Origin of the sequence: Andreprevotia chitinilytica DSM 18519, assembly GCF_000711875.1 — a bacterium.
Taxonomy (GTDB): domain Bacteria; phylum Pseudomonadota; class Gammaproteobacteria; order Burkholderiales; family Chitinibacteraceae; genus Andreprevotia; species Andreprevotia chitinilytica.
Genome location: NZ_JONM01000001.1, coordinates 403701 through 610461, shown reverse-complemented (window position 1 = coordinate 610461; position 206761 = coordinate 403701). Strand labels below are relative to the sequence as shown.

169 protein-coding genes, 2 pseudogenes and 1 riboswitch (1 of these 172 running past the window's edge) are annotated in these 206761 nt (G+C 60.2%); of the genes and pseudogenes, 88 read left to right on the top strand and 83 right to left on the bottom strand.

The genetic code is table 11. The annotated features are described in order from the left end of the window. The 4 genes from BR41_RS02670 to BR41_RS02655 all read left to right on the top strand — a co-directional run. The coding region (locus tag BR41_RS02670; protein WP_156970514.1) for a non-ribosomal peptide synthetase at positions 1–3549 on the top strand (3549 nt) is incomplete at its 5' end. A 19-nt stretch (positions 3550–3568) separates the two neighbouring features. Further along, entirely contained in the window at positions 3569–3904 is a 336-nt protein-coding gene (locus BR41_RS02665) for a hypothetical protein (RefSeq protein WP_035052282.1), read from the top strand. Between the two features lie 75 nt (positions 3905–3979). After that, the gene (locus BR41_RS02660) at positions 3980–6529 is read left to right on the top strand and encodes a methyltransferase domain-containing protein (protein WP_051709869.1); all 2550 of its coding nucleotides are present in this window, start codon (positions 3980–3982) and stop codon (positions 6527–6529) included. Between the two features lie 67 nt (positions 6530–6596). Continuing rightward, the gene (locus tag BR41_RS02655) at positions 6597–6791 is read left to right on the top strand and encodes an MbtH family protein (protein WP_035052280.1); all 195 of its coding nucleotides are present in this window, start codon (positions 6597–6599) and stop codon (positions 6789–6791) included. A 90-nt stretch (positions 6792–6881) separates the two neighbouring features. Here the strand turns inward: BR41_RS02655 and BR41_RS02650 are convergent, their stop codons facing one another. The 3 genes from BR41_RS02650 to BR41_RS02640 form a co-directional block, all read right to left on the bottom strand. Continuing rightward, positions 6882–7151, bottom strand: a complete 270-nt coding sequence (locus BR41_RS02650) for a hypothetical protein (protein ID WP_035052278.1) — start codon at positions 7149–7151, stop codon at positions 6882–6884. A 49-nt stretch (positions 7152–7200) separates the two neighbouring features. Next, complete coding sequence (gene dksA / locus BR41_RS02645) at positions 7201–7611, bottom strand: RNA polymerase-binding protein DksA (RefSeq protein WP_035052614.1); 411 nt, start codon at positions 7609–7611, stop codon at positions 7201–7203. Positions 7612–7704: 93 nt separating this feature from the next. Further along, entirely contained in the window at positions 7705–8463 is a 759-nt protein-coding gene (locus tag BR41_RS02640; protein ID WP_245615785.1) for a Crp/Fnr family transcriptional regulator, read from the bottom strand. A 233-nt stretch (positions 8464–8696) separates the two neighbouring features. Here BR41_RS02640 and BR41_RS02635 point away from each other — a divergent pair, with 233 nt between their 5' ends. Continuing rightward, complete coding sequence (locus BR41_RS02635) at positions 8697–8999, top strand: ElaB/YgaM/YqjD family protein (RefSeq protein ID WP_035052275.1); 303 nt, start codon at positions 8697–8699, stop codon at positions 8997–8999. A 47-nt stretch (positions 9000–9046) separates the two neighbouring features. Here the strand turns inward: BR41_RS02635 and BR41_RS02630 are convergent, their stop codons facing one another. Then, complete coding sequence (locus BR41_RS02630) at positions 9047–9625, bottom strand: sterol desaturase family protein (RefSeq protein WP_051709864.1); 579 nt, start codon at positions 9623–9625, stop codon at positions 9047–9049. A 265-nt stretch (positions 9626–9890) separates the two neighbouring features. On the opposite strand from BR41_RS02630, the gene BR41_RS02625 reads away from it, so the two are divergent. From BR41_RS02625 to BR41_RS02570, 12 genes and pseudogenes are all read left to right on the top strand, one after another. Then, positions 9891–10607 carry a Crp/Fnr family transcriptional regulator gene (locus BR41_RS02625; RefSeq protein ID WP_035052273.1) on the top strand — a complete coding sequence of 239 codons (717 nt, stop codon included), beginning with the start codon at positions 9891–9893 and terminating at the stop codon, positions 10605–10607. 144 nt (positions 10608–10751) lie between these two features. Then, positions 10752–11131: pseudogene (locus BR41_RS02620) on the top strand (transposase); the annotation flags it as partial. Between the two features lie 267 nt (positions 11132–11398). Next, on the top strand, positions 11399–12436 hold the full coding sequence (locus BR41_RS02615; protein WP_035052268.1) for a zinc-dependent alcohol dehydrogenase family protein: 1038 nt from the start codon (positions 11399–11401) through the stop codon (positions 12434–12436). Between the two features lie 74 nt (positions 12437–12510). Continuing rightward, positions 12511–13077: a four-helix bundle copper-binding protein gene (locus tag BR41_RS24795; RefSeq protein ID WP_211251639.1), complete on the top strand. Its 567-nt coding sequence runs from the start codon at positions 12511–12513 to the stop codon at positions 13075–13077. Between the two features lie 163 nt (positions 13078–13240). Then, on the top strand, positions 13241–13930 hold the full coding sequence (locus BR41_RS02605) for a VIT1/CCC1 transporter family protein (protein ID WP_035052265.1): 690 nt from the start codon (positions 13241–13243) through the stop codon (positions 13928–13930). 338 nt (positions 13931–14268) lie between these two features. Continuing rightward, positions 14269–15210 (top strand): outer membrane beta-barrel protein, encoded by a 942-nt coding sequence (locus BR41_RS02600; protein ID WP_211251638.1) that lies wholly within the window; start codon positions 14269–14271, stop codon positions 15208–15210. A 486-nt stretch (positions 15211–15696) separates the two neighbouring features. Beyond that, entirely contained in the window at positions 15697–15972 is a 276-nt protein-coding gene (locus BR41_RS23920) for a hypothetical protein (RefSeq protein ID WP_156970512.1), read from the top strand. Then, a complete protein-coding gene (locus tag BR41_RS02590; RefSeq protein ID WP_156970511.1) occupies positions 15965–16240 on the top strand; it encodes a hypothetical protein in 276 nt (91 codons plus the stop codon). The genes BR41_RS23920 and BR41_RS02590 overlap by 8 nt, the downstream gene beginning before the upstream one ends. A gap of 300 nt (positions 16241–16540) precedes the next feature. Beyond that, positions 16541–16909, top strand: coding sequence for a collagen-like protein (locus BR41_RS25365; protein ID WP_035052259.1), 369 nt, complete (start codon positions 16541–16543; stop codon positions 16907–16909). 42 nt (positions 16910–16951) lie between these two features. After that, positions 16952–17110: a DUF3309 domain-containing protein gene (locus tag BR41_RS23435; RefSeq protein WP_035052257.1), complete on the top strand. Its 159-nt coding sequence runs from the start codon at positions 16952–16954 to the stop codon at positions 17108–17110. A gap of 83 nt (positions 17111–17193) precedes the next feature. Further along, on the top strand, positions 17194–18612 hold the full coding sequence (gene cls, locus BR41_RS02575; protein ID WP_084186786.1) for a cardiolipin synthase: 1419 nt from the start codon (positions 17194–17196) through the stop codon (positions 18610–18612). Positions 18613–18634: 22 nt separating this feature from the next. Beyond that, positions 18635–19552: a YihY/virulence factor BrkB family protein gene (locus BR41_RS02570; RefSeq protein ID WP_051709861.1), complete on the top strand. Its 918-nt coding sequence runs from the start codon at positions 18635–18637 to the stop codon at positions 19550–19552. A 54-nt stretch (positions 19553–19606) separates the two neighbouring features. On the opposite strand, the gene BR41_RS02565 is transcribed toward BR41_RS02570, so the two are convergent. After that, positions 19607–20425 (bottom strand): PRC-barrel domain-containing protein, encoded by an 819-nt coding sequence (locus tag BR41_RS02565; protein WP_211251637.1) that lies wholly within the window; start codon positions 20423–20425, stop codon positions 19607–19609. A 177-nt stretch (positions 20426–20602) separates the two neighbouring features. On the opposite strand from BR41_RS02565, the gene gorA reads away from it, so the two are divergent. Together gorA and BR41_RS02555 are read left to right on the top strand one after the other, a co-directional pair. After that, positions 20603–21961 carry a glutathione-disulfide reductase gene (gene gorA / locus BR41_RS02560; RefSeq protein WP_035052250.1) on the top strand — a complete coding sequence of 453 codons (1359 nt, stop codon included), beginning with the start codon at positions 20603–20605 and terminating at the stop codon, positions 21959–21961. 334 nt (positions 21962–22295) lie between these two features. Then, positions 22296–23324, top strand: coding sequence for a hypothetical protein (locus BR41_RS02555; RefSeq protein ID WP_035052248.1), 1029 nt, complete (start codon positions 22296–22298; stop codon positions 23322–23324). Between the two features lie 14 nt (positions 23325–23338). Here BR41_RS02555 and BR41_RS02550 read toward each other — a convergent pair whose 3' ends face one another. Together BR41_RS02550 and BR41_RS02545 are read right to left on the bottom strand one after the other, a co-directional pair. Next, positions 23339–24577, bottom strand: a complete 1239-nt coding sequence (locus tag BR41_RS02550; protein ID WP_211251636.1) for an NRAMP family divalent metal transporter — start codon at positions 24575–24577, stop codon at positions 23339–23341. Between the two features lie 26 nt (positions 24578–24603). Further along, positions 24604–24981, bottom strand: a complete 378-nt coding sequence (locus BR41_RS02545; RefSeq protein ID WP_035052243.1) for a hypothetical protein — start codon at positions 24979–24981, stop codon at positions 24604–24606. A gap of 303 nt (positions 24982–25284) precedes the next feature. On the opposite strand from BR41_RS02545, the gene BR41_RS02540 reads away from it, so the two are divergent. Together BR41_RS02540 and nhaA are read left to right on the top strand one after the other, a co-directional pair. Then, the gene (locus BR41_RS02540) at positions 25285–25968 is read left to right on the top strand and encodes a GGDEF domain-containing protein (protein WP_051709858.1); all 684 of its coding nucleotides are present in this window, start codon (positions 25285–25287) and stop codon (positions 25966–25968) included. 13 nt (positions 25969–25981) lie between these two features. Then, positions 25982–27316 carry a Na+/H+ antiporter NhaA gene (nhaA, locus tag BR41_RS02535; RefSeq protein ID WP_156970510.1) on the top strand — a complete coding sequence of 445 codons (1335 nt, stop codon included), beginning with the start codon at positions 25982–25984 and terminating at the stop codon, positions 27314–27316. Positions 27317–27372: 56 nt separating this feature from the next. Here nhaA and BR41_RS02530 read toward each other — a convergent pair whose 3' ends face one another. The 6 genes from BR41_RS02530 to BR41_RS02505 form a co-directional block, all read right to left on the bottom strand. After that, positions 27373–28212 (bottom strand): BON domain-containing protein, encoded by an 840-nt coding sequence (locus BR41_RS02530; protein WP_035052235.1) that lies wholly within the window; start codon positions 28210–28212, stop codon positions 27373–27375. 102 nt (positions 28213–28314) lie between these two features. After that, on the bottom strand, positions 28315–28695 hold the full coding sequence (locus tag BR41_RS25020; protein WP_245615784.1) for a CsbD family protein: 381 nt from the start codon (positions 28693–28695) through the stop codon (positions 28315–28317). 315 nt (positions 28696–29010) lie between these two features. Continuing rightward, a complete protein-coding gene (locus BR41_RS02520; RefSeq protein ID WP_035052599.1) occupies positions 29011–37851 on the bottom strand; it encodes a GH36-type glycosyl hydrolase domain-containing protein in 8841 nt (2946 codons plus the stop codon). Positions 37852–38022: 171 nt separating this feature from the next. Further along, positions 38023–38337 (bottom strand): BON domain-containing protein, encoded by a 315-nt coding sequence (locus tag BR41_RS02515; RefSeq protein ID WP_035052233.1) that lies wholly within the window; start codon positions 38335–38337, stop codon positions 38023–38025. A 27-nt stretch (positions 38338–38364) separates the two neighbouring features. Beyond that, positions 38365–38568: a CsbD family protein gene (locus BR41_RS02510; RefSeq protein WP_035052231.1), complete on the bottom strand. Its 204-nt coding sequence runs from the start codon at positions 38566–38568 to the stop codon at positions 38365–38367. 310 nt (positions 38569–38878) lie between these two features. Next, positions 38879–39703 (bottom strand): beta/gamma crystallin-related protein, encoded by an 825-nt coding sequence (locus BR41_RS02505; protein ID WP_035052229.1) that lies wholly within the window; start codon positions 39701–39703, stop codon positions 38879–38881. Positions 39704–39998: 295 nt separating this feature from the next. Here BR41_RS02505 and BR41_RS02500 point away from each other — a divergent pair, with 295 nt between their 5' ends. Together BR41_RS02500 and BR41_RS02495 are read left to right on the top strand one after the other, a co-directional pair. Next, positions 39999–40514 (top strand): Spy/CpxP family protein refolding chaperone, encoded by a 516-nt coding sequence (locus BR41_RS02500; RefSeq protein WP_211251635.1) that lies wholly within the window; start codon positions 39999–40001, stop codon positions 40512–40514. After that, on the top strand, positions 40511–40855 hold the full coding sequence (locus tag BR41_RS02495; protein WP_035052228.1) for a hypothetical protein: 345 nt from the start codon (positions 40511–40513) through the stop codon (positions 40853–40855). The genes BR41_RS02500 and BR41_RS02495 overlap by 4 nt, the downstream gene beginning before the upstream one ends. Before the next feature lie 61 nt (positions 40856–40916). Here BR41_RS02495 and BR41_RS02490 read toward each other — a convergent pair whose 3' ends face one another. Together BR41_RS02490 and BR41_RS02485 are read right to left on the bottom strand one after the other, a co-directional pair. Then, entirely contained in the window at positions 40917–42101 is a 1185-nt protein-coding gene (locus tag BR41_RS02490; RefSeq protein ID WP_035052225.1) for a DesA family fatty acid desaturase, read from the bottom strand. A gap of 254 nt (positions 42102–42355) precedes the next feature. Next, the gene (locus BR41_RS02485) at positions 42356–42658 is read right to left on the bottom strand and encodes a hypothetical protein (RefSeq protein ID WP_169741236.1); all 303 of its coding nucleotides are present in this window, start codon (positions 42656–42658) and stop codon (positions 42356–42358) included. A 227-nt stretch (positions 42659–42885) separates the two neighbouring features. Here BR41_RS02485 and modA point away from each other — a divergent pair, with 227 nt between their 5' ends. Beyond that, positions 42886–43647 (top strand): molybdate ABC transporter substrate-binding protein, encoded by a 762-nt coding sequence (modA, locus tag BR41_RS02480; protein ID WP_035052221.1) that lies wholly within the window; start codon positions 42886–42888, stop codon positions 43645–43647. Between the two features lie 9 nt (positions 43648–43656). Here the strand turns inward: modA and BR41_RS02475 are convergent, their stop codons facing one another. From BR41_RS02475 to BR41_RS02430, 9 genes are all read right to left on the bottom strand, one after another. Then, positions 43657–44364, bottom strand: coding sequence for a thioesterase II family protein (locus BR41_RS02475; RefSeq protein ID WP_035052219.1), 708 nt, complete (start codon positions 44362–44364; stop codon positions 43657–43659). A 36-nt stretch (positions 44365–44400) separates the two neighbouring features. Further along, positions 44401–45762, bottom strand: a complete 1362-nt coding sequence (locus tag BR41_RS02470) for a DUF1302 domain-containing protein (RefSeq protein ID WP_156970509.1) — start codon at positions 45760–45762, stop codon at positions 44401–44403. A gap of 111 nt (positions 45763–45873) precedes the next feature. Beyond that, on the bottom strand, positions 45874–46728 hold the full coding sequence (locus BR41_RS22610) for an outer membrane lipoprotein-sorting protein (RefSeq protein ID WP_051709855.1): 855 nt from the start codon (positions 46726–46728) through the stop codon (positions 45874–45876). 45 nt (positions 46729–46773) lie between these two features. Beyond that, the gene (locus BR41_RS02460; protein WP_035052210.1) at positions 46774–48357 is read right to left on the bottom strand and encodes an FAD-dependent oxidoreductase; all 1584 of its coding nucleotides are present in this window, start codon (positions 48355–48357) and stop codon (positions 46774–46776) included. Positions 48358–48395: 38 nt separating this feature from the next. Continuing rightward, a complete protein-coding gene (locus tag BR41_RS02455) occupies positions 48396–49052 on the bottom strand; it encodes an HAD-IB family hydrolase (RefSeq protein WP_035052204.1) in 657 nt (218 codons plus the stop codon). A 3-nt stretch (positions 49053–49055) separates the two neighbouring features. Then, entirely contained in the window at positions 49056–52142 is a 3087-nt protein-coding gene (locus BR41_RS22605) for a beta-ketoacyl synthase N-terminal-like domain-containing protein (protein ID WP_051709850.1), read from the bottom strand. Position 52143: 1 nt separating this feature from the next. After that, positions 52144–61659 carry a hybrid non-ribosomal peptide synthetase/type I polyketide synthase gene (locus BR41_RS22600; RefSeq protein WP_051709847.1) on the bottom strand — a complete coding sequence of 3172 codons (9516 nt, stop codon included), beginning with the start codon at positions 61657–61659 and terminating at the stop codon, positions 52144–52146. Positions 61660–61722: 63 nt separating this feature from the next. After that, the gene (locus BR41_RS02435) at positions 61723–66036 is read right to left on the bottom strand and encodes an SDR family NAD(P)-dependent oxidoreductase (protein ID WP_035052201.1); all 4314 of its coding nucleotides are present in this window, start codon (positions 66034–66036) and stop codon (positions 61723–61725) included. Positions 66037–66072: 36 nt separating this feature from the next. Continuing rightward, positions 66073–68238 (bottom strand): AMP-binding protein, encoded by a 2166-nt coding sequence (locus tag BR41_RS02430; protein ID WP_051709844.1) that lies wholly within the window; start codon positions 68236–68238, stop codon positions 66073–66075. 937 nt (positions 68239–69175) lie between these two features. On the opposite strand from BR41_RS02430, the gene BR41_RS22595 reads away from it, so the two are divergent. Beyond that, positions 69176–69940, top strand: a complete 765-nt coding sequence (locus BR41_RS22595; protein ID WP_051709841.1) for a 4'-phosphopantetheinyl transferase family protein — start codon at positions 69176–69178, stop codon at positions 69938–69940. On the opposite strand, the gene BR41_RS25360 is transcribed toward BR41_RS22595, so the two are convergent. The 7 genes from BR41_RS25360 to cadR all read right to left on the bottom strand — a co-directional run bounded on the left by BR41_RS25360 (position 69927) and on the right by cadR (position 78135). Then, positions 69927–70637, bottom strand: coding sequence for a response regulator transcription factor (locus tag BR41_RS25360; RefSeq protein ID WP_035052198.1), 711 nt, complete (start codon positions 70635–70637; stop codon positions 69927–69929). The genes BR41_RS22595 and BR41_RS25360 overlap by 14 nt on opposite strands. Before the next feature lie 104 nt (positions 70638–70741). Then, positions 70742–70930, bottom strand: coding sequence for a helix-turn-helix transcriptional regulator (locus BR41_RS02415; RefSeq protein WP_035052579.1), 189 nt, complete (start codon positions 70928–70930; stop codon positions 70742–70744). A 59-nt stretch (positions 70931–70989) separates the two neighbouring features. Further along, positions 70990–72045, bottom strand: coding sequence for an NAD-dependent epimerase/dehydratase family protein (locus tag BR41_RS02410; RefSeq protein ID WP_035052576.1), 1056 nt, complete (start codon positions 72043–72045; stop codon positions 70990–70992). A 25-nt stretch (positions 72046–72070) separates the two neighbouring features. Further along, entirely contained in the window at positions 72071–72469 is a 399-nt protein-coding gene (locus tag BR41_RS02405) for a hypothetical protein (RefSeq protein ID WP_035052196.1), read from the bottom strand. 316 nt (positions 72470–72785) lie between these two features. After that, entirely contained in the window at positions 72786–75185 is a 2400-nt protein-coding gene (locus tag BR41_RS02400) for an efflux RND transporter permease subunit (protein ID WP_169741235.1), read from the bottom strand. 752 nt (positions 75186–75937) lie between these two features. Beyond that, the gene (locus BR41_RS02395; protein ID WP_084186780.1) at positions 75938–77572 is read right to left on the bottom strand and encodes an alkaline phosphatase family protein; all 1635 of its coding nucleotides are present in this window, start codon (positions 77570–77572) and stop codon (positions 75938–75940) included. Between the two features lie 128 nt (positions 77573–77700). Next, on the bottom strand, positions 77701–78135 hold the full coding sequence (gene cadR, locus BR41_RS02390; protein WP_035052192.1) for a Cd(II)/Pb(II)-responsive transcriptional regulator: 435 nt from the start codon (positions 78133–78135) through the stop codon (positions 77701–77703). A gap of 73 nt (positions 78136–78208) precedes the next feature. Here cadR and BR41_RS02385 point away from each other — a divergent pair, with 73 nt between their 5' ends. From BR41_RS02385 to BR41_RS24495, 17 genes are all read left to right on the top strand, one after another. Continuing rightward, entirely contained in the window at positions 78209–80440 is a 2232-nt protein-coding gene (locus tag BR41_RS02385) for a heavy metal translocating P-type ATPase (protein WP_051709838.1), read from the top strand. A 94-nt stretch (positions 80441–80534) separates the two neighbouring features. Continuing rightward, the gene (locus BR41_RS02380) at positions 80535–81143 is read left to right on the top strand and encodes a DNA-3-methyladenine glycosylase I (RefSeq protein WP_035052190.1); all 609 of its coding nucleotides are present in this window, start codon (positions 80535–80537) and stop codon (positions 81141–81143) included. Between the two features lie 375 nt (positions 81144–81518). Beyond that, positions 81519–81941, top strand: coding sequence for a hypothetical protein (locus BR41_RS02375; protein ID WP_035052188.1), 423 nt, complete (start codon positions 81519–81521; stop codon positions 81939–81941). 132 nt (positions 81942–82073) lie between these two features. After that, a complete protein-coding gene (locus tag BR41_RS02370) occupies positions 82074–83468 on the top strand; it encodes a TolC family protein (RefSeq protein ID WP_051709835.1) in 1395 nt (464 codons plus the stop codon). Between the two features lie 13 nt (positions 83469–83481). Beyond that, positions 83482–84870 carry a multicopper oxidase family protein gene (locus BR41_RS02365; RefSeq protein WP_035052185.1) on the top strand — a complete coding sequence of 463 codons (1389 nt, stop codon included), beginning with the start codon at positions 83482–83484 and terminating at the stop codon, positions 84868–84870. Further along, a complete protein-coding gene (locus BR41_RS02360; RefSeq protein WP_051709832.1) occupies positions 84860–85336 on the top strand; it encodes a cupredoxin domain-containing protein in 477 nt (158 codons plus the stop codon). Before BR41_RS02365 ends, BR41_RS02360 begins: the two co-directional genes overlap by 11 nt. 115 nt (positions 85337–85451) lie before the next feature. Beyond that, positions 85452–85778: a copper-binding protein gene (locus BR41_RS02355; RefSeq protein ID WP_035052183.1), complete on the top strand. Its 327-nt coding sequence runs from the start codon at positions 85452–85454 to the stop codon at positions 85776–85778. A 70-nt stretch (positions 85779–85848) separates the two neighbouring features. Beyond that, positions 85849–86322, top strand: coding sequence for a hypothetical protein (locus BR41_RS02350; protein WP_169741234.1), 474 nt, complete (start codon positions 85849–85851; stop codon positions 86320–86322). 150 nt (positions 86323–86472) lie between these two features. Continuing rightward, entirely contained in the window at positions 86473–87684 is a 1212-nt protein-coding gene (locus BR41_RS02345) for a TolC family protein (protein WP_035052178.1), read from the top strand. A 1-nt stretch (position 87685) separates the two neighbouring features. Beyond that, positions 87686–89161 (top strand): efflux RND transporter periplasmic adaptor subunit, encoded by a 1476-nt coding sequence (locus tag BR41_RS02340; protein ID WP_035052176.1) that lies wholly within the window; start codon positions 87686–87688, stop codon positions 89159–89161. Next, entirely contained in the window at positions 89158–92334 is a 3177-nt protein-coding gene (locus BR41_RS02335) for an efflux RND transporter permease subunit (protein WP_035052174.1), read from the top strand. Before BR41_RS02340 ends, BR41_RS02335 begins: the two co-directional genes overlap by 4 nt. After that, positions 92331–92570 carry a BufA1 family periplasmic bufferin-type metallophore gene (locus BR41_RS02330; protein WP_035052172.1) on the top strand — a complete coding sequence of 80 codons (240 nt, stop codon included), beginning with the start codon at positions 92331–92333 and terminating at the stop codon, positions 92568–92570. Before BR41_RS02335 ends, BR41_RS02330 begins: the two co-directional genes overlap by 4 nt. A gap of 111 nt (positions 92571–92681) precedes the next feature. Continuing rightward, positions 92682–93302 (top strand): TetR/AcrR family transcriptional regulator, encoded by a 621-nt coding sequence (locus BR41_RS02325; RefSeq protein WP_035052165.1) that lies wholly within the window; start codon positions 92682–92684, stop codon positions 93300–93302. Between the two features lie 23 nt (positions 93303–93325). Next, on the top strand, positions 93326–94225 hold the full coding sequence (locus BR41_RS02320; RefSeq protein WP_035052163.1) for an alpha/beta fold hydrolase: 900 nt from the start codon (positions 93326–93328) through the stop codon (positions 94223–94225). 244 nt (positions 94226–94469) lie between these two features. Continuing rightward, entirely contained in the window at positions 94470–94763 is a 294-nt protein-coding gene (locus BR41_RS02315) for a hypothetical protein (protein WP_169741233.1), read from the top strand. Positions 94764–94959: 196 nt separating this feature from the next. Further along, a complete protein-coding gene (locus tag BR41_RS02310) occupies positions 94960–97332 on the top strand; it encodes a TonB-dependent receptor (protein WP_051709915.1) in 2373 nt (790 codons plus the stop codon). A 539-nt stretch (positions 97333–97871) separates the two neighbouring features. Continuing rightward, positions 97872–98135 (top strand): TonB family protein, encoded by a 264-nt coding sequence (locus BR41_RS24495; protein ID WP_169741232.1) that lies wholly within the window; start codon positions 97872–97874, stop codon positions 98133–98135. Here the strand turns inward: BR41_RS24495 and BR41_RS02300 are convergent. From BR41_RS02300 to BR41_RS02210, 19 genes are all read right to left on the bottom strand, one after another. Continuing rightward, positions 98122–99183, bottom strand: a complete 1062-nt coding sequence (locus tag BR41_RS02300) for a response regulator (RefSeq protein ID WP_035052158.1) — start codon at positions 99181–99183, stop codon at positions 98122–98124. The two genes, BR41_RS24495 and BR41_RS02300, sit on opposite strands and share 14 nt — an antisense overlap. 119 nt (positions 99184–99302) lie before the next feature. Continuing rightward, the gene (locus BR41_RS02295) at positions 99303–99761 is read right to left on the bottom strand and encodes a tetratricopeptide repeat protein (protein WP_156970506.1); all 459 of its coding nucleotides are present in this window, start codon (positions 99759–99761) and stop codon (positions 99303–99305) included. Between the two features lie 465 nt (positions 99762–100226). After that, positions 100227–100919: a response regulator gene (locus BR41_RS02290; protein ID WP_211251634.1), complete on the bottom strand. Its 693-nt coding sequence runs from the start codon at positions 100917–100919 to the stop codon at positions 100227–100229. Positions 100920–101395: 476 nt separating this feature from the next. Continuing rightward, positions 101396–102046, bottom strand: a complete 651-nt coding sequence (locus BR41_RS02285) for a response regulator (protein WP_035052153.1) — start codon at positions 102044–102046, stop codon at positions 101396–101398. Between the two features lie 138 nt (positions 102047–102184). Further along, positions 102185–105331: a hybrid sensor histidine kinase/response regulator gene (locus tag BR41_RS02280; RefSeq protein ID WP_051709826.1), complete on the bottom strand. Its 3147-nt coding sequence runs from the start codon at positions 105329–105331 to the stop codon at positions 102185–102187. Between the two features lie 278 nt (positions 105332–105609). Beyond that, positions 105610–106209 (bottom strand): LutC/YkgG family protein, encoded by a 600-nt coding sequence (locus tag BR41_RS02275; protein WP_035052151.1) that lies wholly within the window; start codon positions 106207–106209, stop codon positions 105610–105612. After that, positions 106206–107603, bottom strand: a complete 1398-nt coding sequence (locus BR41_RS02270; RefSeq protein WP_035052148.1) for a lactate utilization protein B — start codon at positions 107601–107603, stop codon at positions 106206–106208. The genes BR41_RS02275 and BR41_RS02270 overlap by 4 nt, the downstream gene beginning before the upstream one ends. After that, on the bottom strand, positions 107600–108343 hold the full coding sequence (locus BR41_RS02265) for a (Fe-S)-binding protein (protein WP_035052146.1): 744 nt from the start codon (positions 108341–108343) through the stop codon (positions 107600–107602). The genes BR41_RS02270 and BR41_RS02265 overlap by 4 nt, the downstream gene beginning before the upstream one ends. A gap of 138 nt (positions 108344–108481) precedes the next feature. Beyond that, the gene (gene rhaS / locus BR41_RS02260; protein ID WP_211251633.1) at positions 108482–109480 is read right to left on the bottom strand and encodes a rhamnose ABC transporter substrate-binding protein; all 999 of its coding nucleotides are present in this window, start codon (positions 109478–109480) and stop codon (positions 108482–108484) included. 114 nt (positions 109481–109594) lie between these two features. Beyond that, positions 109595–110569, bottom strand: a complete 975-nt coding sequence (locus BR41_RS02255) for an ABC transporter permease (protein WP_035052143.1) — start codon at positions 110567–110569, stop codon at positions 109595–109597. A 2-nt stretch (positions 110570–110571) separates the two neighbouring features. Then, positions 110572–111666: an ABC transporter permease gene (locus BR41_RS02250; RefSeq protein WP_211251632.1), complete on the bottom strand. Its 1095-nt coding sequence runs from the start codon at positions 111664–111666 to the stop codon at positions 110572–110574. Continuing rightward, the gene (locus tag BR41_RS02245) at positions 111663–113189 is read right to left on the bottom strand and encodes a sugar ABC transporter ATP-binding protein (RefSeq protein WP_035052141.1); all 1527 of its coding nucleotides are present in this window, start codon (positions 113187–113189) and stop codon (positions 111663–111665) included. The genes BR41_RS02250 and BR41_RS02245 overlap by 4 nt, the downstream gene beginning before the upstream one ends. Positions 113190–113291: 102 nt before the next feature. Beyond that, positions 113292–114185, bottom strand: a complete 894-nt coding sequence (locus tag BR41_RS02240; protein ID WP_035052138.1) for an amidohydrolase family protein — start codon at positions 114183–114185, stop codon at positions 113292–113294. Between the two features lie 20 nt (positions 114186–114205). Further along, positions 114206–114520 carry an L-rhamnose mutarotase gene (gene rhaM / locus BR41_RS02235; RefSeq protein WP_035052135.1) on the bottom strand — a complete coding sequence of 105 codons (315 nt, stop codon included), beginning with the start codon at positions 114518–114520 and terminating at the stop codon, positions 114206–114208. Between the two features lie 9 nt (positions 114521–114529). Beyond that, positions 114530–115282: an L-rhamnose 1-dehydrogenase Lra1 gene (lra1, locus tag BR41_RS02230; RefSeq protein ID WP_035052133.1), complete on the bottom strand. Its 753-nt coding sequence runs from the start codon at positions 115280–115282 to the stop codon at positions 114530–114532. Between the two features lie 140 nt (positions 115283–115422). Beyond that, positions 115423–116607: an L-rhamnonate dehydratase gene (gene rhmD, locus BR41_RS02225; protein WP_035052557.1), complete on the bottom strand. Its 1185-nt coding sequence runs from the start codon at positions 116605–116607 to the stop codon at positions 115423–115425. 17 nt (positions 116608–116624) lie between these two features. Continuing rightward, positions 116625–117941, bottom strand: a complete 1317-nt coding sequence (locus BR41_RS02220; protein ID WP_211251631.1) for an MFS transporter — start codon at positions 117939–117941, stop codon at positions 116625–116627. Between the two features lie 27 nt (positions 117942–117968). Next, on the bottom strand, positions 117969–118721 hold the full coding sequence (locus BR41_RS02215) for an SDR family NAD(P)-dependent oxidoreductase (RefSeq protein ID WP_035052131.1): 753 nt from the start codon (positions 118719–118721) through the stop codon (positions 117969–117971). 117 nt (positions 118722–118838) lie between these two features. Next, positions 118839–119696 carry a fumarylacetoacetate hydrolase family protein gene (locus BR41_RS02210; RefSeq protein ID WP_035052129.1) on the bottom strand — a complete coding sequence of 286 codons (858 nt, stop codon included), beginning with the start codon at positions 119694–119696 and terminating at the stop codon, positions 118839–118841. A 231-nt stretch (positions 119697–119927) separates the two neighbouring features. Between BR41_RS02210 and BR41_RS02205 the strand changes: the two genes are divergently transcribed. Next, positions 119928–120887 (top strand): LysR family transcriptional regulator, encoded by a 960-nt coding sequence (locus BR41_RS02205; RefSeq protein ID WP_035052126.1) that lies wholly within the window; start codon positions 119928–119930, stop codon positions 120885–120887. On the opposite strand, the gene BR41_RS02200 is transcribed toward BR41_RS02205, so the two are convergent. From BR41_RS02200 to BR41_RS02155, 10 genes are all read right to left on the bottom strand, one after another. Beyond that, the gene (locus BR41_RS02200; RefSeq protein WP_051709823.1) at positions 120884–121798 is read right to left on the bottom strand and encodes a DMT family transporter; all 915 of its coding nucleotides are present in this window, start codon (positions 121796–121798) and stop codon (positions 120884–120886) included. The genes BR41_RS02205 and BR41_RS02200 overlap by 4 nt on opposite strands. A gap of 254 nt (positions 121799–122052) precedes the next feature. Continuing rightward, positions 122053–122784 carry an ABC transporter ATP-binding protein gene (locus tag BR41_RS02195; protein WP_245615783.1) on the bottom strand — a complete coding sequence of 244 codons (732 nt, stop codon included), beginning with the start codon at positions 122782–122784 and terminating at the stop codon, positions 122053–122055. Beyond that, positions 122781–123623, bottom strand: a complete 843-nt coding sequence (locus BR41_RS02190) for an ABC transporter ATP-binding protein (protein WP_245615782.1) — start codon at positions 123621–123623, stop codon at positions 122781–122783. The genes BR41_RS02195 and BR41_RS02190 overlap by 4 nt, the downstream gene beginning before the upstream one ends. Beyond that, entirely contained in the window at positions 123620–124948 is a 1329-nt protein-coding gene (gene livM, locus BR41_RS02185) for a high-affinity branched-chain amino acid ABC transporter permease LivM (protein ID WP_084186775.1), read from the bottom strand. Before livM ends, BR41_RS02190 begins: the two co-directional genes overlap by 4 nt. Continuing rightward, entirely contained in the window at positions 124948–125862 is a 915-nt protein-coding gene (locus BR41_RS02180) for an ABC transporter permease subunit (RefSeq protein ID WP_035052121.1), read from the bottom strand. The genes livM and BR41_RS02180 overlap by 1 nt, the downstream gene beginning before the upstream one ends. 115 nt (positions 125863–125977) lie before the next feature. Continuing rightward, complete coding sequence (locus BR41_RS02175; protein ID WP_211251630.1) at positions 125978–127090, bottom strand: branched-chain amino acid ABC transporter substrate-binding protein; 1113 nt, start codon at positions 127088–127090, stop codon at positions 125978–125980. Positions 127091–127398: 308 nt separating this feature from the next. Next, complete coding sequence (locus BR41_RS02170; protein ID WP_035052119.1) at positions 127399–127884, bottom strand: Lrp/AsnC ligand binding domain-containing protein; 486 nt, start codon at positions 127882–127884, stop codon at positions 127399–127401. Between the two features lie 220 nt (positions 127885–128104). Then, entirely contained in the window at positions 128105–129052 is a 948-nt protein-coding gene (locus BR41_RS02165) for a DMT family transporter (RefSeq protein WP_035052117.1), read from the bottom strand. 190 nt (positions 129053–129242) lie between these two features. Further along, the gene (locus BR41_RS02160) at positions 129243–129995 is read right to left on the bottom strand and encodes a substrate-binding periplasmic protein (protein WP_035052115.1); all 753 of its coding nucleotides are present in this window, start codon (positions 129993–129995) and stop codon (positions 129243–129245) included. A gap of 29 nt (positions 129996–130024) precedes the next feature. Then, the gene (locus BR41_RS02155; RefSeq protein ID WP_035052113.1) at positions 130025–131143 is read right to left on the bottom strand and encodes a porin; all 1119 of its coding nucleotides are present in this window, start codon (positions 131141–131143) and stop codon (positions 130025–130027) included. A 174-nt stretch (positions 131144–131317) separates the two neighbouring features. On the opposite strand from BR41_RS02155, the gene BR41_RS02150 reads away from it, so the two are divergent. From BR41_RS02150 to BR41_RS02135, 4 genes are read left to right on the top strand one after another with little or no spacing between them, the layout of a single operon-like run. Continuing rightward, the gene (locus tag BR41_RS02150; RefSeq protein WP_035052110.1) at positions 131318–132256 is read left to right on the top strand and encodes a chromate resistance protein ChrB domain-containing protein; all 939 of its coding nucleotides are present in this window, start codon (positions 131318–131320) and stop codon (positions 132254–132256) included. Continuing rightward, positions 132253–133611, top strand: a complete 1359-nt coding sequence (gene chrA / locus BR41_RS02145; RefSeq protein WP_051709821.1) for a chromate efflux transporter — start codon at positions 132253–132255, stop codon at positions 133609–133611. Before BR41_RS02150 ends, chrA begins: the two co-directional genes overlap by 4 nt. 8 nt (positions 133612–133619) lie before the next feature. Continuing rightward, a complete protein-coding gene (locus BR41_RS02140; RefSeq protein ID WP_035052108.1) occupies positions 133620–134066 on the top strand; it encodes a chromate resistance protein ChrB domain-containing protein in 447 nt (148 codons plus the stop codon). Continuing rightward, entirely contained in the window at positions 134066–135244 is a 1179-nt protein-coding gene (locus BR41_RS02135; protein ID WP_035052106.1) for an MFS transporter, read from the top strand. Before BR41_RS02140 ends, BR41_RS02135 begins: the two co-directional genes overlap by 1 nt. Positions 135245–135268: 24 nt before the next feature. Here the strand turns inward: BR41_RS02135 and BR41_RS02130 are convergent, their stop codons facing one another. The 3 genes from BR41_RS02130 to BR41_RS02120 form a co-directional block, all read right to left on the bottom strand. Next, positions 135269–137602: a serine/threonine protein kinase gene (locus BR41_RS02130; protein ID WP_035052104.1), complete on the bottom strand. Its 2334-nt coding sequence runs from the start codon at positions 137600–137602 to the stop codon at positions 135269–135271. Positions 137603–137737: 135 nt separating this feature from the next. Further along, positions 137738–139111 carry a cysteine--tRNA ligase gene (cysS, locus tag BR41_RS02125; protein ID WP_035052102.1) on the bottom strand — a complete coding sequence of 458 codons (1374 nt, stop codon included), beginning with the start codon at positions 139109–139111 and terminating at the stop codon, positions 137738–137740. A gap of 93 nt (positions 139112–139204) precedes the next feature. Continuing rightward, positions 139205–140692, bottom strand: a complete 1488-nt coding sequence (locus BR41_RS02120; protein ID WP_035052100.1) for a cobyric acid synthase — start codon at positions 140690–140692, stop codon at positions 139205–139207. A gap of 209 nt (positions 140693–140901) precedes the next feature. On the opposite strand from BR41_RS02120, the gene BR41_RS02115 reads away from it, so the two are divergent. From BR41_RS02115 to bluB, 21 genes are all read left to right on the top strand, one after another. Next, entirely contained in the window at positions 140902–141711 is an 810-nt protein-coding gene (locus tag BR41_RS02115; protein ID WP_035052539.1) for a substrate-binding periplasmic protein, read from the top strand. A gap of 170 nt (positions 141712–141881) precedes the next feature. Continuing rightward, positions 141882–142829 carry an adenosylcobinamide-phosphate synthase CbiB gene (cbiB, locus tag BR41_RS02110; protein ID WP_035052098.1) on the top strand — a complete coding sequence of 316 codons (948 nt, stop codon included), beginning with the start codon at positions 141882–141884 and terminating at the stop codon, positions 142827–142829. Then, positions 142822–143823, top strand: coding sequence for a threonine-phosphate decarboxylase CobD (gene cobD, locus BR41_RS02105; protein WP_035052096.1), 1002 nt, complete (start codon positions 142822–142824; stop codon positions 143821–143823). Before cbiB ends, cobD begins: the two co-directional genes overlap by 8 nt. A 90-nt stretch (positions 143824–143913) precedes the next feature. Then, positions 143914–144141: a type II toxin-antitoxin system RelB family antitoxin gene (gene relB / locus BR41_RS02100; RefSeq protein WP_035052095.1), complete on the top strand. Its 228-nt coding sequence runs from the start codon at positions 143914–143916 to the stop codon at positions 144139–144141. Continuing rightward, entirely contained in the window at positions 144125–144394 is a 270-nt protein-coding gene (locus tag BR41_RS02095) for a type II toxin-antitoxin system RelE family toxin (RefSeq protein WP_035052093.1), read from the top strand. Before relB ends, BR41_RS02095 begins: the two co-directional genes overlap by 17 nt. Before the next feature lie 141 nt (positions 144395–144535). Then, positions 144536–144729: riboswitch (cobalamin riboswitch) on the top strand. 120 nt (positions 144730–144849) lie between these two features. Next, positions 144850–145887, top strand: a complete 1038-nt coding sequence (locus BR41_RS02090; RefSeq protein ID WP_035052091.1) for a HoxN/HupN/NixA family nickel/cobalt transporter — start codon at positions 144850–144852, stop codon at positions 145885–145887. Between the two features lie 7 nt (positions 145888–145894). After that, on the top strand, positions 145895–146233 hold the full coding sequence (locus tag BR41_RS02085; RefSeq protein WP_035052088.1) for a (2Fe-2S) ferredoxin domain-containing protein: 339 nt from the start codon (positions 145895–145897) through the stop codon (positions 146231–146233). Beyond that, positions 146230–150306 carry a cobaltochelatase subunit CobN gene (locus BR41_RS02080; RefSeq protein WP_035052086.1) on the top strand — a complete coding sequence of 1359 codons (4077 nt, stop codon included), beginning with the start codon at positions 146230–146232 and terminating at the stop codon, positions 150304–150306. Before BR41_RS02085 ends, BR41_RS02080 begins: the two co-directional genes overlap by 4 nt. Beyond that, positions 150299–150430 (top strand): hypothetical protein, encoded by a 132-nt coding sequence (locus BR41_RS25355; protein ID WP_281173995.1) that lies wholly within the window; start codon positions 150299–150301, stop codon positions 150428–150430. Before BR41_RS02080 ends, BR41_RS25355 begins: the two co-directional genes overlap by 8 nt. 209 nt (positions 150431–150639) lie before the next feature. Then, the gene (locus BR41_RS02075; protein ID WP_035052084.1) at positions 150640–152538 is read left to right on the top strand and encodes a putative cobaltochelatase; all 1899 of its coding nucleotides are present in this window, start codon (positions 150640–150642) and stop codon (positions 152536–152538) included. A 77-nt stretch (positions 152539–152615) separates the two neighbouring features. Continuing rightward, complete coding sequence (locus BR41_RS02070; RefSeq protein WP_281173994.1) at positions 152616–153473, top strand: cobalt-precorrin-7 (C(5))-methyltransferase; 858 nt, start codon at positions 152616–152618, stop codon at positions 153471–153473. Then, positions 153470–155059 carry a precorrin-8X methylmutase gene (locus BR41_RS02065; protein WP_245615781.1) on the top strand — a complete coding sequence of 530 codons (1590 nt, stop codon included), beginning with the start codon at positions 153470–153472 and terminating at the stop codon, positions 155057–155059. The genes BR41_RS02070 and BR41_RS02065 overlap by 4 nt, the downstream gene beginning before the upstream one ends. A 5-nt stretch (positions 155060–155064) precedes the next feature. After that, entirely contained in the window at positions 155065–156201 is a 1137-nt protein-coding gene (cbiD, locus tag BR41_RS02060; RefSeq protein WP_035052080.1) for a cobalt-precorrin-5B (C(1))-methyltransferase CbiD, read from the top strand. Between the two features lie 226 nt (positions 156202–156427). Further along, positions 156428–157162 (top strand): precorrin-2 C(20)-methyltransferase, encoded by a 735-nt coding sequence (gene cobI / locus BR41_RS02055; protein ID WP_035052078.1) that lies wholly within the window; start codon positions 156428–156430, stop codon positions 157160–157162. After that, positions 157159–157986, top strand: coding sequence for a precorrin-4 C(11)-methyltransferase (gene cobM, locus BR41_RS02050; RefSeq protein ID WP_035052076.1), 828 nt, complete (start codon positions 157159–157161; stop codon positions 157984–157986). Before cobI ends, cobM begins: the two co-directional genes overlap by 4 nt. Beyond that, positions 157983–158786, top strand: a complete 804-nt coding sequence (locus BR41_RS02045) for a cobalamin biosynthesis protein (protein ID WP_051709814.1) — start codon at positions 157983–157985, stop codon at positions 158784–158786. Before cobM ends, BR41_RS02045 begins: the two co-directional genes overlap by 4 nt. Positions 158787–158951: 165 nt before the next feature. Further along, positions 158952–160517: a precorrin-3B C(17)-methyltransferase gene (gene cobJ, locus BR41_RS02040; protein ID WP_035052074.1), complete on the top strand. Its 1566-nt coding sequence runs from the start codon at positions 158952–158954 to the stop codon at positions 160515–160517. Then, positions 160514–161620, top strand: a complete 1107-nt coding sequence (locus tag BR41_RS02035; RefSeq protein WP_035052072.1) for a CobW family GTP-binding protein — start codon at positions 160514–160516, stop codon at positions 161618–161620. Before cobJ ends, BR41_RS02035 begins: the two co-directional genes overlap by 4 nt. 264 nt (positions 161621–161884) lie before the next feature. Continuing rightward, positions 161885–162487 (top strand): cob(I)yrinic acid a,c-diamide adenosyltransferase, encoded by a 603-nt coding sequence (gene cobO / locus BR41_RS02030; protein ID WP_035052069.1) that lies wholly within the window; start codon positions 161885–161887, stop codon positions 162485–162487. Next, on the top strand, positions 162487–163809 hold the full coding sequence (locus BR41_RS02025) for a cobyrinic acid a,c-diamide synthase CobB (protein ID WP_035052067.1): 1323 nt from the start codon (positions 162487–162489) through the stop codon (positions 163807–163809). The genes cobO and BR41_RS02025 overlap by 1 nt, the downstream gene beginning before the upstream one ends. Beyond that, the gene (bluB, locus tag BR41_RS02020; protein WP_035052065.1) at positions 163806–164462 is read left to right on the top strand and encodes a 5,6-dimethylbenzimidazole synthase; all 657 of its coding nucleotides are present in this window, start codon (positions 163806–163808) and stop codon (positions 164460–164462) included. The genes BR41_RS02025 and bluB overlap by 4 nt, the downstream gene beginning before the upstream one ends. A 90-nt stretch (positions 164463–164552) precedes the next feature. Here the strand turns inward: bluB and BR41_RS02015 are convergent, their stop codons facing one another. After that, on the bottom strand, positions 164553–164825 hold the full coding sequence (locus BR41_RS02015; protein WP_035052063.1) for a hypothetical protein: 273 nt from the start codon (positions 164823–164825) through the stop codon (positions 164553–164555). Positions 164826–165047: 222 nt separating this feature from the next. After that, complete coding sequence (mgrA, locus tag BR41_RS02010; RefSeq protein ID WP_035052061.1) at positions 165048–166091, bottom strand: L-glyceraldehyde 3-phosphate reductase; 1044 nt, start codon at positions 166089–166091, stop codon at positions 165048–165050. Between the two features lie 206 nt (positions 166092–166297). Between mgrA and BR41_RS02005 the strand changes: the two genes are divergently transcribed. Both BR41_RS02005 and BR41_RS02000 read left to right on the top strand, forming a co-directional pair. After that, the gene (locus tag BR41_RS02005) at positions 166298–167059 is read left to right on the top strand and encodes a carbonic anhydrase (RefSeq protein ID WP_035052059.1); all 762 of its coding nucleotides are present in this window, start codon (positions 166298–166300) and stop codon (positions 167057–167059) included. Positions 167060–167077: 18 nt separating this feature from the next. Beyond that, a complete protein-coding gene (locus BR41_RS02000) occupies positions 167078–167587 on the top strand; it encodes an RDD family protein (protein WP_035052057.1) in 510 nt (169 codons plus the stop codon). 77 nt (positions 167588–167664) lie between these two features. On the opposite strand, the gene dcd is transcribed toward BR41_RS02000, so the two are convergent. Continuing rightward, positions 167665–168240, bottom strand: a complete 576-nt coding sequence (gene dcd, locus BR41_RS01995; RefSeq protein WP_035052054.1) for a dCTP deaminase — start codon at positions 168238–168240, stop codon at positions 167665–167667. A gap of 220 nt (positions 168241–168460) precedes the next feature. Between dcd and BR41_RS01990 the strand changes: the two genes are divergently transcribed. Together BR41_RS01990 and BR41_RS01985 are read left to right on the top strand one after the other, a co-directional pair. Further along, the gene (locus tag BR41_RS01990) at positions 168461–168919 is read left to right on the top strand and encodes a peroxiredoxin (protein ID WP_084186771.1); all 459 of its coding nucleotides are present in this window, start codon (positions 168461–168463) and stop codon (positions 168917–168919) included. Between the two features lie 111 nt (positions 168920–169030). Beyond that, positions 169031–170434 (top strand): PhoH family protein, encoded by a 1404-nt coding sequence (locus tag BR41_RS01985; protein WP_035052050.1) that lies wholly within the window; start codon positions 169031–169033, stop codon positions 170432–170434. 87 nt (positions 170435–170521) lie between these two features. On the opposite strand, the gene alkB is transcribed toward BR41_RS01985, so the two are convergent. Both alkB and BR41_RS01975 read right to left on the bottom strand, forming a co-directional pair. Then, complete coding sequence (gene alkB / locus BR41_RS01980) at positions 170522–171169, bottom strand: DNA oxidative demethylase AlkB (protein ID WP_035052048.1); 648 nt, start codon at positions 171167–171169, stop codon at positions 170522–170524. A 10-nt stretch (positions 171170–171179) separates the two neighbouring features. Continuing rightward, positions 171180–171941 carry a 2OG-Fe(II) oxygenase gene (locus BR41_RS01975; RefSeq protein ID WP_035052046.1) on the bottom strand — a complete coding sequence of 254 codons (762 nt, stop codon included), beginning with the start codon at positions 171939–171941 and terminating at the stop codon, positions 171180–171182. 126 nt (positions 171942–172067) lie between these two features. On the opposite strand from BR41_RS01975, the gene BR41_RS01970 reads away from it, so the two are divergent. Then, positions 172068–172520, top strand: a complete 453-nt coding sequence (locus BR41_RS01970) for a YkgJ family cysteine cluster protein (protein WP_245615780.1) — start codon at positions 172068–172070, stop codon at positions 172518–172520. A gap of 62 nt (positions 172521–172582) precedes the next feature. Here BR41_RS01970 and BR41_RS22585 read toward each other — a convergent pair whose 3' ends face one another. Next, positions 172583–172981 (bottom strand): carboxypeptidase regulatory-like domain-containing protein, encoded by a 399-nt coding sequence (locus BR41_RS22585; protein WP_051709811.1) that lies wholly within the window; start codon positions 172979–172981, stop codon positions 172583–172585. A gap of 257 nt (positions 172982–173238) precedes the next feature. Between BR41_RS22585 and BR41_RS01960 the strand changes: the two genes are divergently transcribed. The 5 genes from BR41_RS01960 (at position 173239) to BR41_RS01940 (ending at position 177975) form a co-directional block, all read left to right on the top strand. Continuing rightward, entirely contained in the window at positions 173239–173589 is a 351-nt protein-coding gene (locus BR41_RS01960; protein WP_156970504.1) for a hypothetical protein, read from the top strand. 196 nt (positions 173590–173785) lie between these two features. Continuing rightward, positions 173786–174637: a hypothetical protein gene (locus BR41_RS01955; RefSeq protein WP_035052044.1), complete on the top strand. Its 852-nt coding sequence runs from the start codon at positions 173786–173788 to the stop codon at positions 174635–174637. A gap of 37 nt (positions 174638–174674) precedes the next feature. Continuing rightward, positions 174675–175223 (top strand): DUF1415 domain-containing protein, encoded by a 549-nt coding sequence (locus BR41_RS01950; RefSeq protein WP_035052043.1) that lies wholly within the window; start codon positions 174675–174677, stop codon positions 175221–175223. Between the two features lie 238 nt (positions 175224–175461). Next, positions 175462–177165: a sensor domain-containing diguanylate cyclase gene (locus BR41_RS01945; RefSeq protein WP_035052041.1), complete on the top strand. Its 1704-nt coding sequence runs from the start codon at positions 175462–175464 to the stop codon at positions 177163–177165. A 99-nt stretch (positions 177166–177264) separates the two neighbouring features. Beyond that, positions 177265–177975, top strand: a complete 711-nt coding sequence (locus BR41_RS01940; RefSeq protein WP_035052039.1) for a glutathione S-transferase family protein — start codon at positions 177265–177267, stop codon at positions 177973–177975. Positions 177976–178106: 131 nt separating this feature from the next. Here the strand turns inward: BR41_RS01940 and BR41_RS01935 are convergent, their stop codons facing one another. Both BR41_RS01935 and BR41_RS01930 read right to left on the bottom strand, forming a co-directional pair. Then, positions 178107–178997 carry a carbohydrate ABC transporter permease gene (locus tag BR41_RS01935; protein ID WP_084186770.1) on the bottom strand — a complete coding sequence of 297 codons (891 nt, stop codon included), beginning with the start codon at positions 178995–178997 and terminating at the stop codon, positions 178107–178109. Continuing rightward, positions 178994–179878 (bottom strand): carbohydrate ABC transporter permease, encoded by an 885-nt coding sequence (locus BR41_RS01930; protein ID WP_035052037.1) that lies wholly within the window; start codon positions 179876–179878, stop codon positions 178994–178996. The genes BR41_RS01935 and BR41_RS01930 overlap by 4 nt, the downstream gene beginning before the upstream one ends. A 233-nt stretch (positions 179879–180111) precedes the next feature. Between BR41_RS01930 and BR41_RS01925 the strand changes: the two genes are divergently transcribed. Both BR41_RS01925 and BR41_RS01920 read left to right on the top strand, forming a co-directional pair. Further along, a complete protein-coding gene (locus BR41_RS01925) occupies positions 180112–180960 on the top strand; it encodes a polysaccharide deacetylase family protein (protein WP_169741230.1) in 849 nt (282 codons plus the stop codon). Positions 180961–181075: 115 nt separating this feature from the next. Beyond that, entirely contained in the window at positions 181076–181480 is a 405-nt protein-coding gene (locus BR41_RS01920; protein ID WP_035052035.1) for a GFA family protein, read from the top strand. A gap of 160 nt (positions 181481–181640) precedes the next feature. Here BR41_RS01920 and BR41_RS01915 read toward each other — a convergent pair whose 3' ends face one another. Further along, positions 181641–182429 carry an alpha/beta hydrolase family protein gene (locus tag BR41_RS01915; protein ID WP_035052033.1) on the bottom strand — a complete coding sequence of 263 codons (789 nt, stop codon included), beginning with the start codon at positions 182427–182429 and terminating at the stop codon, positions 181641–181643. Positions 182430–182610: 181 nt separating this feature from the next. On the opposite strand from BR41_RS01915, the gene BR41_RS22580 reads away from it, so the two are divergent. Both BR41_RS22580 and BR41_RS01905 read left to right on the top strand, forming a co-directional pair. Beyond that, complete coding sequence (locus BR41_RS22580) at positions 182611–183525, top strand: helix-turn-helix domain-containing protein (RefSeq protein ID WP_051709802.1); 915 nt, start codon at positions 182611–182613, stop codon at positions 183523–183525. Between the two features lie 55 nt (positions 183526–183580). Continuing rightward, complete coding sequence (locus BR41_RS01905; protein ID WP_051709799.1) at positions 183581–184507, top strand: glycoside hydrolase family 16 protein; 927 nt, start codon at positions 183581–183583, stop codon at positions 184505–184507. 105 nt (positions 184508–184612) lie between these two features. Here the strand turns inward: BR41_RS01905 and BR41_RS01900 are convergent, their stop codons facing one another. Together BR41_RS01900 and BR41_RS01895 are read right to left on the bottom strand one after the other, a co-directional pair. Then, complete coding sequence (locus tag BR41_RS01900) at positions 184613–185836, bottom strand: MFS transporter (RefSeq protein WP_211251629.1); 1224 nt, start codon at positions 185834–185836, stop codon at positions 184613–184615. Positions 185837–185907: 71 nt separating this feature from the next. Further along, positions 185908–186705 carry a DeoR/GlpR family DNA-binding transcription regulator gene (locus BR41_RS01895; protein WP_051709797.1) on the bottom strand — a complete coding sequence of 266 codons (798 nt, stop codon included), beginning with the start codon at positions 186703–186705 and terminating at the stop codon, positions 185908–185910. 403 nt (positions 186706–187108) lie between these two features. On the opposite strand from BR41_RS01895, the gene BR41_RS22575 reads away from it, so the two are divergent. Further along, the gene (locus tag BR41_RS22575; protein ID WP_051709794.1) at positions 187109–188227 is read left to right on the top strand and encodes an HD-GYP domain-containing protein; all 1119 of its coding nucleotides are present in this window, start codon (positions 187109–187111) and stop codon (positions 188225–188227) included. Between the two features lie 107 nt (positions 188228–188334). Here BR41_RS22575 and trhP read toward each other — a convergent pair whose 3' ends face one another. Further along, complete coding sequence (gene trhP / locus BR41_RS01885) at positions 188335–189711, bottom strand: prephenate-dependent tRNA uridine(34) hydroxylase TrhP (RefSeq protein ID WP_035052030.1); 1377 nt, start codon at positions 189709–189711, stop codon at positions 188335–188337. 366 nt (positions 189712–190077) lie between these two features. Here trhP and BR41_RS01880 point away from each other — a divergent pair, with 366 nt between their 5' ends. Then, positions 190078–191373 (top strand): diguanylate cyclase domain-containing protein, encoded by a 1296-nt coding sequence (locus BR41_RS01880; protein WP_156970502.1) that lies wholly within the window; start codon positions 190078–190080, stop codon positions 191371–191373. 177 nt (positions 191374–191550) lie between these two features. Beyond that, positions 191551–194664, top strand: a pseudogene (locus tag BR41_RS22570) (CHASE domain-containing protein); the annotation flags it as partial. 50 nt (positions 194665–194714) lie between these two features. Here BR41_RS22570 and araC read toward each other — a convergent pair. From araC to BR41_RS01855, 4 genes are all read right to left on the bottom strand, one after another. After that, on the bottom strand, positions 194715–195725 hold the full coding sequence (gene araC, locus BR41_RS25010; protein WP_084186766.1) for an arabinose operon transcriptional regulator AraC: 1011 nt from the start codon (positions 195723–195725) through the stop codon (positions 194715–194717). A gap of 190 nt (positions 195726–195915) precedes the next feature. Beyond that, positions 195916–196932: an L-arabinose ABC transporter permease AraH gene (gene araH / locus BR41_RS01865; protein WP_035052028.1), complete on the bottom strand. Its 1017-nt coding sequence runs from the start codon at positions 196930–196932 to the stop codon at positions 195916–195918. Positions 196933–197117: 185 nt separating this feature from the next. After that, positions 197118–198623, bottom strand: a complete 1506-nt coding sequence (gene araG / locus BR41_RS01860) for an L-arabinose ABC transporter ATP-binding protein AraG (RefSeq protein ID WP_035052025.1) — start codon at positions 198621–198623, stop codon at positions 197118–197120. A gap of 197 nt (positions 198624–198820) precedes the next feature. Further along, the gene (locus tag BR41_RS01855; RefSeq protein WP_281173993.1) at positions 198821–199798 is read right to left on the bottom strand and encodes an arabinose ABC transporter substrate-binding protein; all 978 of its coding nucleotides are present in this window, start codon (positions 199796–199798) and stop codon (positions 198821–198823) included. 394 nt (positions 199799–200192) lie between these two features. Between BR41_RS01855 and BR41_RS01850 the strand changes: the two genes are divergently transcribed. From BR41_RS01850 to araA, 3 genes are all read left to right on the top strand, one after another. Then, positions 200193–201866 (top strand): ribulokinase, encoded by a 1674-nt coding sequence (locus tag BR41_RS01850; protein WP_035052023.1) that lies wholly within the window; start codon positions 200193–200195, stop codon positions 201864–201866. Position 201867: 1 nt separating this feature from the next. Beyond that, positions 201868–202632, top strand: coding sequence for an L-ribulose-5-phosphate 4-epimerase (locus BR41_RS01845; RefSeq protein WP_051709787.1), 765 nt, complete (start codon positions 201868–201870; stop codon positions 202630–202632). A gap of 121 nt (positions 202633–202753) precedes the next feature. Then, complete coding sequence (gene araA / locus BR41_RS01840; RefSeq protein WP_035052021.1) at positions 202754–204253, top strand: L-arabinose isomerase; 1500 nt, start codon at positions 202754–202756, stop codon at positions 204251–204253. A 193-nt stretch (positions 204254–204446) separates the two neighbouring features. Here the strand turns inward: araA and BR41_RS01835 are convergent, their stop codons facing one another. From BR41_RS01835 to BR41_RS01820, 4 genes are all read right to left on the bottom strand, one after another. Beyond that, positions 204447–205172, bottom strand: a complete 726-nt coding sequence (locus BR41_RS01835; protein ID WP_035052019.1) for an amino acid ABC transporter ATP-binding protein — start codon at positions 205170–205172, stop codon at positions 204447–204449. After that, positions 205156–205809 (bottom strand): amino acid ABC transporter permease, encoded by a 654-nt coding sequence (locus BR41_RS01830; RefSeq protein ID WP_035052017.1) that lies wholly within the window; start codon positions 205807–205809, stop codon positions 205156–205158. The genes BR41_RS01835 and BR41_RS01830 overlap by 17 nt, the downstream gene beginning before the upstream one ends. After that, positions 205806–206477, bottom strand: a complete 672-nt coding sequence (locus BR41_RS01825; protein ID WP_035052014.1) for an amino acid ABC transporter permease — start codon at positions 206475–206477, stop codon at positions 205806–205808. Before BR41_RS01825 ends, BR41_RS01830 begins: the two co-directional genes overlap by 4 nt. Before the next feature lie 156 nt (positions 206478–206633). Next, positions 206634–206761: the final stretch of a transporter substrate-binding domain-containing protein gene (locus BR41_RS01820; RefSeq protein ID WP_035052012.1), read on the bottom strand. The gene runs 658 nt beyond the window's last position; only the last 128 of its 786 coding nucleotides appear in the window; its start codon lies off the right edge, out of view; the stop codon is at positions 206634–206636.

Genomic DNA, 206761 nt, shown 5'->3' with positions numbered 1-206761 from the left:
CAGCATGTGCTGTTGCTGACCTTGCACCACATCGTCGGTGATGCGTGGTCGATCGGGGTATTGGTGCGGGAGGTGATGGCGTTGTACGCGTCCTTCAGCGCCGGCCAGCCGCCGGCACTGGCGGAGCTGCCGATCCAGTACGCCGACTATGCCGAGTGGCAACGCGACTGGTTGGAGGGCGAGACACTCGCCGCCCAGACCGGCTACTGGAAGCAACATCTGGCCGGTGCGCCGGTGGCGCTGGAGCTGCCCACGGATCGGCTCCGCCCGGCCGTGCAGACCTTCAAGGGCGGTGCCTTTACCCGTTCGCTGGGTGCGGCGTTGTCTACCCAGGTCGATGCGCTCAGCCAGCAACTGGGCGTGACGCCGTTCATGACGCTCTTTGCCGCCTTCAATGTCTTGCTGAGCCGTTATGCCAATCAACGCGACATTGTCGTGGGTACGCCGATCGCCAACCGGACGCGGGCGGAAACCGAGCCGCTGATCGGGCTCTTCATCAATACCCTGGCCTTGCGCACCGACTTGAGCGGCGACCCGAGCTTTACCGAGTTGCTGGCCCGCATCAAGACCAACACCCTGGCGGCGTATGCGCATCAGGACTTGCCGTTCGAGAAGGTGGTCGAGGCGCTGAACGTGCCGCGTGATCTGAGCCGCTCGCCGGTGTTCCAGGTGATGTTCACGTTGCAGAACACCGATCTGCCGGCCTTTGAGCTGGCGGGTCTGGTGGCGCAGCCGCTGCCGCTTGAGGCGGCGACGGCCAAGGTTGAACTGACGCTGGAACTGACCCCCACTCGCGACGACGGCTACAGCGCCCGTTGGGAGTTCAATACCGATTTGTTCGACCCGACGACCATCGACCGGATGGCGGTGCACTTTGCAACGCTGCTGGGTGCTGTGGTCGAGGCAGCGGAAACCCGCATCGCCGCATTGCCCATGCTGGATGCCGACAGCACCCGGCTGCTGTTGGTCGACTGGAACGATACAGCCCGCCCCTATCCGGCAGATGCCTGCATCCATCAGCTGTTTGAGGCGCAAGTGCGCCGCACCCCGGATGCCGTTGCCTTGGTGTGTGGCTCTGCCTCACTGAGCTATCGCGAGCTCGACGCGCGCGCCGACCAGATCGCAGTGCATTTGCGCGCTTTGGGTGTGGGACCGGAAACGTGTGTGGGTGTCTGCCTTGATCGTTCTGCGGACATGGTTGCGACGCTGCTTGGCACGTTGAAAGCGGGCGGTGCTTATGTCCCGATGGACCCCAGCTACCCGCGTGAGCGACTGCAGCACATGCTGGAGGATGCGCGTTGCCCGGTCGTCGTCACCTCACAAGGCAGCGCGACGCTGTTCGCAGGCCACGCAACCCGGTTGCTGTTGCTCGATGCCATCGACGCCGACATGGCGGTCGCGCCTGACTCGCATGTGCCAAGCGCCGGCAGCACCGCCTATGTGATCTATACCTCGGGCTCCACGGGCAAGCCCAAGGGCGTGCAGGTCACGCACCGTTCGGTGGTGAACTTCCTCACCTCGATGGCCGAGCAGCCTGGATTGAACGCGCAAGATACCTTGCTGGCCGTGACGTCGATGTCCTTCGATATCGCTGCGTTGGAACTGTTCTTGCCTTTGCTGACCGGTGCCCGGCTGGTACTGGCAAGTCGCGAGGCTGCAACCGATGGCCAGCAGTTGCTGGCGCTGGCGCAGTCGCATGGCGTGACGGTACTGCAAGCCACGCCTTCGACCTTCTGGCTGCTGCTGGCCGCCGGGTGGCCGGGGGACTGGCAACCCAAGGCACTCTGCGGTGGCGAAGCCCTGCCCGCCGCCCTGGTGCAAGCGTTGTTGCCGCGAGTTGCATCGCTTTGGAACATGTATGGCCCGACCGAGACCACGATCTGGTCGACCACACGCCGGGTCGATGCCGGATCGGCATCCATTGGCCGCCCCATTGCCAATACGGTGGTGCGCGTTCTGGATGAAGCCAATCAGCTATGCCCGATCGGAGTGGCAGGTGAACTCCATATTGGCGGTGATGGGGTGGCCAGTGGCTATCTGAATCGTCCTGATCTGACTGCGGAACGTTTCGTGGCAGACCCTTGGGGTGCCGAGGGTGGGCGGCTCTATCGCACCGGTGATCAGGTTAGATGGTTGCCCACGGGTGAAATCGAATATCTGGGCCGTCTGGATCATCAGGTCAAGGTACGCGGCTTCCGCATCGAACTGGGCGAGATCGAAACGCAACTGACCCGGCACCCGCAAGTGCAGCAGGCGGTGGTCGTCGTGCGTGAAGACATGCCGGGGGATCGCCGGATCGTTGCCTACTTGCTCGTTACGGAACCTATTCCGACGGCGGCGCTGCGCAGCCATCTGGGCCGCATGCTGCCGGAGTACATGATCCCCGCCGCCTTCGTCGAGCTGGATCAATTGCCGCTGACCCCCAATGGCAAGGTCGATCGCAAAGCACTGCCGGAGGTGAATGGCTTGATGGAGACGCGGCACTACCAGCCACCGACCAGCGAGCTGGAACAAGCGGTTGCAGCGCTTTGGCAGCAGCTGTTGCCGGTTGAGCGGGTCGGGCTCGATGACAACTTCTTCGAGCTGGGCGGGCATTCCTTGCTGGCCGCGCAACTCGTGGAGCGCATGCGCCGCGAACTCGGTTTGAGTCTGGCGCTGAAAGACCTCTTCGAAACCCGCTCGCTCGCCGCGCTGGTTGAACGGGTTTCAGCGCCTGCCCCGGCTGCGTTCACCCACGCCGTCACTTTGCGTCACGGCACGTCATCCCCGCTCTTCCTGGTGCATGCCGTCGGTGGCAGCGTGGCGGCGTATCTGGCACTGGCTCAGGCATTACCCGAAGCACAAAGCGTGGTTGCCTTTCAGGCCAGTGGTCTGGATGGCAATACGCCGCCGTGCAGCAGCGTGCCCGAGATGGCGCAACGGTATGTGGCAGACCTGTTGCAGATCCAGCCAAGCGGCCCGTTCCGCCTGGGCGGGTGGTCGATGGGCGGGGTGGTTGCATTCGAAATGGCTCGCCAGCTGGAAGCACACGGTCACGGGGTCAGCCTGTTGGTGTTGCTGGATTCATCCTCCCCGGATGAATCCATCGCCGCCGGTGCATCCCGCTGGCCCTTGGGTGATTTCCTCGCTGATCTGGCCTACTCAAGCGGATTGGCATTGCCGTTCACTGCAGAAGAAAGCGAGCGCCTGATTGCCGACCCGAAGCGTGATGTCATTGCCGTGGCTGCAGCCCGCGACGCCGGTTTGATCCCGGACGCCATGACCGACTCGTTGCTGGCGCAACGGTTGGCCGTTTTCGTCGCCAATCAGCACGCCATGGCCACTTACCAACCCGACGGGTTGTTCAGTGGCCAGCTGACGCTGCTGCAGGCAGCCGAATCGCCGCAGACCGATGGGTGGCGTCGCTGGGTTCAAGGCGGCGTAACGGCCGTCACGGTGCCGGGCGACCACTACAGCATGCTCCTGGCTACCGGCGCACCCCTGCATCAACTACTCGGCGGCCCGCTTGACGTATCCGGCGATACGCCGCGACTGATTGAAAAAATTTGATATCTGATCTGGAGAAACCATGAAACCCATCGCTGATTTTGACAACTTCGCCAATCTCGACATCCGCATCGGCCGCATCGTGGCGGTAGAGGATGCAGGAACCAAGAAACCAACCTACCGCTTGCAGATCGATTTTGGCGGCGACGTGGGCATCAAGGTGTCTTGCGGTGCATTCCGCAATTACACCAAGGAGGCGCTGATCGGTCAGCAGATCGTCGGCGTCATCAATTTCGGCGCAAAAAAAATGGGCCCCGAAGTGTCTGAAGCGCTTGTCCTTGGCGTGCCGGGCGATGACGGGGAAACCATTTTTCTGACACCCCATAGCCACGTCGCGTTAGGTGTATCGGTTTTTTAAATCGCAACTGACCGATGCCGCACAACGAACAGTCCCTGATATGTCCCTGAGCAAAAAACCATGCAAGGTCAAGCAATGAACATCATTCAAGACAACTTTCCCGCGCAATCCACCATTGCGAACGATGCGCTGAGCGTGCGCGCCGCAGTCAAGGTCACGCGCAGCCAGCTGGATGGCTGGCCAGAGTCGCCCTATGGCGAAATCTGGAGCCGCAGCCTTGGCTCCGCCATCATTTGCGTGGCAGCGACGCCCCACGCCACGCTGGTCGCCGCAGCCAGCATCGACCGCAATGTGGCGCTGTTCTCTGACGCAGGCGAATTGCAATGGAAACGCACGCTGGATAGCGAAGCATGGGCAGTCGCTATTTCCGCCGATGAGTCGCGCATTGTCGTCGGCACGGCGACCAAGCAACCTTCATCCGGCACCATTCTGGTCTTCGACCGTGCCGGCACAGAGCTTTGGCGACTGGAACTGGAAGCGCCAGTCTGGAGCGTGGCCTTGTCCGATGACGGGAAACGGCTGGTCGCCGGCAGCTGGGACAACCAGGCTTATGTGTTTGAAGAGGTGGACGGGCAATTTCAGGAATTCGCGCGGGTGAAGCTGGGTGAATCCGGTGTTTACGGCGTATCGATGTCGGCAACGGGCGACCGCATTCTGGCTGCAGCCTACGACAGCTCGGTCACCTTGTTCGACGGCCAGATGAATGTGCTGGTACAGCATGCCTGTTCGACTGGCGCGTACCACACGGCATTGTCGCGCGATGGGGCATGGGGCGTGGTCGGTCTGCGCGATGGCCGGGCGATGGTCATTCACCCGCAACAGACGCAAGCCGCCCAATACACGGAAGTCATCTCGTTGCGGCCGATCTGCGGTGCGGCCGTTTCGTCGCGAGGCATCGCGGCCCTCGGTTCGTTCGATGGCCTCGCCTATGTCGTCAACTGCGAAGGCCGCTTGCTGTGGTCGCTGGAAGCCGGTGGCGAAGTCTGGGCCACCGCGTTGTCATCCGATGGCTCGCTGGTGATCATCGGCTCTGGCGACGGCTCCATCCGCGTGGTGCAGAACTACGTGAACGACACGGTCATCGACGAGCTGCTGGCACTGGAAAATCATGTCGAATCAGCGATCGATCGCAACCTCGCGCTGATCTGCGCGCAGCAAGCGGTGGTTGCATTCCGGCGCTATGGCCTGATCGAGTACGCCATGCGCCGCCTGAAGGATTGGGGGGCCAAGATCGGGCATGAAACGGGCAGCGAGCTTGCCCGGCAATTGCTGCTTGACGATACCGCCGCCTTCCCCAAACACCACCAGAGCCATTACTTGCTGGCGTCGATGTTCGAGGAGCACGGCGCCTATCGCCAAGCGGCCTGGCATTACGTCTGGGCGGGCCAGAATGAGCGGCTCAAACTCGAAAGCCTGACCAAGGCCGGCGAAGCGTTCTCGAAAGCCGGCCTGGAATTCGCTGCGAAATCCTCATTCCGCCGTGCCCGCGAGCAACAGGTCACCGAAGAAGCCAAGCGCACGCTGTACAGCATGGGGCGTGCTTTCGAAGACAACGGCCAACTGGCTGAGGCACGCAAGTACTACGAAGTCGTGTTCACCTTCAGCCCCGACTACCGCGACGTGTTCACGCGACTGGAAAACCTGGATAACGCCACCGTGACCGTGGCGCTCGATGCCGCCAGCGCCGAGGCATTGGAAAACGTCGATTGGTACGACAGCTTGCTGCTCGGCCTGCTGGGCCCGGATGTGCCGAGAATGACGGATGTCGACGCCTCGCTGCACCCGATCCTGCGCGCACGCTCGAAAGAGCTGGCGGTAACGGCAGATGACCGCCGCCGGATCTTGGACGTGATCTCCGAGCACGAGCTCGAAAGCGCCGCACAGCGCAGCGAGCCCGGCCTTGATTACAACGAGGCCGTGTATATGCGTTACGACGCGTCGGTGCCGGAAGACGAGGCAAAAAAATCGCTGGAACTCATCCATGTGCTGGATTGCATCAAGCGCTATGGGCCATTCCAGCGCAGCCTGGACATCGGCGCAGCAACGGGGCGTTATCCCACGCTGTTCACCAGTCTTGGCATTGAAGCTTTTGGCGTCGATATCGAACCGGAAGCGGTGGCTTTTGCCCGCAAGAAATGCGGCACGGCCCGCTTCCCGGATTTTCGCGTTGGCGACGCTCGCGCCCTGCCGTTCGAGGACGAGAGCTTCAATCTGATCACGTGCATGATGGGTACTGCAGCGCACTTCCCGGCAGGCGACATGGAGAAGGTGTTCGCCGAGATTCACCGCTGCCTGCGCCCGGGCGGTGCCTTCATCATGTCGACCTGGGATGTCGAATGCCCCTATCTGACGTATCTGTCCATCTATTCGCATGCGCAAAAAGAAGAGATGCGGCGCAATTCGCCTACCCGGCAAGAAGTGCAAACGATGGCCCAAAAGCAAGGCTTGTCGGTTGAGGAACTCCGTCCGATTGGTTTGATGCCGGAAGCGATCGCATACGAACTCGATTTGCAGCAATTCGGCCCGAATCGCATCAGTCATCTGGTCGACGTGGATCTGGCTTTCCGCGCCCTCTTCCCGGCCTTGCACGGACAAATGTACATGTTGCTTGTTCGCAAGCCTTGAAGCGCAAAACCCAATAAATCCAATAACAAAACCGATAACAAAATCAATACGATTCAGGAGTGAAGCAATGAGCACGGAAGAACGCGATACCCGTACCTATCAGGTTGTCGTCAACCAGGAAGGACAGCATTCGATTTGGCTCGCGGAACGTGAGCTGCCGCTGGGCTGGCGTGCCGTCGGCAAGCGTGGCAGCAAAGAGGAATGCCTGGCGTATATCAGGGAAGTCTGGACTGACATGCGTCCGGCCAGCCTGCGCAGTTGATTGGCAAAACACCAATCCGGCCCAATGGTCGGATTGGTGTTTTAGACGTAGCCACCGCGATCAGGTTATTTGCAATCGTTCATCAATCGTTCAATAGGGTTGCTGCCCCGTCGCCCGTAACGTCTCGCCAATGGCTGTGGTGAGCTGGTTGTACGCAGCGGCGATATCTGCCTGATCATGCCGGCTGGCGGCCTTGGCCAAGACATCGAAAGTAAGCTGCCAGGTTTCCCGGTTGGGTGTCAGCGCGCTCTCTTTTTTGATCAGCGCATAGTCGAGGGCCGATTCCAAAGTATTCAGGCTGTGGTGCAAGCCGCCTGTTTCACCCGTTTCGATCGGGGGCTGTAATGGGGTTGTGCTCATGATGACTGCTCCAAGGGTTTGACGTATCTATCTTCATGCTGAGCGCTGATTACCGCCGCTGCATCTTCCGCCTCAATTCATGCCTTTCTTGCGCCTCCAGCGAGAGCGTTGCGGTTGGGCGGGCAATCAGTCGCGGAATGCCGATTGGCTCGCCGGTCTCCTGGCACCAACCGTAGCTCCCGTCCTGAATGCGCGTCAGCGCCTCGTCAATGGTGTGCAGATATTTGCGTTCACGGTCTCGCACCCTCAGTTCAAGCGAGTGATCTTCCTCCAGGGAGGCGCGATCAGAGGGGTCGGGGGTCGATTCGAATTCCTGGATGTGGCTGGTGGTTTCATGCGCAGCATGAAGGAGCGACGCACGTTCAGTGCACAAGAGCGTGCGGAAGAACGCGCGTTGCTTGGGTGACATGTATTCGTTGATCGGGGCCGAAAGTAATTCGGCGGGCAGTACGGACACCATCGTTGATACCGGTGCGGCCAGCATGATGTAGCTCCTTCCAAATGAAATCCATGCGGAGAAATTGAGGCCCCAGCGACGATCAGGACGACGTCCCTACTCCATCGCCTGCGCGTAACTCGCTTTGCCGGTCTCGTAACAGCCGCAGGAAACCAGCTCCAGCCCCGCACGGTCGAGAATCTTGATTTCCCCACGCCTGTAGCTGATCAATTTGTGACTTTGCAGCAGCGTGGCAGCCTTGGTTACACCAACGCGGCGCACCCCCAGCATGTTGGCCAGAAACTCATGCGTGAGATGAAATTTGTACGACTGCCCCCGGTCCTGTGTCATCAACAACCAACGCGCGAGACGTGCCACCACCACATGGAAGCGGGTACAGGCGACGGTTTGTGCCAGTTGGGCCATCGCCACATAGAGGTAGCGCTTCAGTGCGGCTTGCAGCGCGGGACTGAGCTCGAGTTCGCGGCAAAACGATGCGCGCCCCATGCAGAGCGCCGGGCCGGCGCCCTGCACCACGGCATGCAGCGGCGAATCATTCATGCCCAGGATGAGCGAGATGCCCAGCATGCCTTCGTTGCCGATCAGTTCTACGCCCAGGCTGGCGCGCTCATCCATTGAGGTGGTCAGCGCAATGATGCTGCCGGTAGGAAAATACACTTGGCGAATGCGCTCTCCGGGTATGGACAGCACCTCGGCAAAAATCAGCTCGACCGGCTCGCAGCCCGCCAGAAAACGCTGACGGTCTTTGCGCGGCAATGCCGCGAGCAGGCGATTGTCGGCAAGGACGGTAGTGGGCAGCATGAGGACTCTCGTGGCATCGGGGAAACCGGAGGGCGGTGCACGGCGCGAGGCCATGACCTTTGATCCCATGCTACTCAGGCTGCGGCTGGCGTCTGTACGCCACCACACGCAGCCAGATCGTGCGTCTCGGGTTGGGGGGTGAGTAAAAACGAACCTTATGTGCGTCAGCGCACCGATCTTGCGGAAGTCGCCGCTCTAACATGCGTTTAGGCATTCGGCGCGATATTCGGCGCGATTTGTTGGCATAACGCCAAGCCTCTGCACGATCCAATCCTGAGGAGTTCAACATGCTCGAATCCAATTTGAAAGTCGTCGACCGTGACGTAAAAACCTTGGTCAGGGATGCGCAAGCGCTGTTTCAAGCCGCAGCCACATTGACCGGCGAAAAGGCCGATGAAGTCCGTAACCGGGGCATGCAATTGCTCGATACGGCGCTGGCCAAAGTGCAGGGTGCGCAGACGAGCATCGTTGTTGCCGGCAAGAAGGTGGTCACCTCGACAGATGACTATGTGAAAGAAAATCCGTGGCGCATGATCGCAGCCGCAGCGGGTGTGGGACTGGTGGCGGGGGTATTTCTGGGGCGCAGATGAGCGCGGCAAGCGCGCTTGCCGCCTGATTGCCACGCCTGATTCGCTGACTAAGGGCGCGATGAGGTGCCGGCGCTACTGCCCAGCACATGATCCCAAAACGCAGTTGTTACGCCATAGCAACCCGGCCGATCATTCGGCGCAAGACGCTGGTGATGCTGCGCATGCCAGCGTTTTCGCTGTATGAGCCAGGCATTGTCACTGTGCCAATGGTGGATGGCGTGATGGGTGATGGTATAAGCCAGATACCCCGTCAACACACCCAGGGTCAGTGCACAAGCCTGCCACAGATTGCCCAGCAACAGCGCCGGCAGGAAAACCAGCGTGCCGATCAGCGCGGCACTCAAGAGGGTCGGTGCGCCGATCAACGCCGCTGGCCGCCGATGATGCTCCGCATGCCAACGACGAAACGGTTGCATGCCGTGCAACACGAAGCGATGCAATGCATACTCGATCGGGCTCCAGCTCCCTACCCCCACCAATACAAGGAGCAGCATTTCCGGCCGTAGCTCGTGCGGGCCGGCCATGATCAGAAAGGCCGACAGTCCGACTACGGCGCTGGCGTACATTACAAAGTCGGCGTGATAGGCCGCCTTGCTGTGTTCCAGCGTGAGGAAATTCAGATGCATGTGGTTGCTCCCCTGTCCGCTGATTGCCCCGGCGGGCGTCGGGTCTCAGCTGCCTGTCCAAACTAAGCGCGATCTACCTTGCAGTCTGTGCGGCAGCGCACAACGTTCCATACATCAAGGCTGCAACCGCTGTAAGCCTTGGCCGTTTGTAGGCTCATGCGCGGTCGAACATTAAAAAGCAACGATTGGGCTACCTACACTTGCGCTAATTACATCGCCAACTGTGCGGTCAGCATCAAAATCGGCACCGATTCGGAGTTCTGCAATGGTCACCTTCACTCCCCCCAGAAAAAACCACCTGCTGGCCGCGCTGCCGGAGGAGGAATGGCAACGCTGGCAGCCGCAACTCGAAGAGGTCGACATGCCGCTGGGTCAGGTGGTGTATGAATCGGGCTGCAAGATGACCCATGTGTACTTCCCGACCACCGCCATCGTCTCGTTGTTGTATGTGATGGAAAACGGCGCTTCGGCCGAAATCGCCGTGGTTGGCAATGAAGGTATTGTCGGGATTTCTCTCTTCATGGGGGGTGAATCCACCCCCAGCCGGGCGGTGGTGCAAAGCGCCGGCCGAGGCTTGCGGTTGAAAGCCAAGATAATCAAAGACGAATTCAATCGCGCACCGGTCTTGCACCTGCTGCTGCGCTATACCCAGGCGCTGATCACGCAAATGGCGCAAACCGCGGTGTGCAATCGGCACCATTCGCTGGATCAGCAACTGTGCCGCTGGTTGCTGCTGAGCCTGGATCGCCTGCAAGGCGATGAGCTGGTGATGACGCAGGAGCTGATCGCCAACATGCTCGGCGTGCGCCGCGAAGGCGTGACCGAAGGCGCGCTCAAATTGCAAGAGGCCGGACTGATCCGCTATGCGCGCGGACACATCACCGTGCTCGATCGCAAGGGGCTGGAGAAGCGCACTTGCGAGTGCTACGAGGTCGTCAAGAAAGAATACGACCGGCTGCTGCCTGACGAGCTGGCGACATAGCGCACCCTCGGCCCGGGCGAGCGCTGAGTGCGCTAGCGTACAGACGTGCCCTCCCTGCGAATGGCAGCGTGTCAAGGAATGGCATTCAGCAGCACGCAGCGAAAAGCCGCCGTCTGCATGAATGCGCCATTGAGGAGAAACACGATGGAACCAGCGAAACGAAGTGATGAATTACTCATCCCGGATGCATTATGGGCGCAGATGGAACCGCTACTCCCGGAGCGCAAAGTGCACCCCATGGGTGCGCATAATCCGCGAATCCCCGATCGGGCCGCGATGAACGCGATCTTGTATGTACTGCGCACCGGCTGCAGCTGGAGCGCGCTGGATGCAACCGGCATCTGCTGCTACAGCTCGGCCTACCGGCGTTTTCGCGAGTGGACGGAAGCCGGCTTGTTTGAGGCGTTCTGGCGTGAGGGGCTACTGCACCACGACCAGTTCAAAGGGATCGATTGGTCCTGGTTGGTGATGGACGGTGCAATCAGCAAGGCGCGGGCGCTGGCGGCAAGAAAACGCAACCATCTTCGCAAACATGAGCACACATCAACGGGCGCCGAACTCCGTTGATACAGCACCCACCAATGGCAAGGCCCGCGATGATCCGCGGGCCTTTCTCTTTTGCGACAAGTGATCAGTCACCCGCACTGTTCGGAAGCGAACAGACGAGCAAACCAAGTCATACGCATGCTGGTGACAAGCATTGCCCACTGACACTTGGTCCCACACAAGTACAAGCTGTATGCCCGCGCCTCGCCGTGCGCCGTTTCGCGGCCACGACAAGGAACCTCGCCATGCTCGCTCTCGTTTATCACGGCCCAGGCCAGAAAAGCCTGGAAGACCGCGCCAAGCCAACCATCAAGCTGCCGACCGACGCCATCGTCAAGCTCACCAAGACCACCCTTTGCGGCACCGACCTGCACATTCTCAAAGGCGATGTCACCACTTGCCAGCCCGGCACCACGCTGGGTCATGAGGGTGTCGGGATCATCGATGCCGTCGGGGCCAGCGTCACCATGTTCAAGGTCGGAGACCCGGTGTTGATCTCCTGCATCACCGCCTGTGGGCACTGCGCACCCTGCCGCAAAGGCATGTACTCGCATTGCACGACGGGGGGCTGGAATCTGGGCAACAGCATCAACGGCACACAGGCCGAATACGTGCGGATTCCTTATGCCGACACCAGTCTGTACCCGATTCCGGCCGGTGCCGATGAAGAGGCGCTGGTCATGCTGAGCGACATCCTGCCGACCGGTTTTGAATGTGGCGTGCTGAACGGCAAGGTGCATCTCGGTGGCACGGTTGCCATCGTCGGCGCAGGACCGGTCGGCCTGGCTGCGTTGCTCACCGCGCAGTTCTATTCGCCAGCCGAAATCATCATGGTTGATCTGGACGACAACCGGCTGGCGATCAGTAAGCGCTTTGGCGCGACCGCCACGGTCAATAGCGTCGGCGGTGACGCCGCGGAACAGATCATGCAGCTCACCGGCGGACACGGAGTGGATACAGCCATCGAAGCGGTCGGCATTCCGGCCACCTTCAAGCTATGCGAAGACATCGTGACCGCCGGCGGCACCATCGCCAATGTCGGCGTGCACGGCGTCAAGGTCGATCTGCATCTGGAAAAGCTGTGGTGGCACAACGTCACGATCACCACCCGGCTGGTCGATACGGTGTCGATCCCGACCCTGCTCAAGACAGTGCTGGCCAAACGTATCGACGCCAAACAGCTGATCACGCACCACTTCAAACTGAGCGAAATCATGCTGGCCTATGACACCTTCGGCAATGCCGCTGAGACCAAGGCGCTGAAAATGATCATCGAGATGTGAAATGACATTCATGCAAAGCGGCAACGCGGATATGTGCCCTAGCGTACAGACCGCCCGCCGCTTTCCACTTTATCTTGGAATCAGGTAATTCGTATTTTGCGCCAATAGATGTAATGACGACGGTGGATGCACTTTGGATACACAGCCAGCGCGAATACTTCAATGAAGTGAAGGAGATGGCGATGACTTATCTATCCAAAAGAAAATCCGAATTGAGGCGCTGTATTGAGGAATGCAATCAGTGTCACGACATCTGCCTGGCAATGGCCATGAACCATCATTTGCCGACGCGCGCCAAACATGCCGGGCAAGCGCATTTACGCCTGTTGATCAATTGTTCCGAGATTTGCAAAACCACCGCCAACTTCATGATCAGTCATTCGGCGGTCTATGGCTCGGTGTGCGCCTTGTGCGCGGAAATCTGCGATGCCTGTGCACGCAGCTGCGAAGAAATCGGCGCGATGTATGAATGCGTGGAGGTGTGTCATCGCTGCGCCGCCAATTGCGAAGACATGGTCAAAACATCCGGCTACCGCATCACGAATGCCTCCATCAACGATATGCCGTCGCTGGCGTATTCCGCAGCATCCAATACCGGCCTCGCCGTTTTTCTGAAAAGAACGGAGGCACAGGCAAGCTAGCTGTTGGCGCAAATTGCCGGCTGTGTTGATCCGGCGACAAGCACTCCTCATTCGACACCCCGCCTGGCGCGGGGTCTTTTTGCGCCCTCCTCCCATATCCCGCCCGCCAGCACGGTACCGGCACTCAGTTGCCAGCCTGGCTTGCCTTAAACGAGAAAGCGTCATGCGCGATAAAGAGCTGTCTCAGATTGAAAACACCGGTTGGCAACGCGCCGCCGTGCTCGGCGCGAATGATGGAATCATTTCGACCGCAAGCCTGATCCTGGGCGTGGCAGCGACGCATGCCAGTCATCAAAGCATCCTCATCGTCGGCATTTCAGGTCTGGTCGCCGGTGCCCTGTCGATGGCCTCCGGGGAATATGTGTCGGTTTCATCGCAGGCTGATACGGAACACGCAGCGCTGGTCAAGGAGCGGGCCGAGATTGCGGCTGACGCCACGAGTGAGCATCGAGAATTGGCAGCGATTTACATGCAACGCGGTCTCAACCTGGATCTGGCAACGCAAGTTGCGCAACAGCTGATGGCACACGATGCATTGGGTGCGCATGCACGAGATGAGTTGGGTATTTCGGAACGAAATACGGCTCGACCATTGCAAGCGGCAATGGCCTCTGCGAGCAGCTTCGCTATGGGTGCAATCTTGCCTTTGCTGATCGCAGTATTTGCTTCAAGCAAGTATTTGATTCCGCTTATTCCCTGCGTGGCCTTGATCACGCTTGCATTTCTAGGTGGGCTGGCCGCGTATGTCGGCAAGGCCAATATCCTGCGCGGGATGTTGCGGCTCACATTCTGGGGGGCATTGGCGATGGGCGTTACTGCTGCTGTAGGCACCCTGTTTGGACCAATGGGGTGACGTGCGAGTCCGTCGGTGCCTGGAAGCCCATATTCAGAGATGGATCGAGCGACGAGTCTGCCGTCCCGCATTGACAGGATGGCAGAATTTCGGGATTACCTGGTCGCCTGCTTGATTCTGGACTGCGATTCCGGCGTCGTCGGCGCAGGTGCAGGCTTGTGAGTGGCGGAGAAATCCTGCGATCCGCATGTCGCGGGGCGTCTAGAATGAGAAGACAAGTGCATCGTGGAACGCGAACAAACCGATTGCCCGTTCGCCAGCGCACGGGCGTTCACACCCGTTCCGTTCACCTCTTTCTGCGCAACGACTCGCCGGTGATCGTGCTGGCCTGCAAGTAGGTGCGACAGCGCACAGACGGTACGCGTGCATTTCTCCATCGTTCAAATACTGCTTATCAGGGACGGCAACTCGTCCTGGTGAAAATCATGAACTTGGCAAAAACCGCGCGAACGCTAGGGCTGCTCACGCTGGTGATCGGCGTTAGCCCGTTTGCAATGGCGGAGAACGATGGCTGGTATCTCGGGTTCAACGATGGTCGCTCCAAAGCGAAACTCGATGACGCCCAGATCACCAGCGGTCTGCTCGGCGGCGGGTTTGCGACGGCCACGTTTGACGAAGATGACCGCGACAACGGCTTCAAGGTGTTCGGCGGCTACCAGTTCAACAAAAACTTCGCCCTCGAAGGCGGCTATTTCGATTTGGGCAAATTCGGTTTCGACGCACCCACCGTACCGTTGGGGATGCTGCACGGCGGCATGCAGCTCAGGGGCGTGAATCTCGATGCAGTCGGCCTGCTGCCCCTCAGTGAAAAGTTTTCGCTCTTTGGCCGCGTCGGATTGACCTATGCACAATCCAGAAACACTTTCAGCGGCACCGGCGCGACCACCGTGACCAACGCCAATCCCAGCAGGCTGGCCATGAACTACAAGCTCGGGGTCGGTGTGCAATACGCGTTCACCGAATCAATCCAGCTGCGCGCCGAGGCGGAACGCTATCGTGTCAACGATGCGTTGGGCAACAAAGGGAATATCGATCTGTTCTCGATTGGCCTGATCTATCGGTTCGGCCTAAAAGTGCCGGCCCGGCCGCCGGAGCCCATGCCGGTCATGGCCACCGCCCCGCCAGAGCCAGCCCCCGAGCCCGCGCCAAAGGCTGTAATGTCGCCGCCCACGCCGGTAAGCGAGACTTTCCCTGCTGAATCGCCGTTCGACTTAAGTAACCCAGTCGCGCAGCCGCAACGTCAATTACGCCTGCACATTCACCCGCATCTGGCGGACTGAAGTCCGCGCGCCCTCCTCCCTCCACGACAGTTTCTTCGGCATCGTATTCGACGGTGGTCTGGTAGCCCTTGCCGTCTTTGATGGTTTGCACACGGCCGAGGGGGCCGTAGGTGTAATAGGTGCTGACGACCGGGACGTGGATCGGAACGGCGACAGGGGGAATGGGGAACGACATCGGGGTGTGGTTTCAGGTTGGGGGGTGAACGGCAAACGTTCTTGACCCCCTCAACGTGGCTGGGGTATTTTTGCCGGGTCGTGGCGACACGACCGGGTTTGGAAGCCCGTGGATTCAGGCGGACAACCGCTGCGAAGCGGTTTTTTATTTTCGTCCGCAACACCCTTGGTGCGCCTTCAATGGCGGTAGCAGGGTGGGGAGCCTTCGGGCTACCGGTTCCTGTATCCCGGTCTTCCAACCCCGCCTTGCGCCCGCCACCCTTCGTATGGAAGCGAAGCGGCGGGTAAAACCCGCAGATACAGGAGGCATCCATGCCCATCAGTCAACACCCCATCCCCGCACCCCCCGACCCCGACCCCGGCCACCTCATCGCACAAGCCCGTGACGGTTTTGCCGAGCTGGACCAGATTTTTACCATCCTCACTTCCCTCATCGACCAGCGCAGCGTTGGCTATCAATTGGCACGTGATGGCCGCCGACTGGCAGAGCGACACCACGCAGCAATGCAAACGTTGCCGCCACTCTCTGATCGCCTAACCGCCTCACTCAGCACGCGTTATGCGCACAGCGGAGGGCATCATGGCTGACCTTCATCGCTGCCCTACCGCACCCAAACTGACCGTCAATGACTTCAACGACATTGCCGATATCGGCCTGGATCGCATTGCCCAGCTTGGCAGTGTGTTCCGCGCAATGGTCGGCATCGCCGAGCCGGAATCTGATCTGCATGCGTTAGCGCGAGTCGGCGTATTTCTATCGGAGGAATGGCATTTCGGGCTGGATACAACCCGCTATGAGACGGTGCAACGGCTTGGGGTGACGCCGCCCGTGAATCGGAATACGGATCGGCGTTGATCGCCATGTGGCGGATTTGATGGCAGAAGGCCAGCGCTTTTAAAGGCGCTGGCCTTTTTGCTGGCCTTGGTAGGTTAGAGCGTGTCTTACAAGCAACATCAGGCTCCTACCCGCATCTGGCGGACTGAGGTCCGCGCGCCCACGAAAGCCTCCCCCAACTGTTCGCTGCCGCACCGACCCATGTATGGCATGCGCCTACGCTGTCCAGATGCCGAGTGCGACCTGGCAAGTCATGCTGGTTTGATCGCGAACGTTTCGTGGTCATCCGAACCACGTTATTTCTTTTCCAAAGGATTTCCCATGAACCGTTCGATACAACTAGCGGCAGTGGTCGCCGTGCTAAGCCTGGGTGCTTGCGAAAGACCAGCAGTGCTTGCCGTTCCTGTCGCCACGCAGGTTGCGGTACCCGGCCCCGCTGGCCCGCAAGGTGCAACCGGCACCCAGGGTGCTGAGGGCTTCACCGGTACGACCGGTGCTCAGGGCACGCAAGGTGCGCAAGGCTACAAGGGTGATACCGGCCGCCAGGGTTTTGAGGGCGACAAGGGTGTCTCTGGCGAGACCGGCGCAACGGGCGCGGCTGGCGAAACGGGCAGAACCGGCAAGACCGGCCAACCTGGCGATAGCACCACAGTCATTGTGGTGCAGCCATCTGCAGCGCCAGCGTACTGAATCGGCCTTCGCTAACTTCTTCAAGACCTCAAGGAGAACATCATGAGCTTGGGAACCATTTTATTGATCCTGCTGGTACTGATGCTGATCGGCGCTTTTCCGCTGTGGCCGCATAGTCAGAGTTGGGGCTACGGGCCCAGTGGCGGCTTGGGGGTGGTGGCACTCATCCTGTTCGTGCTACTGCTCACAGGGCGACTATGACAAGCCACGTTTGCCAGCGGGTCGGCGACTGGGCGAAGTTGCCCGGCATGTGACCACTCGGCACCAAGCAAGGGTCAGCAAGCATGGAATCAACACATCCACCTCTACACGCGCGTCATTGGCCGGCGTTGCGCTTTTTCTGCCTGGCGGGGCTGCTCGGCCTGTTATTGGGTTGCAGCAGCCTGCCCACCATCGTGCCCGACCTGGATCGGGACGCCGGCCCTCCGGTGCAGCTGGAAGGCACGCACGGCCCGCTGTCCGCCGCACAAAGCAAGGCCATCCTCGATCGCCTGAGCAGTAGCGGCCAGACCACCGATATCTTCGCTCGCCACCTCGCCCTTGAAGAGGCCATCGTCGGCAGCCCGCTGACCACCGACAACCGGGTACTGTTGCTGCAGAACGGCCCGGCCACCTATCAGGCCATGTTCGCGGCCATTACTGCGGCGCAGGATCACATCAATATCGAGACCTACCTGCTGGACGACGACGAAATCGGCCAGCGTTTTGCACAGGCGCTGATCGACAAACAGCGGCAAGGTGTGCAGGTCAATCTCATCCGCGACAGCGTCGGCACGCTGAATACACCGACTGCTTTTTTCAAGCGCATGGCCGACAGTGGCATCAAGGTGCTCGAATTCAATCCCGTCAATCCATTGGTCAGCCGCAAGGTGTGGGCACTGAACCAGCGTGACCACCGGAAATTATTGATCGTCGATGGGCGTATCGCGTTCCTGGGCGGCATCAATATCAGTGGCGTGTATTCCGGCAGTTCGCTCACCCGGGCAGCGCATCCCCGCATCGATGGCACCACCCCGGCTTGGCGCGACACCGATCTGCAGTTGCAAGGACCGGTGGTCGCGGAACTGCAAAAGCTGTTTCTTGCCGCTTGGGAAAACCAGAAGGGCGAGCCATTGGCAGCCAAAAACTACTTCCCGCCGCCCGAGCATGCTGGCCGGCAGGTGGTGCGCGCCATTGGCAGCTCGCCCGACGAACCCTACAGCCTGATCTACGCCACCTTGCTCTCGGCCATTGGCAGCGCCGAGACCAGCGTGCACCTGACCAACGCCTATTTCGCGCCCGACCCACAGCTGCTCGCGGCGCTGAAAGCCGCCGCCCGGCGCGGGGTCGAAGTGACCTTGATCCTGCCCAGCCAGACCGATTCCTGGCTGATCTTCCACACCGGGCACGGTTACTACGAGCAACTGTTGCGCACCGGCGTGAAGATCTACGAGCGGCGCGGGGTAATCCTGCATTCCAAGACCGCACTGATCGATGGCGTGTGGGCAACGGTCGGATCAACCAATCTGGATTGGCGCAGTTTCCTGCACAACCACGAGTTGAACGCCGTCGTGCTGGGCGCGGAATTCGGCAGTCAGCTGCAGGTGATGTTCGATAACGACATTGCAGAATCCGATGCGATCACGCTTGAACATTGGCTGCACCGGCCGCTTAACCAGCACCTCAAGGAAACGTTCGCCCGGATCTGGGAGTACTGGCTGTGAGCGCGGCTGAGAAGGCGCGCTGATGGACGCCCGCCTGCTGTGGGTTGACCGCATGCACACCGTCCTGAGGCAATCCGTGCGGGCCTGGATTGACGACCGGGCCGGTAGCAAAGGCGCTGCGCTCGCCTTCTATACCCTGTTTTCCATGGTGCCGATCCTGCTGCTGGCCATTGTCGGCGCGGGTTATTTCTTCGGCGAGGAAGCGGCTCGCGGCGAGATCATCGCGCAAATCGAAATGCTGGTCGGGCGCAACGGTGCGCAGGCAATTCAGGCCTTGCTGGCGGGGGCACGTGACCCCGCCGCCGGGTTGCTGGCCACCATGGCGGCCAGCGTGATGCTGCTGGTGGGTACCACCACCGTCTTTGTCGAATTGAAAGGCAGTCTTGACGAACTATGGGGTATCGACCCCCCCAAGGGCCTGGCCATCATCTTGTTTTTGCGCACCCGGCTGCGCGCTTTCGGGCTGGTCCTGGTTCTGGCGTTCCTGCTGCTGGTTTCGCTGGTATTCAGCACGGCGCTGGCGATCCTTGCACGCTATGCCGGGGCGGATAGCCGCAACGCTTTTTTCGCCGCCCTGCCCTCGGTCGTTGCCTTTGGCGTCATCGCCTGCCTGTTTGCGGTGATCTACAAACTGCTGCCGGATGCGCCCCTGTCCTGGCGCGATGTCTGGACTGGCGCGGCGTTTACGGCGGGTTTGTTCAATCTGGGGAAATATGCGATTGGCGTCTATCTCAGCCACAGCGGTGTGGCCTCCAGCTTTGGCGCGGCCGGGTCGCTGATTGCCTTGTTGCTGTGGGTGTATTACTCGGCGCAGATTTTCTTTCTGGGCGCGGAATTCACCAAGCAGTACGCGCTCGGCTTCGGCAGCCTGCGGCAGCCGATGGAGAAATCCAGCCACGGCCGATCCCGCCCAGACCAAAGTTTGCTGCCGCCGGCCTGATTCACCGCCCCTTGAGAACGCTTGTGGCAAGCGGCGGCGACATGAGATTGAGCGCTAATCCCCCGGTAATACGGCCTCGTGCTTTTTGCCGTCCGCCCCGTGGCCGGTGCGGCCATAGTGCGTGTAAAGGCCGAGTTCCTCCTGACGCTCCACCGGTGCGTTCGGGTCGTAGGCGGGGGCATCTTGTACCGCCTGTTGAGTCAGACCGACCGACACCGTCGAGCCAGACCAGCTCACGTTCTCGATCCATTTCGGCGCGATCAGCACCTCGTGACCAAGCCACCAGTTACTCGTATTCACCACGAGATAGCGAATGGCCCAGGTTTTTTCATCGACAAGAAAACCCTGCACGTGGCCAATCTGACCGTCGCTCGCGAGGATGTGATAGTCGATCACCGCCTTGCAGCTGCGTAGATGCGGGTCTTCATCGCCACGCAGGGCGGCTTCGGCTTGCATCTCGGCGCCTTGCGCCGCTGCGTGATCAGCGGGCGCCAAGCCGGAGCCCTCCAGACCCGGGAGCGGCTTGCCCGGGAACAGATCGCCGCCCCAGAGGCCGACGCCACCCCAGTAGTACGGGTAGCCGTAATAACTGAGATAGGTTTTTTCATGCTGCCGGCTGACAGGTTGCTCGGTATCGATATCCGGGCTGTTCCTGACCTGCTCCTGGGTGATTTCGACCGGCAATATTCGCTCTGCCCAGTTCGGCTTGCCGATGGCCAGGGGCGAGATCAATACCTTGCGACTCTGCAGCCAGCTGCCGGTATCGACAATGAAATAGCGGATCACCCACGCCTCGTCATCAAAGTAAAAATCCTTCACTTTGCCGATGCTGCCGTCGGTGGCGCCGATGGTGTAATCCTCGAGGTCCCTCATGCTGCGTAACATGGTTTTTTCCTTGGAAAGCGGTGAATGAATGAGGCATGCCTGCGCCGGCCAAATGAGGAATCGGCGCGCATGTCTGCATGCTGCTCGCAGCGAGGTACACGGTCTGTTCGTTGACGCACGCAACTGCAGCCGTCATCGTGATGAATTGCTTTTGGAGGGGTAACGATGTCTTTTGACTTTGATTTGTTCGTGATTGGTGCCGGTTCGGGTGGCGTGCGCGCGGCACGTTTTGCAGCTGGTTTCGGTGCCCGCGTGGCGGTGGCCGAGAGCCGCTATCTGGGCGGCACTTGCGTCAATGTCGGGTGCGTGCCGAAAAAGCTGCTGGTCTACGGCGCGCATTTTCATGAGGACTTCGAGCAGGCGAGCGGATTTGGCTGGACGGTCGATGCGCCGAAATTCGACTGGCCCACGCTGATCGCCAACAAGAATCGCGAGATTCAGCGCCTGAACGGCATCTACCGCAACCTGCTGGTCAACAGCGGCGTGACCCTGCTGGAAGGCCACGCCAGACTGTGCGATGCGCATACCGTGGAGATCAACGGCCAGCGTTTCAGCGCGGCGAACATCTTGCTGGCGACCGGGGGCTGGCCGCAGGTGCCGGACATCCCCGGCAAGGAACACGCGATCACCTCTAACGAGGCGTTTTTCCTGCCGGCCCTGCCGCGCCGCGTGCTGGTGGTGGGCGGCGGCTATATCGCCGTCGAATTCGCCTCGATCTTCCACGGCCTCGGTGCGCAGACGACCCAGTTATATCGCGGTGACTTGTTTCTGCGCGGCTTTGATCAAAGCGTGCGCGAGCATCTGCGGGATGAGCTTCAGAAGAAAGGGTTACACCTGCAGTTCAACGCCAACGTGATCCGAATCGACAAACGGGCCGACGGCAGCCTGGCCGCCATGCTGCAGGATGGCCGGGTGCTGGAAACGGATTGCGTGTTCTACGCCACCGGCCGCCGCCCCATGCTGGATAACCTGGGGCTGGAGAACACCGCTGTCGAACTGGATCGGCACGGCTTCATCAAGGTCGACGAGGCATACCGCAGTACCGAGCCCTCGATCCGCGCCATTGGCGATGTCATCGGGCGGGTGCAGCTCACTCCGGTTGCGCTGGCCGAAGGCATGGCCGTTGCGCGCCACCTGTTCCGGCCAGCGGAATACCGGCCGCTGGATTACAAACTGATCCCCACCGCCGTGTTCAGCCTGCCGAACATCGGCACGGTCGGCCTGACCGAAGCAGAAGCCATCAGCCAGGGCCATCGGATCAAAGTGTTTGAAAGCCGCTTCCGCCCGCTGAAACTGACCCTCACCGAAGCGCAGGACAAGACCCTGATGAAGCTGATCGTCGATGCCGATTCGGACAAAGTGCTCGGCTGCCACATGGTCGGGCCAGATGCGGGGGAAATCCTGCAAGGCATCGCCGTGGCGCTGAAGGCGGGAGCGACCAAGGCGGTGTTCGACGACACCATCGGCATTCATCCTACTGCGGCGGAAGAGTTCGTGACCTTGAGGACGCCGGTGGCGCGGTGATGCGCGGCAGTGAAAAGAGCGGGGTTTTGTAGGTTGGTGTTGAGCGTAGCGAAGCCCAACACCAGCCCAAGCAGCCATATCAACGGGTGGTATTCGACGCATGGCGCATGTTGGGCTTCGCTACGCTCAACACCAACCTACGGACAACGAGCTTTTGTAGGAGCAAGCTCGCCCCTACAAGATTGCGTCGATATGTAGCAGATCGCTTATATCCCGCACCTCATCAACGTACGGCACCGCACAGAAGCAACGGTACCCCCTCCGTATGCTTCAAGGATTGCATCGCATCGTGCAAACCCTTGTCCGGCGATTCGACCCTCCGAGGAGGCCCGCCATGCTCATTGCCCCTGTTGCCAAGCCGCTGAATACCAATCCGCTCCAGACCCCTGCGGTCTCGGCCGCCACGGCCAGTGCCCAGATCGCCAGTTTTCTCAGCGCGATCGATCTATCCACGCTCACAGCTGGCGCGAATCAAAACGCGATCCAGCCGCCCTTCGTCAATATCGTCGGTGACGCCACCACGCTGGTGCCCAATGGCCCGCCCGAGTTGATTAACACCTTGATCAACCAGCAAACCGCGAACCAGCTTTTGCCCAGCATCGACCCGAGTGTGCTGTTCAGCACGACCACATTGACCTTCAACAGCAGCGGCTTGCCGGAAGATATCCTGCTGCAGGTCCTGTTGAATGGCCTGACCACGCTGAGCCCCTCTGCCAGTGGCTCGCCAATCGCCCCGCCGCCGCAACTGTTGAAGACGACGGCCCTTGCGATCACGCAGGCACTGGCCGATGCCCGCAAGCTGCTGCAGGTCAGCCTTGGGAAAACCATCGCCAATGAAAATCTGGCCGCCGCCTTCCACTTTTCCCCTACCCCCAGCCCGACTGATGCCAAGACGAACCAGCAATTCGCGCTGGCGGCCGCCGAGGTCAACCACGCGGTCAATTTTGCCGGTACAGCCAGTTCGTCAGGCATTGCCATTCCGGCTAATCCGGCCAATCCGGTCAGCTCGCTCAACCCGGTCGTGGTCCTGAATCCGTTCACAGCCGCCAATCAGCCCGCCGCCAGCGTAGTGGCGCCGACGGTACAAGCGCCGAATCAATTAGATGGCATTTTGCAGGGCACGACGATGCCGGGCGGCATGATGCCTACCCCGACCAATGTCATGCTGGGTGTGAATTCAGTGCCGGCTGCAGGCGTGCCAGCGCCGGTGGCAGAGACGCCGCCGTTGGTGACTCCGGTGAACGCGGTGAAAGCCGAGCGCCCCATTGATGCCGTGGCCACCGGGCCGGATGACATCCAGCATCAAGGCGTGGTGCAAACGGCCTTGCTGCGTTCCTCTCTCGGTGTGAACACCAGCGCCTGAACGTACCAGCCCCTTTATTTGGGCCAGGTGATGAGCATCCCGATCACACTCAGCCCCATCACTACGGTGGTCAGCCAGCCGACCATGAGCAGTCGCCGCGATACGACGAAAGCCCCCATGATTTTGGGCCGCACGGCCATCAGCATGATGACGACCAGAATCGGCACGGCAATCACCCCATTGATCACGGCAGTCCAGAACAGGGCCTTGATCGGGTTGATGCCGGAATAATTCATTCCCACCCCGGCCAAGGTGGCAAGAACGATCACCGCGTAAAACCCGTGGGCTTGCGCCAGTGTTTTCTCCAGCCCGGTGATCCATTTCAATGCTTCCCCGACGCCATAGGCAGCGCTGCCGGCCAAAACGGGAATCGCCAGCAATCCCGTGCCGATAATGCCTGCCGCAAACAGGAAAAAGGCAAAGTTGCCCGCAATGGGGCGCAATGCCTCGGCCGCTTTGGATGCGCTATCGATATTGGTTACACCGTGGGCAAACAGCGTCACCGCCGTCGTCAGAATAATGAAAAACGCCACGAAGTTGGAAAGCCCCATGCCAATCCAGGTATCCAGCTTGATGCGGGCCAATTGCTTGGGCGCTTCGCTCGGTGCTTGCTTCAGTGGGTGTTCCGTCGGCGCGGCTTCCTGATCTTCCACCTCTTGCGAGGCCTGCCAGAAAAAGAGATAGGGGCTGATGGTGGTGCCAAGGATTGCAACCACGGCGGTAACGTATTCCGACTTGAACGACAACGCTGGCAGCAGCGTTTCCTTGGCCACGGTCAGCCACGGAATGTGGATGACCAGCACCGTGGCCACATAGGCGAACAGCGCCAAAGTCAGGCACTTCAACACGCGGACATAGTAGTGATAGGGAACGAAGACCTGCAGCAAAGCGGACGTAACGCCGAAGGCCGCGGTATACCACCCCACCGGCCCGCCCACGAGCAAATGCAGCGCCGCACTCATTGCGCCCAGATCGGCACCGATATTGATCGTATTGGCGATCAGCAACAGCAATACGATTGGATAAAGCAGCCACGCCGGGTAATAGCGGCGCAAATTGCCTGCCACGCCATGCCCGGTCACCCGGCCGATGCGCGCGCAAATCAGTTGAATCGACACCATCAACGGGTAGGAAAACAGCATGGTCCAGAGCATGCCGAAGCCAAATTGCGCACCGACCTGGGAATAGGTGCCGATGCCGCTCGGATCATCGTCCGACGCGCCGGTCACCAGTCCCGGGCCCAGGGCATGCAAGCATTTTTTCAGCAGGCTCTCCCGGATCATGCGTGCGCCTGCCCATAAAAAAGGGTAATCAGCAGCAGCACGAAACCGACCGCCGCAAGCAACGCATGGGGAATCATCAGCAGTACCGGAAGTGGCCGCAGCCGCCAGTGAAACAATAAATTCATGGCCGCGCCACCGAGGGCGGCGACGACAAAAAGAGTCAGTGCAACGTGCGCCATTGGTGGAATACCGAGGGTCGCGGCGGCATAGATCAACAGGGTCAACCCCGCCCCTGCCAACAGGCCGTGGCCCATCGCCAGCCAGGCCGGCGGCCGAGGAATGCCGCTGAAACGCATCCCTGCCATCACCAGACCACCCACGGCTGCCGCGCCGAACAAGGCGGCAGCGGTTTGCATCATCACATACGGTTCCATCACTCAGCCCTCCGATCTTCTGCAGATTGTCGGCGCAAAGCCCGGCGCATTCTGTTCGCTGCCGTACATATGCGATGCCGCTGCCCCATGGCGAGTGCGGCATCCACGCCGGTTTTCTCTCGGCTATGTACGTCATCCCACCGACACGGGTTCAAGCGCGGGGCAATGATGTCTGGAGCGAAGCCTCATGCGTGGCGACGGCGAGCGCGGTGGAATCCCTGCCCCGCCGGATTGGCCGCTGCGGATGCAAACCCGGCATCGATCAGGTGTTTCGCCTTGCCACGTCAGGGGATGGAAGAAAACATGGAAACGCTCAAACAAACCAACCTGCGTCTGCGCAAACGTCTAATCAAACTGGCCAACATGGTGCGCATCGCGCGCCACAGCGCCGATCACGATGTGCTCACCGGGCTACCCAACCGCCGCCTGTTCGAAGATCGGCTGACGCAAGCCATGGCGCTTGCCGGCAGGCAGCGTCGTCACCTGGCGGTGTTGATGATCGATCTGGATGGTTTCAAGGCCATCAACGATCGCCTGGGGCACGCGGCGGGCGATCAATTGTTGAAACTGGTGGCCAAACGGTTAACCGCATGCCTGCGCGCCACCGATACCGCATCACGCTTAGGCGGTGACGAATTTGCGGTCATGCTGCCAGAGATTCGCGGGAAGAAATCCGTGCCCGTGGTCATCGAAAAGATCAAAAAAACCCTGGCTGCACCGTATCCGGTCGCCAAGGAAAAACTGGCGGTCGGTGCCAGCGTGGGGGTCGCGCTGCACAAGGGCAAACATCAATTACTTGGCCATCTGATCGAACAGGCCGACAAGGAGATGTACCGCATCAAGGAAATGCGGCGAGGTTCGTCCACCGAGGACGGCCAGACCAAACCGGTGCCCCCACTCAAACCAGCGCTGAAAGCGCCGAAGGTTTCCGCCTCGCACGCGCCAGCCCGCAAAGCGCCTACTCGGTCAGCCAAGGAAGCAGCATGAAGCGCTGGCCAATATGTATAAGCGTGTGAACAAGAGTCTCGGCCGGCTTCCCAAAGAGCCGCTCGATCTATTCACCCAGACCTTCACCCGCTTCCTGCGTATCGAGGCGGCCGCGGGTGCCATTTTGCTGTTCTGCGCGCTGCTGGCCTTAGGGCTTTCCAACTCGCCGTGGTCGACGCCATTTCTCTCATTCTGGGAGCTGCGGGCTGGTTTTCGGCTGGACAGCATCGAACTCGCCCGTCCGCTGAAATACTGGATCAATGACGGGTTGATGACGCTGTTTTTCTTCGTCGGCGCGCTCGAACTGAAGCGGGAAATGGTGCAAGGCGAACTGCGCAATCTGCGCATGGCGGCGCTCTCGCTGGCTGCGGCACTGGGCGGGATGATCATGCCGGCTTGCCTCTTCCTGTTGCTGGAAGGTCGCGGCGCGGGGGCACATGGTTGGGGCACGGTCATGGCGACCGATACCGCTTTCGTGATCGGTTGCCTTGCCATTCTCGGCACGCGCATTCCGCAGAGCTTGCGGCTGTTTCTCTTGTCGCTGGCGATCTTCGACGATATCGGCGCCATTCTGGTGGTCGCCATCGGCTATGGCAGCACGCTGAATTGGGGCGCGCTGGGGCTAGCGGGGATCGGGCTGGTGATCGTGGCCGGGATTGAACGCCTCGGTATCCGCAGCCTGCTGGTCTATGGCGTGCTGGGTTGTGCGATCTGGCTGGCCCTCGACACCTCCGGCATCCACCCAACGCTCGCCGGCCTTATCCTCGGCCTGATGACGCCTGCGCAGAGCTGGGTAAGCGATAGTCGCCTGCATGCGATTCTGGATCGGGTGATTGCCTATCCGCGTGGCGACCACTGGAGTGGCGACACCACGGCTCGGCAGGATTTGCGCCGGGCAGGCGTGGCGGCCCGCGAGGCGATCTCGCCGGTCGAACGGCTCGAAATCGTTCTCCACCCGTGGGTCGCCTTCGCAGTCATTCCGCTGTTCGCCTTGGCGAATGCCGGCCTGCCGATTTCCCCCAAAGACATTGATGGCGCGGTGGCCATCGCGATCTTCGCGGGCTTCGTACTCGGCAAACCGGCTGGTGTGATGCTGTTCAGCTATCTGGCGGTGCGCCTGCACATCGCGCTGCGCCCGACCGAACTACCGTGGAGCATTTTGGCTGCCGGCAGCCTGTTGACCGGCATCGGTTTCACCATGGCGCTGCTCATCGCCGAATTGGCCTTCGGTGCCAGCCTGCTCAACTCGGCCAAACTCGGCATTCTGGGGGCTTCGATCTTTTCCGCGACCAGCGGCTTGGCGGTGCTGGCGTGGCTGACATCTGCTCGCAGGGCACGATCCCCGTAGGGCATTGCGCCACATCCGTCCGCCAAACCCACTCCTCAAAAGATCACAAACACGCCCTAAAACGTCAGCCCCGTTGAATGAACGCTTTTGACGCCACGCACGTTCTTGGCAAGATCAATGGCCAGATCACGCTCGGTGCTGCTGCTGACCTTGCCGTTCAGTGTGACGACGCCGTTGGTGGTCGTGACCGTAATGTTGGAGCCATCCACCGAACTCGAATACAGATAGGTGGACTTGATCTTGGTGGTGATCCAGCCATCAGCGATGTCTCGTTCCGCCTCAGAGGTGGTGTGCCGGACTTCGCCGGCGGCAGTCGACTTCGTACCCACGACCTCCATGCGATTGTCTACCGCGACCACCCCACGCGTGTTCAGCGCCAGACTGGTGGCGACGGCCTTGGCATTGGCGCTATCCGTGGTGCCCTGCAGGGTCACTTTGCCCCATTTCGTCTCCACATCGGTAATCAGGCCATTGGTGAAATTGCTCCACGTCAGCTTCGACTTGACCGCAGCGGTGATCGTGGCGTCGTCGATCATTTCGCCATAACTGTAATTGCGTGGGGACAGCACCGTCGGCGGGATGTAATCGGCTTGAACCACGATCTGGTTGTCCACCTCCCGGATACCGCTGACCCCCAGCGCAATCTGCTTCGCCAGATCCTTGTTGATCCCCTCATCGACCCGGCCGCTCAGCGTGGCCTTGCCTTCATGGACCGATACCTTGAGATCATGGGCGCGCAGAGCGGGGTTCAAGGCGTAGGTCGTCCAGATCTGGCTTTCCTGTCGCGCCTCGGTGACTTCCTGCGAAAACGAATCGGCGCCGGCTGTACTGCCGATCGCCATGATGGCCAGCGCGATGCCTGACGCGATGGCCCACTGATGGGGTCGTGTGAACATGATTTCTCTCCATTGCGGCAACGTTGCTGCAGAGCTCGTGCGGGCGGACTGATCCCCCGCCGATCTGCCGCCGCACGACGACGGCCGATGGCAGGGCTGGCTTCAAGCCCTGTGGTGGTCAAAGAAGCTTTTGACCTGCCTTTCGGCTTCATCGCGCGAGATGGCATAGCGCTGCTGAATCAGCCCGGCCAGCTTCTGCAGGCGGCCTTCGCACTCCAGCAGTTCGTTCTCGGTCAACTTGCCCCAGGCGATCTTGGCGGCACCCAGGTATTGCGTCCATTGCGCCTTGAGCTCGTCAATAACGGGCATGGTGTGCTGTTCGCGTGCATTGGGCGGCGGGGCCAGATGGAGAATCCGGCGCACGAACAACTTGGGATGCGGTATGCGTTCCAGATGATCGAAAGGCGGCGGGTTGGCGTCGAATATCGGCTCCTGCGGCAAGTCGTGGGTCTTGAGGGGGAGCTGTTCGCTGAATTTGGTCATGATGGCCTCTGATGAATCCTGCAACCCGCAACATTGCGGGGCGATCGGGATTGGGGTGACTCATGAACAATGGCGGTGAATACATGTTGCGTCGGTGCGCTAGCGAGCATAGGGGGCTGGTTACGATCTATTGCCAGCAGACTTTCTCCCCTCGCCCTCGCGTGCAAGGCTGAAGCCTTGCACGCGAGGGCGAGGAAACAAAAGGTCGTAGGGCGCAATCCCCGTCGCGTGCGAATCTTTGATTCGCTCAGCAATGAGGCCTTGCGCCGCATTGCCTCACTGAACCGGAACAGTTCCAAGGCCAGCCCCTCGTGGCTAACTAAGCACCACCACCTCAACCCAATGCTCGCGATGATCGTCAACCAGCGGAATCAACCGGTCATGCCGCGCCACGCCATCGACCACCAGACTCATCCCCGCGCTGTTTTCTTCAGCAGCGGCCTGCGTCTGCGTCACCGCGATGTGGTAAACGGTTTCCCGATACCGGTAATGCATCTTGAACGCCGACCAATCCGCCGGCAGGCAAGGCGCGAGGTGCAGCTTGTCCACCTCCAGCCGCAAGCCCAGCAGCGATTCGACGATGAGCCGATACGACCAGCCAGCCGAACCGGTGTACCAGCTCCAGCCGCCGCGGCCGATGTGCGGCGCGAGCGCATAGACGTCCGCCGCAATGACATAGGGCTCCGCCTTGTAGATCGCAACGCCTTCAGCAGACGTGGTGTGGTTCACCGGGTTGATCATGCCCAGCAGCTCCCACGCCCGTTCGCGTTCGCCCAAAGCGGCAAACGCCATCGCCGCCCAGACCGCGCCATGCGTGTATTGCCCGCCGTTTTCCCGCACGCCCGGCACGTAGCCACGGATGTAGCCGGGGTCGAGGTTTGAGGTGTCGAAGGGCGGATCGAGCAGCTGAATCAGCGCATCATCGCGACGCACCAACCGGTCGTTGACGGCGTGCATGGCCATGCGTGAGCGAAGCGGATCACCCGCGCCGGACAGCACCGACCAGCTCTGCGAGATCGAATCGATCCGGCATTCCGCGTTGCTGGCCGAGCCGAGCGGTGTGCCATCGTCGAAATAGGCGCGGCGATACCATTCGCCATCCCAGCCATGCTGCTCGATGTTTTGCCGCAGTCGGGCGCCCTCCCCTTGGCACTGCTCGGCGAAGGATGAATCGCCATATGCCCGCGCCACGCCGGTGAATTGCCGGAGCACTTCGCACAGAAAGAAGCCCAGCCAGACGCTCTCGCCCTTGCCCTGTATGCCGACCAGATTCATGCCGTCGTTCCAGTCGCCGGAACCGATCAGGGGCAGGCCGTGTTCGCCGAAGCGCAAACCATGCCTGATGGCGCGCACGCAATGTTCGTACAGGCTGGCCATGTCGAAGGAGCGGCCCGGCAGATCGTAATACGAGTCGTCTTCCGCGCCGACCGGGCGGCCTTCGAGGAAGTGCACCGGTTCATCCAGCACGCCGGTGTCGCCAGTGCTGGTCACATAACGACACACTGCCAGCGGCAGCCACAGATAATCATCGGAACAACGCGTGCGCACGCCACGACCCGATGGCGGATGCCACCAGTGCTGGACATCGCCCTCCTGGAACTGCCGGCTGGCGCACAGCAGCAGGTGTTCGCGGACCAGCGCGGGCTTTGCGTGGATGAGCGCCATCACATCCTGCAACTGATCGCGAAAACCAAACGCGCCGCCCGATTGGTAGTAGCCGCTGCGCGCCCAGATCCGGCACGCCAGGGTCTGGTAGACCAGCCAGCCATTGGTCAGCACGTTGAGCGCCGGATCGGGGGTTTCGATTTGCACCGCCCCGAGCGTGTGGTTCCAGTGCCGCCAGACGGCTTCGAGCGCCTCGTGTGCCACCATGCCGCCGCGGAAGCGCCGCACCAGCTGGATGGCATCGTCAGCATCACGTCCCGCGCCAAGCCGGAAGACGATCTCGCGCTCCTGCCCATCGGCCAGCTCGAAACTCACCTGCAGCGCGGCGCAAGGGTCGAGCCCCGCGCCCACCTTGCCGGACAGGCGTGTCCGCTTCATGGCCGCCGGTTTGCGCTGCGTGCCATTGCGGCCGAGGAATTCGGCGCGATCACCGGTCAGCGTGCGGGTCGGGTCGTCCACATCGAAGAAAGCGACCCGGTCGGAAAACTCGGTGTTGTAGGGGTTGCGCGCATACACTGCGCCACCGAAGGCATCGGTTTCGGTGGTGATATGCATGGCCGACTTCGCCCGCAAATCCCCCAACACCCACTCCACATAACCGGTCGCCGACAGCTTGCGTGCCCGGCCGGACTTGTTGCGCACCTTCAACACCGAGAACTTGATGGCGGCATCCACCGCCACGTAGACCCACAGTTCCGAGCAGATGCCTTCCACGCAGGTTTCGAACACGCTGTAGCCAAAGCCGTGCCGGACGACGTAGGGCATCGCGGCGCGGGTAGGCAATGGCGTGGGCGTCCAGACGTAGCCGGTTTCTTCGTCACGCAGATAAAGCGCCTCGCCGCTGGCATCGCTGACCGGGTCGTTATGCCACGGCGTGAGACGGAATTCATGCGCGTTTTCGCTCCAGGTATAGGCGACGCCGTTTTCCGAGATGACCGTCCCGAAGTGCGGATTCGCCAGCACGTTCGCCCACGGGGCTGGCGTGACCTGGCCGGGCGCGAGCGCCATGATGTATTCGCGCCCGTCCGGGGTGAACCCGCCCAAACCGTTGAATAGCAGTAGATCGTTGCGTGGCGAAGCCACCACGGCTGGTGCATCGGTGCGGCGCTGGCGGCTTGGCACGAGCCGTGGCGCACGCGGTTCGCCAAGCAGGCGCTGGTCGAGCTGTTCCGCCAGCGTGCCCCGGCCATCCGTGATAACGGCGCGGGCGACGGACTGGATCAGGATGCGGTCCTCGTTGGCGATCTGCTCCGCCGGCCGCACGAACACCCCACCCGGCCGATCGATCACGCTGGCGTCGATGCCCGATGCGATCAGCCCCATGATCTGTTCCTGCAGGCGTTGCCGGTAACCGGCGTGGCTTTCGTTCCAGATCACCAGATCCACCGCCAGCCCGCGCAAGCGCCAGTAGGCATGGGCCTGCACCAGCTGGCGCACCAGATCGATATTGGCCGCGTCGCCGATCTGCAGCAGCACGATCGGCAAATCGCCGGAGATGGCATAGCCCCACAGGCCGGACTGGCCGCGACGATTCTGGATCAGCACGCTGGCATCGGCCCGCAAGGCGGCGTTGGCGTAGATGACGGTGCTGGCCAGACGCGCAAACAGCAGTGCATCGGCCTCGGTGGCGTTGAGTTGCCGTAGCGCGACCTGGCTATGTGTCCATGCCAGATCGAAAACGCGATCTGCCAAGTGCCGATCCTGATATTTCTCGACCAGGCTCGTGGCGATATCGCGGGTGTCGGCCATGCCCGACACGATATCGATCATGGCTGTCTGATCGGGGTCGAGCGTGATGCGATAGCGGATGGCGACCACCGGGTCCAGCACCGAACCGTCCGTATCCGACAGCGCGGCAGCATCGCCCATCGCCAATGGCGCGGCGGTGGTTCTGGCCCGGCCGATGAAGCGCAGGCGATCCGTCTCGTAAGACACCGCCCCGACGTCTGCACCGTGCACGGCCATCAGATGCAGCATCCACGGTGCTTGTTCGCCCAGCGAACGGGGCCGGCGCGTGCACAGGATCGCGTGCCGCTCCCGCAATATCTCGGTCTGCACGAACAGATTGCTGAAGGCCGGGTGAATGGCATCCGCCGCTGGCGGGGCGATCACTACTTCGGCGTAACTGGTGACGTCGATCTCGCGGGGTTGCGACGAGCGATTGGTGATGCGAACCCGCCGCAGCTCGATATCGTCTTCTGGCGATACGACGATCTCGGTGTAGGTCTCGAAATTACTTTCGCCCTCGCCATCGCCTGCGCCAACCGTGTCGCGGCGGCGGAACTCGGCCCGCCCTTCGGCGAAGATCGCTTCAAAACTGTCCGGCCCGGCGAGCGTGGGCTGGTAGCCGGTCGACCAGAATGCGCCGCTTTCCACCTCGCGGATGTAGCAGAAGCTACCCCAGTGATCGCGGGTGCCGTCTTCATGCCAGCGCGTAACGGCGAGGTCTTTCCAGCGGCTGTAACCGCCACCGGCATTGGTGACCATCACGTGGTAGCGACCGTTCGACAGCAGCTGCACTTCCGGCGTCGGCGTATCCGGGCTGTTGAACACGCGGATCGGTGTCTGATCGGCACCTGATGGCGTGTGCACGTCGAAGCGACGCGCTGTGTGCGGGAACAGCGCCGTGGCCTTGGGAATCCGCTCTTGCAGCAGCGGCATGATGGCCTGGAACAAGCGGTCGGACTCAAACCGCCGTTGCATCGGGCGCTCCAGCAGCAGGTAGGCCAGTGCCAGCAGGCTCATGCCCTGGTGATGCGCCATGAAAGCCCGCACGACCGTGTTCGATTGTCCGCGTCGCTGCCGGGCCGGCGTGTAGTCGACCGCCTCGAAGAAACCGAACTGCCCGACCACCCCGGCGGTAGCCAGCCGCTGCAGATTGCGGCAGGCCACCTCAGGCGCGACCATCAGCGCGAGCGCCGACGCATACGGCGCAATGACCAGATCCTCGGCCAGCCCGCGCTTGAGCCCGAGCCCCGGCACGCCGAAGGCGCGGTACTGATAATTGAGATTCACGTCGACAGTGTTGTAGCCGGACTCCGAAATACCCCAGGGAACGCCGCGCTGCCCGCCGTACTCGATCTGCCTCGCCACCATCGCCTTGCAGGTCTGGTCGAGCAGCGTGTTGTCATAGGTCGGCATCACCAGCAACGGCATCAGGTACTCGAACATCGAGCCGCTCCACGACAGCAGTACCGGATCGCCGCCGGTGCTGGTGAGCAAGCGCCCGAGCGCGAACCAGCTCTCTTGTGGCAACTGCCCCTGTGCGATGCCGACGAAGCAACCCAAGCGGGCCTCGGAGGCCAGCAGATCGTAGTAGCCCGCATCGGCGCGGTGCTCGGCCACGTTGTAACCGATGCTCAGCAGATGCCGGGTCTTGTCGAACAGGAAGTCGTACTCCATATCCGCGAATGCAAAGGCTTGCTGCGCCAGGCGTTCGATGGCCGCCAGCCGGTCTCTGGCACGGGTACTCGCGGTCGAGAGATGTTGTTGCAGCTCGCCAAGCCAGCTGCGTTGTTCCGGCGTTGCCTCCGCAGCGAGCCGAGCTGCAATACCAGTGCGCAACGTCGCATCCAGCCCGGCCAACTCGCGCAAGCTGGGGATGTTGGCGGTGATCGCTGCGACAGCGGCATCCAGCCCGCTCGGTGCGGCCGGCAAGGCGAGCCACGGCGCGAGGAAAGTCAGCTCATCCAGCGCTTCGCGGCATTGCCGGGCCAGCGCCTCGGCCCATAGGCCGGCCTCCTGCCGTTTCGTTTCCGATTCCGGCACGGTGTCGTTATGGACAACGGCAGCGTCTGCAATCCGGCTGGCGAGTTCGGTGGCGCTGGCGGTCAGCCGCTCTAGCGATGATTGTGTTGCGGCGAGGGTCGTTGGCGATGTGGTCGCGACGGTTTCCAGTTCGCGCCGGAACCCCGCCAACAAGCCTGCGGCTGCGCTATCCGCGGTATCCGTAAGCAGCCTGAGCGTATCGCTCAAGCCATCGCACAGCCGCGTGCTCAGTATCCGGTCATCGGCTAGTGCAAGCAGGCCCGCCCGCAGGGTCAGCAGATGGCCAGCCAGATTGCCGCTATCCACCGTGGAGACGTACGACGGCGGCAGCACCTGCAGCGTCTGCGTGTCGTACCAGTTGTAGAAATGCCCGTGGAAGCGCTCCAGCCCCTCCATCGTGCGCAGCGTATTCGCGGTACGTTCGAGCAGCGGCCCGGTCGGCAGATAGCCGAAATCGTAGGCGGACAGATTCGCCAGTAGCGCCAGCCCCATATTGGTGGGCGAGGTACGGTGCGCGATCGCACCCACGCGGTATTCCTGATAATTATCGGGCGGCAGCCAGTGATCTTCCGCGCTGACGAAGGTGTCGAAGAACGCCCAGGTTCGGCGCGACAAGGCGCTCAAGAACAGGGTTTGCGTCATCGTCAACGCGGCTTGGCGCGGCGCGAGCGGGCGACTGACCCACCATGCAATGGCGGGCGAGGCAAACCACAGCAACAGGATCGGCCCGGCCGCTAACAGCGCCAGCGGGGCTGCTGCCGCCAGCTGGATAAAGGTCGCGATGACCAGCACGGGTGCAATCCACATCGAGCGGCAGCTGGCGACCAGACCATGTCGGCGGCCCCCTTCGCGCTCGGCCTCGCTTGATGGATTCCATTCGAGCAAGCGTTGGTGCCGGATCAGCATGCGCCAGGCGGTGCGGGCGATGGCATCCAGCGTGTAAAACGCCTCGTACGGCAGACAGGCGAGTTCGAAGCCGAATTGCGTGAAGTGTCGCGTCACGGAACGGCCAATGACGGCCAGATGCTGGCGTGGCAACACACCATCCGGCTTGCGCAGCAGATCGAGAATCGCGGCGCACCAGGCAGGAATCAGCAGCATGCCGATCACCGCCAGGGTCCATGTCCAGGTGGGCGACAAGACGGCCCAGCCCAGCAGCAATAGCAGCGTGAGCGCGGCCGGGACCAAGCTGCGCCGCAGGTTGTCGATCAGCTTCCATTGCGACAGGGCGGAGAGCGGATTGCTTTGGCGCGCGCCCTCTCCTTTGGCCGTGGCGAGCAAGCCGGGCACGCGCCGCAGCAGCCAGCCGGCCAGCTGCCAATCGCCGCGAATCCAGCGGTGGCGACGGCTCACGTCGGCGTGGTAGCGGGACGGGCAGTCCTCATACAACTGCACATCGCTCAACAACCCGGCCCGCGCATAGCACCCTTCAAGCAGGTCGTGGCTGAGGATGTGGTTTTCCGGAAAACGCTTGCTCAGCGCCTGCTCGAACGCATCGACGTCGTAAATTCCCTTGCCGATGAACGAGCCTTCGCCGAACACGTCCTGATACACATCCGACACGACGCGGGTGTAGGGATCGATGCCCGGTTCGCCACCGTACAGGCGCGCATAGCGCGAGCGATTCGTTCCCGGCAGGCTGATCGCCACCCGTGGCTGCAGAATGCCGTAGCCCTCGGTCACGCGTTGCCTGGCGGCATCGTAGTGCGGGCGATTCAGCGGGTGGGCCATGGCCCCGACGAATTGCCGCGCCGCATCCCGTGGCAGCTGCGTATCCGTATCCAGCGTGATGACGTATTTCACGTTGGAGAGCACCGCTGTGTTGCCGACGATGAGCGAGAACGCATCCCCCGCCCCACCCCGCAACAAGGCATTCAAAGCCGCCAGCTTGCCGCGCTTGCGCTCGTAGCCCATCCAGATCCGCTCTTGCGGATTCCAGCGCCGGGCGCGATGGAACAGAAAGAAAAGATCGTCCGTGCCCCGACCTGCGCCATGCCCGTATTTCTCGTTCAGTTCCTCGATCCGGCTGCGGGCCTGTTGCAGCAAGGGCTCGTCTTCCGGGCGCGATTCCTGCCCGGCATCGCGAAAATCCGTCAACAAAGCGAAGTGCAGGTACTCATCCCGATTGGCCAGGAAGCGGACTTCCAGGGCTTCGACCAGATCTTCGACGCTGGCGGGGCAAGTGAGCATGGTCGGCACCACCACCAGCGTGCGCGCTTGAGTCGGGATGCCGGTGGAGTAATCCATTCTGGGTAGCGGGTGCGGCGCAACCAATAGCGTCGCCAGCCAGTTCACCAGTGCCACCGCCAACTGACTGGTCGCCAATGGCAAGAGGATGCCGATCAGCCATAACGCCCATTCCGGCGCCCCGCTACGGGCGGCCAGTACCAGCAGGCAACCGGCGATGATCGCGGTCGTTAGCGCAATGCTGCCCAGATAGAGCAGCAACGGACAGCGGCCCGCCGTTCTACGCAAGGCTTCGCGGCCCGGCAGGCGCACTTCAGCGGCCTGCTCAAGCGCTGGCAAACCCTTGTCGATCAGATAAAAGCCGACGTGCCCGGGCCGATCACCGGCGTCGCTCGTTGCGCTGCCGGCCAGCTCGATTGCTTTGCGAGCGACCTCGCTTTCGGTCAGGCGGCCCTGCTTCGCGATGGCTTCCGTGGCGTGGCGATAGCGATCGCGGGTGGCGAAATCCATCTGGCCATAGATGCCGCTTGGATCTTCCCGCAGGGTCTGCTCGACGACGCTCATGGTCTCGACGAACTCGCGCCAGTCCATCGCGCCCAGCACGCGCAGACTGCCGATGCTGTTGCTGATGGAAACCTGATCGGCGGCCTGCTGCTGGTTTTCCAGTTGCACCAGCTGTTCGATGGTCAGGCCCGTTTCGGCCAGTCGCTGCTCGATCCAGGTCAATGGCAAGGCCAAGGCCGGGCCGCGCCCTTGCAGGCGGCGCGCCAGCTCGGCGACGAAGGCGCTCACCATCGGCGGGTTGGAACGCGCCATGTCCGCGATCACCAGAATCAGGCTCTTCGGGTCTTGCTCGGCGGTCTCCGTCATCTTGTCCGCCCACACATCGGCGAGATTGCGCTCGGCCGAGCCGATGGCGATCTGCATGCCGACCCGGCGCAGGTTCTCGATAACCGCCAGCCGCAGCATGATCGGAATCGCCCACAGCTCGCCCAGCTTGAGCGCGGAGACACTCTGGTAGGCCGCCACAAAGCGGCTGAGGCTTTCCGTATCGACACGGCCATCGCCGTGGGAGATCGTCTCCAGCGCGATGTCGTACACGCGGGGCCGCCCGGCCGATGGCCCGTGCGCTAGGCGCGGCAGCTCCCGGCTATAGCCCTTGGGCAAGTGCCGTTTCGCGGTGCGGATCTGTTCTTCGATGAGGTAGAAATTGTCGAGCAGCCAGCTGCCGGCCGGCGTGATCCGGCGCTTGGTGGTGACTGCTGTCGTGAGCAGGTTGCAGGCGCTGACCAGGGCCGTTTCATTCTCGGCCAGCCGGGCCAGCAGCAAGTCTGGCGCCCGCCCGGACGCCAGCTGGTGGGATGCCGCCAGCGCCTTGCCGTGCTGCGCCATCTGATCGGTACTGAACAACTCCGATCGCAGCGGCGGCTCTTCGTCAGGGCCGGTCTGCGGCCATCGGCCGCCGCGTAGCAGCGGTGTAGCCCAAAGACGCAAATAACCGCGCAAATGGCGGATGAGCTTGATGCCAGCAATCAATTCAGGGGCCTTTTTCGGGAAGCGCCGCAACGCGCCTTGTCAGCGCCGCGCTACGAGTGATTTCGTGCCGCCACAACATTGCGGTTGAGGGGTTGTGGTGTGGGCAGACGTGACAACGGCCCGGGCGGGGCATCACAGCGATGTCCAGCCCGGGCCGCGATCAACCTTCCCTTATTTGATTTCCATGTCGTCCTTGACCGACTTCACCCCTTCGACTCGCCGCGCGACGTCAACGGCCTTGCTCGCGACGGTCTGTGAATTCACGAAGCCGCTCAGCTGAACCACGCCCTGGAAAGTGATGACCTTGATCTGGAAGACCTTGAGCGTGGGCTCATCGAAAATGGCTTCCTTCACCTTGACGGTGATGACTTTGTCGTCCATGTACTGGCCAGTCGACTCATGCTTCGGCGAGGCGGCACACCCCACGACAGACACCAGTGAAATGGAAATGAAAAATGCAGATAGATATTTGCAGAGTTGTTTCATGATTGATGCTCCTGATGTGGGTGAGTCTTAGTCCTTGATGCTCTTTTCAAAGCGTTTGATCTGTTTTTCGGCTTCGTCCCTGGTGACCCCGTAGGCCTCCTGGAGCTTGCCTGCCAACTGATCGCGCTTGCCGGCAATCACGTCCAGGTGATCGTCGGTAAGCTCGCCCCAGCAGGTCTGAACCCTGCCCCTGTACTGTTTCCAATTGCCCTGGACGATGTCCCAGTTCATGTCGATCTCCTTCTTGCTCGTATTCCGGATGCCGCTGGCCGAGTTGCCAATACAGCATCACCCGTTGCAACCGGCATCTCGCCAACTGCGTATCTGGCGCCTGTGCAGTGACCGGTGGCCGCAGGAGCCGCATGGTTCCTGCCCGGACTGCTTTCACAAAGCTTCCTGATGACAAGGCAAGGCTAGTCCGCGCACCGGGGGCAGTCGGTGCGGTGGCGTACATAGGGATGTGCCGCAGCGGCAAGACATCGGTGGCAAGCCAATGCAAAACGGCCCCGAGGGCCGTTTTGGGAGGACAACATCAGGGACGCTAGGCACGTGGCTCGCCCTGTGCGTTGACCGTAACGGTGCTGCCGGGCTCCGAACTCATCTGGATACGATGCTGCAGACCGCGGAAGTTGTAGGTGACATCCCAATATTCGGGACGATCCTGACTAGGGGTGTTGCTGCAATGCTGGACATCCTTGAACTGAGCCTCTTGGTTTTGCCCATACCGGTTGCGACCGACATTGGCCCCGATCACGCCGCCGGCAACAACGCCGCCGACCGTTGCAACGTCCTGCCCACGCCCACCACCGATCTGGTGGCCCAATACGCCGCCGACCAGCGCACCGACCAGCGCACCGGGAACGTTGACGCGGTCTTGCCGGGTTTGCTCGCTGACTTGCTCGCGTTCGACCCAGCAGCGCTGTTCAGACTTCCCGACCACGGCACGGGCCGAGGTCACATTCGCTTCAAACAGCCTTTCGTTGTTGCGCCGCCGATTGTCATAAACCGGGTCGGGCACAGGGGCATAGCGCTGTACGTCGTAACGCGTGTTGGTGCCGACGATCCGCGCGGATGAGATGCGATCACCCATGCCCATGGTGGCTAAGGATGGATAACGGCCCGGCAACAGGAAAATGCAATTCCCGTTGAAGCCTGCGTCTTCGCAAACCTGCCACCGTTCACCCAGGACGATGGCCGACTCTGCCCGGTCATTGAAACCGGCGCGGTCGAAATTATCGATTTGCCTGTTTTCGGTGAACGATCGGCCGGAAAAGCCTTCGTGTTCATAAAAGACGATGTCCGCGATCGCATGCGTGGCCATGGCCGCCAGGGCCACCGCCAATGTCGTTTTCAAGATGGTATTCATCAGGATGTCTCCAGCAAAAGTGCGCATGCCGAAGCCAATGCCTTTGCTCAGCTCGTACCGGATTCAAAGAGAGACATGCGCGAGACCGGTCTGCCCAATATGACGCAGTACCGATTTGGGCTCTGTGCGGCGCCATACATTGCGTGGCGATGCATGCGCTCGAGATTTGGTGAGCCTTCGATTGGACAGGACTGAATGACGTAAAGCGGTTTGTTTCAGGTTTTGAGGATTTCTCGCGCCTATGTGCTCTGGCGAACGGAGCAACGCAGGCGCAAGGGAAACAATGAAGGTTCAAATGGCACGCTCTGGCATCAGCGGGGGTGCAAACCTTGAACCCACCTCGAGAACAAACATGAAACCAAGCAGCATTCAATTCAATCATGCAAATGGGCGCCTTGTTGCCGCGGCCCTGATCGCCACGCTGGCCTTCGCGCCGGGCATGGCGTTCGCTGCCGAAAAAGATGCGCATCAGGATCGTGCCGAACTGCGCATCACCGACATGCACGCCAAACTCAAAATCACGCCGGCCGAAGAAGCACAATGGGCCAAGGTCGCCCAGGTCATGCGCGACAACGCAAAAGCCATGGATAACCTGACGCAAACACGGTTTGATCATGCCAAGACCATGACCGCCGTCGACGATCTCACATCCTATGGCGAGATTACCGATGCCCACGCAGACGGCATCAAGAAACTGACCCCGGTGTTTGCCGACCTCTACGCCAACATGACGAACGATCAGAAGCGGGAGGCGGATATCCTGTTCCGCCACGGTGACCGCAAACATGATCACAAGGGAGGGTCACAATGAAAACCTCAACTCGAAAGGCCAGCCGCATCGGCTCAACCGGCCGCAAGGTCGTGATGGCGCTTGCCATTGCTTCGATGTTCAGCGGCTTATCCGTATCAACCGCCTTTGCTGACGACGGTCGCGACTGGCATGACCGGCAAGGTGATCATGGTCAGCGTCAGTGGCACGGCAATTACAATCAGCGTCACTGGCGCGGTGATCGCGAGGGCGACGGGTATCGGCAAGAATATCGGCACCCTTATACCTATGCCCAACCGGTCTATGTCCCACCGCCGGATTACTACGAACCAAGGCAATCACCCGGCATCAGCCTCTTTTTCCCGCTTGATCTTCGCCGGTAGCGACATTGTCCACACCGAAGTCCAAGGCTGCTTAGCCTTGGACTTTTTGTTGTGCGTCACCCTAACAATGTGTCGTCCTGCGCAACGTCCGTGAAAACTCGCCGAGCGCGCCAACGCCGCTGTCCTCCGCACGCCGGCACCATGCTTCCAGCTGTTTCACCAGCTGCTCCTTCGAGATGGTAGATCGACTCCAGAGGGCGGCGAGGTCCTGCCGCATCGAATCAATCGTGCTCAACACCGTACTGGAACGCAGCGCCTGTTCCAGTACGGCGCGTTCTTTTTCCGGCAAGGCGTTCGCATCCCGCTGCAGCCAGTGTTTGACTGCGTTCAGCGCCCTGACGCCCGCCAGCTCGGGGCGCCCACTGGCCCGCAGGCGACGGATTTCCGCCATGGCAGTTCGGCGCAAGGAGCGATTGAACTCAGCCAGGACGTGGTAACGGTGAATGATGATTGTCTGCAAGGTGTCCACATCGCAGCGGATCTTGGCGGTGTCGTAGCGGATGCGGGGCACGATCTTGCGCACCGTCGCCAAGTGAAGCGCTGCCAGAATGCGGATATACATCCAGCCGATATCGAATTCCCACCACTTGCTGGATAGCCGGGCGGAAGTGACATAGGCATGGTGGTTGTTGTGCAGTTCTTCGCCGCCAATCAGGATGCCCCACGGCACGATGTTTCTCGATGCATCGTTCGGCGCGAAATTGCGGTAGCCCCAATAATGGCCAATGCCATTGACCACACCGGCGGCGAAGAGCGGAATCCACACCATCTGCACCGCCCATATGCTGAGGCCGATCGGGCCGAACAAGACGACATCGATAACCAACATCAGGCTGATGCCGAGCCAGGCATGCCTGGCATACAGCTTGCGTTCGACCCAGTCATCGGGCGTGCCGTGGCCGTATTTTTCGATCGTTGCGGTGTTTTGGCTTTCGACCCGGTAGAGCTCTGCCCCCTCGAACAGCACTTGCCGGATGCCGTAAACCTGCGGGCTATGCGGGTCTTCTGCGGTATCGGTGGTGGCGTGATGCTTGCGGTGGATGGCCACCCATTCCTTGGTCACCATGCCGGTGGTCAACCAAAGCCAGGCGCGAAAGAAGTGACTGACAACGGGGTGCAAGGCAAGCGCGCGGTGCGCCTGGTGGCGATGCAAGAAAATGGTGACCGCGGCAATGGTGACGTGGGTCATGGTCAGCATCACCAGTACATCGCTCCACCAGCGCAAATCAAGCAGGCCTAGGCGCATCACAACATCCTCTGCAGGACGACACGATGAGCGCCATTGATCCCGACAGATCACCATGCCCTTACCGACAAGGCTACTCGGCCAACGGCCAGCGTCTGTACGCTAGCGCACACCGTTTGCGAGTGGAGACGAGCCGATACGATTCATGCTCGGCACCGGAAATCTTGGTTGTCAGTAGATGATTTAAATAACTCGATTTGTTCTTTCTGCGGAGTGAAACACTTTGGCGTGACAAACTCTGGATGCCTTGCTGCCTAGTCATGGGGTGCGATGGTTTGCGCAACCAGCAGATCGATCACTTCGCCAACTGAACAGGCGTTATTGTGGGCGAGTTTGTTGAGTGCCCTGCGCGTCGCCTCATCCACTACGCACGACAGCTGTACCGGCACCCTGCCCTTGCCGCCCGTCTTTACTGCGGTCTTGAAGCGGGATGCCCGGCTGGCACGTTGACGTTCTGCCGCGGTCATGGCCTTGTCGCCTTTGGGTGGCCGCCCACGGCGCTTTATTTCGGGAATGCCGGGGATCTCAAGTGTTTTGCTGTCGGCTGCTTGCTTCACGATTGGTCCTGTCGGCAATAAGGCTGGATGGTCGTGCGGCGCATTATGTGACTAGTCACCATTCATGGCAAACAGCCTCTATTTTTATTGGTGACTAGTCACGTTAATTGAATGATCAAGCCAGCGTTGCAACACCTGTGCGGTTGTCTGCGTATTGCCATTGATTGCGTTTGGCGGTTAAAACAAGCGCAAACCAATTTCCATCCAGAACCGCCTTGGGGTCATCAATGAAAGCATTACCGCTGAATTTTGCATTGGGTTTGATCCTCGCGACCGCAACAGCCGTCGCAACGGCTGATGAAGTGCTCGTTGCAGTCGCCGCCAATTTCACCGCGCCAATCCAGGCGATCGCCAAGGACTTTGAGCACGATACCGGACACAAGCTGGTGGCCTCCTATGGGGCAACCGGGCAGTTTTATACCCAGATCAAGAATGGCGCACCGTTCCAGGTGTTTCTGGCTGCGGATGACGCCACGCCGATCCGGCTGGAAAAAGAAGGGGAAATTGTCCCCGGCGCTCGTTTTACCTATGCGATTGGCAGTCTGGCGCTCTGGTCGGCGAAATCGGGTTATGTCGATGGCAATGGCGATGTACTCAAGCACAATGCCTTCATGCACTTGTCGATCGCCAATCCCGGCGTCGCGCCATACGGGCTCGCCGCCACCCAGGTCATTGCCAAGTTGGGCCTGACCGAAGTGCTCAAACCAAAGATGGTGGAAGGGCAAAATATTACCCAAGCCTATCAATTCGTCGCGACCGGCAATGCCGAGCTTGGCTTTGTTGCGCTATCGCAAATCTATAAGGACGGGAAGCTCACCAGTGGCTCGGCGTGGATCGTGCCTTCCAGTCTTTACGAGCCAATCCGGCAGGATGCGGTGTTGTTGCTCAAGGGCAAGGACAATGCCGCTGCGAAAGCGTTGATGGACTATCTGAAAGGCCCCAAGGCAGCGGCCGTGATCAACGCCTATGGCTATCAGCTGCAGAAATAGCCTTTTACCCTAAGCCACCGCTGTCACGCTCACGCTTAATATGTCGGCCACCCGATTAAACATCGGCGATGCTGCATCTGCCAAAAAGAAATGATTGCCCGGCACGGAAAAATGCTGGGCACTCACGGCCGTTTCATATTGCCAGGCCCGCACCCATTCACTCCGCACGGTGTGGTCCTGCTCGCCATGAAAACTGGTAATCGGCACCGGCAGCAGCGTGCCTTGAAAATAGTGATAGTTATCCAGCAGGCGGAAATCATTACGCAGGATCGGCATGACGATTTCCATCAATTCCGGACTGGCAATGACCTGATCCGAAATGCCGCCAAATGCCTTGATCCGGGTAATGAAACGCTCGTCATCAAACTCGGAAAATCGCTCATATTCCCCGGTCAGTGCCGGCGCGCCCCGCGCGGCGGCAAAGAAATGCACCGGCAGCGGCATGTTTTCACGCACCAGATAACGGATCAGTTCAAAGCCGATCAATGAACCCATGCTGTGACCGTAGATGGCAAACGGTGCGTCATTGTCCGCCAGATACTGTTGGGCCAGATGCCGCACCAGCACTGCCATATCGTCGATCAGCGGCTCGGAAAACCGCTGATCCCGGCCAGGCAGGCAAACCGGTACCACCGTAATGTGGGCTGGCATGCGGGCTTTCATTTGCCGGAATGCCAATGCGCCGCCGCCGGCATAGGGCAGGCAAAATAATTTCATTATCAAACAACCCGATCAAATATAGCGTCAGACAAATCAGAAAAAGCGGTCCACACCCAGCAGCACCCGGCTTTTATCGCGAAACTCGCCATACAGCCCGTTGATCGTACCCGCGTAGTGATCGAACTCGAAATAATAAGACGTCTTGTCGCTCTGGTTGTAACGCACCCGCGCCCGCAGCGCGGAATCCCGATCATTGATGCTGTACACGTAAAGCATTTCCGTGCGCCATGTCTGATTCAGGAAGGTTCTGGATGCATTCAGGGTCACGGTTGAATCGACCTTGTCGCGCACCAGCCCCTGATCGCTGCCGCTCAAGATGCTCTGGAAAAACTGCACGCTGAGCATGGTATCGGTCAGGCCGGAATAATCCACGCCGAACACATAACTGAATTCATGCCGGCTCACGGCGCCATTGTTATCGGTCGGGCTCTTGGTCAGTACATAAGTGTTGGAATTGAAACCATACTCGCCCCGGTAGACGAAGCTGCCCGATGCAAAAGAAAACGTGCCGCCGATCAAATGGCTACGCCGATAAGTCGGCGAAACCGTCACCACCGGATTGCCATTATTCGGGTCGAGCTGGCTATAGATCACCACATCATCGTTGTAGTGATACAGATAATTGAAGGTGAGATCGACCCCGCCAATCACTTTCGTCAAGCGAATGCCGTAATCCGCATCCTTGATCGGATTTCTGCCGGGCCGATCCACCTTGTTTTGCTGCACGGTGACCCCGGCCGGTGCCGCGCCGGGAATGATCTTGGGCGACGTCAGGTAATACCAGTTGGGCTCAGCGGAATAATCATTGAAGGTGGTATCCGGAATCCAGACCAGTTGCAGATCAAACGCCGGCAAGGTGACCTGATAGTTGGCCGACCACAACGGAATGCGCGCGTCGGCCGGGTCATCCATGATGAAATTGGTGAAATCAACCGGGTCGACCACATCCAGCACCCTTAAACCATCGGCAGTCCCCCAGACGATTTGCTGCTTGCCCAGCGTGAGCAGCCCATCTCCCACCTTGCTGGTCAAATAAAGCTCGCGTAGCTCCGCGCTTGAATAATCGTTGAAACGATATTTCTTTGACCAACTGGATCGCTCGAACTGATCGTCATAGGCCGCCTTATAGCCACCAAGCAGTGACAGGTTGAGCGCCGGTTTGAAAAACACGGTCGACGACTCACCAATGCCGACTTTCAGTTCCGGCTCGAACTTCACCAGGAATTTGTCGTCGCTGTTGTCGGTCTGGCGGGAATACTCCGTGCGGATGCGTCCGCCGGCATCCAGCAATGAGAATCGTGGGTGCTCCTCTTCTGCCTTGGCCGATTGCGCCGAATGAGTCGCCAAGATGGCAAGCAGCAGTTGCCCTGCGAGCAACCTGTTCGCAATAAACACAACACTCCCCTTTAAGCCGGAATTCGCTCTATCGCTTGGCGTGGCAAGCAGAGACGGCGTGGCCATCAACGATTGACGGCCACCATGAAGCGATGACGATGAGGTGCCGAATTACAACTCGCCCGTCTCGACATATTGGCGAGTGAATATCTTGGTAGGCAGTGTTTGATCCACCTTGAAGTCATTCATGATCAGGGTCGTTTTATGGCCGGACTCAACCGTCGTCATTTCAATGCGCATTGGCCGCCAAACGGTCTTGCTCTTGTCGGTTGTATATGGGCGGACATCTGACGAAGTTCGAACTTTGAACAGCACGCCGCTTTTGTTGAAGTAATGCTCTTGAATGGCAGCAAAATGCTGTTGCTCAACCCAGATGATCCGCTTGCTGTTTTCGCTGTCGCGGATTTCCTGTTCGGTTGAAGGTAGCGCCTCGATCACCCAGCACAATTTCTTCACCCCCAGCGCATCAGGAATGGTTTCCTCCCGCAAGAATTTGTAGGTGTGATTTTTGGAGCCAACCACGCCATCCTTGACTTCAAAATCCTCATAGCTGAAATCAGTACCCATAAAGCTTTCGCCTTTGCTGGATGCCGAAATCCGGCGCACCTTTTTCAGCGCCGGCAGAAACAGCCAGCGATCATCATCTTCATTCGCGTTTTCATGCTCCAGGGTCAAAATCCGCACATCTTTCACATCACGCGGCGAATTGAATTTCAGATAAATCTTTCGTGCCAGACTATTGGTGTCATCAATCAGCATCAAGACTTCGCGCACGCGTGCATCGCCATTGGCGTTCGTCAGCGTCATCTGCATGCTGGATTGTTCGGTAATACTCTTGCGGGAAACCTCGTTGGCCAGCATGACCCCTTGTGCGGTCAGGCTCTTGGCCGGCTCTGCATACACCGGCACGCTCAAGAATAAAGCCAGACCAGCCGCAGCCAGAGGTTTCAATACGGAGTGCTTCATTGCCATTTCCTTTGATTGCCTGATTTAAAAACTGGATTTCCAAGCTCAACTGGCGTGCAACAGTTCCAGCACCCCATCAATTTCCTTGATGTCGACATCCCGCGCCGCATAAGAGACGTAACCATCCGGCCGAATCAGGATCACGCCCGTACCGGATTGGGTCAGGCGGATGACCGAATCGTCATGCATGGTCAGCGCGCAGCCGATTTCATCGCGGGCGTTGCTATTGGCCCCGGCGGCATAGATCAACTCAACGGTATCCGGCTTGTTCTCGCACAGCGACTCCAGCTGTCTGGATGCCGGGAAGCCCGCTTTGGCATCCACATAAAGCAGGCTGTATTTCTTCTGCGGCAATACGCGGTGCAGATAATCGGTGCGATTTTTGACCTGAATCTGCAAATCGGGCAGGCGCTGGCCCGCATTCAAGGTGCTCTCTGAACCGGATTTGAAGACTGTGCTGCAATCGCCGTAGTGGATGGCAATCCCTGAAGCATTGCCGACCAATTGTTTTTGCACTTTGGGGGATGAAAACAATACCGGCAGCGCCAGGTTTCTGAGCATGACCTTGATCGGATTCTTGGTTGCGAAGCGTTTGGTCAAGGCATCGGTGTTATCCAGCACGATCTGGGCCACGTGCCGGCGCTCGTGCGCATAGCTGGCCAGCAGATTACGGCCGGCTTTGCCATCCAGTACCAGCGCCATTTTCCACGCCAGATTGAATGAATCCTGAATGCCGGTATTGAGGCCCTGCCCGCCAATGGGGCTATGGATATGGCAAGCATCGCCCGCCAGGAAGATATTGCCCTGCTGGAATTCATCCGCCAGTCGCTTGTGATAGCGGGTATTGCTGATCCACTCCGGCTCCGACAGCCGGATATCACTAAAGCCCTTTTCCACCAGTAAAGCGTGCACATCATCCAGCGTTGGTTCGGATTTGAAATAGCCGGATGGGATATCGAGCACGATGCGGTGCTTGCGTCCGGCAAACGGCATGATCATCAGATAGCCGCGACTGGATAGATAGGTATGCGCCTCGTAGCCGTTCCCTTCCCATTCGACCTTGGCATCCACCACCAGGAATTCGCTGTCGTAGGTATCGCCACTGAATGGAATGCCGAGATATTTGCGCACTGCGCTATGCGCGCCATCTGCGCCCACCAGATAGACATGCTCGTGCTGATGGGTAATGTCATCTGCATCGGTGGTGGTAATGCTCACCGACTGCGGCGATTCGGCCGCTTGTTCAGCCGAAACGAAGGCGTGACCGTAGAGAATCTGCCCGCCCAATGCTTCCAGACGCGCCGTCAGGATTTCTTCCAGCCGGTATTGCGGAATGCTGATGAAATAAGGGAATTCGCCTTCCAGATTGCGGAAGTCGATGGTGCCCAGCTTGTTTTTTTCTGAATACAGGCTCATGCGCCGAATGGCGCGGCCTTCCTGAATGATCTGTTCTTCCACGCCAATCTTGCGAAACAACTCCAGCGTGCGGGCATGCAGCGCAAATGCCTTGGATACTTTCGCTTTGGTGGTTTGCTTTTCATAAACCCGGGTCTGATGACCCAGATTTTGCAGAATGCATGCCAGCGTCAACCCGACCGGGCCTGCACCGACGATACCGATCTCAATCATGTCTTGCCTCATATTGGCTGTTAAACCGGTAACGGGGGCTATTGAACGCACAGCCGCTGGTCGTTTCGGTGCAAATCGTCAAAGGTCAGGTAATAAGCAAAATCGGCCGCATTGAGCATGTCGATATCGCCTTCGCTATCACCGTACACATGCAATTCGTAATCCTGCAGCGAGCCCAGGTGGCGTTGCAGGCAGACCAGCTTTTCCTTGCCCTGGCAGTGCGTGCCATGCAAATTGCCGGTCAAGCGGCCATTGCTGTCCACTTCGAATTCCGAGCCAAAGACGGTGGCGATCCCTACGCTGCGGGACCAGGGCTCCAGATAGGATTTGGCGCTATTGCTGATCAGCAGCAATTCACTGCCTTGGCTGCGATGCGCATTGATCGATGCCAAGGCCTGCTCTTTCACCCAGGCGGGAATCTGCTCTTTGGCGAATGCCTCGGCCGTTTGCTTGAAATGCTGTTCGGTCAGCCCTTTCAATAGACGACGAATCAGCACTTCACGTGCAGCCATGATGGATGCGCCGCGATAATAAATGCCGATGATCCACGGAATCATCGTGACGACGGTGAACCAGAATTTGTACGGCCCGACCAGCGCCCGCAGAAAGCGCCAAAAGGTATGGCGATCGGTAATCGTGCCGTCGAAGTCATAGACGGCAACGGTTTTCTTTTTCCCGGCAATAACGGTGCTCATGATTCACCCTGCAATGATGGCTACGCCGTCGCGTACGACGTCATAGCTTTCGGCGGAGAAAATGACTGCTTGCGATTGCATGCGGCCAATGGATTTGCCGCGCTGGATAAAGGCCGTTTTGGCGGTGGCGCGTTCCAGCACGTCGTTCTTGAAACTCACATCCACGAATTGCATGGTTAGGAAGACCGGCGCATCCAGTTCGGCAAAGTGCTCAAAGCTGGAGGAAAGATCATTCATGATGAATTTGAAGCCCAGCGGCACCTGGAAATACTGATGCACGATGGCCGTTGCGGCCTGCCGGGCGGCTTCGATCAGATACAGGCCGGGCACATGATCCTGCGCATGTTCGTAGTGATAGTCGTGCGTGACATCCTGCGTGATTTCAGCAGCGAACAAATCCGCCGAAATCGGCGCGGTGCGCGCAACCAATACGTTTTTGAGCAGTGATTTATGTACCAGCTTGCGATCCAGCCTTTGCAGATCCGGGAAGGCGGATGATTCTGCCCATTCGCGAATGAAGGCCAGTGGATCGGCCTCGTCCGTTACATCGGCGAGCACGGTCGATTCGAGCTGGTTTCTGGCCTGATAGGCGGTCAGCCATGCCACCAGATCGCCGACCTTGCCACTATCGAAATAGAGCGGCAGGGGGATGCGTTCCTGCAAGCCGAATTGCTTGGTGAGCGATGCATTCAATTCCGCCAGCATCATCGATTCCATCACCAGATCACGCTGGAATTGCGTCTCTTCGCTGATGGCTGCCGCATCGATCTTGGCAAAGTCGGCAATGATGCCGATGACGTCCTGAGCGGTAATCGCATTGGCCCGTGGCACGGTATTGGCCGGCTGGCGCTTGGCTGCGGGCGTTGCATCGATCCAGCAGCGCACTTTTTCAAAGGGATAGGTGGGCAAGCTGGTTTTCTGGATGTCGCCGCCTTGGTAGATGGCGGTCCAATTCAGCGTGGCACCGCCGACATAGGCTTGGCCTAGTGCGCGCAGCAGGGCCTCGTTCAGGGCGGCAATGTCTTGGCCGATCTGGATCGCACCAACAATCGCGGCGTCAGCGGCTGGCGTATCGGCAGCCAGCCAGCAATCCGGCGCTTGCACTGTGTGGTAACGGCCGTCTGTGCTCGAGCCAAGCCGGTAGATTGCGGCCCGACCAAGATCCAGTGACTGGCGGACCAGGCTTTCCTTGGGTAGGCGCTGATGGCACACCAGCACCGCGCGCACCGCTTGTTCCAGATTGATCACGCCGGTCGCGAGGCATGCTGCCGCCAGATTGGCCGCGTCGGTGTGAATGTGGCCGAGTGGCAAGCCGGCTTGAGCAAGCCACTGCGCATAAGCCAGTTGCACCACGGCGCTATTGAAGCGGCGGGCTTCGGCGGCGTTGGGCTGCCAGCCCGGTGCGGCGAGCTTGGCGACAAGCGCATCGATCGCCTGCAAGTGGCGCTGCACGCCAAGGCCGACAGTACTCCCCTCCTCCTCGACCAAGCGCCGATCCAGTTCGGCCTCTTGCAGCACCAAGGCATCAGGGGCAGAAAGCGCGGCTTCGCGGCTGTTCAGCTGGGCCAGCAAGCCCGCCTTGTCGTTAGCTAGTAACGCCAGTCGATGCGGGTAATGCTGCCGGCCGACGGCGGCCGAATACGCCACCTGATCCAGCGCGGCGGCATCGCCGGCCAAGTAGCCGGCGTAGATGTCTTTCAGTCGCGCCAGGGCGGTTTCGGTCTTGGCCGACAAAGGGATCAGATAGGGCCCGGCCAGTGGTTGCGGCTCGGCTTCATCCGGCTGGTAGGACTCCAGAATCACATGCGCATTGGTGCCGCCAATGCCGAACGAGCTGACGGCGGCAATCCGGTTTTCGGCCAACTCGGCCGGCCAGCTGGCAGCGGTGGTGTTGATCGTGAAGGGCGTCTGTTCGAAGCGGATGTTCTTGTTCTGGCGCTGGAAGTTGAGCAGCGGCGGGATGAGGTTGTCGCGGATCGCAAACACGCTCTTGAACAGGCCCGCCATGCCGGCGGCGGCTTCCAGATGGCCGATATTGGCCTTCACCGAACCTAGGTAACGGCTGCCGGGCTTGGCCCCTTCGGCCAGATACAGCTCGGACAACGCTGTCACTTCGATCGGGTCACCCAGCGGCGTGGAGGTGCCGTGACCTTCCACGTAGCCGACTTCCGGCGCGGTGATGCCGGCATCGGCCAGCGCCTCGGCGATCACGGCGATCTGGCCGTCGGTGCTCGGTGCAGAAAAGCTGACCTTGGCCGCGCCATCGTTATTGACCGCACTGCCGCGAATCACCGCATAGATTTTGTCGTTGTCGGCAATGGCGTCTTCGATGCGCTTGAGCAAGACCACCCCGGCCCCGCTGCCGAAGACCGGGCCGGAGCCCTCCGCGTCGTAGGGGCGGCACAGGCCATCCTTCGAGCTGATGCCGCCCTCTTGATGCAGATAGCCGACGTCGTTGGGGATGTTGATCTTGGCTGCACCGGCCAGCGCCATATCGCACTCGTACGATTGCAAGGCGCGGCAAGCCTGATGCAGGGCGACCAGCGAGGTGGAGCACGCGCTATTGATCGCCAGGCTGGGGCCGGTCAGGTTGAGCTTGTATGACACCCGCGTCGCCGCGTATTCCTTGTCGTTGCCCATCAGAATCTGCAGGCCGGCCAGTTGGTCGTGCTCGTCGATTTCGCCGCTCAGATTCGAGACCAGATAGTTGCAATAGCCAGCGCCGAGATACACCCCGACCTTGGCTTGCAGCGTTTCCGGCACGTAGCACGCGTCTTCAAATACCTCGTGCGCCAATTCGAGCAGGATGCGCTGTTGCGGGTCGATGATGCTCGCCTCACGCGCGCCATAGCCGAAGAAGTCATGATCGAAGCAATCGATATCGGCCATATTGCTGGCGGCGCGAATGTAGTGCTTGTTGGCGAGCCATTCCGGCGCGATGCCCTGCTCGATCAATTCGGCTTCATCCAGTGGCCGGATCAACGATTCGCCATTGACCAATGCGCGCCAGAAGTCATTCAGGCTGGTGGTATTGGGCATGCGCCCGGCCATGCCGATGATGGCAATACGGCCTTCGTAGCGTGGGTTCATGTCAGACGTTCTCCACATCGGTGGCGTTGCGCGGGCGGTTCTTGTTGCGGGCGGAAGCCCGTTTGGCGGCACGGTCACGGCTATCGCTGAAATCGCGTTTTTCATCCGGGTCTTTGTGCAGGAAGGCCACCAGGCTGCGCAACGTCGGATAACGGAACAGATCGGTCACGGCCAGTTCGCGGCCCAGGTCTTCCTTGAAGCGCTTCTGGATTTTCACCATGTGGATCGAATTGGCGCCCATTTCGAAGAAATTGCCGTCGATGCTCACGCGGGGCACGTTGAGGATTTCGGCCAGGATGTCGGCGAAGCGTTGTTCGACCGGTGAAGTGGGCGCTGCAAAGACTTCCGGCTCTTTCAGGGCCGCAAAGGTATTGGCGCTGGCCTTGAGTGATTTACGGTCGATCTTGCCGTTCTCAGTCAGGGCCAGTTTTTCGTGCAATACGAACCGCGTCGGCACCATGTATTCCGGCACGTATTGGCGCAGGTGTTCTTGCAGGCGTTCTTCCAGCGTCAGCGCGGAAACGGTTGTTTCTTCGGTATCTGCATCGGCGGCGGCTTTGGGCTTTTCCAGCCAATAGCTGGTTTGCTCTTCAGAGATGCCGCCACCGGTCAGGCTGTGCACCACGATATGGCTATCGGATAACTGCAGTGCTTCCCGGAATGCCGCGCTTTCCTGAATGCCGCCGACCGGGCACAGGCCAACCAGATTGCCGACCGCTTCGGTCATCAGCAATTGGCCGACATAACCGGCTTCGAGCAGGCAGAAATCGCGGGCCACTTCGCCATACATGGGCTTGATCGCCGCCAGATCGGCCACCAGGAACAGGCTGAATACGGCGGCCTCGGCCAGGGGCTTCAGGTAACCGGCGTAGAGCTGTTCATTGATATCGCTCGCGCCGGTCAGTTGCACCAGCTCGCTGGCGGACGGGTCGTAGTAGTAATACCCGCCGACAACGCCCGGAATGGCATCCGGCTTGATATAGAGATACGCCTGCACCGGGTACAAGCCGCCAGCGGATGGGTAGCGGTATTTGGGCAAGACCTGGCCATCCATTCGCTCGATGGAGAGCGGGGCCAGCAGTTGCTCCAGTTTGGCTAGCGTCAATTCGCCGTTGTACTGGCGGAAGCTCTGCCGGCGCAGGTATTGCTCCAATCGCGATTCATCGCCCCGCAGCAATTCCAGCCGGGCCAGATTCGGGTTGAAGTGGCGGATGCCCCGCTCGCCCAGCGTGAATTCCAGCCGCTCGATCGGGTTGGTGAGCACATCGCGCTGTTCGTCTTCGGACAGGAAATCGGCGGTCTTGTTGGCCTGGGCCATGTTCTTGCCGACACCGGCCATGGCAATGTGCGCCACCAGATGCTTTTGCAGCCCGTCACCGGCATCCACCACGGCGGCGTTTTCCACGCCGGGGAAGGCCAGCAAGGCGTGCTCGATTTCACCGGCTTCGATCCGCTGGCCGCGAATCTTCATCTGGAAATCACGGCGGCCGAGGAATTCGATTCGGCCATCAGGTAGATAGCGGCCCAAGTCACCAGTCTTGTAGATCAATTGATCGGTATACGGGTGGCGGACAAAGCTGCGGGCGGTATTGTCGGGGTCGTTCAGATAACCCGGTGCCACGCATTCGCCGGCGCAATGCAATTCGCCTTCGACCCAGACCGGGCACGGCTTGCCGCTCGCGCCAAGAATGAAATACTGGCTGTTGCTGATCGGTTTGCCGTACGGAATGCTCGCCCAATCCGGCTGGGCATCGTTCATGAAATTCCAGATATTCCAGACCGTGGTTTCAGTCGGGCCGCCAATGCTGAGCAGATCGGCAATCGGCGCTACGCGTTTGATGCGGCTCGGAATGGCCGGCGGCACCCAATCCCCGCCCAGAATCACCACGCGTAATTCCGGCAATGCCACGGCGGCAACCGGTGCGCCGACGACGTGCTCCACCTCGTCGCCGGGTTCGCCAATGGCTTCCAGCAGCATATCCATCAATGCAGGCACGGAATTCCACAGCGATACGCGGTGGGCTTGCATCAATTGCAGCCAATGCAATGGCTCACGGCGCTTGTCTTCATCCGGGATGACGATGGCCGCGCCGGCCGAGAGACAACCGAAGATGTCGTACACCGACAAATCGTGATTCAGCGCGGTGATGTTGAAGGCGCGATCGTTGGCATTCACGCCGAAGTGATCGTTGGTGTGCTCCACCATATTGATCACGTTGCGATGCGTGATCATCACGCCCTTGGGCTTGCCGGTGGAACCGGAGGTGTACAGCACGTAGGCCAGATCACGCTGGGACTGTACCGGGGCGAGGTCATCCGCGTTCGGTTCGGCTGCGAGCACCGCTGCTACCGTTTCGACGATGACGTTCTCCGGCCATTGCCGGCGTTGCGGCGCCTGGCTGCCGCCTTCGTCGCTGGTCAGTACCACTTTGACGTCGCCGTTTTGCAGCAGGTAATCGATGCGGCTTTGCGGCTGGTTGATATCGACCGGCAGATAAGCGCCGCCCGCGATCAGGATGCCCATCACCGCCGTGATCTGCTCGGCCCCCTTGCCGATGGCCACCGCCACCAGATCGTTGCGGCCGATGCCCTGGCAGCGCAGGAAATGCGCGATCTGGTTGGCTTGGGCGCGCAGTGCTTGATACGAAACCTCACCGCGTGAGGTGATCACGGCCGCGTGGTTGGGGAACAGCTCGGCGGCGGCGTAGAACTTCTCTTGCAGCAACAGATCGCTGATCGGCCGCAGCGTGGCGTTGGCTTCGTCGAACAGTGCCACTTGCGATGGCGGCAGCAGATTGATGCGTTGCTGCGCCCACGTTGCGCCATCCTGTGCCAGTGCTTCGATCATGCTGCAGTAGGCGGCGAACATGCTGTCCACCATACCGGCCGGGAACAGCTCTTCCACGCCGTCCCAGTTGAATTCCAGCCCGCCGCTTTCGTACCAGACGTGCACATCGAGCCATACCTGTGGTGTCTGGCTGATGGTGTACTGAATCTCGCCCAATTCACGCGTGATCATCGATTTGAGCGATGAATCCCACTCATCCACGCCGGAAGGCAGGCTGGTATACACGCAAGGGTAAGCACCGGCCGCGATCTTGCCGCGCACCTGATTGATCATGCGCATGATCTGCACGCCGCCGATATGGTGGTGCTGCAGCCCTTCCATCATCTGGCGCTGCACTTCCTTCACCCGATCGACGAAGCTCATCTGCACCGAGTAATCGCACTCCACCAGCGTGAACGACGAGAAATTGCCCAGCACGTTGTTCACGTCCGGATGCCAGCCCTGGCGGTTGAATACCGGTACGTTGATGCAGAAGCGCGGGCTGCTGCTCCAGGTGGCCAGCACTTCGCCATACACCGCCAGCAAGACGGCGGCCTGCGTCAGACCGTGCTGGTGCATGTGGGTCTTGAACGACTCCCACTGCGCTACCGGCAAGCTGCTTTCCCAGCGTTTGCTGCGGTGGTTCTTGACCTGCGACGGCTTCTTGGCGAGCGGCAGCTCCGGTGCCGGTGCGATGGTTTCGATGCGCTTGGTCCAGTAATCCAGGCTGCGCTGATACGCCTTGGTGCCTTCTTGTGCACGCAGCGTCAGCACGTAATCGCGGAAGGTCATTTCCAGCGCCGGCAGCGGGTGCTCCAGATCCTTGTACAGCAGGATCAACTCGCGGAAGAGGATCAGGAAGCTGCGGAAGTCGAGGTAGGTGCCATCCACGCTGATGTGCAGCCGGGTCTTGTTGCCGTCGAGCAGGCTGGCGCGTAGATCGAAGGCCGGCCAGGTATCGAGCGGCAAGACCTGATGCGACATTTCCTCGCGGATTTCCGCCAGCTGGGCGGCCACCTGATCGGCCGGCAAGCCGCGCAGATCGTGCTCGGCAATCTGGTACGGCGCCGGGTGCTGGATCACCACTTGCTCGCCGCTTGGCAGGATGTAGGCGCGCAGCATGTCGTGGCGATTGACCAGCCGCCGCCATGCTTCGCCAAAGCGGGCCAGATCGAGCGAATCGCTCTCGATTTCCTTGTAGCCATGCAATGACAAGCCACCCAGATCGAACACCCCGGTGCGGCCGATCCAGTACGCCTGCTGCATATCGGTGATGGGGAACGGCTCATGGCGTTCCTTGTCGCGGATGACGAGCGCGATTTCTTCGTCATCGCCCGCTAGCTCGCCCACGCTGGCATTCACCGCCTGCACCAGCTGGCCCAGCGTCATGCCGGCCATCATGTCGGCGATGGCGACATTCGCGCCGAAGCGCTTTTGCAGCTTGTTGCGCAAATCCACCGCGATCAGCGAATCCACGCCGAGTTGGGTCAGTTCGACCGCGTCATCAGCAAAGGCATCGCCGTGGTAGTTCAGCGCTTTGGCCAGCAAGACGACTGTGGCTTGGCGCACGGCTTGGGCACGTTCTTCCGCGCTCAGACCATCCAGATCGAGCTGACCCTCGTTACCGTGATGGGCGGTGATCAGCTTGCTCAGTAGCGGCGAGGCCTTGGCCCCGCTGCCGTACTTCGCCCAATCGATATCGATCAGCGCCACGTTGCTGGCCGCCCGGTTGGCGACGCTGGCGAAGGCGGCAATGCCGCGTTCCAGATCGAAGGCTTGAATGCCACGGTTGCGGTAGTAACGCTGCACCGATTCATCCAGCCGGCTGGCCATGCCCACGTCGGCCCACGGGCCCCAGCCAATCGAGAGGCCAATGCCCCGCGTGGCGCGCAGGTTGTGCAGCGCGGCGTTCAGATAGGCGTTGGCGACCGCATAGGCGGCTTGGCCGTTGGTGCCCAGTAGCGCGGACATCGACGAGAAACCGACCACATGCTTGAGCGGATGATCCGCCAGCACCTGCAGCAAATACGCCGTGCCGGCCACCTTGGGCGCCAGTACCTGCTCGATCGAGGCGCGATCCAGCTCTTGCAGCGGCTGATCACGCACCACGCCCGCCGCGTGGATCAAACCAGTGAGCGCAATGCCGTCTTCTTTCAGGCCGGCAGCCCAATGCGCTAGCGCGGCGGCGTCATTGATATCGCAACGTGCGATGCGGATCGGCAGACCCTGCAGCACGCATTGTTCGATGAAGGCGTTCAAGGCGGCGTTCGGCTCGCTGCGGCCCAGTAGCACCAAACCTTGCGCAGCCGTTTTCGCCAGATATTTGGCGATTTCCAGACCGATGCCGTTAAAGCCACCGCTGATGGCATACCAGCCTTGCGTCAATGCGGGTGCGGCTGTTGCAGTGGCAGGCAGCAAATACGGTGCGAGGCAGCTGGTCGCCTGCACGGCAACCTGTTCCGCTTCGCAGCCCAGGCCGCGATTCAGCAGCGCGACCAGATCGTCGTTTTGCGCCGTGGCATCGATGCTGATCGACTTCAGCGCCAGCGTGACGCCTTCATTGGCCAGCACCCGGAACAGCGCCTGAATGGCTGCCGCATGGGTGTTTACCGTCTGGCCGGCATCGATCGCAGCTGCGTTGTGGCCGAGGTAGACAAAGCCGTGCTGCACCAGCCGTTGCTCGCGCTCGATCGCTGAAATCAATGACGAGATCAGCAGGATTTCCTGTGCCAGGGCATTGGGGTGAGTCGCTTCAGCGTCATCCTCCGGCCCGGCATAAATGATGCCGGCGAAGGCCTGACCAGCGGCATGCTGTGCCAGATACTGCTGCCAGCTCGCAGCCAGTTCCGGCACGGTTGCGCCGTGGAAATCGACGGCGGCAAGGTCAACATGTAAGGCCGCAACCGAGGCGGTATCAAAGGCGGTTTTCAGCGTGTTCGAGCCCACCAGCAGCCACGGCAAGGCCTGATCAGCGGCGATGCGCACCTTGTCATCCGTCGCTACGGCTTGCCAAGCCAAGTCATACACCACCGACTTGGCCGCAGTCTTTTTCGACAGCATCTGGAACAGGCCGTCTTCGTTGGTCACCCGCGCCTGGAAGCCCTTGATGCGCGCCACCACGCTGCCGTCGTCGGTAAACAACACGATATCGCCGATGACGCGGTTGCTGGCTTCGGTCGGTTTTTCGCGCAGCGTGGCCACGCACCACAGCGGTTGGGCGTTGTTGGCCAGCTTGCGGTACTGGAAGCTTTCCATCGTGAACGGGATGTAGATCTTGCCGGTGTTGAGGCTGGTCTTTTCGCCATTCGCGCAGCAGGCAATCAGCTGGAAGCAGGAGTCGATCAGGCCGGGATAGAGGCCGTAGTCATTCGCGCCGTCCGGCAATGCGGGCGGGGCCATGCGGGCCAGCACGGTGGCATCGCGCTGCCAGCCTTCCTGAATCCAGCAGAAGGCGCTGCCCAGCGTGTAGCCCAGCTCCCAGAACTCTTCGTAGAACGATGCGCCGCTGAACTGGCGATCGAAATCCTGCTGGTAGCTGCGCCATTGTGTGACGTCGTCAGCTGCGTTGCCGATGTCCACTTGCGTGAGCAATTTGCCTTCAACGTGCAGCCGGTGCGCATCGATCTGGTCGGCAATGCGCTTGAGCTGGATATTGAAGCCGGTTTCGCCGCTGTGCTTGAGGTACAGCTGGATCATGGCGTCTTCGGCATCGCCCAGCGTCAGCGCCTCGGGGAACAGCAAATCCTGCAGCTCGAACACCTCGCCAGCGAAGGTTTTCTCAGCCGCCAGCAAGATCATGGCGACGTGCGAAGCGGCCGGCACCACCACCTGGTTGTAGAGGCGGTGATGATCGAAATAGGCCGGCGAGCGGGTGAACCAGTTCGCCATGAACAAATGATCGTGGCTATCCGGCAGCGGCAGCGCCGTGCCCAGCAGCGGATGGCCGGCCGGTTTGGCGCGCGCCACATCGGTAGACTGGCGCGAGTGGCTGCGCTTCACGTCTTCGAGCCAGTAGCGTGCATTCTGCAGCGGGTGGCCGGGGATTTGCGCCTGCGGGATAGCCTTATCGAACACGTGCTGCCAGTTGATGGCCTGACCGCGTTCGAACAATTGCGCCAGCACGTTATTGATCGGCTCCCAGCATTGGCCTTGCCGCAAGGACGGCAGCCACAGCGCGGTATCGTTACTGACGCAGCGGCGGCCCATGCCCAGCAAAGTGGCGGCAGGGCCGACCTCCAGATACACCGCGACATCGGCGGCGTTGGTCGTTTGCATGCCGCCGTGGAAATTGACCGGTGACAGCACGTGCTCCACCCAGTAATCCGCGCTGCAGAAACGCTCGGTTTCGGCTTGACCGGTCACGTTCGAAATCAGGCTGTAGTTGGGCAGCGAATAGCTGATTTCCTCGGCCACGGCGCGGAATTGCGCCAGCATCGGCTGCATCAGCGGCGAGTGGAAGGCGTGCGATACCTTGAGTGGCTGGCACGCCACGCCGGCTTGCATCAGCGCTTGCTCGATGGCTTTGATCGATGCCTCCGCGCCAGACAGCACCACGCTGGCCGGGCCGTTGATCGCACCGACCGAGACATCCGCAAACGGGGCGAGGAACGGCTCCACCTGCGCCAGCGGCGCCAGTACCGCCAGCATGCCGCCCCGCTCGCTCAGCTCAGACATCAAGCGGGCGCGGGCGCAGATCAGCTTGCTTGCGTCGGCCAGGCTGAACACGCCGGCAATGGCAGCGGCGGCAAATTCGCCCACGCTATGCCCCATCAGGTACTGCGGTTCGATACCCAGATCGAGCCAGAACCGGGCCAGCGCATATTCCAGCGCGAACAAGGCCGGCTGGGTGTAGCGGGTTTCGTTCAGATCAGCGCTGTGCTCACCCCACAGTACCGAGAACAGCGGCTGATCCAGATGCTGATCGATCTGCTCGGCGCATTGATCCAGATGCCGGCGGAACAACGGATTGGTCTGGTACAGCGTTTGGCCCATTTCCGCGTATTGCGAACCCTGGCCGGTGAACAGGAAGGCGATCTTGCCCAGCGGCGGATGATTGGCCGGCTCGGCCTGCGACAGCGAATGCAAGCGGCTGCGCACTTCATCCCGGGTGGCAGCGAAAAACGCCACGCGGTGCTCGAAGCTGCTGCGGCCCAGTGCGCACGCCTTGGCGAATTGCGCCAGCGGCACATCATGGCTGGCGAGATAGCGCTGGTAGTGATCGAGCAGCTGCAGGAGCGCCGGCCGGCTGCGGGCCGAGATCACAATGGGCAGCGGTTGGGTGGTCTCTGCGCCAGCTGTCGCATCGATGGCGGCCGGCTCATGCGCCGCCACAATCAAGTGCGCATTGGTACCGCTGAAGCCGAAGGAACTCACCCCGGCAATGGCTCGCTCCGCAGTTGGCCAGGCGCTCAATTTGCCCGGCACGACCAGCCGCGAAAAATCGGCGGCAATCTTGGTGTTCAGTGCATCGCAATGCAGGTTGCCGGGAATCTGCTTCTTTTGCAGGCACAGCACAGCCTTGATCAATGAGGCGATGCCGGCAGCGGATTCGGCATGGCCGATATTGGATTTGAGCGCGCCCAGATACAGCGGATTGGCGACGGAATGACTGGCGCCGTAGACCGCATCCAGTGACTGGACTTCGATCGGGTCGCCCAGACCGGTGCCGGTGCCGTGCGTCTCGATATAGTGGACTTGCTCCGGCCCGATATTGGCGGCATTGAGCGCCTCGCGGATCACCGCAATCTGCGCCGGGCCGTTCGGGGCGGTCAGGCTGCTGCTGCGCCCGTCGTGATTGACGGCCGAGCCCTTGAGCACGGCCAGCACCTTGTCGCCATCGCGCTCGGCATCGGCCAGCCGTTTCAGGATCACCACGCCGCAGCCTTCGGCGCGCACGTAGCCATCGGCCGAGTCGGAGAACGTGCGGCAGCGGCCGGTGGGCGACAACATATTGGCTTTGGAGAGCGACAGGAACGTCTCCCCCGCGACCAGCACGTTCACGCCGCCGGCAATCGCCAGCTTGCTCTCGCCGTTGCGCAGACTCTGGCACGCGAGGTGCACTGCCACCAGCGACGACGAGCACGCTGTATCGATCGCCATGCTCGGACCTTGCAGGCCAAGCGTGTAGGCCACACGGCCGGCAATCACGTTCAGGGCGTTGCTGCTGGCGACGTGGCCGATGTTTTCGCTGGCGGCCGAATCGTAGCAACGCTGCATGTATTCGTTATCGCCCACACCCATGAAGACGCCGGTTTTTGAGCCTGCGAGCGAGCTGGCCGCGATGCCGGCCGATTCCAGCGCGCGCCAGCTGATTTCCAGCGCCAGCCGTTGCTGCGGGTCCATCGTTTGCGCTTCACGCGGCGAGATGCCGAAGAACAGCGGATCGAACAGTTCGACGTCGTCCACCAGACCTGCGCTCAGGGTGTAGGCCTTGTCCGGCTCGTTCGCGCTGCCCAAGTAATCTGCGGTGTTCCAGCGGGATGAGGTGTCGTCGCTCACGCCGTCGATGCCGGCTTCCAGCATGGCCCAGAAGCTGGCCGGATCGTTGCTGCTGCCGGGAAAGCGGCAGCTCATGCCGATGATGGCAATGTCCTTGTCTTCGGTAGCGGCTTGCAGACTGGATAATTTCTCTTGTTGCCTGGCGATCAAACGCATCAATTGTGATTTGGAAAATTGCTCGATATCAGCCACGTGATGACCCTTTATCTAATTTGGTGAAATGGTGAAATTGGGTGAAATTGATTGGCGATCCCGTCAGCCGGCATCCAAGGCTTCGTCGAGCAGATCGAAAGAAATGTCTTTGAGGGCATCCAGCAAGGCGGCCTCTTCGGTGGCGCTCAAGCTGTCATCCGCTTCCTGCGCATAGGCTGCGCCCTGAATGAAGCGCGCCATGGCCGCAATCGTCGGTTGATCGAAAATCAGCGTGGCCGGCAGCCGGTAATCAAAGAACCGCGATAATTTCCCGGTGACATCGATCGCCATCAGCGAATCAACGCCCATTTCATGCAACGGCGCCTGGCGCGAAATGGCGGCCGGATCAGGCAGGCGCAATGCGGCGGCAATATGCTCAGCAATGGCATCGGTGATCTGGCGCAGCTGATCTTTGGCGCGCAATTGCCGGAATGGCGTTGCAGCGCCGGGTTGCGCTTCCACCGTTGCAGCCGGTGCGGATGTGGCCGTAAAGAGCGGTGCCAGCAAGGGCACTTTATGGCGTGATTCCAGCGCTTGCTGAAAGCGCCCCACTTCCAGATCGCAGACGATTTGCTGCCAGCCCGGCTGCGCAAACATCGCCCGCACGATGTCATCGAGCTGGGCGGATTCGAGCGGAATCAAACCCCAGGCGGCGACATCGGCGGCGGCATCGCGGGCGGCCATGCCGATCTTGGCCCACGGCCCCCAATTGATGACGGTGGCTGGCAAACCGGCATTCACGCGCAGCTGCGCCAAGGCATCCAGAAAAGCATTGGCGGCGGCGTAATGACTCAGGCCGGCGCTGCCCCAGATGGCGGAAATCGACGAATAGAAAATCAGGTTGCGCAGATTGATACGCTGGCTGATCTGATGCAAATGCCAGGCTCCGCGCACTTTGGCGGCGCAGGTGTGCTCCAGCTTTTCCCGCGTCAAGTCGCTGGCATTGCAAAACTCCGAAACACCGGCCGCGTGGACAATATCGACCACTGCCGGTAAATCCACGCCAAAGCGTGCTGCCAGCGCGTTGACCGCCTGCTCATCGGTGATATCCAGCGCCTCGATATAGACTTCGCAGCCGGCGGCCCTGATCTCGGCCAGCGCGAGCATGTTTTCCAGATTCAATTCGGTGCGGCGGCTGGTCAGCACGATTTCGCGGGTGCCGAATTGCGCCAGTTTCTTGGCCAATTCCAGCCCCAAACCACCCAGGCCGCCGGTAATCCAGACCGCGCCATCGGCAAAGGCAGTCTGCGAATCGGCGTTTGGTGTCGGCAATGGCGCGGTGGACTTGACCACGCGCTGCACTTGCACCGTTTGATTGAAGGTCCGGAAATGCTCGTAGTGCTCAAGGGCCGGCAAAGCGGCCAATACGCGGGGCAAGTCCAGCCCGTTCTCCAGTCCGACGCCCAAATCATCACCCGCGCCATCGCAGATCGAAAAAGAACGGATCGTTGCCGGGTATTCGTGACTGGCCGAACGCATGAATCCGGCAATCGGCGCATAGCGCAATGGCAGCACGCCCTGCCCGCCCGTTTGGCCGGCGACGATCAAGTGGTAGCGAACGGATTGGGATTGAGGACGTTGCGCCAGCGCATTCACGCTGGCGACGACGTCTTGCAGGCAATTCATGCAATCGGTGTATTCAAAGTCAGCCAGCTGCGCTTGCGTAAAGAAGCGCAAATCGACGATATCGACCGGCCCGCCAAGGCGACGCAGCGCCGCCGCAATCGACTCCGGCGTAGCGCTATCGATATACGCCACCTGCTCGGCCGCGCTGGCAAACAGCGCATCATTGGTCTGCTGCGTGGCGTTGGTGCGAATCACCAACAGGTTTTCAAAGCGCCCGCGCGTCGATTCATTGGCAGATGGGATATGGTCTGCCCACTCGGCCTGATACAAATAACTGGCTGTTTGGGCGGAATCGGCCGAGGTAAGGTTGGCCTGATCGACTTTGCCGACGTGCGTCCACAATGCGCGGGTATCGAACTGATAGCCGGGCAAAGGCTGTTTGATTGCGGCCCGTGGCACGGCATGGAGTTTTGCAAAGTCGATCTGCGCACCCAGCTCGTAGAGACGGCCAAGGCCAGCGATGAAAGCGTAGTTGGCAATGTCCGCTTCGGCCACGCCAGCCAGTGCAAAAACGGTTCTTTGGTCGGCACGAATGGATTCGCCGGCACTGCCCTCCCCGCCCAGCCAGAACAGATGATCCGCCACTGCGGCATCAAGAGCGCAATCGCCCGCAGGCTGCATCGACAGCCGCACGATTTGCGCCACGCTCAATTGCGCAACGGTGGTGAAGCCTTGCTCGTTCTCTGCATCGTCTTCGATGGCGAACGGGATCGGCGATTTGCCTGCGATCAGAGTTTCCAGATGGGCATCGTTGATCTGCGCATCGCTGGATAACACGGCCATATCCAAGGCAGCGGCGAGCGGCAAAACATCGGCAAATGCAGCGGCTGCCAGGATGCCTTTGCCGGTGCACACCAACAGTTGCGGCTGGATGCCAAGCGCGGCCCATGTCTTGGCCAGGCAGTATTCGAGGATCAGGTTGGCAATGGCATGGCTGCTTTTGTCTTGCAGCGTATTCCCTTGCCACAGGCTGTTGTTCACGCTTTCCGGCAGCACATCGCGGCATGCTTCAACCACTTGCCGGAATGGGGCGATATGGTGGTAGGCCCAATTGAATACCTCACCAGCCCGCGCAATCCGCGCCGCAAATCCAAACGCCAACTTGCCACGCGTTGCCGGCGCGATGCTGCCGTTTTTGGCCGCTTCAATGGCCTGCAGCAATTCATCTTTACCATTGGCCACGTCAGCAACATGGAACAGCTGGCGATAACTGAAGTGCTCTTTGTGCAGGCAGCTGCTCGCCAACAACGCAGACAGATCGTCGCGATTGCGGATCGCCTGCCCGATGGCATGCAGGTTTTTCAGATACGAGGCGCGGCTTTTGCCGGACACGCACAGCACCGGAATGGCCGAAACCGGCAGGGCTGGATCGCTGCGTTCTGCGCGAGCCGGCGCATCGCCCACGATCAGATTGACGTTGGTGCCACTGAGCCCGAATGCATTGATGGCGGCATATCTGGGCTTGCCCTGGATGCGTGGCCATGCGACCACTTCATCCACCACGCGGACGCGATATTTATCCCAATTGATCAGCGGATTCAGGCGCTCGATGGCCGGGCCGGGCAACAGCTTTTCACCCGCCAGCAAGGCCACGGTCTTGATTACAGACGCCACGCCGGCAGCCGCTTCCAGATGGCCCAGCTGGTTTTTCAGCGAGCCGAGCCAGAGTGGGGTTGTCCGCGAGCGGGCCAGCACCTCACCAATGGCATGCACCTCGATCGGATCACCCAGCCGCGTGCCGGTGCCGTGGGTTTCGGCGTAATCCAGCTCATCGGCCTGCAAGCGGGCTTTGCGCAGTGCATTGAGCAACAGCCGCCGTTGCGCTTCGCCATTCGGCGCTGTCAGCCCGTTGCTGCGCCCATCGTGATTGGCGGTGGAGGCATAAATGACCGCATGGATCGCATCGCCATCCGCTTGCGCCTGCGATAGCCGCTTCAGCACCACCAGACCGCAGCCCTCACCACGGGCATAACCGTCGGCCTGATCGGAAAAGGTATGGCATTTGCCGGTGGGCGATAAAGCCCCCAGGGCATCGCGCGTGGTATAGGTATCGGCAGTGAGCATCAAATTGACGCCGCCCGCCAAAGCCATGCTGGCTTCATTCAAGCGCAGGCTCTGGCACGCCAGATGGATGGCCATCAGCGAGGAGGAGCACGCGGTATCCACCTGCAATGCCGGCCCGGTGAAATCAAAGAAATAGGCAATCCGCCCCGCCGCCACGCTGCGCGCCGTGCCCAGCGTGTTATACGGATTGATGCTGTTTTCCCGGCCCGATGCGATGGTGAAGCGCTGGTAATCGTCGCTGCTCATGCCAACGAATACGCCGACATCCCGCCCTTTCAATTCCCCGGCGGGGTAACGAGCATCTTCCAGTGCGTGATAGGCCACTTCCAGCAATAACCGTTGTTGCGGATCGACCTCTGCGGCTTCGCTGGGCGATAAGCCGAAGAAGTCGGCATCGAATTGATCGACATGATCGACAAGGCTGCTATTCCAGTGCGGCTCGACATCCGCCTGAAAAGAGGCTCTTTCATCCGGTGCCTGGGTGACCCAATCGGCGACGCCGGCCAATCTGCTGCCGAATTCCTGCAATGATTTGACGCCGCCAGCAAAGCGGCAGCCAATGCCGATAATGGCAATCGGCTCTTCATACATGCCTTGCTTCAGCAATTCATTTTCAGCGCGGGCATCCTGCAGCTTGGAATACAGCGCCTTGAGCATGTCATTCGGGTTCGGCGGCACATTGGTCACAGCACAATCCTTCTATCCAATTCTTCTATCCGTCTGTCAGGATATTTCTTTCTCTAAGAGAGATTGAAATGCCTGGTCATCCATTGCATAAACATCGACTTTGGCGCCATCAGCTGACGTGGCGGCTGACACAGTTGCAGCCGATTGCGCATTGCCATCCGCACTCAATAACGCAGCCAGGGCTTGGCAAAATCCGCCGATTTCCGGGAATTCCCACACCAGCGTGGCTTCTACGCGTTGGCCGAATTGGGTCGATAAGTGTTCTGCCAATGCCACGGCATCCACCGAAGTCAAACCGGCATCAATAAAGAGATCAGATGCGCTGATATCGCCCGTGGCGGCTGGTTGCGCTTTCAACCATTGCTGCACGATCTGAAAGATTTGATCGCCGGAGTGAATCACCGCTTGCGTGATTTGGGGTTGCTCCGGGCGATGGCGGCCAAGCAAGCTGAGTGCATTGGCGAGATACGCTTTCTTGTTTTGCTGGCGCTGGACTTTGCCGCTGGTGGTCTTGAGCAAGGTAGTCGGCTTGAGCAAGCAGACATCAAACACATTCAGCTCGAATTCACTGGCAACCCGTTGGCGGATGGTCTTGATGACGGCGGTAGCATCCAGCTCTTTTTGGTGAGTGCGGTGCACTTCCTGCAGCACCACGATTCGTTCCTGACCATCGTGCTCAATACTGAAAATCGCCCCACCGCCCGGCTTTAATGACTCATCGGCGGTTTCAACCACCAGTTCCAGATCCTGCGGGAAATAGTTCTTGCCGTTGATGATGATGGTGTCTTTGATGCGGCCGGTAATATAGAGCTCGCCATCCTGATCCAGATAACCGGAATCCCCGGTGCGCAAATAGGTTTTGCCATCAGTCGCACCGTCAGGTCGGGCCTGAAAGGTCTCGCGCGTTTCATTGGGCTTTTGCCAATAACCGCACGCCACGCTAGGCCCGCTCAGCCAGACTTCCCCAATGGCGCCAGCCGTGGTGCGAATGCCGGTCTGCGGATTGACGATGATCAATTCCTGATTGCCCACCGCCGGCCCCACGCCAACCAGCGTGCTGGTTTCATCTTCTGCGGCCGTATCGGCGGCCGGTGTGATCACGCCATTCAGATAATCAGTGTGCTGGATGCGCAGCAGCTTGGCCGGCGCAAACGCGGTAGCGCCGGACACCATCAGCACGCCTTCCGCCAGGCCATAGCACGGGAATTGCGCCGTCTGGGCCAGACCGTGCCGGGCATAGGTTTCCTGAAAATGCGTCAGCGTGCCGGGGCGCACGGGCTCGGCGCCATTGAAGGCGCATTGCCATGAACTCAAGTCGATGTGCTGGCATTCCTGGCTGTTGTAGCGGGCGGCGCAAAGCGCATAGGCGAAATTCGGCGCGCCGCTGGTGGTGGCGCGGAAATGGCTGATGGCGTTGATCCAGCGTAGCGGGCGTTGCAGGAACGCCGCCGGGGCCATGTAATTGAAGCCAACGCCCAGGTAGAACGATTGCAATGCGCAGCCAATCAGTCCCATATCGTGGAATAGAGGCAACCACGACACATAACGGGTATCGCCGTCATTCTTGAAGCCGGTCTGCAAAACGCGCTGGTTATGGAGCAGGTTGGCATGACTCACCATCACGCCCTTGGGGGCGCCAGTAGAGCCGGATGTGTATTGCAGAAAGGCCAGATCATCGCCATGGATGTCCGTGGTGGTTACACGAAAGCCGTTCAGCAATGGCACTGCGGCGACATCGATGAACGCGCCGCGCCACTGGCTGAAGTTGCGGCTGAAATGGCTTTCCACTTTTTTAAGGTGTTCGCCAAAGCTCAAGATCGCCGTTGCGCCGCAATCATTCACGATGCCGAAAACGCGTTCCCAATCCAGTTCTCGCCGGCCGGGGAATGCCACCGGTACCGCCACAATGCCGCCATACAGGCAAGCCACGAACGATTGCAGGAACAGGTTGCCGGCAGGGAATAGCAGCACAACCCGCTCACCTTTGCGGCTGCAGTTTCTTAGCTCGCGCAGAATGGCGCGGGCACTCATATCCAGCTCGGCGTAGCTAAGCGACTCTTGCAGATCAAGTTCACCGTCGTGCAGGAAATTAATTGCCGTTCTTTCCGGGTGCAATACGGCGCGTTGTTCTATAACTTCTTTCAGGCTGGTTGCTGCAATATGATCGGGAATGCGTCTGAGCCGGTCTTGATCGAACATCATGTCACCTCAAGCAATTAAATGGCAGGTGTATTTCAGCCCGCATCTCGCAACGCGGGCCAGTCATTCTTTAAATAAAGAAACGCATTGCGGCCACACCCTCAGGCGGCCGCAATCAGCGCTCATTCAGCATGGCGAATCCAATAATCCAGCTTGCTTTATACCGGACATGCTCAGCATTAAGCGCAACTGAATATTAAGTAAATGCGATGGCGTGTGCGGTCTTTAAATTAATTGTTCATTACAAAGGTTGAAATCAAAATTTGTGCGGAATCATGCGTTCCGCGAAAAGTCACGTCCAGATGAAAAAAGACACCTAACCAATGGCCAGTAAAACATCATCATTTCATCATATGGAGACGGCGAATCACCCGCTCTGTAAGAACAAGCAATGATGTATGCGCATATTTTTATTTTGTTTACAGTTTATTCGGGAGGTGGCGAGGGAAGTGCCTGCGATTTTGCACATGAAAATGAGGTTTCATCACAATCATGACTTGGATGAACACTTGGCGACCCCGATAAATACAGGATTATTGAAAAGGGAATGGTGATGTACTTTCAGTTAGTACAAATTGACGTAATCAGCTTCAATTTGCATTAGAAAAACCACATGTTGTCAGCTTGTGGAAATTACAAAAAATAGAAATAAGCACACATATAAAATGAATGCAAACCATCCAAAAAACCGTAAGGATTATTGATTGGATTCAATATTGTATTTGCGTGTAGTAATTTCGCGACAAATCGGTTGTGATGCGTGAAATTCGACGTAGATGACACGTCATGTGCCGGACCATGCCTTTTGCAAGGCATGTACAAACCGATACAGATATGGCGGGCCAAAGTGGCTGAAATACCGGCCCAGGGTCAATTTTGCCCTGCTGCTTAATCAGATCTGCAATGACTGATGGCAACTCAACAGCAAAGAACAGGTGAAATGCAATTCACATTGGCGCTACCACCCATCGAAGAGATGGTTTGGCAAGATCACCTTTTCGTCATGCCGATCGCTGAGTATTTCAGCGAAGCGATGCTGGATCTGCTCACGCCAGATGAAAAAGCCCGCGCCGGCCGGTTTATCCCCGCGCCAGCCCGGCAGCAATACATCGCCACGCACTGGTTAAAGGGCGCCATCCTTTCCCGCTATACCGGCGTGCCGGCCCCTGCCCTTCGTTACGCCCAAAACAGCTATGGCAAGCCGCATCTGGCCGACACTGGCTGCGGCATTCATTTCAATATTTCGCATGCCGACGGCTATGCGGCGGTGATGATCAGTACGCGGCACGAGGTGGGTGTCGATATTGAGGTGCCCCGGCAAGGCGTGGATCTGGCGGGGCTGGCGGATTTCACCTTTCATGCCGGGGAAATCGCCGCCATGCAGGGTAAGCCGGTGAGTGTTGAGGCGCTCTATCGCTATTGGACGTTGAAAGAGGCCGCGACCAAAGCCTTGGGCCTGGGTCTGTCATTGCCATTTACTGATGTATTGCTGCAGGAAGGTGCCAATCAGCGCTATCGCTATATCGATGCTGATGCGCACACGTGGGCATTGAGCCATCTTCGCCTGGCTTCGGGGGCTTATTTATCGTTCTGCGCGCCGGGCCAAGAGACTGCATGCAAGCTGTTGATGCTGACCAAGGAGCGGGAGCAAGGCGCGTTCAATACGCTTCCCCTATCGACTCAATGGCTGATCAATGACTGCTGATGGGGAACGGGCCCATCCCCTGCTGCGGCATGTCTTGCTTCGCGCCACGCATGGTCGGCGTGAGGCCGCTGCGAGGCCGATAGCCGCTTTCTTTTACCTTGATGGCGAGTTCCAGCCGTGAGCTCACGCCCATCAAGCGCATGATGTCGAACATGTAGTTTTTGACCGTGCCATTGCTCAAGTTGAGCGCATCGGCAATCTTCTTGTTGGAATAGCCGACCAGCACCAGGTCGATGATGTCTTTTTGCCGGTCGGTCAGCCGGAGTGCGTCATTCGTATTGACCATATCCAGTTCGATTTCGGCCGGGGAAAGATATTTCCCGCCGGCAGCGACGACGCGAATGGCATGCTTGATGGTGTCGACACTTTCGTTCTTGAGCAGATAACCATGCGCCCCGCCCTGCTTGCAGATGGCGAGCGCTTCGCCAGCGCCCAATCCGTCCATGACGATATTGGGAATGGATCGGATCGAGGCCATATGCAGGAAACTGGCCAGCAGCTCATACTCATGCACGACCAGCCGCGATAGGCCAATCAGGATCAGCCCGATCGAATTGCCGTCGCCGCTTTGCATGTATTTCCGGGCTACTTGCAAGGTAGGCGCCGTCAGGATTTTCCAATGCGGAAAACAATTCTGCACAATGGCGGTATAACCCAGCAATGCAACCGGATGATCATCAATGATTAGGCAGTACATTCGTCTGTGCTTTAAAAGTTGAATCTAAAAGCGCATCGATATTCGCAGGGTACGTCACGCCATATCCGTTGTGCCAGCCTGTTGGCCTGGTCACAAGGACAGCGTTATGGCTCGAATACCTCTTCGACACAAATCGAGAAGAATTTTGCGATACTGAACGCCAGTACCAGACTCGGATCATATTTTTCAGTTTCGATCGAGTTGATGGTTTGACGGCTGACTGCCAATGCTTCGGCCAATTGTTGTTGAGTCAATCCTCGCTCCTGCCTGAGGATTTTCATCTTGTTTTTCATGGGTTCCCTCAACAACATTTTTGCTGTCCAGGCGCATCAGTATCGCATTCAAGCAGCTCCTAGGCTTGCAACAATCCATCGGCGACGATTTGCCGGATATGGTCGTTGAATGTATCTGCGGCGCCGCGATATTCCACACCCAATTCGGCTTTGCTGCGGCTGTTATTGAATCGCACCGGATAATCGACATTACGCGCCACGTAGCGCCGCCGCATGCCGACCAAGGGGCCAATCAACCAGATCAGCGATTTGGATGTTTCGCCTTTCGGCAATTTGTTCTTGATGCCAAATTCATCCACACGCATCAGTTTACTGATTTCGAGCAGGCTGAGGCTATTGCCGACAACGATATAGCGGTTATTCGCAGCGGGCTGGCTGGCGGCCTTGACATGCGCGGCAGCGACATCGCGCACGTCGACCACGCCCAGCCATAACTTGGGTACGCCGGTGCGGAAGGAGCCATTCAGGAACTGGATGATCATGCCCACACTGGTGGCATCCACGCGCCGGGATAAGGACGGGCCGAACATGGCGCCCGGATGGAGGGAGACCAAGTCCCAGCGCGATTGCTTTTTCTGTTCATCCCAAGCGGCCCGTTCGGCAATGGTCTTGGAGTACGCATACGGATTGTGATTGACGTCTTGATTCGGGTTGACGTCATGCTCCTGCACGGTGTGTGCGGCTGCCGCGGTGACATCGCAAGCATCGTTATAGAGCGCGGCAATGCTGCTGGTGAGTACGACCCGCTTGACCGATTCTGTTTTATTGACCGATGCTAATACATTGAGCGTGCCGTGCAATGCCGGTTGTATGAGTTCTTTGTCGACGTTCTTCGGCTTTTCCAGGAAATACGGCGAAGCAGTATGAATCACGACCGAACAGCCGGCCATCGCGCGGTCAAAACTGCCTTCTTTCAACAGGTCCGCTTCGTATAGCGACAACTTCCCCGGAAAGTCCTGGACCAGCTTTTGCAAATGCTGAATTTTTTGCGAGTCATTCAGATGGCGGACCGTGGCATGCACGGTATGGCCTTCGCGCAGCAGTTGATCCACGACCCATGAAGCCAGATAACCTGCTGCACCAGTGACCAGAATAGGATTGCCGAGTTCGGACATGATCATTTCTCTCCGTAAAAGCCGCTTATTTGTAGCGTTTATCAACCAGCATGAGGTTGACGCCCCAAACCCCGATGATGGTTCCCAAGGTCCAGAATTGATTGAATACGGGAATCAGCTCATTCGCTTGCAGAATGCCGACGATGGCGGAAATGGCTGCAATCAGCGATAAGCTGGATGCGCAGGCACTCTGGTGCAGGATTTTCTGCAATTCATCCATCGAGTTGTATACGTACCAGACAGAAGGAACGATGGTCGCTGCAAGCAGGGCCAAGCCGCTGATCTGTAAATAGCGTGCCAATGGTGAAGCATCGGAAAGTGGCAAGGCATAAGCCGCCACAACCAGACTGCCCAGCACCAGCAAACCCAAGACAATCCTGAAAATATAAAGGGGTTGAACCGGGAAGGTTTGCTCTTCGTTCATTGAATCGCTCATTCGTAAATAATCTTATTCGAAATGGGGCTCGTGATGTAAAGCCTGATTTGCATCAACTGATTTGTGTCAACTATAGAGATGGCATTTCAACTGTCAACCCTGTAAAAAGACAGGTTTGTATTGCTGAATCAGGCTTTGTTTTCAACCAACGCGTCTGATTCGTCGATTGATTGCTGGTGGATTTAATTTCAGATCAATTTGCGATATTTGATAACCGTATTTATCAATACACTGAATCATTCCGGTCAGGCGCCGACCCAATCAAACAATATGCAGATTGGGCCGGTGAATACGCGCAAATCGATCAGGCTTTCTCCGCCGCCAGCAGACCGCCAGCGGTCTTGTTGCGGCTGCCGATGATGAATTTCGGCTTGAAGACGGCAATGATGGCCCGCAGCAGCAGCAGCGACAGCAGCGCACTGATGAACATCGTCACGATCATGGTCCAGCCCAGGCGCGGGTAGAAACGGAAGTCCGCGATCAGCAGCGCGGCATAACCACCGGCGATCGAGAGCGCGACGAACAGCACCGCCTTGCCCGAGGTCAGCAACGAAGTACGCAGCGCGGCGTTGAGATCGCCTTGGCGGGTGAACTCCTCGCGCAGCCGGTAGAGCATGTAGATCTCATAGTCCGCGCCAATGCCGGTCACCATCGCCATGGTGGTGGCCGTACCCATGTCGAGCGGAATGCCCAGCCAGCCCATCAGGCCGAAATTGACCAGCACGATGGCTGCCAAGGGCGCGACCACCAACAGGCCGCCGACCAGCGAAGCAAACACCAGACTGGAGAGCACAAACACCACCAGCGCCATCTGCCCGATGCTCTGGACCTTGGTATCGACCAGCGAGCTGTTGATCGCCATCGTTTGCGGCAGGCCGCCACCCAGGCGCACCGTCACATTCGCCGGGAATTCACGCTTGATCAGCGGCAGGCATTTGCGCCAGAGCTGTTCGGCATAGGCGGTGCTGTCGGTCTTGATGTAGGTCCAGACCACAGCGCGCTGGTAGTTGCTGTCGACCATGTTGTCGAAGTCATCCGGCTGGCCGGACATCGAATACAGCAGCAGGTATTGCGAGACCAGATTGCCGTCGCCGGGGATGACGTCATACGCCTTGTCGTCGCCGTGCATCGAGCGGTTCATGCGGCGGATCAGGTCGGCCAGCGACTGGGTCTTGCCGACATTGGGCTGTTGCTCCAGAAAGGCCTGCAGCTTGGTCATGGCGGCCAGCACCTTGGGGTCTTTCAGGCTATCGACGCCCTGCCCTTCAACCAGGAAAGCGATCGAATCGGTGCCGCCGAACTTGGCATCCAGCACCGCGCTGTCCTTGCGGATCTGGCTATCGCCCGGCGTGTATTGCTTGACGCTGTTATCCACCACGAGCTGGCTGGCTCCCAGACCGGCAATGGTGATCAGCACGGCAGAACAGATCAGCACCACGCGCGATGCACCCGGCCGGGTCAGCAGCTTGCCGATATTGGCCAGCAACCCGTCGACGAAATCCGGCTTGCGCGGTTTGCGTGCCATGGCTGGCAGGATGGCGCGAAGCGACGGAATGAAGGTGAACTCGATCACCAGCGCGGACAACACGCCAATGCCGGCGAAGAAGCCGAAGTGGCGAATCATGGCCACATCAGACAGTTGCATCGAGAAGAACACGATGGCGGAGATCAACCCGGCCGTGAGCATGACCGGGCCGACATTGCCGAGCGAGCGGGAAACAGCCAGACGGTTGGCGACCCCCATATTGGCGTGGCCAGCCTTATCCAGATGCAGCCCGCTGATGATGACGGCATCGAGTTCTTCGTAATAACGCTTGAGGATCTGCACCGCGTGGCCGGTGGCTACCGCCATGATCAGGATCGGCGTGGTGGTATTGAGCGCATCCATGTGGATGCCGGCCAAGGCCATGCAGCCCAGCCCCCACAGCACGGAGATGATGGCCGTCACCATCGGCAGCAGCATGCCTTGCAGGCTGCGGAAAGCCAGCAGTTGCACCGTCATGATGATGAGGAAGGCGAGGCCGAAATACATCGGCATCTTCTGCATGGCGAATTCGAAGTGCGCGGCCTCGATCGGCTGGCCACCCAGCAGGATGTCGGTATCCGCATCGCGCTCGCGTTCGGCGATGTCTTGCAGTTTCTTGTACAGCGGCGCGTAGGCGGCGTTTTCCGGCGGAATGCGGAAATCCGCGATCACAGCGGCGGCCTTGCCATCGGGCGAGACCAAGGCGTTTTCATAGATCGGGTTGCGGCCGATGGCTTGCCGGATACCTTCCAGCTCGGCTGCGGTGGGGGTGCCGCTCGGCAGGATGTTGCGCACGACCATGCCATCCGCATCGCCCTGGATGTCCTTGACGCGCTTGGCAGCGAGGCTCACCACATTGTGTTTTACCGCCTCCGGCATGGCGACGATGCCGGCCTGGATATGGCGGATCTTGTCCATGATGGCGGGCGTGTAGATATCGCCATGCTTGGGGACGATGCCGATCACGGTCACGTTACGGCCGCCGAAAACCTTCTCCAGCGTATGCGTGGTCTTGATGAACTCGTGGTTTTGCGGCGACCACAGATCCGGGTCGTTATCGAGCTTGAGCGATGCGATTCTCGACCCCAAGCCAACCGTAATCAGCAGGGTCGTTATCAAGACCAGCCATCGGTACTTCACGACGGCGGCGGCGTAATTCTTGATCAGCGATGCGAACACTTGAGCCTCCTCCTTGTATCCAGGTTTTGCGGTGGGCCGTCTCACGAGCGAAGCGCCCGAAAAGACGGCATGGATATGCCCGCATGGCAGGCAAAGGCCCGCCGGGCGGTACTTCAGATCCGCCATGCTGCGCGAGCGGATCACTGTTTCGTGTTGCATCGCCACATTGCGGGTGCGCGGTCGACGCAAGCCCAGGGCGGCTTGGTGCAATCACCCGGCAGTCGCGACATTGCTTGAATCTGGCACTGGCAAATCCGGGTGCAATACAGTGAGCAAATGCTGCGCCGACTGGCATTTGTTGCTGCACTGCAATGTAAAGCATGCTTTACAAAAGGCTACCGCCACGCGCCACACGCTGTCAACAAGGGTAATTTTCGTTTTAGGTTTTTGTTTTAATTAGTAATTAAACTTATGATCTTTGAAATCAGGGGCGAAAGACTGGATGGGCCAAATCGGTTTGGGTGGTGCGTAATCGAGCCTGTAACGGCGCATTCGGGCCGCTTGGCGTACTCGATCACGACGCTAAAGCAGAGGGAGGTATGCGTTGGCAAAGATGGTTTTCTGGTGCGAACCAGCGCATGACAGAAGCATTACGAAGGACGAAGGGACGGATGAAGCGACGAACGGTTGTTTCATTCGGACACGCTCCCGACGTCGCCAGCCGGCTCAAAAACACAAAAGCCCCATGATGGGGCTTTTGTGTTTGGGTGCGGTTTGGCGCAGACAGGGTGCCTGCGTCAAATCCTCGCCGATCAGTTGTATCCCAGGCCCGGCAAGACCTTGGTGCCTTCAGTCTTGACCGAATTCAGCAGGTTCGGGTCAAGGCTGAGTGCCTTCAGGATCGTCGGCGCGACTTGCGTCGTGCCCACGCTGGTGGCATTGGTCTGTGCTTGCAGGGTCGGGAACGACACCAGCAACGCCACATGGCTGTCGTCTGGCGCATTGCCGCCGTGTTCAGCGTCCTTCTTGGTGCTGCCGGTGTAGATCACACCCGGGTTCGGCTGCACGATGATGTCCGGCGTGCGGCCGGCGGCCGGGTCGCCAAACTGCGCGGCCAGCTGTGTGCCGGAGAGGACATAAGCCTGCGCGCCATTGGCGCAAATGCCGGTGCCGGTGCAGCCCAGGTTGGCGTTCAAGGTGGCGACTGCCGCAGCCAGTTGGGTTTGATCACGCAGCCAGATCAGGCCGACGTCGTCGGTTTGCACCATGCCTGTGCCAGCCAGACCCGTGCCGTCGTTGAGTGCGTTCGTGTTGTTGTTCTGCCCCCACTTGCCGGTCGAATCCAGATAGTTGTTGGCTTGCAGCAGCGCGGTCAACGTATCGCCATTCTTGACCAATTTGCTGTGATCGCTCGGTGACTGGCCATGCTTGGCGCTGACGACGATCAGCGTCGAGGCGAACAGGTTCTTGGCCTTCAGCTCGGCGATGATTTTGCCGATGGATGCATCAACATAGGTAATCGCGGCAGCGACTTGCGGGCCGGCAGTGAAGTTGGCATCGGTATAGCCGCCGCCCTTGGCGTTCAGTGCCTTCTGCGCCACGCTCAGGGTTTGGAAGTTGGTGCCGAATACGGTCGGGACATTGGCATTCACCGCGCCAGTCGAATCCTTGCCATCGATCTGGTTGATGATGGCTTGCACATGGAAGTTGTCGAAGGTTTCGGTGTGGGTATAGACGTCGGTGTAATCCGTCTTGGTGGCCGCATCGATCGAGTTGATTTCCGTGCGGGCCAAGTCGTCCACGCCCTTGCCGGACGGGCCGTTCAGCCAGTCATAACCCCAGGCGTGCTTGTCTGCCCATGCGGTGCGCGCACCGACGATATTGGCTTTCACGACTTCGAACAGCGTATTGGTCTTGATGTAGTTGTGCGGATAAACCGGCACGCACTGACCGCCGACCAAGGCATGCGGAATGGCTTGCGGGTTGAATGCGCCACCGCCGTCCAGATGGACCAGCGCGCCGCCGTTCATGCCGTCGATGCCGGTGGTCTCATCGAAAATCACGTTCCAGCCTTGCTTGCCGGTACAGGTGGTATCGCTGGGGGCAAACAGCGTGCGGTCGTACGACACGTCGTAGAACATGCCGGCTGTTTTCGGCGAGCCACCGGTGACCAATGCGGCCAGACCGGGGAAGGAATCCGACAGACCCGGTGTCATCGCGGCGGAGTAGTTCACGCCGGTCTGCGCCAGTGCAGCCAGATTGGGACAGGTTTTCGCAGCCAGGCAGTTCGCGAGGTCTTGCTGGTGCAAACCATCGACGCTGATCAGCAGTACATGCGCGGCGGAGAGCGTGGTGGCGACCGGCGCCGTCGTGGTGTCGTCGCTGTTATTACAGCCTGCGAGCAGCGCTGCCCCGATGACCGGGAGCGCGAGAAGTTTGAGGTTCATGGACTTGCCGTTTCAGCTGGTTAAAGAAGCGGCAAGCCTAGGGGTAAATAATTACATGGGCATTTGATTTTTGTGACTGTGCGCGAGGTTGGTCTCGAAAGCGCTCGCCACAGCCTCGTTCCCGCCCGTCACCCCAGATGCGTATGCCGATGCGCCGGCCGCGCCTCCGTTTCCATTTCCGTCAGCCCTTGCAAAATCCCGCAGGAATCGTCGGCGGATTCCCCGCCACAGCGCAGGCGGAGATCGACCAGCTGCTGTTTGAGGTGCATCAGCTCGGCGATGCGCGCATCGACATGGCCGATATGCGCATCCACCAGCTCGTTCACCGCGCCACAGCCAGCGGCCGGATCGTCGGCGAAGCCCAGCAGCGTGCGGATTTCATCGTGGGTCATGTCGAGCGCGCGGCAGTTGCGGATGAAGCGCAGGCGCTCGGCGTGCTCCGGCCCGTAGCTGCGGTAGTTGCTTTCCGTGCGGGTTGGCGCGGGGAGCAGGCCTTCTTTTTCGTAGTAGCGCACCGTCTCGACGCTGCATTGTGCGGCTTGCGCCAGTTCACCAATTTTCATCGTGGCCTCCGGTGTTGACCCTGTAGTGGCTTCAGGGTGTTTACTGCACCACATATTCAGTAAGGAGTCCATCATGGCCGGCTGCTGCAACCACGATCACGCCAAGCACACCAAAATCCAAGGACATGTCCATGCCCATCACGATCACGCCGGGCATGACCACGACCATGCTCCCGCGCCGGTATTGCAACAGCTTGCCGCGCCAAGCATCTCCGCTGAGGGCGTGGTCACCGCAATCCGCATCATGCAGATGGATTGCCCGACCGAAGAAACGCTGATCCGCAAGAAACTCGGCGGCATGGCAGCGGTGCATGGCATGGAATTCAACCTGATGCAGCGCGTGCTGACGGTGACTCATGCGGCGGACGCATATCCGCAGATTCTGACGGCGATTCGCGCCTTGGGATTCACGCCGGAAGTGCACGAGGCTGGCGTTCGTACCGCACCAGTTGCTGAGCCCGCCAAACCGTGGTGGCCGCTGGCTTTGTCCGGTGTGGCGGCTGTAGGGGCAGAGGCTGCCTCATGGGCTGGCGGGCCGGAATGGTTGGTCGCCCTGCTGGCGCTGATCGCCGTACTGAGCTGCGGCCTGACCACCTACAAGAAAGGCTGGGTCGCGGTCCGCAACGGCAATCTCAATATCAATGCCTTGATGAGCATCGCCGTGACCGGTGCACTGATCCTGCGCCAGTGGCCGGAAGCCGCGATGGTGATGGTGCTGTTCACCATCGCCGAATTGATCGAGGCCAAATCGCTTGATCGCGCACGCAACGCCATTGCCGGCTTGATGCAACTCACGCCAGACAAAGCCACTGTGCAGCAGGCCGATGGCAGCTGGTTGGCGGTCGATGCGCAATCGGTCGCGCTCGGTAGCGTTGTCCGCGTGCAGCCGGGCGAACGCATCGGTCTGGATGGCGACATCGTGCGCGGCGCGTCGGCGATCAACCAAGCGCCAATCACTGGTGAAAGTCTGCCGGTCGACAAAACCGTCGGGGATGCCGTGTTCGCCGGCACCATCAACGAAACCGGCTCGTTCGAATATCGCGTCACGGCAGCGGCGAACAACACCACGCTGGCGCGCATCATCCACGCCGTCGAGGCCGCGCAAGGCGCCAAGGCACCGACGCAACGCTTCGTCGATCAATTCGCCCGTATCTACACCCCGGTCGTGTTCGTGATTGCCTTGCTGGTGGCGTTTGTTCCTCCGCTGTTGATGAGTGGCAGTTGGCAAGAGTGGGCCTACAAAGCGCTCGTCTTGCTAGTCATCGCTTGCCCTTGCGCCTTGGTGATCTCGACCCCGGTCACCATCGTCAGTGGTCTGGCCGCAGCGGCGCGGCGCGGCATCTTGATCAAGGGCGGCGTGTATCTGGAAGAAGGCCGCAAGCTCACGTGGCTGGCGCTGGACAAGACCGGCACCCTCACCCACGGCAAGCCGGAACAGACCGACTTTGTCGCGCTCACCAATCTGGGTACGGCACGTTGCCAAGCGTTGGCAGCGTCCCTCGCCGGGCGCTCCGATCACCCGGTTTCGCAAGCGGTAGCCAAGGCGGCAACGGGTATCGCACGGCTGGAAGTCGTGGCGTTTGAAGCCCTTCTCGGCCGTGGCGTACGCGGCGAGATTGCCGGGCAAAATTACTGGCTGGGCAATCATCGCCTGGTGGAAGAGCTCAACCGTTGCTCGCCCGAGCTGGAAGCCCGGCTGGATGCGCTGGAGCGGCAAGGCAAAACCGTTGTGATGCTGGTGGATGAGCAGCAAGTGCTGGCCCTGTTCGCCGTCGCCGATACCGTGAAGGCATCCAGCCGCGCCGCTGTCGCCGATCTGCATGCATTAGGCATCAAGACGGTGATGCTCACTGGCGATAATCCGCACACCGCCGAAGCCATCGCCCAGCAAGTTGGCATCGATGAGGCGCTGGGCAACCAGCTGCCGGAAGACAAGCTCAAGGCCATCGAGTTACTCGGTGGGAATGGCGTCGTCGGCATGGTCGGTGACGGCATCAACGACGCCCCTGCCCTCGCCCGCGCCAATATCGGCTTCGCGATGGGCGCACTCGGCACCGGTACTGCCATCGAAACCGCCGATGTGGCACTGATGGACGATGACCTGCGCAAGCTGCCCGCCTTCGTGCGCTTGTCACGGGCGACGCATGCGGTGCTGGTGCAAAACATCGTCCTGGCGCTGAGTATCAAGGCGACCTTCCTCGCACTGACTTTGGCTGGCGTCGGCACGATGTGGATGGCGGTGTTTGCCGATGTAGGCGCGAGTTTGCTGGTGGTGGGGAATGGTTTACGCTTGCTCAGGAAGTAACCGCCGCTATGCACGGGGTGCGTAGCTTGTATCTGCCTTCGGCCGGAAAGCTGACGCAGCCCCCGTTCCCGCCTCCCCCAAAATGGGAAAACTCATGAGCAATACGACAGTAGGTCCCGATGGCAAACCGCGCTGCCGCTGGTGTGCAGCTGCCCCGGAATTCCTCGGCTACCACGATACGGAATGGGGTTATCCAGTCAGCGATGACCGTCGCTTGTTTGAGAAGCTGTGCCTGGAAGGTTTTCAGTCCGGGCTGAGCTGGCGCACCATTCTCGCCAAACGGGAAAACTTCCGCGCCGCGTTCCAGGATTTCGATTTCGACCGGATCGCGCGCTTCACCCAGCGCGATGTCGAACGGCTACTGAAGGATGAAGGAATCGTCCGGCATCGCGGCAAGATCGAAGCAGTCATCAACAATGCAAGTCGCGCCCAGGAACTGGTCGAACGGGAAGGCTCACTCGCCGCCTTCATCTGGCGTTACGAACCGGATGCCACGCAGGAACCGCAAACGGCATCGACCTCGGCGGAATCGATTGCCTTGTCGAAGGATTTGAAAAAATTGGGCTGGAAGTTCGTCGGGCCGACGACCGTGTATGCCTTCATGCAAGCGATGGGATTGATCAACGATCATGTGGAAGGCTGCGTGATCAGGGCCGAAGTCGAGCACGCACGCCAGGGCTTTAGACGGCCGGGAGGCGGATAACTCCCGGCCATACACAATGCTCTGATGGCAGCGTGAAATCGGTTAACGACGGCCACTGGCAGTCCCTGTAGGAGCGAGCTTGCTCGCGATGACAATGGTGAGTGAAACCGTGCTACCGCGAGCAAGCTCGCTCCTGCAACATGGAGCCTGCCTCGCTTGACCAAGCAGGATTCGGTACGAAATCCAACCTACGAGCCCTAGGTAGGTTGGCGCAGAGCGCAGTCCCGTAGCCCGGACGGCTTGCCGGCCAGGGTTGGTTCGTTTCGCGCCAGCAGTCCTGGTTCACATCGCTGCCCCGGCCGGCAAGCCGTCCGGGCTACAGTAGGTTGAGAGCAGGTTGAAACGGTTAAGAATCGTCCGATATACTCCCGCCCCATGCGTACCGTCGTTAAAACACTGTTGCTGTGGCTGATGCTGCTGGCGATCCCCGCCCAAGGGATTGCGGCTTCGGCCATGCTGTTTTGCGATACGCCGCAAACTCAAGGGCAGGTCAGCAAGACTGCCGAAGCTGACCACGTCGGCGGCATGCAACACGACCCGATGGCAATGGCAGACGGTGCTCACGCAGACCACGCCATGGCCGATGCCGGTGCAGCGCATGATGCCAACCATATGAAGCAAGGCGATGCCGGCTGCGCAGTGTGCGCGCCGTGTTGCCTTGGCGCTGCGCTACTCCCGACTGCACTCGCCAAACCTTTCATTTCCAGCGGCAGCGACCCCATCCCCTTTCTCGCCAGCCGCTTTACCGGCCATATCCCGGCCGGCATCGAACGACCTCCCCATACCGCCCTCGCCTGATCGTCGGGCTTAGTCCGGCGTTGCACTGACGCGCCCGTCGCGTCATCTGCTGCGCCTGCTATCGCCCGCGTATTCCGTGCCCGTCGTCCAACCGACTGGTGCACGGCCTGCGTTTTGACCAGCGAGGGCTTTATGCAACTCACTTTCGCGCCATTCACGGCGCACCGATGGACACCGGCCGCACTGGCAGTGCTTGCGCTCGCCCTTGGCGGCTGCGCCAGCTTCTCGCCGGATGGCGGCCTTGGCCCGGTTCAGCACACAGCTAAGGAGCAACTTGGCAAAGACCTCAAGCCGATTCGTACCGACGCCGACGCCAGCGCGGTTCAGGCTGAAGTCCAAACCCGCTTGCAACGTCCGCTCTCGGTAGACGATGCCGAGCAGATTGCCTTGCTCAACAACAAGCAGCTGCAAGCCAGCTTTGCCGAATTGGGCATTGCCGATGCGGATCGGATGCAGGCGGGCCGACTGCCGAATCCCAAGCTCTCTTATCGCAGCGTGAGCAACGCCAGCACGCGCAGCATCGAGGCCGGTTTGGGCTTCGATATTGCGCAATTGCTAACGCTGCCCATTGCATCGCGCATCGAGCACAGCCGTTTCGAGCAGATGCAGTTGCGTGTAGCCGGCGACGTGCTCATGACCGCGCAAGCAACCCGGCAGGCGTATTACCGCGCCGTGGCCGCCCAGCAAACCCTGCAGTATCTGGAACAGGTGCAGACCACCGCCGAGATCAGTGCCGAGCTTGGGCAGCGGATGGTCAAGGCCGGCAACTGGAGCAAGCTGGATCAGGCCCGCCAGCGCACGTTTCAGCTTGAAGCGACCAGCCGGCTCGTCCGCGCCAGGCAATCCGCCCTTGCCGAGCGCGAACAGCTCACCAGGCTGCTGGGGCTGTGGGGGACGGATGCCGGTTACACCTTGCCGGAACGCCTGCCCGACCTGCCCGCTACCGCCCGCGATGATGCGGATATCGAACGTCACGCCATCGAACAGCGCTTCGATATTCAGGCGCAACGCAAGTCGCTGGACGAGCTAGTGCGCAATCTGGGTCTGACCCGCGCCACGCGCTTCATCAACGTTTTGGAAGTCGGCTTGGCCGGCAGCCGCGATGGCGATGAAGCATGGCAGCGCGGTTATGACATCAGTCTGGAAGTGCCGCTGTTCGACTGGGGCGACGCCAAGGTGGCGCGGGCGGAGGCGACTTATTTGCAGGGCGTTCACCGCTTGGCGGCAACCGCCGTCAACGCGCGTTCCGAAGTGCGCGAGGCTTACCACGGCTACCGCAGCGCCTTCGATCAGGCCCGGCATTACCGTGATGACGTACTGCCCTTGCGCAAACAGATCTCGGAGGAAAACCAGCTGCGTTACAACGGCATGCTGATCAGCCTGTTCGAGCTGCTGGACGACACCCGCGAGCAGGCCATCAGCGTCAACGAGGCCATCGAATCCCAGCGTGATTTCTGGCTGGCCGATAGCACCTTGCGCGTTGCGCTGGCTGGTGCCGCGCCCTCCCCCAACAAATCCAAAGAATGACGGAGGACATGACATGGTTACACGTCGAAACTTCCTGACTGGCGCTGGGACTGGTGCTTTGGCACTCGGTGCTGGCGTGGTCAGCCGGATTGCTGCGGCAGCCATTCCCGAAGCGGCCTTGCAAAGCAGTGCCGCCACTCAAGCGCCGCTATCGCCACCCAATGGCCGCCCGTACAACCCGGTGGTCACGCTCAACGGCTGGACGCTGCCGTGGCGGATGAAGGACGGCTGGAAGGAGTTCCATCTGGTGGCCGAGCCGGTGGTGCGGGAAATCGCACCGGGCATGCAGGCCAATCTGTGGGGCTACAACGGCCAGAGCCCCGGCCCGACCATTGAAGCGGTCGAGGGCGACAAGGTGCGGATTTTCGTCACCAACAAACTGCCAGAGCACACCACCATCCACTGGCATGGCCAGCGCTTGGCCAATGGCATGGATGGCGTCGGCGGCCTGACGCAAAGCCACATCAAGCCCGGCCAGACCTATGTGTATGAGTTCCAGCTGCGCCGCGCCGGCACCTTCATGTATCACCCGCACGCCGATGAAATGGTGCAGATGGCGATGGGCATGATGGGCTTCTTCGTGGTGCATCCGAAAGACCCGAAGCTGATGCGGGTCGATCGGGATTTCTGCTTCCTGCTCAACGCCTACGACATCGACCCCGGCGCGTACACGCCCAAGGTCAACACCATGCTGGATTTCAACCTGTGGACGTGGAACAGCCGCGCCTTTCCCGGCATCGACCCGCTGGTGGTGCGCACCAATGATCGCGTGCGCATTCGGGTCGGCAACCTGACCATGACTAACCACCCGATCCATCTACACGGCCACGAGTTCGAAGTGACTGGCACCGATGGCGGCTGGGTGCCCAAAAGCGCGCGCTGGCCGGAAGTCACCACCGATATCGCGGTCGGCCAGATGCGCGCCGTTGAATTCATCGCCAACGAGCCGGGCGACTGGGCGTTTCACTGCCACAAGTCGCACCACACCATGAACGCGATGGGCCATAGCGTACCGACCATGATCGGCGTGGAGCAGCGCGATCTGGCCGACCGCATCGGCAAGCTGCTGCCGGACTACATGGCGATGGGCAGCAAGGGCATGGCCGACATGGGCGAGATGGAAATGCCGCTGCCGGACAACACCCTGCCGATGATGACCGGCCAAGGCCCGTTCGGCGCGATGGAAATGGGTGGCATGTTCAGCACCGTCAAGGTGCGTGATGACGTCAGCCCCGGTGATTACAAAGACCCCGGCTGGTTCAAGCACCCGCCAGGCACCGTGGCGCAGCGTTGGGACGCCCCAGCCCCGGCGGCGGTACAAGCACCAGCCAATCCTTCAAGCAACACAGCAAACCCCACCCTTCTTAACCTGAAACGAGGCGGTACCCGACATGAACACTAAGACTCTTCTGGCCACAATCACGACCACGTTCGCACTGGTTTGCACTGGTGCGCTGGCTAGCGGCAATCACGCCGGCGGGCACGATAGCGAAACCAGCGCCCTGGGCCAACCCGGCAAGGCCGCCAAGGTGAAGCAGACCATCGAAATCAGCCTGAGCGACACCATGCGCTTCAACCCGGACACGCTCACGGTCAAGCAAGGCGATACCGTGCGTTTCGTGGTCAAGAACGACGGCAAGCTCAAGCATGAACTGGTGCTCGGCACGGCGAAGCAGCTCAAGGAGCACGCGGAGATGATGCGCAAGTTCCCCGAGATGGAGCACGCCGATGCCAATCAGGCCACCGTCGAGCCCGGCAAGACGGGTGAGCTGATCTGGCAATTCACTCGCAAGGGCACGTTTGATTTTGCCTGCCTGCAGGCGGGGCATTTTGAAGCGGGCATGCGGGGGAAGGTGGTGGTGAAGTAAGCGATTACTCCACCCGCATTCGTGAATTTTTGTTCCCTCTCCACTTTCCCTGAACAAGGCTAAAAGCCATGCACGAGATGTGAGAGGGGAGTAAACCCAATCAGGAGCACTACCCATGAAACAACTCAAATACGCTTTAATCGCCGCCAGCCTCGCCCTGGCCCTGCCGCTGTTCAGCCACGCTGCCGAAGCAACGGAGAAAACAGCCGCAGCCACTGCACCGCTCGTCGATGGTCTCGTAAAGAAAATCGACAAGGAAGCCGGCAAGATCACCCTCAAGCACGGCCCGATTCCGAACCTGGACATGCCCGGCATGACGATGGTTTTCAAGGCCAGCGATATCGCCCTGCTCGATCGGGTGAAAGAAGGCGACAAGGTCAGGTTTGCCGCAGACCGGCTAGGCGGCGCGCTGGCCGTGACGAAGCTTGAGGTTGCCAACTAACGGCTGCAGGCTGCCAATTCGTAGGATGGGTTGAGCTTGCGATACCCATCGCTCACGTTGAAGAAACTGCATGGGTATCGCTTCGCTCAACCCATCCTACGAAACAGCGGCTTGCCTCGATTTATGCCAGCGGGTTACATTGAAAGACATGCTCAAGCGCCTGAAATCCCCATTCATTGCCTGGTTCGCCGTCTGCCTATTGGTGTTCAGCCAACTGGCGGTATCGGCCTACGCCTGTGCCATGGCGGACGGGATGATGGGCACGCAGGCATCGGTCAGCATGGCAATGCCCATGGCAGACATGCCTGACTGCACGATGAAGCAGGTTTCGCAAACGCCGCTCTGCAAAGCGCATTGCCAGAAAGAAGCGCAATCCGCCGATAACAGCATTCCCACGCTGCAACCGCCGTTGTTGCTGGTGTTGTTCTTCACCGCCCCTTACCTCGACCCCAGTCGGTCGCTGATTTCCGCGCTGTCGGCTATGCCGCCCGCCATCGATTCCTCACCGCCGCTCCGCATCCAGTACCAGGTTTTCCGCATTTAGCCGTTGCTCCGCACACCCGCCGCGTCGATCCGTGCTGACGGTCGGCCACGGTGTTGCTTGGCTGGCGTTCAATCGCTCTTCTCCGCCGCCTGCCCATCGGGCTGATCGTCTCCACGCCGACGCGAATTTCAATTCGTGTGGAGAACGACGATGTCTATCCAATTCCGCTGCTTGGTCGGCGTGCTGCTGTATGCAGCCGCGACAACCAGCCATGCCCTGCCCCTGAACGAAGCCCTGGCCGCAGCAGAAGCACGTGCGCCGGAGCTAGCCGCCCGCCGCGCCGCAGAAGCCGCCGCGCAGCATCTCACCCGTTCTGCCGGCGCACTGCCCGATCCGAAACTCACCTTCGGACTCGACGATTTGCCGCTCACCGGCACCGATCGGCTCAAGCCAACCGGATCGATGCGCATGATCGGCGTGATGCAGGAATTTCTAAACGGCGACAAGCGCGATGCCGAGCGCCAACTGGCACAGGCGCAATGGCAGGAAAGCCAAGCCCATCGCTATGCCGAAGTGCAGAGCGTGCAGCGCGAAACAACGCTGGCTTGGCTGGCGCTTTACTTCGCTGATCAGCGCGCCGCACTACTTGCCGAGCAGGAAGCAGAAAACCGTACCGGCCTCGCCACCAGTCGCGCCGCGTTGGCTGCCGGTGGCGCGCCAGCCGATGCCTTGGCCGCCCAGCTCGAAACCGTCCAACTGGCCGATACCCGTGATGACCTGACCCGCGAGCAAACCAAGGCCCGCGCCATGCTGGCCCGTTGGCTGGGTGCAGCGGCATCCGAGCCAGTCAGCGGCGGCTTGCCCGATTGGCTCTCCAACCAACCCGATGCCGCTACGCTGGACGACCACCCCGTCCTGCATGCGGCCAGCGCGCAAACCGATGCGGCGCGGGCCAATCTCGCCATGGCGCGAGCCAGCCTGAAGCCGGATTGGGGCCTTGAACTCAAGCTCAAGCGCGATGGCATGGGCCAGAACCTGGGCATGGTCGAGTTCTCGTTCGATTTGCCCTTGTTCACCCAGAACCGGCAAGACCCGAAGATCGCCGCCGCTTTGGCCGAAGTCGAGCAGCGCGAAGCCGAACGCGCCATGCGCCGCGCCGACTATCAACAGCAATTCGATGAACTCACGGCGGATCGCGTCGCCTTGCAAGCGCAGCTCAATCGCCTGACGACGCAAATCGCGCCGCTGGTCGAACGCCAGCTCGACGTCGCCCTCGCTGCCTACCGCGCCGGCAAAAGCAATCTGGCCGACGTGCTGAATGCCCGCAAAGCCCGCCTCGCCAATCGCATGCGTGCCCTCGATCTCACCGCGCAAATCGCTGCCGTCACCACTCGCCTGCACTACCCGGCTGGAGCCCATTGAAATGACCAACAAAACAATCATTGCCCTCTTGATCACCACCCTCGGGCTGGGTGCCGCTGGCGGCTGGTGGTTCGGCAGCCATCGTTCGATGCAGACCGAAGCCAGCAACAACACCGCAGGCAAACCGCTCTACTGGTACGACCCGATGAAGCCGGATGCGCACTTCGATGCCCCGGGCAAATCGCCCTTCATGGATATGGAGCTGGTGCCCAAGTACGCCGACGAAGCAGGTGGGCCAACGTCCGGCGTGCGGATCGATCCGGCGCTGATGCAAAACACTGGCATCAAACTTGCAACCGTCGAAGAAGGCTTGCTGCAAGACGGTCTGGCTGCCGCCGGCAGCGTCCTGTTCAACGACCGCGATATCGCCATCGTGCAAGCGCGCACGGCCGGTATTGTCGAGCGCGTTTATGCGCGTGCCGCTGGTGATGTCATCGCGGCCGGTAGCCCTCTGGCCGATGTGCGCGTACCGGAATGGCTGGCCGCGCAAAACGAATATCTGGCGCTACGCAGTGATCCGCAATTGGCGGCAGCAGCCAAAGCGCGCCTGTCGCAACTTGGCATGAGCAGCAGTCAGATTGCGCATCTGGAACAGACCGGCTCCCCCTCCGCCGTCATTACTATCGCCAGTCCACGCGGCGGCATGGTGGCGGAATTGCTGGTCCGCGAAGGAATGACGGTGACAGCCGGCCAGACGCTGGCGCGCATCAACGGGCTGGCAAGCGTCTGGGTCGAAGCCGAAGTGCCGGAGGCGCAAGCCGCCGCCGTACAAATCGGCACGCCGGTTCAGGCGACCTTCGCGGCATGGCCGAATGCGCCGCTCGCCGGCAAGGTCACCGCCCTGCTGCCGGAGATCAATCGCGATACGCGCACGGTGCGGGTGCGGATCGAATTGCCCAACAAGAACGGCCAGTTGCGCCCCGGCATGTACGCCCGCGTGGCGTTCAGCGCCACGGCAAGCAAACCAGTGTTGCTGGTGCCGAGCGAGGCGGTCATTGCCACCGGCAAACGCAACGTGGTGATCGTGGCGGATGGCAAGGGTAGCTTCCGGCCGGCCGAGGTACAGCTCGGGCGTGAACACGATGGCAAGATCGAGATCGTGGCCGGGCTGACCAAGGGTGAGCAGGTGGTGGCATCGGGCCAGTTCCTGATCGATTCCGAAGCCAGCCTCAAGGGCGTGTTGGCGCGGATGACTGCCAAGACAACGGCCAGCCCCCCAACCAAGGCGATGGCAGCCATCGAGCATCAGGGTGTTGGCGTGGTGAAGGCGGTTGCTGGCGACCAGATCACTTTGGCGCATGAACCGATTCCTTCGCTCGGCTGGCCGGCGATGACCATGGCGTTCGGTTTGACCAACCCCGCATTGAGCAAGGGCTTGAAGCCGGGCGACAAGGTGCGCTTTAGCTTGGTCGAGCAGGATGGGAATCAGGTTATTCAGACTATCTCGCGGCAGAACGGCATGGAGGAAAAACCATGATTGCCCATGTCATTCACTGGTCGATCCGCAACCGATTTCTGGTGCTGCTCGCCACCGTCATGCTGGCGGGCTGGGGCGTGTGGGCGGTGAAAACCACGCCGATCGATGCCCTGCCCGATCTCTCCGACGTGCAGGTGATCATCCGTACCAATTACCCGGGCCAAGCGCCGCGCATTGTCGAGGATCAGGTCACCTATCCGCTCACGACCACCATGTTGTCGGTGCCGGGGGTGAAGACCGTGCGCGGGTTCTCGTTCTTTGGTGACTCCTTCGTCTACGTGCTGTTCGAGGACGGCACTGATCTGTATTGGGCCCGCTCGCGGGTGCTGGAATATCTGAATCAGGTGCAAGGGCGATTGCCGGCTGCCGCGAAGTCATCCTTGGGGCCGGATGCAACGGGCGTCGGCTGGATCTTAGAATACGCGCTGGTCGATAAAAGTGGTCAGCGCAGTCTGGCCGATCTACGCAGCCTGCAGGACTGGTTCCTCAAGTACGAGCTGAAAACCCTGCCGGGTGTGGCTGAAGTGGCGGCCATTGGCGGCATGGTCAAGCAGTATCAGGTGGTGATCGATCCGGTGAAATTGGCGAGCTATGGCTTGAGCCACGAGGCCGTCATCGATGCGCTGGGCAAGGCGAATCGGGAAACCGGCGGATCGGTGCTGGAGCTGGCCGAAACCGAATACGTGGTGCGCGCCAGCGGTTACCTGAAAACACTCGACGATTTCCGCGCCATTCCGCTCAAGACCAGCGCGACTGGTGTGGCGGTGAAGCTGGGCGACGTGGCGCGAGTACAGATCGGCCCTGAAATGCGCCGGGGCATCGCTGAATTGAATGGCGAGGGCGAAGTGGCGGGCGGCGTGGTGATCCTGCGTAACGGCAAGAATGCCCGCGAGACCATCGCCGCGATCAAGAGCAAGCTGGCGGAACTCAAGACCAGCCTGCCGCCCGGCGTCGAGATCGTGCCAGTGTATGACCGCAGCCATTTGATCGATGCCGCCATCGAAAATCTCACCCACAAGCTGATCGAGGAATTCATCGTGGTCGCGGTGGTGTGCGCGATCTTTCTGTGGCATCTGCGTTCGGCGCTGGTGGCAATCATCTCGCTGCCGCTGGGTGTGTTGGCGGCGTTCGTGGTGATGCGTTATCAGGGCGTGAACGCCAACATGATGTCGCTCGGCGGCATCGCGATCGCCATTGGCGCGATGGTCGATGCAGCGGTGGTGATGATCGAGAACGCCCACAAGCATCTGGAGGAATGGCGACACGCCCACCCCGGCGAGAAACTGGCCGGCGGCGCGCACTGGCAGGTGATCGGCCATGCCGCAGCCGAAGTCGGGCCAGCGTTGTTCTTCAGCCTGCTGATCATCACGCTGTCGTTCATCCCGATCTTCACGCTGGAAGCGCAGGAAGGCCGACTGTTCGGCCCGCTGGCGTTTACCAAAACCTATGCGATGGCAGCAGCAGCCGGCTTGTCGATCACGCTGATCCCGGTGCTGATGGGCTACTGGATTCGCGGGCCGATTCCGGACGAGCGCAGCAATCCGCTCAACCGTGTGTTGATCCGCCTCTACCAGCCGTTGCTGGAAGCGGTGCTCAAGCGTCCTAAAACGACGCTTGCCATCGCCGGGCTGGTGCTGTTGACCACGCTCTGGCCAATCACGCGCTTGGGCGGCGAATTCCTGCCGCAGATGGACGAAGGCGATCTCCTGTACATGCCCACCGCCCTGCCTGGTTTGTCGGCTGGCAAGGCGGCGGAGCTGTTGCAGCAGACCGACCGCTTGATCAAGACCGTGCCGGAAGTGGAAAGCGTGTTCGGCAAGGCCGGCCGCGCCGAAACCGCCACCGACCCGGCACCGATGGAGATGTTTGAAACCACCATTCGCTTCAAGCCGCGAGAACAATGGCGGCCGGGCATGACGCCGCAAAAGCTGGTCGACGAACTCGACCGCACGGTGCAACTGCCGGGGCTGGCGAACATCTGGGTGCCGCCAATCCGCAATCGCATCGACATGCTCGCTACCGGTATCAAGAGCCCGATCGGCATCAAGGTGGCCGGCAACAATCTGGCGACGGTTGAGGGGGTCGCGCTCGGCATCGAGAAGATCGCCAAGACGGTGCCGGGTGTGTCGTCTGCGCTGGCGGAGCGTTTGTCCGGCGGGCGCTATATCGACATCGATATTCGTCGCGACGACGCCAGCCGTTACGGGATGAACGTGGCCGAGGTGCAGTCGGTGGTGGCGGGTTTGATCGGTGGCGAGAACGTCGGTGAAACCGTCGAGGGCACGGCGCGTTATCCGATCAATGTGCGTTACCCGCGTGAACTGCGCGATTCGCCCGCCGCCTTGCGCGATCTGCCCGTGGTCACGCCCAGCGGCCAGCGCATCACGCTCGGCATGGTCGCTGACGTGAAGATCAGCGATGGCCCGCCAATGCTGAAAAGCGAAAACGCCCGCCTCTCGTCGTGGATTTACATCGACGTGCGCGGCGGCGATCTGGTGCAGGTGGTGGATGACTTGAAACGCGCCATCGCCGCCCAGGGCAAATTGCCGCCCGGCGTGAGCGTGGCCTACTCCGGCCAGTTCGAGTATCTGGAACGCGCCAATGCCCGGCTCAAGCTGGTGGTGCCGGCCACGCTGCTGATCATCTTCGTGCTGCTGTTCCTGACCTTCCGCAAGGTGGATGAAGCCGTGTTGATCATGGCGACACTGCCATTCGCGCTGGTCGGTGGCGTGTGGTTTCTCTACCTGCTGGGCTATCACTTGTCCGTCGCGACCGGAGTCGGCTTTATCGCCCTGGCCGGCGTCTCGGCCGAGTTCGGCGTGGTGATGCTGCTGTATCTGAAGCAGGCACTGGAGAAACGGCTGGAGCCGCATCACCTCACGCACAAGGCAGTCGTGCTCGATGCTATCCGCGAGGGTGCGGTACTGCGTGTTCGGCCCAAGGCGATGACGGTGGCGGTGATTCTGGCCGGTCTGTTGCCCATCTTGTGGGGCAGCGGTGCAGGCTCGGAAGTGATGAGCCGCATCGCCGCGCCAATGGTGGGCGGCATGGTGACCGCACCGCTGCTGTCGATGTTCGTGATCCCGGCGGCGTATTTGCTGCTGCGCGCCAGACGACGTGATGAACGGAATCAACCCTTTTCTTCCCAAGCCGCTCATGGAGAGCAAGCATGAAAAAAACTTCGCAATTCCTTGCATTGACCGCGATCGTCACCGCCTTGTCGGCCGGCGCGCAAGCCGCCAGCGATGAGCAATGTTTCGGCATCGCCAAAGCCGGCAAGAACGACTGCGCATCCCGCGCACACGGTTGTGCGGGCCAGGCACGCAAGGACAACGAGCCGACTGACTTCAGGAATGTGCCGGCAGGTACGTGCGTGAAGCTGGGCGGCACGTTGACGCCGCCAAAGTAAGTTTGGTTCTGCGGGATGCGATGGTTGTCGCATCCCTCGCCACAGCTCGCCGCACGACAGACGGCAGCATCTTTAATTTGAAAATACGACCGATCGTGCTATTTTTCTGTCATGAACAAAGGTGAACAAAAGCGGCAAGACATCATCGCGCACGCGCTGACGCTGGCAAGTCAGGTCGGGCTGGAAGGTCTGAGCCTGGGTGCGCTGGCGACCAGCATGGATATTTCCAAGAGCGGTCTGTTTGCCCATTTCAAATCCAAGGAAGCCTTGCAGATCGCAGTGCTGGAGCTGGCATGCGAGCGTTTCGCCGCCGAAGTGATTGCGCCAGCGTTGGCTCAGCCACGTGGCGAAAGGCGACTGAACACTTTGTTCGACAACTACATTGGCTGGGTACGTGACCAATCCAATCAAGGCAGCTGTATTTTCATGTCGCTGGCGCATGAATTCGATGATCGCCCCGGTGAGATTCGCGATCTGCTGGTGAAAAGCTGGCGCGATTGGGGCGGCACGATCGCACGTGTTGCGGCAACGGCCATCACCGAGGGCGAATTCCGCCCGGATTGCGATCCGGCCCAGTTCGCCTTTGAAATGATCGGCATTGCGATGGTGTTCGAAAACGCCCACAAGCTGCTGGGTGAAGTACAGGCCGAAGCGCGGGCGCGCATGGCCTTCAAGCGTTTGATCCGTTCCTATCGGCTGTCTGAGCCCCGCTCGCAGACCGCTTCTCACTGACACCCCACCTTTGGAGCAGCATCATGAATTCCCCTGAGCTGGCACAAATCCGCAACAAAAATAGCACGACCGGTCGCTCTTATGCACTTGCAGCACCGCTGTGGCTAAAAACGGGCCTGCGGACGCTGAATGCGCTGGCACCGCACACGGCGGCCGGTGTTTTGCAGCGCTTGTTCACCACGCCCCCCAAGCTAGCGCCGCGTGCCGATGAGGCCGCGACCCTGTCACAGGCCAAGCGCTGGCGAACCCGCGTTCGCGGTATGCAAATGGCCGGTTATGAATGGGGCGACTCCGGCCCGGCGGTGTTGCTGATTCACGGCTGGGGCGGCCACGCCGGGCATATGACCGGCATGGTGGCACCGCTGCTGAAAGCTGGATTGCGCGCCATCGCGGTGGATGTGCCGGGCCACGGCAATTCGACTTACGGGCGCTCGTCGATCCTGCATTTTCACGAGGCCATCGAGGATATGGCGGCCCATGCTGGCCAAGGCCAGATCAAAGGCATCATCTCCCACTCATTTGGCGCAGTTGCTACCACCTACGCCCTATCGCGCGGGCTGGATATTCCACGCGCCGTGTATGTCGGCCCGTTGGCGCAATTCGAACAACTATGGCGCTCGGTGCAACTGAGCACGGGTGTATCCCGCCCACAAGTGGAACGCATGATTTCGCGGCTGGAAGCGCATTACTGCGTCGACTTCGCCGAGCTTGAGCCTGTCACGCTCGCCCGCGATCTGACCACGCCGTTGCTGGTCTTGCACGACGAAGGCGACGACAAGGTGGCGGTATCGCAAGGCGAACTGCTGGTCGCCAGCTGGCCTGGGGCCACTTTGCGTACCACCACCCGGCTGGGTCACCTGAAAATCCTCAAGGACGAGGCGACGGTAACGGCCGCGGTGGAATTTCTGACTCGCCAGGGTTAGATAGTGGCTGTGTTTCCTGTAGGAGCGAGCTTGCTCGCGATAGCATCGTGTCATTCACCATTGCTATCGCGAGCAAGCTCGCTCCTACAAGAATGTATAGCTAGCGCTGCTCAAAAAGAACATGTAATAACATTACATTTATGCCTAATGCATGGTTAAATAGCCGGGCCTCCTTCCCATCTACCTGACCATGCCTTCGCGGCTGCTATCCAGATTCCCCCTGCAGCTGTTGCTGCAGACCGTCATGTCCGTGCTGTTGGTGCTCGCCTTGCAGGGCTCGCTGACCCACGCCTATGGCCATCTGCTGGGGAATGATCACGATGACGAAATCCTCGATGCACGCGGCAAGGTAGTCGGCGAGAAGGTCTGCGAGGTCTGCCTGGCTTTCGACCAGCTCGGCCCGGCGCTGCTGCAACACCTCACCGTTTTGCCAGTGTTGCCGTTCTGGCAGCAAATCGCGATCTCGCTGCCGCATTTCCGGCACGGCGAAACCGCCCTTCACTACCGTTCCCGCGCCCCGCCCTTCCCTTTGATCTGAAGTCATGACCTCGCAATCGCTGGCTGTCTGCCCGCATTGCGACATGCTCGGCATTCCCGCTGATCAACGCCATCGCCTGTCCGTCTGTTTCGTACTTCGCTACGAGCAGCGGCTACCTGCGCGCGTCTGCGGTGATGCCAAGCCCAAATTCCGCCCGATTCACGTGGATCAGTCTCGGGCACACAGGATCAAAGAGATGAATTTTCCACCCTATTTCCGCCGTGCTGGCGTAACGGTCACCGCCGCGCTCGCACTGGTGTCGCCGCAATTCGTTCAAACGGCTGCAGCAGCTGATGAAGGTCAACTTGCTGGCACCGTGCAAGATGCACTCAATCGCCCATTAGCCGGTGCCAAGGTCGAATTGCAAGACGCCAGTGGCCAGACACGCGCTTCCGCCACGACGAACCAACAAGGCCGGTTCCAGTTTTCCGGCTTTGCAGATGGGCTCTATGCCATCACGGTCAATGCGAAGGATTTCGATACCGGCAGTGCAGTGGTCAACATCAGCCACGGCCATGCTGCCGATGCCCTGGTCACGTTGACGTCACAGCAAGAATTGGCGGCGGCAGCGATCACGGCCAAACGGCTTGATGCGGCGCGCAATGGTTTGTCCCCCACCACCGGCACCAGTCTCTACCACATCGACAAACAAGCCATTCAGACTCAGGCGCAGGGCGAGGACACACCGATCAATCATGTGCTGCTGTCCGCGCCGGGCGTGGCGCAGGATTCGTTCGGCCAGCTGCATGTGCGCGGCGATCATGCCAACGTGCAGTACCGCATCAACGGCCTGCTGTTGCCGGAGGGCATCAGCGGTTTTGGTCAGAACGTCGATACCCGCTTTGCCGAGCGCATCGACTTTTTGACCGGGGCATTGCCGGCGCAATACGGCTATCGCACTGCGGGTGTGGTCGATGTGACGACGAAAAGCGGCGCTTTCGAGAATGGCGGCCGGGTTGGCGTGTATGGCGGCAGCAATGGCTGGTTCGAACCGAGTCTTGAGCTGTCTGGCCACAAGGGTGATTTCAACTACTACCTGTCTGGCAGCTATTTGCAGAACAAGCTGGGTATCGAAGCGCCAACGTCAGATCGCAATCCGGTTCATGACCATACGCAGCAAGAGAAGGGCTTTGCGTATCTTTCCTGGCTGCTTGACCCGACCACGCGCATTTCGGCGATGTTCGGCAGCTCGGTGGGGGAGTTCGAGATCCCCAACAACCCCGGTCAGACACCGAATTTCACCCTGGCTGGCGTAACCGACTACCCGTCCGCAGGACTGAACGAGAACCAGCGCGAGGTAAATCACTACGGCATCGTCTCGGTGCAAGGCAGTCGCGAATCGTTCGACTACCAGGTCGCCCTGTTCAAGCGTTATTCCAGCACCGATTTCAGTCCCGATCCGGTCGGCGACCTGCTTTACAACGGAGTGGCTTCGCAGGTGTTTCGCAGCGATGATGCAACCGGCATCCAGGCGGATGCCAGCTACCGGCTGAACGAGCGACATACCCTGCGCGGCGGGGTGTTTTTCAGTCAGGAACGTGCGGTGAGCAACAACACTTCAGCGGTCTTTACGGTGGATGCTCAGGGGAATCAGAACAGCGATACGCCGATCAGCATCACCGACAACAATGCCAAAACCGGCCGTCTGTACAGCCTCTATCTGCAGGATGAATGGAAGGCAACCGACCGCTTGACGCTGAATGTCGGCGCACGAGCCGACCGGGTGGATGCGTATGTGCAGGAAAGCCAGCTCAGTCCACGTATCAACGTGCTCTACAAGCTCAGCGATGCAACCCAACTACATGCCGGTTATTCGCGTTACTTCACGCCACCGCCGATGGAACTGGTCGCGCCCAAGGACATTGCTCTGTTTGCCGGCACGACCAACGCCGCCGCGGGCACGCAGGCAAGCGATGTCAAATCCGAACGGGATGATTACTACGACATCGGCATCACACATCAGCTCACGTCCAAACTGCAGCTCGGGCTGGATGCGTATTACAAAGACGCGCGCCATCTGCTCGATGAGGGTCAATTTGGACAGGCGCTGGTGTTTACTCCATTCAACTACGCGCACGGCACCGTGTATGGCACGGAATTCAGCGCCAATTATCGCGATGACAAATGGTCCGGCTATTTCAACCTGGCTTATTCAGTCGCCAAGGCTGGCCAGATTGAATCCAGCGAATTCAATTTCGGCCAGGATGAGCTGGACTACATTGCCGCGCACAACGTCTATCTCGATCACGACCAGCGCATAACGGCGTCGCTCGGCTTGGCCTACACGCTGGCGCAAATCACCTACAGCATCGATGGCCTGTTTGGTAGCGGGCTACGGCGTGGCTTTGCCAACACCGAACGGATGCCAGCCTATGCCCAGATCAACCTGGGCATTGCCCATCATTTCAAGTTGGCGGCAGCGGGTGAGTTTGATGCGCGCCTCTCGGTGATCAACCTGTTTGACCGCGTTTATCAATTGCGTGATGGCAGCGGCATAGGGGTCGGCGCGCCGCAGTGGGGTCCGCGCCGCTCAGTTTACGTGGGCTTGAGCAAGCCGTTCTCCTACTAAACCACGCATCTGATCGAAGTTTGCCCGGCGCTGGGGGCCGGGCGACTTCGTATTTCACCTGGAATTTCGCCATGATTTCTTCTTTGAATTTGGCCCACCTGCACACACCGGCCGACTTGCCGAATTGGCGGCATCGCATGGCGGTGATCGCGATTGCTTTGCCGGTTTACTGCATCTTGCTGGGGGGCTTCCTGCAGTTGCTACTGCATTCGCATCATGCAGTGACGGATGATTCTCGCCCCGCGATTCCGCTCAAAGTACGACTCGTAGCACCGCCGCAGCCATCCGGATCGGCGCAGCCGAGGGTTTTTGGAGCGGCTACACCGGCGCGCCCATCTATTGCCACACCGGTACGAGCACCAAGCAACTCAGTATCAGTTGCACGGGCACCGTCAGCGCATTTGATTCAAGCAACGGAAAAAATCGAGGCCAAGGCTGTGGAAGATGCCCCAGTGGCACAAACTGCGGCACCGAGTTCAGCCAGTACGGCGAGTGACGATCATGCGGGGAGCCGCAAAGGAACAATCGGCGGCGGCGATATGAGCGCTCGCGTCATCGCCAACGTGATGCCGGAGCTGCCGGAATCGCTGCGAGACAAGCCGCTAGAGGCAACCGTAGTCGTGCGCTTTGCGATTGCAGCCGACGGTAACGCAACCGCGACGTTGATTCAGGCCACGCCGGACCCACGCATCAATCAGTGGTTATTGGGGGTGTTCAAACACTGGCGCTTTTTCCCGGCATTGCGGGATAACGCACCGGTTGCATCTACGCTGGAAATCCGCCAGCCAGTTAGTGTTCAGTGACGCTTGCGAACTCGGCAGCCGGCAAGCTTTGGATCAATGCCTGCAAGGTGGCAGCTTCTACCGGCTTGGTCAGGTGGCTATCGATTCCCACTTCGCGGCAGCGGTCGAGTTCGTCTTGCAGCGGATTGGCGCTGAAAGCCACGATAGGTGCCTTGATGCGCTTGGTCTGCAAGGCACGAGCAAGCGCGTAGCCATCCAGGCCCGGTGGTTGGGTGTCGATCAAGATCAGTTGGTAAATTTGCTGACGAACCCGCTCAAGCGCTTCGCCGCTGCTGGTCACAACATCAACCTGTTGACCCAACGACTCCAGCTGGCGCTGCATGGCTTGTCGGCCAGCAGGATGATCGCCAACCAGCAAGACGCGCCGTTTGGGCGGGGCTAAAAGCGCAGCCAGCTCGATTGAGGTTTGAGGGGCATCGTCGGTATGGGGAGGATGGCTGCTCGCAGCATCGGCCAAAGATATGTTGCTGAGTACGCACAATATCGCTGGTCGACCGCGATAAATCATCGCGAGCGATCGAACTTCCAGTTGACGGGGTGTGCCATTGCGATCGGCAAGCCTGAAATCAAATACGGTCGGCCCAGCATTTTTCGCCTTGGCGGTGTGCTGCGGATAACTAACACATTCAGCAACCAGCCGCTTCATTTCGCCGCTAGCGGCATCGGCAAGCAACTGCTGCGTCCAACCATTGGCCATGAGCAAGGCGTCATCCGATATCGCAGCGATCATGAGTCCGCCCGGCACGGTTTGCATCAATGCGTAGTTCAGGGCTTCGCTTTCCTGTAGCCGGGTGGCCTGCCGTTGCGCTTGGCGCTGGATGCGCCGATCGATCAGCCATGCCCAACAGGGAATCGCCACACAGCCACCGAATACCAATGCGATCAGCCACAACATATCGACACGCAAACCGGCCGCCAGCACATCCAGATTGACCAGATAGACCGCTGGCCCGCGATATTGCAGCAGCATGCCGCCGGCAAAAATCAGCAATGTCAGCGCGCATAAGGCAAATGGGTAGACGTGAGTGCCAATGCGCGGAATGCTCAATGTGGCGGCATTTCTGTTTCGCGACTGTTTCAACCGTTGCACAGCGATCTCTCCTTGCACCATGACGTTTCCCGGCCATTGGGTTGGCGGCCACTCCCCGCTGGGCGGGCATAGGCGGACTAGCGGTAACCCACCGTCCCCAAGGCTTGGTACAGGCCGGAAACCCGATTCGGATCAAACTCCGGCGTGCGAAACAAGCCGAGCGATCTGCGACCGCGGGCCAACCATTGGGCAGCCATCAATCGGCGGCAATCGTCGGGTAGATTCCGGCAGACGGGCAGTTCTCCACGCAAAATCATGTCTGCCAATGGCCTGTAACTCTTGGCGTGCCCTTGTTTTGCTGCCGTCAACATGAATTGCGCCGCCCGGCTCGGGTCTTTCGCAACACCAACGCCACGGCTATAGGCAACGGCGGTGTTGTAACTGGCGCGGCCAAGCCCATAGTCGGAAAGGTGACGAAAATACAGCACGGCAATTTGAATTGATTTTTCATCGCCACTTTGCATGAGATGCAGCGCCTCTTTATAACGCGAGCGTAGTTGCGATTCACTTAAACGTGGGCGAGGCATGGTTTTCATGTTCTGTGTTCCGCAAATAGGATGGGCGCAAAACGGGACTCAGTCGGATAGTGATTTCGTGGCGAAAAACCTTGATGCGATTGTAATGATCACGTTTTATATCTACGCCATGTGTTTGACCATATACGAGTCAAGCTCATGCATGGTCAAGGAATTCTAATTTTTCCAACGAAATCCAACTAATCAGCAATCCTTTAGAAACACCTACATTGGGATGGTATTTCTCACCTTTGCGTCATCGACCTTTTCCGAACTTCCAATGCAAGTGCAATTCAATGGATCGGCGTGATGCTTGGCTACAATCATGCCAACTGTTCGACGCTGAGCCGAAAATTCTCAACAAATCCTTGATGAGATACTGGCAAACCTCATGAATGCCGTCATGCCAAAAGAAAAACCCGACAGCTGTCGGGTTTCAGGGTTCTGGGAGAAAGCGGACTGATTGCCCGCAATCGCTTTTCAGGCTTACTGCACTTGGCTCAACAATCCGGTCGCAACGGCATACTGATAAAGATCGTGATCGTTATTAAGCCCAAGCTTTTTCATTGCCACGCTTTTTTGTGCGCTGATGGTCTTGCTGCTGCGGTTGGCGTTGCGAGCAATTTCCACGATGGGCATGCCAGAGGCGCAGAGCCGTAATACTTCAAGCTCTCGCTTGGACAATCTGACCTCGTCTTGCTGGTTCAGTGGCCCATCGGCATTCAGCACATCCCACACGGACTTCGGAAAGTAAGTGGTCCCCCCAAAAGCTGCCTGAATGGCTGGCGCAACGTGGGAAAGCTTGTCGCCCTTGCTCAAAATGGCACTCACCCCCGCTTTCTGGATACTGCGGATCAAGGCCGGATTATCGAGCATCGTCATGACGACGATACGCGTATCCGGATAGCGCCGACGCAGCATCTGCAGCATAGTCAGCCCGTCGCCAAACCGTCCGCCCGGCATTGAATAATCGGTGACGACGACATCGCAGGCTGCGGACTCCAGCAGCTTGACCAGTTCAGTCGAGTTGGCTGCTTCTCCTGCTACTTGAAACTTGTCGTTCTGCGCCACTTCGCGGCTAATGCCGGCAAGGACGACTGGATGGTCGTCTGCAATAATGACCCGGATCATTGCGTCACTCCTTTCAATTACGACGTTCACCGGCACAATGGTGCTCACTGTGCCAAGGATTCTCACATTTCATGTAGGCTGCCCGGCCCTCGGCTTACTGATACCAAGACAATCGATTTGAGCAGCGCTTTGACACAAAGCATGACAATGATTCGAAATCTGGCCGAGAATTCTCAAAGCTTTCTAAGCTGGATGAACCGCGTGCACACCAGCAAATTCTGCCCCATGAAAATGGCGCATACAATTGTGCGTGGCCACTCGAATTAAGAGTGCCAGTATAAATTATTAAGAAAAGGGAAAGGCAGCAAGAAAACCGGTAAGAATACAGATCATATGTCAGCAAATTGGCCCACACGCGACCTCAAGCCAACGGTACTAACGCCTCGCCAGAAGCCGTTTGTTAACGGCATATGGTTGGTTGCATAACTGGCGTAATGGTTCGCAAAACAAGAAAGGCTGATGAGCGCGGTGCGCCCTGCCCCATGTTCAGCTCATCGCACCATTGCCCCATCAGGACACTTCGCCTAGGACAGCCCATTGTGCAGTGCGTATTCGTACAGCTCCCTGTCGTTTGAAATGCCTAATTTGCGCTGCGCTGCAATTTTATGGTGACTGATCGTTTTAACACTGCGGCGTAACATCTTCGCAATTTCCGATACGGTCAATCCGCTCACAAAGAGTCGCAATACTTCCATTTCCCGCGGTGATAACGTATTCCATCCCGGGTTCTCTCCGAGCATGGGATGCTGTGCCTTGGCGTCATCCAATAATCGCTGGATGGTCGGGCTGGTATAGATCTGGTGATTCAGGACAGATTGGACTGCCGTTGCGATCTCTAATTGCCCACCGTTTTTCAAAAGTACGCCATCTACGCCAGACTCGAGAACGGCCCGGAGAATCAACGGGTTGGTCAACATGGTAAGAATCACGATTTTTACGCGGGGAAAGCGTCGCTTGACGTGTGCGATAAGTGCAATGCCGTCAAAACTGTCTCCGCCTGGCATATAAAAATCGCTGACCAACAGATCTGGTTTTACTTTATCCATCAAGGCAATCAGATCCGTGGAGTTTTCTGCTTCGCCACAGATTTCGAGGCCCAATAGGCCCTCAAGTGCATGGCGCACGCCCATCAAGACGATTGGATGGTCATCTGCAATGACGATTTTAGTTTTCATGGTCAAATTCATTGTCTAGCGTATTGGGATATTCAGTCTGGAGTTGAAGCGCTACGCCGTGCTGGCGCAACGGCGCAATGTCTCCGCTTCTTGACGGAATACTGGGGACGCGTTTCAGGATTGTTCTACGGCCTGTGACTAACCGTCAGGACCAAGGGGAGAAGTCGGCCATCCCGACTTCAAAAATCGCCGGAGAGGCGCGATATATTTATCTATGTCTTCAAAAGATCCTTTCTCACTACAAACTTCAATCTCTCCACATAAGGTCTCACCATACGTTGCGCCAATCACCGCGCATGCTCCTTTGAGACGGTGCGCATGGTAGCGAACGGTCTGGGTGTTTTGCTTTGCCAGCCCACGTTGCAACCCATCCCAGTCCTCTGCCGCCGTACGGAAAAACAATGCCTGCATCGCTTGGGGAAGCTTCTTGATATTCAATAGTTGACTGGCTTCAGGCTCCGTACAGGCGGTCACATCGCCCGGCCGGTTGGGACTGGCTTCGGGTGGAGCTCCCACCACATCCAGTAACGTACGTTGCAATGCGGCTAAGGACACCGGCTTGGGTAGATAGTCGTTCATCCCCGCAGTACGACAGCGTTCCAATTCGCCTGCCAGTGCATTGGCCGTCACACCGATGATTGGCACCTTGATGCCTTGCCGCCTCAGGGTTCTTGTAAGCTGATAGCCATCCAGCCCCGGCATGTTCACGTCGGTGAGCATGACGTCGTATTTTTCACCGCTTTCCCAATAGCGAAGCGCTTCATAACCGTCTTTCGCCAGCGACACGACACAGCCAAGTTGAATCAGCTGCCCTTTCAATAGCAAGCGGTTGATCGGGTGATCGTCTACTGCGAGCACCCGCAAGCCCAGGCATTGTCGCGGGAGCGCCCCAACTGTCTCCGGGCTTGTGGCCGCCAGCCTCCCGTGCGCCAATTGCAAGGCGTGCACAATGCCGTGCTGGGAGTAACAGTTGATACGCCAACCGCAGACAACGCGCTCCGCTTGCAATGGCCCATCCGGGTCTAGCCACACAGCGCCAGCAAATGCATCCAGTACTTCGGGAGCGGGCTGATGCGGCCAAACCACCAGCAACAGGTCGGTGGCACCAATACGAGAATGACCCAGGCCGGAAAACGCGTATGCCACGCCGCCAGCATGTTGAATAAGCGCCAGCAGGTTGTCACGCAGATCGCTAGCCCCGGCCAGCACATGAATCGTTGGCAACGTATTGATCTCATTGTCCCCGCCCGCCGTGCTGGTCAACGAGGAACGGGAAAGTGCAAGCGTCACCGTGACGCTCGTACCCAAGCCACTTTCACTGACAACGGCGATTTTTCCTCCCATCAACGTCACCAAACGGCGGCAGATGGATAAACCGAGCCCGGTGCCACCAAACCGTCGAGCGGTGGAGCCATCCGCTTGCGAGAATGGTTCAAACAGCAGTTGCTGTTCAGCTCTGCTGATGCCAATGCCCGAGTCGGCAACCTGCAACGCCAGTGTCACACTACTTTCTTTTGTCTCTATGGCATCAAGGCGTACAACGATCTTGCCGCTATCCGTGAATTTGACTGCATTGCTCAACAGGTTGGACAACACCTGTTGCAAGCGAATTGAATCACCAAGCAACAGCGGTAGATCCGGTTGCAGGCAGCAATACAGATCGACACCTTTTTTGCGTGCAAGCGGTACAAAACTGCGGATGAGCCCCTCTACAAGTTCAATTGGATTGAGCGGCGTTCGTTCGATGTCTAGCTGACCCGCCTCGATCTTCGAGAAATCGAGGATGTCGTTGATGATTTGCAGCAGCGCCCCAGAGGAGCTTTGAATGGTCTGCAAATGCGCGCGTTGTTGTGGCGCGAGGTCAGTTAGGGATAGCAGCTCAAGCGTGCCCAGCGCGCCATAGAGTGGTGTACGGATTTCGTGGCTCATCATGGCCAGAAATGCCGATTTGGATTCATTTGCGTGATCTGCTGCCTGCCTCGCTGCTTCTAGCGCTGCTTCGGCCTGTTTATGAACGCTGACGTCGTTAAGCCCGCACAGCAGTACTGACTCGCCTTGGTAACGGGTTTGCGCCATCGCGACCTGAACATGCCGCACGGCATTCGTCGTCAGATCGAATAGCGGGATCAGCGTGCTGCCGCTCGTGTATTGATTGCCGAGTGGATAAGCCGCCAACAGCTCAGCCAGACTTTGGTGACGCCCGTCCGGCTCGGCTTGCAATTGCAACAGCTGCCGCGCTTGCTCGTTTTGCAGCACGATGCTGTGATCCCCACGGCGAACTACGCATAGGCCAACCGGCGCGAGCTCAAGCATGGTGCGGTTGAAAGCCTCGCTTTCGAGAATCTGGTCGGCTTGCAGCTGGGCTGGAGTCAGCACGTGCCGACCGATCAGGCGCACCGCCAGCCAGAGCAGCAGGCAGGACAGCATGCCTGACATCAAGCCCAGCATGATCTTGTAGCGGATGCGGTACAGCACATCCGTATAACTGGCGTAATACACGAGCGACCACTGGCTACTGCCAAGCGCTTTGCGTAGAGACAGAGTGAAAACCGGATAGCTGCGAACCTCGAAACCTTCGCTCGATATCATCAGGCTGTGCAAAAAGCGGGGGTCGACCTGTTGGGGTGAAGATCGATCGAGCACGTCGCCCCGAGTTGAAAGCATGAGGTAGTCAATGCAGCATATTTCGTTGGTATCAGTCGCCTGTCTGAATACATCTTGAATTTGCTTGTCCGACAACTCCAGGCCAAGCCAGGCATTGGGCATTGACCGAATATCGATCGGCGCAAATACGTAAAAATGCGTTTCAGCACCGCCATCCACTTTCAACCATTGAATTCCACGCAAAATGGTTGGGCTGATTTCTTGTCTGGCGGCAAGTTTGGGGGGCAATATTTGCAACGACACCGGGTTACTTGGCACCGGGCGATATAGGTAATTTGCTGTTCCGCTTTTGGAGTCGAGATAAATCAGATTTGCGCCAAGCAACTGTAGATCGAGCTTGTCGGCCGGAGACAGACTGATGGCAGCCTTGGTGGTTGGAGAAGCATCGGTGGCGTGAAAATAGAAGCTTTCACGTCCCCACTCGCTCGAGAACTGGTAGTCGGTGGGAATAACATCGACGGTTTTGATCAGGCCCTGGATATAAGCTTCATTACGTTCGAAATAATCCCGGCCATTGGTGTAGCCATTGTTGAATACCTTACGGAAGGCCGATATCTCATTTTGTGCGGAGAGGTAACAGTAAACAGCGATGCTTGCGCATAGACCCAAACCAACCGCCACGGCCAAGCAGCATACCAGCCGGTATGCGGAACGGGGTTGTAATACCCACTGTTGTGAATGGAATGGGGATAGGATTCGCTTGAGCACCTCGACAGGATGCATCTCAATGCATACGGAATAAATAAGAAGGGTCTTAGATTTTCGCCCCAATTTTTGGCATTATTCAACAATTGTTTCAATTTCGGATATTGCCTATTCAGATTTGAATCAAATTTCGCTAACTACCGGTTTTGTCAATACGGCCAAACGGCAGCTTCGGTGCAAATAAACCGTGTGGATCAATCATTTGACGAACGCGGCAGTTCAAGCACAGTCAGGCTGCGTATTCCTTGCGCACCTCGAATCAATACCCCTTCAATATCAGCTGTAGCCGACGGCCCGGTCATCAACACCGCATAACGCGCGGTGAAGAACTCGCGGCGTTGATATGCATGATGCAGATTCGGCACGATATCGGCCGGGTCAAGTAAAACGACCAGATGCTGCGGTAAGTAACCCAGCGCGTTTACGCTGTATTGGACTTCTGATAGCCAGACCGATCCAGTCTCGGCAACTGCGAAACCAGCGCGGACCACGCCGATATCCACACCATCGAGCTGGCGTGGGTCATCGATGGATTCAATGCGGCAGGTACCCTCTGCTTCTGGCACCGCGGAACAAATGTTCTTCGCACTGGGAAAACGATTGCGGATCACCGAATCAAAATCATCAGCCAACCCAGCGCCTTCAAGCCAAACCCCGCCCATTTTTCCTAAGGCCGCGATAAAAGCGGCGCGTGTCGGCGGTAAATCAGTATCGAATAAAGGAACTTTCGGCAATGCGCAACTGGCGGGTTGTTTTTGACGGACTGCGGCCAGAATGGCGTCTCTGTTAGTCATGCTTTGCCCTCCGGCTGGTCATCTTTGTTGCGGTTCTGCGCATACCATTCATGGAAAGTCTGCTTCGGCGCAGCCGGCAATTCGCGCTGTTTGCCCCAGGCATTGAACGGGTTGTAAAGAAACGCACGCGGCAAGCCGCCGATGGTCTTGGCCCCTTCGGAAAGCTGGCGATAGCGTTTGGGGTCGCCCAAGACTTTGCCTGCCAGTTTCATCGCCTCTTTCTTGATGAAGGACACTTGCCCCTGCTCCACCACGATTTGCCGCCACTTGTAGATTTGCTCGTGGATGTTGATCTTCACCGGGCAGACATTGCTGCAACTGCCGTTAAGCGTGCTGGCAAACGGCAACGCGCTGTATTTTTTGAGATCAAACGTCGGATTGATGATCGCGCCGATCGGCCCGGCATAAACGCCGCCGTAACTCAGACCACCGCTGCGTCGATACACCGGGCAGGTATTCATGCACGCGCCGCAGCGGATGCATTTGAGCGAATACCAGAAGTCATCCATCGCCAGCCGTTCACTACGGCCATTATCAACCAGGACGTAATGCAGCTCGCCGCCGTCTTTCGGGGCGCTGAAATGAGAGGTGTATTGCGTAATCGGTGAGCCGATGGCGCTGCGCGACAGCATGCGGATGAATACCGGCAAGTGTTCCAGCCGCGGGATCAGTTTTTCGATACCGATACTGGCGATGTGCAGCGACGGTACGTTGGCGGACAAATCGGCATTGCCCTCGTTGGTGCAAACCACCACGCTACCAGTTTCCGCCACGGCGAAATTGCAGCCGGTCATGCCAGCTGCAGTGGACTTGAGGAAATACGGCCGGGTGTCTTGCCGCATGCCTTCAGCGAGGTAATGCGGATCATCGTTACTGCGGTCAGTGCCGATGGTGTCTGCGAATACTTCGGCGACGTCCTTGGCAAGCTTGTGCACGGCCGGGATGACGATATGGCTGGGCATTTCGTCATCGAGCTGCTGAATGCGTTCGCCCAGATCGGTTTCGATCACCGCAATGCCTCGCGCCTCTAGGTACGGCCGCATTTCGCATTCTTCGGTGAGCATGGACTTGCTCTTCACCAGCGTATCCACGCCGCGCTCGCTCAACAGCTGATGCACGATGCGATTGTGTTCGGCCGCGTTCGCCGCCCAATGCACGACCACGCCATTGGCAATGGCTTTGCGCTCGAACTCCTCCAGGTAGTCAGCCAGATTGGAGAGCGTATGTTCCTTGATCCGCGAGGCCAATTCGCGCAGTTGCTCCCATTCAGGAATGCCATGTGCCTGCTGATCACGCAGGCTACGAATCTGCCACAGGCGCTTATCGTGGAACTGGATGTGCGGCTCATCTTTGATAAAACTGCGTGAGGCTTTGACGTGATCGACCTTGCTCATGCCTTGGCCCCATTCAGGATTTGCGCAATGTGGATGAACTTGAGCGGTAAACCCAGCCGCTCGGCGCAGCCTTTTTGATGCATCAGGCAAGACATGTCCGCCGACACAATGTATTCCGCCCCTGCGCCAGCGTGATCACGGACTTTGTCGTAGCCCATGCGTGCCGATACCGGTTCTTCGGTCACGCAGAAGGTACCGCCAAATCCGCAACACTCATCCGGCCGTTGCGGCGCCGCGAATTCGATGCCTTTGACGCCTTGCAGCAAATCCAGTGGCTTGGAGAAGAACGGCAGATTCAATTCACTGGAGCTGGCGTGGTTGAGCCGCCGCAAGGTGCCGCAGCTATTGTGCAAACCTACCTTGTGCGGGAACTCGGCCCACGGAAAATCGCGGATATTCAATACATCGTGTAGAAACTCGACAAGTTCGTAGGTATTAGTGCGCACCCTCGCACGCGCATCGTCATCTGGTGCCGCCGTCAGATGATCACGCACGTGATGCACGCAGCTACCGGAGGGAGAAACGATGTAATCGAAGTCAGCAAAGTTCTGTACAAACAGCGTTTCCGCCGCACGGGCATCAGCTTGGCAGCCGCTATTGCCCAAGGGCTGACCACAACAGGTCTGGTTGGGCGGGTAAACCACCTGGCAGCCGACCCGCTCCAGCAATTCCAGCGTGGCGATGCCGACTTCGGGGAAAAAGGTATCGATGAAACAGGGAATGAACAACGCAACCCGCATGCTTGCTCCAGATTCGCAAGGGAACCACTACTAAATACAATGAAATTGACGGCCGCAGATGTCGGTAATGCCTGAAATTGGTTGGGCAGAGACATCAAGGGGCGACTATTTAGCCGCCCCTGTTCAATCACTTGGCAATCAGAAATTGAAGTTGTCGATATTGCTGGCATCGAACGTGGTCGGCGGTCCAAGGACTACCTCACCATTCTTGCCCACGGTGCGCTTGCCCAGCTTGCCTGCGTCGAACGATTCGCCTTCCTTGCCGGTGATGTTGCCAGCGGCGAGATGCGCAGCGGCATAGGCGGCGAGATAACCCAGCTGACCGGGGTCCCACAACTGGAACGCTTTCACCGTACCGTTCTTCACAAAAGCGCGCATCTGGTTCGGTGTGCCCAAGCCAGTGATGGCGACTTGGCCTTTACGTGGTGAGGTGGAGAGATAACGCGCCGCCGCCGAGATGCCGACCGTGGTCGGTGAGATGATGCCTTTCAGCTTTGGATAGGCCTGCAGCAAACCCTGCGTTTCGACGAAGGATTTCTGGTCGTCGTCGTTGCCGTAGGCCACCTTCACCAGCTTCATCTTGGCGTATTCAGGCTTTTTCAGTTCTTCCTGCATCCACTTGATCCAGGTGTTCTGGTTGGTGGCGTTGGGGGTGGCGGACAGGATGGCGAATTCGCCTTCCCCGCCGATCAACTTCGCCAGCAATTGCAGCTGGGCACGGCCAATGCCTTCGCTATCCGCCTGGTTGACGAAAATCTGCCGACCGTCCGGCGAGGTATCCGAATCGAACGTTACCACCTTGATGCCTGCCGCCTGAGCCTTCTTCAGATACGGCACGACCGCGTTGGCATCATTGGCTGCGATCACGATGGCATGCTGCTTTTGCGTGATCAGCGTGTTGACGTACTGCACTTGTGACGATGCGCCAGCATCGGACGGGCCGACCACCTTGCCTATGCCGCCGAATTCCTTGATCGCCGTCATGCCACCCTCATCAGCGATCACTTCATACGGGTTGTTGATCTGCTTGGGCAGGAAGGCGATCTTCAGATCCTTTTTAAGCTCCGCTGCGCCAACCCCGGCCATGAGCGTCGCCAGCAACATCGGCAAGGCGAGCATTTGCACTTTTCTCAACATGATTCGACTCCTTCGTGTGATCCACATCGGGCGGCCCAAAGCCGTCACGTTGTGAGTTGTGTGGGTACTGCGGTTACAACATCGAGTCCAACAAGTTCTTTGAAAAAATCCGTTTCAGGCAGCCGCCAGCGCACGCCGTTGCCGCGATTCGCGCCACCGTGCCAGCAGGTTGGGTACGAGCACCGACGACAACAGCAACAAGCCAGTGACGATAGTGAGCACTTCGCTCGAAACATCCGACAGCGTGAGTGCGTTCTTGAGTACGCCGATGATGACCAGCGACAGCAACACGCCCACCAGAGAGCCTTTGCCGCCGAAGATGGAGACGCCACCAAACAGCACCGCAGCGACCACCGAAAGCTCGAAGCCTTCGCCGTTGTCACCCCGGGCACTGGAAAAGCGCAGCGTGTAGATCACGCCAGCCAACGCACTCATGAAGCCGCTCAATACGAACAACCTGAGCTTGGTGCGCGCGACGTTGATGCCGGAGAAATGCGCTGCAGTCTGGTTGCTGCCGATGGCGTACAAACTGCGGCCGAACGGCGTGGCCTGCAGCAGCACCGTGAACAGGATCGCCGCGATGATCACGATGACGAAGGGCTGTGGAATGAAGCTATCGCCCACGTTGCTGATACCGAACAGCGTGTAGTTGCCCGGAAAATCTGCAATCGCCTGATCGCCCAGCAGCAAATAGGCACAGCCACGAAACAGCGCCATGGTGCCGATGGTGACCGCCAGCGACGGCAGGGCGAATTTGACGATCACCACACCGTTGAACAAGCCGGCCAGCGTGCCGGCAACCAGGCAGGTAACAATCACTGCCGGCATGGGTAACCCCATGTGCCAGAGCACGCCCATCAAAGCGCTCGACATGCCCATGACCGAGGCCACCGACAGATCGATCTCGGCCGCTACGATGATCAGTGTCATCGGCAAGGCCATCAGCGCGATTTCGGTGAAATCAGCCAGCAGGTTGGAGAAATTGGATGCGCCGAGGAAATCCGGCGACAGGCCACGCCCGAGCGCCAGCGACGCAATCAGCACTACGCACAGCATGGCTTCCCAGGAAAAATGTTTGGACTTGTTCATGTTCAGGCCTCCCCGTGATCGCGTTTTTTCATCGTCCAGCGCGCAATGGCGCGGGACAGCAGCGTATCGGTCGCAATGGCCAGCACGATCAACGCGCCTTGAATCGCCAGTTGCCAGAACGGCGACACCTTCAGCACCACCAGTGACAGGTTGATCACCCCCAGCAGTAGTGCGCCAAGCGTTGCACCCCACACATTGCCGACCCCGCCGGTGATCGCCACGCTGCCCACTACGGCGGCGGCCACCACTTGCAGCTCGATGCCCTTCGCCGTGCTGGCATCCACCGTGCCAAAACGCGCCAACCACAACACCCCGGCCAAACCAGCCAGCGCACCAGACAACACAAACCCCTTGAACACACGACGACTGACGCGGATGCCGGCAAGATTGGCGGCTTCCGGGTTCGAGCCAATGGCGTAGAACTCCCGCCCGCCGCGATAGTGCTTGAGGTAGTAGCCGATCACCGTCAGCACGGCGAGGGCGATCAGGACCAGCACCGGTACACCCAGCACATCGCCATTCGCGAGCAGTGCGAATGAATCCGGCAAGCTGGTCGCGTTGATCTGGCCGCCATGCACCCAGGCGTAATCGATGCCGCGAAAGATGTAGAGGGTCGAGAGCGTTGCCACCAGTGATGGCACGCGGCCAAAGGTGACCAGCGCGCCATTGATACAACCCGCGGCACAGCCGATCAGCACCCCGGCGAGCACGGCCACGGGTACTGGCAGCCCCGGAATGGCAACGAACAAGCTCCCCACCGCATAGGCGGTAATGCCCACCGTGGAGCTGATCGATAGATCGATATGTCGCATCAGCATCACCACCGTCATGCCGGCGGTCAGCATGGAAATGATGGCTACGTTGAGTAGCACATCGCGCAGGTTTTGCAGGTTCAGGAAATGCGGGCTGGCGAGCGCGGTGCCGGCGATCAACGCCAACAACACGGCAATCAGCGTGCTTTCGCGATGGCGGCCGAGGAACAGGAACCAACGCGAGGGTTCGGTCTTGCTGGCAGGCTGCGTTAGCCCGGTCATTTCGACGGGAACCGTTGGCGAGTTGATCGGTATGGCTTTCGGCATGTGAACGATGGAATTCATGCGGCCCTCCGCAATGGTTGTTCGGCTTGCCCGAGCGCGGCGGCCATGATGCGTTCTTCGTTGGCTTCGCTACGGGGAATATCAGCAGTAATGCGCCCTTCGCACATCACCAGCACGCGATCAGCCATGCCGAGCACTTCGGGCAGTTCGCTGGAAATCATCAGTACCGCCATGCCCGCCTGTACCAGATCGGTCAGCGTCTGGTAGACCTCGGCCTTGGCGCCGACGTCGATGCCGCGGGTAGGCTCGTCAATGATCAAGACGTGGGGATTAGTGGCGAGCCATTTGCCCAGCACCACTTTCTGCTGGTTGCCGCCGGACAAGGTGCCGGCCGCTACGTCCATGGTGTGCGCCTTGAGCTTGAGCTTGCCGCCCCAGTGGGCAGCGAGTTGCCGTTCGGTATTGGCCGAAATCAGGCCGTGCCGGCCCAAACGCGCCAGAACGGTGAGCGAGGCATTACGCGCAATGGGCAAATCGAGCGCCAGACCTTGCTGACGGCGGTCTTCCGGCACCAGCGCCAACCCGGCGTTAACCGCCAGTGCCGGCTTGCCGAGTTGCAAGCGTTTGCCCTGTACCAAGACTTCACCGCCATCGACCGGATCGATGCCAAAGATGGCTCGCGCCACCTCGCTACGCCCTGCCCCGACCAGACCAGCCAACGCCACGATCTCGCCGCGCCGCACGTCGAACGAAATATTTTTGAACACGCCGCGCCGAGTGAGCTTGTTGACTGACAACGCCACCTCGCCCGGCACTACATCGACTTTCGGGTAATAGGTGGCAAGATCACGGCCGACCATCTTGGCGACGATGCTGTCGTGATCCATCTCGCTGGTCGCGGCGAAATGCACGGCGGCTCCGTCACGCATGATGGTGATGCGCTGGGTGAGGCGGAATACCTCTTCCAAGCGGTGGGTGATGAACAGGATGGCAACCCCGGCATCGCGCAACCGTTCCGCGATGGCGAACAAGCGCTCGACTTCCGGTTTGGAAAGCGCGGCAGTCGGCTCGTCCATGATCAACACATTGGCGTTGAGCGACAGTGCCTTGGCAATCTCGACCACTTGCTGATCGGCAATCGACAAACCGCGCACCAACTGCGCTGCCTTGAGCTGTACCCCCAGAGAAACCAGCATTTCCTCTACCGCCTGCTCCATCACGTCGTAACGGATGCGGCCGATCCGATCCAGTGGCTGGCGGCCCATATAGATGTTCTCGGCGATCGATAGATCGGGGAACAGCGTCGGTTCCTGATAGATGACTGCAATGCCGGCTGCGATGGCAGCGGATGGCCGGGCGAATCGGCATGGCTGACCGTCAACAAGTAACTCGCCGCCGTCCGGCTGATGCACGCCGGCAAGGATTTTGACCAACGTGGATTTACCCGCGCCGTTCTCGCCAAGCAGCGCGTGCACTTCACCGCGGCGCAAGGTGAGCGAGGCATCGATCAAGGCCCGGACTTCGCCAAAGCGCTTGCTGGCATGGCGCAGTTCCAACCGGGGTGGTGTTGCTGGGGTGGTCATGATGCTGCCTCCTGGTTCGAGGAGGATGTCGGCAACACATGAAACAAGAACTGCCACCGACATCCCCCCCTTACCCCCCTTTCAACCGGGGGGATGAAAAACTCAAATTCGATAAATTCGCTCGGCGTTCTCGCGAAACAGCATCGCTTGCTCTGAGGCACTAAAGCCGGACACGATGTCGGCATACGCTCGCCACAAGGCCGAGTAACTGCCGTACAACCGATCCACCGGGAAGTTGGATGCAAACAGGCAGCGCTCCGGCCCGAAGGTATCGATCACCTGCAGCACATACGGCCGCAGGCTTTCCACCGTCCAACGGTGATCGAACATGCCAAGACCGCTGATCTTGATGGCAACGTTCGGATTGGTCGCGAGCAGCGCCAGGCCATCGCGCCACTCCCGCCAACCGGCCGTGGTATTGCGATCGACGAACATGCCGGCGTGGTTGATGACGAATTGCGTATCGGCGCTATCCCGCGCCAACAACATCGCCAGCGGCATTTGCGACGGGTACAGCTGCAAATCAAAGCTCAGGCCGAACTTCGCCAGCAGCTTGAGATTGCGCCGCCATACCAGCTCGCTCATGTATTGGCGGCCCACATAGTCGTAATACGGGTTGTCGTGCACATTCAGAATCTGCCGCACGCCACGTACGTTCTTGAATTCGCAATGCGCCGCCAGCAAGGGCTCGGCGTCTTCCACGGAGAAATCCACGGCAGCGACGATGGCGTTGGGCATATTCCGGTTCGCCGGGTCATCCGCCACGCTTTGCAACCAGCTGGTTTCTGCCAGCGGATCGGCATGATTGGCCTCGACGTGCACGGTCTTGAGCACCTCGATGCCACCGGCCGCCGCGTCCGCCAGCAGATCGGCGACCAGATAATTGCGGCGAATCGGCGTGATATCGCCGCTGAACGACTCGGTTTCGCTTTCCATCCACGGATAGCACTGACTGGAAAGGTCCCAAAGATGAATATGTGGGTCGACGACTTGCATGGCTGTTCTCTGTCTCTGATCTAGGCGAGGTGAAACATCGGCTTCAGTGCCACTTGCTGCGGGGCGCTGTCCGGCTGGGTCGCCATGATATCCGCCATATGCAGCCACCACTTGCGCACGATGGCCTGCAGCGGCAATTCATCCATGCTGTGATCGTCCGCAGCCTTCAACACTGCGAACAGGTGGTGCGTTTCTTCGTCGAGAAAAATCCAGTAATCCGCGATGCCGGCGGCATGCAACGTATCGGCTAGCTCAGGCCAGATCGCGTCATGACGGCGCTTGTATTCGTCTTGCATGCCGGGATTGAGCGTCATGCGAAAGGCGTGGGTTTGCATGGTTGCCGCCTACTGAAGATTCACAAACAGGCCGCCATCGACCAGTAGCGCTGCGCCGGTCACATAGCGCGCCATGTCTGATGCCAAGAACACCACCGGGCCGGCCAGATCTTCCGGCTCGCCCAGCCGGCCAAGCGGAATGCGGTTTTGCATGTAGGCGAGCTTGTCAGCATCGGCCAGATCGTCTTTGTTGATGTCGGTGAGGATGGTGCCGGGCAGCACCGAGTTGCAGCGGATGCCGTATTTGCCCAGCGCGATCGCACACGACTGCATCAGTGAATGCACACCGGCCTTGGTGGGGGTGTAGTGCGTTTGCATCTCGCCGCCGACCAGCGCCGAGATCGAGCTGACCGCAATGATCGCGCCGCCCCGGCCTTGGTCTTTCATGCGGTTGGCTGCGGCCTGCGTGACGTAAAACGCGCCATGCAGGTTCACTTCCATCGTGCGTTTGAGCACATCCACCGGCATATCCAGAAAGCTGTGGAACGGGCAGATGCCGGCGTTGCTGACCAACACATCCACACTGCCAAAGTGTTTAACGGCAGCGTTCACCAGCAAGGTGCCGGTAGCTGGGTCGGCGATATCGCTTTGCACTGCAACGGCCTTGCCGCCGATTTTGTCGATGTCCGCCAATACCTCGTCGGCATGGCTGTGGTGGCTGACCACCACGTTTGCGCCTTGCTTGGCGCAACCCACCGCCACGGCGCGGCCGATGCCACGTGAACCACCGGTGACGATGACGGTTTTTCCTTCGAGCAACATATCGATTCCTTATGTTTTTCTCCCCTCTCACGCTCGCGGGAGGAGGAAGAAAACTACTACGTAGCCCGGACGGATTTGCCGGCCGGGGTGACTTCGATTGAGCACATAGTCCCCGGCCGGCAAGCCGTCCGGGCTACGTGCTAATGCTGATATGGCCTATGCAACTGGCACTCGGGGTTCAAGCGCACACCAAAACCGGGTTTATCCAGCGCCGAAACATTCATTCGGCCATTCACCGGCACCGGTTCATCCAGCAACAAGGGGTTGAACATCGGCACGACCTCATCGGCCTTGGGCGCCATCATCAGGAACTCGGCGAACGGGCTGTTATGGCGGGTGATGACGAAGTGGTAGCTGTAGACCGACGAGCCATGCGGCACGACCAGCACGTTATGGGCATCGGCCAGCGCGGAAATCTTGATCAGCTCGGTAATGCCGCCGCACCAGCCCACATCCGGCTGGATGATGTCGCAGCAGTCTTTTTCCAGCAGTAAACGGAAACCCCAACGGGTGGCCTCGTGCTCGCCGGTGGTCACCAGCATGCCCTTGGGCACATTGCGTTTGAGTTCGGCGTAGCCCCAGTAATCGTCTGGCGGCAGCGCCTCTTCGATCCATTTCAGGCCGAACTGATGCGCCTTGGTTGCGAGCTTGGTGGCGTAGTTGACGTCCAGGCTCATCCAGCAATCGAGCATCAGCCAGAAGTCATCGCCGACGCGGTTGCGCATGTCTTCGATCATGGCGAGGTTCTTGTGCAAGCCCTCTTCGCCTTCGGCCGGACCGTGGTGCAGCGGCATCTTGCCGCCGATAAAGCCCATTTCGCTGGCCAGATCCGGCCGTGCGCCGGTGGCGTAGAACTGCAGTTGATCACGCACCGCGCCGCCCAGGAGCTGATGGACCGGCTCACCGCGCACCTTGGCCAGCAAATCCCACAGCGCCAAATCGACGCCAGAGATGGTGTTGATCACCACGCCCTTGCGGCCGTAATACAGCGTGGCGTTGAACATCTGATCCCACATTTTTTCGATGTCGGTGATTTTCTGGCCTTCCACAAAACGGGCCAGATGCTTCTCGACGATGAATGCACCCAGCTCGCCGCCGGTTGTGACGGCGAAACCGACTGTGCCGTCGCTCGCTTCCACTTCCACCACCAGCGTGCCGAGCACGTTGATGCCGAAACTCTGGCGGCTTTGCCGGTATTGTTCGTACTTGCTCATGGGCGTGGCGATGTGATCGTCGATCCAATGGCCGCCGCCCTGGTCGTGATAATCGGCACCACCGCCGCGCACGGTGAAGGCACGAATATGTTTGATGGTGGGCATATTCATAAAAGCTCCGGATTTGGTCATGGATGAATGGCTTGTGTTGTGCGTAGCAACGGGGGCGCTTTCAGGCGGATGAGGTAGATCAACAGCGCACCGATGAGTGAAGTGGCCGCCAGCAGATACAGGCCGGCCTGACTGGATTCGAATGTGCGTTCAGCCCAGGTCTTGGCATTTGGGGCGATGAAGCTGCCCACCGCACCCAGCGAATTGATCAGCGCCAGGCCGCCCGCAGCTGCCACGCCACGCAGGTAATCGGTCGGGAAAGTCCAGAACAGCGGTTGCACCGCGATAAAACCGGATGCGGCCAGGCAAAGCGCCAGCAAAGACAACACCGAGTTCGCAAAGGTCGCCGACAAGGCGATGCCTGCGCCTGCTGCAGCCAGGGTCAACGCCGCCGGCACACGACGCTCGCCAGTGCGATCGGAATAGCGAGGAATCAGATAAGCCGCCGCCAAGGCGCACACCCACGGAATCGCAGCAACAAGGCCGACCTTGAAGCCAATCTGTTGGCCCATCAGGGCGGCAATCTGGCTCGGCAGGTAAAACACCACGCCATACACGCTCATCTGGATCAGGGCGTAGATGAGGCTCAGGTACAGCACGCGTCCGTTGGCGAGCAACGTGCGCATCGAATGCGGCGCATCACTGCCGCGTTGGCGATCGTCGGCGGTCATGGCTTGATCGAGCACGGCCTTTTCATCGATACAGAGCCAAGTCGCACGAGCTGGCGTGTTGTCGAGGTAGAACAGCGCCCAGATGCCAACAGCACTCGCCAGCAAGCCTTCAATCAGAAACATCCACTGCCAGCCGTGTAGGCCCGCCGCACCGTGGAACTCCAATAACAAGCCAGACAAGGGGCTGCCAAAAATGAAGGCCAGTGGTGCGCCGAAGTAGAACATCCCTAGCGCCCGGCCGCGGTAAGCCGACGGAAACCACAAGGTGAGATACCAGATCACGCCAGGGAAGAACCCCGCTTCAGCGACGCCAAGCAGAAAGCGCAGTACATAGAACGTGGTTTCATCGTGCGCGAACATCATCGCGGCCGAAATCATTCCCCAGGTCACCATGATCCGGCATAGCCAGACCCGCGCACCGACCCGATGCATGATCAGGTTGCTGGGCACTTCCAGCAGCGCGTAGCCGGCAAAGAAAATGCCCGCGCCAAAAGCAAAGGCGGCGTCGGAAATACCCGTATCGAGCTGAAACGCTTTCTTGGCGAAGCCGATATTGGCGCGGTCCAGAAAAGCCAGCACGTACATCAACAGCAGAAAAGGAATCAGCCGCCGGGTGATTTTGCCGATCACCCGATCCAGCTCGGTACGGTTCACGCTTTGCACGATGACGCTCCCGGTGGGGTGGCGAACTTAATAGGTGGCGCGACCGCCGGAGATATCGAACACCGCCCCGGTGCTGAACGAGCAGTCTTCCGATGCCAGCCAGCCAATCATGGCCGCCACTTCGTCCACCTGCAGAAAGCGCCCCATCGGGATTTTCGACAGCATGTAGTCGATGTGCTGCTGGCTCATCTGGTCGAAGATTTCGGTCTTGGCAGCGGCGGGCGTGATGCAGTTCACGCTCACGCCCTTGGTCGCCAGTTCCTTGCCAAGCGACTTGGTCAGCCCGATCAAGCCCGCCTTGGAGGCGCTGTAGTGCGACGCGGTCGGGTTGCCTTCTTTGCCAGCCACCGAGGCCACGTTGACGATACGGCCGTAACCGTTTTCGAGCATGTAGGGCACAACGGCGTGGCAGGTCAGGAATGGCGCGATCAGGTTGACTTCGATTACCCGTGCCCAGCCCTTCGGATCAAGCTCCCATGTCACACCATTGCCACCGGTGATGCCGGCGTTGTTGACGAGGATGTCGATTTTTCCGAGAGCAGCTGCCGTTGCGGCTGCAGCGACGTCGACGGCGTTCTTGTCGGTCAGATCAAGCGCATGCACGCTCACTTTGCCGTGGCCGGCGAGCTGGGTTGCTGCTTCATCCAGCCGGGCGGCATCGATATCCCACAGCGCTACGCTGGCGCCGGACTTGAGCATCCGTTGCGCAGTAGCAAAGCCGATGCCGCGGGCACCGCCGGTAATGATGGCAACACGGTTGGTGAGATCGAGTTGGTTCATGACTTGAGTCCTATGTTGTTCCGTACGGCCGGCTGCACGCGTACGCCGCCCTCGCCTCCGGCAGATGCCGGAAGCGCTGTTGTGGTTTCAATGGTTTGAGTTGTTTGAACGACGGTGTTATTGCAGTGGGAGCTTGCTGGGCACCGTGGTTTGTTGTTGTTCACCAAGACCGGCGATGGAGAGCCGCATCGTCTGCCCGGACTTGAGGTACAGCGGCGGGTTTTGCCCCAAGCCGACCCCTGGTGGCGTGCCGGTGGCGATGATGTCGCCCGGTTGCAAGGTCATGAACTGGCTGATGTAGGAGATCAGCATCGCCACATCGAAAATCATCGTGCGGGTGCTGCCGTTCTGGAAACGGTGGCCGTCCACTTCCAACCACATATCGAGATTCTGCGGATCGCCAACTTCATCCGCCGTGACCAGCCATGGGCCGATCGGTGCAAACGTATCGTGCCCCTTGCCCTTGTCCCACTGGCCGCCGCGCTCCAGCTGGAAAGCACGCTCGGAGACATCGTTCACCACGCAGTAGCCAGCCACATGTTCGCGAGCCCGCTCCTTGCTGACGTACTTGGCGGTCTTACCGATCACCACGCCGAGTTCGACTTCCCAATCGGTCTTTTCACCGCCAATGGGGATTTCCACTTCGTCATACGGGCCGCAGATCGAGCTGGTCGGCTTCATGAACAGGATCGGCTCGGTCGGAATCGCCATGTTCGATTCCTTGGCATGGTCGCTGTAGTTCAGTCCCACGCAGATGATCTTACCGACGTGCCCCACACATGGGCCGATGCGGCTGCCGGCAGGCGCGGTCGGTAGCGTTTCCGGCTTGATGTCGCGCAGGCGGGCCAAGCTGCCCGGCAACAGTGCGCCACCCGCTACATCGTCGATCACTGAAGACAAATCGCGGATCACGCCATTCGCGTCGAGCAAACCCGGTTTTTCGTGGCCGGCAGGGCCAAAGCGCAGCAGTTTCATTCCAGTCTCCATGCAGGTTTCCCTATTGCAGCGCACCAACTCGCGCCACCATCAAGAAACGTAGTTCCGTTTTGGTGCCTACATTCTTGCCGCGAGCATGGATACCTGACCAATCAGAGATTTTGCACAATCGATAACCTGAAGGTATCGATAAGGGCTTCCCCAGATCGCAAACAGGGGTAAATCCAGCCGACAATCACCCCAAGCCGTCTAAAACACCGGGAGTGCCGCATGCTGAAGCCGTACCTGTACCAATCCCTGCTACATCGCTTGCGCTACAAGCACTTGTTTCTGCTGGTGTCGCTGGCGGAGCACGGCAATCTGCATCAGGCGGCGGATACACTCTCCATGTCGCAACCCGCCGCAACGCGCATGCTGCAAGAGATCGAGCAGCATCTTGATTGCATCTTGTTCGAACGGTTGACGCGCGGAATGCGCGCCACGGCCATCGGTGAGGAAATCATCCGCTTCGCTCGCACTACACTAGGCGGGCTGGAGCGCTGCACCGACAACCTAACGCAGTGGCAGCGCGGCGGCTTCGGTCAATTGGTGGTCGGCACCATCATGGGGGCTGCGCCAGACTGGATTGCGCAGTCGGTGGCGGAACTCAAAGTGAACAAGCCGCTGCTGAAAATCCGTATCAAGGGTGAGACCAGTGACCAGCTGATCGAGCTTTTGGGACAAGGCAAGATCGACTTCGCGATTGGGCGTTTTTCCGAGCTGGATCAACACAACTGGCTGGATTTCGAAGCGCTGGGCAACGAGGTGTTGTTGCTGGTGGTGCGCAGCGGCCATGCGCTGGCCGGGAAAGAGGCGGTCAACCTGCCAGAACTGGTTGAATGGCCTTGGGTGCTGCAACCGCTGACCAGTCCGGCCCGTCAACTACTAGAACATGAATTCGAGCAAGCGCAAGTCGGTACGCCGCAGAACACGGTGGAGTGTGATTCGATTTTCGCGACGCTCCAGCTGGTGCAGCGCAGCGATGCCATTACGGTGCTGCCCGAGGCGGTATTACGCGATCACTTGCGTGCAGGCTTGCTGACGACGCTGCCATTGCCCATTGGCAAAACCTTGTCGCCGTTTGGCGTGCTGACGCGCAAGGGGGAAAACGTGAGCGGCGTAGCGACGGAGTTTCTCGATATCTTGCGGCGGATCAGTCGCAACGCCGCAACGCCAGACGAAATTCGTTAGCCCGCTTCGAACGGCGTAGGTTCGACAGCGACGTCTTTATGTTCCTGCCCACTGGCAAGCCAGATGGCCCCCAGCACGCAGACCAGCGCAATGGCATGTGCCAGCGCCGGTTTTTCCTGCAGGAACAGAATCGCGTAGCCCACGGCTGCGACCGGCAATGCGGCGGTGAAGACGCCAGCCTTCTGCGCCGGCACATGGCGGATGCCCTTCATCCACAGCCAGAACGACAACACGCTGGCGGCGAGGCCATACCAGAACACCAGACCCCAAGTCGGCGCATCGACGCTGGCAAAGTCGAAATGCAGCCACGCATTGATACCCAGCGGCAGCATCAGCCCCAAGCCGATCAGGTGCGTATAAGCGCAGATATCGATAGCGGGCAGGCTTTGCGTCAATTTGCGGGACAGGATCACGTAGATCGATTCACACAACACCGCGCCGGCCACCAAGGCATTGCCGAGCAAGGAGCCCGTCGAGCCCCCGCCATCCGCTCGGGTCACGTTGATGATGACCATGCCTAGCACTGCCAGCAGTACTGCGATGATGGAGCGCGGCCCGAGTTTTTCCCGCAGCAGCAACCAGGACAACACGATCACTACCGCCGGAATGGTGCTGGTGATCACGCCAGCCGCCAGCGCACTGGTATGCGATACGCCGTACAGCATCAGCAACGTGAACAAAAAAGTGCCGAACAGCGCCTGCAGAAACAGCCCCAACCACTGTTTGCGCGTGACCAGCCGCATCCGCGCCAGCCGATAGCGCGGCAACAAGATACCCACGCCGATCACGAAGCGCAGCAAGGCGAACAGCGTGACCGGGACAACCATGACGATGGTTTTACCGATGCCGACGTTGGCACCGACCAGCGCCATCGAGGCGATCAGGTAGAGCGTGTAGCGGTTGAAGGTCATTGGTCAGTTCATAGTTAAAAACATGAATCCTGAACCACAGAGGGCACAGAGAACACAGAGGTTTCACAGAGAAAATCAAAACCGTTTGCGAAGAAAACCTGTAGGAGCGAGCTTGCTCGCGATAGCGCCATTTCAGGCATCGCTATCGCGAGCAAGCTCGCTCCTACACAACCTCGCATTTGTCTTTCTCTGTGAACCTCTGTGTTCTCTGTGCCCTCTGTGGTTCAAGGTTTGGGTTTAAATCATGGATCTACTCAGCCATGCGCCTCAGCACTGCTCTCCAGATACGCCGCCCGCACTTCCGGGCTGGCCAGCAATTGCTCGCCGGTACCAGTGAGCACGATCTCGCCATGCTGGAGCACGTAGCCACGATGCGCCACGCGCAGTGCATGGTGAGCGTTCTGCTCGACCAGCAAGATGGTCATACCGTGCGCTTCGTTCAGCTCGCGGATGATCTTGAACACCTGCTTGATGTACAGCGGCGCCAAGCCAAGCGATGGCTCATCCAGCAGCAGCAATTGCGGTCGCCCCATCAGTGCACGGCCGATGGCGAGCATTTGCTGCTCGCCGCCAGACAGCGTGCCGGCGCGTTGTTCGCGGCGTTGTTCCAGGATCGGGAACATGGCGAACATGCGCTGCAGATCGGCATCGAAATGTGCCGGATCGGCAAAGGTGCTGCCCATCTGCAGATTTTCCAGCACCGTCATGCGGGCGAAGATGCGCCGGCCTTCCGGCACCAGCGCAATGCCTTGCCGCGAGATGCGGTGCGTTGGTACGCGGGTGATGTCCTGGCCCTGAAAATGAATCTTCCCGGCAGAAGCAGTCGGCTTGCCGAACAGCGTCATCATCAGCGTGGATTTGCCGGCGCCGTTGGCGCCGATCAGCGTCACGATCTCGCCTTTCTGCACATTCAAATCCACGCCGCGCAAAGCGTGGATGGCCCCGTAATGCGCGTGCACGCCGGAATATTCGAGCATGGTGGTCATGCGGCCTCCTTTTCGTCCGCTTCGTCTTCGCCCAGATAGGCTTTGATGACGTTCGGATCATTCTGGATTTGCTCAGGCGTGCCTTCGGCGATCTTGTTGCCGAAATTGAGCACGCAGATGTGGTCGGATACGCGCATGACCACGTTCATGTCGTGCTCGATCAGCAGGATGCCCTTGTGGTGCTCACGCGAGAGATAGAGCAGCAGCTCGTTCAGCTCTGCCGATTCACGCGGGTTGAGGCCGGCAGCGGGTTCATCCAGACACAGCAGTAGCGGGTCTACGCACAGTGCGCGGGCGATCTCGATGCGGCGTTGCGTGCCGTAGGAGAGATTGCCGGCGGCAAGATCAGCGATGTCCAGCAACTTGAGCCGAGTGAGCCACATCTCCGCTTTGGTCAGCGCGGCCTCGCGGGCTTGCTTGTAGCCAGCGCGGCCAAACAGCCCCGCCAGCGAGAAGCGCGAGGCATGCTGCAAGGCGTTGTGCTGCGCCACGATCAGGTTTTCCAGCACCGTCATGTTCGGGAACAGGCGGATGTTCTGGAAAGTGCGCACCACGCCAGCCTTTCGCGCCACGTGGTAGGACGGCATCTGCTCCAGCGCCAGTGGGCCGTGCTCCGGGTGGTGCATGCGCACGCTGCCGGTGGTTGGCTTGTAGAAGCCGGTCAGGCAGTTGAAGAAGGTGGTCTTCCCTGCCCCGTTCGGGCCGATGATCGAAGTGATCTTGCCGCCCGGCACGTTCAGCGACAGGTTGTTGATCGCGGTCAGACCGCCGAAGCGCATGGTGAGGCTATCGACTTCGAGTAGCGTTTGGCCTGCGGTATTCATGGTGGGGGCGCTCATGCTTGGGCTCCCTGGTTGGCCGGAACAGGCGATGGGGCACGCCCGAGTTTCACCGTCGGTTCGCGATGCGCGATCAGACCGCCCGGCCGCCAGACCATGATCAGAATCATCGCCGCGCCGAACAGCAGCATGCGGTATTCGGAGAAATCACGGCCCAGCTCCGGCAGCAGCACCAGCAGTACCGAGGCAAATACCACGCCCAACTGGCTGCCCATGCCGCCCAGCACCACGATGGCGAGGATGGTGGCCGATTCGGAGAACACGAAGCTTTCCGGCGAAATGAAGCCTTGGCGGGCAGCGAAGAACACGCCGGCAAACCCGCCCAACATCGCGCCGATGGCAAACGCCGACAGCTTGATATTGGTCACGTTCATGCCGAGCGCTTTACAGGCCACTTCGTCTTCACGCACGGCTTCCCATGCGATGCCGACCGGCAGCTTGCGCAGGCGAGAGACGAATAGATTGGTCAGCAGCGCCAGCGCCAGAATCACGTAGTACAGAAAGATCACGCGATGATCGGCGGAGTAGTCCAGGTGAAAGAACGAGGAGAACGTCGTCTCGTCAGTCGACGGACTGAACGGCAGGCCGAAAAAGGTTGGGCGCGGGATCGAGGTAACGCCGTTCGGGCCGCCGGAGAAATCGGTCCAGTTCACCAGAATCAACCGGATGATTTCACCAAAGCCCAGCGTCACGATGGCGAGGTAGTCGCCACGCAAACGCAGGGTCGGCCAGCCCAGCAGAATGCCGAACGACGCAGTCAGCGCGCCAGCAACCGGCAGCGTTTCCCAGAAGCCCCAGCCGAAGTGGGTGGACAGCAAGCCGTAGGTATAAGCGCCGACGGCGTAGAACGCCACGTAGCCCAAGTCCAGCAGACCCGCCAGGCCAACCACCACGTTCAGACCCCAGCCGAGCATCACGTAGATCAGCACGGTGGTGGCGGTATCGACCACGTAACGGTTGCCGGAGAACGCAATTGGCAGCACCACGGCAAAGCCAAGCAGCGCACGCCCTAACCACGTGAGCCAAGGACGCCGCGCCGCGACTTCCGGGCGTTTGCGCTCGCGTTTGGCTTTGTTCAACTTGACGTGATCGAGCGCGAATTGCATGACGAAGCGGCCGACGAACATGGCGACGACGAAGGCGAGCAGCCACGGCCAGCGGGTCATGACGGCGAGCACGCCGCCTTGGTCCACGGTATGCAGGCCGATCATGGGAATGCCGAGCAGCAGCGAGACCAGTGCCACGCCAACGGCGTCCTTGGCACGGGCCAGCATGGCGGGCATTTGATGGGTCGGCGTGAATTGGATAGGTGCAGGGGTCGTCATCAGACTTTCTCCACTTCCGGGCGACCCAGCAAGCCGCTGGGACGGAACATGAGAACGAGGATGAGGATGCCGAAGGTGCCCAAATCCGAATAAGCGGGTGACAGGTACGCGCCCCAGAACGATTCGATCAGCCCGATGATCAGGCCGCCGAGCACAGCGCCGGGCAACGAGCCCACCCCGCCAAGCACCGCCGCCGTGAAGGCCTTGATACCGGCGACGAAGCCGATGGAGAAATCGACCACGCCGTAGTAGACCGTGACCATCACCCCGGCGACGGCCGCCAGCGCGGCGCCCAGCACGAAGGTGAGCGAAATCGTCCGGTCGACGTTGATGCCGAGCAGCGAGGTCATGGTGCGATCCTGCTCACAGGCGCGCTGTTGGCGGCCGAATGAGGTACGGGTGATCAGGTAGCTGAATACGCACAGCAGTAGCACGGTCGTGATGACGATCAGGATTTGCGTATAGGCCAGATGCACGGTGAAGCCATTCTGCGTGAACAGCTCGAACCCGCCCGGCAGCAGTGCGGCAATCGGTTTGACTCGCGCGCCTTGGGTGAGCTGCACCATGTTCTGCAGGAAGATCGACATGCCGATGGCGGAAATCAGCGGTGCCAGTCGCGTTGAGCCTCGCAGCGGCCGATAGGCAACGCGCTCGACAGCCCAGCCGTAGACGGCGGTAAAGAAGATGGCCACGGCCAAGGTGATCAGCAAAGACAGCGGAATGGCCGCGATGCCCAGCGAGCCAAGCAGCGTCAGCACGGTAACGGCGATGATGGCGCTCACCATATAGATGTCGCCGTGTGCGAAATTGATCATACCGATGATGCCGTACACCATCGTGTAGCCCAGCGCGATGAGGCCATAGACGGCGCCCAGCGTCAGGCCGTTGATCAGTTGTTGGATGAGTTGACCCATCTCGATCTCCGATGAATTGCGGGTGCAGTCGCCTGCCCCGCTTGTAATGCCCCCTTCGCACTTGCGGACGAAGGGGGATCAAGCGTTATGTGGTCTTATACAGACCAGCCAGCGCTTACTTCACCATCTCGTACTTGTTGCCCTTCCACTGATACACAACGAAGCCCGGCGCCTTCAGATCGCCCTTGGCATCGAAGGACCACTTGCCGGCGACGGTATTGAACGTGCCGTTGGCGAGGGCTTTTTGCAGGTCGGCGTATTTCACGCTCTTGGCTTGCGTAGCGGCTTGGGCAAACAGCTGCATCGCACCGTAGGCATACAGCACGTAGCCATCCGGCTCGACCTTGGCTTCACGGAAGCGCTTCACCACGTCAGCCGCTTCCGGATTCACGCGGGCATCCGGCGCGAAGGTGAACATCACGCTGTCGGCATTGCCACCAGCAGCCGTCACCAGCTCGTTATTGCTCATGGTGTCGCCGCCCATCACGGTCAGCTTCAGGCCGACTTGCTGTGCCTGGCGCAGAATCAGCGCGACTTCGGTGTGATAGCCGCCGTAGGCCAGCACTTCAACGCCAGCCGCCTTCAGCTTGGAGACGATGCCGGAGTAGTCCTTTTGGCCCGCAGTCACGGATTCACGCAGCACTGCCTTCACGCCCTTGCTTTGCAGGCCCTTGTCCATTTCATCGGCCAGGCCCTTGCCATAGGCGCTCTTGTCGTCGACGACGGCAATCTTCTTGGTGCCGAAGCGTTGCGCCAGGAACGTGCCGGCGATACCACCTTGCTGATCGTCACGACCCAGAATGCGGAAGATGTTCTTCAAGCCGCGTTCCGTCACTTTCGGATTGGTGGAGACGGTGGCCATCGGGATTTGTGCTTCGTTGTAGATTTCAGACGCCGGGATGGTCGAGCTGGAACACCAGTGACCATGCATGAACACGATCTTCTTGTTGACCATGGCGTTGGCAACGGACACGGCTTGCTTCGGATCACAAGCATCGTCGCCGATTTCCAGTTTCAGCTTCTGGCCCAATACGCCGCCCTTGGCGTTGATATCGGCCACGGCCATTTCAGCGCCTTTGCGAATCTGCTCGCCGGCAGATGCGTATTCGCCGGTCATCGGGCCAGCAATTGCAACGGAATAATCCGCATGGGCTTGCGCGGCAAACAGGGCCGCCAGACCCAAGGCCGGAACGACCAGTTTCGCATTCAGCTTCATGTTCGACTTCATGGTGCCAATCTCCAGGGTGAATTGCGGTGGGGTACACCGCTGATAACGCTCGCTACGGGTGTGAGAGCGCCTGCCGGTTTTGCCGGGCAACGGAAAGCGCAATTCGCGCACCCATCACCAGACGCCGTTTTGCGTGTGGGGCAACCTCGGTCGGGCCGCTCCATGTCTATTCGTGTTCTTCGTATTCGTGATTTAAAAGTCGCTGGGAAAACCCAGCGTAGCGGTGCTGGCAAGGCGTGCGAAACGCAGGCAGTACAAGACGTACGACAAGTGAGCACAACGCCGCCAGCAGGGTTTTGTCAGCGGCTTTATTCGAGCTTTGCGCCAAGGTGGCCCAGCGAGAGCGCGGACGATTCCTTGACCTCTTCCATGACGGTATAGCTATGCGTGACGCGGATGCCGGGAATGCCGCTGAGCACTTTGCCGAGAAAGACACGGTAGGAAGCCATGTCCGGCACGCGAATCTTGAGGAGGTAATCAAAGCCGCCGGCGACCATGAAGCACTCCTGGATTTCCGGGATATCGAGCACGGCCACACGGAAGGCTTCGAAGGCGGCTTCGGAGGTGCGCTCCATCGCCACTTCAATAAAGACCGTCAAACCCAGCCCCAACTGTTCGGCGGACAGGCGCGCGGAGTAGCCGGCAATGACGCCCGCTTCTTCCAGCGAACGTACGCGCTCCAGACAGGGGGTGGTACTCAAACCGACTTGTTTCGCCAGTGCCACGTTGGTCATGCGGCCTTCTTGCTGCAAGGCCTCAAGAATCGCGATGTCGATCTGATCCAGTTTTGCCATGTTCCCGTCCCAAGCTCCGCCTTGACTGCCGCCGCAGCCCTGTGGTGGGCAACGATGGAATACCTTGCGAATATCCAGAATTGCCAATCTCGCAAAGCACTATTTGTTGTATCTATATTTCAAAATTACCGCAGCACAAAATTCTTAGATGTAGGTACTTTCCAGAATATGTAGCTGCTTTTTGATGGGCGTATGAGGGGAAGTGAGAAGGAAATGCGCTTCACGCTGCGTGTTCCAGCGTCCGGGCATGGACGGCATGAATCCAGGAGGAAGCCGCCACGCCGCCCAGTAACAACACGATGGATGCAAGTTCCAGCGGGCGTGGCAGGCGGCCGTCGTACATGAAGCCGAACAGCAGTGCAAAGACCGTCTCGAAGACGATCATCTGCCCACCCAGCGTGAGCGGTAGCCGACGAGTGGCGGCATTCCACAGACCGGTGCCCAGCACGGATGGGCCAATCGCCAACACCACCATCACCGCAGCAAACAGAGGCCAGCTGCGTACACCGGCATGGGGCAGCGGCGCTTGCCAGAACAGCGTGGCAGTCAATCCCAGCGCCATCACGCCGGTGGCAACTCCGGTGAGCAAGGACCATTCGTGGCTGCTCAGATCGGTCCGTCGAGCGAGGTGCCGCGCATTGCCCACTGCATAAGCGCTCCAGGCCACCAATGCCCCCACGGCGGCGAGCAGGCCGATGGCTTTATCTGCAGGCGCTTGCGCATGCCCTGCCGGTAACACCGCAGAAAACACGTCATAGCTGGTACAGACCATGCCGGCAACGATGGCGGTCAGTGGCAACAGCAAGGGCTTGAGATCGATGGCGTTGTGCTCGGCCGAGCCGATCAAGGTCACCAGCACCGGCAACATGCCGATCACCAGCGATGTCGGCGCTACACCCACCCGCTGCACCGCCATTGACAACAGCAGGTAATAAACGAGGTTGCCGGTGATGCTGAGCCACACCAGTGTCCACCAATCATGTCGTTGCAAGCGCGGTAGCAAGCTGGCAAATGCCGGGATCAACAGCAAGAAGGAAATCAGGCCGTAAGCGACATAGCGACCCGTCATCAGCTCCATCGGGCTGAAATTGGCCAGTATCTGCGGCACCAGAAAGACGCCGCCCCATACCGCCCCCGCCATCGCGCCAAAAGCAACTCCACGCAGCATTTTGTTCTCCACGCCTCATCAGGCGTGGAACATACTCCTGCGACAAGGGGCCAACCGTTAGGGTTATACCTATTCAGCCCCTGCATGCTCGGCTGCGTTGGTCTTTTAAGGGTAGGCGTTGCGATTGATGCTCAGGCCGCCCGTCATGCAGATGAGGTGAAGCTAAACGACCAAAATCAGCAAACAGGACTTACTGAGCTTCATCTGAATATTTGCTGATTATCTTGGTTAATGTGCCATTTTCTTTGATCTTGCGTAACGCCTGCGTGATCGCCGATATGACATCTGGCGGCAATTTATTCGATAAGAGCAAATAGTGTGAGCTTTCTTCCAGTGCATTCGGCAATATTCTTAATTTCTCTGCCAGCCCGGAATTCTTGACTTCGAGTGACAAGCCCGGCTCGTGATACAAAAAGATCCGGCCGTGCCCGGCGGCAATTTTTCGCAGGTTTCTTGCGGGGCCATAACCGCCCGAATCAACATTGTGAATACCCATGGCATTGAGGCGGCCCACCAGGCGAGCACCTAGATTGACCAGAATCAAATCAGTAGCGGGGAGTGCTTTCAGACCCTCCAGCGTGCTGATTTGCAATGTGTCGTTGCTGGCAACGACGGCCATCAACTTGTTCGAGTAAAGCGGAATATCTGGAATAAACAGCTCCGCTTTGTCCTCGGGCCGCCCCCCTAGCCCACAAGCCAGATCCAATTGCCCTTGCCGCACATAATCAATCAGTCTCTTTTGTGGCAGCAACTCCGGCAGCAGCGAGAAGTTCAATGACTTATCCTGCTTTTCCAGAGCTTTAAGAATATCCGGGCATATGCCGCTGGATTTGGAAATCCATTTAGGTTGAGCATTTTCTTCCATTGCTGTACGCATGACGATACTGCCAGAGGCAAGCACTGTAATTGGGTACAACAGCAACAAAAAAAGCAGAAACCGCATGAATGCATGATCCCTATTGCGCATCGAAATTAAAAATCAGCCCGTAAACCAGTCGTAAAAATCCAGAAGCTTTGCCCGGCTTTCACATTCACACCCGATGATTGGTTAAATGAAGCATGCGCGCCATTCTCCAGCTTCACGATGGATACAACCAGCCGCGTTTTGGGTGCAACGACATAATAGCCGGCCAGATTGTATTGGCTTGCCCCGGTGCCAGGGCCTGCACCTGCTGATACATCCCCCTGTACGTCCAGCATCCGGATATAGGATGCATAAATGGCCCAGCGATCCTTCTTGTAGACCAACGCTGCCGCCATATCGTCCTGATCGGCTTGCGCACCAGCATAATGTGTGGCTGTTCGTTCATAGTAGATACTGGACGACCAATTCAAGCATGAATAATTCATGCCAAAATCAAATGCAGACAACTTGTCGCCCGGATTGTTTGCACTGCCATCATCTTTTAATGTCAATTTTGAGCTTAATCTTGATGACGTATCGTTCAGAGTTTTCCAGCCACCGCCAATCCGGAACCGCTCGCCTTGATAATACGCCGTTGCCGCCAATGAGAGCGGATTGTAATTGCCACCCTGTTTGCCGATATGGCCTATCGATAGATTTAGCCCCAAGCCATATAGCAATGTAGAACGAAAACCGATGATTGAATTATCGAGCTGCCCCAGACGCCGGATCAGCTCCCCATTGCCAAATGGATCGGTGGATGCATTGAATGTATCGTCAAAAGCGGGGGTTAACGTGCCAGTGGAAGTCTTGTATGCGTCGTCATCCTGCCCCGCTTTCAGGCTACCAAACGGGGATTGCAGGCCGACATAGGTATTACGACTCCCCCATAAGTCATTGCCTGCCGATTTATTCGGATCGCCAATATGAAGCCGGTTTTCCACTCGCCAGATAGCGGCCCAGCCGTCGCCCAGCGGATCTGATCCTTGCGCGCCGATACGGCTTGTCTGATCTGCGACACGGAATTGCGTTGAAACCGGACTCCCTGCCCCATGGATGTGTACGTACTCCACGCCGGATCTCAGGCTGCCATACAGCTGCGCCTCGGCATTGGCAGGCGTTGACAACAAGAACAACGCGAGTAGCACCGGCAAGATGGGATCAGCGTCGCCACAAACTGTTTTCATATGAAATCCGAAACCACACGCGGCCCTTCTAACTCCATTCAGAGCGGCAGAACCTCAACCACTATAGACCGCTTTGCCCGCCCGATTTCAGCCAGCCAAGGCCCGGTCTTGAGCCGAACCGGTTGCTAAAAATTTTGTAGCAAATAGAACAGTAATTGTAGACTTTGCTTCATCATGAAATGGCTCACGCTCATCCTCACCCTCCCCACCGCCAACGCGACCGCCCGCATGCGGATCTGGCGGGCATTGAAGGCTAGCGGCGCAGCCGTGTTGCGCGACGGCGTTTATCTATTGCCCGAGCGCGATGATTGCCACAGCGCACTCGCAGAGATCGCGGAAGACATCGAAGCCAATGGGGGCACGGCGTACTTGCTGCAGGCCGACGGTGCGATTGCAGCCACATTTCCATCGCTATTCGATCGCACCGAGGACTATGCGGCGTTGCTGACAGCAATCAGCGAAACACACGCGGCGCTAAACATTGATAACGCACTCGATACGCTCAAACAGTTCCGCAAATTGGGCAAAACCTTTGCGGCTATTGGCGCGACTGACTTCTTTCCGGGCGAGGCACAACGACAGGTCGACGTGGCGCTGCGGGCGTTGGAAGTAGCTGCAAATGCCATCTTGTCGCCAGACGAACCGCATGCTGCCACTGGCGCGGTTGCTCGCCTGAATCTGGTCGACTACCAAGGCCGCATCTGGGCGACCCGTGCCCGGCCTTGGGTGGATCGGCTGGCCAGTGCCTGGTTGATCCGCCGCTTTATCGACCCGGCCGCCCGCTTCCTGTGGCTGGCATCCCAGGCAGATTGCCCGGCCGATGCGCTCGGGTTTGATTTTGATGGCGCAGCGTTCAGCCACATCGGGGCGAAAGTGACTTTCGAGACGCTGCTGGCGAGCTTTGCGCTCGACCAGCCTGCCCTGCAACGGCTGGGCGCGCTCGTGCATTACCTCGATGTTGGCGGCATACCGCCCGCCGAAGCCGGCGGCGTGGAGCGCGTGCTGGCCGGGCTACGCAATACGATCAGCAATGATGACCAACTGCTTGCCGCTGCCGGTCACATCTTCGACGGCCTGCTGGCCGCCTTTCAGCCGGAAATCCAGACGACATGAACCAAGCTGACGCTCCTCAAGCTGAACTGATCCCAGACAAACCCGCCCCCATCGGCTTCTGGGAGGCATTCCGCTTCTGGTTGAAACTCGGCTTTATCAGCTTTGGCGGGCCGGCCGGGCAGATTGCGATCATGCATCAGGAGCTGGTCGAAAAGCGGCGCTGGATTTCCGAGCGGCGTTTCCTGCACGCGCTGAACTACTGCATGGTGTTGCCCGGGCCAGAGGCGCAGCAGCTCGCAACTTATATCGGCTGGCTGATGCATCGCACCAGGGGCGGCATCGTCGCTGGCGCGCTGTTCGTGCTGCCCTCGCTGCTGATCCTGATTGCGCTGTCGTGGGTGTATATCGCTTTTGGCGATGTGCCCTTGGTGACGGGGCTGTTCTATGGCATCAAGCCGGCAGTGACCGCCATTGTGTTGCAGGCGGCGCATCGTATCGGCTCGCGGGCGATCAGGAACAAGCTGCAGTGGGGCATCGCGGTGGCCTCTTTCGTGGCGATCTTCGCGCTGGATGTGCCCTTTCCGGCCATCGTCGCGGCGGCAGCGCTCGTCGGCTATGTCGGCGGGCGGATCGCGCCGGATCAATTCAAGAGCGGCGGCGGTCACTGCAAGGCGGACAAATCGTTTGGTCCGGCGCTGATCGATGACGACACGCCAACACCAGCCCACGCGCTGTTCACCTGGCCGCGGCTGTTGCGCGTACTGACGGTGGGTGGTTTGCTCTGGCTGATCCCGATGGCGCTGTTGGTGGCTGGCTATGGCTGGCACCACACCCTGACCCAGCTGGGCTGGTTTTTCACCAAGGCGGCATTGCTGACCTTCGGCGGTGCCTACGCAGTATTGCCCTATGTGTATCAAGGTGCGGTCGAGCATTACGGCTGGCTCACCGCCACGCAAATGATCGATGGCCTGGCCTTGGGCGAAACCACGCCGGGGCCATTGATCATGGTGGTGGCTTTTGTCGGCTTCGTGGGTGGGTATGTGAAGGCCCTGTTCGGATCGGGGAGTTTGTTTCTTGCGGGCGCAGCAGCAGCCACGGTGGTGACGTGGTTCACCTTTCTCCCCTCCTTCCTGTTCATCCTCGCGGGCGGGCCTTTGGTGGAAACCACGCATAATGATTTGAAGTTCACCGCGCCACTGAGCGCCATCACGGCGGCGGTGGTCGGGGTGATCCTGAATCTGGCGCTGTTCTTCGGCTATCACGTGCTATGGCCCAAGGGCTTTGCCGGGATATTCGATTGGCGTTCGGCGTTGATAGCGCTTGCAGCTGCTGTGGCATTATTCCGATACAAGCGTAATGTGATTCATGTCATCGCGGCCTGCGCCGTGATCGGGCTGGTTCTGAACACCTTGTGAGGTATGGGATGAAGTGGATTACCCGTGAACGCCCGAAGATCGACCGGATTGCCTGTCCGTGGCTGATCACCCGCTTCATCGACCCTGAACCGGAGTTCCTCTACGTACCGGACGACGTGGTGCTCGGCGTGGCCGCAGCGAGCGGCGCGATTCCCTATGATGTGCCGGGCGTCGAGCTGTCGCATGATCACGAGCGTTGCAGCTTCGATACCTTCCTCAACAAGTACCAGCTGGCCGATCCGGCACTGCATACTCTGGCCGCCATCGTGCGCGGCGCGGATACCAATCGGCTCGATCTGACACCGCAAAGCGCGGGCCTGCTGGCGATCTCGCTGGGCTTGTCGCATACCTTCAGCAACGACCACGACATGCTCAAGCACGGCATGGTGGTGTATGACGCGCTCTATGCCTGGTGCTGCTTCGCGCGGAATGAGCGCGTTGACTGGAAAGGTTGATGTCCGGATCAAACGCTGACCACGCCATTCCCCGTACTGTCTGGGCGTTGGGCTTCGTCAGCCTGTTCATGGATTTGTCTTCCGAGCTGGTGCATAGCCTGCTGCCGTTGTTTCTGGTCGGCACGCTTGGGGCCAGCGCGCTCACGGTTGGCTTGATCGAAGGCGTTGCCGAGGCAACGGCGCTGATCATGAAGGTGTTCTCGGGCGCGATCAGCGATTTTATCGGCCGCCGCAAGGGATTGATTCTGTTGGGCTATGGCTTGGCGGCACTGACCAAGCCACTGTTCCCGCTCGCCGCCTCGGCAGAAATGGTGTTCACCGCCCGTTTTCTGGATCGCATCGGCAAAGGCATACGCGGTGCGCCACGCGATGCGTTGGTGGCAGAGGTCGCGCCGCCGGCAATTCGGGGGGCGTGCTTCGGTCTGCGGCAATCGATGGATACAGTAGGCGCGGTGCTCGGCCCGGCAGTGGCGATCGGGCTGATGATCCTGTTTCACGACAATATCCCGCGTGTACTGTGGTTCGCTGTGATTCCCGCCTTGCTGGCGGTCGGGCTGATCGTGGTCGGCGTGGGTGAGCCCGTACGTGAGGTCGCCCGTCATGGTTTCCGCTCCCCTATTCATTTGCGGGCCTTGCAGCGTTTCTCGGGTGCGTACTGGTGGGTGGTCGCGGTTGGCGCAATCTTCACGCTTGCCCGCTTCAGCGAAGCCTTTCTGGTGTTGCGAGCGCAGCAAGCCGGCTTTGCGATCGCCTGGGTGCCGTTGGTGATGGTGGTGATGTCGCTGTTTTATGCGCTGTCGGCGTATCCGGCCGGCAAATGGTCGGATGGCATCAGCCGATCGGTGCTGCTGGCGACCGGGCTTGTCTTGCTGATACTGGCCGATCTGGTGCTGGCGCGGGCCGGCTCGGAGGCTGAAGTCCTGCTTGGCGTGGCGTTGTGGGGGCTGCACATGGGCTGCAGTCAGGGCATCCTTGCCGCGATGGTCGCCGATACCACGCCCGGCGAACTCAAAGGCACGGCCTTTGGCGTATTCAATCTGATCAGCGGGGTCTCGATGCTGCTGGCCAGCGGTATCGCCGGCTGGCTGTGGCAAGTGCATGGCGCTGCAATGACGTTCTACTCTGGCGCGGTGTTTGCAACGGCGGCGCTTGGTTTGATGTTGGTCGGGCGTCGCTAGATCGAGCCCGACCAGAAAACAGCGCTACCCGCCTGCCTGCTTGGTCCTGATGGCCAATAGCGCCTGATTGCGCAGCGTTTTCAGCAGGTTGAGTTCTTCGTTGCTGATCTTCAGGCTGCCGGCGGCGGAGCGATCCCCATACAGCATGCCGATCACGCGTTTATCCAGCACCAAGGGCAACACGATGAACGTGTGCGCGGGGATCAGCTGGCGATACCAATCCGGCACGCGATCCTTGATCGCGCCGCCATCGATGTCTTCGATCAGGATATCGGCGTTGCGCTGCAGGGCGACCTGAAAGACATCGTGGACCTTGCCGGTTTCGACCTTGAAATGCGGCACGATGTCGTTGATGTCAGTGCCAAAACCGAAGCGCGCAAGCAAGGCGTTGTGTTTGGGGTCGCGTGTACACAACAGCACGCGCTCGAAGCCCATGCCGCGATACATCGTTTCCAGAATCATCCGCAGCAAGTCATTGAGCTTGAACGAGGTGACGAGGGTGTTGGTGATGTCCTGCACGCCGGCAGCCAGTACAGCGGTAGATGCCTGCGCGGTCATGCTGGTCACTTCGGTTTCAAGCCTGACATCGTCGAAGGTATCGAACTCGGCAACCTGGTCTGGCGCGGCGGCCTCGCCCTTCTGGATCTTGCGCAAGCGGCTGATCAGCTCGCTGCCGCGATAATCCACGCCTAGCGTATTGAGGTGGCTCAGGAACAGCTCGGTGGTGTCTTTCAGCATGGTGCCGAAATCACGCTCGCTCATGCCGGAGGCGCTGCCGTAGCGCTTTTCCAGCGCCATGGTGCTTTTGGTCACTTCTTTCTGCGACTGATCGAGCAAGGGCAGCATCTCGCTGCTCAGATTGGCATACATGCGCAGCCGGTCGAGCTGGTTTTGCGGCGGCTTGACCGTGCCTTCCGGCAGTGCGCGCATGCTGTTCACGATCCGGTCGGGGAAGCCCCAGTTCTGCGTTACGCCAATGCCCAGCTCGCCGTAATCCAGCCCGAGCACCGCAACGGCGGCCTGGTGCTCGGTCGCCCCCGCTTGCACTCGTTTTTCGATTTGCTGCTGTTCCTCGTGGAAGTAATAAATCGTCAGCAGTTTGCCCAGATGGTTGAACATGCCGCAGATCAGCGTTTCTTCCATGCCGCTCGCACCGCTCTTGCGGCCCAGTTCACGCGCCAGGATGCCACCAAAGAATGCCTTGAGGGTGGCATCACGCAGCGACGCCGCCTGCGGCCGGTTGTGCATGTGCTCGAACAGCAGCAAGGTGATCGCCAGATTGCGGATCGTATCGAAGCCGAGGATGACAATGGCGCGGGAAATCGTGCTGATCGTGCCGCCAAACTGGCTATAGGTGGCCGAATTGACGATGCGCAGCAGCTTGTTGGTGAGCGAAAAATCCTTCAGCACCACATCCGACAGCACTTGCAGCCGCTCGGAATCGCTCTCGTTGATCTGATTGATGGCGCTGATCGCCTGCGAAAGTGCCGGAAAATCCTCGGTATGCCGCATGCGCCGCAACAAAAAGTCGATGGTGCTTTGCTTGGCACCGGTCGATTCTTCCTTGCCAGCCTGGGTGCCCAGCCACTCTTTCAGCGAGGCGGCCATTGCGCCGGCATCGGTATAACGCTCCTTCGGGTCTTTGAAGAGCGCCACCATGATCAGGTGATCCAGTTTTTCGTCGATGCCTTCCTTGAGCTTGGAGGGCGGCACGAACGGCTCGTTCGCCACCCGATGCAATACCGCATGGATCGTTTCGCCCGCTGCGGCCGATTGGCCGGTCAGCAATTGATACAAGGTCATGCCCACGGCGAACACATCGGCTTGCGCATCGATCGGCATGTTGCGGAGCATTTCCGGCGCCATGTAACCCGCGGTGCCGGCAAATTGGCTGGCAGCCTCACTGCCGCGCACGGCGGCAATGCCGAAATCCATGATGCGCGGCCGGTCTTGCGTATCGACCATGATGTTTTGCGGCTTGATATCGCGATGCAGCACGCCTTGGGTGTGGGCATACGCCAACCCGTCGAGCACGCCGAGGATGAGTTCAACCGCCTTGACCGGCGGGACTGCGCCTTCGCGCTTGATGCGCGCCGACAGCGTTTCACCTTCCACGAACTCGAATACCAGCCACGGCTGGCTATCGCCCTGAAAGGCGTCATACAACGTGACGATGTTCGGATGCTGCAGTCGGCTGGACATGCGCACCTCATCGCTGCCCAAGGCCGTGCTGCCCGGCTTGAGCGCCTTGAGCGCGACCGGGCGATCCAGTTGGAGATCGTGCCCCAGATAAACCGTGCCTTGCGCGCCCTGACCAAGCGTTTTGCGAACTTCGAAACGATTTTGCAATGTAGCCACGTAACTCCTCTCCTCTATCGCCTCACTATAGCGATGAGCTGGCACGGTATTCAGGAAAAAGCTTACGGATGGTAGGGCCGCCCGCACAAAAAAGCCGCCAGGTATTACCCCAGCGGCTTCAGGCACTTTGCCCGATCAGGCACGACGCCAGGTTGTCCCTTGCGGCCCGTCTTCCAGCACGATGCCAGCGGCGGTCAGTTCATCGCGGATGCGGTCGGATTCGGCGAAATTTTTCGCGGCCCGGGCGGCCTTGCGACCGGCAATGGCGGCTTCAATGCGTTCTGCGCTCCATTCCCCCGCGCTGACGCCCCCCTGCAAGAATACTTCAGGATCGCGCTCCAGCAGGCCCAGCACACCAGCCAGCTGCTTGAGCAAACGCCCCAGCTTGGCATCGCGGGTCTTGTTCACGTCGCCAGCCAGCTCGAACAGCACGGCGACGGCTTCCGGGGTGTTGAAATCGTCATCCATCGCCGCCTTGAAGCGCGCGGCCTGCGGCTGATCCCAGTCGATGCCGGTATCCGCTTCGAGCTCAAGGCCACGCAAGGCGGTATAGAGGCGGGTCAGGCCCTGGCGGGCATCGGCCAGCAGGCTATCGGCGAAGTTGACCGGACTGCGATAGTGGCTGCGCACGATGAAGAAACGGATCACCTCGCCTTCGAAATGCTGCAGCACATCACGAATGGTGAAGAAGTTGCCGAGCGACTTGCTCATCTTCTCGCCATCCACCTGGATGAAGCCGTTGTGCAGCCAGTAATTCACATAGGTGTGACCATGCGCGCCTTCGGATTGGGCGATCTCGTTTTCATGGTGCGGGAACTGCAGATCCTCGCCGCCGCCATGAATATCGAAATGACTGCCCAAATGGAATTCGCTCATCACCGAGCATTCGATATGCCAACCCGGCCGGCCCGGCCCCCACGGCGACGGCCAGGATGGTTCGCCCGGCTTGGCCGCCTTCCACAACACCGAATCCTGCGGGTCGCGCTTGTAGGGGTCGACCGCCACGCGCTCGCCGGCACGCAGGTCATCCAGCGACTTGCCGGACAACTTGCCGTAGCCGGGGAACAGCTTCACCGCGTAGTAAACGTCGCCGTTATCGGCCGGATACGCCAAGCCCTTGGCGATCAGCGTTTCAATCATGTGCACCATGCCCGGCACGTGTTGGGTAGCACGGGGTTCGAAGCTGGGGGCCAGCAGATTGAGCTGGCCGCAGTCTTCGTGCATGGCATCGATGAAGCGGCTGGTCAGCGCATCGATCGGCTCACCGTTCTCTGCCGCCCGCTTGATGATCTTGTCATCGATATCGGTAATGTTGCGCGCATAGGCCACGTCGTAACCGGACACCTTCAGCCAGCGAAACACCACATCGAACGCGGCCAACATGCGGGCGTGCCCGATATGACAGAAGTCGTACACCGTCATGCCGCAGACATACATGTTCACTTTGCCGGGCTGGATGGGTTTGAAGACTTCTTTTTCGCGCGAGAGCGTGTTGTGTAGTTGGAGCATGTGGAGGGCGAGGTCTGATGGTGAAGGCGGAAACAGGCATTCTAGCAAAGCTGACCAGGGGGTCGGGTGGGAAGTGATGACGGCGATATATTGTCAGCCCCTACCGGCCAGCGACGGCAAGAACCCCACCAACCGATCCAGCTGCAGATGCGCCTCCAGCATGTCGGTCAACCGCTCGATATGCGCCTCACGCACGGCGCGGTAATCCAGCGGCGCGGGTTCGGTCAGGCCGGCCCATTCCAGCAAGGCACGGCAAGCTTGTGGATGATCGAACAAGCCATGCAGATAGGTGCCGAGCACTTGGCCATCATCTGAAACCGCGCCATCCATGCCCTGTTCTCCATCGGCAAACAGAACGGCAGGCCGCGCCAACGCTGGGCCACGACTGATGCCCATGTGGATTTCGTAGCCACTCACTGCCGCATCCGTAAAAGCCAAGTTGCCCTCAACTCGTACCAGCCGCTTCTGCGCCGTCAGCTCGGTTTCCATGTCCAGCAAACCCAGCCCGGCCGTGCTGCCCGCGGCGCTCTCCTGGCCAAGCGGATCGTGCAAGGCGTTGCCCAGCATCTGGAAGCCGCCGCAAATGCCGATCAGCTTGCCACCCAAGCGCACATGGCGGCGGATTGCCGGTTCCCAGCCATTGGCTCGCAACCAATCCAGATCGTCGCGAACATTCTTGCTGCCGGGCAGGATGATCAGGTCAGCCGGTGGAATCGGCTGGCCGGGGCCAACCAGGGTCAATTCAACTTGCGGATGCAGGCGCAGCGGGTCGAAGTCGGTGTGGTTGCTGATGCGGGGAAACACTGGCGCGACCACACGTAAGGTCTGTCCACCGGCCGCCGTGTGATGCGCCTCCGGCTTGCCGAGGCTGTCTTCGGCTTCGATATGCAAGCCTTTCAAGTAGGGCAATACGCCGAGCACTGGCTTGCCAGTGTATTGCTCCAGCCAATCCAGCCCCGGTTGCAACAAGGCCACGTCGCCGCGAAAACGGTTGATCACGAAGCCAACTACCCGCTGCTGTTCCGACTCAGACAGCAGCGCCAGCGTGCCGACCAGATGCGCGAACACGCCACCCCGGTCGATATCCGCCACCAGAATCACCGGGCAATCGACCGCCTCGGCAAAACCCATATTGGCGATATCACCCTCGCGCAGATTGATTTCCGCCGGGCTGCCCGCGCCTTCGACCACGATGCAATCGTATTGCTCGGCCAAGCGACCATGCGACTGCAGCACGGCCTTCATCGCCTCGGGTTTGTAGGCGTGATAGACCGTCGCCTCCATATTGCCGATCGCCTTGCCCTGCACGATGACCTGCGCGCCGATATTGGTATTGGGCTTGAGCAGGATCGGATTCATGTCGGTGTGCGGTTCAATCCGGCATGCTTGCGCCTGCACCGCCTGTGAGCGACCAATCTCGCCACCATCCACCGTCACCGCGCTGTTGAGCGCCATGTTCTGCGGCTTGAATGGCGTGGTGCGGATGCCCCGGCGCACGAGCAGGCGGCACAGGCCGGTCGCGAGCGTGCTCTTGCCGGCGTCCGACGTGGTGCCCTGGATCATGATGGTTTTGGCTGGCATGGAAAGCTTCAGAGAGAACTTCAAAGGGGATTTGGGGGCGTAGTTTATTCCCGTTGTTGCGGTTTACGGACAAGCCATCCGCCAAAAAAACGCACTCCGAGCGGCAAGGCACACCGTATGTCTTTCCCGTATTGTGCGAATTTGACAATGTCATCAATCATGAATCACCGCACCAACCGGGTGCGATCTGGACCAGACAAGGTGACGCAATGGCGCGATGTAAACCTCGCCATCCCCAACTATTGCAAATGGCCCGCACGGCTTATCTGAGCGCCTTCGCCGCCGCAGCCCTGCTCGCATCCGCCGACGCAAACGCGCAGGACATCCGTACCGCAGCCCAAGATAGCTCCGAGCCTAAATTCATTGCCGCAACCGTCGGCGGCCAGCACGTAATCATCGGGCTGTGCATCGATATCATGCGGGCGATCGAGCATGAAGACCCCAGCCTGCACTTTGTCGGCGACCAACGCTGGATGCCCTTGCCGCGCATCGAACACAGCGTGCAGACAGGGGTACTGGATGCCGCATGCGGCTTGCTGAGGAACAAAGACCGGGAAACCCGGCTGCGCTATATCGAACCGGAGTTGTTTCCAGTGCGATACCACCTCGCTGTGCGTAGCGATGACCCGGTGCAGATCGAAAACTGGGACGACGTGCGCAAACTTGGTGACAAGGGCGTCATTCTTACCCTCTCCGGCTCAGGCGAGATCAAGCGCTTGCAAGAAGTGGGCGGCTTGATCATCGATGCCCAAGCGATGACCCCGCTGCAGAACCTGCAAAAACTGCACTCCGGCCACGGCCGTTTCTTCCTGCAACGCTACCCCGGCCTGGACCGGGATATTCGCCAAGCCGGGCTGGTCGGCAAGATCAAGGTGTTGCCGGCGGTGATGGATGGCACCAGCTTCTATCTGGTCTTGGGAAAGCACGTTTCGCAGGACACGGTAGAGCGATTGCAGAAAGCCATCATCTCGCTCACCAAGCGCGGCGAGCTGGCGAAAATCGCAGAAAAATGGAATTAGTTGGCGGCTGACCTTGGCTCGATGGCGACCTCAAGGACAACGCCCCAAACATGCGACAGTTGCCTCACCAGCATCAACAGCGCCTAAAATTGCGCCGGCTTTTCGTCGCCCCAAACCAAAGGACGGCCGCGGCGGCAAGCAAAGACCCGCAAATTCCCATAGGCGTATCCGTGACTCCTTCCGTTTTTCTGCTGTTGGCCATGTTGCTGGATAAAGGACTGGGCGAGCCACGCCGCTGGCATCCGCTGGTGGGATTTGGCGCGTTGGTACGCAAAGTGGAAGCGATGCTTTATCCGGCTGCACCGCATGAAGCATCCTTGCGCACACGATTACGTGGCGTGCTGGGCATTGCGCTATTGCTGATCCCGTTCACGCTGGCAGCGGCCGGCCTCGCAACGATTCCATACGTCGGGCCGCTCGCAAGCATGCTGCTGCTCTATCTCGCCATCGGCGCCACCAGCCTTTCCCAACATGCCCAAGCCGTGGTCGCGGCACTCGATGCCGGCGATTTGCCTCTGGCACGCCAACGCGTCGGCATGATCGTCAGCCGCGATACCAGCGCGCTGAGTGAAGAAGACGTCGCCCGCGCGACGGTCGAATCGGTACTGGAAAACGGCAGCGACGCCGTGTTCGCGGCGGTGTTCTGGTTCCTGCTGCTAGGCGCGCCCGGCGTGGTGCTCTATCGGCTTGCCAATACGCTGGATGCCATGTGGGGCTATCGCAGCGAGCGCTATATCTACTTCGGCTGGGCCGCTGCCCGTTTCGACGATGTGCTCAATTACATCCCTGCCCGGCTGACGGCGGCGACTTATGCGCTACTGGGCAACACCCGTGCCGCCTGGCAATGCTGGCGTGCCCAAGCCCCGACCTGGTACAGCCCGAACGCCGGCCCGGTGATGGCTGCGGGTGCCGGTGCACTGGGCGTGGCGCTCGGTGGCGCGGCGTGTTACCACGGCGCATTGAAACAACGGCCGGCGCTTGGCCTGAATCGTGCGCCGGACGTGAATGACATTCGCCGCGCGATCCGGCTAGTCGAACGCGGCCTGTGGCTCTGGGTGGGCATCGCCTTGCTGGTTTCGCAGTCCATATTGGCTTGGCAAGGAGACCTCCATGCTTGACCACGGCGGCGGCATCCTCGCAGCAGCACGACGCTATGGCATTCCGGTCGGCGACTGGCTCGACCTTTCCACCGGACTCAATCCACATGGCTGGCCGGTTGGCAATCTGCCGGCCGAAGTCTGGCAACGCTTGCCGCAAGAACACGACGGACTGGAAGACGCCGCAGCGGCCTACTACGGCAGCCCCTCGCTACTGCCAGTTGCTGGCTCACAAGCAGCGATCCAGTCCTTACCACTACTGCGCACGCCGGGCTCACGCGTCGGCATGTTGGCGGCGAGCTACGCTGAACATGCGCATGCCTGGGCAAGACACGGACACGTCGTCACGGGCTTCGCGGAGCACGAATTGCTCGATGCGGTTGCCGAACTCGATGTGGTGCTGGTGTGCAATCCCAACAATCCGACGGGCTGGCAGGTGCCCCCCGAAACATTGCTCGGCTGGCGAGAAAACCTCGCCGCACGTGGCGGCTGGCTGATCGTCGACGAAGCCTTCATGGACTGCACACCGCAACACAGCCTCGTGCCATTCGTTGGCGAACCGGGGCTGATTGTCTTGCGTTCGCTGGGCAAGTTCTTTGGCCTCGCTGGCGCGCGGGTGGGGTTCGTGTTTGCGTGGCGTGAGCTGCTCGATGCGCTACGCGAAGAACTCGGTCCTTGGACCATTAGCGGGCCGGGTCGAGCAGTAGCCAAGGCCGCGCTACGGGATACCAACTGGCAGGTTGTGGCGCTTGGGCAGCTCACAGCAGAAAGCGCCCGGCTGGCGGCCCTGCTTACCGAACATGGTTTGCCGCCTGCTGGTGGTACTGCGCTCTTCCAGTGGCTGACCACCCCACACGCCGCTGAGCTGCACGATTTCCTCGCGGCGCGGGGGATTTTGATTCGTCATTTTGCGACGTCGAACAGTGTCCGGTTTGGGCTGCCTGCGGATGAGGGCGATTGGAAACGGCTGGCGGCTGCGCTGGCGGATTTTTCAATGGACTCGGTCACGAAATAAGCCTCTATCGAGCCTGGTTGCCCCCTGATGCGTAGCGCGCGGATGGTCGAAGAAATACAATGAATACAGATATTCACCAAGGACACAATCATGCCAACTTCAATCCGACTTGATCCTGTGATTGAGCAACGACTTGATCATTTGGCCGCTGAAACAGGTCGCACCAAGGCATATTACCTGCGCGAACTGATCACGAATGGTCTGGACGATTTGGAAGACTACTATTTAGCCGCCGCAACGATGGAACGCGTCCGTAAGGGCGAAGAGAAGGTCTATTCCGCCGAGCAAGTGAGGAAAGATCTTGGCCTGGACGATTGATTACACTGAAACGGCAAAAAAGCAGCTTCGCAAGCTCGACAAACAAACCGCACGACGCATCCTTGATTTCATGGATGAACGCATCGCCGCCCAAGCAGACCCTCGCGCTACCGGCAAGGCGTTGACGGGGCTGATGCTTGGGGCGTACTGGCGCTATCGAGTCGGCGACTACCGAATTCTCTGCGATATACAGGACGGTGCACTTCGCGTTCTCGTCATCGAGATTGGTAATCGGCGAGACATCTACCGTTAAAACACAACGAGAAAGCTGTACGCCTCGCCATCGCCATCGCCATCGCCATCGCCAACTTTCCGACCAGCGCACCCACCCCGCATACACAGCCCCTACCGCATCACGTATCATCCGCCCTCAAATCGATGGTGCCCGAAGACGTCCGCAAATCAGCTGTTTGGCTGATCGCCGGATCAGGGTGAAACGGGAATGCGGTACAAAGCCGCAGCTGCCCCCGCAACTGTAAGTGACGAGCCTGCGCCACAACGCCACTGGAAGTGATTGCCACTTTCCGGGAAGGCGGCGCAAGGCGATGACGCACGAGCCAGGAGACCGGCCATCGATCTTCAGTCGACGTGAGTTGAAACCGGGCGGGGTGTACCGGGGGATAACAACAATTGGCCTGATCTGCGCTGTGCTCGGCGGATCGCGATTGTCCTCACTCACGGCGATGTGTCTTGCCAAAGGATATCTCCATGGCTCCGTCGCTTTCCCGTTTCTCCCATCTGCGTGCGCCAGCCGGCCTGTTGCTGCTGCTGATCGCCGTCAACGTCTTCGCCTGGGGCTGGGCCCTTGTCGCCTTTGGCGGCCATCCCACCTTGTTGGGTACCGCCCTGCTCGCTTACCTGTTCGGCTTGCGCCATGCCGTCGATGCCGACCACATTGCCGCCATCGACAACACGGTACGCAAGCTGATGCAGGAAAAACAGCGCCCGCTCGCCGCCGGTTTTTTCTTCTCCGCCGGCCATTCGGCCATCGTCATTCTCTCGGTCGGCGCGATCGTGTTCGCCACCTCGGCCTTGCAAGGTCGGCTTGAGTCATTCAAGGCCGCTGGCGGCGTGATTGGCACCGCCATTTCGGCGTTTTTCCTGCTGACCCTCGCGCTGATCAACCTGATCGTGCTGCGGGATGTATGGCGCAATTTCCGGCGCGTGCGGCAAGGCGAGTCGATCAGCGATGAACAGATGGACCTGCTGTTGGGCAACCGGGGTTTCCTCGCCCGCCTGCTGCGTCCGCTGTTCCGGCTGGTCACGCGCAGCTGGCACTTGTTCCCGATCGGCTTCCTGTTCGGGCTGGGGTTCGAGACGGCCACCGAAATCGGCCTTTTCGCCATCGCCACCACGCAGGCCAGCCATGTCTTGCCCTGGCACATCTTTGCCTTTCCGGTGCTGTTCGCCGCCGGGATGATGCTGGTCGACACACTGGACAGCATGCTGATGGTCGGCGCTTACGGCTGGGCCTTCGTCAACCCGGTACGCAAGCTCTGGTACAACCTGACCATCACGCTGGTCTCCGTGCTGGTCGCCTTCATCATCGGCGGGCTGGAGGCGCTCGGCCTGATTGTCGGGCAATTCAAGCTGTCTGGCGGCGTGTGGGACGTGATCGCCCAGCTCAACGACAACCTCGCCCACTTCGGCTACTTCGTCATCGCGCTCTTCGTGCTGAGCTGGGTGGCTTCCGCCGCGATCTACAAGTGGAAACGGCTCGATACGCTGGCCGTGAGCCAAGCCTGAGTCCCCGATGAGAACCCACCACAAACACGTACTGATGTGCACCGGCCCGCGCTGCACCGAGAACGGCCTGCAAGCTGAGGAGATGTTCCAGCAACTCGGCCAAGCCATCGACGCCCGCCCCGGCATCGGCGTGAAACGCACCCGTACCCATTGCTTTGCCGTGTGCAAGCAGGGGCCGATTGTCGCGGTGTATCCGGATGGCGTGTGGTATCGCAAGGTGGATGCCGCAGCGATCGAGCGCATCGTGGATGAACATCTGGTGGGCGGCTGCCCGGTGGAACCGCTGATCTTCCACAAGCTGGGTATCGGCGATTTGGAAGTCTGCGACGAGGGCGGCCAGCCATGAGCATCGTTCTCCTCACTCACGCCGGCACCGACCTCACCGCGCTCAATCGCGCCCAAGCTGCCTTGCCGGATGACTTCGTGACGACACACGGCATTCATCTGCAAACCGTAGCGACCAGTGAAGCGATGGCGGCGCTGCTGCACGGCACGCTCGAAACCGCCCGCATTGTGCTGGTGCGCGTGCTCGGCAACGCCAGCGCTATTCCCGGCTTCGATGCCTTGGTCAAAGATGCGCATGCAAACGGGCGACATTTACTCGTCGTCAGCGGCACCGGCGAGCCAGACCCGGAGCTGGCCGCGCTATCGAACGTGCCCGCCACCGTGCTGCACGAAGCTACCGGCTATTTGCAGGCAGGTGGCGTTGGCAATATGGCGCAGCTGCTGCGCTTCCTCGCCGATCGTTTGCTGATGACCGGCTTCGGCTACGCACCGCCGGCCGCCCTGCCCGAGCACGGCATCTATCACCCGGAACTATCGGCGCAGTGCTCGCTGGATGACTGGCACGCCATCCGCAACCCGGACTGGCCCACCGTCGGCATCACCTTCTACCGTGCGCATTGGGTCAGCGGTAACACGCGCTTTATCGATGCGCTGGTGGATGCCTTGGCCGAGCGCCAGCTCAATGCGCTGCCGGTCTATACCGCCTCCTTGCGCACGCTGGATCAAACAACGGGTCTACCGGCCGCGCTGCAGTTTTTCCAAGGCATCGACGTCCTGATCAACACCACCTCGTTCGCGATGGGCGACGTCAACGCCGATGGGCCGACTCAGGCAGGCTGGTCGGTCGCGGCATTCGATCGGCTCGATATCCCGGTGCTGCAGGCCATCACCAGCAGCATGACGTGCGAGCAGTGGACGCAATCGGAACGCGGGCTGAATCCGCTTGATACCGCCATGAACGTCGCGTTGCCCGAGTTCGACGGCCGTATCGTCAGCGTACCGATCTCGTTCAAGCATGCGAGGGATGGGATGCCAGCGGACGAAACCGACTATGCACCCGTAGCGGATCGCGTGCGCCGCGTGGCCGGCATCGCTGCCCGGCAAGTCGCCTTGCGCCGCACACCACCCGCGCAAAAACGCATCGCCTTCATCTTCACCAACTCCAACAGCAAAGCCTCGCAAATCGGCAACGCGGTCGGGCTGGATTCGCCGGCCTCGCTGTTCGCCATGCTGCACGCGATGCAACGGCAGGGTTATCAAATCAATGGCCTGCCCGAGACCAGCAACGCGCTGATCCACGAACTGATCGACCGTGGCGCGTACGACGAAGCCTATCTGAGCGCCGACCAGCTCAGCCGTGCCATCGCCAGCGTACCGGCCGCCCGCTACGCCGAATGGTTCGCCAAACTGCCGCCCACGCTGCAGACCAAGATGCAGGAACGCTGGGGCGACGCGCCCGGCTCCGCCTACGTACACGACGGCAAGCTGGTGTTCGCCGGGCTGAAATACGGCAACGCCTTCGTCGCACTGCAGCCGCCCCGTGGCTACGGCATGGACCCGGACGCGATCTACCACACCCCCGACCTGCCGCCGACGCACCATTACTACGCGCTGTATTGCTGGCTGCGCGACGAGTGGAAAGCCGATGCCATCGTACACGTCGGCAAGCACGGCACGCTGGAATGGCTGCCGGGCAAGGGCGTGGGCGTGTCGGAACACTGCTACCCGGATGCGCTGCTCGGCGACATGCCGATGTTTTACCCCTTCATCCTCAACGACCCGGGCGAAGGCTCGCAGGCCAAGCGGCGTGCGCATTCGGTGGTGATCGACCACCTGACCCCGCCCATGACCACGGCCGACACCTACGGCCCACTGGCGCAGCTGACGCAGTTGGTGGATGAGTACTACCAAGTGGAAATGCTCGACCCGGCCAAGCTGCCGCTGTTGCAGCAACAGATCTGGGACTTGATCAAGGCCGCCAATCTCGATGCCGATCTGGCGGCGATGCTGGCGCACGATCACGGGGATCATCACGACCACGATCACGGCCATCCTCACCCGCATGATCATTCCCATCCGGCCGCGCACTTGCATGGGGTGCAAGGGGTTTCTGCGATAGCGGGCGGCAAATATCGCCCGGTTGCCGTCAAATCCACCGCCAAACCCGCAACGGCTACAGCAGGGAAATATCGTGTAGTTGGCGCTGCCGCACCACATGCGCACGGCCATCACCACCACGGTGATCACGACCACCACCATGATCATGACCATCACGATCACGAATGGGACGACACCCTCAACGCCGATGGCGTCCCGCTGACGCTGGCCAAGATGGAAGGCGTCGACGTCGCCCACCTGATCGAAGACATCGACGGCTACCTGTGCGAACTCGGTGCAGCGCAAATCCGCGATGGCCTGCATACGCTCGGCCAAGCGCCGCAGGGCGAAGCACTGATCGACATGATCTGCGCACTGGTGCGATTGCCGAATCTGGCGGTGCCGGGCTTGCCGGCTGGTATTGCCTCGGCAATGGGCGCTGATATCAGTGAATTGCTGGCCGACAAAGGCAGGCGGCTGGCAGTCATCCCACCAGCCTTGCAAGCGCTCACCGCCAAACCGCTCGTCACCCGCGCCGATGCGCTGGACGAAATCAACGCCTTGGGCCGCGAGCTGGTCGCCGCGCTGGCTGAGCACCGCTTCGCGCCGTCCGCCATTGAAAGCATCGTCACCACCGCCCTGCCCGGCCTCGACGCCGGCAACGTCAAGCGCACGCTTGCCTTCATCTGCGACGAACTCACGCCCAATCTGGCGCGCACCACGGAAGAAATCGACAACCTGCTGCGCGGACTCGCTGGCGGTTATGTGCCAGCCGGCCCGAGCGGCGCACCCACGCGGGGCATGGCGCATGTGCTGCCGACCGGCCGCAACTTCTACTCGGTCGACCCGCGCAGCCTGCCGTCGCAAGCGGCGTGGCGCATCGGTTCTGAACTCGCCAACGAAGTCGTCGCCCGTCATCGCAAAGAAACCGGCCACGCGCCGGAAACGGTCAGCATCAGCGTGTGGGGCACCAGCGCCATGCGCACCCACGGCGACGACATCGCCGAGATTCTGGCGCTGCTCGGCGTGCGCCCGGCATGGCAGCCGGAAAGTCGCCGCGTGGCCGGTATTGAAGTGATTCCGCTGGCTGAGCTGGGCCGCCCGCGCATCGATGTGACCGTGCGCATCAGCGGCTTCTTCCGCGATGCCTTCCCGCACCTGATCCATCTGGTGGATGAAGCCGTGCACACCGTGGCGCGGCTGGATGAGCCGGTCGAGCAGAACTTCGTGCGCAAGCACTATCTGGCCGACCTCAAAAACGCGCTGTTCAGCAACGCCGAACAACGCGCCCTGTACCGCGTCTTCGGCTCCAAGCCGGGCACTTACGGCGCGGGCATCCTGCCGCTGATCAACGAACAGAACTGGCAAGACGACGCCGACTTCGCCAACGCCTACATCAACTGGGGCGGCTACGCCTACACCCGCAGCGAGAACGGTGCCGACGCCCGCAATGATTTCCGCCATCGGCTGTCCGGCGTGGAAGTGGCGCTGCACAACCAGGACAACCGCGAGCACGATATCTTCGATAGCGACGATTACCTGCAGTACCACGGCGGCATGATCGCGACGATCCGCAGCCTCACCGGCCGCCAGCCGCGCCACTACTTCGGCGATACCCAGAATCCCGACAGCCCGGCCGTGCGCGGCCTGAAGGAAGAAGTACTGCGCGTATTCCGCTCCCGCGTCGCCAACCCGAAATGGATCGCCGGCATCCAGAAGCACGGCTACAAGGGCGGGCTGGAGCTGACCGCCACCGTGGATTACCTGTTCGGCTACGACGCCACCGCGCACGTGGTCGATGACTGGGTGTACGAGCAGCTGGCCGATACCTACGCGCTGGATGCGCAAATGCAGCAGTTCTTCGCCGAGAGCAACCCGTGGGCGCTCAATGCGATTACCGAACGGCTGCTGGAAGCGGCGCAGCGGCAGTTGTGGGCTGAACCGAAGCCGGAGACGCTGGCTGCGCTGAGGGCGCTGCATTTGAAGAGTGAGGCGATGCTGGAGGCGCGGGCTGAAGGAGGGCGTGCTGATGCCTAAGGACCTCTCTACAAAAGATGCGGCGCAATGCCCTTCGGGGATTGCGCCCTACGAACTGAGCAAACAGTTGCCGGTCTTTGTTTCCGCAATGGTTGTACTGCGGGTTTTCTCCCCTTCGCGCTAAGCGCCGACGGAGTGTCGCGAGACCTTAGGCTCGCGACCGACCGAGGGTAGTCCGGAGGACCGTAAGGCGCAGGGTCGCCTTTGGGGTGGAGGGGGCTTTGGCGAGACAAAGTCCCTTCCCCGGCCGCGGGACGGACTCCCGCTGTAATGCCTTTAACCGCGCCAAAGGCGCATAACATTTGATTAGGGCAACGCCTGAAACACACCGCCATGAAACCCAACTACCCCTTCGCCGCCATCGTCGGCCAGGACCAACTAAAACGCGCCCTGCTGCTCTGCGCGGTCGACCCGACCCTTGGCGGCGTGCTGATCCGTGGCGACAAGGGCACCGCCAAGAGCACGGCTGCCCGCGGCCTGACCGACGTGCTGCTGCCGATCGAACGCACACCCGGCTGCGCCTTCAACTGCGAGCCGCATGCGCCGCAGACCGAATGCGCGATCTGCTCGACCCAAGCCAACGCCGCGCCGACGCTGGAGCCCGTGCCCTTCATCAACCTGCCCCTCGGCGCAACCGAAGACCGCGTGTTGGGCAGCCTCGATTTCGAGCGCGCGCTCAAGGACGGCAAGCAAGCCTTCAAGCCCGGCCTGCTCGCTGCCGCGCATCGTGGCCTGCTGTATATCGATGAAGTGAACCTGCTGGCTGACCATCTCGTGGATGTCCTGCTGGACGTCTGCGCGATGGGCACCAACACCGTTCAGCGCGAGGGCTTGTCGGTCAGCCACCCTGCCCGTATCACCTTGCTGGGTACGATGAATCTGGAAGAAGGCGACCTGCGCCCGCAATTGCTGGATCGCTTCGGCATGATGGTGGAAGTCGCCGCGCCGCGTGATCCGGCCACGCGTTCCGAGGTGGTGCGCCGCCGCCTGGCATTCGAGGCAGATCCGGCCGGCTTCACTCACCGCTGGCAGGCTGAGACCGATGCAATTCGCGCCCAGGTACAAACCGCCTTCACCCGGTTGCCGCAAGTCACGCTGTCTGACTCGCTGTTCGACTTCATCAGCCAGCTCTGCTGCGAATTCGAAGTCGCGAGCCTGCGCGCCGACATCGTGATGAACAAGGCCGCCCGTGTCATTGCCGCACTGGACGGCCGCAGCGCGGCAACGGCAGAAGATATCCGCGATGCCGCCGAACTGGTGCTGCCACACCGCCGCCGCCGCAAGCCGTTCGAACAGACCGGGCTGGATAAAGAAAAGCTGGAGCAACTCACGCAGCAAGCGTCCACCCCGCCACCGCCCTCTTTCAACGAATCAGAACAACAGTCATCCGAGCACGACGAACCCGGCGATCAGCCGGGCGAGGCACAGGAACAACTCTTCGCCGCCAGCGCTCCAGCCGCCATCGGCCGCATCGACGTTACCGCCCTGCATTCGCACGACGCGAGTGGCCGGCGCAGCAGCAGTGTTGGCGCGCAACGCGGGCATGACCTGCGGGCGATGCCGAATGCCCAACCGGCACAGCTGGCGATGGACGCCACCTTGCGCCACGCCATCCTGCGCGACCCGCGGGAGTTCGCCGTTACCCGTGCCGATCTGCACGAGAAAGTCCGCGTCGGCAAACAGGCTAACCTGATCCTGCTGGTGGTCGATGCCTCCGGCTCGATGGCAGCCCGCCGCCGCATGGAAACCGTAAAAGGCTGCGTGCTCGGTCTGCTGCAAGACGCCTACCAGCGCCGTGATCAAGTGGCGGTCATCTCCTTCCGTGGCACCGAGGCCGAGCTGGTGCTGCCGCCGACCCGCCAAGTGGAACAAGCCGAACTGGCGTTGCGCGAGCTGCCCACCGGCGGGCGCACCCCCTTGGCGCATGCGCTGCAGCTGGCGGCGCAAACCCTGGCGCAACAGGAGCTGACGCCCTTGTTGGTGGTGCTCAGCGACGGCCGCTGCAATATCGCGCTGGCAGACGGCAATGATCCGTGGACGGAAACGCTGGAAATCGCCGGCCACATCGCCGGCCAAGGCACGCCAGCGCTGGTGCTGGATACCGAGCAGGAATTCGTGCGGCTCGGCCGGGCACAGGAATTGGCGCAAGCGTTACGGGCGGCGTATTTGCCGCTGGAAGGATTATCGGCGGAAGGGTTGGCGCTGACGATTCGGGAGCGGTTGGGTGGCTGACGACGAAGCGCGGTGGTTTTCACCTCCCCCTTTTTAAAGGGGGATGGAGGGGGATTTCGACATCACCACAAGTTGAGATGCCGCATAAATCCCCCCTAGCCCCCCTTCAAAAAGGGGGGAACAACAGCGCCGAACATTGCTTGCGACGGATCGGGACAGAACGATGCGCGGTAAACGGCGGAACGCCCCTACGGGGTGTTCCGCCCTACGAACGACTAAGGAACGAACACATGATTATCTGTATCGGCGCCGGCCCCGGCGATATCGGCTACTTGCCGCAACGCTCGGCCGAACTGATCCGCAATGCCGATGTGGTGGCCGGCTTCGATGCCGTGGTGAACGTGGTCCGCCCGCTGATTCCCGACACCGCCGAGGTGATCCAGATGGGCTACCGCGATCAGGTCGCCCAGCTCGATGAAGTCGCCAAGCGGCATCACGCCGGCAAAAACTGCGTGGTGGTGTTCATGGGCGACATTCACTTCAGCGGCTTTCAGTACCTGGAACGCGTCGAGCGGGCTTGCGGCCATCCGGTGGAGACGATGCCCGGCCTGTCGTCGGCGCAGGTGCTGGCATCCCGCGCCAAGGTCTGTTTTGACGAAACCACCTTCATCACCTTCCACCGCCGTGGCGATCTGACGCCGTTCAAGCGCCATCTGGTACACGTGCTGGAAGACGCCCGCAACGCCATCGTGATCCCGTGCCCGTGGGATGCCGCCCGCTCGTTCATGCCGCGCCATATCGCCGCTTACCTGCTAGAAAACGGCATTCCGCCCGAGCACCCGACCGAAGTGTGGGAAAACCTCACCCGGGGCGATGCCGAATGGCACGGCACGCTGGCGGAATGCGTGGACAAGGAATTCAGTGACATGAGCATCATGCTGATCCGCACGCTCACGCCAATGGATAGCCAGATTGAACCCGCACCGACCGCATGAACACTGAGCCGATGAGCAACAACGACTACACCATCGTCCTAGCCGGCCACGGCAGCCGTGATCCGGATGGCATTGCCGAATTCACCGCCTTGGTCGAGCTGCTGCGCGAGCGGGCCGGTGGCCGCCCGGTCACACATGGTTTTCTGGAGTTCGCCACGCCCACCCTCGATGCCGCCGTGGCCTCCGCCATTGATGACGGTGCCAAGCGCATCGTGATGACGCCTGGCGTGCTGCTCGCCGCCACCCATGCCAAGAACGACATGCCGAGCGAGTTGCTGGCGCTGCAGCAAGCGCATCCGGGTATCGAATTCCATTACGGCGCGGCGATGGATTTGCACCCCAAGCTGCTGGCCTTGTGCCAGGAACGCATCATCGCGGCCGAGGCCGGCGCGGGTAAGACAGTTGCTCGCAGCGACACCTGTCTGGTGGTGGTCGGGCGCGGCACCACCGACCCGGATGCCAACTCCGAGATTGCCAAGCTCACGCGCATGCTGGAAGAAGGCATGGGCTTTGGCGCGTCCTTTGTTTGCTATGCCGGCACGGCCCGGCCGCTGGTTGCCGACGGGCTGAAGGCCGCGGCCGTGCTGGGCTACCCGCGCATCGTCGTGCTGCCCTATTTCCTGTTCGACGGCGTACTGGTCAAGCGTATCTGCGCTGCGGCGGCCGATCTGGCCGAACGCCATCCCGACATCGACGTACTGCCGGCCGACCATCTCGGCGTGCACCCGCACGTGGCCGATGTGTTTCTGGAACGGGCCCGCGAGGGCGTGGAAGGCCGCGCCACCATGAATTGCGCGCTGTGCAAATACCGGGTGCAGATTGTTGGTTTCGAGGAGCAAGTCGGCACGCCGCAACAAGGCCATCACGGCCTCGTGCGCGGTTTGCTGGGCCGAAGCGATGCAGTACCGACATCAACCGCGCCCGCAAAACCAGCTTGGCCAGCGTACGAGCCACACCCGATCGAAGCCGAAAGCATGCGCATCATCGATGCCGGGCGCGATTGGTCCGCCGTGCCGGCCGATCACCAGATCGTGCTCAAGCGGCTGGTGCACACCAGTGGCGACTTCGACATCGTCGACGACCTGTATTTCTCGCCCGGCGCGGTCGACACCGGCCTGCGCGCCCTGCTGCGCTGCCGCCGTATCGTCACTGACGTGACCATGGTGCAAACCGGCCTGAAACGCGCCGTGCTCGACCAGTTGGGCGTGGAGACGTGGTGCGGCGTGCATGACCGCGAAACGCATTTGCTGGCTACTGCGCATGGCATCACCCGTTCCGCCGCTGGCATCCGCCGCGCATGGGAGAAGTTCGGCAACGACGTGGTGGTGGCAATTGGCGATGCGCCGACGGCCATCATGGAAGTGGTCCGGCTGGTGCGCGAGCACGGCTGGCGGCCACAGCTGGTAGTCGGACTGCCGGTCGGCTTCGTAGGCACCCGCGAATGCAAGGAAGAACTGCAGCGACTGCTGCAAGTACCGCGCATCACCAATCGCGGCACACGCGGCGGCTCGCCTTGGGCGGCCTCGGCGATCAACGCGCTGATGATTGCCGCCATCGATCATGTCCATCAGCAACAGCAACCCTAGCCGCCATGAGCCAACCGGCACGCAGCCCCTTCGACCTCGTTACGCCAGCCCCCAATGGCCTGCGGCGCGGTTACACCACGGGCAGTTGCGCCACGGCGGCGGTGAAGGCGGCGTTGTTGCAGTTATTGCAGGGCGAGACGGTCAGCGAGGTGAACATCAGCCTGCCCGACCCCGAGTACTACCTCACCGTGCCGGTGCATAAGGTGGCGCGGCTGGGCGAGCACGCGGTTCGTGCCGAAGTGATCAAGTTCGCCGGCGACGACCCGGACAACACCGATGGCGCGACGATCTTCGCCGAGGTGTCGGTCAACGGCTTGGGCGAGCTGCGTTTCATTGCCGGCGCAGGCGTCGGCACCGTCACCCAACCCGGCATCCGCGTGCCGGTGGGCGAGCCGGCGATCAACCCCACGCCCCGGCAGATGATGCGCATGGCGGTGGAGGAAGTATTGGAGGGCGCGCTCGACCCCGGCTTTGATCTGGTGATCGGCTGTGAAAACGGCGCGGAAATCGCCAAGAAGACCTTCAACCCGCGCCTGGGGATTCTGGGCGGCATCTCGATCCTGGGCACCAGCGGCATCGTGCAACCGATGTCCTTGTCGGCGTGGATCGCGTCGATCGAGGTGTATATCCGCGTGGCGCTGGGCGAGCGGCCGGATGCCATTGCCTTCACGCCGGGCAAGATCGGCAGCGTCTATGCGCGGGAGGTGCTGCACATGCAAAACAAACAGGTGGTGCAGATCGCCAACTTCGTCGGCGCATCGCTCGACCACACGCAGCTGGTGCTGCAAGAAGAACAACTCCCGCTCGGCGCCCTGTGGGTGCTGGGCCATCCGGGCAAGATCGCCAAGGTGCTGGACGGCGTGTGGGACACCCACTCCGGCAAGAGCGGCATGGCAATGGGCACCGTGGCCGCCGTCGCTGCCGACTGTGGCTTTGCCCCGGATACCGTACAAGACATCGCAAAGGCCAATACCGTGGAAAACGTGATTCAAATCCTGCAACCGCACCCCGCTGCGCAGGCGTTCTGGACCGAGGTGGAGCAGCGTACTGCGCGACTGATGCATGCCCGCGTGCCGGCTGCGCAACGGGTGGAAGTGCGGCTGTTTGCCATGAATGGGACGGCGATTGGAGAAGCGGCATAAACCGCCCTCACCCCCAGCCCCTCTCCCGTAAAACGGGCGAGGGGAGCACGACGCACACCACTGCCAGAGCTCCCCTCGCCCGTTTTACGGGAGAGGGGCTGGGGGTGAGGGCAACTGGTGCCTGGCATGAGTAGGGCTACAAAGCCCAACACTGCCCGAACGTGAAAACCCTGTTGGGCTTTACAGCCCAACCTACCCATTACCGAACCAACGACTCGTTAAAAAAATGACAACACTCGGCAAGTTCTACGGCATCGGCGTCGGTCCCGGCCCGGCCGGCCTGATCCCGGTGGCCGCGCTGGCCGCCTTGCAGCAGGCAGACCTGATCTACCTGCCACGTGCCCGTTCCAGCGAGGTTTCGGTTGCACGCCAGTGCCTCGCCGGCCTCGCCATTCCGGATGAGAAGTTCCGCGAAGTCGAGTTCAACATGGACCCGGATCGCAGCGTGCTCGGCGAGCACTACGCCCAGCTGGCGCAAGATGTCGCCAGCCCCTTGCGCCAAGGCAAGAATGTCGCCTACCTCACCATCGGCGATTCGATGACCTACTCCACCTACGGCTATCTGCTAGCCGCCTTGGTAGAGATCGAGCCGACGCTGGAGCACCACACCTTCCCCGGCGTCACCAGCTTTGCCGCCACTGCCTCGGCGCTGTCATGGCCATTGGGCGAAGGCAAGGAACGCATCTTGATCCTGCCCTGCCCGGACGATCCTTCTGCCTTGCGTGCAGATATCGAAAGCCACGACATCGTGGTGCTGATGAAGATCGGTGCGCGCCTGCCAATGGTGCTGCAACTGTTGCACGGCATGGGCATCGCTCAACACTGCGCCTTCGCCCGCCGCATCGGCCTGCCCGGCGAAGTGCTGTGTGATGACGTCAGCACGCTGAACGCCGATGAAGCCAGCGGCTACCTCGCCACGATGTTGATCCGCCGTACCGCCAGAGAGAAACGCCACGCATGAAAGTCTATTTCATCGGTGCCGGCCCCGGTGCCGCCGACCTGATCACCCTGCGCGGCAGCCGTTTGCTCGGTAGCGCGCCAATGGTGCTGTACGCCGGCTCGCTGGTGCCCACCGAAATGCTGCAGCACTGCCGCGCCGATGCGGAGATCCTCGACACCGCCACGCTGTCGCTCGACGAACAAGAAGCCTGCTACCGCCGCGCCCAAGCTGAAGACAAGGACGTGGCGCGCCTGCATTCGGGTGATCCGGCTATTTACGGTGCTACCGCCGAACAGATGCGGCGGCTGGAAGCACTCGGCATCGAGTACGAGATCGTGCCGGGCGTATCTTCGTTCACTGCAGCTGCAGCAGCGCTGGGCAGCGAGTTGACCCGCCCGGCGGTATCGCAATCGATCATTCTCACCCGCGTCTCCGGCCGTGCGTCGGCCGTGCCGGAGCTGGAATCGATCGCCCGCTTCGCCGAACACCAGGCGACCATGTGCATCTTCCTGTCCGGCCAGCGGCTCAAGCAGACCGTAGCCGACCTGTTGCTGCACTACTCGCCGGCAACGCCAGTCGCCTTGGTGCATCGCGCCAGCTGGGCCGACCAGCGTATCCACCGCAGCACGCTCGGCACGCTGCAAGCGGAGATGAAAAGCAGCAAAGTGAAGCAGAAGGACTGGCTGCTGACCACGCTCTTGCTGGTCGGGCCGGCCTTGTCATCAGAAGTGGGCGTCGAATCCAGTCTGTACGCCGCCGGCTTCACGCATATTTTTCGCGACGGTACGGATCGCAAGAAACCCCGCGCCAGCAAGGCAAAGTCCACCGCAAAGGATGTCGCGTGAAACCCACCGCCCTCTGGCTAGTGCGCCCGGATGCGCTGCCACTCGGGGAAAGGCTGGCGGCGGCGCTGGATGCCGACCTGCTGCAACCTTGGCTCAACCCGCACGAACCGCCCCGCGAGCAGTTCCGCCGCCAGTTCCATCGGCGCCGTCATTGGGTGCTGGTGATGGCAAGCGGCATTGCCGTGCGTTATCTGGACGGCCTGCCCGCCGACAAGCACACCGACCCCGGCGTAGTGGTGCTGGACGAAGCGGCCCGCTTTGCCATTCCGCTGCTGTCGGGTCACGAAGGCGGCGCGAATGCGCTGGCTTATCACGTCGCTCGCCTGACCGGCGCGACCCCTGCTGTGACCACCGCGACCGAAGCCCTCAAGCCGTTGACGCTGGGCATCGGCTGCCGGCGCGGCAAGTCGGCGGACGATATCGCGCAAGCAGTCGAGGCGGCGTTGGCTGGCCGGCCGCTGAGCGATGTGCGCGAGGTGGCAACCATCGACCTCAAGGCTGATGAAGCTGGTCTGCTGGCCTTTTGCGAACGCCACGGGCTGCCTTTGCGGGTGATCGCTCGTGGCGATGTGGCAGCGCGCGGCTGGGTGGGTCAGCCGTCGGCCTGGGTACAGGAGAACGTTGGCGTGGATGGGGTCTGCGAGCCGTGCGCGCTGATCGCCAGCCCGCGTGGGCGATTGCTTGTGCCGAAGATGGCGCTGAATGGGGTGACGGTGGCGATTGTTGAGGACAACCTCGCCGATATTCCCCCCTTTTTTGTGCCGTGCGAATCTTTTGATTCGTTCAGGCATAGGGGCTAGGGGGGATTTCGACGTCCTTTCAAATAGCCACCGAACTCAAAATTTCCAGAGCCAAACTCCAGCGTCAGCGTACATCTTGAACCGCCTCAGAAATCCCCCCTACCCCCCTTCGGAGAAGGGGGGAACAAAAAATACAACCAACCGCAAACAGGAAACACTGAATTCATGAGCGGCAAACTCTATCTCGTCTCGGTCGGCCCGGGCACCAGCGAACTGATCCCGCCAATGGCGATTCAGGCGCTGGAAGCAAGCGAAGTCATCGTCTCCTACGATCTTTATCTCACCTGGGTGCAACCGTGGATCGCCGGCAAGGACATCCGCACCCTGCCGCTGACGCAGGAACGCGCCCGGGCGCAGTTGGCGATCGAGCAGGCCCGCGCCGGCAAGACCGTGGCGTTGTTATCCAGCGGCGACATCGGCATCTACGCCATGGCGGCGCTGGCGTTTGAGGACATGGCGGAAACGGACACGTACGACGTGCAGCTGATCCCCGGCATCACCTCCGCCAACGCCTGCGCATCGTTGCTTGGCTCGCCCTTGTCGCACGATTTCGCCACGCTGAGCCTGTCCGACTTGCTGTGCCCGTGGGACTGGATCGAAACCCGCGCCAGCCATATCGCGCAGGCCGATCTGGCCGCGGTGTTTTACAACGTGCAGAGCAAACAGCGACAGGAAGGCGTCTACCGCATTCTCGACATCATGTTGCAGCACAAGCGCCCGCAAACGCTGTGCGGCATCGTCCACAACGCCTATCGCGATGGTCAGACGGTGGAGATCGTCACCCTGGCCGAGCTGCGCACACGCCAGTTCAACATGTTGACCACGCTGGTGATCGGCAACCGCTTCACCCGCCGCAAGCGCGGCTGGATGTTCACGCCGCGCGGCTACGGGAATTGGGATGACACGCCGGATACCGTCACGGCTACCGATCTGCCGGCGCATGCAGTCTGGGTGTTTTCGGGCACCAGTGATGGCAACGCCTTGGCGCGTGAGATCGCGGCACAAGGTCGGTCGGTCGTGATCAGCAGCGCCAGTGAATACGGCGGTGAAGTCGCCCAGCTCAATTGCCCCGGCGTCGCTGTGGTGGCGGGGCGATTGGGGATCGAGCGGCGGCGGGAGCTGCTGGCGAACACGCAAGCGCAAGCCATCGTCGATGCCACGCATCCGTACGCGAGCGAGATGTCGAAGCAGTTGATCGCCTTGAGCAATGAGCTGGCGCTGCCTTATCTGCGCTATGAACGTCCCGATGCGCCGAATCCGGCCACCTCACAACCGGCTGAACACTGCGCCACATCGGCACAGGCCGCCGCGCTGGCGATGGCGCGCGGTAAACGCATTTTCCTCGCGACCGGCTCCAAGGAATTGGCGAGCTTCGTGCAGGCGGCGGGTGCGGATCAGCACGAATGGTTCGTGCGACTCGCGCCTGATCCGCAACATCTGCAACGGGCGGTTGACCTCGGCATTCCGCGCTCGCGGCTGTGTGCGATGCAAGGGCCGTTCTCGCAGGCGGCGAATGAGGCGCTCTGGCGCGATTGGGGCATCGATTGCGTCGTGACCAAGCAATCTGGCGACGCAGGTGGGTACGGGGCCAAGGTGGCAGCCGCTGCTGCGTTGGGCATTCCTCTGATCGTGATCGATCGCCCGCAAGTGGATTACCCGGCACTGGCGTATGACTTCGCCGAGGTGCTAGCGGCGTTGCCATTTGTGCACGCGGAGGCATCGCCGGCATGAGTACGCCCCGTCTCCCCGTTACCGTCGTCACCGGCTTCCTCGGTGCGGGCAAGACCACCTTGCTGTCCAACCTGATTCGCGCCAACACGCAGCGCCGGTTGGCGATTCTGGTGAACGAATTCGGCGAAATCTCCATCGACGGCGCATTGCTGCGCGAGCTGGGCCGGGCTGATAGCGTGGAAATCCACGATCTGTCGCAGGGGCTGGTGGCCTATGGCGACGATGCGGATTTCCTGCCACTGATGCAGGCGCTGTGGGCGCGGCGCAGCCTGATCGATCACGTGCTGATCGAAACATCCGGCTTGGCCTTGCCCACGGCGGTGATGGAAAGCCTGCAAAGCGAGGCGTTGGCGCCCTACTTCGTGCTGGACGCCACATTGGCGGTCGTCGATACGCCGCTGTTGCTGGCGGGCGATTTCGATCCGCCACAGCACAGCACAGCGGCCGATTTGCCAACCGCCCGCTTGTTCGAGCAGCAGTTGAGCAATGCTGACATCGTGGTGCTGAACAAGATCCATGCCTTGGATGATGCGGCGCTGCTCGATGCGGAAACGCGTGTGCGCCAGTTAGCGCCGACCATCCGCTTCATCGAGCTGGCCTACAACGCCAAGCTGGATACCCGGCTCACGCTCGGGCTGCATCTGCACGAAGCCGCCAACACCGGCCACCGCCACTACGGCCCGATTGCGGCCATGCCAGGCGCAGCGGCACGGCCATTAGCCAATCAAGGTTTGCTGGATGGGCACAGCCATAGCGGCATCGGCGCACATAGCCACGGCCTTGCCACGCACAAACACTTCCACGAACAAGACCCCGGCTGGCAATCGTTCATGCTGCGCAGCACCGATATCCAGGATGCGGAGCGTTTGCGCAAAGCCATCGCCAGCATCGCCCGCGCCGAACCAATCCTGCGCATCAAGGGCTTCGCCAATGCGGATAGTGGCCGGTTGCTGATTCAGGCGGTGCGCGGCCGGGTGGAAGCGCAGGTTGAGCCAGACGCCCCGCCAGCCAGGCAGGCGCAGCTGGTGTTCATCGGTTACCACCCCAGCCGGCCACGGGTGCTGGAACAGTTGCGGCTGCTGACTGGGACGGATTGGCGGTGAGTCTTAAAACCAAGAAAAAACCGTAAATCTTGAAACACAGAGGGCACAGAGAACACAGAGGTTTCACAGAGAAAGGCAAGGTTTTTGTAGGAGCGAGCTTGCTCGCGATGACGGCATTGAATTCATCACCATTGCCATCGCGAGCAAGCTCGCTCCTACAGGTGTTCTTCTCAATCGGTTTTGATTTTCTCTGTGAAACCTCTGTGTTCTCTGTGCCCTCTGTGGTTCAAGATTTTGTGTTCCGTACTAACCAAGGATCACCCCATGAAAACCGATGAAACATCCCACCAACGCATGACCGAACGGCGCAAGGAAGGCTTTGAGAAGAAAAAAGCCGCCGCCACGCTGGAAAAAGGCCTGCTGATCGTCCACACCGGCACCGGCAAGGGCAAGAGCAGCGCCGCGTTCGGCATGGGCCTGCGCACGGTTGGGCATGGCATGCGACTGGGCGTGGTGCAGTTCATCAAGGGCGCCTTGCACACGGCGGAGCGCGATCTGTTGGGTGGCTTCGACAATTGCGACTTCCACACGATGGGCGACGGCTACACCTGGAATACGCAGGATCGCGAGCGCGATGTCGCCACGGCACGCAAGGGCTGGGATGAAGCACGCCGCATGATCGAGAGCGGCGATTACCAGATGGTGATCCTCGATGAGCTGAACATCGTGCTCAAGTATGACTATCTGCCGCTGGATGAGGTGTTGGCCGTGTTCAAGGCTCGCCCGGCAATGCTGCACATTGTCGTCACTGGCCGTCACGCGCCGGATGCGCTGATAGAAGCGGCTGATCTGGTGACCGAGATGAAGCTGGTCAAGCACCCATACCATGAGCAAGGCATCAAGGCGCAGCAGGGAGTCGAGTTTTGATGTCGGCAGCTGCGCGCCACTGCCCGGCGCTGTTCCTCACTGCGCCCGCCTCGCATCAGGGCAAGACCACGCTGACGGCCGGGCTGGCACGCTATCACCGCGATCAAGGCCGCCGCGTGCGCGTGTTCAAGACCGGGCCGGATTTTCTCGATCCGTACATTCTTGAGCAGGCCAGCGGCCAGCCGGTGTATTCGCTTGATCTATGGATGACGGGCGAGGCCGATTGCCGGCAAAAGCTCCATGACGCGGTCGGGGACGCCGACCTGATCCTGATCGAAGGCAGCATGGGGCTGTTTGACGGCACGCCGTCCAGCGCTGATCTGGCCCAGGCGTTCGGCGTTCCGGTCGTTGCAGTAGTCGATACCACCGGCATGGCGCAGACCTTTGCCGCCATCGCGCACGGGCTGGCGAGCTTTCGGCCCGGCTTGCCGTTTTACGGTGTGCTCGCCAATCGTGTCGCCAGCGCCCGCCATGCCGAGATGCTGACCGCCGCCCTGCCCGACTCCCTGCGTTGCTTGGGCATGGTTTACCGCGACGACGCCATGGCCTTGCCTGAGCGGCATCTGGGCTTGGTGCAGGCACAGGAAATCGATGATCTGGAAATACGCCTGCAAAGCGCAGCGGCGCAAATCGCTCAAACCACGCTGACGAATCTGCCGCCGTCAGTGGCATTCACACCGGCAAGCAGCGTGCCGATTCCGCAGTTGCTGACTGGCGTGCGCATCGCCATTGCCCGCGACCGGGCCTTTTCCTTTATCTATCCGGCCAATCTGGAATTACTGGCCGCGCTGGGCGCAGAGCTGGCGTTTTTCTCTCCGCTGACCGACGCGCATCTGCCCGATGCCGATGCCATCTATCTGCCGGGCGGCTACCCGGAATTGCATCTGGCACAGCTGACGGCCAATCAATCGATGAAAGCCGCGCTGCGCCAGCATGTTGTGCAAGGCAAACCGCTCTACGCCGAATGTGGCGGCATGCTTTATCTACTGGATTCGCTGACCGATGCGCACGGCCAACACGGCGAGATGCTTGGGCTGCTGCCGGGTGACGCCACGCTGCAGCGCAAGCTGGCCGGGCTGGGGCTGCAATCGGCGCAATTGCCGGGTGGCGAACTGCGCGGTCATGCCTTCCACTACTCCAGTATCCAGACGCCGCTGCAGCCGGTCGCACGCGCCCAACGCGCCAGCGGCTCTGCGCCGGGCGAGCCGATTTACCGGCATGGCAGCCTGCTCGCCAGCTATCTGCACTTGTATTTCCCGTCCAATCCCGTTGCCACTGCAGCGTTGTTCCAGCCCAGCACTCTTCCAAGCAATACACCATGAACCGCTTCACCGATCCTGAAATCGCCGCGGTCTACCGCGCCATCCGCGAGCGTCGCGACATGCGCCACTTCCGCCCCGATCCAATCGATCCGGCCCTGTTGGAGCGGCTATTGCACGCGGCGCATCTGGCACCCAGCGTGGGTTATATGCAGCCGTGGCGCTTTATCCGCATCACGAATTCTGAGCTGCGCAATCGCATTCACGCGCTGGTCGATGAGGAACGGCAGCGCACGGCAGAAGCGCTTGGCGTGCGGCAGGCGGAATTCATGCGGCTGAAAGTGGAAGGCATCAAGGACTGTGGCGAGCTGCTGGTCGCATCACTGATGGATGGCCGCGAGCGGCACATCTTCGGCCGGCGTACCTTGCCGGAAATGGACTTGGCCTCGGTCGCTTGTGCGATCCAGAACCTCTGGCTGGTGGCCCGCGCTGAAGGCATCGGCATGGGCTGGGTATCGCTGTTCGATCCAGAACGGCTTGCCGAGTTGTTGCAGCTGCCCGCCGGTGCGAAACCCGTCGCCGTGTTGTGCCTGGGGCACGTCAGCGAGTTTTATGAGAAGCCAATGCTGGAACAGGAAAAATGGGCCACACGCCAACCATTGGAAGAGCTGGTGTTCGAGAACTACTGGCAGGCCGCTGAACCACCGGTTGTGTGATTCACCGGCAAACAAAAAGCCCTGACCAATGTCAGGGCTTTTTGTTGAAACGATCGAGAGTGCGCATGCCGGCATCAACATGATGAGCCATCAATGCAGTAACCCCACGCCGGCCCGATCGATGCCGATTTCGGTCACGGTGCCGGCGTCATCCACGTAGACGTACATGCCCAGCAGGCGGCGGCCTTCGACCTGGATCGATTCGCTCAACTCGGCCAAGTCAGCAGTCTGCAGCCAGCGCATGCCGGTCGATGCGCCTGCCGGCTGACGGATGAGGTGTTCGATGAGTTCGGTGGGGACTCGCAATACATGTTTGCGAACGGCAGCTGATTCGGAAAAACGAAAACGTGGGGTGTATGACATGACCAACTCCATATAGAACGAACGTTCTATATGCTAGTGCAACGTCATTTTGAATGCAAGCACAAGTGCAGCAAGTTTGTTGCGCTGGGGATACGGTTGGCCCTGATCCCTTATGTAGCAAGGCTTGGCACACGAATTCCGATCTGGACTCCAATTGAAAATGGGGCGGTTGATTCAACCGCCCCACGCCAAAGCACTGCTTTTTTCTACACCGGCACGCGATCAAACGTGCTGATCGGTAGAAGGCTTTTCCCACAAGTTGATGCCGCTTTCGACTGCGTACTTGTCGATCTCGGCCAGTTCCTCGGTACTGAAGTTGAGGTTTTGCAGCGCGGCGACATTCTCGCGAATCTGTTCGGCACTGCTGGCGCCGATCAGCGTAGTGGTCACTTCCGGATTGCGCAGCACCCAAGCCAGCGCCATCTGCGCCAGACTCTGGCCACGCCGCTTGGCGATGTCGTTCAGGGCACGCACGCGGGCGATGGTGCTTTCGTTGAGGTGGTCACGCTGCAGCGAGCCACCGCCCGGCTGGTTGACCCGTGCGCTGTCAGGGATGCCGCCGAGGTATTTGTCCGACAGGATGCCTTGGGCGAGTGCCGTGAAGGTAATGCAGCCGATGCCTTGCTGCCCCAGCGTGCCGAGCAGCTCGCCTTCTACCCAACGATTCAGCATGTTGTACGACGGCTGGTGAATCAGCAGCGGCACTTTCCATTCCCGCAGCAGCGCGGCCATTTCCAGCGTCTTGCCGGGCGAATACGACGAAATGCCCACGTACAGCGCCTTGCCTTGCTGCACAGCGGTTGCCAGTGCGCCGGCGGTTTCTTCCAGCGGGGTATCCGGGTCGAATCGGTGCGAATAGAAGATATCTACGTAATCGAGGCCCAGGCGCTGCAGGCTTTGATCCAGACTCGCCAGCACGTACTTGCGCGAACCGCCACCCTGCCCGTACGGGCCTGGCCACATGTCCCAGCCGGCCTTGGTCGAGATGATCAGCTCATCGCGATATGGCTTGAAGTCTTCGCGCAGGATGCGGCCGAAATTGGTTTCCGCACTGCCGAACGGCACACCGTAGTTGTTGGCGAGGTCGAAATGCGTAATGCCGAGGTCGAACGCGGTGTGCAGCATTTCACGCTGACGGGCGACCGGCACGGTATCGCCAAAGTTATGCCACAGACCCAGCGACAAAGCCGGCAACTGCAGGCCACTCTTGCCGCAGAAGCGGTAAACCATATCAGCGTAACGGGATGGGGAGGCGACATAGCTCATGAGCTAATCCTTGTGTTCAGATGGGTATCTTGGCGGTAAGGCGCCGCGTTCGATATTTGAAGCCGCCCAATTAGCTAACAACGGGCGACGTGGAATTCAGTCCGCGCCTATTTGGCTCTAACAGGCTGGACACAGAGAATACGGCGTTTTGCCGCCGTTATGAATGGCTGGCCAGCGACAATCGCTCACAAATATAGAGGTGCCCCATGAAATTGAAATCCATCATTCTGCTGATCGCACTTGCATCCGGTTTTGCGGCAGCCACCGACGCCCCGCATGCCGCGCACTGGACTTACTCCGGTGAAGAAGGCCCCGCGCATTGGGGCGCAATCAGCAAAGATTTCCACACCTGCGAAGCGGGCCGCGCCGAATCGCCAATCAATATCTTCAAAGCGAAGAAGGCACCCGACTCCTTCTCACGCATCCAGTTTCATTACGCCGCAATGCCACTCGATCTGCTGAATACCGGCCACGCCATGCAATTCGTTGCCGAGCCGGGCAAGGACAGCGTGACCTTGGGCGATACCAGCTACCAACTGGTGCAATTCCATTTCCATTCGCCGGGCGAAGAGCGCTTTGCCGGCAAGGCCAGCCCGCTGGATGTGCATCTGGTGCACGCCGATGCCAACGGCAAGATGCTCGTCGTCGCCGTGCAATTCAAAGTGGGTAAACAAGCCAATCCAGCGCTGCAAACACTGTTGGCGCACATGCCGGCCAAGGTAAATGAACATACCCATATCGATGACATCCTGGTCGACCCGAGCGGACTGCTACCGGAACAACGCGGCTATTACACCTACTCCGGCTCGTTGACCACGCCGCCTTGCAGCGAAGGCGTGACCTGGATCGAACTCAAGCAGCCGGTCAGCATCAGCAAGGCGCAGCTGCAGGCCATGCGCAAGTTCTACTACCACAATCAACGCCCGGTGCAGCCGTTGAACGGGCGTGAGATCATCGAGGTGGATTAATCCCACGAGCATACAAGCATGGACACACCACTCAACCCGTACGCCCCGACGCAAACCGATCTGGAAGAATCCGCCGATGGTGAATTGACGCTGGCCAGCCGAGGAAACCGGTTCGCCGCAGCGCTCATCGATGGACTCATCGGCTTCGCGCTGGTCGCCCCGTATTTCTGGTTTGCGGGCATCTGGGCCGCCGCCGCGCAAGGCCAGCAACCGCCGTTCTCACAGCTCTTGCTGATCGGCGCATTTGGGTTTGTCGGCTTCGTGCTCGTGCACGGCTATTTGCTGAACCGCTATGGCCAGACCGTTGGCAAGCGCGTGCTGAAGATCAAGATCGTCACACTGGATGGTGAGAAGCCCGAATTCCTGCCGTTGATCGCCAAACGCTATCTGATCATCCACCTGTGCGGCTTGATTCCGTTTGTGGGCAAGCTCGCATCGCTGATCGACGTGATGTTCATCTTCCGCGGCAACCGCCGCTGCCTGCATGACCTGATTGCGGGCACGATTGTTGTCAACGCATCCCGGTGATCTGACACACACCAACCAGCAATGAAAAAGGGCCGCAATGTTTGCGGCCCTTTTCAGTTCTCACGTCGGCATCAAAATCAGGTCTTTGGCAGCGTTACACCCACTTGCCCCTGATACTTGCCACCGCGATCGCGGTAGCTGGTTTCACAGATATCGTCGGCATCTGCCTCTAAAAACAACACTTGCGCCACACCTTCGTTGGCATAGATTTTCGCTGGCAGCGGCGTGGTGTTGGAAAATTCCAACGTCACGTAGCCTTCCCATTCCGGCTCGAACGGCGTCACGTTCACGATGATGCCGCAGCGGGCGTAGGTCGATTTGCCCAGGCAAACGGTCAGCACATTGCGGGGGATGCGGAAGTATTCGACGGTGCGGGCCAAGGCGAACGAATTCGGCGGAATGATGCAGTAACCCTTGCCAGACACGTCGACAAAGCTGTTTTCGTCGAAGTTTTTCGGGTCAACGATGGTGGAATTGAGGTTGGTGAAGACCTTGAATTCATCCGCACAACGGATATCGTAGCCGTAGCTCGATGTGCCATAGGAGACGATCTTCTGGTCATTCACATAGCGCACCTGCCCTGGCTCGAACGGCTCGATCATCTGCTGTTCTTCCGCCATGCGGCGAATCCACCGGTCGCTCTTGATACTCATCGTTGTCACACCATTTTCAAAATTTGCTGCGTATTGTAACTGCGCCTTGCCGAGAGCGGCACATTTGCCGAGAATCAACTCAAGAGCGACTCACAAAACCCGCTGGACGTTGTTGTGCTCACTTGCCGTACAGTGAGTACTGTCTGCGTTTCGCACGCCTAGCCCAGCGGGTTTTGTGAGTCGCTCTACGGGGCGCTCATTTTGGGAGTAACAACAAGCAATGCTCAACCAACCCTGCCCGGCTGTCGTTCTGCCGATGACCAGTGGTCAAACGTTCGATCCCTCGCAACTGAAAGGTCAGGCTTTCATTCTCTACTTCTACCCCAAGGACAACACGCCGGGCTGCACCACCGAAGGCAACGACTTCCGCATCAAGCATGCCGAGTTCGATGCCGCCGGGGTCAAGGTCTTTGGCGTGAGTCGCGACAGCGTGAAATCGCACGAGGGGTTCAAGGAAAAGCAGTGTTTCCCGTTCGAGTTGATCAGTGATCCGGATGAAACGCTGTGCGCGGCCTTCGGCGTGATGAAGATGAAGAACATGTATGGCAAACAGGTGCGCGGCGTAGAGCGCAGCACTTTCGTCATTGATAAGGAGGGCAAGATCGTGAAGGAGTGGCGCGGCGTGAAGGTGCCGGGCCATGTCGATGCCGTCCTGAGTTTCGTGCAGACACTGAAATAGCAAAAAGCGGCCATGTGCCGCTTTTTTCGTATTCGATGCATTGGTTGATCCGCACAACAGACCAACCCGCGCATCGAGGTTATCCCGCCCACACAACAAGGAGAGTCCACCATGGCCGCCCGCAAATCTTCCCGCAAGGAAAGCAAACTGTTTGTGCTGGATACCAACGTGCTGATGCACGACCCGACCTCGATTTTCCGCTTCGAGGAACACGATCTCTTCCTGCCGATGATGACGCTGGAAGAACTCGACAACAACAAGAAGGGCATGAGCGAAGTCGCCCGCAACGCCCGCCAGACCAGCCGCTTCATCGAAGAGCTGATCTCCGGCCGCGAGCTTGATCTGTACGAAGGCGTAGCGCTGGAAGAAGCCAGCAAGGGCCAGGCCACCGGCCGGCTGTTCCTGCAGACCGAGGCGATCACCAGCGTCTTGCCGTCGCAGCTGCCGATGGGCAAGGCGGATAACCAGATCCTCGGCGTGGTGCACCACCTGCAGCAGATGCAGCCCAAGCGCGCCGTCGTGCTCGTCTCCAAAGACATCAACATGCGCATCAAGGCGCGGGCGATGGGCTTGGCGGCGGAGGACTACTTCAACGACAAGGTGCTGGAAGACACCGACCTCCTCTACACCGGCATCCGCGAAATCGACCTGGCGTTCTGGGAGAAGAACGGCAAGGACATGCAAAGCTGGCAGGAAGGCGGCAAGAGCTACTGGCGCCTCAAAGGCCCGGAATGCCCTGAGCTGCATACCAACCAGATGCTGTTTCAGGCTGGCGAGCCGTTTGCGGCGCGGGTGGTCAGTGTCGAAGGCAAGACCGCCACGTTTGAAAGCCTCAAGGACTACAGCCACCAGAAGAACGCCATCTGGGGCGTAACGGCGCGCAACCGCGAGCAAAACTTCGCCCTCAACCTGCTGATGAACCCGGATATCGACTTCGTCTCGCTGCTCGGTCAGGCCGGCACCGGCAAAACGCTGCTCACCCTCGCGGCGGGCCTTGCGCAAACGCTGGAATCGAAGATCTACACCGAGATCATCATGACCCGCGTTACCGTGCCGGTGGGCGAAGACATCGGCTTTCTGCCCGGCACTGAGGAAGAAAAGATGCAGCCGTGGATGGGGGCGCTGGAAGACAACCTGGACGTGCTCAACCAATCCGATGCCGAAGCCGGCGACTGGGGCCGCGCCGCCACGCGTGACCTGATCCGCTCCCGCATCAAGGTGAAATCGCTCAACTTCATGCGCGGCCGCACCTTCCTGAGCAAGTTCCTGATCATCGACGAGGCACAGAACCTGACGCCGAAGCAGATGAAGACTCTCATCACCCGTGCCGGCCCCGGCACCAAGGTGGTGTGTCTGGGCAACATCAGCCAGATCGATACACCCTACCTCACCGAAGGCTCATCCGGCCTGACGTTCGTGGTGGACCGCTTCAAGGGTTGGGAGCATGGTGGGCACGTCACCTTGCAACGCGGCGAGCGCTCGCGCCTGGCGGATCACGCGGCGGAAGTGCTGTAGTCGGGATATTTGCACAACGATCAATGGCCACGGTTTTCAAGGCCGTGGCCATTTTCTGCGCCAACCTGCTCACAACTCGTCCGGCCGTCAGCCCGCCTTCCGAAACGTCAAATTAACCCGATATTCGCCTATCGCCGGATGTATTCCCGCTTTCAACGCCAATACCCCGTGATAACGCAATCGCGCCGGGCCGCCCCAGACCACCACGTCACCGTGGGCGAGCGGCACCCTCGCCGCCTTGTCATCGCGGCGTGATCCGCCAAATAGAAAAACCGCAGGCAGCCCCAACGACACCGAGACGATCGGCGCGGTGTAATCGCGCTCGTTCTTGTCCTGATGTAACGACAGCCGCGCACCCGGCTCGTAGCGATTGATCAGACAGGCATCCGGGGTGAAATCCGCAAAGCCGGCGCTTGCAGCCGCATCGCGGGCGAGCCGCAGAAAAACATCCGGCATGGCGGGCCAAGGCTGGCCGCTTTCCGGATCGAGCCGGTCGTAGCGGTAACCAGTTGGGTCGCTGGCCCAGCCCAATGCGCCGCAATTGGTCATCGCGACGGACATGCGAAAACCACCCGGCGTGATCATGTGGCGGAACGGGGCTGCCGAGGTAACACCATTCACCGCGGCAAGCAGCGCCGTTGCAACGGGAACGGCAAAACCACGCAGCACCACCGCGCCCGGCCCCAGCTCCTCGCGCCAGTTCGGCACGTCGTCGCCGAAAAGATCCGCCGTCATTCAGTACACCTCACAACGCATCATGAAAAATGATGCCGACCGTATGCCGTTGCCCCGAACGCAAGCGGCTCACGCCATGCCGCATATTGACGCGATACACCCCGCGTGTGCCTTGCACCGGCCGGTGGTGAACCGCGAACACCACAGCATCGCCCTGCTTAAGTGGCACGACCTCCGGTCGCGATTGCATGCGCGGCCGTTGTTCGGTCAGCACGAACTCGCCACCGGTAAAGTCCCGGCCCGGTTCAGATAACAAAATGGCGAGCTGAAGCGGGAAAACATGCTCGCCGTACAAATCCTGATGCAGGCAGTTGTAGTCATCCGGCCCATATTGCAGCAATAGCGGTGTTGGCCGGCACTGGCCGGCATCGTGACAGCGGGCAATGAAATCGGCGTGTTGCTCCGGGTAGCGGCTATCAATCCCCATCGCCGCGTTCCAGTGGTTGGCAATCGGTACGAGATGCGGATAGACCGAGGTGCGCAGCCCGGCGATGAGGTCCGGCAAGGGGTAACTGAAGTATTTGTACTCGCCGCGACCAAAACCATGCCGGCCCATCACCACCCGGCTACGGAACAGGGCATCTTGTGAATACAAGCCGGCCAGCGCCGTGCATTCGGTTGGGGTGATCAGGCTTTCGATGACAGCGCAGCCTTGCGCATCGAGATCAGCAGCGATCCGCAGCCAATCAAGCATCGCCACGCGATCGGTGGCGTCTTGCGCAGCGGGGCCTGCCAGTGTTGTGTTGATTGCTGCATTCGTAGGTGCATTCATGCCTTCGCTCCATCACATCGGTGCGTCTGAGTGTATTCGTAGGCCCAAACCGCAGCACTCCGGTGCTTGCTTTCAAATTCGCACAGCCCACCGGCGGTCAGACCGGCGCGGTGCTGAAGTGCATCAATGTGCGACAATCCGGCCTCTTTGCCTGATCTGACCCGCCCCATGCCACCCGCACCGTACAAAAAACTGATTCACGTCTCGACCCTGGAAAACCTGGATACCTGGGCCAAGTACCGTGCCAGCATGTGTCTGGACTGCCAATCCGCCTGTTGCAGCATGCCGGTGGAGGTGAAGCTGTTCGATCTGGTGCGGATGGGCGTGGTCGATGCGTTCGAAGCGGAGCACGAACAGCCCAAGCAGATCGCCAAGCGACTGGAAAAAGCCGGCGTGATCGAGCATTTCAACTTCAAGAACAGCATCTTTACGCTGGCGCAGCGGGCCAGCGGCGAATGCAGCTATCTGGACGAGGAAACGCGCCTGTGCACGATTTATGACGTGCGCCCGAATACCTGTCGCAACCACCCCAAGGTCGGGCCACGACCGGGTTATTGCGCGTACAAGAACAAGAGATAACGCAAACAGCAGCAAAGAAAAACGGGCCGAAAGGCCCGTTTCTCGTTGGAGAATCCACATCGTCAAAACGCGACGTGCAACTCGGTCGATTTACCACCACGCACCATCAATATGCGTTGTTGCGCCTGTTCATCCAGCGCGACAGAAATCCTGTAGCGGCCATCCGGCAATCTGGCGTAGAGGAATGGTCCTTCCGAAACGGTATCAAGTACCGTATCGCCTTTGCTGTTGGCAATCTGGACGTGCAGGCCGGATAGATAAGCGCCGCTCTTTTCGGTGAACAGCATATGCACGTTGTATTGATTGCGCATGGCCTTGAGGGTGGATGCGTCGGAATCCCCCACGCCGCCACTAATGAAGGTAGATGGGGCCGCCGAAACATCCCTTTCGGCGAAGACCGGTGATGTGGCGAGCATCAGTACCGCAGCGCCATGAATCAGTTGTTTGTAGATCGTTTTCATGTGGACCTCCTTTCCCGGTCAGGACTGACAGGGATACAGGTTCGAGGCCGGGTGCAGGCAACAGGTTCAGCCAATATTCACGCCAGGCAATGACCAAAGGTCATGTTTTGGGCTGGCGCCTGGTATTGCGCCTGCTATGACAGCCATTCACGGGCCTTGCAGAGGAAGCGGGCAAAATACCTTAAGAACGAACTATCGGATGAAGGGTCAGCCAAAGCCTGCCATTCAGCAAAGAAAACCAAGGAACAATCATGCGCATGCCCTGGAAAATCACCGCCGCAATCCTGTTTTGCGCACTCTACGGCGTCGACACGCAGGCTGCTGAAATTGCCTTCTCATCCCGGCAGGATTTCACCGCCATCAATCTGCAACTCAAGAATCAACATAACCCCGGTGCCATTACGCTAAATGTCGAGCTCTCCCCGGCTGCACAGGCACGCTTGGCCAGCGCATCACGCGAGGCGCTACACCAGAATCTGACGCTGATCATCGACGGTAAAAAGGTCAGCACGCCCAAGGTACAAGCCGTGCTGGATACCAGGCAACTGCAGATTTCGCTCTCAAGGGAAACGACGCAAGACTTGCTGCCGAGCCTGCTGCCCCGCTGAGTCAACCACCGATACAGCTTTATCCGCAAGCAGCAGGTCAGGCCAAATTCAGGCAAAATCCGGCATCTTTTCGCATATCCATTCCGCCCCGATGCCCGCCAACCGACTACTCCTGTGCTTCATCCTGCTCCCCCTTGTTTTCGCCGCTTGCGGCAAAGCCCCTCCGTCATCAGCCACGCTGGAACGTAACGCGCTGATGCAAGTTGTTTTCCCGGCCTGGCAAGACGGCAAACGCAATGTGGCGCTGGCAGTGGCGGATGATTCGGATCAGAAAGCCAGTGCCACCGCAGCCAGCCAACCCGCCACGGCACAACGCTGGTTCACGCTCGATCCCGATCAGGTAGTGCGGTTGGCCGAAGACCGGGCAGTGCTGATCACGACTGGATCAGAAGTCGACGAGCATGGCGCATCGCTGGCCGGGCACCCCTCGCCCGGCCTGATCAGCGCGTACTGGTTCAAACGCGATGGCGAACGCTGGATTGCCGACGGCAGCCAGAACGAAGTGGACTGGATCGGCTTCAGCGGCACGCCCGGCAAAACCCAAGTGGTGAAGCTCTCGGCCAACCGTTTTGCCCTGAGCGCGGAGCCAAGCAGCTGCTGGCAGGGCTATTGCGGTACATGGTTCGCGCTGTACGAGCTTGGCGCGCACAAGGTCACACCCTTGCTCAAAGAGGAAGCACTGGCCTCTGACAACATCAACGCAATGTCAGTCGACTGCGAACCCGTGCTGAAGCGACCGGCTGGCAGCGTAGACCAACACGAAGAGGAAGATGCCACGCGGCACGAGTGCTATTCCGTCACGGGGCAATGGCATATTCAGGCCGGAAAATCAGGCAAGGATCAGCCGGGTGATCTGGTCATCGATTTCCTGTCTCGCACCGAGCACCTCAAGACACTGAAAGCGGCCGAGGAAGATGAAGACGGTAACGTCACCAGCCAGGCGCTGGTTGCATCGACAATAGAGCACAGCAAACAACGCGCGCTCTATCGCTACCAGAACGGCAGCTACAAGCGTGTGAGTGGCACCAATCCAGTACCATCATTCTGATATTCACCTGCCCACCCATCACCGTACGAGCCGCAGCATGCGCCAAGAAGACATCCTCTCCGTCACCCGCCAATGGCTCGAAAAAGCCGTGATCGGCCTCAACCTCTGCCCGTTCGCCAAATCGGTGTATGTGAAGAATCAGGTGCGCATTGTGGTGAGCGAAGCCAGGCACCTCGATGGCTTCCTTGAAGACCTCGACCGCGAGCTGGATTTACTGGCCGCCACCGACCCGGCCGAAATCGACACCACATTGCTGATCCACCCGAGCCTGTTCGACGATTTCCTCATTTTCAACGACGTCACCGGCATCGCCGAAGAAGCCGTGGCCGAGCATGAGCTGGAAGGCGTGATCCAGGTCGCGAGCTTTCATCCCCAGTTCCAGTTCGACGGCACCGAGCCGGACGACATCAGCAACTACACCAACCGCTCGCCCTACCCCACGCTGCACCTGCTGCGCGAAGCCAGCATCGCCCGCGCAGTCGAAGCGTTTCCGGATGCCTCGGCAATCTTCGAGCGCAATATCGAGACGCTGCAAAAGCTGGGCTTGGCCGGCTGGCAGGCGTTGGGGCTCTCCAAACCGCTGTAGCACAAGCTCCCCGTAGCCCGCACGGCTTGGCCGGCCGGGGTGGCTCGATCCAATGGCGGTCCCGGCCGGCCAAGCCGGCCGGGGTACATGCTTCACGCCCATTACAGGCATAACCCGATCCCAGGGCCAGCCAACAAAGCCGTTCATCAGCAAAAAATCGAACCCAATAGCCATCCAGCCGGAAATGCGGCCGATGTGCGGCACAATTTAGTTGCCTCCCCGTTCAGCGGCTCCCCGCATGAATTCCAGCAAACTGACCTTCCTCCAGGCGAGCGCGCAACGCCTGTTGCGTGCATGGGCCGATGCCAGCTGGCTTGCCATCTCCGCCGGGCTCGTGCTGCTGTTGATCATCAGCGCGCTGGTCCTGATGCCGTTCAGCTCGCAAGAACGTGCGCTGCTGGCGGATTGGCGCGAGGTGATCACGGCACGTGCGGGCGGGCTCAATGCCAAACTCAGCCAGGTGGCCTATCAGGTGCGCAGCCAGCGCGAAGCCGCCGAAGCCCTGCTCGATAGTCAACACGCCTTGCCGTCGTCCCCGCTGTTTGCCTACATCCGCGATAGTACGGACGGGAAAAGCTTCAGCCTGGAGGACGTGCCGCCGGATGTGCAAGGCAATCTGATCGGCAACGTGTTCGGCGTCGGCCACATCGCGGAGCTGGATGCCTCGGCCCGGCGCGAATTGAACATGGCGCTGTGGCTGTTTCCACTGCACCGTGCCGCACTCAAGACCAGCCCGGAGCTGACCTGGCTGTATTACGGCTCCGCCCGCAAGATGTTCATCGTGTCGCCCTGGGCTTCGCAGCGAACCATGCTGGATCAGACTGGCGCGCCGGATATGGCCTCCTTGGTCAACAAGGCCGAGCAGATGGAATTCATGCAGCTGGGCACCCCGGCGCTCAACCCCGGCCGCCACGACTACTGGACACCACCGTACGACGACCCTGCCGGCAAGGGCATGATGATCACGCATGGCGCGCCGGTCTACGAAGGCAAGAACTTCCGTGGCGTGATGGCGGCCGACCTGTCGCTCGACTTCCTCAAGCGCTACGTGCAGACCGATCGCCTGCCGGGCGGACGGATCTATATCGTGCGCAACCCGCTGACCAGCAGCGGCAACATCCTCGCCGGCACTTATTACACGCTCACCCGTGGCGGCAAGCCGGAAACACTCGCCAATCACCTGCACTTGCCGGCCCAGGAGATCGAAACCGCCATCGCCAACCCCGGCGAATTCCACAAACTGGGCACCCGCTACATCCTGGCCTTGCCGGTGCGTGAAGCGGACTGGACCTTGGTCTATACACTCCCCCGGCAAGTCGCGCTGCTGGGCGTGCTGGAGCAGATGCGCCCGGCTGCCGGCGTGGTGATCGTGTTGTCACTGCTGCTGGGCTTCACCTTCTACAAACTGCGGCGCAGCACGCTCGCACTACGGGAAATGGCACTGCGCGATGGCCTGACCGGCACGCTGAACCGGCGCGCCATCTTCGATGCGATCAACCGCGAGCGGGCCCGCTACCGGCGCACCGGGCATGCCTATGCGCTGATTCTTGGCGATATCGATTTCTTCAAACAGGTCAATGACTTGCATGGCCACGGCACGGGTGACCAAGTGCTGTGCGGGGTGACGCAGGCATTGCAATCGGGCCTGCGTGGCTCCGACCTGCTGGCCCGTGTGGGTGGGGAAGAGTTCGTCATCCTGCTGCCCGACACCGCGCCGGAAGTCGCCGTGCAAACCGCCGAACGCCTGCGCCACCAGGTGGAAGCCATGTGCGTGCCGGCCGGGGAAAAGAACGTGTGCGTGACGATCAGCCTGGGCATCACTACCCCGCGCGATGCGGACGAACCCGTCGATGCGGTCTACCAGCGCGCCGATATCGCCCTCTATGCCGCCAAGTATTCCGGCCGGAATGCTTGCCACAGCTTCTTTCCGCATCACGAGTGATACCCGCCCTCAAGCGGCTGGCTGTCATCCAAAGTCTTTCAAATGCCGGAAGCATTGCCGTTACACTGGCCGCTTTCCTCGCCACGGAATGCGCATCGAATGATCACGCTCTACACCTTCGGCCCCGGCATGGGCCTGCCAGACCCCAGCCCGTTTGTCCTCAAGGGCCATGTGCTGATGAAAATGTCCGGCCAAGCCTTTCGTACCGATACGCACGGCTTTCGCCAAGCGCCCAAACACAAGCTGCCCTATATCGACGACAACGGCAAAAAGGTGGCGGATTCGACGCTGATCCGTTTTTATCTGGAACAGCAATATGGCATCGATTTCGACAACGGCTATTCCACCGAGCAACGCGCCCAAGCCTGGGCCGTGGAGAAGATGCTCGAAGAGCATCTGTATTTCATCGGTGCGTGGACGCGTTGGATAGACGACGGCAACTTCCAGCGCGGCCCGGCGATATTTTTCGCGAAGATTCCGCAACCGATGCGGGCGCTGATCCAGCGCGTGATTCGCAAGAAAGTCGGCAAGATGCTGTACGCCCAAGGGATCGGCCGCCACAGCGCGACCGAGATCGAAACCTTGGCCAAGCGCGATCTCGATGTGGTCGCCACCCTGCTCGGTGACAAGCCTTATCTGCTTGGAGATACCCCTTGCGGCACCGATGCCACCCTCTACGGCATGCTGGCGGTGTTCCTGAGCCCGGTGATTGAATCGCCCATCCGCACCCATGCCGAAACCAAGCGCAATCTGGTGGATTACGTGGCACGGATGCAGGCCCAGTATTTTCCGGATTTCAAACCGGCCTGAACCATCTGTATTTCGTAGGTTGGTTGAATGAAATGAAGCCCAACATTGACCGCGCACCAGGGGTGTTGGGCTTCGCTACGCTCAACACCAACCTACAACGCCCGTCTATTGATGAGTTGGCGAGCCCGACACTACGCCCGCGAATCCGCCACCCCACGCAAAAAGAACCGCTGCGTGGCCGCAAAACACACCATCACCGGCACGATCGCCAGCACCAGCGCCGCCATGATCAAACTGGTCGACGTCGCGAACGGGCCGGTCAGGTCGTTGAACACGCCCACGCTGATCGGCAACTTCAAGCGCGTATTCATGACCACCGCCGGCCATAGGTAATCGTTCCACGCCGTCACCAGCGTAAAGATCGTTAGCGTCGCCACGGCGGGTAGCGACATCGGGATGGCGATATGCCACAACAAACGCCACTCCCCCGCCCCATCGACCCGCGCCGCATCGAGCACCTCCGACGGCAGCTGCTCGAAATGCTGCTTCATCAGGAACACGCCAAACGCGCTGGCGATATTCGGCAGCACCGCGCCAGCATAGGTATCGAGCAAACCCAAGTGCGCACAGGTGAGGAAGTTCGGCACGATGCCGACTTCAGACGGCACCATCAGCGTGGCAATCAGCAGCCCGAACAGCCATTTCCGCCCGACAAACTCCAGCTGCGCAAAAGCAAAACCGGCCGGAATCGCCAACATCAGCGTGGCCGCCACCGTCATGCCGGACATCGCCACCGAATTGCGCAAATAGGTAAAAAACGGCATCACACCGATCACCCGCTTAAACCAATACACGCTCGGGTCATGCGGCAAGAAAGCCCGCGGAAACACCCAGATACCGGAGGGATCTTTCGACATCCCGACCGCCAGCACCCACACAAAGGGAAAGCCCATCAACGCCGCGAAAACGATCAGCCCGGCGTAGCGCGCACCAATGGCGGCGATCCGCTTGACGATGTTGATGGAGAACCCCTTGGCGGCCGCCCCGTCCACGATGATCTCCTGCACGGTAGCGCGCCTCATGTCCCCTTCCCCCAAATGCCGCGCGCGCCGAACACGCGAAACTGCACCGCCGCAATCGCAAAACACAACACCATGACCAGCACCGCCACCGCAGCCGCCAGCCCGAAGCCGTTGCCACCGCCAAAGGCCACGCTGTACATCCACATCAGCATCGTCACGGTATTTTGCGTGCGGTGCGTCAGCACGAGGATTTCCTGAAACGCCTTGAGCGCACCGATGGTCGTCAGCAGCGTGCACAGCAGCACGATGGGTTGCAGCGCCGGCAAGGTCACATGCCGGAAGCGCATCCAGGCTCCCGCGCCATCCAGCTCTGCCGCATCCAGCAGCGCCTTGGGCACCGTCTGCAAACCGGCCAGATACAGCACCATGTAATAGCCGACGTTTTTCCAGGTCGAGAACAACATCGCGGCATACAGCGACAACTTATCCAGCCCGATCCAGTCGACGCCTTCCGGGATGATATGCAGCGTGATCAACAGCCAGCTAAACATCCCGTCGTATTCGAAGACATGCCGCCACACCACCCCCGCCACCGAAATCGCGATCACCACCGGCACGTAATAGATGGCGCGAAACAAGCCAATGCCCACCAGCGGCCGTTGCACCAACAGCGCCAAGCCCAATGCCACCACCTGAATCACCGGCACCACCAGCAAGAACAGCAGCGAATTCCTCAACGCATACGGAAAGGAATCCGACTCGGCCAACGTCACGTAATTGGCAAAGCCATTCCAGACCGCCACATGCTCGGTCACGAAATAGTCATGCAGCGACAACCACATGTTGTAAAGCAATGGCCACAGGCTGAACACCGCGAACGGGATCAGGAACGGGGCGATGAACAGGTAGCCGGTATGACGACCGACACCGGGTTTGGCCATATGAAATCTCCGGGCAAGTCGATTCATTCTAATGGCATGTTTAGCGGTGTTTCGCGGGATTGCGAGGCGTGGACTGCAAAAGCGCAAGAATGGACAAGTCGGCGTGGCGTTAGCCCTGTATCAAATGGCTTGGCCGGCCGCTTGTGGAAAATGCGCAAAATCGGACAAGTCAGCCGATTATTTGTTTGGCATGCTTGATGCCTAGCACTGGAAGGTAGAACTAGAGGATGTTGATGCGACGCAAGATCGCGTATGGCCTGGCCGCTGTTGTGGCGGTGATGCTGGCCGTCTGGTGGGCTTGGGAATGGCTGCCGCCTGCGCCACCCGGCCCAAGTGCCGTGGCTGCTGATGCGCCCAAAGGCCCGCCCAAAGTCCGCACACCGTTCCGCAATTATTGGGGACAGACCCCGCTGGCGGATATGGAACGCCAGGGCACGAAGTATCCACATACCGTTTTCCTCGAAGGCCCCAAGCATCGGCGCTGGGTGGCGCTGACCTTTGACGATGGCCCGAGCGAATACACCAGCTCGCTGCTGGATGTGCTGAAGAAACACGGCGTAAAAGCCACCTTTTTCATGATGGGCACGCAGATGGACTTGCGGCCGTGGGCGGTACAGCGCGCCTGGCGCGAAGGCCACATGCTGGGCAACCACACCTATACGCACCCGCACTTGTCCGAGCTTGATCCGACGTATTTCTGGGACGAAGAGATCGGCAAGACACAGGGCATCTTCAAGCGCATCGTCGGCTTCGAACCCAAGATCATGCGTCCGCCCTATGGCGAGATCAGCGACAGCGAAATCGAAGACCTCGACCGGCGCGGCCTCAAGGTCATTCAGTGGTCGCTGGATACGCAGGATTGGTATCGCAACCGCATGCTGTTCGGCGCGCACAACATCGAACGCGCCACGCAAGAAGCCACGCACGAAGAGGCCATCATTCTGATGCACGACGGCGGTGGCAAGCGTTACAAGACGGTTGAAGCGGTCGACAAGCTGATTCCGTGGCTCAAGGCTGGCGGCTATGAATTCGTGACGGTGGATCAGATGCTGGGGCTGCCCAAGCAACCCCGGCCGGGCTGATTGCAGGGGCCTACACTTCGTCGGGTGGGCCATCGCGCCCCATCTCGGCCGTACATCGATCGGTTAGCGGTACGGATACCTCAATTCATGGATGACATTGATTGGAGATTCACCGATGCAAAAGACCTACAAGGGAAGTTGCCACTGCGGCGAGGTTCGCTTTGAAGCAGATATCGATCTCAGCGCCGGTACCGGCAAATGCAATTGCTCAATGTGCGCCAAATCGCGCAACTGGAGCGTGATCATCAAACCGGAAGCCTTCCGCCTGCTCGCCGGCGAATCGGAGTTGACCGAATACCAGTTCGGCACCTTCAGCGCCCACTACATGTTTTGCAAACACTGCGGCCTGCGGCCGTTCGGGCGTGGCTACATCGAACAAATTGGCGGTGCGTATGTGTCGGTCAATCTGGCCTGTCTGGATGATGTCGATCTGAAGGAGCTGGTCGAGGCACCGATCCACTATGCGGACGGACGCAATAACAACTGGCGTTGTACGCCGGATGAGATTCGGCATCTTTGAGTATTGCCAAGCGGCCGTAACCGATGTTGTCCCCCCCTTTTTGAAGGGGGGCCAGGGGGGATTTCGACACCGCATCAAATTTTCACCGACGCCGAAATCCCCCTCCATCCCCCTTTAAAAAGGGGGAAGTGAAAATCAGGGCTGCGCCCCCGATCCATCATCAACCTGGCAAATTCGCCGCAATGAAATCGACGATGCGTGTCTGCACCGCATCACCTTCCGGCCCGTCGAACAGGTCGACACCGTGCAAACCGGTGGAATACACGTTGATGGCCTTGGGCTCGGCGGCAACGTCTTGCATGTGTTGGGTATCGGCCACGTATTTGTCGTATTTGCTGTTGATGAACAGTTTGGCGGCCTTGGATGCCTTGAGCGCTTCGTCCGGCGCGGTGAGGCTGCCGAATTCGCGCGGGGATGAGATCACCACGTAGGCATCCGGCTTGGCAGCCAGCGCCGCTGGCACGGTGGCAATGCCGCCCATGCTTGCACCGACCAGCGCGAGATGGGTTGCGCCATGACTTCTGGCATAGGCCGCGGCGGCATCGAGATCGCGGCCGATCAGGCCGATTTCCAGTTTGCCGGCGGATGGCGGATAGCCGCGGAAGTTGTAGGTGAGTACGGCGTAGCCCTTGGCAAGCAAGCGCGATACCAGCGGCTGCCAGCTGTCCTGATCGTGGTTGTACTGGTGCGACAAGACAACGACGCTGCTGCCCTTGCCATAGAGCACACCAGATAGCGCAATGCCGTCCTCGCTGGTGAACGACACCTTGTCACCCTTCGGCGCGGGTTGCGGCGCAGGCGTCGGTGCAGCTTCTGCGACTGGTGTCGGCTTGGGTTTGGCGGTTTTGGCCGGCACCGCTGCAGCCGAACAAAGCATGAACGCCGCTAGCACAGCGTGCAGCGAATGGATCGGTGGATGGATTGATTTGCGGGTGAATTGCTTAGGCATGACAGGCTCCGAGGAAGCGCCGACACAAGCGTCGGCTCACGAAGACGGAGGCTAAAGCGGTGATCGGGCGGCGGCTTTGCCCGGTTGCAATTGTTTTGTGCGGAATGGCAAGTGATGGGGGTGCGTGGCGGCAGACAAGCGCCCGTCCTCCCCAATGAAGAATAACGAAAGGAGCCCAGGCATGGATCGCATCGCAGCCCCGCTGTCCTACATCGGTCGCGCTTATTACCCCGGCTACGCCCTACCCATCGCCGTGCATACCGGCGACGGACTGACCCCGATCGATCCAGGCGAACCACGTTACGTCATCGTGTATGTGCAGCGTGGCTCCGGCGTATTGCAGGTCAACGGCAAACCGATGCTGATCACTGCGCCCGCCGCGCTGTTGCTGGACGAAGCCACCCGGCCGACCATCCTGCGCGGCAACAAGCTGCAACTGCGCAGCGCCTGCTTCCACCCCGGCATCATCAACGCCAGCTTCACGCCGGATGCCATCCGCGTCACCCGGTACGAAGGCACCACCATGCACGATGCCTATCTGCTGGAGCCCTTCCTCGATCCAGCGCGCATGGGCCACCCCATGTCGCTCTCCCCGTCCGTGGCGGCGCAGATCGAAACCGCATTCACCCGTGTGCAAGCGGAGGGCGAAACCCAACGCGATGGCAATTGGCCGTGCCGCACCCGCTCCTGGCTGATCGAGTTGCTGTTCCACTTGCGCGTGCTGGCCGATGAGCCCGCCCAGATCACCCTCAACGCTGCCAGCGACAACCGGCTCGACCAAGCGCTGCTGATCGTGCACGAGCGCTACAACACGCTCTTTACCGTCGATGAGCTGGCGCGGCTGTGCGGCTCGAACCGCACCACGCTCAATGACCACTTCCGTCGCCGCACCGGCAGCAGCGTGCGCGAGTACGTGATCGCCCTGCGCATCCAGATGGCCGCCGCGCTGCTGCGCGATACCTTGCTGCCGATCACCGAAGTGATGGGCCGCGTGGGCTATGAGAACCAGAGCAACTTCACCCGAACCTTCCGCGCCACCACCGGCATGACACCCAAAACCTACCGCACGGCGCAGTGCTGGATGCTGAACTCGTAACATCGGTTGAGCGATAGCCATCAATCACATGCCCCCAATCACCAACGGACTCGCCATGCGCCGACTTGCCCTCGCCCTTGCCCCGCTCTGCCTGACCCTGGCGGCCTGCCAGAAAACTCCGTCCCCCGCGTCTGCAGCGGCGGCACCCAAGGCCGAACTGTTCGATGACTTCAGCTACGCCAAGCCCGATGACCTCGCCGCCCACGGCTGGATTGTCCGCACCGAAGCCGGCTGGCCCGGCCCATCTGGCGGCACTTGGGGCAAGGAGCGCATCACGTTTGTCGACGATCCGGCCCAGCCCGGCAACCGCCTGCTGCGGATGAATGCGGAAACGGATGGCAACACCACCAAACAGGCGCAGCTGTGTCACGCCCGCAAATATCTTGCCGGCACGTATGCAGCGCGCGTGCGCTTTACCGATGCCCCTGTCAGCGGGCCAGCGGGCGATAAGGTCGTGGAAACCTTCTACACCATCAGCCCGCTGCTCAAATCGATGGACCCGGATTACAGCGAAATCGACTTTGAATACCTGCCGGCCGGCGGCTGGGGCGTGGCCGGGTCGACGCTGTTCAAGACCAGCTGGGAGACCGCGCAGATCGAGCCCACCTTCATTGCGCGCAACGAACATCACATGGAAAGCGGCTCACAGGCGGGCTGGCATACCTTGGTGGTGCAAGTGGCGAATGATGAGACGGTCTATTTCCTCGATGGCAAGGAAACCGGCCGCCACGGCAAACGCAGCTATCCGCGCGTGCCGATGTCGATCAACTTCAACCTGTGGTTCATCGCTGACGGGATCATGCAAGGCCAACCGCAACGCCGCTGGGAAGAGGACGTGGATTGGGTCTACCACGCGGCCAAGACCGTGCTTTCACCACAGGAAGTGGATGCGCGGATTGCGGCCTTGCGGGAGAGCAAGACCGGGTTTGTGGATACGGTGCCAGCGGCGACACCGGCGCTACCTTCGCTGTGCAATATGTGACTCTTGTAGCGATAAAAGCCGTGCGGCCATTCCCCCCTTCCGCGAAGGGGGGTTAGGGGGGATTTCGACGCAGCATCAAATGTTCCACCGAAGCCGAAATCCCCCTCAGTCCCCCTTCAAAAAGGGGGAGGCTAAAACCTGAACCGCGCCACTCTCAACTGCCCGCTGCCGCACCCGCCCCGCATTCACCGCCACGATCAGCATCAACACCGCCACGCCGCCAAACGCCAGCGGCAACGATGTCGCCCGTGCCAGATAGCCGATCAGCGCCGGGCCAGCGAGCATGCCGGTGTAACCAAGCATGGTCACGGTCGGCAAGGCAGTGCTCGCCGCCACGCCCGGAATGCGGCTGGCAGCGCTGAACAGCACCGGCACCACGTTCGACGCACCCAGGCCGACCAGCACGAAGCCGACCAGACTCAGCAACGTCCAAGGTGCGACCACAATCATCACCATGCCCGACGCCGCCACGAGCCCGCCAAACAACACCACCCGCACCGGGCCGAGCGCATGGGTCACGCGGTCTCCGGTCAGGCGGCCGGTGGTCATCGCTACCGAGAAGGCGGCGTAACCGAAACCGGCGCGGGCCGCGTCTACACCGCGTTCAAAATGCAGGAACACCGCGCCCCAATCCAGAATCGCGCCCTCGGTCAGAAACGCGCAGAAACACAGCATGCCCAGGATCAGCACCATGCCATGTGGCAGGCCAAGCCGGCGTTGACTGCTTGCTGCCTTCTGCGCTGGATGCGGCTGATGCGGCATCAGATAGCGGTATTGCGTCAGTACGATGATCGCCGCGACCACGCCCACACCAACGGCACACACCAGCAACGGCAGCCCAGCCGACAACAAGCCCGCCAACGCCACGCCACCGACCAAGCCCCCCAAGGAAAACAGACCGTGGAAGGACGACATCAACGGTCGGCCGGCTTCGGCTTCCACCTCCACGGCTTGGTGATTCATCGCGACATCGATCACGCCAACGAGACCACCGAACATGAATAGCGCAACACCCAAGGTCAACGCCGATGAGGCCAGCACCAAGGACGGCACCGACAGTACGAGGAGCACGCCGGCAAAACGGATCACCTGGCCGCTACCCAAACGCCGCAGCACCACGCCGGCGAGCGGCATGGCCAGCATCGCACCCATGCCCAGCGCCAGCAGGATGCTGCCCAGCACCGCGTCATCCAGATGCAGTCGCGCTTTGGCGTACGGCACCATCGCTGCCCAGCTGGCGGTCGCGATGCCGATGATCAGGAAGACAAGCCGTGTGGCACGGCAAGCGGGTTGCCAGCGGGCGGCGGTGGGAAGCGTGAGATTTGACATCGTTGACCTATGCGGGTGACTCAAGGCGTTGGCGTTTGAAGTGGGTGGTTTGGAAGGATTCGCGGGACAAATCAGCTGGCTCGCACAATCTCCACCCCGCTGCGCGCCAGATGAGCCAGTTGATTAGCATCGGCATCCGCTTCGACCACGAGGTGCCCGACGTCCTGAATGTCGGCAATCGCAAACGGCGCGCCAGTGCCCAGCTTCTCGTTGGTGGCCACCGCGACAATCGCGCCGCAGCTGGCAACAAGCTGGCGCTTGAACGCGGCGTCTTCTGCGGTGCCAGCGCCCAGGCCAGCCTCGATATCGATGGCACACACACCCAGAAAGCACAGATCCGGCCGCATGCGCTGCACGTCCACCAAAGCCTGCCCACCCAGAATGCCGCCGACCTGATGATCCAGCCGGCCGCCAATCAACACCACTTCGATATCGTCCCGATCCATGAGCGCGACGGCGACGGCGGGCGAGTTGGTTGCAACCGTCAGGCCGATGTCTTCCGGCAGGGCTTTGGCGATTTCGACGTTGGTGGTGCCGGCATCCAGGAACACCAATTGGCCGCCTTGCACGAGGCGCACCGCAGCGAGCGCGAGCTTTTGCTTGCGGCCGATGTTCTCGCGGCTGCGCTCTAGGATCGGCCGGTTGGCTGCAGCCTGGGCAATCGCCCCGCCGTAGACGCGCTGACACACGCCTGCGGCGGCCAGCTCGCGCAGATCGCGGCGGATGGAGTCCTCTGAAATACCGAATTCAGCCGCCAGCTCTGCCGCCAGCACGCGACCATCGCGCACCAGCCGTTCCCGGATCAGCTGCTGGCGATCGGCGGGGAAAGCCGTATTCGCGGTGAACCGCTCCTTGCGTTCCAGACTCATCGACACCTTCTCCAAAACACGCACAACATCGCACAAACATGACAAATCATGCACAAACATGCAGACGAATGTCAACGCGCTCACACAAAAACATCCAAAAAAGCATGAATGCATTTGTGCAGTGCAAGAAATACAAATTGCGGGAATCGGCCTATGTTGCATTAGCCGCGCAATTTGTTTTCAAGCCAGAAAATCAGCTTATTCAAGCTGTTTAAAACGAATTAAAACGCCGACCAAATCGTATGAAACGCGTTTCAATAGTGACGATGAGCGGCCAAAACACACCGCTTGGCGGAAATCCGTTTCAGATAAGGTGAATTTGGCCGCATTGAGTATTCTCGGCAAATTGTTTCGGTTAACTTACATTGACTAAATCGAGACAAATCATAGAGATGGAGTCGCCATGAAGCCGTTTGCGTCGAGCCGTCTGCATCCGGGCTATACAATTCCTTATGACTTGTACGATGAATCAGGCCGGCTGATTTTGAAGGAAGGATTCAAGGTTGAATCAACCAGCTTGTGCGATAAGTTGCTGGATAAGGCGCTATTTTATAAACCCCCCGTTGCCGGCAGCAATAATTCCGCGTTCGATCTCCACCCTTCCCTGCGCGATCCATTCGGTTTTTATGATCAATTGGTGCGCGAATTGGATTCGCTGCTTTCCGGCCATGCGCCAAAAAATGATTTCCGCGCCCAGCTCGAAGGCGTGCGTGATGATCTGATCGCGCTGTGGAAGAACAAGCCGGATGCCGCGCTGGCATCGCTGCTGCATCTGCGTGAATCCGGCTGTTACTCCACCCAGCACGCCGTGCACTGCGCGGTGCTGGTGCTGTGTGCCAATGCCCATCTGGAATTGCCGCAAGAGCACTTCCCGTCGCTCCTTAGCGCCACGCTGACCATGAACATCGGCATGTACAGCCTGCAAAACCGGCTGTTCCAGCAATCTCAACAACTCTCACCCGAACAGCGCCAGCAGGTCGATTCGCACCCATTGGTCAGCGTGCAGGTACTGGAAGATGCCGGCGTGGCCGATCAGGAATGGCTGCGCATCGTGGCGCAGCATCACGAGGAATGGGATGGCAGCGGCTACCCCAACCATCTGGGCAAGGACGGGATCGACCCGCTGGCCCACATCCTGCATATCGCCGACGTGCTCGGTGCCAAGCTGTGGCCACGCGGCTATCGCGAAGCCATGGCGCCCAACAAGGCGCTGGGATTGATTTTTCAGGGCAAGCAGCTGAACCAGCACATCAGCTCCGCCCTGATCAAAGGGCTGGGTGTCTACCCGCCCGGCAGTCTGGTGCGTTTGAAAAATGGCGATGTGTGCCTGGTGACGCGCCGCTCTTTGCAAAAAGCCAACGCGCCCCGCGTGGTTGCGCTGTTCAATCAGCACCGCATGCCGGTCTGGCCGCCACAACCGCGCAATACCGCCGAAGAACAATACGCCATCAGCGAAGTGGTCAGCCCGGAAAAACTCAACCTGCGCCTGCCCGGCATTGCGCGGATTTGGGAATATGCGTGAGGCGCGCAGATTGTGTGTCGGGATTTTGTAGCCCGGACGGCTCAGCCGGCCGGGGCGCGACGGTGACAAGAACACCCCGGCCGCATTCGCGTCCGGGCTACGGTCGATCAAATCTCGGCAAACACCCGCGCAATCAAGGCGTTCTCGTACTTGGCATCCAGCGGAATCGAGACCTTCACGCCGTTGCCGGCAGCGGCAGACACCGATTCACCTTCCTTGCCGTGCATTTCCTTCAGCTCGATCAGCACATTGCCACTCGGGTGGATGATTTCCAGCGTGTCGCCGACTTCGAAGCGGTTCTTCACTTCGATATTCGCCCAGCCGTTTTCGATACCGCGCACTTCGCCCACGTACTGGCTGCGCTTAGCCTTGGAGTGGCCATCGAGGTAGTTCTGCGTTTCCTGGCTGTGGTGGCGTTGGTAAAAACCATCGGTGTAACCGCGATTGGCGAGGCCATCCAGATCGGCCAGCAGCGTCGGGTTGAAGGGCCGGCCGGCGACGGCATCATCAATCGCCTGGCGATACACCTGCGCGGTGCGCGAGACGTAATAGCGGCTCTTGGTGCGGCCTTCGATCTTGAGCGAATCCACGCCGATCTTCACCAGTCGCTCGATATGTTCGACCGCGCGCAAATCCTTGGAATTCATGATGTAGGTGCCGTGCTCGTCTTCCATGATCGGCATCATCTCGCCGGGGCGGCTGGCTTCTTCTATCAGGTAGACGTTATCGGCAGCCGGGTGGCGCGGCGTATCGCCAGCGGCGGCGAAGGCGTTGTTGGCTTCGTCCATCGCCTTGTTGAAATCGAACTTGATCACTTCCGGTTTGGCGGTGGCGGCAGCTTGACCGGCGTCGTCTTCAAACGCATCGACCACCTTGTAGTCCCAACGGCAGGCGTTGGTGCAGGTGCCTTGATTCGGATCGCGATGATTGAAATAACCGGAGAGCAGGCAGCGACCGGAGTAAGCAATGCACAGCGCGCCGTGCACGAACACTTCAAGCTCCATGTCCGGACATTCCTGGCGAACCTGCTCAACTTCATCGAGGCTCAATTCACGCGACAGAATCACGCGGGTCAGGCCCATCTTCTGCCAGAACTTCACGCCGGCGTAGTTCACTGTGTTGGCTTGCACCGACAAGTGCACCGGCACTTCCGGCCACTTCTCGCGCACCATCATGATCAGGCCCGGGTCGGCCATGATCAGTGCATCCGGCTTCATGGCGATGACCGGTTCCATGTCGGCCAGATAGGTCTTGATCTTGGCGTTGTGCGGCAGGATGTTGCTGGCGACAAACAGCTTTTTGCCCCGCGCATGCGCTTCGGCGATCCCGGTCTGCAGGTTCTCCAGCTTGAAATCGTTGTTGCGGGCGCGCAGCGAATAACGCGGCTGGCCGGCATAAACGGCATCGGCGCCGAAATCATAGGCGGCGCGCATACGGTCGAGGTCACCGGCGGGCAACAACAGTTCTGGGGTCTTGAGGGCCATGATGAATTCCGTAAAAGCAAAGCCCCGCAATGGCGGGGCGAGAGAGGTATGCCGCGATTATACGCGCTTTCGACACTTGCCCGTAATTTAGGCGGCATAACAAAAATCCAATCGAAACAGCGCCTTGATCGACTTGCCCACAGGGTTTCAACAGCGCAATCCCCGGTGAATGTGGATGTTTATTGGCCAATTGATGGTCGCGGTGCGTGTTCCAGCCCACCCAGCATCGACACATCCGGCAGCCACTCACACTGAAAGGCAATGGTCGCAGCCAATACCATCACCTAAACTTGAGAAATATCTAAAATATGCGCCGACCCGACAACGCAGCGGGACAAATCACGGACAGATCAGGGGGTAAGCAGGGTGAGCGAAGGTAGTGTTCTTTATGTCGAAGATGACGCATACCTCGCGTCGATGGTCGTACCGGCGCTAGAGCAGCGAAACCTGCGCGTGCGCTGGTTCGTCCGTGGGGAGGATGGCATTGCGGCGCTGTCCCGCGAGCGATTCGATGTGGTCGTCACTGACTACCGCTTACCCGGCTGCAGCGGGCTGGAGGTCGTCCAGGCCGTGGTTGCCCATGATCCTGACCTCCCCGTCATCATGCTATCCGGCTCGGGCGACCTCACCGTGGCGGTGACGGCCATCAAGCTCGGGGCCGTCGACTATTTGATCAAAGACCTCGAAAGCGCCTATCTGGATATCTTGCCGGCCATCGTCGTGCGGATACTGGAAACCCAGCGCCAGTTGCAGGACAAGAAACGCGTCGAAGCGGAGCTGGAAGCAGAACGGAACTGGTCCCGCCTGGCCATCGACCGCATCAGCCAGGGCTTGTCGGTATTCGATGCCGATTTGCGCCTGCAATTGTGCAACAAGCAGGTCCTCGCCTTCTGTGGCTACCCGGAAGAACTCGGCCGGCGTGGCACGCCGTTAGAGGCGTTCTTGCACTTCAATGCGGCACGCGGGGACTACGGCGAGGCATCCAGCGAGGAAGATATCCGTCGCCGACTGGATCGCGCCCGTGAACCCACCCGCTTTCGCTTCGAGCGGCGCTTTGGCGACACCGTGGTTGAAGTCTGCCGTGAGCCGCTGCCGCAAGGCGGTTTCGTGGTGACCTATACCGACATCACCGAGCGCTGGCTGGCAGAGCAGCAAATTCACTTCCAGGCGTATCACGATGCGCTGACCGGCTTGCCCAACCGGCGACAATTCCACGTGATGCTGGAAAACGAACTGCTGCGTGCCAAGCGCAGTGGTCATGGCATCGCGGTCCTGTTCATCGATCTGGACGGCTTCAAGGCAGTAAATGATCGCTATGGCCATCAGGCGGGCGATGCCTTGCTGGTGGAAGCCGCGCAACGCCTGAAGCTATATGTTCGCGATTCAGACGTAGTCGCGCGGCAAGGCGGGGACGAATTCCTGGTGTTGCTGACGCGCATCGAGGAAGCACAAGCGCAGAACGTCGCGGGCAAATTGATCGAAGCCTTGTCGGCCCCCTTCCCGGTCAATGGCGAGCTGGCGCCGATCTCGGCCAGCATCGGCATCGCTCGCTTCCCGGAGGCCGGCACATCAGGCGACGAGCTGGTGCGCGCTGCCGACCGGGCCATGTATCAAGCCAAGGCCGCCGGCAAGGGTCGTTATTTCACCGCCCTCACCTTGTAACGCCAGCAGCACGCACTGGCCGTCCGAAAAGTCACTGACACACTGATCACCGCAATGCACCGGGCCTGCCCCTTGGCCCGGCGCAATATTGTTCGCGCAGTTGTGTATAACGAGACAGTGAGAAAGGCGGGCGACAGGTGACCCGCACACGGCCGATCGACAGCCCGGAGCGTCTGCGTGATACGTGGCTTGCGGATTACCTTGCTTATCAACGTTGCGATTGCCTTGGCTTACCTCGCCCTGGGCAAGCTTGGGCTATCGATGTCTTTGCCGCCCGGCTATGCAACCGCGGTCTGGCCGCCTACCGGCATCGCCTTTGCCAGCTGCGTGATCTGGGGCGGTGCGCGGGTATGGCCGGGCATCCTGCTCGGGGCATGGCTGACCAATGCCACGGTCAATGCTCACTTCGACCTCGGTTGGCTACCGTGGGCGATCGCGGGCGGCTCAACCCTGCAAGCCTTGGTCGGCGAGAAACTGCTGCGTTATTTCGACCCGGCCGTCACGCTGGATCGCCCCGCCCGCGTCATGCGCTTCACCGTGTCATCGGTGCTGGCCTGCGTGATCGCCGCCCTGATCGGCAATCTGGCGCTGTACCTGAAAGGCTATCTGGCCCCCGGCCTTTTCATGCAGAGCTTCATTACCTGGTGGCTGGGCGATGCCTTGGGCGTGCAGATTTTCACCCCCATCACGCTGGTCCTGTTCGATCGGCGCACCACCTGGAATGAGCGGCGACTGATGGTCGGGTTGCCCCTGCTGCTGACCTTCGTGCTGTTCCTGCTGGTGTATTACTACGTGCGTGCCAGCGAAGAATCCCAGTTGCAAAACAGCTTCCGCACCGAAGCCGAGCTGATACTGCAGGGGCTGAATCGATTCGAGCAAACCCATCTGCAAGCCGTCTCCGAACTAGGCGCTTTTCTGGAGGCCGACGAAGACGTGACCCACGAGGAATTTGCCCGTTTCAGCCAGCGCAGCATGCGGAACAACCCCGGGTTTTCTGCGCTGGAGTGGGCGCCGCTCTTGCAGACCGGTGATGAAGCCAAATACGCGCAATGGACGGCCCAGCGAGTGGGGCAGCCACTGACCATACATCGACCGGCCAATTGGCATCCCCATCCGGCCGGCTGGCTCGCGCCGATCACTTATCTCGAACCGTATCAAGGCAATCGGCAAGTGCTCGGGCTGGATCTGATGGGTGAACCAGCCCGCGCCAGCGCCCTGATCCAGGCGATGAAAACAGGCCAGACCAGCATGACGGAGAAAATCCGGCTGACCCAGAACCCCGGCAGCCCCGGCGGCTTGTTGATGATCGATCCGGTATTCAAACGGGATGGATCGGTCAAAGGCTTCTGCATTGGCGTGGTGGACATGCGCTTGCTGGTTGAGCAGCTCAATACCAATCGTCAGCTGATCTGGCGCTTTGGCGACATCGCGCAGACAAAAACCGCGTATCTGAGCAATGCCAGCAGCCCGCTGCCCGAATTTACCGGCGTCACCTTTGTCGACCGCGCTGGCGTGTATTACCACCAGACGCTTCAGCTGGCGGATCGGCAGTGGCAGATCGTGCTGCACAAGCCCTATTCAGCCTTTGCCAGCACACAGCTCAGCCCGTCGCTGCTGATTCTCTTCGTGGTCTTGGCCGCCAGTGCGCTCCTGGGCAATCTGGCGCTGATCATCAGCGGCGATCGGCACCGCATCGCCGTGCAGGTGAATTACAAGACCGCCGCGCTCACGGCAGAAATCAGCCGCCGCGAACTCATCGAGGCGCAATTGCGCGAGAGCGAGCACCGCTATCGGCTGGTGTTCGAGCTGACGCCGCTCCCGATGTGGATTTACGAGCAGGCCAGCCTGCGCTTCTTGCTGGTCAATACCGCAGCCACCCAAGTCTTCGGCTACACGCAGGAAGAATTCCTGAACCTGAGCCTGCACGATGTTTGCCTGCCGGAAGACCTGCCGGCTTTGCGCGAATATCTGGATCGACTGGGCCAGCGTGCTGGACAAAGCGAATCGATGCGCCGCAAGAAAGACGGCACCATCATCGAGGTCGCCACGGCCTCGCTGCCCATGGAATTCGAAGGGCATGCCTGCCGGCTGGCGGTGGTGCAGGACATCACCGAGCGCAAGCAGACCCTGCGCGAACTGGAGGCCGCCAAGGAAGCCGCCGAAGCCGCCAATGTCGCCAAGAGCCGCTTCCTCGCCACCATGAGCCACGAAATCCGCACCCCCATGAACGGCGTGCTCAGCATGGCCCAACTGCTGATGCAGACGGACATCAGCGAAACGGAACGGCGTGACTACGCACGGACCATCTTCAATTCCGGCGAGGCCTTGCTCAGTCAGCTGGGCGATGTGCTGGATTTCTCCAAGATCGAGGCCGGGCGCGTCGAACTGGAGCGTGCGGTTTATGCCCCGCGGCAGCTCCTCAATGAAGTCGCCACCCTGTTTGGCGCCACTGCCCACCAGAAAAAGCTGGCAATGACCGTCGATAGCACGCTGCCCGCCGAATTGCGGTGCTGGGGCGACCCATTCCGCCTGCGGCAGATACTGGCCAACCTGATCAGCAATGCGCTCAAGTTCACCGCCCAAGGCACCGTCACGCTCGGCGTAGCGATCAGCGCCAACGGCATCGGCCAGCCCCGCTTGCGTTACACCGTGACCGATACCGGCATCGGCATCGCCCCGGACAAACAGTCCGCGCTGTTCGATGCCTTCACCCAGGCCGACACCTCCATCACCCGCCGTTACGGGGGTTCCGGCCTTGGGCTCGCCATTTGCCGCAGTCTGGTGGAACTGATGGGCGGCGAAATCGGTGTGGAAAGCCGGGACGGACTGGGCGCGACATTCTGGTTCCAGATTCCTTTCGAACGCGTGGCCGCGGTGCAGGAATCCCGTTCCAGCCAGCGCATGGTCTGGAATACCGCCAACCCCGCCGCCATCGAGCTACACCCGAAAAAACATATCCTGGTGGTGGAAGACAATGCCCTGAACCAGCGTGTTGCCAGCACCTTGCTCACCCGGATAGGACATGACTGCGTGGCGTGCGACAACGGCCGTGCCGCCATGGATCTCCTGCGTGGCGGCCAGATTTTCGATCTGATCCTGATGGATTGCCACATGCCGGAAATGGATGGCTATGAGGCCACGCAGCATATTCGCGCCTGGGAAACTGCGCATGCGCAACCACGAACACCGATTGTCGCGCTCACCGCCGATGCCTTCGAGGAGGATCGCGATCATTGCTACGAAGTCGGCATGGATGACTTCCTGACCAAACCCATCCATCTGGCGACGCTTGAAGCCATGCTGGGCCGCTGGTTGCCGCGCGCGACGACCACCGAATCAACTCAGGCCGATTCGCCCGATAGCGCGGCGCCGGCCGAACCAGTTGACAGCGCAGCGCCCGCTGAACCAGTCGATAGAGCAGCTCCCGCTGCTTCGGACCAATCCGGCTGGAGCCCCTCCATCGGATAGAACGACGGCAGCGCATGCACCACCTCGCCGCTGTTGCGACGGTATTCCGATGGGCTCACACCCACGCGTTTACGGAACACGCGTGAGAAATACAGCTGGTCGTCATAGCCCACCGCGTCGGCAATGCCCGATACCGGCGAATGCGTGCTTTGCAGCAAATGCTTGGCCAGGATCACGCGCTGGTCTTCACGCCAGCGCAAGATATTGACGCCCATGTGCTCACGGAACAGATGCGCCAGCCGCGACGGCGACAGGCACACGTGGCGGGCGATGTCCTCCAGGCTCAAGTCCTTGGCCAGATTGCGTGACAGGTACTGGCAGGTTTCCTGAATGCGTGCGTCGAGCGACTTGGGAAAGTTTTCCGGCGTTTCCTCGTAGCAGCGGATCAATAGCCGTTCCAGCAAATTGATCGCCAACTCTTCCGACGTCGGCCGGCCGGCTTTGTGGGTTTCATCGATCTGGCGGAACAGCTCGTCGAACTCATTGATCAAGGCGCGGCTGGGCAGCGTCATGCGGCCCACCTTGCGCACCTGCTGATGCCATTTCAACCAGTTGGCCCAATAGGCACGTGGCCGGAAATACACCCAGCGGTGATACCAGTCGCCATGATCCGGCGCGCGGCCGTAGTAATGCATGGCCCCCGGTGGGAACAGCAAGAGATCGCCCGGCTTGGTATAGAAGGCATCGTCGCCATCGAACACCTTGCCCTGCCCCTTCACCGTCATGTTGATGATGAAGCCATCCATGCCATCCGGGCGGTCGATGAAGAAATCCAGCGGCCCGCCCTGAATGATCGGCGTGATCCCGGCCACCAGATACAGGTTGAACGAGTATCCGGGCAGGAGTGGATCGAGCTGTTGCGTAGAGGAAGGCTCACGGTGCATGCCGATCAGTCCGGGTTATTTAACGTCAAAATCCAAAAACGATATCTTGGACCACCACACCGTAGGGCGGGTTAGCCCTCTGGGCGTAACCCGCCGGACAATGCCGTGGCAGATCACCCATGCGGCGGGTTACGCACTGTCGCTGAGCGACATGAATGTCGCACGCCGACTGCTAACCCGCCCTACGGTTTTATCGCTGCCGCAACTGCGCCTGCTGCTTGTAGCGGTCCAGAATCACCGCCGCCAGCAGGATCAAGCCGCGCACCACGTATTGCGTGAATGGCGAGATATTCAGCAGGTTCATCGCGTTTTCCACCGTGCCCAGGATCAGCACGCCGGCAATCACATACGAAATCTTGCCCACCCCGCCCTTGAGCGAGACCCCGCCCAGCACGCAAGCGGAAATCACCGTCAGCTCGAAACCGATCGACGTCATCGGCTGGCCGCTGGTCATGCGCGAGGCGAGCACGATACCCGCAAACGCCGCCACCAGCCCGGTCAGGGTGAAGATGACGATCTTGGTGCGCACCACGTTGACCCCAGCCAGACGCGCTGCTTCTTCATTACCGCCAATGGCCAGCGTATTGCGGCCAAACAGCGTCCGGTTGAGCAGAAAACCGAACACGCACAGGCAGATCAGCGTGATCCACACCGGCACGGGGATATTCAGCCATGCCGAGTTGCCCAGCAGGAAGAAGTCCTCCTGCGAGATGCCGACCGCTTTGCCATCGGAGATCAGATATGCCACGCCGCGTGCGATCTGCATGCTGGCGAGCGTGGTGATCAAGGCATTGATCTGCAGTTTGGCGATCACGAAGCCGTTGACGAAACCGAAGAACAGCCCGACCCCAAGGCCGGCAAAGATGCCCAGCGCGATGCTGTCGGTGCGGTTGATCACCACCGCGGCCATCACGCCGGCACATGCCACGACCGAGGCGACCGACAGATCGAAATCGCCCGAAGCCAGACAGAACAACATGCCGCAGGCGACCATGCCGGCGAGCGATACCGCCAACCCCAAGCCGCGCATATTGATCATGGTGAGGAAATTCGGCACGAACACGGAGCACGCAACGAACAACGCCGCGAAGACCATCAACATGCCGTAGTTGTCCCAGATCTTGGCCGCGCCGAACTTGCGCCTGGGGGTGGAGTTACCGCTGGCCGCGAAGTCGGCGGGAAGCGGCGTGGTGCTGGTTGAATTCATGATGATTCCTATGTTTGCCACTTTCTCCCCTCGCCCATTTATGGGAGAGGGGCCGGGGGTGAGGGTCGTGCAACATGCAGCTTCCTTTGCAATCACCCTCTCCCTAGCCCTCTCCCACTTTCCCTGAACAAGGCTAAAAGCCTTGCACGGGATGGGCGAGGGAACAAAAACCCTGATCTGACTTGCTAAGCCGCCACCATCTCCCGCGGCATCGCCAATCCGAGCACCGTTTCCTCGGTCGCCTCGTCGTGGCTCAGCTCGCCGCTGATCGCCCCTTCCCGCATCACCAGAATGCGGTCAGCCAGCCCCAGCACCTCCGGCAAATCGCTGGAGACAAACAACACGGCAATGCCCCGGTTGGCGAGCGCGTAGATCACGTTGTAAATCTCGTTTTTCGCGCCGACATCAATGCCCCGCGTCGGCTCGTCCAGCAAGATCACTTTCATGTCTTCGGACAACCAGCGCCCCAGGATCACCTTCTGCTGATTGCCGCCCGAGAGATTGCGGATCAGCTGCTCGTCACTCGGTGTTTTCACGTTCAGCTCACGCACCTTGCGTTGTGAGTTGTCCGCTTCCCACGTGTCGTTGATCAAGCAACCAGCACGCACCGCGTTGCGGCGGGCGCTGATGTTGATGTTGTCCCGCACCGAATGCACCGGAACGATGCCTTCGGCCTTGCGATCTTCCGGGCAGAGCATGATGCCGGCCTGAATGGCGTGAATGGGTGAGCGGATCGCGATCGGCCGACCATCGACACGGACCTCGCCGGCATAGGGCTTCACGCCACCGAAGATCGCTTTCATCAACTCGCTGCGGCCAGCGCCGATCAAGCCGAACAGGCCGACGATTTCACCAGCCCGCACCGAGAGCGATACCGCGTGTTTCATGCCCGGCGCGTGCAAGGCCATGACATCCAGACGTGGCCCGCCAATCGGGCGCGGCGTATAGCCGTAGATATCGCCAACATCCCGCCCGACCATCGCCTTCACCAGCTGATCGTGTGTCACTTGCTGCATGTCGTCGAAGGTGCAGACGTAACGACCATCCTTGAACACGGTGATCTGATCGGCGAGCTGGAAGATTTCTTCCATGCGGTGCGACACATACAAGATCACGCGGCCCTGCGCTTTCAGTTCGCGGATCACGCGGAACAGCTGCTGGATCTCGCGGGCCGACAAGCTGCTGGTCGGCTCATCGAACGCGATCACCTTGGCATCGCGCGTGAGTGCCTTGGCGATTTCCACCATCTGCCATTGGCCGATGGAGAGCTGCTTGAGGGGCGTATCGGGGTCGATATCCAACCCCAGTTGTGCCAGTTGCTTGCCGGCATCGGCACGCAAACGCGGGCGATCCACCACGCCGAAGCGATGCGGCAACTGGCCGATATAGATGTTCTCGGCCACGGTGATATCAGGCACGAGATGCAATTCCTGATAGATGACCGCCACGCCGGCCTTGAGCGCATCCACCGTGTGCGCAAACTGCCGCGATTGCCCGGCCAGCGCCAGCTCACCCTCGGACGGTGCGTGATTGCCGCTAAGGATTTTCAGCAGCGTCGACTTGCCCGCGCCGTTTTCGCCCATCAGCGCATGCACTTCGCCTTCGCGGCAGGCAAACGAGATGCCTTGCAACGCGACCACGCCGGGGAAGCGCTTGCCGATGTTCTTGAATTCCAGATAAGGGACAGACATTTGTTGCAACTCCAATTGCCAAACCCAATTCGTAGGACGATCTCCCCTCGCCCTCGCGTACAAGGCTTTAGCCTTGCTCAGCTATTAGTGGGAGAGGGGCCGGGGGAGAGGGGCGTGCAACCTGCAGCGACCTATGCAAGCACCCTCTCCCTAACCCTCTCCCATAAATGGGAGAGGGGACAATTGTGGATAAACGCTTACAGCCCCTTCTTCTTCAATTCGACCTTGAAGTTGTCACGGGTGATCAGCACTGCATCGGTGACTTCGGTGAACTTCTGCGGCTCTTTGCCCTTGGCGACCCACTCATGCAGCATCTGGATGCTCTTGTAGCCGTGCACGTCCGGGCTGGGCAGCAGCGAACCGTAGAAACCCGTCGCCTTGGACTTGGACAATTCGTTCACCGCGTCGACGCCATTGATGCCGATACCGATCACGTTCTCCGCCTTGAAGCCCTGCCCTTCGGTGGCACGGATGCCGCCCAGCACGGTGTTGTCGTTCATGCCGATCACCAGCCAGTTCTTCACTTCCGGGTGTTGCACCAGCATGGAGTTGGCGGCATCCAGCGCGCCGGGGATGTCGTTGCTCTTGGTCGGGGTGGTGTAGATCTGCTTGGCCGGGAAGCCGGCGGCCTTCAGCGCGCTCATCGAACCATCGGTACGGCGGCGGGCGGTATCCAGCTCGTTGGCGGTGATCGCCAGCACGCCGGTTTCAGCCGGTTTCCAGCCGCGCTTGGTCATTTCCTTCCACAGCTCGTGGCCTTGGCGCTCACCGATCTTGGTGGCTGCCATCATCACCAGCGGCACCTCCGTCATCGGCTGGCCCTTGGCGTTGACGAACTGATCGTCCACCGCCACCACCTTCAAGCCGAGCGCCTTGGCCTTGGCCATGATCGCTGGGCCAAGCTTCGGGTCTGGCGTGCAGATCACGAAGCCTTTCGCGCCATTGGCGGCCAGGGTATCGATGGCATTGAGGGTTTTTTCGCCATCCGGCACGGCGATCTTTTGCACTTCAAACCCCAGGTCCTTGCCGGCTTTGTCGGCAAACGCCCATTCCGTCTGGAACCACGGCTCTTCCGGTTGCTTGACCAGGTAACCAAGCTTGTCCGTCGCAAAAGCCGCGCCCATTGAGGCAGCCATCACGCTGGCCAGTGTCCACATCTTGACGATCTTTTTCACGATCCATCTCCGTACATATCTAGAAACCATCTAGGAAGCTGTTTGCAACCGCGTGTTTATCAACGCGGCTGCGCTCGTCGCGCCTGGATTCGTTGCAGCGGGCCGGGCACATCCATCTGCAGCGTGGAATCGACTCCACCGTCGCAGCGTGTCGCAAATGTAGTCGCAATTCTTTTGCAACAAAAGGATGGACAAATCCAATTCATCACTTACAGCAAATATATCCATATATTCGGCAAATTTTGCCCAATTCCCGTGCCGCACATCGCTGCAATGCAGCATATACAAGCGGTTTTATGCATATAGTCAGCCAATTCCTCATTCAATTCATCCATTGATTCATCCATATTCCTCACAACGAAAACGACCAATAAAACGTAGTCGGAGAATATAGATGTCAGAAAAAATCACCATCGGGCTGGACTTCGGCAGCGATTCGGTGCGCGCGCTGGCGGTGAGCTGCCAGGATGGTCAGGAGCTGGCGAGCCACGTGGTGGACTATCCACGCTGGGCCGCCGGCCAGTTCTGCAACCCGGTCAAGAACCAGTTCCGCCATCACCCGCTCGATTACATCGAAGCGATGGAAAGCGCAGTGCGTGGCACCGTGGCAAAGCTCTCCACCCTGCAGCGCGAAGCCATCGTCGGCATCGGCGTGGACAGCACCGGCTCCACCCCTGCCCCGATCGATGCGGAGGGCCAGGTGCTGGCGCTCCGCCCCGAATTCGCCGCCAACCCGAACGCCATGTTCGTGCTGTGGAAAGACCACACCGCCATCGCGGAGGCCGAGCATATCAACCGCTTGTGTCACGGCGGCGACTTCCCTGACTACACGCGCTACAGCGGCGGCGTGTATTCGTCCGAATGGTTCTGGGCCAAAGCGGCGCATATCTCCAAGCAAGACCCGAAAGTGGCAGCCGCCGCCAAAAGCTGGATCGAACTATGTGATTGGGTGCCAGCGCTGCTCTCCGGCACCACCCGCCCGGCCGACATCCGTCGCGGGCGTTGCGCAGCCGGCCACAAAACGCTGTGGCACCCGGATTGGGGCGGCCAGCCGAGCAAAGACTTCATCCGCGCCATCGAACCGGCGCTGGCGGAACATCTCGATTATCCGCTGTTTACCGACAGCTACACCGCTGACATCCCGGTCGGCCGGATCACGCCGGAATGGGCGGATCGTCTGCATGTGCCCAGCGGCACCATCATTGCCGGCGGCGCATTCGATTGCCACATGGGCGCAGTCGGCGCAGGCGCGACGCCACATACCCTGGTCAAGGTCATCGGCACCTCGACTTGCGACATCCTCACCGCCGCGCCCGAGCTGATCGGCAATCGCACCGTCGAAGGCATTTGTGGTCAGGTCGATGGCAGCGTAGTGCCGGGGCAGATCGGGCTGGAAGCCGGCCAGTCCGCCTTTGGCGATATGTATGCCTGGCTAAGCCGGCTATTGAGCTGGCCGCTGCAACTGGCCGGGCAGCAATACCCGGAACTGCAAGCGCAGATGCAACAGATGGAGCGCCAGCTGCTGCCGGCACTGACCGAAGCCTGGGCCGCCAAGATCGACTACGACCATCTGCCGGTGGTGCTGGACTGGTTCAACGGCCGCCGCACGCCGTATGCCAATCAGCGCCTGCACGGCGTGATCACCGACCTCAACCTCGGCACCGATGCGCCCGCCTTGTTCGGTGGCTTTATCGCCTCTACCGCCTTTGGCGCGCGCGCCATCATGGAATGCTTTGAAACCCAGTCGGTGGCAGTGGACAACGTGCTGGCACTGGGCGGCATCGCCCGCAAGTCGCCGACGGTGATGCAGGTCTGCGCCGATGTGATGAATCGGCCGATTCAGGTGGTGCTGTCCGATCAATGCTGTGCGCTCGGCGCGGCGATCTTCGCGGCTGTCGCCGCCGATGCCTTCCCCGACGTCGCCGCCGCGCAGGCCGTGATGGCCAGCCCGGTCGAGCACACTTATCAACCCGAGCCACTGGCCGTTGCCCGCTTCGAGACGCTTTACCAGCGCTATCTCGCCTGGGGCGATCAGGCCGAGCCGATGTACGCGGCGGGGAGAAACTGACATGTCGGTGCGCCTACTGAAAGAAGCAGTGCTCGAAGCCAATCTGGCACTGCCCCAGCACGGCCTCGTCACCTTCACTTGGGGTAACGTCAGCGGCATCGACCGTGAGCAGGGTCTGGTCGTGATCAAACCCAGCGGCGTGAAGTACGCCACCATGCGGCTGGACGACATGGTGGTGCTCGATCTGGCCGGCAATGTCGTCGAAGGCGTACTGCGCCCCTCCTCTGACACGCCCACACATCTGGCGCTGTATCAGCGCTATCCGAGCCTGGGCGGCATCGTCCACACCCACTCCACCCACGCCACCGCCTGGGCACAAGCCGGCCTGGAGATTCCCGCTTTTGGCACCACCCATGCCGACTATTTCCACGGCGCCATTCCCTGCTCCCGTCCGCTCACCAAGGCGGAAGTCGCAGGCGATTACGAACTGCAAACCGGTCTCGTGATCATCGAAACGCTGGATGCCTTACTCGGCGATGGATCGAACGGGGGCGACCCGCTCTCCCTGCCCGGCATGCTGGTGTGCGAACACGCGCCCTTCGCCTGGGGCAAAACCCCGGATGCTGCCGTCCACAACGCCGTCGTGCTGGAAGAAATCGCCCGTATGGCGCTATTCACCCGCCAGCTCAACCCGTGGCGGCAAGCCATCCCCGATTACCTGCTGGATAAGCACTACCTGCGCAAGCACGGGAAGGATGCTTATTACGGGCAGGGCCAAGCGACGCCTTTGGTTCACCCATTCCCCCCTTCCTTGAAGGGGGGCTAGGGGGGATTTCTGCGTCACCGAGACTTGAGATGCCGCCGATATATTCAGGCGATGTCGAAATCCCCCCTACCCCCTTCGTAGAAGGGGGGAACACCAAAATTCATCTGCCAAGGAAACCCCAATGAACATCTTCAACACCCTCGAAATGTGGTTCGTCGTCGGCAGCCAGCATCTCTACGGCCCGAAAACCCTGCAACAAGTGGAAGAGCACGCCCGCCAGATCGTTGCCGGCCTGAACGAAACGGCCGGGTTGCCGATCCGCATCGTGCTCAAACCGGTGGTCAAGACCTCCGACGAAATCCTCGCCCTGTGCCGCGAGGCCAATCATGCGGACCACTGCGCCGGCCTGATCACCTGGATGCACACCTTCTCGCCCGCCAAGATGTGGATCGGCGGGCTGACCCGGCTGGAAAAACCCTTCCTGCAATTCCATACCCAGTTCAACGCCGAAATCCCGTGGGCGAATATGGATATGGCGTTCATGAACCTGAACCAGACCGCCCACGGCGATCGGGAATTCGGCTTTGTCGGCGCTCGCTTGCGGCTACCGCGTACGGTCGTGGTCGGCCATTGGCAGAATGCAGATTGCCACCGCGAGATCGGCGAGTGGATGCGCGTGACTGCGGCAGTCTGGGATAGCCGCCACCTGAAAATCGCCCGCTTTGGCGACAATATGCGCGATGTCGCCGTGACCGAAGGCGACAAAGTCGAAGCGCAAATCCGCTTCGGTTATCAAGTGAATGGCTATGCGCTCGGTCAACTGGCGGAGCGGGTCGATGCCGTCAGCGAAGCGGACATCAACACGCTGATCGATGAATACGAAGCCACTTACCAACTCACCGCCGCCGTGCAGGCGAATGGCGAAAAACGCCAGCATCTGCGCGATGCCGCTGCGATTGAACTCGGCATCAAGGGCTTTCTGGAGCAAGGCGGCTTTAACGCCTTCACCACCACCTTCGAAAACCTGTACGGCCTCAAGCAACTGCCCGGTCTGGCAGTGCAACGGCTGATGCAGCAAGGCTACGGTTTCGGCGCGGAAGGCGACTGGAAAACCGCCGCGCTATTGCGCTCGGCCAAGGTGATGGGGCACGGCCAACCGGGCGGCGCGTCGTTCATGGAGGACTACACCTACCACTTCCAGCCCGGCAACGATCTGGTGCTCGGCGCACACATGCTGGAAGTCTGCCCGTCGATCTCGCAGGCCAAGGCGGTACTGGATGTGCAACCGCTCTCCATCGGCAAGAAAGCCGACCCGGCCCGACTGATCTTCGCCGCCAGCGCCGGCCCGGCCCGCAACGCCACGCTGATCGACCTGGGCAATCGCTTCCGCCTGCTGGTGAACGAGCTGGACGTGATCGACCCACCGCATGCACTGCCGGAATTGCCAACCGCCCATGCGGTCTGGAAACCGCTGCCGGATCTCAACCGCTCCGCCCAAGCATGGATTCTGGCCGGTGGCGCGCATCATGCGGTATTCAGCCAAGCGGTCTCGGCGAATCAATGGCGCACGTTTGCCGAGCTGATGGGGATTGAGTTTCTGGCGATTGATGAACGGACGGAGATTCCCGCATTCAAGAACGAGATCAATTGGAATGAGGTGTTTTTTAGTTTGAAGAAATAGGCGCGCGTTTTTCTCCCCTCGCCCATTTATGGGAGAGGGGCCGGGGGTGAGGGTCGTGCAAGGTGCAGCTCTCCTTGCAAGCACCCTCTCTCTAACCCTCTCCCACTTTCCCTGAACAAGGCCAAAAGCCTTGCCCCACGTAACGGTAGGGATGATGTTGGGCTTCGCTACGCTCAACGCCAACCTACAGGACTCACCCCACCGCCCCAAGAAACGCCGCCAATTCCGCCGTCTGCGGCGCCGCAAACAAGTCTTTCGGATCACCGCTTTCATGCACGCGCCCCTGGTGCATGAACACCAGCTGATCACTCACTTCCCGCGCAAAGCGCATCTCGTGCGTGACCATGATCAGCGTCATGCCCTCACTGGCGAGCTGGCGCACGGTGGCGAGCACCTCGTTGACCAATTCCGGATCGAGTGCCGAGGTGATTTCATCGCACAACAGCACCTTCGGCTGCATCGCCAACGCCCGAGCAATCGCCACGCGCTGTTGCTGCCCGCCAGACAATTGATCCGGGTACGCATCGAATTTATCCGCCAGCCCCACTTTGGCGAGCATGGCGCGGGCGAGGCTTTCGCATTCGGCCACACTGGTCTGCCGCACGGTGCGTGGCGCCAGCATCACATTGCGACCAACGCTCAGATGCGGGAACAGGTTGAACTGCTGGAACACCATGCCGACCTTGAGCCGCAACGCCCGCAAATCGGTCTGGTCGGCATGCAGGCGTTCACCATCGACCTCCACCAGCCCGTCATCGAATGTTTCCAGACCATTGATCGAGCGCAGCAGCGTGCTCTTGCCCGAGCCGCTGCGGCCAATCAACGCCACCACCTCGCCCTCTTTCACGCGCAGGTCGATGCCCTTGAGCACGTGGTTGGCACCGAAGTGTTTATGTAATCCATCAATGCGAACGAGCATGGAACGTCCTTTCTAGCCGCGCCGCGAAACGCGATAAGGGGAAACAAAGCAGGAAGTAACCCAGCGCCACCAGCCCGTAGACCAGGAAGGGCTGGAAGGTAGCGTTGGCGAGAATGGAGCCGGTCTTGGTCAGCTCGGCGAAGCCGATGATGGACGTCACCGCGGTGCCCTTCACCACCTGCACCGAGAACCCCATCGTCGGCGCGACGGCGATGCGCAGCGCCTGCGGCAAGATCACCTCACGCAACTGCTCGCCCCAGCTCAACGCCAGACTGGCAGCAGCTTCCCATTGGCCTTTCGGAATCGCCTCGACACAACCGCGCCAGATTTCCGCCAGATAGGCGCTGGTAAACAAGGTCAGCCCGATGGCCGCCGCCAGCCAGGCCGGTACATCGACGCCAGCCAGCGCGATGCCGAAGAACACCAGGAACAACTGCATCAGCAGCGGCGTGCCTTGAAACACCACGATATACGCCTTCGCCAACCGATTCAGCCGTGGCCACGGCCCGACTCGCGCTGCCAGCACCAGCAAACCTACCACGCCGCCCAGCACGAAGGCGGTCAGCGACAAGCCCAATGTCCACGCCGCGCCAACGCCTAGATTGCGGATCAAATCCCAGATCGAGAATTCCATCATGTTGCCGGCCTCCCGACCACGAAGCGGCGACCGATCCAGAGCAGCAACTGGCGCACCAGCAGTGCCAGCAGCAGGTACAGCACCGCCACCACGACATAGGTTTCAAAAGCGCGGAAATTGCGCGACTGGATGAAGTTGGCGGCAAAGGTCAGCTCTTCCGCCGAAATTTGCGAGCAGACCGACGAGCCGAGCATCACGATCACGATCTGGCTGACCAGCGCCGGCCAGACCCGCTGCAGCGCCGGACGCAACACCACGTGCCGGAAAATCTCGAAGCGCGACAAGGCCAGCGACGCCGCTGCCTCGATCTGCCCGCGCGGCGTGGCAACGATACCGGCGCGGATGATCTCGGTGGAATACGCGCCCAGATTGACCGCCATCGCCAACACTGCCGCTTGCCATTCGGACATGTGCACGCCGAGCGATGGCAGCCCGAAAAAGATAAAGAACAACTGGACGATAAAGGGCGTGTTGCGGATCAGCTCGACGTAGACGCCGAACACGCGGTCGAATGGGGCCAGCCGCCATGCCCGCACCACGGCACCGAGTGTGCCGACCGCCACGCCGATGCCAGCACCGACAGCAGTCAGCGCCAGCGTGCGCATGGCGCCTTGCGCCAGCATCTCGTGGTAAGCCCAGACGGCTGCGAAGTCGAACTGGTAGGCCATTTGGGGTCTCCGGGGAATTTGCTCCCCTCGCCCACTTGTGGGAGAGGGGCTGGGGGTGAGGGCCGAGGCTTATTCGCTTTGGTGGTTCATATCCCCACCCTCTCCCTAGCCCTCTCCCACAAGTGGGAGAGGGAACCTTAAAGCGCTACTACCTCCTCACAACCCGGCCGGCAACGGTGCATGCAACCACCGCTGCGCAATCTCGTTCAGCGCCCCACTCTGTTTGGCCTTGGCGATGACCTCGTTCACTTTGGCCAGCAACGGCTCATCCCCCTTGTTCACGC

Bases quoted from the DNA above. Each gene is read 5' to 3' on its own strand.
- BR41_RS02665 (WP_035052282.1), top strand. From the start codon at position 3,569: ATGAAACCCATCGCTGATTTTGACAACTTCGCCAATCTCGACATCCGC.
- BR41_RS02660 (WP_051709869.1), top strand. From the start codon at position 3,980: ATGAACATCATTCAAGACAACTTTCCCGCGCAATCCACCATTGCGAAC.
- BR41_RS02655 (WP_035052280.1), top strand. From the start codon at position 6,597: ATGAGCACGGAAGAACGCGATACCCGTACCTATCAGGTTGTCGTCAAC.
- BR41_RS02650 (WP_035052278.1), bottom strand. From the start codon at position 7,151: ATGAGCACAACCCCATTACAGCCCCCGATCGAAACGGGTGAAACAGGC.
- dksA (WP_035052614.1), bottom strand. From the start codon at position 7,611: ATGGTGTCCGTACTGCCCGCCGAATTACTTTCGGCCCCGATCAACGAA.
- BR41_RS02640 (WP_245615785.1), bottom strand. From the start codon at position 8,463: ATGGCCTCGCGCCGTGCACCGCCCTCCGGTTTCCCCGATGCCACGAGA.
- BR41_RS02635 (WP_035052275.1), top strand. From the start codon at position 8,697: ATGCTCGAATCCAATTTGAAAGTCGTCGACCGTGACGTAAAAACCTTG.
- BR41_RS02630 (WP_051709864.1), bottom strand. From the start codon at position 9,625: ATGCATCTGAATTTCCTCACGCTGGAACACAGCAAGGCGGCCTATCAC.
- BR41_RS02625 (WP_035052273.1), top strand. From the start codon at position 9,891: ATGGTCACCTTCACTCCCCCCAGAAAAAACCACCTGCTGGCCGCGCTG.
- BR41_RS02615 (WP_035052268.1), top strand. From the start codon at position 11,399: ATGCTCGCTCTCGTTTATCACGGCCCAGGCCAGAAAAGCCTGGAAGAC.
- BR41_RS02605 (WP_035052265.1), top strand. From the start codon at position 13,241: ATGCGCGATAAAGAGCTGTCTCAGATTGAAAACACCGGTTGGCAACGC.
- BR41_RS23920 (WP_156970512.1), top strand. From the start codon at position 15,697: ATGCCCATCAGTCAACACCCCATCCCCGCACCCCCCGACCCCGACCCC.
- BR41_RS02590 (WP_156970511.1), top strand. From the start codon at position 15,965: ATGGCTGACCTTCATCGCTGCCCTACCGCACCCAAACTGACCGTCAAT.
- BR41_RS25365 (WP_035052259.1), top strand. From the start codon at position 16,541: ATGAACCGTTCGATACAACTAGCGGCAGTGGTCGCCGTGCTAAGCCTG.
- BR41_RS23435 (WP_035052257.1), top strand. From the start codon at position 16,952: ATGAGCTTGGGAACCATTTTATTGATCCTGCTGGTACTGATGCTGATC.
- cls (WP_084186786.1), top strand. From the start codon at position 17,194: ATGGAATCAACACATCCACCTCTACACGCGCGTCATTGGCCGGCGTTG.
- BR41_RS02570 (WP_051709861.1), top strand. From the start codon at position 18,635: ATGGACGCCCGCCTGCTGTGGGTTGACCGCATGCACACCGTCCTGAGG.
- BR41_RS02565 (WP_211251637.1), bottom strand. From the start codon at position 20,425: ATGAGGGACCTCGAGGATTACACCATCGGCGCCACCGACGGCAGCATC.
- gorA (WP_035052250.1), top strand. From the start codon at position 20,603: ATGTCTTTTGACTTTGATTTGTTCGTGATTGGTGCCGGTTCGGGTGGC.
- BR41_RS02555 (WP_035052248.1), top strand. From the start codon at position 22,296: ATGCTCATTGCCCCTGTTGCCAAGCCGCTGAATACCAATCCGCTCCAG.
- BR41_RS02545 (WP_035052243.1), bottom strand. From the start codon at position 24,981: ATGGAACCGTATGTGATGATGCAAACCGCTGCCGCCTTGTTCGGCGCG.
- BR41_RS02540 (WP_051709858.1), top strand. From the start codon at position 25,285: ATGGAAACGCTCAAACAAACCAACCTGCGTCTGCGCAAACGTCTAATC.
- nhaA (WP_156970510.1), top strand. From the start codon at position 25,982: ATGTATAAGCGTGTGAACAAGAGTCTCGGCCGGCTTCCCAAAGAGCCG.
- BR41_RS02530 (WP_035052235.1), bottom strand. From the start codon at position 28,212: ATGTTCACACGACCCCATCAGTGGGCCATCGCGTCAGGCATCGCGCTG.
- BR41_RS25020 (WP_245615784.1), bottom strand. From the start codon at position 28,695: ATGACCAAATTCAGCGAACAGCTCCCCCTCAAGACCCACGACTTGCCG.
- BR41_RS02515 (WP_035052233.1), bottom strand. From the start codon at position 38,337: ATGAAACAACTCTGCAAATATCTATCTGCATTTTTCATTTCCATTTCA.
- BR41_RS02510 (WP_035052231.1), bottom strand. From the start codon at position 38,568: ATGAACTGGGACATCGTCCAGGGCAATTGGAAACAGTACAGGGGCAGG.
- BR41_RS02505 (WP_035052229.1), bottom strand. From the start codon at position 39,703: ATGAATACCATCTTGAAAACGACATTGGCGGTGGCCCTGGCGGCCATG.
- BR41_RS02500 (WP_211251635.1), top strand. From the start codon at position 39,999: ATGGCACGCTCTGGCATCAGCGGGGGTGCAAACCTTGAACCCACCTCG.
- BR41_RS02495 (WP_035052228.1), top strand. From the start codon at position 40,511: ATGAAAACCTCAACTCGAAAGGCCAGCCGCATCGGCTCAACCGGCCGC.
- BR41_RS02490 (WP_035052225.1), bottom strand. From the start codon at position 42,101: ATGCGCCTAGGCCTGCTTGATTTGCGCTGGTGGAGCGATGTACTGGTG.
- modA (WP_035052221.1), top strand. From the start codon at position 42,886: ATGAAAGCATTACCGCTGAATTTTGCATTGGGTTTGATCCTCGCGACC.
- BR41_RS02475 (WP_035052219.1), bottom strand. From the start codon at position 44,364: ATGAAATTATTTTGCCTGCCCTATGCCGGCGGCGGCGCATTGGCATTC.
- BR41_RS22610 (WP_051709855.1), bottom strand. From the start codon at position 46,728: ATGAAGCACTCCGTATTGAAACCTCTGGCTGCGGCTGGTCTGGCTTTA.
- BR41_RS02460 (WP_035052210.1), bottom strand. From the start codon at position 48,357: ATGATTGAGATCGGTATCGTCGGTGCAGGCCCGGTCGGGTTGACGCTG.
- BR41_RS02455 (WP_035052204.1), bottom strand. From the start codon at position 49,052: ATGAGCACCGTTATTGCCGGGAAAAAGAAAACCGTTGCCGTCTATGAC.
- BR41_RS22605 (WP_051709850.1), bottom strand. From the start codon at position 52,142: ATGAACCCACGCTACGAAGGCCGTATTGCCATCATCGGCATGGCCGGG.
- BR41_RS02430 (WP_051709844.1), bottom strand. From the start codon at position 68,238: ATGATGTTCGATCAAGACCGGCTCAGACGCATTCCCGATCATATTGCA.
- BR41_RS22595 (WP_051709841.1), top strand. From the start codon at position 69,176: ATGCAATTCACATTGGCGCTACCACCCATCGAAGAGATGGTTTGGCAA.
- BR41_RS25360 (WP_035052198.1), bottom strand. From the start codon at position 70,637: ATGTACTGCCTAATCATTGATGATCATCCGGTTGCATTGCTGGGTTAT.
- BR41_RS02415 (WP_035052579.1), bottom strand. From the start codon at position 70,930: ATGAAAAACAAGATGAAAATCCTCAGGCAGGAGCGAGGATTGACTCAA.
- BR41_RS02410 (WP_035052576.1), bottom strand. From the start codon at position 72,045: ATGTCCGAACTCGGCAATCCTATTCTGGTCACTGGTGCAGCAGGTTAT.
- BR41_RS02405 (WP_035052196.1), bottom strand. From the start codon at position 72,469: ATGAACGAAGAGCAAACCTTCCCGGTTCAACCCCTTTATATTTTCAGG.
- BR41_RS02395 (WP_084186780.1), bottom strand. From the start codon at position 77,572: ATGAACCTCAAACTTCTCGCGCTCCCGGTCATCGGGGCAGCGCTGCTC.
- cadR (WP_035052192.1), bottom strand. From the start codon at position 78,135: ATGAAAATTGGTGAACTGGCGCAAGCCGCACAATGCAGCGTCGAGACG.
- BR41_RS02385 (WP_051709838.1), top strand. From the start codon at position 78,209: ATGGCCGGCTGCTGCAACCACGATCACGCCAAGCACACCAAAATCCAA.
- BR41_RS02380 (WP_035052190.1), top strand. From the start codon at position 80,535: ATGAGCAATACGACAGTAGGTCCCGATGGCAAACCGCGCTGCCGCTGG.
- BR41_RS02375 (WP_035052188.1), top strand. From the start codon at position 81,519: ATGCGTACCGTCGTTAAAACACTGTTGCTGTGGCTGATGCTGCTGGCG.
- BR41_RS02370 (WP_051709835.1), top strand. From the start codon at position 82,074: ATGCAACTCACTTTCGCGCCATTCACGGCGCACCGATGGACACCGGCC.
- BR41_RS02365 (WP_035052185.1), top strand. From the start codon at position 83,482: ATGGTTACACGTCGAAACTTCCTGACTGGCGCTGGGACTGGTGCTTTG.
- BR41_RS02360 (WP_051709832.1), top strand. From the start codon at position 84,860: ATGAACACTAAGACTCTTCTGGCCACAATCACGACCACGTTCGCACTG.
- BR41_RS02355 (WP_035052183.1), top strand. From the start codon at position 85,452: ATGAAACAACTCAAATACGCTTTAATCGCCGCCAGCCTCGCCCTGGCC.
- BR41_RS02350 (WP_169741234.1), top strand. From the start codon at position 85,849: ATGGGTATCGCTTCGCTCAACCCATCCTACGAAACAGCGGCTTGCCTC.
- BR41_RS02345 (WP_035052178.1), top strand. From the start codon at position 86,473: ATGTCTATCCAATTCCGCTGCTTGGTCGGCGTGCTGCTGTATGCAGCC.
- BR41_RS02340 (WP_035052176.1), top strand. From the start codon at position 87,686: ATGACCAACAAAACAATCATTGCCCTCTTGATCACCACCCTCGGGCTG.
- BR41_RS02335 (WP_035052174.1), top strand. From the start codon at position 89,158: ATGATTGCCCATGTCATTCACTGGTCGATCCGCAACCGATTTCTGGTG.
- BR41_RS02330 (WP_035052172.1), top strand. From the start codon at position 92,331: ATGAAAAAAACTTCGCAATTCCTTGCATTGACCGCGATCGTCACCGCC.
- BR41_RS02325 (WP_035052165.1), top strand. From the start codon at position 92,682: ATGAACAAAGGTGAACAAAAGCGGCAAGACATCATCGCGCACGCGCTG.
- BR41_RS02320 (WP_035052163.1), top strand. From the start codon at position 93,326: ATGAATTCCCCTGAGCTGGCACAAATCCGCAACAAAAATAGCACGACC.
- BR41_RS02315 (WP_169741233.1), top strand. From the start codon at position 94,470: ATGTCCGTGCTGTTGGTGCTCGCCTTGCAGGGCTCGCTGACCCACGCC.
- BR41_RS02310 (WP_051709915.1), top strand. From the start codon at position 94,960: ATGAATTTTCCACCCTATTTCCGCCGTGCTGGCGTAACGGTCACCGCC.
- BR41_RS24495 (WP_169741232.1), top strand. From the start codon at position 97,872: ATGAGCGCTCGCGTCATCGCCAACGTGATGCCGGAGCTGCCGGAATCG.
- BR41_RS02295 (WP_156970506.1), bottom strand. From the start codon at position 99,761: ATGAAAACCATGCCTCGCCCACGTTTAAGTGAATCGCAACTACGCTCG.
- BR41_RS02285 (WP_035052153.1), bottom strand. From the start codon at position 102,046: ATGAAAACTAAAATCGTCATTGCAGATGACCATCCAATCGTCTTGATG.
- BR41_RS02275 (WP_035052151.1), bottom strand. From the start codon at position 106,209: ATGACTAACAGAGACGCCATTCTGGCCGCAGTCCGTCAAAAACAACCC.
- BR41_RS02270 (WP_035052148.1), bottom strand. From the start codon at position 107,603: ATGAGCAAGGTCGATCACGTCAAAGCCTCACGCAGTTTTATCAAAGAT.
- BR41_RS02265 (WP_035052146.1), bottom strand. From the start codon at position 108,343: ATGCGGGTTGCGTTGTTCATTCCCTGTTTCATCGATACCTTTTTCCCC.
- rhaS (WP_211251633.1), bottom strand. From the start codon at position 109,480: ATGTTGAGAAAAGTGCAAATGCTCGCCTTGCCGATGTTGCTGGCGACG.
- BR41_RS02255 (WP_035052143.1), bottom strand. From the start codon at position 110,569: ATGAACAAGTCCAAACATTTTTCCTGGGAAGCCATGCTGTGCGTAGTG.
- BR41_RS02250 (WP_211251632.1), bottom strand. From the start codon at position 111,666: ATGAATTCCATCGTTCACATGCCGAAAGCCATACCGATCAACTCGCCA.
- BR41_RS02245 (WP_035052141.1), bottom strand. From the start codon at position 113,189: ATGACCACCCCAGCAACACCACCCCGGTTGGAACTGCGCCATGCCAGC.
- BR41_RS02240 (WP_035052138.1), bottom strand. From the start codon at position 114,185: ATGCAAGTCGTCGACCCACATATTCATCTTTGGGACCTTTCCAGTCAG.
- rhaM (WP_035052135.1), bottom strand. From the start codon at position 114,520: ATGCAAACCCACGCCTTTCGCATGACGCTCAATCCCGGCATGCAAGAC.
- lra1 (WP_035052133.1), bottom strand. From the start codon at position 115,282: ATGTTGCTCGAAGGAAAAACCGTCATCGTCACCGGTGGTTCACGTGGC.
- rhmD (WP_035052557.1), bottom strand. From the start codon at position 116,607: ATGAATATGCCCACCATCAAACATATTCGTGCCTTCACCGTGCGCGGC.
- BR41_RS02215 (WP_035052131.1), bottom strand. From the start codon at position 118,721: ATGAACCAACTCGATCTCACCAACCGTGTTGCCATCATTACCGGCGGT.
- BR41_RS02210 (WP_035052129.1), bottom strand. From the start codon at position 119,696: ATGAAACTGCTGCGCTTTGGCCCTGCCGGCCACGAAAAACCGGGTTTG.
- BR41_RS02205 (WP_035052126.1), top strand. From the start codon at position 119,928: ATGCTGAAGCCGTACCTGTACCAATCCCTGCTACATCGCTTGCGCTAC.
- BR41_RS02200 (WP_051709823.1), bottom strand. From the start codon at position 121,798: ATGACCTTCAACCGCTACACGCTCTACCTGATCGCCTCGATGGCGCTG.
- BR41_RS02195 (WP_245615783.1), bottom strand. From the start codon at position 122,784: ATGACCACCATGCTCGAATATTCCGGCGTGCACGCGCATTACGGGGCC.
- BR41_RS02190 (WP_245615782.1), bottom strand. From the start codon at position 123,623: ATGAGCGCCCCCACCATGAATACCGCAGGCCAAACGCTACTCGAAGTC.
- livM (WP_084186775.1), bottom strand. From the start codon at position 124,948: ATGACGACCCCTGCACCTATCCAATTCACGCCGACCCATCAAATGCCC.
- BR41_RS02180 (WP_035052121.1), bottom strand. From the start codon at position 125,862: ATGGGTCAACTCATCCAACAACTGATCAACGGCCTGACGCTGGGCGCC.
- BR41_RS02175 (WP_211251630.1), bottom strand. From the start codon at position 127,090: ATGAAGTCGAACATGAAGCTGAATGCGAAACTGGTCGTTCCGGCCTTG.
- BR41_RS02170 (WP_035052119.1), bottom strand. From the start codon at position 127,884: ATGGCAAAACTGGATCAGATCGACATCGCGATTCTTGAGGCCTTGCAG.
- BR41_RS02165 (WP_035052117.1), bottom strand. From the start codon at position 129,052: ATGCTGCGTGGAGTTGCTTTTGGCGCGATGGCGGGGGCGGTATGGGGC.
- BR41_RS02160 (WP_035052115.1), bottom strand. From the start codon at position 129,995: ATGCGGTTTCTGCTTTTTTTGTTGCTGTTGTACCCAATTACAGTGCTT.
- BR41_RS02155 (WP_035052113.1), bottom strand. From the start codon at position 131,143: ATGAAAACAGTTTGTGGCGACGCTGATCCCATCTTGCCGGTGCTACTC.
- BR41_RS02150 (WP_035052110.1), top strand. From the start codon at position 131,318: ATGAAATGGCTCACGCTCATCCTCACCCTCCCCACCGCCAACGCGACC.
- chrA (WP_051709821.1), top strand. From the start codon at position 132,253: ATGAACCAAGCTGACGCTCCTCAAGCTGAACTGATCCCAGACAAACCC.
- BR41_RS02140 (WP_035052108.1), top strand. From the start codon at position 133,620: ATGAAGTGGATTACCCGTGAACGCCCGAAGATCGACCGGATTGCCTGT.
- BR41_RS02135 (WP_035052106.1), top strand. From the start codon at position 134,066: ATGTCCGGATCAAACGCTGACCACGCCATTCCCCGTACTGTCTGGGCG.
- cysS (WP_035052102.1), bottom strand. From the start codon at position 139,111: ATGCTCCAACTACACAACACGCTCTCGCGCGAAAAAGAAGTCTTCAAA.
- BR41_RS02120 (WP_035052100.1), bottom strand. From the start codon at position 140,692: ATGCCAGCCAAAACCATCATGATCCAGGGCACCACGTCGGACGCCGGC.
- BR41_RS02115 (WP_035052539.1), top strand. From the start codon at position 140,902: ATGGCGCGATGTAAACCTCGCCATCCCCAACTATTGCAAATGGCCCGC.
- cobD (WP_035052096.1), top strand. From the start codon at position 142,822: ATGCTTGACCACGGCGGCGGCATCCTCGCAGCAGCACGACGCTATGGC.
- relB (WP_035052095.1), top strand. From the start codon at position 143,914: ATGCCAACTTCAATCCGACTTGATCCTGTGATTGAGCAACGACTTGAT.
- BR41_RS02090 (WP_035052091.1), top strand. From the start codon at position 144,850: ATGGCTCCGTCGCTTTCCCGTTTCTCCCATCTGCGTGCGCCAGCCGGC.
- BR41_RS02085 (WP_035052088.1), top strand. From the start codon at position 145,895: ATGAGAACCCACCACAAACACGTACTGATGTGCACCGGCCCGCGCTGC.
- BR41_RS02080 (WP_035052086.1), top strand. From the start codon at position 146,230: ATGAGCATCGTTCTCCTCACTCACGCCGGCACCGACCTCACCGCGCTC.
- BR41_RS25355 (WP_281173995.1), top strand. From the start codon at position 150,299: ATGCCTAAGGACCTCTCTACAAAAGATGCGGCGCAATGCCCTTCGGGG.
- BR41_RS02075 (WP_035052084.1), top strand. From the start codon at position 150,640: ATGAAACCCAACTACCCCTTCGCCGCCATCGTCGGCCAGGACCAACTA.
- BR41_RS02070 (WP_281173994.1), top strand. From the start codon at position 152,616: ATGCCGCATAAATCCCCCCTAGCCCCCCTTCAAAAAGGGGGGAACAAC.
- BR41_RS02065 (WP_245615781.1), top strand. From the start codon at position 153,470: ATGAACACTGAGCCGATGAGCAACAACGACTACACCATCGTCCTAGCC.
- cbiD (WP_035052080.1), top strand. From the start codon at position 155,065: ATGAGCCAACCGGCACGCAGCCCCTTCGACCTCGTTACGCCAGCCCCC.
- cobI (WP_035052078.1), top strand. From the start codon at position 156,428: ATGACAACACTCGGCAAGTTCTACGGCATCGGCGTCGGTCCCGGCCCG.
- cobM (WP_035052076.1), top strand. From the start codon at position 157,159: ATGAAAGTCTATTTCATCGGTGCCGGCCCCGGTGCCGCCGACCTGATC.
- cobJ (WP_035052074.1), top strand. From the start codon at position 158,952: ATGAGCGGCAAACTCTATCTCGTCTCGGTCGGCCCGGGCACCAGCGAA.
- BR41_RS02035 (WP_035052072.1), top strand. From the start codon at position 160,514: ATGAGTACGCCCCGTCTCCCCGTTACCGTCGTCACCGGCTTCCTCGGT.
- cobO (WP_035052069.1), top strand. From the start codon at position 161,885: ATGAAAACCGATGAAACATCCCACCAACGCATGACCGAACGGCGCAAG.
- BR41_RS02025 (WP_035052067.1), top strand. From the start codon at position 162,487: ATGTCGGCAGCTGCGCGCCACTGCCCGGCGCTGTTCCTCACTGCGCCC.
- bluB (WP_035052065.1), top strand. From the start codon at position 163,806: ATGAACCGCTTCACCGATCCTGAAATCGCCGCGGTCTACCGCGCCATC.
- BR41_RS02015 (WP_035052063.1), bottom strand. From the start codon at position 164,825: ATGTCATACACCCCACGTTTTCGTTTTTCCGAATCAGCTGCCGTTCGC.
- mgrA (WP_035052061.1), bottom strand. From the start codon at position 166,091: ATGAGCTATGTCGCCTCCCCATCCCGTTACGCTGATATGGTTTACCGC.
- BR41_RS02005 (WP_035052059.1), top strand. From the start codon at position 166,298: ATGAAATTGAAATCCATCATTCTGCTGATCGCACTTGCATCCGGTTTT.
- BR41_RS02000 (WP_035052057.1), top strand. From the start codon at position 167,078: ATGGACACACCACTCAACCCGTACGCCCCGACGCAAACCGATCTGGAA.
- dcd (WP_035052054.1), bottom strand. From the start codon at position 168,240: ATGAGTATCAAGAGCGACCGGTGGATTCGCCGCATGGCGGAAGAACAG.
- BR41_RS01990 (WP_084186771.1), top strand. From the start codon at position 168,461: ATGCTCAACCAACCCTGCCCGGCTGTCGTTCTGCCGATGACCAGTGGT.
- BR41_RS01985 (WP_035052050.1), top strand. From the start codon at position 169,031: ATGGCCGCCCGCAAATCTTCCCGCAAGGAAAGCAAACTGTTTGTGCTG.
- alkB (WP_035052048.1), bottom strand. From the start codon at position 171,169: ATGACGGCGGATCTTTTCGGCGACGACGTGCCGAACTGGCGCGAGGAG.
- BR41_RS01975 (WP_035052046.1), bottom strand. From the start codon at position 171,941: ATGAATGCACCTACGAATGCAGCAATCAACACAACACTGGCAGGCCCC.
- BR41_RS01970 (WP_245615780.1), top strand. From the start codon at position 172,068: ATGTGCGACAATCCGGCCTCTTTGCCTGATCTGACCCGCCCCATGCCA.
- BR41_RS22585 (WP_051709811.1), bottom strand. From the start codon at position 172,981: ATGAAAACGATCTACAAACAACTGATTCATGGCGCTGCGGTACTGATG.
- BR41_RS01960 (WP_156970504.1), top strand. From the start codon at position 173,239: ATGCCCTGGAAAATCACCGCCGCAATCCTGTTTTGCGCACTCTACGGC.
- BR41_RS01955 (WP_035052044.1), top strand. From the start codon at position 173,786: ATGCAAGTTGTTTTCCCGGCCTGGCAAGACGGCAAACGCAATGTGGCG.
- BR41_RS01950 (WP_035052043.1), top strand. From the start codon at position 174,675: ATGCGCCAAGAAGACATCCTCTCCGTCACCCGCCAATGGCTCGAAAAA.
- BR41_RS01945 (WP_035052041.1), top strand. From the start codon at position 175,462: ATGAATTCCAGCAAACTGACCTTCCTCCAGGCGAGCGCGCAACGCCTG.
- BR41_RS01940 (WP_035052039.1), top strand. From the start codon at position 177,265: ATGATCACGCTCTACACCTTCGGCCCCGGCATGGGCCTGCCAGACCCC.
- BR41_RS01935 (WP_084186770.1), bottom strand. From the start codon at position 178,997: ATGAGGCGCGCTACCGTGCAGGAGATCATCGTGGACGGGGCGGCCGCC.
- BR41_RS01930 (WP_035052037.1), bottom strand. From the start codon at position 179,878: ATGGCCAAACCCGGTGTCGGTCGTCATACCGGCTACCTGTTCATCGCC.
- BR41_RS01925 (WP_169741230.1), top strand. From the start codon at position 180,112: ATGCGACGCAAGATCGCGTATGGCCTGGCCGCTGTTGTGGCGGTGATG.
- BR41_RS01920 (WP_035052035.1), top strand. From the start codon at position 181,076: ATGCAAAAGACCTACAAGGGAAGTTGCCACTGCGGCGAGGTTCGCTTT.
- BR41_RS01915 (WP_035052033.1), bottom strand. From the start codon at position 182,429: ATGCCTAAGCAATTCACCCGCAAATCAATCCATCCACCGATCCATTCG.
- BR41_RS22580 (WP_051709802.1), top strand. From the start codon at position 182,611: ATGGATCGCATCGCAGCCCCGCTGTCCTACATCGGTCGCGCTTATTAC.
- BR41_RS01905 (WP_051709799.1), top strand. From the start codon at position 183,581: ATGCGCCGACTTGCCCTCGCCCTTGCCCCGCTCTGCCTGACCCTGGCG.
- BR41_RS01900 (WP_211251629.1), bottom strand. From the start codon at position 185,836: ATGTCAAATCTCACGCTTCCCACCGCCGCCCGCTGGCAACCCGCTTGC.
- BR41_RS01895 (WP_051709797.1), bottom strand. From the start codon at position 186,705: ATGAGTCTGGAACGCAAGGAGCGGTTCACCGCGAATACGGCTTTCCCC.
- BR41_RS22575 (WP_051709794.1), top strand. From the start codon at position 187,109: ATGAAGCCGTTTGCGTCGAGCCGTCTGCATCCGGGCTATACAATTCCT.
- trhP (WP_035052030.1), bottom strand. From the start codon at position 189,711: ATGGCCCTCAAGACCCCAGAACTGTTGTTGCCCGCCGGTGACCTCGAC.
- araC (WP_084186766.1), bottom strand. From the start codon at position 195,725: ATGCACCGTGAGCCTTCCTCTACGCAACAGCTCGATCCACTCCTGCCC.
- araH (WP_035052028.1), bottom strand. From the start codon at position 196,932: ATGAATTCAACCAGCACCACGCCGCTTCCCGCCGACTTCGCGGCCAGC.
- araG (WP_035052025.1), bottom strand. From the start codon at position 198,623: ATGTCTGTCCCTTATCTGGAATTCAAGAACATCGGCAAGCGCTTCCCC.
- BR41_RS01850 (WP_035052023.1), top strand. From the start codon at position 200,193: ATGTCAGAAAAAATCACCATCGGGCTGGACTTCGGCAGCGATTCGGTG.
- BR41_RS01845 (WP_051709787.1), top strand. From the start codon at position 201,868: ATGTCGGTGCGCCTACTGAAAGAAGCAGTGCTCGAAGCCAATCTGGCA.
- araA (WP_035052021.1), top strand. From the start codon at position 202,754: ATGAACATCTTCAACACCCTCGAAATGTGGTTCGTCGTCGGCAGCCAG.
- BR41_RS01835 (WP_035052019.1), bottom strand. From the start codon at position 205,172: ATGCTCGTTCGCATTGATGGATTACATAAACACTTCGGTGCCAACCAC.
- BR41_RS01830 (WP_035052017.1), bottom strand. From the start codon at position 205,809: ATGATGGAATTCTCGATCTGGGATTTGATCCGCAATCTAGGCGTTGGC.
- BR41_RS01825 (WP_035052014.1), bottom strand. From the start codon at position 206,477: ATGGCCTACCAGTTCGACTTCGCAGCCGTCTGGGCTTACCACGAGATG.